Below are 227119 nucleotides of genomic sequence, written 5' to 3'. Positions count from 1 at the left end.
TCGCGGACCACCACGGCGGCGACCACCGACTCGACCCAGCGCGGGTGTGGCAGACCGAACACCGCCACTTCCTCGACGCCGGCGTGCCGGTAGATGGCTTCCTCGACTTCGCGACTGGCGACATTCTCGCCACCGGTCTTGATCATGTCCTTCTTACGGTCCACTACGCGTAGTAGGCGGTGGGTGTCGTAGTAGCCGAGGTCGCCGGAGTGGAACCAGCCGCCACGGAAAGCTTCCGCGGTCTTCACCTCGTCGTCGAGGTAGCCGAGCATCAGGTGTGGGCTTCGATGGACGATCTCACCCACCACGCCGGGGCCAACCGGGGTGCCCTCGTCGTCGAGGATCGCCGTCTCCACGTTGATCACCGGTCGGCCCGCCGCTCCGGCGTGTGCGTCTTGGTCTTCTGGTCCCAGAGCCGATGCCAGCGGCGCCATCTCGGTCTGACCGTAGAAGTTCCACAGGCGAAGTTCGGGCAGTCGCTCACGCATCTCGGCCAGGATCTCGGCCGGCATTGCCGAGGCGCCGTAGTATCCCTTGCGCAGGCTGGAGAGGTCCACGGAATCGAAGAGCGGGGACCGCAGCAGCGATATCCACACCGTCGGTGGAGCAAAATAGCTAGTGGCACCGTACTTTTCGATTGTGTGCAGCACCATTTCGGGTTGCGGGCGGGGGAGAATGACGCTGGTAGCACCGAGGTAGAGGGCCGGGATCAAGAAGTTGTCGAGCTGCGCGCAGTGATACAGCGGCAGCGAGTGGACGGTGACGTCGGTGCCCTCCATCGAGCCGGCGATGATCGAGCTGATGTAGTTGCCCATCAGGCTACGAGTCGAGTGCATCGCGCCCTTGGGATGCGCCTCGGTCCCGCTGGTGTACATCAGCCGGATCATCTGATCGTCGGCGACATACGGCGCCGGAGCCGCTGATGAGGTTGCGAGCCAGTGATCGAAGTCATCCCAACCGGGCGGCAGCGTCTGCCCGGGCGGGGTGATCGCCGCGATGGTACGCACGCGCCCACCGAGCTGCATCGCGGCTCGAGCCGTGGGGACCAGATCGGCTTCGACGATCATGCCGGCGGATTGGCTGTGGTCCAGGATGAACGAGATCTCTTCGGCCGTCAGCATGAAGTTGATCGGCACCAGCACGACGGCGGCACGAGCGGTCGCGAACGCCAGCACCGCGTACTGCCAGCAGTTGTGCGCCAGAACCGCGACACGGTCCCCGGGTCCGAAGCCGTTGTCCTGCAACGCCGCAGCGGCACGATCGACCAAGCGCTCGAATTCGGCAAACGTCAGACGGACATCGCCATCGATCACGGCGATGTTGTCCGGTTGTTTGCGGGCTGAACGTCGCGGGATGTCACCCAGCGCGTGACTGCGCGCCGAAGCGAGGACTGCATCGAGCTCGGTCATGCCCGGACTGTAGGCCCGCTGCGCCGGCTGCGGGCAAGCGGCGTCCCGCTCAGTAGACATGGGCCCGGTGGATCGCCTGAGAGGGCCACATACTCGGGGCACGAGCAAGGAGGTTCGATGACGACCGATGCGACCGTGACGGCCGACCACACGGGCTCGGATCCCGCCGAGTTGCGCAGTTACCTGCTCCAGGCCGACGCCGGAGTCCTGGTTGCGGTGCTGGCCCAACTGACCGGCGATCCTGCCGTCGTCGACCGGTTCGCCGCCAAGATCTCGTTCGAACCCGACCCGCCCGAGCAGATCGGCGTCACCGACGTCGAAACCCGCGAGGTGCTGGTGGATGCGGTGATGGCAGCGCTCGACCAACCGCGTCCGGCTGGTGCGCTGCCCAGCGACGACCCGGCGCTGTTTGCCCGAATCGCGCCACTGGCGCTGGGTACAGCGGTAAGTGGCGAGTATGTCGGCCTGCTGCTGGAGCAGGGCGGCTTCCATCCCTCGCAGCCGGTGCTGCCTCGGACCGCCGCGCTTCCGACGGACTTCAAGGTGGTCATCATCGGTGCCGGGATCGCGGGCATGGCCGCCGCGCTGGAATGCGCTGATGCCGGAATCGATTACGAGATCATCGACCGCAACGACGAGGTCGGTGGCACCTGGTACACCGCCGTCTACCCGGGCATCGGTGTCGATACGCCGTCGGCCTACTACTCGCTGTCGCGCGACATCAACGCTGGATGGTCGAGCTACTACCCGCAAGGCGCTGAGTACCAGGAGTACCTGGAGTCGGTCGCGACCCAGAACAACCTGCGGGACCACACCCGATTCAGCACGGAGGTAGAGGCGCTGTGGTGGGACGAGGAACGCCGGCTGTGGCAGATCCACTCTGTCGGCCCCGAGGGCACCCGTGAGGTCAGCTATGCCAATGCGGTGATTCCGGCCGTCGGCTACCTCAACCGCCCACGGTGGCCCGAACTTGCGGGCAAGGAGTCCTTCGCCGGCGTGAGCATCCACTCCGCCGAGTGGGACCCGGACTTGGACCTGCGCGGCAAGAAGGTGGCGATCATCGGCGCGGGATGCACCGCGGTGCAGATCGTCGACGCCTGCGTCGGCGACGTCGAGCACCTAACGGTGTTCCAACGTCAGCCGCACTGGGTGGCGCCGCGCAAGCGACTCACCGACGACGTGCCCGAGTACCGCCGCTGGCTCAACACCCACATCCCGTTCTACGCCAACTGGAATCGGCTCAAGTCATTCTGGGGTACCGCCGACAACAACTATCCGGTGATCGTGCGGGATCCGGATTGGGCGGCCGACCACTTGTCGATCTCACCGGCCAACGACGTGTTGCTGCGGATGTGCCTGGATTACATCGACCGGGTATTCGGCGCCGGCTCGGAGTTGGCGAAGAAGGTCACCCCCGACTTCGCGCCCTACGGTAAGCGCATCATCCGTGACCCCGGCGGCTACTACGCGGCGTTGGCCAAGCCGCACGTCGACGTGGAGGCCAGCGAGCCCGCGCGGGTCAACGTGCGTGGGATCGTCACGCAGGACGGCCGGCAGATCGATCTGGACGTCATCATCTACGCCACCGGTTATCACCTCGATTTCTTGTCGACGGTCGATATCCGGGGCCGCGACGGTATCAAGCTCAGTGACGTCTGGGGAGACAGTCCGAGTGCCTACCGGGGCGGCATGGTTCCCGGTTTTCCGAACATGTTCGTCTCGTCGGCGCCCAACTACAGCCCGGGTCACGGAGCCGGGCACAACTTCGGCGTGGAGGTGATGGTGCACTATGTGATGGAGTGCCTCCAGCTGATGGCGCAGCGCGGTGTGCGGACCATCGAGGTCACCCCGGAGGCGTTCGAGAGCTATGTCGACGAGATCGACAGGGCGATGGCGGACACCGTGTGGTGCCACACGCCCACTGCACACACCTACTACCGCTCCGGTGGCGGGCGAATTGTCACCGCCTTCCCGTTCCGGCTGATCGACGTCTGGCAGAGTCACCGTGCTCCGATTGAGGGAGATTTCGTCCTCCGATGACCGGATTGCTCAGCGGCAGAACCGCATTGGTGACCGGAAGTAGTCGAGGAATCGGGCGGGCGGTCGCTCAGCGACTGGCTGCGGAAGGGGCGACGGTAGCGGTGACAGCGCGCTCTCACCGGATGTCGCCGTCAACCCGTGCGGGCCACACGGAGGCTCTTCCGGGCACGATCGCCGAGACCGTCGAACTGATCGAGGCAGCGGGCGGCAAGGCATTCGGCGTGACCGCAGACCTGGAGAACAGCCAGCAGCGTGCCGCCTTGATCGACGAGGTGGTCGAGCGGACGGGCCGCATCGACATCTTGGTCAACAACGCCGGATACGCCGACTACTCGGTTATCGAGACCATGCCGATGCAGACCTTCGATCGCACGGTCGAACACTATTTGCGCACGCCGTTTGTGCTGATCCAGCAGTCGATTCCACATATGCGCCGTCAAGGCGCGGGCTGGATCGTCAACATCGGATCCGTCACCGGTCTGGCTCCGGTGCGGCCCTACCGCGACTACAACAAGTCGTCCGGGGATGTGATCTACGCGTCGATGAAAGCGGCGCTGCACCGGTTCACCCAGGGGGTCGCGGCTGAATTGGTGGATTCCAACATCGCCGTCAACGTCGTGGGACCGTCCAGCGCGATCCGGACACCGGGTGCAGCCAGCCTGATACCCGATTCGTTCCCGACCGAGCCGGTGGAGTACCTGGCCGAAACGGTGTTGGCGATGTGCCACCTACCCGCCGCCGAGCGCACCGGCCTCATCGCGTTCAGCCTGCATTACCCCTGGTCCCAGCAGCTCGCCGTGCACAGCCTGGACGGTGCCACGGTGCTCCCGCCGCTGGAACCGCCCACGGCCGCTAATCCCAACATCCTGCCCGCCGGACTGTGATCTCCGGCAGGCCGTCACGGTTGTAGGACGGCGCGGTCGATCCCGCAGAAGCTGTGGCACACCCGATCGCGAACGATCACCTCGGTGGTCTCGGGGTCGAACCACCGGTCCACCACCGCCCAGTGGATCGGGTGCATCAGGTACGGGCCCATCAACCCGGCCACATCGGTGAATTCCTGCTCGAACACATGCGTCCACGCGGTGGAGCCGGTCGGTTCGGTCACCCGGCTCAGCTGCCACGCGCACATGGTGCTGACATAGTCGGGCATCGACTTCAGCTCCGACTCAAACCGCGTCAGAGTCTGCGTCGAGGTATCCGGCTGCACCCGCAGCAGCAGCGTCCGGTACACCGTCGCGGGCTTACCGGTGACGATCGGCGTGCCCTGATACGTCGCGCCGTTGACTCGGGTGATCGCTGGGTCGGTCAGCGCAGCCGCGAGCTGCGGTTCGGCGATCCGCCACGCTGATTCGTCGGGGAAACGCAGGTGCGCCAACACATCCCCGCCGTTGCGTGAGCCGGAATCGGTCGGTTCGACGATCCATCGCAGAGCTCCGCTGCGTTCGGCCACCGCGCGGAGGGCGGTGAGCGCCCGGTCGCGTTCGCCGGATTGGACGTCGAGTAGTCGTGTGACGTTAAACATCGGCCGCCGCATTCATCTCGCAGAGTGCGTCGACGTCACCGGCTGCGGCCGCCACCGAGCGGCTGCGCTCCGCCACCAATTCGCCGATGTCCGACCACCATTGCCCCAACGCGGGATCCGGACGTCCCTTCCAGGTCATCTGCCACCAGGCCAGTGGGCCGGGCAGTGACCAGGTGATCGTGATCGTGTTCGACTCATCGGCGAACCAGATGGGTGGACTGACGAGCACGCTCTGCAGTGTCATTCCGCGGTCCCGGGCGCCGGGCGCGTACTCCGCGAGATAGCGATCGATGAATCGTCGCGCCAGCCCGGGCCTGGTCACGATCCGGTCGATGACGAAGACTTCACCGTCAGCCATGCAGACGAGGCTAGGGGCGGCCCCGCCGTGAGTCCGGCAGCAGTCCCGGACACCGGGAGACAGGCGTTGACGGATCCCACCGGCAGCGAGGACGGTTAGGCGATGAACGATCTCAGCCCGAATCCGTTCGCCCCCGCTCAGCTCGGTCCGGTCCGGCTGCGCAATCGCGTCATCAAGGCCGCGACATCCGAAGGCCGTTCGCCCGACGGGTTGGTCACCGATGATCTGATCGATTTCCACCGCAGCTTTGCCAAGGGCGGGGTCGGCATGACCACGGTCGCGTACTGCTGTGTGTCCAAGCAGGGGGCCAGTGCACCGGGGCAGATCGTGATGGATGCCAAGGCGCTGCCGGGCCTGACGAAGCTCACCGACGCGGTACATGACACTGGCGCCGCCATCTCCGCGCAACTGGGCCACGCCGGCGTGGTGGCACAGAAGAAGTTGACCGGCGTTACCGCGGTGGCGCCCAGCCGCTTCGTCAATCCCACGTCGTTCGCCTACTGCCGCGAGATTCGCCGTGACGAGATCTTCACCGTCATAGATCAATTCGGCGCGGCGGCGCAGGTGGCCGTCGATGCGGGCTTCGATGCGGTAGAGCTGCATTTCGGCCACCTCTATCTGCCGAGTTCCTTCCTGAGCCCGCTGATCAACCGGCGTAAGGACGAATACGGGGGAGACATCGACGGTCGCTCGCGGTTCGTAAGGGAGATCGCGCAGCGAGTCCGCGACGTCGTGGGCAGGCGGATCGCGGTGATCGCGAAGTTGGACATGGACGACGGCTTGCCGGGCAGCATCTGGATCGATGAGGCGTTGCGCACCGCCCAGCTGTTGGATGTCGATGGGACGCTGGATGCCATCGAGTTGACGCAGGGCTCGTCGGTGTTTAAACCGATGTACCTGTTCCGGGGTGATGTGCCGGTACGTGAATTCGCCCGAGTGATGCCTCCGGCGCTGCGTCCCGGGGTACGGGTGATGGGGAAGTGGGCGATGGGCAGCTATCCCTACGAAGATCTCTACATGCTTTCCGCGGCACGCCAGTTCGTGCCGGTCATCGAGAACACCAAGCTGATTCTTCTCGGCGGCATCACCAACCGTGAGCACCTGGAAGTCGGGATGCGCGAGGGATTCGATTTCATGGCGATGGGCAGAGCGCTGCTGCGCGAGCCCGATCTGGTCAACCGGATGATCGAGGATCCCGGGGTACGCAGCCGCTGCGACCACAACAACAAGTGCATGGTTACGGTCTTCACGCGCACGCACTGCGTCCTCGACCCAGAACAGCGCTATGGCCAAGCCGAGGCCCTGATCATGCCGTCTGAAGGCCCGGCCGTTACGTCGTGACGGGCGGGTCCAGGAGCTCAGTCAGTGACGCGCATGCCTGGGCTCGGGCCCTCTTGCAGATGTCGAGCGCAGGCATGGTCATGAAGCCGTGCACGCCGCCTTCGAAGTAGCGCACCACGGTGGGAACACCCGCACCGTATAGCGCCTCGGCGTAGGCGCGGCCCTCATCGCGCAACGGGTCATGGCCCGCTATTACCGCGACCGTCGGCGGCAGACCGGACAGGTCCGGGGCCTGCAGTGGGGACGCATACGGGTTGGACCGATCGGCCACGGTGGGCACGTATTGATCCCAGTACCACTGCAATGCGGGCTTGGGGTTGTAGTAACCGCGGCCGAACTGCTGATAAGACGACGTGTCGAAATCGGCAGCGATGACGGGGTACAGCAGCAGTTGAGCTCCCAAGTACGGCCGGCCGCGGTCGCGTGCCATCAATGCGGTGACCGCGGCAAGATTGCCGCCGGCACTGTCGCCGCCGACGAGGAGCCGGTTCGGGTCGCCGCCGAGTTCGACGATGTGGTCTGCCGCCCAAACGGTGGCCGCGTACATGTCCTCGGCCGCGGCGGGCCACCGTCCTTCTTCCGGCGCCCGCCGGTAGTGCACGGAAACGACTACGGCCGGAAGCTGATTTGCAAAGTCTCGACACAGGTCGTCATGACTGTCCAAGTCGCAGAACACCCACCCGCCACCGTGGGCCCACACCAGGGTCGGAACCGAGTTGGTGTCTGCAGCACGTGGGCGGTAGACCCGGATCTCGAGCGGACCTTCCGGTCCTGCGATAGTTCGGTCACGCACCTGGGCCACGGGTTTGGGCTCGGCCGCAGGAGTGAAGCGCGAGCGAATGGCGGCTCGGGCTTCGGCGCCGGTCATCGTGTGCACCGGCGGAAATCCCGCGTTGAGCGCTTCGATGATCCTCGCGATCTGCGAATCCAGCATCATGCGAGCTGCAGGGCCCCGCCGCGAGCGGTCGGGCCGCCGCGCAGCGGTCGCATCTGCTGCAGGGTTGGGGACACTCGCACTGGCCCGGAGTCGACCGCCTGCCAGATGCCCATCGCGGCGATACGCACCGGAGCGACCAACCGCTGGTCCAGCTTTATCCGGTTCATCGGCCCGCAGATCGAGATCGCGGCGACCGCCTCGCCCGGGTCGCCGATCGGTGCCGCGACGCAGCCGAAGCCGGGCAGCGACTCCTCCCGGTCGAACGCGAAGCCGTGAGAGCGGACTTTGAGTAGTTCGCTACGGAGTTGGGCGTGGGTGGAAATCGAATACTTGGTCCGACGGGGGAGCCGGTCGGAGTTCAAGACGTCGATGTCGCGCTCGTCTGCAAACGCCAACATGGCCTTCCCCACCGCCGTGCAGTGCGCCAGTTGGCGGCCACCGATACGGGTCGGGATTGCCGCGGCCATGCGATCGCCGACCTTGTCCATGTAGACGACGTCGGGACCGTCAAGGACGGCCAGGTGAACCACCAAGCCGGTCGCGGCGTGAAGTTCGTGCAATCTACGCAGCGCGGCCTTGTGCAGGCGATCCTGGTGTACCGCCAGGGAACCCAGCTCGACAAGGCGCATGCCCAGTTCGTAGTCCCGGCCGCTGCGGCGAAGCCACCGGAGCTGGACGAGACGCTCGAGCATGCGGTGCGCTGACGATCGGGGGAGCCCAGTCCGGCGCACGATCTGTGCCAGGGTCAGGCGGCCGGGCCCGTCGAACGCGTCGAGAACCAGGGATACCCGATCAATCACGGCGCTGGGGGTTTCGTTGGGCGCATCCTTGGCGGCGGTCACGGGTAATGCGGCTGTCGCGGGCATTGAGAATCCTCCGGTACATGCCTAATAGGCATATGACTAATGATCATATATCTACCACATGGGTGTCGCTGTTGTCACACTTCCGGCTGAATTTGAGCGCCCGCACATCCGCGGGCCCGACGCCAGGGTTTCGCCGACCTGCGGAATGGCGCGACGGGCTGCGCGTCGGTACCTCAGGGCAACCCCTGTCCGGCGCTGTGCGTCGCAGGTTGCGGGTGTCGTCAGGCCCGGGCCGCGCTGCGTCCGGCCCGTCGGCCGTAGAAGCTGCCGTCGCCCAGTGACACACCGCTGGCATAGCCCCACGCCGCGAGACCGGCGGCCGACCGCCCAGCCGCATACAGGCCCGGGATCGGTTCACCGCTGACGTGGAGCACCTGGGCGTCGAGTGTGGTGGCCAACCCGCCAAGGGTGAATCCGCCGGTGCACTCCCGCAGGTCGATGGCGCCGACGGGTGAGCCGATCGGCTTGAGCCACTGGACTTTCTTGTGCAGCAACGGGTCCACGCCGCGCGCAGCGCCCTCGTTGTACGCCGCCACCGTGGCCTGCAGCGCACCGGGGGGCAACCCCATCTCGGATTCGAGATCGGCGACGGAGTCGGCCACCCAGGTGGGCGGACGCATCATGAGCTTCGGTGAAACCGAGGCCATCGCCGCTTCGTTGGCCGCGTCGTCGAGGATCAGATAGGCGATGTTGTCCTGGTGATACAGCGTCAGCTGTCCGACCCGGCCGGGGTAGGTGTCCTCGGCAACGAACCGCTGAGCGCGACCGTTGACCAGGATCCCGCGCACCAACTGCTGCGGATCGATGAAGATTGCGACTTCGGTGGCGTCCATGTGGGCAAGGTCGGCGCCGAGGGCCTGCGCCATCCGGATCGACTGGCCATCATGTTGCTCCACCGATGCCGCCGGTCGGCCGGCGATCCGCGGTGCGAACTGCGCCACCATGCCCTCGTTGTAGGCGAAGCTTCCGGTGGCCAGCACAACTCCGCGGCGGGCGCGAACGCTGATCTGGGTGCCGTATCGGCGCGCGATCAGGCCGACGACGCGCCCGTCGGATTCGACGATGAGGCGCTGAGCGCGAACGTCGTAGAGCGCCTGGGCCCCGGCTGCGGTTGCGGTGTCCACGAGCGGCTTCATCAACATGTAGCCGGCACTGGCCTCGCCCTGCTTCTTATTGGCCATCTGCGGAACGTGGCCGCGCGGGGCGGGGGTGGCGATCGTGTTGAATGGATGGGAGTTCTCGCCGCCGGAGTACATCAGGCCCTCGTCGCCCAACGGCTCCCAGCCGGGCTCACCGAAGAACTCGGCTTTGAACGGCACTCCGCATTCGACGAGCCAGTCGAAGTGGGCCACGCTGCCCGCGCAATAGTCGGCAATACGCGTCTCGTCAGCCCCCGGACCCATGGCCGCGTTCAGGAATGCGGCCATATTGTCGACCGAATCCTCGAAGCCACAAGCCTTCTGCAGCGCCGTCCCACCGCCGAGATAGATGAATCCACCGGCCATCGCCGCTGCCCCGCCCCACGAGGCGGTGCGTTCGAGCACCAGAACTTCCGCGCCGGTGCGGGCGGCCTCCACCGCGGCAGCGGCACCCGCCACCCCGAACCCGGCGATGACGACATCGGCCTCGTGGTCCCAGCTGCGGATATCTGCGACGGCGACCGGGGCGATGTCGGACGTCACGGACGCATCGCTGCGGGCAGGTCGTCCACCCACTGATGACCCCAGTAGCTGTCGGCCGTGATCTCTTCGGCGGTGTAATAGGTGTCGTCGACTCGCATGCCCTCGGTGCCGAACTCGATGTCCCAGTCCCCGGGCGCGCGGACGTAGAACGACACCATCTTGTCGTTGGTGTGCCGGCCAAGCGTCGACGACAGTTGGAATCCGTCCGCGGCGACCCGGTCAAGCGCCTGTCCGACACTGTCGAGGGTGTCGACCTCGACCATGAGATGGATCAGCCCGGGGTCGCGTAGCGTCGCCGCCGGGCACAGCGCAAGGCTGTGATGACGCTGGTTGATACCCAGGAAGCGCACGCGGACCGGTCCGAACTCCGGCGGAACGGGCACCCGGAAGGCGCCGCGTGACTTGAACCCCAATACCTCGGTGTAGAACTCAAACGAGCCATTGACATCGAGAGCCGGCAGCACCACATGCCCGAGGCCCTGATCGCCGGTGACGAACTTTGCTCCGAACGGCGTGATGACCGGGCTGTGATCTAGAACCGGCCCGTGGAAAACCTCCAGCGAGGTGCCGGCGGGGTCTTCGAAGGCGATGGCCTCTTCAATACGGCGGGTGTCTGCTTCGGCCAGTGACAGCTGCTTGTACGGGATGCCGGCGGCCTCGAGGGAGTCCGCGAGCGTCTGCAGGTCTGCATGGTCGCGCACCTCCCAACCGACGGTGACGATCTTGTCGGTCTCACCCGGCGATACCACGATCCGGGCAGCGCGTTCGTCCATCCGCAGGTAGAGCGAGTCCGGATCTGGTCCGCTGCCTTCGGCGAAACCCAGTACGCCGAAAGCGAAGTGGCGCCATTTCTCGATGTCCGTGGCTTGTACCGTAACGTAGCCGAGGCTCTTGATCAGGCTCACTGGGCGTCCCCTAAATCATTGCCCGCAGCGGGCCCTGTGGGTCCACGCCGAGCGAGCTCAGTGCCGAGGCGTGATAGACCGTTCCCGGGGCGTGGATGGCATGCACCTGTCCGACATGGACATCGCGCCAGTACCGCTGCAGGGGCTTGTCCATCCGCGTCGCGTTTCCGCCGCACCGGGCGAAGAGTTCGTCGACCGCGGAGACCGCGCGCCATACCGCGCGAATCTGTGTGCGGCGCCCAGCCGCTCGATCCTCGAACGAGACCTCCTTGCCGGCGGCAACCATGTCATATATCCGGTCGGCGTTGGCCAGGAGTTCCTGACGAGCTGCGTTGATGTCGGCGGCGGCTTCACCGATCGCGAACATCACATAGGGGTCATCCTTGATTGCAACACCGCTGGAATTCACCCGCGAGCGCTGGTAATCCAGCGCGGCGGCCAAGGCACCCTCGGCGATGCCGATAGTCGCAGAAGAAATGCCCAGCGGGAACATCGTTGACCAGGGCATCAAATAGAGCGCCTCGGTCATTCCGGCCTCGCGTTGGGCGGTGCCGTCCATAACTTCCAGCGCGTCCATCGTGCGGTAGCTCGGCACAAAGGCATTGGAGACGATGACGTCCTTGGAACCGGTGCCGCGCAATCCCACGACGTCCCAGGAATCCTCGACGATCTGGTAGTCCTTGCGCGGCAGGATCATGTGCAACATCTGCGGGGGCATCAACGGCTTTCCCTCGGCGTCGCCGATCATGGCGCCCAGAATGATCCAGTCACAGTGGTCGGTGCCCGAACTGAACTGCCAACGGCCGTTGAAGAGGTAACCACCCTCAACCGGCTTGGCAACGCCTTGTGGTGCGTAGGGCGAAGCCACCCAGGTGTCGACATCGTCTGCCCAGATCTCGTCGCCGACTCGAGGGTCGGCGTAGGCGAGCTGGTAGGGGTGAACGCCGACCACGCCATTGATCCACCCCGCGGACGGATCCAGGGCGGCGGTCGCCATCACTGTTTCGGCGAACTCACGGGGGTGCACCTCCAGCCCGCCGTGCTTCTTCGACTGCAACAGCCGAATACTGCCGATCTCCTTCATCGACTTGACAGTGTTGTCGGTCAGCTTGCCGATCTTCTCGGCTTCTTCGGCTTGCTCGCGCAGCTGGTCGGCTAGCTCCGCGATGCGGTCGATCACCCGTTTAGTCATGCCAACGATGGTGGACGTGGGGAGTGCGTGGTTGCCGGCCTCGTCCCGGTGAGCGGACGACATTCACCCTCGGGATCAAAACTCGACATGCAGCTTGTCGGACAACGGACGTGCCTGGCAGGCCAGGAACAACCCCTCGGCGATGTCTTCGGGTTCGAGGATCGCGGCATTGCCCAAATCGACCTGTCCTTCGACTACCGTTGCCGCACACGAGCCGCAGTTGCCCTCCCGGCAGGAGAACGGAACGTCGAGGCCCGCTGCGAGCATCACGTCAACCAGGTTGCGGGACTTGGGCCAACAGAGGCGATGGGTTTGCCCGTCGAGAGTGACCTCCGCGTCGGCCGCTTCGGCATCGCCGGCGAAATCTTCGATCGCGACTTCAGCAAATGGGTCACCGGTGAGTGACTGGAACACTTCGAGGTGAATGTTCTCGCGTGGCACGCCCGCCTCGCTCAGCGCTTCTTTCACCACCGCCATGAACGGTTCGGGGCCGCATACGAATGACTGGTAGCTGGTGAACATCCGGGCGAAGCCGCCCATCTGAGCGCGGGTAGGCAGGCCCTGGATCGACTCGAGCCAGTGCAGAACTGTGAGCCGACCGGCGTATTGCGCAGCCAGGTCTCGCAACTCGGCCGCGAAGATGACCGAGCTCTCGTCGCGGTTGGCATAGCACAGCACCACCCGTCCGGTGCCGGCAGCCAGCGCCGACTTGAGGATCGACATCACTGGGGTGACGCCGCTTCCTGCCGCCCATAACAGAAAATCCGCGTCCAGATCCGCGGGCGTGAATTGCCCTGACGGCGGAAGGGCCTCGATGGTGTCGCCGACGGAAACGTTGTCGCACAGCCAATTCGATACGTATCCGCCATTCGTACGCTTGACGGTGACTTTGTGCGCGGCATCGGTGTGCGGAGAACTTGCCAGCGAGTAGCAACGGGCGGCCGACCCGGTTAGGGCGCTTGGTACGCGCACCGTCAGGAACTGCCCCGGTCGGTAGTCGAATCGGTCCTGATGCTCTTCGGGAATCGCCAGCACCACCGACTTCGCGTCGCGGCTTTCCTCGATGATGGCTGTGACGGTCAGTGCTGCGGCGCGTGTGCCGTCCCCGGCTCGGCCGGCAGATCCTGCATCGGTCATGGCCGACATTGTGAGCGGGCGAGGGAATTCCCCGGACCGACATCACCGGTGGCCGGGAGAAATTTCCCGATGCCCGTTGACCGGGAAGTGTCGGCGCCGGAATCCTCGGTGACCGCCTACGGTGGCCGCCGTGAGCAGCGCGACCGAAAGCAATGTCGACGTCATCGTGGTGGGTGCGGGGTTCGGTGGCCTGTATGCCCTGCATAGGTTCCGCCAGCAGGGGCTGTCGGTACGCGTCTTCGAAGCGGCACCCGAAGTCGGAGGGACCTGGTACTACAACCGGTACCCGGGAGCGCGCTGCGATGTCGAGAGCCTGGACTACTGCTATTCGTTCTCCGATGAGTTGCAGCAGGAGTGGACCTGGACCGAGAAGTACGCCACCCAGTCCGAGATCCTCGACTACATCAACTGGGTCGCCGACAAGCTGGACCTGCGGGCGGGGATCACGTTCAACACCAGGGTGGTCTCGGCCGTTCTCGACGAGGACTCGATGCGGTGGACGATCGCTACCGACAACGGAGAAACCGTCGTCGCGCGCTTCGTGGTGATGGCCACCGGGCCGCTGTCCTCACCCTTGACTCCGGATATCCCGGGGCTGGAGACCTTTGGCGGCCCGATCTATCACACCGCGCACTGGCCGCACGAAGGAGTGGACTTCACTGGAAAGCGGGTCGGCGTCATCGGGACCGGTTCCTCGGGTGTGCAGTCGATTCCACTCATCGCCGAACAGGCCGCGCAGCTGGTCGTCTTCCAGCGCAGCCCGAACTACAGCGTGCCCGCGGGCAACCGCCCGTTGACCGCCGAGGAGATCGCACACGCCAAGGCCACCTACGGCGAACGGCGCCGGTTGTCCTGGCGCAGTGGCGGAGGGTCGCCGCATGTGGCACACCCGAAGTTGACCATGCAAGCCAGTCCCGAAGAGCGCCGGGCGGCCTTCGAGGAACGCTGGCAGCTGGGCGGGGTGCTGTTCTCCAAGACTTTCGCTGACCAGATGATCGACATCGAGGCTAATGAGGAGGCTCGAAAGTTTTACGAAGGCAAGATTCGGGCGGTGATCGATGACCCCGAAGTCGCCGAACTGCTGATACCCAATGATCATCCGATCGGCACCAAGCGAATCTGCACCGACACCAACTATTTCCAAACGTTCAATCGCTCGAACGTCACATTGGTCAGTGTTCGCAAGACCCCGATCGAGTCGATCGACGAATCGGGCGTCGCGACGTCCGAGGTGCACTACGACCTCGACGCCCTCGTCCTGGCGACCGGTTTCGACGCCATGACCGGCACCCTGGCCAAGATCGATATCGTCGGTCGCGGGGGTCAGAAGCTGGTCGATGATTGGTCGCACGGCCCGCGCACCTACCTCGGTCTCGGTGTCGACGGATTCCCCAATCTGTTCCTGGTGTCCGGGCCGGGAGCGCCGGCGGTCTTGGCCAATATGGTTCTGCATGCTGAGGCACACATCCAGTGGATCTCCGAGGCCATCGTCTATCTGGACAAGCATGGTTACGCGGCCATGGAAGCCACCTCCGCTGCCGTCGATGCCTGGGTTACAGAATGCAATCAGCGAGCCGACGCCACCCTCTTTCCCAAGGCGAACTCATGGTATGTGGGGGCCAACGTGCCGGGAAAGCCCCGCGTATTCATGCTTTTCATCGGCGGCTTCGCAACCTACCTCGATATTTGTGCCGAGGTTGCCGACGCGGGGTACAAGGGATTCGCCCTGCTCAAGGCGCCCTGATGCCGAACCTGGCCGGCAAAGTCGCCGCGGTCACGGGCGCTGCGCGTGGTACGGGCCGTGCCCACTGCGAGCGGCTTGCCGCGGCCGGCGCAGACATTATCGCGATTGACCGATGCAGCGCGGCAGACGATCTGGCAATGATGGCGACAGTACTGGTTGATGAGAAACGGCGATGCTTCACCGGCATCGCCGATGTCCGGGATCTTCCTTCGTTGTCGGCTGCCGTCGATGCCGGCGTGACAGCACTGGGCGGTCTGGACATCGTGATCGCCAATGCCGGAGTCCACGCTCCCGGAGCTCCGGTCTGGGAACTGCCCGACGACGTCTGGCAGGACGCGCTCGATGTCAATCTCACCGGTGTGTGGCATACCGTCAAGGCCGCCGCACCACATCTGAGGCCGGGCGGTTCGATCGTTATCATCAATTCGACCAGCGGAATTCGTGGTCCGGCTGATACCGCGCACTACACCGCCAGCAAGCATGCTGCAGTGGGACTGGCCCGCACACTCGCCAACGAACTGGGCCCATACGGGATCCGGGTGAACACCGTGCACCCCGGCGCGGTGGCCACGCCGCTGGTCCGCAACGAAGCGACCTACCGACGGCTCTGCCCCGACCTCGATAATCCGACCGAAGCCGACGCGGTCAAGATCCTGACGGCGCGCAATCTGCTCAGTGTGCCGTGGGTGGAGCCGCATGACGTTGCCAACGCCGCGGTGTTCCTGGCCTCCGACGACGCCCGGTATATCACCGGAGCTCAGCTGGTGGTCGATGCCGGATTGACCCAGAAGACATGACGATTCCTCGACTTGCCGGAAAGGTCGCGCTGATCAGCGGCGCGGCCCGTGGAATCGGGCGGGCGCAGGCGGTGCGGTTCGCCCAAGAGGGCGCCGACATCATCGGCATTGATTTGTGCGGTCCGATCGATACGGCCCGGGTGCCGCACTCCACCCCCGAGGACCTTGCTGAGACCGTCCGCCAGGTAGGCGCCGTCGGCGGCCGGATGACAGCGGCGGTGGCGGATGTACGCGATAAGGAGGCGCTGCGCGCAGCTGTCGACAACGCAGTCAGCCGGCACAGCGGACTCGATATCGTCTGCGCCACCGCGGGAATCACTTCCCGCGGATCTGCGGTCGACCTGCCGGAAGAAGCCTGGCGGGCAATGCTGGACGTCAATCTCACCGGCGTGTTCCATACCTGTCAGGTGAGCGCACCGCACCTGATCGCGCGCGGAGGTGGTGCAATGGTTCTGGTGAGCTCCATCGCTGGGCTCCGAGGTTTGTCCGGTGTCGCCCACTACACTGCGGCCAAACACGGAATGGTCGGGCTGATGCGCAGTCTTGCCAATGAGTTAGCCCCGCACCGTGTTCGGGTCAACACAGTCCATCCGACGAATGTCGACAGTCCACTCATTCAGAACGATGCTGTGCGGGGCGCCTTTCGTCCGGACCTGCAGCGGCCACCCACACGAGACGAGTTCGCCGACGCAGCCAAGGCGATGAACATGCTCGACATTCCGTGGGTGGAACCAGTGGACGTGGCCAATGCGTGCCTGTTCCTGGTGTCCGACGAGGCCCGCTACGTCACGGCCGTCGCCCTTCCGGTGGACGCCGGCAGCACCCAGCGACAGGGGAGATGAAGCACATCTCAGACGTCCCGAGTGCACCAACGTCTCTGAGTCGAGCCTTGGATTGGATGAGGAGAGCTCTTCTCACCGGCGGCCCGAATCACGGTTAACGATACTGAGAGGTGCTCATTGGGGACGTACGTAGTGACTGGATCGGCATCGGGCATGGGGCATCAGGCCGCCGAAAAGCTTCGAGCTGCCGGGCATACCGTCATCGGCATCGATATCCAAGACGCGGAGATACGGGCTGACCTGTCGACCGCGGAGGGACGCCAGGCGGCCGCCGAAGGCGCGCTGGAGAACTCAGGCGGCATTCTCGACGGCGCCGTACTTGCAGCTGGTTTGGGCCCGATACGCGGACGGCAACGTTTGATCGCCCAGGTCAACTACTTCGGCGTCGTCGACTTGTTGACAGCCTTGCGGCCGGCTCTGGCTCGTACCCAGCGGGCCAAGGTGGTTGTCATCGGAAGCAATTCGACTACGACCACACCGCTGGTACCTCGCCGCGCGATCCGCGCCTTGCTCGCCGGTGACGTGGACAAAGCGCTGCGCGCGGTCCAGCTCTTCGGCAAGAATTCGGCGGCCATCATCTATGCGGCGTCGAAGATCGCGGTGTCGCGCTGGGTGCGCCGCCACGCGGTCACCGGAGACTGGGCCGGCGTGGGCATCCGCCTCAACGTGCTCGCTCCGGGGGCGATCATGACCCCTCTGCTGGCCGAACAGCTAGCCAATCCGAAAGAAGCCAAGTCGGTCAAGGCGTTTCCGGTACCGGTAGGAGGCTACGGCGACGCAGGCCAGCTCGCCGACTGGATGTTGTTCATGCTCTCCGACGCAGCTGACTTTATGTGTGGCAGCGTCGTTTTCGTGGACGGAGGCTCTGATTCCTACTTCCGCGCCGATTCCTGGCCGGTCGCCGTGCCCGTCAACAGTCTGCCTCGCTACCTGGTGCGTTTCCTCGGTTATGGGCGGTCCAAACGCTGAGTTCGATGACCGTTGATCCCCGTCCGAATGATTTTCAAGTAAAGGAGGTTGACATGGCTGCTAAAGCCTCAGTGGCGATTGTCGGGTCGGGCAACATCAGCACCGACCTGCTGTACAAACTGCTGCGTTCGGAGTGGTTGGAGCCACGCTGGATGATCGGTATCGACCCGGAGTCCGAGGGCCTGGCCCGGGCCCGCAAGCTTGGTCTGGAGACTTCGGCTGAGGGGGCGGACTGGCTGCTGGGGTTGGATGAGAAGCCGGACTTCGTCTTCGAGGCCACTAGTGCCTACGTGCACAAGGCGTACGCGCCCAAGTACGAGGCCGCCGGCATCCGGGCCATTGACCTGACTCCGGCCGCGGTGGGCCCGGCGGTGATTCCGCCGGCAAACCTGCACGAACACGTCGACGCACCGAACGTCAACATGATCACCTGCGGTGGCCAGGCCACCATTCCGATCGTGTACGCGGTCACCCGCGCGGTCAAAGCCCAGGGCGGCACCGTGCCGTACGCAGAGATCGTGGCCAGCGTGGCGAGCGTGTCGGCCGGGCCGGGCACTCGCGCCAACATCGACGAGTTCACCAAGACCACCTCGGCGGGTGTGCAGACCATCGGTGGTGCCGAGCGCGGCAAGGCGATCATCATCTTGAACCCCGCCGACCCGCCGATGATCATGCGCGACACCATCTTCTGCCAGATCCCCGAGGACGCCGACCGTGACGCGATCACCGCGTCCATCAAGGACGTCGTCGCCCAGGTGCAGACCTACGTGCCGGGCTACCGGCTGCTCAACGAGCCGCAGTTCGACGAGCCGTCGCTGAACTCCGGCGGGCGCGCCGTGGTCACCACCTTCGTCGAGGTCGAGGGCGCGGGCGATTACCTGCCGCCGTATGCGGGGAACCTGGACATCATGACCGCCGCCGCCACCAAGGTCGGCGAGGAGATCGCCCGCGAGATGGCGGCAGCAAAGGCTGGAGGAGCGAAATGAGCGACCACATCTTCGATGTGCGGATCACCGACACCTCGCTGCGCGACGGCAGCCACCACAAGCGGCACCAGTTCACCCCCGACGAGGTCTCGGCGATCGTCGCCGCGATCGACGCCGCTGGAGTGCCGGTGATCGAGGTGACCCACGGTGACGGGCTGGGCGGGTCCAGCTTCAACTACGGGTTCTCCAAGACTCCCGACCAGGAGTTGATCAAGCTCGCGGCGGCCACGGCCAAGGACGCCAAGATCGCCTTCCTGATGCTGCCCGGCGTGGCGACCAAGGAAGACATGAAGGAGGCGCAGGGCAACGGCGGGGTGATCTGCCGGATCGCGACCCACTGCACCGAGGCTGATGTTTCCATCCAGCACTTCGGGCTTGCCCGCGAGCTGGGCCTGGAGACCGTCGGGTTTTTGATGATGGCCCACACCGTGTCCCCGGAGAAGCTGGCCGCGCAGGCCCGCATCATGGCTGATGCCGGTTGTCAGTGCGTGTACGTGGTCGACTCGGCCGGTGCGCTGGTGCTCGAAGGTGTTCGCGATCGGGTGCAGGCGTTGGTCACCGAGCTCGGTGATGACGCTCAGGTGGGCTTCCACGGTCACGAGAACCTCGGGCTCGGCGTCGCTAACTCTCTGGAGGCGGTGCGCGCCGGTGCCAAGCAGATCGACGGCTCGGTGCGCCGGTTCGGTGCGGGTGCGGGTAACGCGCCGGTCGAAGCGTTGATCGGGGTGTTCGACAAGGTCGGGATCAAGACCGGTATCGACTTCTTCGACATCGCCGATGCCGCCGAGGAAGTGGTTCGCCCGGTGATGCCGGCCGAGTGCGTGCTGGACCGCAACGCGCTGATCATGGGCTATTCCGGGGTGTACTCCAGCTTCCTCAAGCATGCGGTGCGCCAGGGCGAGCGTTACGGTGTGCCCGCTCACGAGCTGCTGCACCGGGCCGGGCAGCGCAAGCTGATCGGCGGCCAGGAGGACCAGCTCATCGACATCGCCCTGGAGATCCAGCGGGAGCGGGCCGCGAAATAATCGCGGCATGACGGCGTTGGTCGGCATTTTCGCTGATAGCGGAGAGAGCGTGCCCGAGGCGCCGAAGCAGGTCCCGCGTGGTGGTCCGACTTTGGGCAACCGCAAGGACATTCGCGATCCACACATCCGTGACCAGTGCCGCCACTTGGTGGTTGTGGTCGGGCCAATCGGGTTCCTCGTGCTGCAGGGCGTCAGTGAAGATCTGAATCAGCCGGTCCCGCACCAGGTCGGCTTTCCTCGAAGCTGCTCCAGTCGCATTCAAGTAGGCGCGGGCCATGGCATCTGCGAGTCGTGGTGCCAATGACAGTTCACCAGTAAGCGATTCGAGAATGCGTAACAGTCGGTGATGCGGCTTGCTCACGCCGATGGTAGCGGGCGCTTCGCCAGGCGTGAACTCGCACAACCAGGCGTATAAGCACTCCAGCAGCAGGCCGTCCTTTGATGGAAAGTAGTGATATACAGAGCTGACAGATACCCCAGCGGCGTCCGCTACAGCCCGTATCTGCACCGCGTCGTAGCCATTGACGGCCTGGCGCGATGCGGCGGCCAGCATGCGTTCGCGCCGGTGATGTTGGTCCAGCTGAGTTAACGGACGGCTTGGCGTACCGCGCCGGATAAACACATCGATCCTCTTCTCTCAAGGCATCCGCCCTGAAACAGCCCCGCTATGGTGGGGCCTCAGAAGAGGCACGATAGGGCGCGCACCGCGCCGTCAGGTGATCATTGCTCGCTCATTGGAACGCTTTCGTCCGGGACCTAAAGGGCCATCATGTGACGCGGTTCAGGCCGTTCGGGTCCGCCTCGACAACGTCGAATCCCTTGTAGCCCGCGGCCGCCACGTCGGAGATGATCGCGCCGTAGGTGCCGAAACCACCGACGAACGGCATGAAAACGCGCGGCCGCCCGGTGATGTTGGCGCCCAGGTACCACGAATTCGCCTGCGTCATCAGGGTGTCTGCCGCGCGTTGGGCGCATTCGGCGCCCCAGTCGGCGGCCGCATCGGGACGGGCCTCCAGGCCGGCGGAGCCATGCGCATCCAAGTATGCGATCGCCTCGGCAACCCAGTCGACATGCAATTCGGAGTGCAGCACCATGTTGGCCAGCACCGACGGACCGCCCGGGCCGGTCATGTTGAACAGGTTCGGGAATCCGGGGACGCTCAACCCCAGGTAGGTGAGGGGCCCGCCGGCCCAGGCGTCGTTGAGTGTCACGCCCTCGCGCCCGACGATGTCGATCTTGGCGACCGACCCGGTCATGGCGTCGAAGCCGGTCGCGAAGACTAGGACGTCCAGATCGTGGTGCGCCTCGGTGGTGCAGATGCCGCGCTCGTCGATCCGCTCGATCGGGGTGGCGCGCAGGTTCACCAGATGCACGTGGTCGCGGTTGAAGGTCGCAAAGTAGTTGTCGTCGGTGCAGATCCGCTTGGCGCCGATCGGATGGTCCTTGGGGATCAGCAGTTCGGCCGTCGCCGGGTCATCGACGATCGCGCGGATCTTGTTCTCCCAGAACAGGCGTGCCGTGTCGTTGGCCGCCAAGGTGACCAGCTGATCGGGGAAGGTCTTGGAGAACAGCACCCCGCCCAGTTGCCAGCGACGCTCGTAGGCGGCGTCGCGCTCCTCAGCGCTCAGTTCCAGCGCCGAGGACGGGTGCGGCTCGTGTGGCGAGCCGCCGCCGCTGGCCCGCGACAGCCGCCGGCGTTCGGGGTAGCCGGCCTTGTGCGCGGCGCGGGTGGCTTCGTCCAGCGGCGCGTTCCCAGCCGGAATGCTGTAGTTGGCGGTGCGCTGAAACACCTCTAACCGGCTGGCCTGCGCGGCGATCGGCGGAATCACTTGAATGCCCGAGGAACCGGTGCCGATAACACCGACCCGCTTGCCGGTGAAGTCCACGCCGCCGTGCGGCCAATGCGCCGTGTGGTAGGTCTCGCCGGCGAACGACTCCAGCCCATCGATCGCCGGGATATTGGCGTTGGACAGCGGCCCGACCGCGAGCACGCAGAACCGGGCGGTCACGACCTCGCCCGCGTCGGTGCGGACCTGCCAGGCCAGGGTGGTCTCGTCGAGCACCATGCTGGTCACCCGCGTCCCGAACGAGATGTCCCGGCGCAGATCGAAACGGTCGGCGACGTGATTGAGGTAGCGCAGGATTTCCGGTTGGGTGGCGTACTTCTCGGACCAGTCCCAGTCCTGCTGCAGCTGGGAGTCGAAGGAATAGGAGTAGTCCACGCTTTCGACGTCGCAGCGGGCACCAGGGTAGCGGTTCCAGTACCAGACCCCGCCCACGCCGTCGGCAGCCTCAAACACCCGCACCTTCAGCCCGTCGCCGCGCAGGCGATGCAGCGCGTAGAGGCCGGCGAACCCTGCCCCGACCACCACCACATCCACGTTCGTCTCCATGACCGGCGACCTTAGGAACCGTTGGCATCGGCTCCCACCGGTTGTCTCGCTGGGTGGGACTGGCTGTGACGTGGGGCGCACGCGCCCCGAAGCTATGGCCATGCTCACCAACACGGCCCGATTGGCCGGCAAAGTCGTCCTGATCACCGGCGGTGCACGCGGCCTGGGTGCCGCGTTCGCCCAGAACGTCGTCACCGGCGGCGGCCGGGTGGTGATCGGTGACGTCCTCGACGATGACGGGACACGGCTGGCCGCCGAACTCGGCGAGGCCGCGCGCTACGTCCACCTCGATGTCACCGACCCGGCCGATTGGGAAGCCGCGGTGCAGTCGGCGGTCACCGAGTTCGGCGGGCTGAGCGGGCTGGTCAACAACGCCGGGGTGGCGACCGGGCAACTCGTCGAGCACGAGCCCGTCGCGCACTTCCGCAGCGTGCTGGAGGTCAACCTGGTGGGCGTGTTCAACGGCATCCAGGCCGTCATCGCGCCGCTGCGAGTCGCCGGAGGCGGGTCCATCGTCAACATCTCGTCGGCCGCCGGGTTGATGGGCCTGGCGCTGACCGCCGGGTACGGCGCCTCCAAGTGGGGTGTGCGCGGCCTGTCGAAGATCGCGGCGGTGGAACTGGCCGGCGACCGCATCCGGGTCAACTCGGTGCATCCCGGCATGACCTACACCCCGATGACCGCGCAGGTCGGCATCCAACCAGGCGAGGGGCACTACCCGAATACTCCGATGGGCCGCGTCGGTCTGCCCGAGGAGATCACCGGGGCTGTCGGCTTCCTGCTGTCCGATGAGGCCGCCTACATCACCGGCGCGGAGATCGCCGTCGACGGTGGCTGGACCGCGGGGCCCACGGTGAAATACGTGATGGGGCAGTGACGTCGCGGGGATAATGCCCGCATATGGATGCCACGTCGATGGTGGCGCGAGTGGCGCTGATCATCAACCTGTTCGACGAGCCCGGCAAACGGCTGCGGCTCGACCAGGTGGCGGCCCGCACCGGGTTGCCGCGTTCGTCGGTGCATCGGATCCTGACCCAGTTGGAATCAGCCGGTCTGGTGCAGCATCGGCCCGACGGCTACGGCATGGCCTCCTCACCGCTGCCGGTGGCGCAGATCGTCGACCATGCCGAACTGCGCGGCGTGGCCTCGCCGACCCTGGCCCGCCTGCACGCTGACACCCGGCTGGTGGTGCACCTCGGGGTGCTGCTCGGTGCCGACGTGGTCTACCTCGACAAGGTCGCCGGCGACGGTGGCGCGCTGGTACCGACTCGGGTGGCCGGCCGTACCCCGGCATACGCGAGCGCGCTGGGCAAAGCGCTGCTGGCGCGACTACCGGCCGAGGATGTCGATGCGCTCGTCGGCGACCGGCTGCCGAAACGGACCCGGGCCACCATCGGCGACCGGGCGACCCTGCACCGCGAACTGGCCCGGATTCGCAGCAGACACGGGCTGGCCTACGACACCGAGGAACTGGCGGTGGGCCTGTCCAGTGTCGCCGCACCGATCCGGGCGGGCGACGGCGTGATCGCCGGGCTGTCGCTGACGGGCGCGGTGCCGATGCACCGACTGCAGCGCACCGCGCCGTTCGTCATGCGCGCCGCCGGCCGGATCTCCCACGAGTTGAGCGGGTCCACACCGGCCGACGGCCAGCAGCGCGAGGCCGAGACCGACAGCATGCTGTCCCGGGTTTTGCGCACCATCTCTGCCGACGCCTGGGTCTGACCGCCTCACAGGATGAGGTCGTCGACGGGCAGCCCAAAGGCGAACTGTCCCACCGCCGTCAACACCCGTTCCACGTCGTTGGCGGCGTGCAAACGCGCGGTCTGCATGTCGCGCCAGACCCGGTCCAGCCGCGCGTCCGCGGCGGCGCCGGCCTGCTCGATACACCGCTTGACCGCCTGCATCGCCCGCTCGAACGTAAGCACCTGATCGCGGCGCGCCCGCAGCATCAGCTCGGCGTCGGGGATCGCGCCCGACCGGGCACATTCGCCGAGATCGGCCAGGTTGCGATGGATCTGCAGGGTGGACACCTCCAGTCCCGCGGCCGCCATGGCCAATACGCCCAACGGGTTCGTCATCTGATCGCGGTGCGTGTCGAGTACCCCCGTGGCGGCGCCGAGCAGCGGTGCGGTGCCGGCGTGGGTGTACAGCGTGGGCTGGGGGAGGCGATACAGCGGTGCGAGCGTGGCTCGCTGCGCGTCACTGACCCAGCCGAAGCAGTGCTGGACCGGTACGGGAGCGCCGGACACCACCACGTCGTGGGCGCCGATCCCGCGCAGCCCCAAGCTGTTCCAGGTCGGCTCGACGGTGTAATGCTCGCGGGGCACCAACGCCACCGTGAAGTCTTGCGCGGCGCCCTCCGCCCCGACCACCAGCGCCCCGGCGATCAGCCAGGAGGCGTGCTCCGCCCCGGCGCAGCGGCTCCACCGCCCCGACAGCCGAAAACCGTCGCCTGCACGCTCTAATCGGCCGGTGGGAGCGTACGCCGAACAGATCAGCGCACCGGGATCGCCGCCCCAGACATCCTGCTGGGCCGCACTGTCGAATAGGGCCAGATGCCAGGAGTTGACCGCCAGCGCCGCGGCCAGCCACCCGGTCGAGGTGCAGGCCGCCGAGATCTCAGTGACCACCGCCAGGTAGTTGTCGGGATCGCTCTGTCGACCGCCGAAGCCAGCGGGCTGCAGCAGCGCGAACACACCCGCGTCGCGCAGGCTCGCGACGGTGTCGGCTGCCACCGCGCCGTCCCGGTCGACCGTTTCGGCGGCCGCGGCTATCGCGGGCAACAACGGTCGAACGGCAGCCAACACGCCCTCAGCCATGCGCACCGCCCTTCGTGTCGTGGATAGCATTCATTGTGGCGCCGGCCGCACGTCCGCGAGGAGAATTCCATGGGAGCCTGGCAGATGTTGCAGCCCAAGCGATTCGGCGGCCAATCCATACCGGTCGAGGAATTCGTCGCCGCGGTGGCTGCCGCTGCCGCACAGGACGGGTCCGCGGGCTGGCGTTGCGCGATGGCCAACGCAGCGGCCTACTGGGCCGGCGCCCTGTCCGACCACGCCGGTACCCACATCTGGGGACGCGACGCCGCAGCCCGGGTCGCGATCGGCCGAGGCCCGGGCGGGCGGTTGGAGTGGGGGCGGCTGACCGGTCAGTGGTGCGATGTCGCCGGCGCCGACGTTGCCGACTGGTTGCTGCTGGCAGTAGATGAAGACCGCCTGGTGCTGGTGCCGCGCGCCGATATCACGGCGGTAGTGCCCACCGAAATTGCCGGACTGCCCGAGGCCGGGCTCGCCGCGCTGACGGTGACGGCCTTGCCGGTCGCCGAAGAGCGGGTCTTTCCGGCGCGCGACGACGGTGCCGCCGTAATCACTGGCGCCGCGGCGGCCGCCGCGGTAGCCGGTGCCGCCGACGGACTGTGGCGGGTGCACGTCGCCCAGGTCCAGGAGAAGCTGGCCGCCTCCTATGGCAGCGCAGAGGCGGCCGATCTGACGGTGTCGACCCGGCAGGCGGCCCGGGCCGCCGCCGACATCGACGCCGCCACGCTGCAGATCATCGCGTCGCTGACGCAGGACCCGCCGACTGCGGCGCGGGCTCAGCGCCAGGCCGCCGTCCGGGCGCGCGAGGCCGCCGACCGCGTTCTGGGCAGCAGCCGCGGCCACGCGCTGGACTCCTCAGACCCGGTCGCCCGTCTGTGGCGTGACGTCCAGACCGGATGCCGGCTGGCACTGCGACTGCTCGATGACCTCGACCGCTGAGACCGCGCTGGCCAGCTCGGCCAGTGCCGCTGGCAAGCCGTCGGCGATCTGCCAGGGGTCGGGCACGTGTGCCCCGCAGCTCAACACTCCGATCGTCAGCTGCCCTTCGTAGCTCCACCCGGTGAAGTTCAAGCCCATCGGGAACACCAGCGGACCCGATGAGATCAGTCGTTCGACCGGCGCGCCGCCAAAGTAAAGCTGTTGCGGCCCTCGCATATTCGATGCGATCAGGCTGAACGTCGGTCGGTGCGTCGTTCGCTCACCGATCAGCGGCAGGGCGCGCGAGTAGAACCAGAACAGCGGCCAGTACTCCATCCAGTCGTGCTGCAGCCACAGGTCGCGTTCGGACTGAACCTCGCGGGCGATTCGAGTCGCCGCGGCGATCGTGGTCAGCCGCTGTAGCGGATCGGGGATATCGGTGGCCAGCGCGACGTTCCACCGGGCCACCTTGTTGCCCCAGGGGTCGCCCTCGGGCGGGCGCATCGACACCGGCACCACCGCGGTGAGCGCTTCCTCGCTCAGTTCGCCGTGCCGGTCGAGGTAAGCGCGCAACGCGCCGCTGCAGACGGCCAGGAACACATCGTTGACCGTCACTCCGCGGGCCCGAGCGATTTCCTTGATGACCGTCATATCGCAGCCGCGGAAGGCGAAGTGGCGCTCCGCGGTCAGTGGCGCGTTGAAGCGGGTGCCGGGTGCGGCGAACGCGGCGGCATAGCCCGGCTTGCCGTCTCGGCGGCGCCGCAGAATGACCCGGCTCACCGCGACGGTGCGGTTCACCACCCGCGGCAGGCCAAGCGCCGCGGCGAGTTGATGGCGCGCCACCATCGGCAGCCACTGCCACGGCGCCGGCCGGCGCTCGTCGCGCGGGGGAGTCGACGGGGCGGTGCCGGTGCCGCACAGCGCCTCCAGGATGCGCAGCGAAGCAGTGCCGTCGGCGACCGCGTGGTGAATCTTCCAGATCAGCGCGATCTTGCCGTCGGCCAGGCCGTCGACATAGAACAGCTGCCAGGCCGGGCGACTGCGGTCGAGGCGATCGTAGAAGATTGCGTCGATCGCCAGCGCCAGTTCGTGATCGCCCCCGGGAGCGGTGAGGGTGACCCGCCGGACGTGGTGCTCGACGTCGATGCGCGGCCGGGCCACCCACCAGGGCCGACCGAACCGCAACCGGGGCATCAGCAACTGCCACTGCAGCGGCTCGACCCGTTCGACCAGGCCCGGGACCATCGCCTTGACCGCCTCGAAGGTGAGTGGCCGCTGTCCGCGGCTCGGGTCGAGCACCATCACCTTGATCGTGTGCTGCGGTTGGGCGGCGTTCTCCCACGCCAAAAAGCTGTTGTCCTCGCCGGTCAGACGCCGCATTGCCGCTCCAGTCGCTCTCGCCCGTGATGTGGTCCGGTTCACTTCTATGCCTGCCGTGTGCCGGGGCCGACACGTTGTCTCGGCCAATGAGACATCGGGATTCGCCGGGGTGCGGCGCCGTTCTACGTTGCGCTGCGTGAGCGATATCGCCTCGATGCAGACCGAGCTGGCCGACCGGATGAGCGCGGCTTTCGCATCCATCGCGGCCGGTGACGGCAACGCGGTCCAGGTGCGGGCGAGCCTGAAAGCGAGCCGGCGACCGGCCAGGCCCGTCCCGGTGGGCTGGGTCGATGAGCGCCACATTCCCGGCCCCGCCGGCCCGATTCAGGTGCGCATCTACTTCCCGCTCGTGCCGGGCACTCCTCGGGAGAGGCTGCCGGTGCTGGTCTATTTCCACGGCGGCGGCTTCGTACTGTGCGACCTCGATTCGCACGACTCCTGCTGCCGCCGGCTGGCCAACGGCGCGGGGGCGATCGTGGTGTCGGTCGATTACCGGCTGGCTCCCGAAGCGCCGTTCCCGGCCGCGATCGATGACGCCTGGGCGGCCACCCAGTGGGTGGCGGCCCACCTCTCCGAGCTCGGTGGCGATCCGGCGCGGTTGGTAGTGGCCGGCGACAGTGCCGGAGGCAACCTCGCTGCGGTGGTGGCCATGCTCGCTCGCGACCGAGGTGGGCCGGCGATCGCGTTCCAGGTGCTCATCTATCCCGTCGTCGACCAGCGGCGCAAGCAGGCGTCGGCGTCCGGTGCCCGGCCGGCCCCCAACGGGACGCTGACGGCGGCGCACATGCAGTGGTTCACCGAGCAGTACCTGGGTCGCGAGGGCGACCGGACCGATGTGCTGGCCTCACCGATCCTCGGCGACTTCACCGGCCTGCCGCCGGCCCACGTCGTCACCGGCGCGTTGGACCCGCTGTGTGCGGAGGGCGAGGAGTACGCCCAGCGGCTTCAGGACGCCGGCGTGGCCGCCAGCGTCACGCGCTACGAACAGGGTTTCCACGGCTTCTTCAATCTGGCGGACCATCTGCCCTTCGCCGCCCAAGCCAGCGACGACGTCTGCGCGGTGCTCCGCGCGGCCTTACCGGAAGGATCACCATGCAACTGAGGAACGCTCGGGTCTTGATCACCGGCGCCAGCCGTGGCCTGGGCAGGAGCATCGCCCAGGTGGTGGCCGAGCGCGGCGCCGATGTCGCGCTGGTGGCGCGCGATGGTGCGGCGCTGGAGATCCTGGCCAAGGAGCTCGACGGCAAGCCCTACCCGACCGACCTTTCTGACCCCGCGGCCGTGGAGACCTTGATCGACCGGGTGGAAGCCGACGGGCCGGTGGATGTGCTGATCAACAATGCCGGTCTGGATCACGTCGGTTTGCTGCCGGACACCTCGGCGCAGTCGGTGCGAGAAGTGCTGCAGGTCAACTTGGCGGCGCCGATGGAGCTGAGCCGCTCGGTCATGCCGCGGTTGGTGTCTCGCGGTCGGGGCCACATCGTCAACGTGTCGTCGATGGGCGCACTGAGCATCACCCCGGGCCTCACCCTCTACGGCACCTCGAAGGCCGGTCTGAGCCAGTTCACCCACGGGCTGCGCCAGGAACTGCGCGGGACGCCGGTCGGCACCACGCTGGTTCAGCTCGGATCGGTCAAGACCGACATGATCGACAACATCCGTGAGTTCGGCCCGACACGTCGGGTGATCGAGCGCTTCGAGCGGTGGCGGATGCAGCCGCGGGAAGCACTCGACCCGGTGTTCGTGGGCAACGCGGTCGCCGATGCCGTCGAGCGGCGCCGCAAGTATGTGAACCTGCCCCGCCAGATCGTGGTGACCGCGGCGCTCACCGAATTGCCCCGCCGGCTCAGCGAAGTGCTGATCACCGGCCTCGATGTGAAGACGGTGTGAGGAGATGGCGGGTGTGGATCTGACCGGCAAGGTCGCCATCATCACCGGAGCGGCACGCGGGCAGGGCGCCGCTGAGGCCCGGTTGTTCACCGAGCTCGGCGCTCACGTGGTGCTCACCGATGTGCTGGCCGACGAAGGGGAGTGCCTCGCTACCGAACTCGGGGCCCGGTTCGTGCGTCACGACGTCGGCGACGAGACCGGGTGGCAGACCGTGGTCGAGACTGCGGTCAGCGAGTTCGGGCGCCTCGACGTGTTGGTCAACAATGCCGCGATCTGCCAGTCGATTCCGCTTGTCGAGCAGTCCGCCGCGGGTTTCAACGCGATGCTACGGGTCAACCTCATTGGGGCGTTTCTGGGCATCAAGGCGGTGGTGGAGCCGATGCAGGCCAGCGGCGGCGGGTCGGTGATCAATGTGTCATCGCAAGCGGGGCTACAGGGTCTCGCCGGATACAGCGCCTACGGGGCGTCGAAGTGGGGGCTGCGCGGCATGACGAAGGTCGCGGCAATCGAATTGGGGCCCTGCGGGATTCGAGTCAACTCGGTACACCCCGGCATGATCGACACCCCGATGGTCGCGCACTTGGGCGTCCGGCCCGGGCCGGGGCGGCACCCGGCAGCGCCGCTGACCCGCATCGGGCTGCCCTCCGAAGTCGCCGATGTGGTCGCCTTCTTGGCTTCGGATGCCTCGGCGTATGTGACCGGAGCCGAACTGGCAGTCGACGGCGGGGCGAGCGCGGGCAAGATCCCGACCCCGACACCGTGACCGGCGGGCCCCGGCGTTAGCGTGTCTAAAGACTTTCGGGACCTTTGAGGAGACACATGCCGGCCGAGTTGAGCCACGACGAGACCCTGCGCGAGGTCACCACTGAGCAAGGGGTGCTGCGCTACCACGAAGCCGGTGACGGGCCGACGCTGCTGCTGCTGCACGGCTCGGGGCCGGGCGTGACCGGATGGCGCAACTACCGCGGGGTGCTGCCGGCATTCGCCGAGCACTTCCGCTGCCTGGTGCTGGAGTTCCCCGGCTTCGGGGTCAGCGACGACTTCGGCGGGCATCCCATGGTGACCGCATTCGGTGCGGTGCCGGCCTTCGTCGAAGCGCTGGGTCTGGACCAGTTCAGCATCGTGGGCAACTCGATGGGCGGCGGCGTCGGCATCGGCTACGCGATCGGCAACCCCGACAAGGTGGGCAAGCTGGTGACCATCGGCGGCATCGGCACCAACCTGCTCAGCCCGGGACCGGCCGAGGGCATCCGGTTGCTGCAGGACTTCGTCGACAACCCCAGCCGCGACGCGCTGGTGCGCTGGCTGCACTCGATGGTCTACGACCCCTCGGTGGTCACCGAAGAGCTGATCGAGGAGCGGTGGGCATTGGCCACCGACCCCGACACCCTGGCCAGCGCCCGACGGATGTACGGCAAGGAAGCCTTCACCAACATGGTGAAGATGATGCAGGCGTCCAAGGGGCCGCTGCCGTGGGCGATGATGCACCGGCTCAAGACGCCGACGCTGGTCACCTGGGGCCGCGACGACCGGGTCAGCCCGCTGGACATGGCGCTGATCCCGATGCGGACCATTCCCGACGCCGAAGTGCACGTGTTCCCCAACTGCGGGCACTGGACCATGATCGAGGCCAAGGACGCCTTCACCCGCGTGGTGCTGGAATACCTGACCCGCGACTGACGCGGTTAACGTGGCCCGCGCAGCTGGCGTTTAGAAGCTGAAGCTGAACAGGGCGTGGTCGTAGAGGCCGAGCCCGGTGAGCAGGTCATCGATGGTGGCATCGTCGACGCCGACGTTGCTGAGCAGGTCGTTCAGGCTGTCGTTGAGCAGGCTCAGTCCTGAGCCGGTGAGCCCGGCGATCAGGGAATCGAGGGTGGTGCTCGACAGGCCCAGCGAATCGACCAGGCCGCCCACCGTGGCAGCCGACGGGATCAGGCCGGAACCGAGCAAGTCGCCGAGGGTGGTGTCGTCCAGGCCTAGTCCGCCCAGCAGGCCGGCGACGGACATGTTCAGCGGGAGCGTGGGCAGCAGCTGGTTCAGGGTGACGCCGTCCAGCCCCAGGACATCGAGTGCGCTGCTGAGGCTGATGCCGCCGACACCGGCGGCGGGGTCGGTCAGCAGATTCACCACGCCGGGGAAGACCGCGGCATTGGTGAGTCCGGCGAGTTCCAGTAGACCGCCCAGGGTGGTGATGTTGTTGAGGCCCGGGATCACCCCGACCCACCCCAGCAAGGTGTTGAGGAAGATGGCGTTTCCGCCGAGGTCGGTGAGGATCGTGCTCAGTTGAACGTTGCTCATGCCCAGCCCGCTCACCACGTCACCGAACGTGACGTGGTTCAGGCCCGGCACGGCGGAGCCCAAGGCGGTGAGGATCGGCGCCAGGTCTTTCAGCTCCATGTCGCCGAAGCCCAGGCCGCTCACCAACTGGTCCAGGGTGACACCGCCCAGACCCAAACCGTCGACCAGGCCGAGGGCCAGGGCGCCGACGTTCTGACCGCCCAGGCCCAGGCCGTCGACCAGACCGCCGAGCGTGACGCTGTCCAAGCCGAGCCCGTCGACCAGTCCGTTGAGCAGACCGGCCAGCCCGACGTCGGACAGTCCGAGACCGGTGACCAGCGTTCCTACCGTGGTGTGGCCCAGTCCGAGGCCGTTGACCAGGCCGGGGAGCAACTCGCTCAGCTGGTCATCGCCCATGCCCAGGAAATTGACGATCTGCGCCAGCGTGACGTTCCCCAGACCGAGCATGTCGGCCATCGGGCCGAGGGGGAACAGCCCGACGGTGCCGTCGTCGATGACGATGAATCCCAAGTTGGTGGCGGCGGCGGACGAGGCGACCGCGGTGAGTTCGACCGGCCGGTTCTGGAGGATCTCCAGTTGTGGCGCTGCGGGTGCGACGGCGACGAGGGCGGCGCTGGTGATCGCGACGGTGCCGGTGATGAACGGGTTGAGCGTCAGCTGCATGGTTCTTCTTCCCCCAAAGTCGAATGAACTGCCTGCAGCCTGAGAGCCTATACGGGGTTTAGTAAGAAAAAGCGCAGGAAACGTCAAATGGAATTTCGGGGACTCAGCGCGTAAAGGGTCCGCGCGTTTGCTGTGCCAGGCGTCCATGTCGGGCGAAACGGACCGGGCAACGACGCCTGATTGCTGCGTCCGGGTGCTTACCGGCGGGGCAAGGTAGACCGGTGGGAGCGGGCGGATCGGGCGGCATCACCCCGTCGTACAATCGCCATGGCTCGTTGAGCCGTCCCCGGCCGCGTTAGCTCAGTTGGTAGAGCGTCGCTCTTGTAAAGCGGATGTCGAGAGTTCGAGTCTCTCACGCGGCTCCATTCGGTGACGCCGTTCTTGTCGGTACTGTTGGATAGCGTCCGTCTCATGACGGTGACCTGTCTTGGGTGCGGCGTCGATTTTGAAGGCCGTCGGCTAAGGGTGTTCTGTAGCAATGCATGTCAACAGTCACACCGCAGACGCCAGCCCTTGGAAGCCTGGCTCGACGCCGGCGACAGCGGTACGCCGATGGCCTGTCGTATCGAGGGCTCCTGCCTCCTAAGTCGGGTCGTAGCGGGCTGTCGCCGGCGGGCTCAATTCTCTGATTCGGTCGGGTCGTGGTCGATCACCCGTTGGGAGCGCACCGTCCGGGTCGACGAACGCCGGCTGGATCGGCGAGGCAGCAGCGGGATCCGTTCGGCGATGTTGCTCAGCGGGTTGACCACCATGGTCAGCGCGATCACCGCCTCCTGCAGGGTCTCGATCGCCGGCTCCAGGGCCTCCATGCCGGGGGCCAGCCGGCTCAAGGTGTCGGCGACACCGGCGAGCTGCTCCAGGGGCCCGTTGCGGGCGGTCAGCTTGTCGATCAGCCCGCCTTCGGCCAGCAGTCGATCGGCCAAGCCGTCTTCGGCCAGTAGTCGTTCGATCAGCCCGTCTTCGTCGGTCAGTTGATCCACCAGACCGCCGGGTTGCAGGGCCCGCTGCAGCCCGCCACCCTCGGCGGTGAGCCGGTCGATCACTCCGCCCGGTCCGGTCAGTTGGTCGACCAGGCCGCCGGGCGCCAGCAGCCGATCGGCCGGCCCGCCCGGCGCCAGCGCACGCCCCAGCGGCGCGTCGTCGTCCATCAACTTGGCCAGCCGGTTGGCCCGGGCGATGGTGTCGTCCAGGCCCAGCATGTGTGCCATCGAGTTGTTGGCGCCCTGCTTTCCGGCATCGCCGAGGGCCTGGCGGGCAAATCCGAGCGCCGTCGTGGCGACGCCGAGACTGGCATCGGCGATCGACAAGCCGATGCGCGCCGGGGCGGTGGACACGGCAATAAGCTGTTTGACCAGGCTCACCAGGCCAGTCTAGGGGGCATTGGGAGCGGGTATCGGCTAGTTTGATTGACAGTAAACATACAGCCGATATCCAGGTGGTTTTCACCGGACCGCGAGGGAATTGACGCTATGGGAGCAACAGCCGCGCACGACGCTGCACCGGAGGCCCGCGTGTTGGTCGTCGATGACGAGACCAACATTGTGGAGCTGCTGTCGGTCAGTCTGAAATTCCAGGGTTTCGAGGTCTACACGGCCTCCAGCGGACCGGCCGCGCTGGACCGCGCACGCGAGATTCGGCCGGACGCGGTGATCCTCGACGTGATGATGCCGGGCATGGATGGATTCGGGGTGCTGCGCCGGCTACGCGCCGACGGCATCGACGCCCCGGCCCTGTTCTTGACCGCGCGGGACTCGCTGCAGGACAAGATCACCGGGTTGACCCTCGGCGGCGACGACTACGTGACAAAGCCGTTCAGCCTGGAGGAGGTGGTGGCGCGGCTGCGGGTCATCCTGCGCCGGGCCGGCAAGGGCGCCCAGGAGCCGCGCAACTCCCGGCTCACGTTCGCCGACATCGAACTCGACGAGGACACCCACGAAGTGTGGAAGGCCGGGCAGCCGGTCTCGTTGTCGCCCACCGAGTTCACGCTGTTGCGCTACTTTGTGATCAATGCCGGCACGGTGTTGAGCAAGCCGAAGATTCTGGACCACGTCTGGCGCTATGACTTCGGCGGTGACGTCAACGTGGTGGAGTCTTACGTCTCCTACCTACGGCGCAAGATCGACACCGGCGAGAAGCGCCTGCTGCACACGCTGCGTGGGGTCGGTTATGTGCTGCGCGAGCCGCGATGAGCGCGAGCCGCGACGAACAACTGTGGCCGGTGAGGGCCGGAAACGGGTTATAGGTCGAAACATATGGGGACGGTCAAACCCCTTCGGGACATCTTGCCGCTGAAAGTCAGCCTGGTCGCTGCCACCCTGGCGATGGTGGCCATCGGGTTGCTGGCGCAGGGGTATGCCGTGACCACGATCTTGCGGCACCGGTTGATCGGCAGGATCGACGCCACGCTCATCGACGCCGCCCACGGCTGGGCGCTGGAACAGCGCGGGCGGCTGCCGTCGAGGGAGGGAGAAGATCCCAATCCCGGCCGGCCGCCGACGAGCTTTTATGTCCGCGACGTCGACCCCGACGGCAGCATCTGGACCGTCGTCAACGACCAGAACGCCGAGCCGTTGCTGCCGCCGGACAACGACGTGGGGTCGGTGCCGATCACGATCGGCTCCGTCGACGGGTCGGGCGTGCAGTGGCGGGCGTTGTCGGTGCACGGCGAGAACGGCAGGCTGATCACCGTGGCCAGGGATCTATCCGATCCCCGGGCCACGCTGCGCTACTTGGCCTGGTGGCGGGTGACGATCGGCGTCGGGGTGTTGTTGGTGCTGGGCGCCGCCGGTTATGTGGTGGTCAACCGCAGCCTACGGCCGCTGGCCGAGGTCGAACGGACCGCGGCCGCGATCGCTGCCGGTCAGTTGGACAGCCGTGTGCCCGAGCGTGATCCGCGTACCGAAGTCGGACGCCTCACGTTGGCACTCAACGGCATGCTGGCGCAGATCCAGGAGGCCGTGGCCTCCTCGGCGAACTCGGCGGAGAGCGCGCGTATCTCCGAGGAACGGATGCGGCGGTTCATCACCGATGCCAGCCACGAACTGCGCACCCCGCTGACCACGATTCGCGGTTTCGCCGAGCTGTACCGGCAGGGCGCGGCCCGCGATGTGGAACTGCTGATGTCGCGCATCGAAAGCGAAGCCCGCCGGATGGGCCTGCTCGTCGAGGACCTGCTGCTGCTGGCCAGAACCGATGCTCAGCGTCCGCTGGAGCGCCATTGGGTCGACCTGTTGGTGTTGGCCACCGACGCGGTCCACGATGCCCGGGCCATCGCACCGAATCGGACCGTCGAACTCGAGGTCTTCGACGGCCCCGGAACCCCGGAGGTGCTCGGTGACGAAGCGCGGCTGCGGCAGGTGTTGAGCAACCTGGTCTCCAATGCCCTGCAGCACACTCCGGACGGGACCGCGATCACCGTGCGGGTCGGTACCGAGGGTGCCGACGCCATCCTCGAGGTCATCGACCAGGGGCCCGGGATGAGCGAGCAGGATGTGGAGCGGGTCTTCGAACGGTTCTTCCGGACCGACTCATCGCGGGCGCGGGCCAGCGGCGGCACCGGGTTGGGGCTGTCGATCGTCGACTCGCTGACCCGGGCGCACCACGGCTCGGTGACGGTCAGCTCTCCGCCGGGCCAGGGCTGCACGTTCCGGGTGTCGCTGCCACGTCTTGCCGACACCTCGGCCCGCGCGGCCGAGTTACCCGCTGAGATCGTCTGAGTCTCAGTCCAGTTCGGCCAGCGCCGCCTTGATCTTGGCCTGCGCCTCGTCGAGCGATTCCGCTGACGGATGGCGATCCACGCCGGCGAAACCGAAATCGGACAGGCTGCGGGTCGGAAAGACATGGACATGCAGGTGAGGAACTTCTAGGCCGGCGATGATCATGCCGGCCCGCTCGGTGTCGAACGCTCGGCACACCGCCTTGCCGATCTTCTGCGCCACCGCCATCACCTTGTTGAGCGCCGCGTTGTCAATGTTCTGCCACCCGTCGATCTCGGCGCGGGGCACCACCAGCGTGTGGCCCTGGGTCATCGGCTCGATGGTCAAGAAGGCGACGACGTCGTCGTCCTCGTAGACGAAGCGGCCCGGTAGCTCCCGGTTGATGATTTTGGTGAACACGGTGGTCATGGGATCAGCATATGCGCCGACTGCCAGATTAAGCGGCCGCTGCTGCGTATTATCGAGGACGAGCTGATACCCCTGAATACCCGTAGTGCGAGCTTGCCACGCCAGAGGTAGAGGAGATGAGATGTCATCTGTCGCAACCTTTCTCAGCAGTCCTAAGGCAGTGGGAGCCTGGATTCTGGATCCCGGGCAATCAAGTGTCCGCTTCCAGAACGGAACCATGTGGGGCGCGCTGAAGGTCCGGGGCGCGTTTACCGAATTCAGCGGCAGCGGCGAGATCAAGGCCGACAAGACGGTGACGGGCAGGGTCGATATCAAGGCCGCCTCGATCAACACCGGACTGGGCACCCGCGATCACGACCTGCGCCGATCGAACTTCTTCAACACTGACCATTACCCCGACATCACCGTCGTGGTCACCGGTGGGGAGCCGGCCGGCGGCGATGTCGCCCGACTGGACGCCGAACTGACCGTCAAGGGCATCACCGGGCCGTTGCCACTGGAAGTCGAGGTGACCCCGCTCGACGACGGTGGGGTCCGGTTGACCACCGAGGCGATCGTCACCCGCAAGCAGTTCGCGGTGGAAGGCAACTTTCTGGGCATGGTCGGCAACCGGACCAGGCTCAAGGCCAGCCTGGTCTTCCGGCCGGCCTAACTCTTCGTTGACTCTGCGCTGAGGGCGGGTGCTTCTCGCACTTCTTCGCCCTCAGCGCAGAGTCAACTGGTGGTTCAGCGATCCGCTCGGGCCCTAACGCCGACCCGCTGCGCCCGGCTCCGCCGCGCTAGCGATCGGCGTCGGTGTAGCGGATGATGCCGCGAATGTTCTTGCCGTCCAGCATGTCCTGGTAGCCCTCGTTGATCTGCTCCAGCTTGTACTGGCGGGTCACCATGTCATCGAGGTTCAGCTTGCCGACCTTATACATGGACAGCAGCTGCGGGATGTCGTACTGCGGGTTTCCGCCGCCAAAGATGGTGCCCTGCAGGTTCTTCTGCAGCAGCGTCAGCATCGCCAGATTGAGCGTGACCTGGTTGTCCATCATGGAACCCATTGCGGTGAGCACGCAGGTACCGCCCTTGGCGGTCAAGACCATGTAGTTGTCGACGTCGGCGCCGTGCACCTCGCCGACGGTGACGATCACCTTGCGGGCCATCACCCCGTAGGTGACCTCCATCATGCCGCCCATCGCGGCGAAGATGTCGGGGTAGACGTGGGTGGCGCCGAACTTCAGCGCCTGGTCACGCTTCCAGTCCACCGGGTCGATGACGAAGATGTTGCGGGCACCGGCGTTGACCGCGCCCTGCAGTGCCGACATGCCGACCCCGCCGACACCGACGATCGCGACATCCTCACCCGGGCGGATGTCGGCGCTGCGTACAGCCGACCCGTAGCCGGTGGTGACGCCGCAGCCGACCAGGCAGGCCACCTCGAACGGAATCGACGGGTCGATCTTGACCACCGAGGATTTGTGCACCACCATCCACGGCGAGAAGGTGCCCAGCAGCGTCATCGGGTAGACGCCCTCGCCGCGCGCGGTGACGCGGAAGGTGCCGTCGCTGACCGCCACGCCGTTGAGCAGTCCGGCGCCCAGGTCGCACAGGTTGCGCAATCCGGACTGACAGGTCGGACAGCTGCCACAGGACGGAATGAAGGACAGCACCACGTGGTCGCCGGGGGCGATGTCTTCCACCCCGGGGCCGACCTCGGTGACGATGCCGGCGCCCTCGTGCCCGCCGAGGACCGGGAAGCCGGCCATGGGGATGCTGCCGGTCATCAGGTGGTGGTCGGAGTGGCACATGCCGGCCGCCTCCATCTGAATCTTGACCTCGTCTTTCTGGGGCTCACCGATCTCGATCTCCTCGACCGACCACGGCTTGTTGAACTCCCAGAGCAACGCACCCTTTGTCTTCACCGCGAACCTGCTTTCCTTTTGAATTTCCGGACGTCCGGCAGTCCCTGCTCGGAGCCTATAACCCACTTGCGGGCGGCGGGAAGGTTCGTTCGAACCCCTTCAAAGCCTTTGTTCTGCACCGTCGAGTCGCGCTGCAGACGGCCTAGCCGTGGTAGGCGACCTGTAGATCTTTGACGCCGTTGATCCAGCCGGAACGCAGTCGGCGGGGCTGCGCCATTCTCGTGATATCCGGGAGCTGGTCGGCGATTTCGTCGAAGATCAGCCGGATCTCCATCCGCGCCAGGTTGGCACCGATGCAGTAGTGGGTGCCCTGCCCGCCGAACGCCAGGTGCGGGTTGGGGTCGCGCAGGATGTCGAAGCTGAACGGCCGGTCGAAGACCTCTTCGTCGTAGTTGGCTGAGCTGTAGAACAACCCGACCCGCTGCCCTTTGCCGATGGCCACCCCGCCCAGTTCGGTGTCGACCTTGGCGGTGCGCTGGAAGCAGTGCACCGGGGTAGCCCAGCGCACGATCTCGTCGACGGCGGTCTCCGGCCGCTGCCGTTTGTAGAGCTCCCACTGATCGGGGTTTTCCGCGAACGCGTTGATGCCGTGCGTCATGGCGTTGCGGGTGGTCTCGTTGCCCGCCACCGCCAGCAGGATGACGAAGAACGCGAACTCGGTCTCGCCGAGCGATTCGCCGTCGATGTCGGCTTGGACCAGCCGGGTGACGATGTCGTCGGCCGGGCAGCGGCGCCGCTCCTCGGCCATGGTGTAGGCGTAGCCCATCAACTCGGCGTTGGCCATCGCCGGATCGGAGTCGAAATCCGGGTCGTCGGTGTTCATGATCGAGTTGGTCCAATGAAACAGCTTTTCCCGATCGGCCTCGGGAACCCCGAGCAGATCGGCGATCGCCAACAGCGGCAGTTGCATCGCGATGTCGTCGACGAAATTGCCGCTGTCCTTCTCGGCCGCCGCAGCGACGATGTCGCGTGCTGATTGCGCCAGCTTCTCCTCCAGCGCACTCACGGCGCGGGGCGTGAACAGTCGTGACACCAGCTTGCGCAGTCGGGTGTGCTCGGGCGGGTCATGGTTGATCAACAACGCCTTGGTCAGATCCAACTGATCGGCGGAGATGCCGTCGGGCAGGCGCATGACGGCGCCCTTGGCGTTGGTCGACCACACGTCGTTGTCGCGTGAGATCTCTTTGATGTGTTGATGTTTGCTGATGACCCAATAGCCGCCGTCATCGAAGATGTTGCTGTGCGACGGCTGTTCGTTCCACCAGATCGGCGCGGTCTTGCGCAGCTCGGCGAACTGGGTGATCGGCATGCCGTTGAGCAGGACGTCCGGGTCGGTGAAATCGAAACCCGAACCGAACGGACAAGCTGATTGTGTTGATGTCAAGACGAACACCTTTGGTTGTCACTGGAGCATGAACCTCGCTCGGGCATACACATGATGGCTAGGTGTATGACCGAGTGTCAACCATTTTTGTGCGGAACATCGGTGACCAGACCGCCGTCCATGACGAACTCCGAACCTGTGGCGTAGGAAGACTCGTCGCTGGCCAAGAACAGCACGAAGGTGGCGACCTCGTCGGAGGTGCCCGGCCGCCCCAGCGGAATGGTCACCATGTCCTCGGGCAGATGCTCGGTCATCGGAGTGCGGATGAAACCGGGGTGCAGCGAGTTGACCCGAATGTTGTGGCGGGCCAGTTCGAGGGCGGCGGACTTGGTCAGTCCACGCACCGCCCATTTCGAGGCCACGTAGGGGTGCACCATCGGTGCCCCGCGCAGACCCTCGATCGAGGACACATTGATGATGGAACCGCCACCGGCGGCGATCATCGAATCGATGGATGCCCGCATCCCCAGGAATGTGCCGTTGAGATTGACGTCAATGACGTTGTGCCACTGTTCCAGATCGAACTTGCGCAGCGGCCCCAGTGCGACGGTCCCGGCGTTGTTGACCAACACGTTCAGCTTCCCGAACGTCTCGACCGCGACGCTCACCGCGGCGGCCCACTGTTCGGGGTCCCGAACGTCGAGATGCACATAGCGGGCGGCGTCACCGATTTCTGCCGCGAGCGCCGCGCCCTCTTCGTCCAGCACATCGCCGATGACCACTTTGGCGCCCTCTTCGACCAACATCCGGGCGTCGGCGGCGCCCATACCGCGCGCACCCCCGCTGATCAGGGCTACCTTGCCGTCTACACGCCCCATGCGCATTCCGCCTTTCAGTCCAGTGCTGGTGGTTGTCTTCGGTGTCTCAGTCGTCGGTTCCCGCGATAACCGCGGGCGCGCCGACCAAGGGCAGGTCGAGGGTGGTCACGATGCCGGCCGGTGCGGCGACGACGGCCGGAATCGCGTTGACCACGCGACCAACGCCGACCGCGATCGCGGCGTAGTTGTGATCGCCGTGCCCGCTGGTGGGGCAGATGTCGACGGTGTAGGACGGTTCGCCGGTGATCTCCACCCGGTAGGAGCCGCCCGGCTGTGCCGGCTGCGCCCAGTCCGGCCGCAGGTCGCTGCGCAGCCGGGTGACGTGCTCGACCACGATCAGCGGCTTGCCGTCGACGATGCCGTTGATCTCGAACTTGAGTGCGGCGACACCGCCTTTGGGGATGTGTCCGGCGGCGATATCGAAGGCCTCGGGCGCCGGCTCGCGCTCCGATGAGTCGGTGATGGCGTCCAGGGTCACGCCCAGCCCGGCAGCCAGCTCGCGGATTGTCGCGCCCCACGCGATGCTCAAGATGCCCGGCTGCAGCAGCATCGGCACGTTGTCGAGCGAATTGCCGAAGCCCATCACGTCGAACATGACCTCGGCGCCGTCGTAGGTCGCGTAATCGGCGATCTCCAGGCAGCGGATCTGCTCAATGCGTTGGCACGTGCTGGCGAAGGCCAGCGGCACCATGTCGGTAACGAAGCCGGGATCGACACCGTTGACATAGACGCTTGAATTGCCCTGTCGAGCCGCGTCTTCGATGGGTGCGATGAACTTGTCCGGGATGACGCCCCAGGGGTATTGCAGCACCCCCGGGGCGGTACCGATGACGTTGATGCCGGCGGCCAACAGCCGGCAGACGTCCTTGAGAGCGTCGGGCAGCCGGGTGTCACCCATCGCGCAGTAGACCGCGGCCTCGGGCTTGGCCCCGATGATCGTCTCGAAGTCGTCGGTAGCGGTGATGCCGGTGCGGACGTCGAGACCGGCGAGCTCGCCGGCATCCTTGCCCGCCTTGGCTGCGGCCGAGACCCACACTCCGGTGAGCTCGTAGGCGGGATTGGTGATCAGCCCGCGCAAAGCGATGCGCCCGGCGTTGCCGGTGCCGATCAGGGCGACGCGTATGGCCACGAGTTTTCCTGGAGTGAGTGGTGTTCTACCAGAGCGGAACCGGAGCTGTTCCCAGCGGGTAGTAGCCGGGCAGCTTCTCGCCGGCAAGGCTGCGCTCGATGCGCTTCTGCATTCCGCTGGAGAGCTTTCCGGCTGTCATCAGGTCCAGGTAGAGCTTCTGGACGTGACCGAAGTCGAAGAAGTCACGCTGCCATTCGATCTTCGCGTCGGCGTTGAGGCGAAACCAGCTGCCGCCGATGCCGTAGATCTCCGACTCGGCACCGTCGGCGTCTGTCGCGACCTGCTTCCAGAAGCCGACGATCTCGCCCTGCTTGTCGTCGATGAGCACCTTTTGGTAGGGGTACTGCCAGTTGTCCAGCCCCTCCATCTCCAGACCCAGGGCGATGTCGCGGATCTCGTCGATCCCGACGCACATGACGTCCTCTTTGGGGCCGATATTCCAGCCGTAGGTGGCGTCATCGGAGTAGAAGTCGGCCAGTGGCCGCCAGTCGCCGGCCGCTTCGGCGTCGCGGTTGGCCTGCAGCCAGCGTTCGACCCAGTCGTCGAGCTGTTCGCGGGAAAAAGAGGGCATAGTTCAATCCTGTTTCTCTTCAATGGACAAAGCTCGGGTGGGACAAGACCGTACGGCTGCCTGGATCTGGCGGCGGTCGGAGTCGGGTGGTTCGGAGTCGAGAATCTCAACCTTGCCGTGTTTGGGCACCTGGAAGTAGTCGGGCGCCTCCAGTTCGCACATCGCGTGGCCCTGGCACAGGTCCAGGTCCACCTTCACTGTGTAGCTACCCATTTCAGCGCTCCCTCGACTTCTACTTGCTGCGCCGGCGGTAGCGCACCTTGGCCGGGCGGGCCAGTTGCACCACCATCTTGGAATGGTCGTTGCGGTAGGTCTCCGGCGGCTGCGACATCTCGAACTCGTACTCGCGCAGAAGAACCGAGAAGATCGCCTTGATCTGCATGGTGGCGAAGGCCGCCCCCACGCAGCGGTGCCGGCCGGCCCCGAACGGGATCCACGTCCAGCGGTGAATGACGTCCTCCTCGCGCGGTTCGTTGTAGCGTTCCGGCACGAAGTCGTTGGGCTCGGGGAAGTTCTCGGGGATCCGGTTGGAGACTGCCGGTGAAGCCGCCACCATGTCGCCTTCGTGGATCGGGTAGCCGCAGACCTCGAACTCACCCTTGGCCACCCGCATCAAGATGATCAGCGGAGGATGCATGCGCAGGGTCTCTTTGAGCACGTTCTCCAGATTCGGGATCTGGCGCAGCGCATGGAAACTCACCTCGCCGCCGTCGGCGTAGAGATCGTCCAGTTCCTTGATCACCGTGGCGTGCGCCTCGGGGTGGCGCAGCATCTCGATCAACGTCCAGGCGCTGGTCCCCGAGCTGGTGTGATGCCCGGCGAACATCATCGAGATGATGATCCCGGTGATCTCGTCGGCGGAGAACCGCGGGTTGCCGTTTTCGTCCGGGATCGACACCATGACGTCGATCATGTCCCGGCGCTTCTTATCCGACTCCGGGTTGGCCAGTCGGCCGTTCATGATGCCCTGCACCAGTTCGACCAGCTTGACGCGGGCCTCGTCACGGCGACGGAAGCTCTCGATCGGCAGGTACGGGTCGACATAGCACAGCGGGTCGGTGCCGTTCTCCAGTTCGTAGTACAGCTGGGCGAACCGGTTGTCGAGTTCTTCGCGGAACTTCCGCCCGATGAGGCACGCGGTCGAGGTGTAGATGGTCAGCTCGGCGAAGAACTCCAGCAGGTCGATTTCACCCTCGTCGCCCCAGTCGGCGATCATCTGGCGTACTTCGTGCTCGATGGTGCTCGCGTGACGCTTCATGTGCTCGCCGCGAAGTGCGGTGTTGTGCAACATCTCCGCGCGTCGCTCCGGCGGAGCGTCGAACACCACGCCGTTGCCGAAGATCGGTGTCATGAACGGGTAGGCCGCGGCCTGGTCGAGTTCGTCGTCGGTGGAGCGGAAGAAGAACTCGTTGGCTTCGGCGCCGGTCAGCAGCACCACCTTGCGGCCGGCCAGGTCGAACCAGCCCACGTCGCCGCATTCGTCCCGCACGCGCTGCATCAACGCGATCGGATCGGTGCGGAACTCTTCGAGGTGGCCGTGTTCGGCTTCGCCCCCGGAGACCCGGGGAACCTCGGTGGTCAGCGTCGATGGCGCCACTCCTCCTCCGCCGGCTCCGCTAGCTCCGCCGGCGGCATCGTCGATGTCGCGGGTCATGACGGCATTCCTTCCTCGCCCAGTTGCAGGTTCTGGCGATCGGAGGCGGTGTCGCGCAGCGGGGCCTCGGGCTGCACCTCCATGTCGACGACGTGTGCACCGCGCGGAGTTTCGGCGACGAACGCGATGGCGCGAGCCAGGTCTTGTGGGCGAAGGAAGTAGCTGTGCCGAGCCTGGCCCCACTTGGCCCAGTCCTCGAGCATCGGCCCCACCTGCTCGGCCGACAGCTTCCAGCCCATCTCGGTCAGGGTCGGACCCGGGTGGACGATGGAAGCGCGTACTCCGGTGCCCTCCAACTCCATCCGCAGGTTCTTCACCATCGCCACCAGTGCGGCCTTGGCCGCGCCGTAGGCGCCCATGTGCGGACGCTGCTGCAATGCCACATCGGAACCGACGAAGATCACGTCGCCGCGCTGGCGGGCGACCATATCCGGCAACACCGCGGTGGCCAGCCGGTTGGCGCCGATCAGATGTACCTGAATCTGATCGTTGAACGCCTCGGTGGGCAGCTCATGAATGCGTCCGGGGAACATGTCGCCGGCGCCGGAGACCAGCAACTCGATCTCACCCAGCGCATCGATGCTCTGCGCCACAAAGGATTTGACGGAGTCTGCGTCGGTGACGTCCAGGTTGAACGCGACCGCCTCACCGCCGTTGTCGCGGATCTTGCTGACCAGGTCGGCCAGTTTGTCGGTCCGTCGGGCGCCGAGGGCGACTGGGAATCCGCGGCGCGCCAACTCTTCTGCGGTGGCGGCGCCGATACCCGAGGATGCGCCCGTGACGATGGCGGGCCGTCGGTCCGGGGATGGGTCGAAACGTGGCATTTATGCCTCCTTGACGGTGATGGGGAGATCGGCGAAGCCGCGCACGTTGGACGAATGCACCCGCACGGCGTTGGCCTCGTCGACCTGGTAGTCGCTGATCCGGCTGAAAAGTTCGTCGAGCGCCACCCGGGCCTCCATTCGGGCCAGGTGTGCGCCGAGGCAGAAGTGGGCGCCGCTGCCGAAACTAAGCAGCTTGGAGCCGATGTCGCGTCCGATCCGGAAGGCGTCGGGGTCGTCGAAGACCCGCTCGTCACGGTTTCCGGAACCGGGCAACAACAACACCACCGAGTCGGCCGGAATGGTGGTGCCGTGCAGCGTGTAGTCCTCCGCGACGGTGCGGGCCAGGATCTGGCTCGGGGTGTCGTAGCGCAGTGTCTCCTCGACCCATAGCGGGATCCGAGACCGGTCGGCGAACACCGACGTCAGCTGGTCGCGGTTGCGGTGGCCCCAATAGACGGAGCTGCCGAGCAGCTTGGTGGTGGTCTCGTTGCCGGCGATCACCATCAAGAACAAGAACGCCAGGATCTCCTGGTCGCCAAGCCGGTCGCCGTCGACCTCGGTCTCCAGCAGGGCTGAGGTCAAGTTGTCGGCCGGATTCTTCTTGAAGTCGGCGATCATCTCGTTGTAGTAGGTCATCAGATCCATCGATGCCTGGATCGCCGACTGCGGGACATCGGTCACCCCGTCCTCGCGGTGCAGCACCCCGTCGGCAAGTTCCCGGATCCGGGCCCGGTCGGCCTCCGGCACACCCATCAGCTCGGAGATGACGTCCATCGGCAGCTTGCCGGCGAAGTCATTGATGAAGTCGAACGAGCAGGTGCCGTCGGAGCCGGGTTGGATCGCGTTGTCCAGATGCTGGCGTGCCAGCCGAACTACCTGGGGTTCGAGCTCGCGGATCCGGCGCGGGGTGAAGCCCTTGGACACCAGGGTGCGAAGCCGCAGGTGCTGAGGATCGTCCATCGCCAAGAACGACATCACCAGCTGCGCGTGGGGGCCGCGGGAGACCGGGTCCAGCGATACCCCGTCCCGGTTGGACAGCGCTTCGCTGTTGCGGAACCCGTGCAGCACGTCCTGGTGACGCGAGATCGCCCAGAAGTCGAGCTCTTCGTTGCGGTACACCGGGGCCTCGTCGCGCAGCCGCCGATAGTAGGGGAACGGGTCCTCGTGGAAGTCGTAGTCGTAGGGGTTGAGGACCGGTGGCTTGGAAGTCTGCGTTTGCAGGCTCATCGTGGTGCTCCTGATTCGAGGATCAGGCTGACGACGTAGGCCAGCCGATCGGTGATCTGGTGGTAGGTGAAGGCGCCGCTGCCGGCGTTGACCAGAGCGCCGAAGAAGGTCATCTCCAGGGCAGAGACCTTCTGGGGGTCCGCGTCCGGGCCGAACGCCGAGATGATGCGGCGGTGGATCTCCGCGCCGATCCGGTCGCGCACCGTGCGGACCGCTGGGTCGCTGTTGCCGCTGAGCAGTGCTGCCGTGCAGGCCGCCGCGACCTCGGGCTCGTCGGCGACCACCAGTGCCAGGTGCCGCAGCGCCTGGTTGACCCGACTTGGCATCGGCTCGTTGACGTCGGTGAAGTACGGCACCTGACGTACCAGGTCCAGGTACACCTCGGCGATCAGATGGTTCTTGGAAGAGAAGTAGGTGTAGGCGGTGGCCGGGGCAACCTTGGCGCGGGCAGCGACGGCGCGCACGGTCAGGTCTGCATACGACTTCTCCCGCAGCATCTCGACGCCCGCGCTCAGTACCTTGCGGAAGGTCTCCTCCTGGCGCCGGTTCCGGGGAGCGGGTGTGGCGCCGGGAGTCGCGGGGTCGGGAAAGGCAGCGTTCGTCGATGTGACTGCCGCCACCGATTCGCTGGACACCTGTCCAACGTAGCTGAAGGTCGATTTGTTAGGCAAGTCCCCTGGGAAATAACGGTTTCAGGCCAAGAGGGTTGCGGGGTTACCAACTCTGGGTCTAGGGTTCGAGCCGGTGATAACGGACATGTGTCCATTTTTCGCGGTGTTTCTTCACGGGGGACTGCGACCAAGCTGCGGGAGTGACTGATGGCGCTACTGGCTGACGGCATGAGCCGGCTGCTTATCGACGGCAAGCTGACCTCGGGCGGAGCCGGCGGCTTCGCCACCGTCAACCCGGCCACCGAAGAGGTGCTTGGTGAGGCGGCCAATGCCGACGCCGCCGACATGGATCGCGCGATCGGCGCGGCCCGGCGGGCATTCGACGAGACCGACTGGTCGACCAACACCGAACTGCGGGTGCGCTGCGTACGTCAGTTGCGTGACGCGATGCTCGACCATGTCGAGGAGCTTCGCGATCTGACGATCGCCGACGTGGGCGCGCCCCGGATGCTGACCGCGGGCGCACAGTTGGAAGGGCCGATCAACGACCTCAGCTTCGCCGCGGACACCGCCGAAAACTACGAGTGGACACAGGATCTCGGCCAGGCTGCGCCGATGGGCATCCCCACGCGACGCTCGGTGGTGCGGGAGGCGGTGGGCGTCGTCGGCGCCATCACCCCGTGGAACTTCCCACATCAGATCAACCTGGCCAAGCTGGGCCCGGCGCTGGCCGCCGGCAACACCGTCGTACTCAAACCCGCACCCGACACTCCCTGGGTCGCCGCGGTGCTCGGAGAGCTGATCGCAGAGAAGACCGACATTCCGCCGGGCGTGGTCAACATCGTCACTTCGACCGACCACGCGCTGGGTGCCACGCTCGCCAAAGACCCACGGGTGGACTTGGTTTCGTTCACCGGATCTACCGCCACCGGCCGCAGCGTGATGGCCGACGCCGCTGCCACCATCAAGAAGGTGTTCCTGGAGCTGGGTGGCAAGTCCGCCTTCCTGGTGCTCGACGATGCCGACCTGGCCGCGGCGTGCTCGGTGGCCGGATTCTCGGTCTGCCTGCACGCCGGGCAGGGCTGCGCGATCACCACGCGTCTGGTGGTGCCCCGGGCTCGCTACGACGAGGCGGTCGCCATCGCGGCCGGCACCATGGGCTCGATCAAGGCCGGTGACCCCTCGAAGCCCGGCACCATCTGCGGCCCGGTGATCTCGGCGCGCCAGCGTGACCGGGTGCAGAGCTACCTGGATCTGGCGATCACCGAGGGCGGCACGTTCGCCTGCGGCGGCGGTCGCCCCGCCGATCAGCCCGCCGGCTTCTTCATCGAACCCACCGTGATCGCTGGGCTGACCAACGAGGCGCGGGTGGCTCGCGAGGAGATCTTCGGCCCCGTGCTCACCGTGATCCCGCATGACGGCGATGACGACGCGGTGCGCATCGCCAACGACTCGCCCTACGGGTTGTCCGCGACCGTCTACGGCGCCGACGCCGAGCGGGCGGCGGGGGTGGCGGCCCGATTGCGCGCCGGCACCGTCAACGTCAACGGCGGGGTCTGGTACTCCGCGGACATGCCGTTCGGTGGCTACAAGCAGTCCGGCATTGGCCGCGAGATGGGCATCGCCGGGTTCGAGGAATACCTGGAAATCAAAGCCATTGCGACAGCAGCGAACTAACGAGAATCACCGGATCAAGGAGAACAAGCAGATGGGTCAATTCGACGACAAGGTGGCTATCGTCACCGGCTCCGGCGGCGGTATCGGGCAGGCCTACGCCCAGGCCCTCGCCGCCGAGGGTGCCGCGGTGGTGGTCGCCGATATCAACATCGACGGCGCGAAGACCGTGGCTGACCAGATTCTCGCCGACGGCGGCAAGGCGATCGCGGTGCGCGTCGACGTCTCCGACCTGGAATCGGCGCAGGCCATGGCGGATGCGGCCGTGGCCGAGTTCGGCGGAATCGACTACCTGGTCAACAACGCCGCGATCTTCGGCGGGATGAAGCTCGATGGCCTGCTGACCGTGCCGTGGGACTACTACGAGAACTTCATGCGGGTGAATCTGGACGGCGCACTGATCTGCACGCGGGCCGTCTACGAGCACATGGCCAAGCGGGGCGGCGGCGCGATCGTCAACCAGTCCTCCACCGCGGCATGGGTGTACTCGAACTTCTACGGTCTGGCCAAGGTCGGGGTCAACGGCCTGACCCAACAGCTCTCCCGTGAACTGGGCTGGCGCAACATCCGGATCAACGCGATCGCACCCGGCCCGATCGACACCGAGGCCAACCGGGTCACCACCCCGCAGGCCATCGTCAAGCAGATGGTGCAGCAGCTGCCGCTGGCCCGGATGGGCACGCCGGAGGACCTCGTCCCGATGTGCCTGTTCCTGCTGTCGGACCAGGCGTCGTGGATCACCGGCCAGATCTTCAACGTCGACGGCGGACAGATCATCCGCTCATGAGCAGCCCCGAAGAACAGCCCCGCCTCGGTTACATCGGCCTCGGCAATATGGGTGCGCCGATGGCCAAGCGTTTGGTCGAGTGGCCCGCTGGGGTAACGATTTTCGACCTGCGGACCGAGGCAATGACGCCACTGGCCGAGGCCGGAGCCAGTGTCGCCGGCAGCGTTGCCGAGGTCGGCGCGAACGCCGACATCATCAGCATCACGGTCCTCGACGACGCCCAGGTCCGCCAGGTGGTCGCCGAACTGGTGCCCGCGGCGAAGCCGGGCACCGTGTTTGCGATCCACTCGACGATCGCCGACACCACGGCCGCCGAACTGGCCGAGGAACTGAAGCCGCACGGCATTCACGCCGTCGACGCACCGGTCAGCGGTGGTGCGGGTGCGGCGGAGAAGGGCCAACTGGCCACCATGGTCGGTGCCGATCGCGCGGTCTACGAGCAGATCAAGCCGGCATTCAAGCAGTGGGCATCGTTGGTGATCCACGCCGGGGAACCCGGCGCCGGTACTCGAATGAAGCTGGCGCGCAACATGTTGACGTTCACCGCCTACGCAGCGGCCGGCGAAGCCATGAAATTGGCCGAGGCGGCCGGACTCGATCTGCAGGCGCTGGGCCGGGTGGTGCGCCACACCGATGCGCTCACCAGCGGCCCTGGCGCGATCATGCTGCTGGATTCGACCGCACCGCTGCCGGCGGACCACTTCCTGTACAACGCCTTCACCCACACCCGGGGACTCGGCGAGAAAGACCTCAGCCTCGCACTGGGATTGGGAGAGGCCACCGGGGTTGACCTTCCGCTCGCCCGGGTGGCGCTCGCCGAACTCGCCGCGGGACTGGGCGTGCCGCACTCCAAAGACTAGGAGAGATCTGATGGACGAACTGCGCCGTACCGGGCTGGCCAAGATGAACGAGGTCTACGCCTGGGAGATGCCCGACATGCCGGGCGAGTACTTCGCGCTCACCGCCGATCACCTGTTCGGCCGGATCTGGAGCCGCCCCGGACTTTCCATGCGCGATAAGCGTCTGATGACGCTGACGGTGGTGACCGCGGTGGGGGAGAAGGACCTGGCCGAGATCCAGGTCAACGCCGCGCTGCACAACGGCGAGCTGACCGAGGACGAGCTGCGCGAGATGGCCATCTTCATCACCCACTACGTCGGCTTCCCCCGCGGATCCGGGCTGAACGCCGTGGTGGAGAAGGTGATTGCCAAGCGCAATAAGGCCGCCGCCGAGGGCAAGGGCGAGGACAAGAAAGCCAACGTCGCAGCCGTGCTGGACAAGCAGAAGGGCAAGTGACCGAAAACCTGCTCGCCGGACGGGCAGCCGTCGTGGTCGGCGGCAGCCGCGGCATCGGGCGAGCGGTGGCGCAGCTACTGGCGGCGTGCGGTGCCGGCGTGGTGGTCAACGGCCGGGACCCGGGAGCGGTGCAGGACACCACCGAGGCGATCGCCGCATCGGGTGGGCGGGCCGTCGGCTTGTCCGGAGCGGCCCATGTCGAGGCGACCGCCGTGGCGCTGACCCAGGCCTGTCGGGAGGAATACGGCAGCGTTGACGTGCTGATCAACTGCGCCGGCGTCGCCGAACCTCCTGGCTCCTCGATCTTGTCGGTGTCCACCGAGCAATTCCAGGACCTGCTCGACGCACATTTGGGCACGGCTTTTCAGACCTGCCGGGCCGCCGCGCCGATCATGGTCGAGCAGCGCCGTGGCTCGATCATCAACAGCGGATCGGTGGCATTCCTAGGCGATTACGGCGGCACCGGATATCCCGCCGGCAAGGGCGCGATCAACGGCCTGACCGTGGCGGTGGCCGCGGAGCTCGCGCCCCACGGGGTGCGGGCGAACGTCGTTTGTCCGGGCGCGAAGACCCGGTTGTCCACCGGGGACGACTATGAGAACCACATCCGCGACCTGAACGCCAGGGGTCTATTGGATGAGATCAGCATGCAGGCTTCGCTGGAGCCGGCCCCGGCCGATTACGTCGCCCCGCTGTACGCCTACCTGGCCAGCGACCTGTCCGCCGAAGTGAGCGGATCGGTTTTCCTGGCTTCGGGAGGCTTCCTGGGCCGCTTCGAGCGGCCGGTTCCCGCGGTGCTCGGATACCGCGATCACCAGCGCTTTTCGCCCTGGACCGTCGACGAACTGCACACCATGGTGGCAAGCCGCTGACACGCCAGGGGCGTCGCTTCTCAACGCTGACGCCACGGATGTTCAGCCGCTTACGTCGGTCGTCACACCGGGGGTGACCGTTCGGTGCTTCTGACGCGTGGTTGTCTGGTCCGCTGCGAAGCGCGACCCGTCGGGATCTGAAAGTCAGGTGTGGCTGGCGCACGGGCGTCTAGTCGGGTGACGTTGGCGGGCCTCATCCTCGCTTCTTGGCCGGAACACCGGACGAATCCCCTGGTGGCGAAGATGGCGCACAAGTGGACGAAAGTCGCCGCCGGGTCACCCGCGGCGCCTCAGGCACGGCCCGAATTTGTCGGACTTCGAAGGATCAGGGCCACTTTCCTTGGGCTAAATTGACGTTTCCGTTAGTAAGCCTATGAGTGATTTCACTTTTTTAGTCCATAGTGATGGACTTCATTTCCGATTTGAACGCGACCAGGTGTTTTAGGGCTGTTTAGGTCGCGAGTTTTCCACGACAAGGCACTTCTCTCCGTTTTCGAGTGGCGGGTCCCGCTACTCGTCGGTAGCTTCCGTCTTCGCGGAATCTGTCCGCTTCCTCAGGTTGAGGACACGCCGTTCCGGGAGCAGGTAAGACGTGACTCGTCAGCACAACAGCAAGGCCCTTGGCCGTTCGATGGGCCAGCAGGTGTGCGGCGACGTTCTTCGTTCGTCCGGTCGGGGTGCGGTGGGTCGGCGTGTGGTGGGTGCGTCGAGTGTTGTGGCGGCGTTTTTGGGGTTTGGGGTGGGGTCGGTGCCGGTGGCGTCGGCTGATGGTTTTGATTTGTTGGATCCGGGGTTTTGGTCGGAGTTGGCGGATCCGGGTTCGGCGTTGTGGGTGGGGTGGGCGGATCCGGGTGCGGCGGATGCGGGCAACTTCTTGTTCGAGGCGTTTGAGCAGTTCGATGTGGCGGTGGCGTCGTTTTATCACGATGACTTGTATCTGCCGCTGTACAACCTGACGCAGGATTTCATTGCTGGTAATCAGCAGTTTTTGGACTTGGTGAACCAGCCGTTCGTGGACTTGTTCGGTCGGGAGTTGATCGGTAACGGTGTCGATGGCTTCTCGGGTGCGAATGTGTCGTTGCTGGGGGCGTCGGGGTGGTTTGGAAACCTTGGTGATGGCGGTTTCTTGTTCGGTGATGGTGGTGCCGGTGCTGCGGGGGTGGCCGGGATCGCTGGGGGTGTCGGTGGTGCCGGTGGTGCTGCGGGCTTGTTCGGCAACGGCGGTGCTGGTGGTGTCGGTGTTGAGGGCGGCGATGGTGGCGCTGGTGGTGCCGGGGGTTGGTTGTTCGGTGACGGCGGCACCGGTGGCGCCGGCGGGGCCTCCATTGACGCGTTGATTGCTGGCGGTAATGGTGGTGCCGGCGGTGATGTGATCAGCCTGTTCGGGTTCGGTGGCAATGGTGGTGCCGGGGGTGCGGGCGCGGCCGGCGGCACCGGTGTGGCCGGTGTCGAGGGCGTACTGGGTGCGCTCAATGGCACCGCCGGAGGCGACGGTCTGACCGGTGGTGTGGGTGGCAATGGTGGTGCCGGGGGTGCGGCCGGCTTCGCGCTCGGTCTGGGCGGCGTGGGTGGGGCCGGCGGCGCCGGGGGCACCGGTGGCACCGGCGGTGCCGGTGGCGCTGGCGCGATCAGCCTCGATGATGTGGGCGGCAATGGTGGCGTCGGCGGCAACGGTGGTGATGGTGGTGTTGGTGGCCGTGGCGGTGTCGGTGGTGTCGGTGGGCATTTCGGTGCCGCCGGTAATGGCGGGGCCGGGGGGAATGCGGGCTTAGCCGGTGATGGTGGCGCCGGTGGTCTCGGTGGTGATGGCCTGCTCGGTGGTGGTGATGGTGGCGATGGCGGCGCCGGTGGTGCGATCGGCACCATCGCCGGTGCTGGTGGGGCCGCCGGTGAGAAGTTCATGGCGTGGATGTGGGGCAACGCGGGCCGTCCGGGCGCTGATGGTCTGGTCCCGTCGGGGGTCAGTGGCAATGGTGGGGTCGGCGGTAACGGCGGTCACGGCACCGGGGTCTTGGCCACTGGTGAGGGCGCTTCGGGTGGCAATGGTGGTGCCGGTGGGGATGGTGGTGCGCACGGCAACGGCGCCACCGGTGGCCTCGGCGGTAACGGCTTCACCGGCCTAACCGGTGCCAATGCCACCACGGCGGGTGGTTCGGGGCTCTCCGGCGGCATTGGCGGTCATGGTGGCAATGGTGGTGCCGGCGGCTCCGGTGGTGCGGTCGCCGGTAACGCCGGCAACGGTGGAGCCGGCGGTAAGGGCGCAGCTGGGGGCGCTGGGGGCTCCGGCGCCGATGGCACGACAGGCAGCTTTGCTGATGGTGGTGATGGCACGGGTGGTGCCGGTGGCGATGCCGGCAGTGGAGGCGCCGGTGGCCAGGGCGGCGTCGGGGGTGCCGCCGGCAGCAGCAGCCATGGCACCGCCGGTGCTGCGGGTGCCGGTGGTGCGGGCGGTGATGGTGGCAACGCCGGGACCGCGGGTGCCGGTGGCCAAGGTGCGGCCGGCACGGCGGAGCATCCCGATGCCGGTGATGGTGGTGCCGGTGGCAAGGGTGGGGACTTCGGTGCCGGCGGCACCGGCGGTGCTAACGGTGATGGCACCGGCCAGGCCAGCAACGGCCTGAACGGGACGGGGAGCACCGGCGGCAATGGTGGCGCCGGCGGTAACGGTTTCCTAGGCACCAACGGCCTCGCCGAGGCTATTAATGGCACCGGTGGTGGCCACGGCGGCAATGGTGGTGATGGTGGCGTCGGTGGTCTGACCGCGGATGGTTCGCAGGCCGCTGCGGGTGTCGGTGGTGCTGGTGGTGATGGTGGTGCCGGCGGGAATGGGTTCAACGGCGACAACGGCGCGGTCCCGGGCGGTGATGGCACCCATGCTGGTGCTGGCGGCGCCGGCGGCAACGGCGGTACCGGCGGCCACGGGTCTGTTGAGGGTGCTCATGGTGTGGGCGGTTTGGGTGGCAACGGCGGCAATGGGGGTAACGGCGCTGATGGTGGGGATGGCGCTGATGGTGATAGCGAGCATGCGGGTGGGTTCGCCGGCCAGGACGGCGGCGCCGGTGGCAACGCCGGTAAGGGTGGTGCCGGCGGCGACAGTGGCGGCGGCACTACCTCGGCCAGCGGTGCTGATGGGGTGGCCGGGATTGGTGGCAATGGTGGCCGCGGCGGCACCGGCCTTGATGGCAGCAACGGCACCGCCGACAACCCCGATGGCACGGCCGGTGCCGCCGGTGGCGCCGGCGGTAACGGCGGCCAGGGTGGTTTGAACACTGATGGCAGCGCGGCTGCGTCGGGTAATGGTGGTGCTGGTGGTTTAGGTGGCCGCGGCGGTAACGGCCTCAACGGGACTAACGGGGATGAGCCTGGCTCGGCGGGCACCCGGGGCGGCAATGGTGGTGCCGGCGGTGCCGGTGGTGTCGGAGGCACCGGCACCGTGGAGGGTGTCCACGGGGCCGGCGGGGTCGGTGGTAACGCCGGCAACGGCGGCAACGGCGCGAACGGCGCCAACGGCGCCAACGGCAACGCCGAGCACACCGCCGGCTATGCCGGTGGTGATGGCGGCGCGGGTGGTAACGCCGGTATCGGTGGCGCTGGTGGTGACAGTGGTGGCGGCACCACCGCCGCCAACGGCAGTGACGGGGTTGCCGGTAAAGGTGGTGCCGGCGGCCTGGGTGGTACTGGCCTCGACGGTGTGAACGGCAACGCGCAAAACCCCGATGGGACCGCTGGTGGGGCTGGCGGTGCCGGTGGTAACGGCGGCGCTGGTGGTATCGAAGCCGACGGGGTCACGCGGGCCGCGCAGGGTGCTGGCGGCGGCGGGGGCGCCGGTGGCCGCGGTGGCAGCGGCTTCAATGGGACTAATGGGGCGACGCCGGGTGCTGATGGCACCCGCGGTGGCAACGGTGGCGCTGGTGGTGCCGGTGGAATCGGCGGCACCGGCTCCAACACTGGTGTCCACGGTGTGGGTGGTGTGGGTGGTAACGCCGGCAACGGTGGTGCTGGTGCAGATGGCGCTAACGGCGCCAACGGCACCACCGAGCACACCGATGGTTATGCCGGTCAAGACGGCGGCAAGGGCGGCAACGCCGGCACCGGCGGCGCCGGCGGCGACAGTGGTGGCGGCACCACCGCCGCCCACGGCAGTGATGGCACGGCCGGCACCGGCGGCAACGGCGGCGTCGGCGGCCGGGGTGCCGACGGCACGAACGGCACCGCTGGCGCGATCGATGGCACTGCTGGGGGCAATGGTGGTGCTGGTGGCAATGGTGGTCAGGGTGGTCTGAGCGCGGACGGTGTTAGCCGCGCCGCTGATGGTGATGGCGGCAATGGTGGTGCGGGTGGTGCTGGCGGTCATGGCGCCAATGGTGGGGTCGGCAGTAGTGGTGGTGCTGGCGCTGATGGTGGTGACGGGACTGCGGGTTCGTTCGATGGTGGTGCTGGTGAGCGTGGTGCCGATGGTTCGGCGGGTACGCGTGGTGGCAATGGTGGTGCCGGCGGTGCTGGTGGTGTTGCCGGTGCTGGTGCCCACGAGGGTGTTGCCGGTGTTGGTGGCGTGGGTGGTAACGCGGGCAGTGGTGGCAACGGTGGTGATGGTGGTGCCGGTGGTCGCGGTGGGGATGGTTTTGAGCAGTCCGGTGCGGGTCTTGCTGGCGGCAATGGTGGTGCCGGTGGTGCTGGTGGAGATGGTGGGGCCGGGGGTGTGGCCGGTACTGCGGGCGCTGGTGGTGTTGGTGGTGATGGCACGCGGGCGGCTGATGGTGCGGTGGGCGCTGATGGTTTGGCGGGTCTTGGTGGTGTTGGTGGCAATGCCGGCAGTGGTGCCGATGGCACCGATGGGGCGGCGGGTCGTGATGGTCTAAGCGAGGGCAATACCTCGATCGATGGTGAGGTCGGGGGCGCTGGTGGCGCTGGTGGTGACGCCGGTGTTGGGGGCGTGGGTGGCTCGGGTCGTGACGGCCAGGCCGCAAATGGCAGTGATGGCACGGCCGGTGTTGGCGGCAACGGCGGCGTCGGCGGCCGGGGTGCCGACGGCACGAACGGCACCGCTGGCGCGATCGATGGCACTGCTGGGGGCAATGGTGGTGCTGGTGGCAATGGTGGTCAGGGTGGTCTGAGCGCGGACGGTGTTAGCCGCGCCGCTGATGGTGATGGCGGCAATGGTGGTGCGGGTGGTGCTGGCGGTCATGGCGCCAATGGTGGGGTCGGCAGTAGTGGTGGTGCTGGCGCTGATGGTGGTGACGGGACTGCGGGTTCGTTCGATGGTGGTGCTGGTGAGCGTGGTGCCGATGGTTCGGCGGGTACGCGTGGTGGCAATGGTGGTGCCGGCGGTGCTGGTGGTGTTGCCGGTGCTGGTGCCCACGAGGGTGTTGCCGGTGTTGGTGGCGTGGGTGGTAACGCGGGCAGTGGTGGCAACGGTGGTGATGGTGGTGCCGGTGGTCGCGGTGGGGATGGTTTTGAGCAGTCCGGTGCGGGTCTTGCTGGCGGCAATGGTGGTGCCGGTGGTGCTGGTGGAGATGGTGGGGCCGGGGGTGTGGCCGGTACTGCGGGCGCTGGTGGTGTTGGTGGTGATGGCACGCGGGCGGCTGATGGTGCGGTGGGCGCTGATGGTTTGGCGGGTCTTGGTGGTGTTGGTGGCAATGCCGGCAGTGGTGCCGATGGCACCGATGGGGCGGCGGGTCGTGATGGTCTAAGCGAGGGCAATACCTCGATCGATGGTGAGGCCGGGGGCGCTGGTGGCGCTGGTGGTGACGCCGGTGTTGGGGGCGTGGGTGGTTCGGGTCGTGACGGCCAGGCCGCAAATGGCAGTGATGGCACGGCCGGTGTTGGCGGCAACGGCGGCGTCGGCGGCCGGGGTGCCGACGGCGTTGATGGCACCCAGGCGACCGCGCCGGGTGGCGATGGCGGGGCCGGGACCAACGGCGGCAACGGCGGCAACGGCGGCGCGGCCGGAGCCGGCGGCCGGAACGCCGATGGCAGTGCCAGCGGGTTCGACGGCACTCAGGGCAACGGCGGCAACGGTGGTGACGGCGGCGATGGCGGCAACGGCTATCAGGGCCTCAACGGAGCCAACCTCGGTGACAACGGTCAAGAAGGCGGCAGGGGCGGCGCCGCAGGGTCCGGTGGCAATGGCGGGACCGGTGCAGTCGGCGGCGGCGGCGGCAACGGCGGCAACGGTGGCCACGGTGGCAACGGTGGCGAAGGCCGCGACGGCTACGACGCAGCCGGCGACGCGAACGCCGAGGCGGGCGCCCACGGTGGCAACGCCGGCAACGGCGGCAACGGCGGTGCCGGCGGCAACGGCGGTACGGGCGGCAACGGTGGAGCTTCCACGGCAGCCGGCGGCGTGGCAGGCGCCAACGGGAGCGGCGGCAATGGTGGTCACGGCGGCGCCGCCGGCACGCCCGGCGATGGCGGCGACGGCAAGACCGGTGACGCCGCTCACCTCGCGGGCGGTAACGGCGGCAATGGCGGCAACGCCGGTGCGGCCGGCGCGGGTGGAGAACGTGGCGCAGCCGGGACCGGCGGCAGCGCCGGTACTGGCAGTGCGGGCCAAGAGGGGCTGGCCGGTAGCGGTGTGACCGGTGTCGTCGGCAACGGAGGCAACGGTGGAAACGGCTACGACGCCGGCAGCGACGACCACGCTGCAGCGAGCACCAACGGCGGTAACGGTGGTGCTGGCGGCAACGGCGGTGACCGCGGCAATGGCGGTAACGGTGGCCACGGTGGCGACGGGACCGTTGGTGCTCAGGGCGCCGACGCCCAGAATCCAGGGGCGTCAGGAAACGCCGGCGGCACCGGCGGCTCCGGCGGTCAGGGTGGCGCCGGCGGAGCGAGCGGCACCCAGGCCGGCAATGCGGGTTCCGGAGGAAACGGCGGTCACGGAGCTAGCGGTGGCGCCGGCGGCAAGGGCAATGACGGAGCTACCGGCAGCTTCGCCAACGGCGGGACCGGCACCGGCGGCAACGGCGGCGACGGCGGCAACGGCGGTCAGGGTGGCAACGGCGGCGACGGTGGTGCGGCCGGCGCACTGAACAACGGCAGCGGCAGCGCCGGAGCGCAGGGCACTGGTGGCAATGCCGGCAGTGGGGGCAATGGCGCCAACCCCGGCGACGGCGGCAACGGTGCATCCGGGATCGCCACCCACACCACCGGCGGCAACGGCGGTAACGGCGGCAACGTCGGGCAGGCTGGCGCCGCAGGCACGGCGGGAGTCGGCTCGAACGGCAGTGGCCAAGCCGGTACCTCCGGCAATGCCCCCGCCGGCGTCATTGTCGGAAACGGCGGCGATGGCGGCGCTGGCTACACCCCGGCTCCTCCCGCCACCCCCGGCCAGACCGCGGCCAACGGGGGCGCCGGCGGCAATGGAGGCAATGGCGGCGACCACGGTAACGGCGGTAACGGCGGCACGGGCGGCAACGGAGCCGACGGCGCGGACGCCACCACCATGCAGTCCGGCGGCGGCCGCGGCGGCAACGGTGGAAACGGTGGCGCCGGCGGGAAGGGCGGCCTAGGCGGTTCGGTCATGGGTTCGGACGGCGAGGTCGGGGATGGCGGCAACGGCGGTGCCGGCGGCGCGGGTGCCACCGGTGAGTTCGGGGTCAACAACGGTTACGGCGGCACTGGTGGCACCGGCGGTAACGGGGGCAACGCTGGAGGAGCCGCCGGTCAGGTCGGCAACGGCGGCACCGGTGGTACCGGTGGCGATGGTGCTGACGGTGTGCGCGGCTACAACGGTGGCACCGGAGCTCAGGGCGGCAACGGCGGAACCGGCGGATTGGCCGGGACTGTCGGCCACGGCGGTGTGGCCGGCAACGGTGGCGCCGGTGGTGCGGGCGGAACCGGCGCGGCCGGCACCGTGACGTACGACAACGGCCAAGGCGGCAGGGGCGGAGCCGGTGGTCTCGGCGGCAACGCCGGCAACGGCACAGGTACGGCCGGTAACGGTGGTGTCGGCGGCGATGGTGGCGCCGGTGCCCACGGCCAAGTCGGCTACAACAACGGCTACGGCGGCAACGGCGGAAGCGGTGGGACCGGGGGGCTGGCCGGCACGGTGGGCTCTGCCGGCCAGGTGGGCAGCGGCGGTACCGGTGGGGCCGGGGGCGACGGTGCGGACGGCCAAGTCGGCTACAACAACGGCTACGGCGGCAACGGCGGTAACGGCGGCGCCGGAGGAAGCGCCGCGAATAGCACTGGCCAGGCCGGCGCCGGCGGTAACGGCGGGAACGGTGGTCATGGCGACGACGGTCAGCTGGGCTACAACAACGGCTACGGCGGTAACGGCGGCAACGGTGGCAACGGCGGGCAGAACGGGTCGGTCGGCACCGCCGGACCGATCGTCAGCAGTGGCGGCAACGCCGGTGACGGAGGCAACGGTGCTGACGGCACCTTGACCGCCAACAACAGCTACGGCGGAAACGGTGGCAGCGGAGGTAACGGTGGCAATGCCGGCGCCGCCACTGGCCAGGCCGGTTCCGGAGGGAACGGCGGTACCGGTGGAAACGGTGGGGCCGGCCGGATCGACGCCAACAACGGCTACGGCGGTAACGGCGGGCGCGGCGGTAACGGCGGAAACGCCGGAAGCATCGGCACCGGTGGAATCGGCGGCGACGGCGCCTACGGCGGCGACGGCGGAGCGGGTGCAAACGGCGACATCTATCGCAACAACGGCACCGGCGGCATCGGCGGCGCCGGTGGGGCCGGTGGTGACGCGGGCACCAGCAGCCCGGACGCTTCAGACGGCCGGAGTGCGCCCACGCAGGGCAGCCAAAACGGCGACGGCGGCAACGGAGGCGTCGGCGGTAACGGTGCCAACGGAGTCTCCGGAGTCAACGGCGGCAGCCCAGGAGTGGGCGGCGCGGGCGGTACGGCCGGCGCCGCTGGGACCGGTGGTTCTGGCGGCCAGGCCGGTTCTGGCGGCCAGGCTGGCGCATCGGGCGCCCCGGCCTGACCCGCTTGCCGGGCCGGGCAGTACGCGGCCAGAGGTATGCAGCGCCATCCGCAGGGATTGACGCTATATATCCTTTGTCTCGCGCCTCGCCGATGACGAAGCGAGGCGAACTCAGAGAGGAGTAGCGCCCATGCGCGTCCTGGTGATCGGTTCCGGCGCCCGGGAACATGCGTTACTCCTAGCCCTTCGCAATGATCCCAAGGTCGAGCACCTGGTGATCGCCCCCGGCAACGCCGGTACTGCGGCGGTAGCCGAGCAACGAGACATCGACATCACCTCGGCGTCGGCGGTCACCGCGTTGGCCCGCGACGTCGAGGCCGACCTTGTGGTGATCGGGCCAGAGGTGCCGCTGGTCTTGGGTGTGGCAGATGCGGTGCGTGCCGCCGGGATCGCCTGCTTCGGACCGTCGCAAGATGCCGCCCGCATCGAAGGCTCCAAGGCGTTCGCCAAGGACGTGATGGCCGCCGCCGGTGTGCGCACCGCCCGCTCGGAGATCGTCGACAGCCCCGCCGACCTGGATGCCGCCCTGACCCGGTTTGGTCCGGATGCCGGAGAGGCGGCCTGGGTGGTCAAGGACGACGGGTTGGCCGCAGGCAAGGGCGTCGTAGTCACTACAGACCGGGCTGCCGCCCGGGCACACGCCGCCGGCCTGCTCGACAGCGGGCATCCGGTGCTGCTGGAATCCTTCCTGGACGGCCCCGAGCTGTCCCTGTTCTGCATCGTCGACGGCGCCACCGTGGTACCGCTGCTGCCGGCGCAGGACTTCAAGCGGGTCGGCGACGGCGACAGCGGGCCCAACACCGGCGGCATGGGTGCCTACGCACCATTGCCGTGGTTGTCCCGCGAGGCTGCGGCCGGCATCGTCGCCGACGTCGTCGAACCCGTCGCGGCCGAACTTCTCCGGCGCGGCAGCCGCTTCACCGGATTGCTGTACGCCGGTCTGGCGATGACGTCGACGGGGCCGGCGGTGGTCGAATTCAATTGCCGCTTCGGCGATCCGGAGACCCAGGCGGTGCTGGCACTGCTGGAGTCGCCGCTCGGGCAGTTGCTGCATGCCGCCGCCACCGGCGGGCTGAGCGAGTTCGGGGTGTTGCGCTGGCGGGATGCGGCCGCGGTGACCGTGGTGCTGGCCGCGGAGAATTATCCCGGCCGCCCGCGCGTCGGCGACGTGATTGTGGGCGCCGAGGCCGACGGGGTGCTGCACGCCGGTACCGCACGCCGTGACGATGGGGCGGTGGTGTCCTCCGGCGGGCGGGTGTTGTCGGTGGTGGGCGTAGGGGACGACCTGAATGCCGCGCGTGCCGACGCCTACCGGATCCTCGACTCAATTCGCTTGCCGGGAAGCCACTTCCGCAGCGACATCGGCGCCGCGGCCGCCGAGGGGAAGATCCAGATCTGACCGCAGGGGCCTACCGCTATCCTTGGTGCCATGGCTGACCACACTGAACCGGAGACCACCGAATCCGAAAAGCAGGATCCGCCGGCGAAAAAGGCCGGCACGGAGAAACGGCGGTCAGCTCCCGCTCCGGCCCCGGCCCCGGCGCAGTCGAGTACCGGCCCCCTGCTGATCGCTGCGGCGGTCGGACTGGTTGCCGGGCTCATCGGCGGTGCCGCCGTGTCCGCTTTGTGGCCGTCCGGTAGCTCGTCCTCCGGGGGTTCTACCAAGTTCAGCAGCGAGCAGGTCAACGACGCCAAGAAGGACGTGTGCGGCGCGGTCGTGCTTGCTCGCCAAGCGGTGGCCAACAACATGCACATGAAGAACCCGGACCCGGAGAACCCCGTCGCCCAGCTCGCGGTGGCCGCCAACGCGCGGTTGTCGCTGACCGCGGGTGCGGCCTATCTGCGTGGCCGGCTTGAGGCGGACCCCGCGACGCCGCAAGACATCGTGGACTCCACCCAGAAGATGGCCGGTGCGCTGGAGCGTCTGAACCTCAGCTACCTTGTCGGGCAACCGAATACGGAGCGCGAGCAGCTGGGGCATGACCTCGATTCGCACATCACCACGCTGGGCAAGCTCTGCCAGTAACCCCGCTGGGGGTTAGCGATCAGAGCCCGAACAGGGCCAGTGGGTCCGTTGCGAACATCGCGCCGACGTCGTCGAGACCGGTGAAGGCGTCGCCCGGGTCGAGTGGGTTGGCGGCGTTGAAGATGCCGAACAGCGAACTCAGATCGATGTTGCCGAACGGCGTTACCAGGGTGTCGGTGATGGTGCCGTCGTCGCCCGGTGTGGCGATGTAGATGTTCTGCCAACCGCCGCCGAAGTTCAGGACGTCGTAGACCGTTCCCGCTGCGGGCAGCAGCGCGGCGTCCACCCCGTCGGCAGCGGCGACGCTGGCCACGGTGAACTCGGTGTTGGCCATCCCCAGCAGGTTTGACACATTCACACCGGTGGTGATGCTCCCGAGGTCGGTGGGGCTCGACCCGGAGTCGTCGTAGACAGTGAAGACCTGCGGGGCGAAGTCGATCGGTGTACCGCCACCAATGCCGACCGAGGCGCCGCCGAGGCTCAACAGCGGCCCGACGCCGAGCAGCGACGGCACGATGTTGAAACCCTCGTCCGAGCCGGTCAAGCCCAGGGTCGGGTCGAAGATGTAGCCGCCGAGGCTGAAGGCGTCGTCGCCGAGGCTGGGGTCGCCGACCTGCAGGCCGGCGAACGCGTCACCGGGGTCGAGCGGGTTGGCGGCATTGATGCCGCCGAACAGCGAGTCCAGGTTCATGTTGCCGAACGGCGTGACCAAGGTGTCGTGGACAGTACCGGGGGTGACGACGCCGTCGACGGTGACGTCCGGCGTCGCGGTGTAGACATTCACCCAGCCGCCGCCGAGGTTGAAGGCGTCGTAGACCGACCCCAGTACCGGTAGCTGCGAGGCGTCCACGCCATCAACCGGGGTGACACCTTGGATTATCAATTGCGTGTTCGTCATGCCCAATAGATTCGCCACGTCCACCGCGGTCTGGACGCTGCCGAGCTCGCTGCCACCGCTCCCGTAGACGTCGAAGTCCTGCGGCGCGAAGGCCTGCGGCTGGGTTTCGGGATACCCCAGGCTGAACACCAGCTGGCCGCCGCCGAGATTCAGCAGCGGCGGCAAGCCGGCGAGGGAATCGACCGGCGTGAAGCCCTCAGTCACCGTGCCGTCCTCCCCGGTGCTGAACGGGTTGAACGTGAAACCGCCGATGGTGAAGGCGTCGGCGCCGATACTGCTGTCGCCGGCCTGCAGCGGGGTGAACGCGTCACCCGGCTGCAGCGGGTTGGCGGCGTTCATGTCGGCGAACAGCGCGCTTAAGTCGGTGTTGCCGAACGGCGTCACCAGGGTGTCGGTCACGGTGCCGTTCGCGCCGGGGGTGGCGACATAGACGTTGTAGAAGCCATTGCCCAGGTTGAGTACGTCGTAGACCGTTCCCTTCTCGGGCAGCGCCGAGGCCTCGACGCCATCGGCTGGGGTGATGTCGAGGACGGTGAACGCGGTGTTGGACATGCCCAGCAGGTTGGCGACGGTCTCATTGGTGCTGATGCTGCCGAGCGATTCGGTGCCGTTGTACAAATCGAAGATCTGGGGGGCGAGGTCCAAACTGGTGGGTCCAATGCTCACCGACCCGCCACCGAGGCCCAGCAGCGGGGGAGCCAGGCTGAGTGGACCGACTGGGTCGAAACCTTTGGTGCCGGATGAGGTGATCGGGTCGAAGACGGTGCCGTCGATGGTGAAGGCGTTGTCGCCCGGGGCGGCGGCGCCCAGGGCGGCTTGCATGAGTGCCGCGGTGATCAGCCCACCGCCGGCGGTGGCAGCAACGGTGGCCGTCTGGATTCGTCGATTTGTCATCACAGGCCTTCCAATTGGTTCGGTTGGACTGGCATTTAATGGCACTCAGAATCAGTTGAGTTACCGGTGAGTACTTTTCGACGCTACCTCGCGTGTTCTTCGTCACACAAGGTTTCGCTGGGCTCAGATACCGGACAAATTCGACGATTTAGGAGACAGTGCGGCCGAATTTCCGGACATCCACCCAGATTCGCGGTAGGCGGAGCGCCGCCGTCGTTGCCCGCTTTTCGTACCAGCGGCGTTCGGAGGCTGAAGGATGCTTAGGCGGTCAGCAGGGGGGCGATCCAGGTCAACTCGGCCGGCAGCTGCGAGCTCCAATACGAGCCGTCGTGCCCGCCCGGGGAGAACCCGCCCGCCGGAGGGGTGGGCAGCTGGGCGATGAACGCCTGGGTCGCCGAATAGAACGGGTCACCGTTTCCGCAGTCCACCCGGATCGGGATCGAAGCCAATGCCGGCATCCCGAACACCGAGTTGGCCGCGAAGTCCGACGCGCCATCGAAAGCTCCCGGCGCTGTCGCTCCGGGCGTCAGCCACAGCGCGGGGCTGACCGCGCAGATCGCCGCGGTTCGGCGCGGGCCGAGCCGGCCCCCCAGCAGCAGGGCGCCGTAGCCGCCCATCGACCAGCCGATGAATCCCACCCGCGAAGTGTCCAGGCCCTGCTCGGCCAGTAGTGGCAACAATTCGTCGGTCACCATGGCCCCCGAGTCCTCCCCAGACGTGCGGCGGTGCCAGTAGCTCCCGCCGCCGTCAACGGCGACCACCGCGAACGGGGGAAGCCCGGCGTCGACAGCTTCGGCCAGGCCCTGCTCGACGCCGCCGGCCATCACCGTCGCGGCGTCACTTCCCTTGCCGTGCAGCGCAATCAGCGGACGCAACGCCCCAGTCTGGCCGGGCGGCCGGGCGATCGCCCAGTTGGTGGTGATTCCTCCGCGCGCCGCCGAGGCGAACGAGCCCGTCGTCATCGTGGGTGCGGCTTGCAGCGGGGCGGCCTGGGTGGGTCGCGCACTCAGTAGTGAACTCGCCCCCAGTGCGCCCGCGGTGCCCAGCATGGCCCCGGCGCGCAGTACCGCTCGTCGGCTCAACTCCGGCATGGCGGCCATCATGCCAGCGGGTTGCTGTTTGTCCGAAAAGGCGGAAACGCATGATGCTGCGCTACCCGGGCTGGCAGCATCTCTAGTCGTGATGACAGCAGTGACGCCCAAGGGCGAACGGCGGCGGTATGCGCTGATCAGCGCCGCCGCCGAGCTGCTGCGTGAGGGTGGATTCGATGCGGTGCGCCACCGCGCCGTGGCGCAGCGGGCCGGCCTGCCGTTGGCGTCGACGACCTATTACTTCTCGTCACTTGAAGACCTCATCGCGCACGCGGTGGAACACATCGGGATGTTGGAGGTCGCGCAACTGCGGGCTCGCATCACCGAGCTGTCCCGGCGCCGGCGCAGTGCCGAGACCACGGCGGACATCCTGGTGGAGCTGTTGGTGGGGTCGCAAGAGAACCCGGAGAGCGGTCCACAAGTAACCGAGCAGCTCATCTCCCGCTATGAGCGCTACATCGTGTGCTCTCGCCACCCGGCGCTGCGTGACATCCAGCGCCGTATCCTGCACCAACGGTCCGAAGCGGTCACCGAGGCCGTCGAACGCTCCGGACGGATCACGCGAGTCGAGATGGCCTATTCCCTGGTCTGCATGGTCGACGGCGCGGTGATGGCGGCGCTCGTCGATGACCTGCAGGGCCCGCGGGCGGCTGCCCGGGCCGCGGTCGTCGACGTCATCGATATGCTCGCTCCACTGGATCAGCGCGCAGTGTCGGCCTGAGAAGCCCACACGGTATGCTGCCTCGATCCCTTTGTCGCTCCTTAGCTACTGGCGGGTAACGAAGGGTTGGAGGCGCTTGGAAAAGCGCCGTAAGCGCCGTAAGCGCCGGAAGACGGCGAAGAGATGCGAATGTGGAGAGCTACGTCATGAATATCGGTGTCCTATCCGAGGCGCAGCCCGGTGAGACGCGTGTGTCGGCGACGCCGACGACGGTTGCTGCACTGACCAAGCTCGGTTACGACGTCGTAGTGGATTCCGGTGCCGGAGAAGCATCGTCCTTCTCCGACGCGGCGTACACCGAGGCCGGCGCCACCATCGGCGACGCCCGCGCCGCCGACATCGTCTTCGGTGTCAACGCCCCCTCGACCGAGCAGCTGGACGGGATGAAGCCGGGCGCGACGCTGGTCAGCCTGTTGGCCCCGGCCCTCAACCCAGATCGGGTGGAGGATCTGGCCCGCCGGCCCATCACGGCGCTGTCGATGGACGCGGTTCCCCGGATCTCGCGTGCGCAGTCGCTGGACGTACTGAGCTCCATGGCCAACATCGCCGGCTACCGCGCCGTGATCGAGGCGGCCCACGTCTTCGGCCGGTTCTTCACCGGCCAGGTGACCGCCGCAGGCAAGGTGCCGCCGGCCAAGGTATTGGTGGTGGGCGCCGGGGTGGCGGGCTTGGCCGCGATCGGCGCCGCCGGCAGCCTTGGAGCCATCGTGCGGGCCACCGACCCGCGTCCCGAGGTGGCCGACCAGGTCCGCTCGCTCGGCGGGGAATACCTGTCGATCGAATCGACCGAGACCGAGGTGTCGGCCACCGGCTACGCCAAGGAGATGAGCGACGACTACAAGGCCCGGGAGGCACAGCTCTACGCCGACCAGTGCGCCGACGTCGACATCATCGTCACCACCGCGCTCATCCCGGGTAAGCCCGCGCCGCGGATCATCACCGCCGACATGGTGGCGTCGATGAAACCCGGCAGCGTGATCGTCGACATGGCCGCGGCCAATGGCGGAAACGTCGAGGGCACCGTCAAGGATCAGGCCGTCGTCACCGACAACGGGGTGACGATCATCGGTTACACCGACCTGGCCGGCCGGCTGCCCGCGCAGGCCTCGCAGCTCTACGGCACCAACCTGGTCAACCTGATGAAGCTGATGACGCCCGGCAAGGACGGCCAGCTGGTGCTGGACTTCGACGACGTGGTGCAGCGGTCGATGACCGTGGTGCGCGACGGCGAGTCGACGTGGCCCCCGCCGCCGGTGCAGGTCTCGGCCGCCCCGGCCAAGGCCGCCGAAGCTCCGGTGGTTGCGCAGGCGAGCAAGGAACCGATGTCGGCCGGGCGTCGGCTGGGCGTGGTGGTCTCGGCCGCGGCCGTGCTGTTCGCGCTGGTCGCGCTCGCGCCGGCGGCCCTGCAGGTGCACCTGACCGTCTTCGCGTTGGCGATCGTGATCGGTTACTACGTGATCGGCCACGTGCACCACGCGCTGCACACCCCGCTGATGTCGGTGACCAATGCGATCTCGGGAATCATCGTGGTGGGTGCGCTGCTGCAGATCGGCCACGGCGACCCGGCCATCACGAGTTTGGCCGCCGCGGCGATCCTGCTGGCCAGCATCAACATCTTCGGTGGTTTTGCGGTGACCCGCCGCATGCTCGCCATGTTCTCTCGCAGCTAGGCGCTGCGCACCCCGACTTGGAGTAGACCCCGCTTATGTTTTCAGTTGAGACTGCCGCCTCGGCGGCATACATCGTCGCGGCGCTGCTGTTCATCCTGGCCCTAGCCGGGCTGAGCAAGCACGAGACGTCCAAGGCCGGCAACAGCTTCGGCATCCTCGGGATGGCGGTAGCGCTGGCCGCGACGATCACCTTGGCGGTGCATCACGACATCAATCCGGTCGGCTTGGCGTTGCTGATCGGGGCCACCGTGGTGGGTGCGGCGATCGGGTTGTGGCGCGCCAAAGTCGTCGAGATGACCGGCATGCCCGAGCTGATCGCGCTGCTGCACTCGTTCGTCGGTCTGGCTGCGGTGCTGGTCGGCTGGAACGGCTACCTGCACGTCGAGAACAGCCCGTGCAGTGCGGACGCCCGCGAACTGGCCGCCTCGGGACTGTTCGGCATCCACTCGGCCGAGGTGTTCATCGGCGTGTTCATCGGCGCGGTCACCTTCACCGGCTCGATCGTGGCCAACCTCAAACTATCGGCGCGGATGAAATCCAACCCGCTGATGCTGCCCGGCAAGAACTTCCTCAACATCGGCGCCCTGGTCGCGTTTGTCGCGCTGACCGTGTGGTTCGTGCACGAGCCGCAGCTGTGGCTGCTGATCGCCGTCACCGTGCTGGCGCTGGCGCTGGGCTGGCACTTGGTGGCCTCGATCGGCGGCGGCGACATGCCGGTGGTCGTCTCGATGCTCAACAGCTACTCCGGCTGGGCGGCGGCCGCCTCGGGCTTCCTGCTCTCCAACGACCTGCTGATCATCACCGGCGCGCTGGTCGGCTCCTCGGGTGCCTACCTGTCCTACATCATGTGCAAGGCGATGAACCGGTCGTTCATCTCGGTGATCGCCGGTGGCTTCGGGATCGAAGCCGGCCCCGCCGAGGACAAGGACTACGGCGAGCACCGTGAGATCACCGCCGAAGGGGTTGCCGAGCTACTGGGCGGCGCCGACTCGGTGATCATCACCCCGGGCTACGGCATGGCCGTCGCGCAGGCCCAGTACGGCGTCGCCGAACTGACCCGCAAGCTGCGCGACCGTGGCGTCAACGTGCGCTTCGGCATCCACCCGGTCGCCGGCCGACTGCCCGGCCACATGAACGTGCTGCTGGCCGAGGCCAAGGTGCCCTACGACATCGTGCTGGAGATGGACGAGATCAACGACGACTTCGGTGACACGTCGGTGGTCCTGGTGATCGGCGCCAACGACACCGTCAACCCGGCCGCCGCCGAAGACCCGTCCAGCCCGATCGCGGGGATGCCGGTGCTAACCGTGTGGGACGCCGACAACGTGATCGTCTTCAAGCGCTCCATGGCTTCTGGCTACGCGGGCGTGCAGAACCCGCTGTTCTTCCGGCAGAACTCCGCCATGTTGTTCGGCGACGCCAAGGACCGGGTCGAAGACATCCTGCACGCGCTGTAAGGGCTCGTCACCGGCGCAGTCGGTGCCGAGGCGCCCCTACTGGGGCGTCTGCGGCCGGGCGAAACCCAAGCGTTTGGCTTCCCCCACCGGCTGCGACGGCTCACGATGCAGGCCGTTCAACAATGCGAACAGCACCGGCTCAATCTCGTTGACCGCCTGCGCGGGATCGTCGGCGGCGGCGATGATGGGCCCGGTCTTGCTGAGCAGGGCGTAGAGCAATTCGGCGGTGATACCGACCGGTACGGCCACGATCTGGCCGGTCTCGATCAGCTCGCCGAGCACGCCGCGCAGCAACGGAAGCGCCAGTTCCTCGTCAACGGTCTGTTTGCGGTCCCAACCCAGTGCGCTGGCCGATTCCCGCAGCAACACCCGTGCGTCGTGATTGTGGACGTAGCAGCGCAGCACCGCGCTGATCGCCAACAGCGCCTGTTCCCACGGGCTGGCGTCGTCGGGCATGGACTCCAGGGCGCCCGGTAGTACGGCCTGCATGACGTCGGCTTGGCTGAGCCTGAACACCTCGGCGAAGATCGCCTGCTTGTCGCGAAAGTGGTGGTAGACGGCACCCTTGCTGGAGTGCGATGCCTGCGCGATCTCATCGACCGAGGTCGCTTCGAAGCCCTTGGCAACGAAAAGGGTCCGGGCGGCGTCGAGCACCGCGGTCCGCGTGAGCTCGGCGTGCATGTCCCGCCGGGTCGGCCTCCCGTTACTCATCGGCCAAAGCGTACTCACCGACCGACAGTCTGTGTCAGACTACGAGCCTGTCCGTTTTTCTCGACATGTGGAGCTGCTATGTTGACCGTTGGCCGCGTCAACGAGGGTAACGCCGCGTCCGCGCATGGTGAGTGGCCGCCGGCGGCTCAGATTGCGGTCGATGTTTTCCTAGAGCTCATGCGCAACAAGCGGGTGCGCCCCTACGACATCGCTACCCGGTGCCGCACGCGATCCCTCACCCGCCACGTCCCCGTCGGGCCGCGGCGCGAGATCGTGCGCTCCTTCGACATCGCGCCGCCCTTCTGGCCGGTCACCATCGACGCCCATGGCGGCCTGCGGGCCGGCTACGGCATCGACCGAAACGGTGCGTGCATTCGCTACACCCAGAATCCCTACCCGCTGACCAGCCGGGCTGACGACGTGACAGTGCAGCGGGTGCAGTTTGCCCAGGGATGTCAGAACGTGATGCGTCGGGCCACCCGAACCAACCCCGCCTTCATCTGCGAACCGGTGCCCCGGTGGCGTGCCGTCCAGGTCGTCGGGGATTACCTCATCGATGCCGCGATATCGCTGTCCGAAGGCCGAGGCCCGGTCATCGTGGAAGCCGTGCCGGCTGCCCAGGCCAGTCAGACTCCACCGGAGCGCACGACCGTAAGCTAGCTGCTCGTGAGCATTCCCAATGTGCTGGCCACCCGTTACGCCAGTACCGCCATGACAGACATCTGGTCGCCGCAGGCCAAGATCGTTGCCGAGCGTCGGCTGTGGCTGGCGGTACTGCGCGCCCAGTCCGAGCTGGGTGTGCCGGTGCCCGCACAGGCGATCGCCGACTACGAGGCCGTCCTCGGTGACGTCGACCTGGCATCGATCGCAGCCCGTGAGCGGGTGACCCGCCACGACGTCAAGGCCCGTATCGAGGAGTTCAACGCCCTCGCCGGTCACGAGCACATCCACAAGGGCATGACCAGCCGGGACCTGACCGAGAACGTCGAGCAGCTGCAGATTCGCCAGTCCCTGCAGCTGGTCCACGATCACGGGGTCGCGGTCGCGGCGCGCCTGGTCGGTCACGCGGCGGCCTACCGCGACCTGGTGATGGCCGGGCGCAGTCACAACGTCGCCGCGCAGGCCACCACGTTGGGTAAGCGGTTCGCCTCGGCTGCCGAGGAGACCCTGGTCGCGCTGCGGCGAGTGCGTGAGTTGATCGACCGCTACCCGCTGCGCGGCATCAAGGGGCCGATGGGCACCGCGCAGGACATGCTGGATCTGTTCGACGGCGACACCGCCAAGCTGGCCGAGTTGGAACGCCGCGTCGCGGGGTTCCTCGGCTTTTCCAAGGTGCTGACCAGCGTCGGGCAGGTCTACCCCCGCTCGCTGGACCACGACGTGGTCTCCGCGTTGGTGCAACTGGGCGCCGGCCCGTCCTCGCTGGCGCAGACGATCCGCCTGATGGCCGGCCACGAACTGGTCACCGAAGGATTCGCGCCCGGCCAGGTGGGCTCATCGGCGATGCCGCACAAGATGAACACCCGCAGCTGCGAGCGGGTCAACGGGCTGCAGGTGGTGTTGCGCGGCTATGCCTCGATGGCTGCTGAACTGGCCGGCGCGCAGTGGAACGAGGGCGATGTCTTCTGCTCGGTGGTGCGTCGCGTCGCACTGCCCGACGCCTTCTTCGCCGTCGACGGGCAGACCGAGACCTTCTTGACCGTGCTCGACGAATTCGGGGCTTACCCGGCGGTGATCACCCGCGAACTGGACCGCTACCTGCCGTTCTTGGCCACCACCAAGGTATTGATCGCCGCGGTGCGTGCCGGGGTGGGACGCGAAGTCGCCCACGAGGTGATCAAGGAGCACGCGGTGGCCGTCGCGCTGGCGATGCGCGAGCGGGGCGCCGAACCCGACCTGCTGGACCGGTTGGCCGCCGACGACCGGTTGCCGCTGGACCGGGCCGCGCTGGATGCGGCGGTCGCCGACCGGCAGGCCTTTACCGGCGCAGCCGCCGACCAAGTTGACCGGGTGGCGGCCGAGGTGGCCGAACTCGTCGAGCGGTATCCGGCCGGGGCTGCCTACAGCCCGGGCGCGATCCTGTAGTCGCCATGGAAGTCCAGGAGCTCGCGAGCATCGACTTCACGGATCTGGACAATTTCGCCGACGGCTTCCCGCACGAGCTGTTCGCGCTGCATCGCCGCGCCGCCCCGGTGTACTGGCACGAGCCCACCGTCCACACTCCCGACGGCGATGGCTTCTGGTCGGTGGCCACGCACGCCGAGACGCTGGAAGTGTTGCGCGACGCGCAGACCTATTCGTCGGTCACCGGCGGCGACCGGCCGTTCGGCGGCACCGTGCTGCAGGACCTGCCGATCGCCGGGCAGCTGCTGAACATGATGGACGACCCACGCCACGCGCAGGTCCGGCGGTTGGTCAGCTCCGGACTGACTCCGCGGATGATCCGCCGTGTTGAGACCGACCTGCGGCACCGGGCGCGGGCCTTGCTCGACGCCGTCGAGCCTGGGGTTCCCTTCGACTTCCTGGTCGACATCGCCGCCGAGGTGCCGATGCAGATGATCTGCATCCTGTTGGGCGTTCCCGAGGCCGACCGGCACTGGCTGTTCGAGGCGATCGAGCCCAGCTTCGACTTTCGCGGCTCACGGAAGGCGGTGGTGTCGCGGCTGTCCATCGAGGACGCCGGAAACCGGGTCTACACCTTCGGACGGGAGTTGATCGCGGCCAAGCGCGCTGAGCCCGCCGACGACATGCTCTCGGTGGTGGCCAACTCGACCGACCCCGAGCTCAGCGATCTCGAGGTGTATCTGTTCTTCCAGTTGCTGTTCAGCGCCGGCGCCGAGACCACCCGCAACGCCATCGCCGGCGGGCTGCTGGCGCTGTCGCAGTACCCCGACCAATATCGCTTACTGCGTGGCGATTTCGATCTGCTGCCGACCGCCATCGAGGAGATCCTGCGCTGGACCTCACCGGCGCCGTCGAAGCGGCGCACCGCCACTCGGCGCACTGGGCTGGGCGGGCAGACCATCGACGCCGGTCAGAAGGTGCTGGTGTGGGAGGGCTCGGCCAACCGCGACCCGGCGGTCTTCGACCGGCCCGATCAGTTCGACATCACCCGTAAACCCAACCCACACATCGGGTTCGGTCACGGCGCCCACTTCTGCTTGGGAGCTCACCTGGCCCGGTTGGAACTGCGGGTGCTCTACGAGGAGCTGCTGAGCCGGTTCGGTGAATTGGCGGTGGTGGCACCGGTGGAATGGACGCGCAGCAACCGGCACACCGGGATGCGACACATGATGGTGGAACTGCGGCCCTGAATCCCTTGCGATTTCGGCGCGGTTTCTCCCGCTCAGCGGGCATTAGCGCGCCGAATCGCCCACTGAATCTCGGCAATGACACGGTGCGGGGCGGTGACTAAGTCCAGCCAGGTAAACCGGAGCACTGTCCAACCGCGCAACACGATCTGGTTCTGCCGCACCCGGTCACCTTCGAATTCATCCGGGCCGCTGTGATAAGCCCAGCCGTCGACCTCGATCGCAACTGCGATATCGGGAAAGGCAACGTCGATCTTGTAGCTGCCCAGGCGATAGTTCGCCACCCATCCAGTGATGCCGGCATCACGCAACAGCTGGACCAGTATTCGCTCGGCCTGTGAACGCGCGCCGCTCTGCGCTGCCTGCAGCATCCGCCGGGCCGCGGGGGATCCCTGCCGGCCGGCGTTTCGAAGCTGGGCCCGCCACAGCTGGGGTAGTTCGGTGTGGCGCTGCAGGGCGGTATCCATCACCTTGGGGCCCCCTCCACGACGGGCAGCGGCTTCGACTGTCGTCAGGTCCAGCCCGGTAACCAACAGCCCCCTGCGCTCGACCACATCCGCGGGAAAGAGGTCCCGGCGCCTGAGCCGGGTGCCTCGATGAGCCCGTCCATGTGAATTACGAGGCACCGTCACCTCGACCAAATTCGGTGTGGCGGTGGTCAGCTGGTGCCACCAGGCCGCGGCCAAACCGCTGGCGACAGCATTGGGCCCATAGCTCCACACCGCTGCTCGGATGCGCGCGGCGGTGGTGAAGGGACGATCGTCGGCGAAGTACACGCCAGGCCCGCAGCGCCGCCAGCGTCCGGATTGGAGTCGGCGGCCGATCGCGGAGCCGGAGAGGCCGCACTCCAAAGCCTGCGAGCGGGTGATCACACCGTCATGACGCCGTAGATAGTTGTCCATACAGGTCGGACGTAGCCTGGCCCGTCCGCGGTTCCCTGCGATTTCGGCGCGATTCCTCCCGGTCAGCGGGCGGGACCGCGCCGAAATCGCCGGGCCAGACCCGCGGAGTGCAGTTCCAGGGCGGCCAGGCCGCCGATCACCGCGGGGTCTGCGTGGCGCCAGGCCCCGACGGGGTCGGGACTGACTGCGGTCAGCTTGCCCAGTGGTCGGTTGGTCAGTGCCCGCAGTGCCAGCAGCTGCTCACCGGCCGGGGTGGCGGCCAGCGTGAGCACCGCCCGCTTGCGCAGGAAGAACCGCAGCCGTAACGCGGCCCAGGGCATCGCCACCGCCAGAATCGGCGGGGCCGCGACCGCGACCGCCAGTAGGTAGGCCAGCCAGCCGGCGGTGGTGTCGAGGTTGTGGCCGGCGCCGGCGATGTCGACCGCGGCGTGCCCGGCCGCGGTGAGTGGCTTGCTCACGGCGTCGCCGACCAGTGGGATACGGTCCGCGCTCTTGCCGGCCGAGGCCAGGCTGTCGGCCACACCGTTGGCGCCGCGCTCGAATTGCCGGCCGACACCGGCGATGGTGGTGACCGCGCCATGGACAGCGAGCGCGACCAGGACCCAGAGCGAGGTCCAGGCCGCGACGACGAGGTCGCTGAACAGTTGGGCCAGTAGGCGGCCGGGGGAGGTGGCGTAGGGCAGCAACCGGGACGTCATCACCCGATCCCAACACACCCGGCGGCGCGCTGCGGGCGGCTTCGCCGGTCTTGCGGTCCCCGCTGTGCCGATGGCGGTGACCTGGGGGCACCTCCCGCTTGCGGGGGACTTCACCCGGCTTCGCCGGTCTTGCGGTCCCCGCTAGGCTGACGCAATGTCGCGACCCGCGCTCTCCGATTACCAGCACCTGGCCAGCGGCAAAGTCCGCGAACTTTACCGGATCGATGAGCAGCATCTGCTGTTCGTCGCTAGTGACCGGATCTCGGCGTTCGACTACATCCTCGACAGCGAGATCCCGGACAAGGGCCGCATCCTGACCGCGATGAGTGTCTTCTTCTTCGACCTCGTCGATGCCCCCAATCACCTGGCCGGGCCGCCCGACGATCCGCGCATCCCCGACGAGGTGCTCGGCCGCGCGCTGGTCGTGCGTCAGCTGAAGATGATGCCGGTGGAGTGTGTGGCCCGCGGCTACCTGACCGGCTCGGGCCTGCTGGACTACCAGCGCAATGGCGCGGTGTGCGGTATCTCCTTGCCGCCCGGATTGGTGGAAGCCAGTAAGTTCCTCAATCCGCTGTTCACCCCGGCGACCAAGGCCGACATCGGTGAGCATGACGAGAACATCTCGTTCGCGCAGGTTATCGACCTGGTGGGACCGGTACGCGCCGGTCAGCTGCGCGATCGCACCCTGGCGACCTATGTGCAGGCGGCCGACCACGCGCTGACCAAGGGAATCATCATCGCCGACACCAAGTTCGAGTTCGGCATCGATGAACACGACAACCTGGTGCTGGCCGACGAAGTCTTCACTCCGGACTCGTCGCGGTACTGGCCGGCCGACCACTACCGCGCCGGGGTCGTGCAGCAGAGCTTCGACAAGCAGTTCGTCCGCAACTGGCTCACCGGCCCGGAATCCGGTTGGGACCGCTCTGGAGATCAGCCGCCCCCGGCACTGCCGGACGACATCATCGCCGCGACTCGTGCCCGTTACGTCGAGGCCTACGAACGTATTTCAGGTCTTTCGTTCGACGACTGGGTCGGCCCCGGAGCATGACCGACGTGTCGCAGACGCTTCCGGGACCTCCCTCGGCAAAGCGAGTAGGCAGCACCCGCACTCACCACGGGGACGTCTTCGTCGACTCCTATGAGTGGCTGCGTGACAAGTCTGATCCCGCTGTCATCGCCCACCTGGAAGCCGAGAACGCCTACACCGACGCCGCCACGGCACACCTGGAACCCTTGCGGCAGGCCATTTTCGACGAGATCAAGGCCCGCACCAAGGAGACCGACCTGTCGGTGCCCGCCCGTCGCGGCGACTGGTGGTACTACGCGCGCACCTTCGAGGGAAAGCAGTACGGCGTCCACTGCCGCTGCCCGATCAGCAGCCCCGATGACTGGGATCCACCGCAGCTCGACGAGGCCACCGAGATCCCCGGCGAACAGGTGCTGCTCGACCAGAACGCCGAGGCCGAAGGGCACGACTTCTTCGCGCTCGGTGCCGCCAGCGTGAGCCCGGACAGCCACATCCTGGCCTACTCCGTCGACGTCGTCGGCGACGAGCGGTACACGCTGCGGTTCAAGGATTTATCCACCGGTGAACTGCTTCCCGACGAGATCGCGGGGATCGGCGCCGGGGTGACCTGGGCGACCGACAACCAGACTGTCTACTACACGACCGTCGACGAAGCCTGGCGCCCGGATACGGTGTGGCGCCACCGAATCGGGGCTTCCGCAGGGTCCGCCGAGCAGGTTTACCACGAGGACGACGAACGGTTCTGGTTGTCGGTGGGACGCACCCGCAGTGACGCGTACGTGTTGATCGCGGCCGGTTCGTCGATCACCAGCGAGGTGCGCTACGCCGACGCGGCCGACTCGCACGCCGAGTTCACCGTGGTACTGCCTCGCCGCGAAGGCGTCGAGTACGCCGTAGAGCACGCGATCATCGGCGGCCAGGACCAATTCCTGATGCTGCACAACGACGGTGCGGTCAACTTCACCTTGGTGCAGGCCCCGGTGAGCGACCCGACCGCGCAGCAGACCCTGATCGCCGGGCGCGACGACGTGCGGCTCGATGCGGTAGACGCCTTCGCTCACCACCTGGTGGTCGGGTACCGCGCCGAGGGCCTGCCTCGAATCCAGCTGTGGCCGATCGGCGCGGACGGTGATCTCCAATCGCCGCAGGAGATCACCTTCGACACCGAGCTGACGTCGTCGGGTCTGGCCGCCAATCCGAACTGGGACGCCCCGAAACTGCGGGTCGGTGCGACGTCGTTCATCACTCCGGTGCGGGTCTACGACATCGATCTTGCGACCGGGGAACGCACCCTGTTGCGCGAACAACCGGTGCTGGGCGAATACCGCAGTACCGACTACGTCGAATACCGCGACTGGGCCTACGCCGAGGACGGCACCCGGATCCCGGTGTCGATCGTGCACCGGGCCGGTATCGAACTCCCCGCTCCCACACTGCTTTACGGCTACGGGGCCTACGAGGCATGCGAGGATCCGCAGTTCTCGATCGCTCGGTTGTCGCTGCTGGACCGGGGGATGGTGTTCGCCGTAGCGCACGTTCGCGGTGGCGGTGAGATGGGCCGGCTGTGGTACGAGCGCGGCAAGCTGCTGGAGAAGAAGAACAGCTTCACCGACTTCGTCGCCGTGGGCCGTCACCTGATCGATGCGGGGGTCTGCCGACCCGGGCATCTGGTGGCGATGGGCGGCAGCGCCGGCGGCCTGCTGATGGGGGCGGTGACCAACCTGGCGCCGGACCTGTTCGCCGGGGTGGTGGCGCAGGTGCCGTTCGTCGACCCGCTGACCACCATCTTGGACCCGTCGCTGCCGCTGACCGTCATCGAATGGGACGAGTGGGGAAACCCATTGGACGACAAGGACGTCTACTTCTACATGAAGTCCTACTCGCCGTACGAGAACATCGCCCGGCGGGAATATCCTCCGATCCTGGCGATGACCTCGCTGAATGACACCCGGGTGTACTACGTCGAGCCGGCGAAGTGGGTCGCGGCACTGCGGCACACCAAGACCGACGCCAACCCGGTGTTGCTGAAAACCGAGATGAACGCCGGCCACGGCGGGATCTCCGGGCGCTACGAACGCTGGAAAGAGATCGCCTTCTCCTACGCCTGGCTGCTGGCGGTTGTCGGCTGCGGGTAACGTCGCGGCCATGAGCCTCGCCGAAATCCCGCTGACCACCCTTGACGGCCGTTCCACCTCGCTGGCCGATTACGCCGACCGCGCGGTGCTCGTGGTCAACGTCGCGTCCAAATGCGGACTCACCCCGCAGTACGGCGCGCTGGAGAAGCTCGCGCAGGACTACGGCGATCGCGGCCTGACCGTGCTGGGCGTGCCCTGCAACCAGTTCATGGGCCAGGAGCCCGGAACGGCCGAGGAGATCCAGACCTTCTGCTCGACCACCTACGGGGTGACCTTTCCGTTGCTGGCCAAGACCGACGTCAACGGTGCGGACCGCCACCCGTTGTATGCCGAGCTGACCAAGGCCGCCGACGCCGAGGGCGCCGCCGGCGACGTGCAGTGGAACTTCGAGAAGTTCCTCCTCGCCCCGGGGGCCACCGTGGTCAACCGCTTCCGGCCCACCACGGTGCCGGACGCGCCTGAGGTGATCGCCGCCATCGAAGCCGTCCTGCCTGGCTGATGCATACCCGGTCGGAACGCTTCCCCAGCGTGCGGGCGGCGGCGCTGGCCTACCGGTTCCGGGAGAGCCTGTTCGCGCTGCCGTTGGTGATCGTGTTCGGCGGGATGGCGCTCGCCGTCATCACCCGGGTGGCGGATCGCAACATCGGCCCGTCGCCGCGCTTCCTGCTGAAGATGGACAGCGGCGTGGCCACCACGCTGCTATCCACCATCGCTGGCGCGACGATCACCACCGCGGGAGTCATCTTCTCGCTGACCATCGTCAGCCTGCAGTTGGCCAGTTCGCAGCTGTCGCCCCGCGTGATGCGGTGGTTCATCCGGGACCGGCTCAGCCAGGTTGTCATCGGCCTGCTGGTCGCGTCATTCGTGTACTGCGTGCTGAGCCTGCCGGATCTCGACGGATCGTCGCCGGTGCCTGCGCCGCCGCTGACGGTGACGGTGGCAATCGTGCTGACGATCGCCACCGTCATCACGATCATCGCGCACGTCGACCACTTGGCTCACCGGTTGGAGGTCGGGCAGGTGGTGCGCGAGATCGCGGCCGAGGGCTCGATGGTGATCGACGCGGTCGCGGCCGCCGCCGCCCACGAGCAACCCGCTCACGAAGCCGACATGGACGTTCCCCCGGACGCATTGCGCTTGACCTCGCCCGGCAACGGCTGGGTCAGTCAGGTCAACCCTCAGCGGCTGCTGGCTGCCATCCCGGCCGGCACCACCATCCGGTTGGATACCCGCGTCGGTGCCTACATCCACCTGGGCCAGCCATTGGTCACCATCTGGCCGGTGCCGGCCAATCCGGATCGGGTGCGGGACAAGCTGTCCCGGGCCGTCGTAGTCAGTGACAGTCGCACCATGCAGGAAGACGTCGACTTCGCCTTCCGTCAGCTGGTCGACATCGGGCTGCGTGCGCTCAGCTCGGCGATCAACGACCCGACCACCGCGGTGGAGGCCACGCTGCGGGTGGGCAGCCTGCTGCGCCGGGTGCTGACGGTGCAGCCGCGACCGCGGGCGGTGGCCGGCCCGGATGGTCGAATACTGTTGCGGCCCTGGGATCTCGACCCCAGGGAATACATCGGGCACGGTTTCGATCAACTTCGCCAGGTTGCGCCCAGTCAGCCCATGGTGGCGGCGGCGATCCTGCGGGTGCTGCGGATGCTGGTCGCCCACGTCAAGGAATACGGCCGGCCCGAGCACCTGCCCGCCCTGCGGGAACAGACCGACCTGCTTCTGGAATCGCTGGAGATGGCGCCGGATCTGCATCCCCGTGATCTGGCCCGGCTCAAGGCGATCGCCGCCGACACCACCGATCCAGCCGACCACAGCCGCCGGCGGGCGACTCCGTAGCGCTATCTGACGTCTTCCTCGACGTCACCGAGTGGACACCTGCGCTGGTCACACTGGTGTTGTGACCGGACAACTGATCGTCTCCGTCTCCGGGATCGGGGCGCACACCCAGGCCGACGCCGAGGCCTTCTGTGCGCAACTGGATGCCCGCGGCGTCGGTGTATCACTGCTGGTGGCGCCGCGACTGGGTGGCGGTTACCGGCTCGACCGCGACCCCGGCACCGTCGAGTGGCTGACACAGCGGCGTGCCGACGGTGCGGCGATCGTGCTGCACGGCTTCGACGAAGCCGCTACCAAGAAGCGCCGCGGTGAGTTCGCCACGCTGGCCGCCCATGAGGCTAATTTGCGACTGCTCGGCGCCGACCGTGTCCTGGAGCACCTGGGCCTGCGCACCCGGCTGTTCGCCGCGCCCGGCTGGACGGTGTCGCCGGGCACCGTCAGGGCATTGCCGCGCAATGGTTTCCGGCTCCTGGCCGGTTTGCACGGCGTCACCGACCTGGTCCTGGACCACACCGTGCGGGCCCGGGTGATCGGCGTCGGGACGGGATTTCTCAGCGCGCCCTGGTGGTGCCGGATGGTGGTGGCCACCAGCGAGCGCATCGCACGCCGCGACGGCGTGGTGCGGCTGTCGGTAAGTGCGCGGCAGCTGGCAAAGCCGGGCGTGTCCGAGGCCATGCTGGAGGCGGTGGACACGGCGTTGGGTCACGGTTGCCGGCCGGAGCGCTACCGCTGGCCGCTGGCGCCGGTCGATGTGACCTCGGAGCTGAGCGCCTGAGTCGTTACCCTGGGACGCCATGAGCGGTAAGGCGGACGCTGACGCGATCGTCGTCGGGGCGGGTCTGGCCGGCCTGGTGGCGGCCTGCGAGCTGGTGGAGCGTGGTCAGCGTGTCCTCATCGTCGACCAGGAGAACAGTGCGAACCTGGGCGGGCAGGCGTTCTGGTCGTTCGGTGGACTGTTCTTCGTCGACAGCCCCGAGCAGCGTCGGCTGGGCGTCCGCGACAGTCAGGAACTGGCGCTACAGGACTGGTTGGGCACCGCCGGCTTCGACCGGGAGTGCGACCACTGGCCGCGGCAATGGGCGCATGCTTATGTGGACTTCGCCTCGGGGGAGAAGCGCAGCTGGCTGCGGGCCCGCGGGCTGAAAGTCTTTCCGCTGGTGGGCTGGGCCGAGCGCGGCGGTTACGGCGCCATCGGGCACGGCAACTCGGTGCCCCGATTCCACATCACCTGGGGAACCGGGCCGGCGTTGGTGGAGATCTTCGCGGGCCGGCTGCGGGGCCGCTCAAAGGTCCGGTTCGCCTTCCGGCACCAGGTCGACGAGCTGATCGTCGAGGGCGGCCGGGTGACCGGGGTGCGGGGCAGCGTGCTGGAACCCTCGGCCGCCGCACGCGGGGTGGCGTCATCGCGGAACACGGTGGGACAGTTCGAGTTCCGTGCTCCGGCGGTGCTGGTCACCAGTGGCGGCATCGGCGGCAACCTCGAGCTGGTGAAACAGAACTGGCCGGAGCGGATGGGCCGGGTGCCCGCGCAACTGTTGGCCGGGGTGCCCGCCCATGTCGACGGCCGGATGATCGGGATCACCGAGGCGGCCGGCGGCCGGGTGATCAATCGGGACCGGATGTGGCACTACACCGAGGGCATCACCAACTACGACCCGATCTGGCCCGGTCACGGGATCCGCATCATCCCCGGCCCGTCACCGCTGTGGCTCGACGCCGCCGGCGTACGACTGCCCGGGCCGCTGTATCCCGGGTTCGACACCCTGGGCACGCTCGAGCACATCACCCGCTCCGGTCAGGACTACACCTGGTTCGTGCTCAACCGGCGGATCATCGAGAAGGAATTCGCGCTGTCGGGTCAAGAGCAGAATCCCGACCTGACCGGCCGTAGCCTGCGTCAGCTGGCCGCGTCACGAGCCCGGTCCGGGCCGCCCCCGCCGGTGCAGGCGTTCATCGACCGCGGGGTGGATGTCGTGCATGCCTCGTCGCTGCGTGACCTGGTCGCCGCGATGAACGACCTGCCCGACGTGCTGCCTTTGGACTACGCGACGGTCGAGGCCGAGGTCACCGCGCGCGACCGCGAAGTAGCGAACCGATTCAGCAAGGACGGGCAGATCACCGCGATCCGCGGCGCCCGGTCCTACCTAGGGGACCGGATCGGCCGGGTGGTGGCCCCGCACCGGCTGACCGATCCGTCCGCCGGCCCGCTGATCGCGGTCAAGCTGCACATCCTGACCCGGAAGACGTTGGGCGGATTGGAGACCGACCTGGACTCCCGGGTGCTGGGCGCGGACGGCAAGCCGATCGACGGGCTGTACGCGGCCGGCGAGGTGGCCGGTTTCGGGGGCGGCGGCGTGCACGGCTATCGGGCGCTGGAGGGCACCTTCCTGGGCGGGTGCATCTTCTCCGGTCGGGCCGCCGGCCGGGGCGCCGCCGGCGATATCGCCTGACGACTTTTCCCCGCGAGCGTGCACAGATGTACGGCGTATGCGGCGTGTCGCGGTACAGACACGCGCGCTCGCGCAAGGGTGCGCCCGGGCGCTAGAAGGTGACGGCGCTCTCCTCGGGCAGCACCTGGAAGTCGGCGCGCCCCATCTCGGCCAGCCGGCCGTGATAGATCCCGCGGGCCTCGGTGGCGATGATGCCCTGGTGGATCGGCACCGCGGCCCGCGGCGCCACCGCGCGCAGGTAGTCGACGGCCTCGGAGATCTTCATCCACGGCGCCGCCGCCGGGGTGGCCAGCACGTCCACCGGTTCACCGGGTACGAACAGGGCGTCGCCGGGATGCATCAACCGGGCCGGATGCGCGTCATCGCCGATCAGGTAGGAGATGTTGTCGATCATCGGCAGCTCCGGATGGATCACCGCGTGCTGCCCGCCCACCCCGCGCACCCGCAGCGGCCCGACGTCGAAGGCATCCCCGACGTGTACCGCCTGCCAGGGCGGCCCCAAGTGAGCGGCGGTCTGCGGGTCGGCGTAGAGCGCGGCACCCGGGTTGGCGTCGATCAGTGCCGGCAGCCGCGCCACGTCGGCGTGATCGGGGTGCTGATGAGTGACCAGGATGGCCGCCAGACCGGTGATGCCCTCGAAGCCGTGCGAGAAGTTGCCGGGGTCGAACAGCACCGTGGTCCCGCCGAAATCGGCGAGCAGGCAGGAATGGCCGAAGTGGGTCAGTTGCATACCTAAAGATTGTGCTCTCCGGCTCCGCCGACGGGCATCGGTATTGTTGACCCGACCGATTCCCCCGTCGACAGTAGGGAGCACCCGTGGCCCGGGTGGTTGTGCACGTGATGCCCAAAGCCGAGATCCTTGACCCGCAGGGACAGGCGATCGTTGGAGCGCTTTCTCGGCTCGGACACTCCGGAGTGTCGGATGTGCGGCAGGGCAAGCGCTTCGAGCTCGAGGTCGACGATTCGATCGACGACGCCGCGCTGGCCGAGATTGCCGAATCGCTGCTGGCCAACACGGTGATCGAGGACTTCACCGTCAGCCGGGAGACCTCGTGAGCGCCCGGATCGGCGTCATCACCTTCCCCGGCACCCTCGACGACGTCGACGCCGCCCGCGCGGTCCGGTTCGTCGGTGCCGAGCCGGTAAGCCTCTGGCACGCCGACGCCGACCTCAAGGGCGTCGACGCCGTGGTGGTGCCCGGCGGCTTCTCCTACGGTGACTACCTGCGCTGCGGGGCCATCGCCCGGTTCGCCCCGGTGATGGGCGAGGTCATCAAGGCCGCCGGCCAGGGCATGCCGGTGCTCGGCATCTGCAACGGCTTCCAGGTGCTGTGCGAGGCCGGCCTGCTGCCCGGAGCGCTGACCCGCAACGCCGGCCTGCACTTCGTCTGCCGCGACGTCTGGCTGCGGGTGACCTCCACCTCGACGGCCTGGACCTCCAGGTTCGACGCCGACGCCGACCTGCTGGTGCCGCTGAAGTCCGGAGAGGGCCGCTACGTGGCCTCCGAAGCGGTGCTCGACGAGCTCGAAGGCGAAGGCCGGGTGGTGTTCCGCTACCTCGACAACATCAACGGCTCGCTGCGCGACATCGCCGGGGTGAGCTCGGCCAACGGCCGGGTGGTCGGGCTGATGCCGCACCCCGAGCACGCGATAGAGGCCCTGACCGGACCCAGCGACGACGGCCTGGGGCTGTTCTACTCCGCGCTGGACGCGGTGCTGTCGGTCTAGCTTCTAGCAGGTCAGCGCCACCGCGGCCTCAGCGGTGTAGCACAGGAACGTACATGTCTCCTGCAGGTAGAGCTGCACGTTCTCGGCATCGTGCGACAGGTAGCCGATCGACACGTCGGTGCCCAACCGCAGGTCGAAATCGCCGCCCCGGGTGGTCAGCACAAACGCACCGTCGATCGCCGGCGCCCAGATGATGTCGCCGGTGACCAGCCGGCGCAGGTGCTCCAGGATCGGATAGCCGTGATCGGAGGTCTCGGCGACCTTGGTGTAGGCGTCCGCGGACAACAGCACCGAGTAGGGGCCGTCCACCCCGGCCAGCCGCAGCGCCGACAACGCCTGGCTGACCACGTCGGGGATGCCGCGCGGGTCCTCCGGCAGCGTCAGCTCCGGGTTCGAGCTCGCACTGCGGATGCCCTCCACCGCGGCGCCCGGGTAGCCACCGAAGATGATCCGGTCCTCGGCGAACGCCAGCTTCTTGGCCGCGGCCTTCACCGGGTCCCAGTCGGGATCCTGCGAGCCCCGCTCGACATCGTCGATCTCGTCCCTCGACAAGGTGAACGGAACCCGCAGGCGCACCAGCGGTTTGCTGTCGCGCAGATGCGCTTCGACGCCGTCGGCCGGGGCGCCGATGCCGGTCAGCCGACCGGTGCCCACCGCGGCCGCCGTCGGGCCGGCCGGCTCGCTGACGTCGACCACCCGGCGCCCGGCGATGTGCCGCTTGAAGGTCCGGGTCGCCTCCTGCTCGATGTCGGCCCAGGCCGCTTCGGTGACCGGGGCCAGATCGCGATACAGGTTGTTCATTGCGAGGTTCCTTTCAGGCTGCCGATGTTCAGTGAGCCGTGAATGCCGGTGGTCTCGACGGGCTCGGAGGGGGTGGCTGTCGCTGCTCCCGGGAGCGGCGGCGGACCGTCGAGGAAGTCGGCGGTGGGGGTGAAGAACATTCCGCCGGTGACCGCGGTGGAGAAGTCCAGGATGCGGTCGGTGTTGCCCGGCGGATCGCCGAGGAACATGTTGCGCAGCATCTGCTCGGTGACTTGGGGCGTCCGCGAGTAGGCGATGTAGTAGGTGCCGGACTCGCCGGAACCCACCGAGCCGAACGGCATGTTGTGCCGCACGATGTCCAGTTCATTGCCGTCTTCGTCGGTGATGACATTGAGCGCGATGTGCGAGTTGGCCGGTTTCACCGCGTCGTCGAACTCGATGTCGTCGGCCTTGGTACGGCCGATCACACGTTCCTGCTCGGTGACCGGCAGCGCCTCCCAGGCGGCCATGTCGTGCAGGTACTTCTGGATGTGCACATAGGAGCCGCCGGCAAAGTCGGGATCGGAGTCACCGACCGCGGTGGCCGCCACCGCTTCATCGTCGACCGGGTTCTCGGTGCCGTCGACGAAACCGAGCAGGTCGCGATTATCGAAGAACCGGAAGCCGTGCACCTCGTCGACCACGGTGATCGCACCGGCCATCGCCTTGACGATCCGCCCCGCCAGCTCGAAGCACACGTCCAGGGTCTCGCCCTTGACGTGAAACAGCAGATCCCCCGGGGTGGCCGGGGCGGTGTGGCGGGGGCCGGTCAGCTCGACGAACGGATGCAGTTCGGCCGGCCGGGGCCCGGCGAACAGCCGGTCCCACGCCTCCGAGCCGATCGAGGTCACCACCGACAGCCGCTTGGTCGGGTCGCGAAAGCCGATCGCCCGGGCGAAACCCGCCAGGTCGGGCAACGCGTCGTGGACGGTCTGCTCGCCGCCGTCGTTGATGGTGGCCACCAGAAAAATGGCCGCACAGGTCAGGGGAGCGGTGACGGGCTGAACGGACGGCACGCTATCGACCCTAACGCCCCCATCGGCGTCCGGATGCGAAAGACTTAACCCCATGGCGGCCACCGCAACCGGATTATGCGAGTTCATCGACGCCTCGCCGTCGCCGTTTCACGCCTGCGCCACGGTGGCTGATCGGCTGCGAGCCGCCGCCTACACCGAGGTCGCCGAAACCGACCGGTGGCCGCAGGCGCCGGGGCGGTATTTCACCGTCCGGGCCGGTTCACTGATCGCGTGGGACTGCAGCGGGGCGAACCCGGCCACCCCGTTCCGGATCATCGGCGCGCACACCGACAGCCCGAACCTGCGGGTCAAGCAGCACCCAGCCCGCGAGGTCGCCGGCTGGCAGATGGTGGCCCTGGCGCCCTACGGCGGCGCTTGGCTGAACTCCTGGCTGGACCGCGACCTGGGGATCAGCGGCCGGCTCTCGGTGCGCAGCGGTGCCGAAAGCTCCGGCATCAGCCACCACCTGGTCCGTATCGACGAGCCGATCCTGCGGGTGCCGCAGCTGGCCATCCACCTGGCCGACGACCGCGCCGCGGTCAAGCTGGATCCGCAGCGCCACGTCAACGCGGTCTGGGGCGACGGCCGGTCCCCGGACTTCCTCGGCTACGTGGCCGACGGTGCCGGCGTGGAACCGCGCGACGTGCTGGGGTTCGACCTGATGACCCACGACCTGGCGCCGTCGGCGGTGACCGGGCTGGGCCAGGAATTCGTCAGCGCGCCGCGGCTGGACAACCAGGCCAGCTGCTACGCCGGCCTGGAAGCCCTGATCGCCGCCAGGCCGGGCCGCTACCTGCCGGTGCTGGTGCTGTTCGACCACGAGGAGGTCGGATCGACGTCGGATCACGGCGCCCAGTCCGATCTGCTGCTAACCGTGCTGGAGCGGATCACCCTGGCCGCCGGCGGCGACCGGGAGGACTTCCTGCGCCGGCTGACCGGCTCCACGCTGGCCTCGGCGGACATGGCGCACGCCACCCACCCGAACTACCCGGACCGTCACGAACCGTGCCATCAGATCGCGGTCAATGCCGGCCCGGTGCTCAAGGTGCAGCCCAACCTGCGCTACGCCACCGACGGCCGCACCGCCGCGACGTTTGCATTGGCCTGCGAGGCGGCCGGGGTGGCGCTGCAGCGCTACGAGCATCGGGCCGACCTGCCCTGCGGCTCGACCATCGGCCCGATGAGCGCCGCACGCACCGGGATCCCCACCGTTGACGTGGGCGCTCCGCAGCTGGCCATGCATTCGGCACGGGAATTGATGGGTGCACGCGACGTGACCTCCTACGCGGCGGCCCTGACGGCATTCCTGGCGCCGGACTGAGCGATTTCGGCGCGATTGCTCCCGCTGAGCGGTCGCAATCGCGCCGAAATCGGTGCCATAGACTGTGCCCGTGACGCCCCCGACCACGCTGGACACCGTCGAACACGCCGCTGCAACGCCCGAGCACCCGCAACCGTTCGCCGAGTTGGGTCTCAAGGACGACGAGTACCAGCGCATCCGCGACATCCTGGGCCGCCGCCCCACCGACGCCGAGCTCGCCATGTACTCGGTGATGTGGAGCGAGCACTGCTCCTACAAGTCCTCCAAGGTGCACCTGCGCTACTTCGGTGAGACCACCACCGACGAGATGCGCAAGGCCATGCTGGCCGGCATCGGCGAGAACGCCGGTGTGGTCGACATCGGCGACGGCTGGGCGGTCACCTTCAAGGTGGAGTCGCACAACCACCCGTCCTATGTCGAGCCGTACCAGGGCGCGGCCACCGGGGTGGGCGGCATCGTGCGCGACATCATGGCGATGGGCGCACGCCCGGTCGCGGTGATGGACCAGCTGCGTTTCGGCGCCGCCGACGCCCCCGACACCCGCCGGGTGCTCGACGGGGTGGTGCGTGGCATCGGCGGCTACGGCAACTCCCTCGGGCTGCCCAACATCGGCGGCGAAACCATCTTCGACCCCTGCTACGCGGGCAACCCGCTGGTCAACGCGCTGTGTGTCGGCGTGCTGAAGAAGGAAGACCTGCACCTGGCGTTCGCCTCCGGTGCCGGCAACAAGATCATCCTGTTCGGGGCGCGTACCGGCCTGGACGGCATCGGTGGGGTGTCGGTGCTGGCGTCGGACACCTTCGGCGGGGATGAGAGCGGCGCAGGCCGCAAGAAGCTTCCGTCGGTTCAGGTCGGCGACCCGTTCACCGAGAAGGTGCTCATCGAGTGCTGCCTGGAGCTGTACGCCGCCAAGCTGGTGGTTGGCATCCAGGATCTCGGTGGTGCTGGATTGTCGTGTGCGACTTCGGAGTTGGCATCGGCCGGCGACGGTGGCATGGCGATTCAGCTGGACAAGGTGCCGCTGCGCGCGGCGAACATGAGTCCGGCCGAGGTGTTGTCCAGCGAGTCACAGGAGCGCATGTGCGCCGTGGTCGCCCCGGAGAACGTGGACGCCTTCATGGCGGTCTGCGCCAAGTGGGACGTGCTCGCCACCGTGATCGGTGAGGTGACCGATGGCGACCGGTTGCAGATCACCTGGCACGGCGAGACCGTCGTCGACGTGCCGCCGCGCACCGTGGCCCACGAAGGCCCGATCTATCAGCGCCCGGTTGCGCGCCCCGAGACACAGGATGCGCTGAACGCCGATCGCTCGGACAAGCTGCCGCGGCCGGCCACCGGGGAGGAGCTGCGCGCGACTCTGCTTGCGCTGCTGGGCAGCCCGCACCTGTGCAGCCGGGCATTCATCACCGAACAGTACGACCGCTACGTGCGCGGCAACACCGTGCTGGCCGAGCACGCCGACGGCGGGATGCTGCGCATCGACGAGGCCTCCGGGCGCGGGATCACCATCTCCACCGACGCCTCCGGTCGTTACACCAAACTCGACCCCTACACCGGGGCGCAGCTGGCGCTGGCGGAGGCCTACCGCAACGTGGCCGTCACCGGCGCCACGCCGATCGCCGTCACCAACTGCCTGAACTTCGGTTCTCCGGAAGACCCCGGGGTGATGTGGCAGTTCGCCGAGGCCGTTCGCGGTCTGGCCGATGGCTGTGCGGCACTGGGGATTCCGGTAACCGGCGGCAATGTGAGCTTCTACAACCAGACCGGCGCCACCCCGATCCACCCCACCCCGGTGGTCGGGGTGCTCGGGGTCATCGATGATGTCGGCCGCCGCATTCCGACGGCATTCGGTGTCGAACCGGGCGAGACGCTGATCCTGCTCGGCGACACCCGCGACGAGTTCGACGGGTCCATCTGGGCGCAGGTGACCGGCGATCACCTGGGCGGACTGCCGCCGAAGGTCGATCTGGAACGCGAGCAGCTGCTCGCCGAGGTGCTGAGCGCGGCATCGCGCGACGGCCTGGTCTCGGCTGCCCACGACTTGAGCGAAGGCGGGCTGATCCAGGCCGTGGTCGAGTCGTCGATCGCCGGGGAAACCGGTTGCCGCATCTTGCTTCCCGAAGACGCCGACCCGTTCGTGTTCCTGTTCTCCGAGTCGGCGGGCAGGGTGCTGGTGGCGGTGCCGCGCACCGAGGAGAGCCGACTGCGGTCGATGTGCGAGGCACGCGGCCTGCCGGCCACCCGTGTCGGCGTGGTGGACCAGGCTTCACAGGAGATCGAGGTCCAGGGCCAGTTCAGCGTGTCGCTGACCGAACTGCGCAGCACCTCCGAAGCGGTGCTGCCGGGGCTGTTCGGATAAAGCCCCAGCGGCATGGAAACGGCCGAGGCAACGGCGAAACACCCGCTGCTGGTGTGGGCGTGGAGTCTGCTGCGGCTGAAGTTCGTCGGGGTGGCGTTCGGTGCGCTGTTCTTCTGCCTGTCGCTGACCCCGTCGCTGTTGCCGCGCGACTGGGTGTTTCAGGGGCTGATCGGCGGGATCAACGCGGCCTTCGGCTACGGGTTGGGCGTGCTGATCGGCGCCACGGTGGAATGGTTCCTTCTGCGCGGCGCCAGCTGGTGGCCGCCCCCGCGCCCGGCGTTGCTCGCCCTCAAGGCAACGGTGGTGGTGGCGGCCCCGGCCGCGTGCGTTCTGATGCTGATCCCGGCCGCCGGCTGGCAGCGCCAGGTCTCTGAGCTGCTGGGCATCGAAGGCCCGGCAACACTGGGCTACCTGCGCACCCTCGGGGTGGCGATCGGGGTCGCGGCCGCGCTGGTTGCCACGGTGCGAGTGCTGATCGACGCCAGTCGGCTGCTGGCGCGGGCCTTGATCCGGCGGTGGCACCTGCACCGCGAGGTCGCCATGTTCATCGGCAGCGCGATCGTCGTCGTACTGCTCACCATGTTGATCAACGGCGTGCTGATCCGCGGTTTCTTCGCCGGCGCCAGCGCGGTGTTCCAGCCCGAGGACAGCGCCACCGTGGCCGGAACGATCCAGCCCCTGCAACCGGAGCGATCCGGCAGCCCTGACTCGTTGGCCCCCTGGGCCAGCCTGGGCAGTCAGGGCCGCAGCTTCGTCGCCGGGGGACTGCACGCCGCCGAGCTCACCCGCATCAACGGACGGCCCGCCCGCGAACCCATCAGGGTGTATGCCGGGCTGCACAGCGCCGGCGACGACCAGGCGCGAATGCAGCTGCTGCTCGACGAACTAGACCGCACCCACGCCTTCGACCGTCAGGTGTTGGTCGTGGTGCCCACCACCGGCACCGGATGGGTCGACCCGGCCGCGGCCGATGCGCTGGAGATGCTCTACAACGGCGACACCGCGATCGTGGGCGTCCAGTACTCCTACCTGCCGAGTTGGATCTCTTTTTTGGCCGACCAGCGCAAGTCGATGGATTCGGGACGGCTGCTGGTGCGCACCATCGCCGAGCGGTGGCGAGGTCTTCCGGTAGGGCAGCGGCCCAAGCTGGTGCTCTACGGCGAGAGCCTGGGATCGATGGCCGGGCAGGCCGCGTTCGACTGGCTGCCAGACATCGCCGACATGGGCTACGAGTCCGTGCTGTGGGTGGGGCCGCCGCAAGCCAGCCCGCTCTGGCACGCATTGCTGGTGCGGCGCGACCCCGGCAGCACCGCCGTGTTGCCCCGCTACGACAACGGTCGCACGGTGCGGTTCTCGCAGGGCACGGTGCCGGCCGAGATCGCCCGGATCGCCGCGCCGCCGTGGGACGGCACCCGGGTGCTGTTCCTGCAGCACGCCTCCGACCCGGTGGTGTGGTGGTCGACCGACCTGCTGTTCGCGCGGCCGGACTGGCTGACCGAACCGCCCGGCCCGGACCGCACCGCATCCATGCGCTGGTACCCGGTGGTGACGTTCTGGCAGGTCACCGCCGACCTGTTCCACGGTGAGCAGATGCCCGCGGGGCACGGCCACAACTACGCCGACACGATCCTGGACGGGTGGGTGGCGGTGGTTCCGCCCGACGGCTGGACGCCGGCTGACACCGAGCGGGTGCGCGCGGCGCTGCGGGGCCAGTAGCTGGGCCCGGGTACCGCCGAACCGTGACATGCGGGATGCTTCAACCCATGCAGCGCTACACCCGTGACGGCCTAGTTTTCGACGTTCGCGACGCTGGGCCGCCCGACGGGCCCGTTGTGGTGCTGCTGCACGGCTTCCCGCAGCGAAACGACAGCTGGAACGCCGTCATCGACCGGCTCACCGCCGCGGGCTACCGATGCCTGGCGCCCAACCAGCGCGGCTATTCACCCGGTGCCCGGCCGCCGCGGCGCCGCGACTATCGCATGTCCGAACTCGTCGCCGACATCGGCGCGCTGATCGACGCCAGTGGCGCGCAGCGCGTGCACCTGGTGGGCCACGACTGGGGTGCCGCGGTGGCGTGGGGAGTGGCGGCCGAACTGCCCGAGCGGCTCGCCACAGTGTCGCCGGTGTCGGTACCGCACCCCGCTGCCTTCCTGAAGTCGTTTGTCACCAGCCGCCAGGGTCTGGCGTCGTGGTACATGGGGTTCTTCCAGCTGCCGTGGCTGCCGGAGTGGTTGCTCACGCGCGGGAATGGCGCCGTCGCCGCCAGGGCTCTGCGGCGAAGCGGGCAGAGTTCGGCCGCGGCCGAACGGGATGCGCAGGGCATGATCGAGCCGGGCGCGCTGACCGGCGGGCTCAATTGGTACCGAGGCCTGCCGCTGTCGAATCTGCGCGACAGCAACCAGCGGATCTCGGTGCCGACGATGTACGTCTGGAGCGACGACGACATCGCGCTCAAGCCCAAGGCGGCGCGCAACACCGCCCGCTATGTCGACGCGGACTACCGCTTCGAGGTCATGGCTGGCGTCTCACACTGGATCCCCGACACCGAGCCGGACCGGCTCGCCGACCTGCTGCTGGACTGGTTCGCCGCGCACCCCATCGACTGAGCCATGGCCGCCGCCCGCTCACATTCACAGCCTGACCCGGCGCAGACTCGCGCAGCCGTGCTGGCGCTCGCGGCGTGGCTGCGCGACGAGACGCTGCCCGCCCCGGATCGGACAGAGTTGGCCGCCGCGGTCCGTCTGACCGCGCGCACCCTGGCCGAGCTGGCCCCCGGTGCCAGCGTCGAGGTGCGAATCCCGCCGTTCGTCGCCGTGCAGTGCATCGCCGGGCCGCGGCACACCCGCGGCACCCCGCCCAACGTGGTCGAGACCGATCCGCGCAGCTGGCTGCTGCTGGCCGCCGGGCTACTGGAGACCGGCGAGGCGACCGCGGCCGGAAAACTGCGATTGTCGGGTTCCCGAGCCGGCGAGATCACCGATTGGTTGCCGTTGGTGAAACTTGACGCATGTTGACCGTAGACTGAACGTCGTCACTGTGGCCCGTCCCCTTGGAGCAGCTGAAACGTGCCGGACCAGCAGGTAGTAGACCTTGAGAATGCACCCCGCGAGGAGTGCGGCGTCTTCGGAGTTTGGGCTCCCGGCGAAGAAGTAGCGAAGCTCACTTATTACGGCCTGTATGCGCTGCAACACCGTGGCCAGGAGGCCGCCGGCATCGCCGTCGGCGACGGGTCGCAGGTGCTGGTCTTCAAAGACCTGGGCTTGGTCAGCCAGGTGTTCGAGGAGCAGACGCTGTTGGCGATGCCCGGGCACGTGGCGGTCGGGCACTGCCGCTACTCCACCACCGGCGACACCACCTGGGAGAACGCCCAGCCGGTGTTCCGCAACACCGCCGCCGGCACCGGCGTGGCGCTGGGCCACAACGGCAACCTGGTCAACACCGCCGAACTGGCCGGCCGGGCCCGTGAATTGGGTCTGATCGACACCCGCCGTCCCGGCGTGGCCACCACCGACTCCGACATCCTGGGCGCGTTGCTGGCGCACGGCGCCGCCGACACCTCCTTGGAGCAGGCGGCACTGGAACTGCTGCCGACGGCGCGTGGTGCGTTCTGCCTGACCTTCATGGACGAGAACACCCTGTACGCGGCCCGCGACCCGTGGGGCGTGCGGCCGCTGTCGCTGGGCCGGCTCGACCGCGGCTGGGTGGTGGCCTCGGAGACCGCGGCGCTGGACATCGTGGGAGCCTCGTTCGTCCGCGACATCGAACCCGGCGAGCTGCTGGCGATCGACGCCGACGGGGTGCGCTCCACCCGGTTCGCCAACCCCACCCCGAAGGGGTGCGTCTTCGAGTACGTCTACCTGGCCCGGCCGGACAGCACCATTGGCGGCCGGTCGGTGCACGCCACCCGGGTGGAGATCGGCCGGCGGCTGGCCCGCGAGCATGCGGTGGAGGCCGACCTGGTCATCGGCGTGCCGGAGTCCGGCATTCCCGCCGCGGTGGGCTACGCCCAGGAGTCCGGGATCGACTACGGACAGGGCCTGACCAAGAACGCCTATGTCGGGCGGACCTTCATCCAGCCGTCGCAGACCATCCGTCAGCTCGGTATCCGGCTGAAGCTCAACCCGCTGCGGGAGATCATCCGCGGCAAGCGGCTGATCGTCGTCGATGATTCGATCGTGCGGGGCAACACCCAGCGCGCCCTGGTGCGGATGCTGCGCGAGGCCGGTGCCGTCGAGGTGCACGTGCGGATCGCCTCCCCGCCGGTGAAGTGGCCGTGCTTCTACGGCATCGACTTCGCCTCGCCGGCCGAGCTGATCGCCAACGCCGTCGAGGACGAGGCCGAGATGGTCGAAGCGGTGCGGCGCGCCATCGGCGCCGACAGTCTCGGCTATGTCAGCCAGGAAGACATGATTGCGGCCACCGAGCAGCCCAAATCGCGGTTGTGCTGCGCCTGTTTCGACGGCAGCTACCCGATCGAGCTGCCCGACGACAGTGCCCTGGGCAAGAACGTCGTCGAACAGATGTTGAGCAACACCGCGCGCAAAGCCGAGAGCGACAACGACGCCGCGCTGAGCCCGTCCTAACCCGAAGTCAGTCCTTCAGGAACTCCTGAGGCTGACTTCAAGCCCAAGTATCAACTACTTGACACTGAACATGCCGCTCGATAGCGTCGGCGCCAACGAGACTCGTGACCCGGCGTGAGGACAGGAGTGGTTGTGGCGCGTTTTCCCAAGCCGCCCGAGGGCAGTTGGACTCAGCACTATCCCGAGCTCGGTACCGAACCGGTGTCGTACCGCGATTCCATCAGTCCCGATGTCTACGAGAAGGAACGCGCGGCGATCTTCCGGCGGGCCTGGCTGAATGTCGGTCGGGTAGAGCAGGTTCCGCGGAAGGGCAGCTATTTCACCCGGGAACTCAAGGTGGTCAACACCTCGATCATCCTGGTGCGAAACGGATCTGGCGAGATCAAGGCGTATCACAACGTTTGTCGGCACCGCGGCAACAAGCTGGTGTGGGACACCATGCCGCTGGAGGAGGCGAGCGGGACCTGCCGCCAGTTCACCTGCAAGTACCACGCCTGGCGCTACGACTTGGATGGCAATCTGGCCTTCGTTCAGCAGGAGGAAGAGTTCTTCGACCTCGACAAGAGTCGCTACGGCTTGGTCGCCGTGCACTGTGACGTCTGGGAAGGATTCATCTTCGTCAACTTCGCCGCCACCCCGGAGCAGTCGCTGCGCGAATTCCTCGGGCCCATGGTTACGGCGTTGGACGGCTACCCCTTCGGGCAGATGACATCGCGATGGCAATACCGCTCGTCGGTCAACTCCAACTGGAAGCTGTTCCTCGACGCGTTCCAGGAGTTCTATCACGCGCCGGTGCTGCACGGGAACCAGACGCCGACGGCCTTTCGGGTGGCGGCCGAACAGGCCGGTTTCGAGGCGCCGCACTATCAGATCGAGGGCCCGCACCGCCTGGTGAGCACCTCAGGTGTTCGGGCCTGGGAGATGTCGTCGGAGATGCGTAAGCCGATCGAGGATATCTGCCGGAGCGGGCTTTTCGGGCCGTGGGATCCGCCGGATATCGGCCCGATGCCCGACGGCCTCAATCCCGCGAAATGCGATCCGTGGGGCTTGGATTCGTTTCAGATCTTCCCTAACTTCACGATCGTGTTCTGGGGTCAGGGCTGGTATCTGACCTACCATTACTGGCCGACGGGGCACGACTCGCACATTTTCGAAGGGACACTGTACTTTCCGCAGCCGCGGACTCCTCGCGAGCGGGTCGCGCAAGAACTCGCGGCGGTGTCGTTCAAGGAGTACGGGCTGCAGGACGCCAGCACCTTGGAGGCCACCCACACGATGATCGGCACCGGGGTGGTGGACCGCTTCCTGCTCAACGACCAGGAGGTGCTGATCCGGCACTTTCACGCCGAGACCGCCGCGTGGATCGCCGAACACGAGCGCGCCACGGCCGAGGTATGAGGGATCGTGACCGCCATGCTGCCAAAGGAATTCGCTGATCTCGAACCGTTCAACCAGTGGTGCCTGTCGTCTGAACCGGAGCGCTACGCCAAACGTCTGAACAGTTCCATGTCAGACATGCAGGCGTTCTATGACGCCATCACGGCACGCGCCGAAGAGGCGCTGGCCTACTGCGACAAGTTCAGCCTCGACGACCTGCCCGAGGATGTGCTGAACCTGATGCACCTGTTGTATTCCATGATCACGGTGGCATTCCCGGCCGAAGCCTGGAAGCAGCCGCGCGTTCCGGACTCGGGCGCGGCCGTCATCGAGTGCGTCGCCGAGCCGTTCCCGTGAGCCGCCCGGTGCGTGAGAAGTGTGTGGTGCGGGCCGATCGGTGGCTCGACGTCGACGCCGGCGTGGTGCACTCACCCGCCGTCGTGGTGGTCGAGGACGGGCGGATCGCCGCCATCAATCCCGAGGCGCCCGTTCCGGTTTCGCCCGACGACATCGACCTCGGCGACGTCACGCTGCTGCCCGGGCTGATGGACATGGAGCTCAACCTGCTCATCGGTGGGCCGGGCAGTCCAGAGGGGCTTCCCACCCCGCTGCACGGCGTGCAGGACGATCCCGCCTACCGCACATTGCGCGCCGCGGTCAACGCACGAACCACACTGGAAGCCGGCTTCACCACCGTCCGCAACCTGGGGTTGATGGTCAAGACCGGTGGTTACCTACTCGACGTCGCGCTGCAGCGCGCGATCGACCAGGGCTGGCACGCGGGTCCGCGGATCTACCCCGCCGGCCATGCGGTCACGCCCTACGGTGGTCACCTGGATCCGACGGTCTTCCAACGGCTCGCGCCCGGCGTGATGCCGCTGTCGGTCGCCGAGGGCATCGCCAACGGCGTGCCGGATGTGATCGCCTGCGTGCGCTACCAGATCCGGCACGGCGCCAAGCTGATCAAGGTGTCGGCCTCCGGCGGGGTGATGTCACACAGCACCGCCCCGGGTGCCCAGCAGTACTCCGACGCCGAATTGGCCGCAATCGCCGACGAGGCGCATCGGGCCGGGGTGCGGGTCGCCGCACATGCCATCGGCGACACCGCGATTCGGGCATGCATCCGGGCCGGCATCGACTGCATCGAACACGGTTTCCTGGCCACTGATGAAACGCTGGCGATGATGGTGGACCACGGCACCTTCCTGGTCTCCACCACCTACTTGACCGATGCCATGGCTGTCGACCGGATCGCTCCAGAGCTGCGCAAGAAGGCGGCCGAGGTGTTTCCGCGGGCCAAAGCCATGTTGCCCCGGGCGATCGAGGCCGGTGTACGCATCGCGTGCGGCACCGATGCGCCGGCAATCCCGCATGGCCAGAACGCCAAAGAGTTGTGCGCCCTGGTGGAGCGCGGTATGACACCGGTGCAGGCGCTGCGGGCGGCCACCGTGGTCAGTGCCGATCTCATCGACGCCGCCCACGAACTGGGCAGGCTGGCCCCGGGCTACTGCGCCGATATCATCGCCGTACCGGGCGACCCGACCCGGGACATCGGCACCACCGGAGACGTGCGATTCGTCATGAAGGACGGCCGAGTCTGCAAGCGCAGTTGATAGGGAAGCAGGACATGGATCTCACCAACAACATCCTGTGGCTGCTCAAGCAGGCCTTCTACTACTCGCTGACGACCGTGAACGAGGCGATCAGCGACCACGGGGTGAGTACCGCCCAGATCGGCCTGTTGCGTCAACTCGCCGGCGAACCGGGGTTGTCCGGCGCCGAACTGGCCCGCCGCCTGCTCATCACTCCACAGGGTGTGCAACTGGCCCTGAGTGCGCTCGAGCGCCGCGGATTGGTGGAGCGCAAGCAGGATCCCCACCACGGCCGAATCCTGCGGGCCTATCTGACCGAGGAGGGGCGCGCGGTGACCTCGGCGGTCGTCACCGACGCGCTCGCCGCGCACGATCAGGTGTTCGGTGTGCTGAGCCCCGACGAGCAGGAGACGTTGCGGGCGCTGCTGGCTCGGGTCGTCGAGCAGGGCACCGGCCACACCCTATTCGCCGACCACGTGGAGCCCTAAGGGCGCCGTCCCGGCAGGTCCGAACATCCAACACTTGAGATCAATAACAAGTACTTGATAACATTGCGGCGAGGACGTCCAGGGTTGCGATTCGCCGATCGACGCCGAAGGGGATGCAATGACCACCGAGGTGCCGCAGCGGGTCGCCGTGGTCACCGGTGGGGGCTCGGGCATGGGCGAGGCCACCTGCCACGAACTGGGCCGGCGCGGCTATCGCGTCGCCGTTCTCGACGTCAATGGCCAAGCCGCGCAGCGGGTTGCCGACGACGTGCGGGGCCAGGGCGCGACCGCGCTGGGCGTCGAGGCCGACGTCACCGATCGGGCTGCCGTCGACGAGGCCTTCACAGGAGTGCGCAGCGAACTCGGCCCGGTCGCGGCGCTGGTCACCAGCGCCGGACTCTTCGGCTACTCGGCCTTCGCCGACATCACGCCCGAGGCCTGGGCCCGGATCATCGACGTCAACCTGACCGGCACCTTTCACTGCTGCCAGGCTGCATTGCCAGACATGGTCGCCGCCGGGTGGGGGCGCATCGTGATGATCTCCTCGTCCAGCGCTCAGCGCGGATCACCGTTCGCGGCGCACTACGCCGCGTCCAAGGGAGCGGTCATCACCCTGACCAAATCGCTGGCTCGCGAATATGCCGCGCAGGGCATCACGGTCAACAACATCCCGCCGTCGGGTATCGAGACGCCCATGCAGCACCAGGGCCAAGTGGCCGGGTACCTGCCGCCGAACGAGCAGATCGCGGCCAACATCCCGATGGGACGGCTGGGCGCGGCCTCGGACATCGCCGCGGCGGTCGGATTCTTGTGTTCGGAGGAAGCCGGTTTCATCACCGGCCAAGTACTCGGCGTCAACGGAGGGGCGGTGTTGTGACAGAACAACGTTCGGTGCGATCCGGCCGCACAGCGCAGGGCTCGTGGACCGAGCACTACCCGGAATTGGGCACCGGCCCTATCTCTTTCGCCGACTCCACATCCCCTGAGTTCTTCGAACTCGAACGCGAAGCGGTGTTCAAACGTGCCTGGCTCAACATCGGGCGCGTCGAGGAACTTCCCGAACACGGCAGTTATGCCACCAAGGAGATCGAAGCCGCCCGGGCGTCGGTGCTTCTCGTCCACACCGACCAGGGAATCCGCGCCTTCGGTAACGTCTGCCCGCGCTGCGGAACCAAGCTCGTCTGGCACGAATTTCCCGACCGCGAGACCGCCGGACAAGTCGAGGCGATCACCTGCAAGCGCTGCCGCCGCACGCACGAATTCGACGGTGCCGACACCGCGGCCCTGATGCCGCTGCACTGCGACATCTGGAACGGCTTCATCTTCGTCAACCTCGACACCGAACCGCGTCAGAATCTGCGGGAATTCCTCGGTCCGATGATCACCGGCCTCGACGGCTACCCGTTTGAGAAGCTGACCGAACGCTATGACTGGGTGGCCCACAACAACAGCAACTGGAAGATCTTCGCCGACGCGTTCCAGGAGTACTACCACGTTCCGGCACTGCATTCCCAGCAAGTGCCGGCCCAAGTCCGGGTGCCCGGCGCCGGATTCACTTGCGGCCATTTCCAACTCGACGGACCGCACCGATTGGTCTCCACAGCCGGGCGGCGGCGATGGCTGCTCCCCCCGGAGTACATGTACCCGATCGAGCGGGCCACCCGCAGCGGGCTGGTCGGTCCCTGGGAGACGCCCGACATCGGCGAGCTGCCGGCCGGGCTGAATCCGGGCGGCATCGAACCGTGGGGGATCAGCAACTTCCAGATCTTCCCCAACACCGAGATCCTCATCTACGGCGGCTGGTACCTGCTCTACCGGTACTGGCCCACCTCGCACAACACCCACCGATTCGAGGCCCACACCTACTTCCACCCGGCCCGCACCGTGCGCGAGCGCATCGAACACGAGGTGGCGTCGGTGGTGCTCAAAGAGTTTGCGCTGCAAGACGCCGGCATGCTCGGCGGCACCCAGGCCGCGCTGGAGTACGGCATCGTCGACGACTTCCCTCTCAACGATCAGGAGATCCTGGTGCGGCACCTGCACAAGGTGGTCGCCGACTGGGTGGACGACTACCGGCGCGCGCACGCCGGTGTAGGGGCGGCGCAATGACGGTCCCACGGCTGCCCAGCGCCTTCGCCGAGCTCGAGCGCTTCGCTGAAACCTGGTGCTTGCCAACCGAAACCGAACGTTTCAAACAGAGGCTGTCCAGCACCATCGGCGAGCTGCGGCAATTCTACGACGCGTTCTTTCCGCGGTTGGAAGAAGCGATCGAATACTGCGACAAATTCGCCCTGGACGAACTTCCCGAGGACGCGCTGCACCTGCTGCACCTGATCTATTCACTGGTGATGGTGGCTATGGCAGTGGAGATCATGGGCCAGCCCGCCCCCGTCGACGCCGCCGACGCCGTCATGACCCGCACCGGCTGGCCCATCCCGTAGCGGTCAACAGCGCGAAAACCCTTGTGAGAAAGGTCAGGCCGATGAGTCTGCTCACCATCAACAAGCTGACGTCCTCAGTCGGCGCCGAGGTCCTCGGCGTCGACCCGCGGCAGCTAGCTGCCGCGGAGGATCACGCGAAGCTGGGAGCCGCGGTGCTCGAAGCGTTGGAAGACAACGGCGTTCTGGTCTTCCGGGGCCTGCGTATCGACCCCCGCGCCCAGGTTGCGTTCTGCGGCCGGCTGGGCAGCGTCGACTACTCCGCCGACGGCCATCACGAAGTCGCGGGCATCTACCCGGTCACGCTGAACCGGTCCAAGAACTCCTCCGCGAGCTACCTGCGCGCCACCTTCGACTGGCACATCGACGGGTGCACGCCGACCGGCGACGAATACCCGCAGAAGGCCACCGTGCTCTCGGCGGTGCAGGTAGCAGAGCGCGGCGGCGAGACCGAATTCGCCAGCTCGTACGCCGCCTACGACCTGCTCACCGACGACGAGAAGCGACGCTATGGCGCACTGCGCGTCGTCCACTCACTGGAGGCTTCCCAGCGGCGGGTCACCCCCGACCCATCCCCGGAAGATCTGGCCCGGTGGCGGGCCCGGCCCACCCATGAACATCCCCTGGTCTGGACGCACCGCAACGGGCGCCGATCACTGGTGCTCGGTGCCTCCGCCGACTACGTCGTCGGCATGGATCTGCAGGAGGGGCGGGCCCTGCTGGACGAACTGCTCACGCGTGCCACCGTGGCCGATCGGGTCTATCGCCACCACTGGTCGGTGGGAGACACCGTCATCTGGGACAACCGTGGCGTCCTGCACCGGGCCGCCCCCTATGACCCGGATTCTCCCCGGGAAATGCTGCGCACCACGGTGCTCGGTGACGAACCCATCCGGTGACCGCAGTTTTCGAAGGAGATGACATGACCGACCCGTCAACGGAGAGCGAGCTTTTCGTCGCCACGGCGCGTGCATTCCTGGACAAGACCGCGGGGCTGCGCGATTACCGCGACCTGCATGCACGGGGCAGCTCCTACGACGCGGCATGGTGGCGGCAGGCCGCCGACCTCGGCTGGGCCGGCCTGCTGGTGCCCGAGGAACTCGGCGGCGGCAGCGTCTCGGGCTGCGGCCTGCACGACCTGGCCGCGATCGCCACCGAGATCGGACGCACCGTGGCGCCCGGGCCGCTGTACCCGGTGAGCGTGGTCCTGGCCGGCCTCGTCGACGCCGACAACCGGGACACCCATGCGCGCGACATAGCGGCGCTGACTGCGGGGGAGACGGTGGCGACCTGGGCTGCCGACGAGCCCGGTCGTGGCTTTCGTCCTCATCAGCCGGGCCTGACCGCAACCAGCATCGCCGGCGGCTACCGGCTCAACGGGGTCAAGGATCGGGTGGAGGCCGGAGACCGCGCGGACCTGGTGCTGATCGGCGCTCGCACCGACGACGGTGCGGTGCGCCAGTTCCTGGTCCGCACCGACAGTGCCGGAGTGCGGGCGACGCCGCAGCCCGGCATCGATCTGGTGAAGCAGTACGCGCGCATCGAATTCAGCGATACCGAAGTCGAGGCATCCGCGGTGGTCGGCACCGCGGCACAGACCGGTGCGCTCATCGACCGCCAGACCCAGGTCGCGATCGCGCTGGTGTGCGCCGAGACGGCCGGGGCCCTCGACGCCGTCATGGCCATGACCGTCGCCTGGGCTCGCGACCGGTACAGCTTCGGCCGGCCGCTGGCGTCCTACCAGGCGATCAAACACCGACTCGCCGACATGACCATGTGGCTGCACGCCTGCCACGCGATCACCGCCGGTGCGGTGGACAAGGTCGCCGCGCGGGATCCCGACGCCGCCATGTGGGCCGGCGCGGCCAAGTCCTATCTCGGTGAACATGCCGGCCGGCTGATTCAGGAGTGCGTGCAACTGCACGGCGGGATCGGCGTCACCTGGGAACACGACCTGCACCTGTATCTGCGCCGGGCCACCCTGTACCGGAATCTGCTCGGCACTCCCGCCGAGCACCACCAGGCCATCTACGCGGCCGCCAGCAGCACGGAGCCCGCCGCATGACCGACATCACCGTGGAGGCCTTCGCCGCCTCGGCGCGCGACTGGCTGGCCGCCAATATGCCGCGCCTGGATCCGCAGCACCCCCCGCGCAACGGGCGCGACGACGACGGCGCCTGGCAGCGCGCACGCGAGCTGCAGCGGCGGCTGTACGCCGGCGGCTTCGCCGGGATCTGCTTCCCCCGTGAATACGGCGGACTCGGCCTGGACCTGCGCTATCAGAAGGCCTTCGACGCGGTGTCCGCCGGCTACGAGATGCCGCTGATCCTCAACGTCCCGACCTTCACCATCTGCTGCGCCACCCTGCTCGACACCGGCAGTGAGGAACAGAAGCGCCGCCACATCAGCGCCGCGCTGCGCGGCGACGAGGTGCTGGTGCAGCTGCTCTCGGAGCCCAGCGGCGGATCCGATCTGGCCGGCCTGATCACCCGCGCCGAGCGCGACGGCGACGAGTGGGTGGTCAGCGGGGCCAAGACGTGGAGCACCAGCGCGTTCGCCGCCGACTTCGGGCTGCTGCTGGCCCGCACCGATTCGACGGTGCCCAAGCACGACGGGCTGACCATGTTCCTGGTGCCGATCGAGGCGCCCGGCGTCACACTGCGCCGCATCGAGCAGGTCGACGGCTCCAACGAGTTCTGCGAAGAGTTCTTCGACGGGTTGCGGCTCGGGCCCGACACGGTGGTCGGCGAGGTCAACAAGGGCTGGGACGTCGCGTCGCGGCTGCTCTACCACGAGCGGCGGGCGGTGGGGCAGGGTTCGGAGTTCGCCAGCGGGCGCGGCCCCGAACGCACCGAGATGGCCGCCGGCGACTTCCTGACCCTGGCGCACGACGCCGGTACCGCGGACGACCCGCTGACCCAGGACCAGATCGGCCGGGTGCTGGCCCGGCGCATGGTGCGCGACAAGCTCATCGACTATGCCGGGCGCGGCATGCGCAGCGGTGCACTTCCGCCCGCTGCGGCATCGATCATCCGGCTGTTCCATTCCGATGTGACCTACCTGGAGGTCGACACCGCCATGGCGGTCGCCGGTCCGTTGGCCGTGGTGGACGACGAGGCGCACCTGCTCAGAGCCGGCCGGCGGTATCTGTCACGGCAGACCGTGGGCCTAGGCGGGGGCAGCGACGAGATGGCGCGCAACGTCATCGCCGAACGCGTTCTGGGCCTGCCTCGCGAGTACGCCGCCGACCGCGGCGTACCGTTCAATCAGGTCCGCCATAACCGGCTCTGAACCCGTAACGTCGAGCGCAATACCGAACGCAGTCGGCGACCGGTAGCCTTTACCGCGATGACCTCAGCAGAATCAAGCTCCCAGGGCGTTACCTACGCATCGGCCGGAGTGGACATCGACGCCGGTGACCGGGCCGTCGAATTGTTCAAACCGTTGGCCGCCAAGGCCACCAGGCCGGAGGTGCGGGGTGGCCTCGGCGGCTTCGCCGGCCTGTTCGCCCTGCGCAACGACTACCGTGAGCCGCTGTTGGCGTCCTCCACCGACGGCGTGGGCACCAAGCTGGCGATCGCCCAGGCACTGGACAAGCACGACACCGTCGGCATCGACCTGGTGGCCATGGTCGTCGACGACCTGGTTGTCTGCGGCGCCGAGCCGCTGTTCCTGCAGGACTACATCGCCGTCGGCCGCACCGTGCCCGAACGCGTCGCCGCGATCGTCTCCGGCATAGCCGAAGGGTGTGTGCAGGCTGGCTGCGCGCTGCTGGGTGGGGAGACCGCCGAGCACCCCGGCCTGATGGAACCCGATCACTACGACATCTCCGCGACCGGTGTCGGCGTGGTGGAGGCCGACGACGTACTGGGCCCCGACCGGGTCCGCCCCGGCGACGTGCTCATCGCGATGGGCTCCTCGGGCCTGCACTCCAACGGCTACTCGTTGGCCCGGGCGGTGCTGCTGGACATCGACCGGATGAACCTGGCCGGCCACGTCGAGGAGTTCGGCCGCACCCTCGGTGAGGAACTGCTGGAACCGACACGCATCTACGCCAAGGACTGCCTGGCGCTGGCCGCCGAGACCCAGGTGCGCACGTTCTGCCACGTCACCGGCGGGGGCTTGGCAGGCAACCTGGCCCGCGTCATCCCCGACGGGCTGATCGCCGAGGTGGACCGTGGCACCTGGACGCCGGCTCCGGTGTTCGCGATGATCGCCCAGCGCGGACGGGTGAGCCGCGCGGAGATGGAGAAGACGTTCAACCTGGGCGTCGGCATGGTTGCCATCGTCGCGCCGGAGGACACCGACCGCGCGCTGGCCATCCTGACTGCCCGCCACGTCGACTGCTGGCCGCTCGGCACAGTCGCCAAGCCGGGGAAGAACGCCGAACCGGGAGACGGGGCCACGCTGGTCGGGGAGCACCCGAGGTTCTAGGCCCTAGCGAGCCTGTCCAGCCCCATCAGGTCCAGCCCTATCAGGGCCGGTCAGGACCGGCGGTACGACTGGCGCTCAGCGGCGCCAGTCGTCGTCGCCATTCCAGGAGTCGTCACCGTCGGAGTCGTTGACCTCAGACCCAGCCAGCTCACGTTGGAGCTGGGAGAAATCGGTCGACGGTGAGCTGTACTTCAGCTCTCGAGCAACCTTGGTCTGCTTCGCCTTAGCCCGGCCGCGGCCCATGGGGGGACCCCCTCGCGCAATAACGGAGCGGCCCAACGAGCAGGCGGCTCCGATCTGAATGTGTTTATTGTCCTGCCGACAGCTTACCGTGCCGATCGCGGAGCTGCCGACCTGCCCTGTGCCGGTGTGACCACTATCAAAGCCGGCCCCGCAGCCGGTCGACGGCGAGCCGCCCCGCCCCGCGCACGTCCGGCGGCGGCATCGATTCCGGGTCGATCACCGCACTGACCTCGGCGTCGGCGCCGGTCAGCAGCGGGGTATCGGCCGGGAGCCCGCGTTTGAGCAGCGCCAGCGCGATCGGACCCAGTTCGAAATGGTCCACCACCGTGCCCAGCCGGCCCACCGAGCGCCCGCCTGAGGTGACCGGATCTCCCGTCGAGGGCCGGTCCACCGATCCATCGAGGTGCAACAGCACCAGCATTCGCGGCGGTTTGCCCAGGTTATGCACCCTGGCTACTGTCTCCTGCCCGCTGTAGCACCCCTTGTCCAGGTGCACCGCGCCGACGCCGGGTCCGCCGATCCAGTTCAGCTCGTGCGGGATGGTGCGCTCGTCGGTGTCCACGCCCAACCGCGGGCGCCCCGCGGCCACGCGGTCGGCTTCGTAGGCCCATATTCCGGCGGGCCGCACCCCGGCCTGGGTCAGCCGCCGCTGCCACTGGCTCTTCTCGGCGCGCGGCACCAGCAGTTCCAGCGCATCGTGGCTCGGCGCCCGCCGAACGAAACCCCCGGAATCACCGACCGGCGCCGCTGTCGCCCCGAGTGGTGCGGCTAGTCCCAACGCCTCGAGGACAGCCGGAGCATCCCGGTCAGGGCCCAACAGCGACAGCACCGCAAGATCCGCGGGCTCGATGGCAACGTCGGCCCAGAACACCATCTTGCGCAGATGTTCGGTCAGCGGCGCGCCCCGCCACGGCTCGGTGTCGAGGTAGGTCCGCTCGCTGCCCTCGGTCTGGACCCAGTGATTCTGGATATGGCCCTTGGCGTCCAAAGTCAGGTTCTCGGTGCTGGCGCCGTCGGGAAGGTCGGCGACGTGCTGGGTGCACAGGCTGTGCAGCCAGGTCTTGCGGTCCGCGCCGCCCAGCGTGAGCACCGCGCGGTGGGACCGATCCACCAACACGGCTGCGGTTTCAGCGCTGCGCTGTTCGCCGAACGGGTCGCCGTAATGCCAGACAGCGCCCGCGTCGGGGCCGGAATCAGGTGCGGGGACGGCGGACACGGCTCAACTCTACGGAGCCGCTACGCTCACGGTCCATGGCAGCGGAGGCCGATGTGGAAGACAGCGTCGTGACGATCGTCACCGTGGGCGGCGGGCTTGCCGCAGCCGGCTCGCCGCTCTTGCACGCCGACGATCTGGCGGCGCTGCGCGGCGATGGGGTCTTCGAGACGCTGCTGGTGCGCGACGGCGCCGCCTGCCTGCTCGATGCTCACCTGCGGCGGCTGGCGCGCTCCGCCGAGCTGATGGACCTGCCGGCCCCCAACCTGGACGACTGGCGCCGTGCCGTCGACGAAGCGGTGCAGCAGTGGGCCGGAACGGGCGAGGGCGCACTGCGAATGATCTACAGCCGGGGCCGAGAAACCGGTTCGGCGCCAACCGCATACGTAATGCTGACCCCGCTGCCGGAACGCATCGCGGCGGCCCGCCGCGAGGGCGTGGCGGCGATCACCTTGGACCGTGGTCTGTCGGCGCAGGGTCTGGAGCTGCCGTGGCTGCTGGCCGGCGCCAAGACGCTGTCTTATGCGGTGAACATGGCGGCGCTGCGGTACGCCGCCAAACAGGGCGCCGACGACGTCATCTTCATCAGCTCCGACGGTTTCGTCTTGGAGGGGCCGCGCTCCACGGTGGTGCTGGTGGAGCCCGGACGGCTCATCACCCCGCCGCTGTCGCACCCGATCCTGCGCGGCACCACCCAGGAGGCACTGTTCGACGTGGCTCGCGCCGCGGGTTACCAATGCGAATACGCACCGTTGCGACCGTCGGATCTCGCTGCGGCGCAAGATCTCTGGCTGGTGTCGAGCATCACCTTGGCCGCACGGGTGCACACCTTGGACGGCCGGGCGCTACAACCGCGGGTGTCCGAGCAGGAATTCGCCGGCCTGGTCGACACCGCAATCGGCCACTGAACGCGTTGACTCTGCGGCTAGGGCGCCAAAGTGCGAGAAGCCTCCGCCCTCAGCGCAGAGTCACCGTGAAGGGTCAGCCGATGAAGCGGGACAGTCGCGCCGACAGGTGCGGCACCAGCTCGCCGTCGGCGTTCACCCGCTCCTCGACATAGGCCAGGTCACCGTCCTCGACGATCCCGTACAGCCGCTTGGCCCCGCCGATCAGCGCACCCGATTTGCTGCGGGCCAGCGCATCGGTGACCAGCTCCCAGGAGGCCGGGCCGTGCGGGCGCCCGTAGAACAGCTCGACATACCCGGTGGAGTGCGCCAGCAATAGTTCGATGGCCTGCGACTCGTCGGGGTCGTCCGGATCGTCCACGAACCGCCAGAAGCCGGTTTCGCGTAGGGCCGGTTGGCTGGACTCGTCGTCGTCGGACAGCCGCCAGGACCGCGCTTCCCAGTTCAGGTAGTCGCCGCCGTCGTGGGACACCACGATCTGCTGACCGAACCGATAGTCGCCCTGCGTGCCGTGGCCCACGCCTTCACCGCGCCACACCCCGACCAACGGCAGCAGCGCCAACAGCGCGTCGTGCAGGTTCGCACCCTCACGCAGGTTGGCGGTATCGGTGAACGGCAGGTCGTCGAAGACCGGAATGTTGCGTGCCGCGGTCTGCTTGGCACGCTCAGCGGCGGCCGCTACCGCACGGTCGCCGGAACCCCGGTCGACCTGGCGCTCGCCGGCATCCGGCGTACCCCCGTCGGAGGCACTCACATCTCGTCGGTAATCAGCCGATACAGCGTGTACAGCGCAAACCAGGTGATCAGGCCAGTAGCCGCCACCAGCATCAACTCGAAGAACAACACCACGGGGGGAAGTCTATCGCGAGTCGTCAGGCGACTTTGATGTCGACCTCGTGGATGCCCGCCCCGGAGGGCGTCACCACGGCGTCACCGTTACCGGCCGAGGACAGGGCACGCACCCTCCAGGCACCTGGAGCGGCGAAGAACCGGAAGTCACCGGTGGCCGAGGCCACGACCTCAGCGGTGAACTCGTCCGAGGAGTCCAGCAGTCGGACAAAGGCGCCGCCGACGGACGCACCGGAGCTGTCCACCACGCGGCCGGTGATCACGGTCTCCTTCTCCAGGTCGACGTTGGCAGGCAGGGCGAGCCCTTGCTTGGGTCCAGAGCACATATCAGCTTCCCAATTCGATCGGGGCGCCCACCAGGGAGCCGTATTCCATCCAACTACCGTCGTAGTTCTTTACGTTGCGATGTCCGAGCAGCTCACGCAGCACGAACCAGGTGTGCGACGAACGCTCACCGATACGGCAATAGGCGATGGTCTCCTTCTGACCATCCAGGCCGGCGTCGGCGTACAGCTTGGCCAGCTCCTCATCGGACTTGAAGGTGCCGTCCTCGTTGGCGGCACGACTCCACGGCACGTTGATCGCGCTCGGGACGTGGCCGCGCTGCTGGCTCTGCTCCTGAGGCAGGTGGGCTGGAGCCAAGATCTTGCCGGAGAACTCCTCGGGGGAGCGCACGTCGACGAGGTTCTTGGTGTTGATCGCCGCGACCACCTCGTCGCGGCGGGCCCGCAGCGATTCGTCCAGCGGCCTGGCGGTGTAGGACGTGGCGGGCCGACTGACGGCTTCGCTCGACAGCGGACGTCCGCCGAGCTCCCACTTCTTGCGGCCGCCGTCGAGCAGCTTGACGGACTCGTGTCCGTAGAGCTTGAAGTACCAGTAGGCGAAGGCGGCGAACCAGTTGTTGTTGCCGCCGTAGAGGATCACGGTGTCGTCGTTGGCGACGCCGCGCTCGGAGAGCAGCTTGGAAAACGCGGCCTCGTCGATGACGTCGCGGCGTACCGGGTCCTGCAGGTCCTTGCGCCAGTCCAGCCGGATGGCGCCCGGGATGTGATTGATGTCGTAGACGCTGGTGTCTTCGTCGACTTCGATGAACACCGTGTTGGGCGCGTCGAGATTGCTCTCAGCCCAGTCGGTGGAGACCAGGACGTCAGAGCGTGCCATGGTGGGAATCCTTTCCGATTACTTCCAGGGAAGATGCTGGGGTCACGCCGTAGTCGGCCGCAGGCGTACGACGAGTGGGTAGAGCTGGCAGCCCAGACAGATGCCGAAGGCGGCGTTGAGGAAGGCCGCCGCCAGTGCGAAGGCCGTCGCGATCAGGCCGACTGCCGGGGCGAACGCGAACCCGGCGACGCCGATCACGGCGAACACCAGGCCGACGAGCTGGGCGAAGCGCAGCGGCGCCACCGGCTCACGTTCGGTGACCGGCCCCAGCCGCGGAGCCACCAGCCGGGCGAACAGCAATCCGTAGGGGTGCCGGCGGGGGCCCGCGGTCGCGCCGATCGCGAAGACGACGGCTTGGGCGGCCAGCAGAACGGCCGCGCCGACTCGGCTGAATCCGGCGATGAGCAGGACGGCCACCAGTACGGCGGTGGTGATCCAGGCGGTGAACCGGGGACCCCGGACGTCTACCTGTTGGACTTGGGCGGTGTCGGTGTCGATATTCCGCATGAAATGCTCCTGGCTGTCGTGGCGAGTGGCTGGTGGAGACATGCCACGGTTTCCCGGGCGCTCCGATAGCGACGCGAAAACGCGCGTCTCAGCGACAACGACAACAACAGCAGCCCGCGGTGCGGCACAGGTCGACTGCGCGGCGCTTGGTGAGCACAAGCTCAAGGCGGGCGAACACGACGTACAGCCTACCCAACCGAGGGGCCGTCAAGCCAACAGAGGTTCCAGCGCAGAACGCAGGTCCGCCGACGTCGGGACACCGGCGGCGCGGTACCGCTGGCGCCCTTCGGCATCGAAGATCACCGTGGTCGGCAGCGACAGCACCGAGAACCTGCGCGCCGCATCGGGGTTGGCGTCGATGTCGATTTCGTGATGGGCGACACCGCCGAGGTCATCGCAGACCTTCTCCACCACCCGGCGCACGCCGGCGCATGGCCCGCACCATGGCGCGGAGAAATGCACCACTGCCGGGCGTCCCGGTTCCAGCCCCAAAAAAGCGGCATCGGAAGCGGCGGCGGTGTCGTCGCCAGTCTCGGAGTCGGGCAGCTGTCGCAACACACCGGCCCGTCGGTTCAGCCACCATCCGATCGCTCCGGCGAATACCAGGGCGGCGAAGATCGCGACGATGCTCATCTTTGACGGAACTCCGGCAGGGTGACCGTCATTCCATCGGCGATGCCCTCGATGATCACATCGGAGCCGCGCGCACCCTGGCTGGTCGGGATCAAGCCGAACGGCAGCCGCTGCTGAGGCAGGCTGCCGCGGAACGCGGTGAGCACCGCGGCGCGCTGCTCCTCGGGCACAGTCTGGTCGGCGGTGTCCGGCCCGGTAAGGATGCCGGTCGGGGTGATCACCAACGTGCTGTGGTCTTCCCCGCCGATGGACAGGTCCACGGCCACGCTCACCCGCTTGCCGAAACCCGCTGGCGTGCCGGTGAATACCAGCCCGTGGCTGCTCGAAATTCCGGACTCGGTGGTGCCGCCGGTGTTGTCGTTGGTCTCGGCCGGCGGCGCCTCCACCATCAGGTCGCGGATGCCCAGGTACCGGCCCAAATGCACCGAGCCGATGATGATCCGGCTCTCCAGCCTCGCCACCGGGATCGGGGCGTCCGGACGGAACCGCCAAGTGGCTTCGGTCAAGTCGACCGAGTGCATGGTGGCCTCCAGCATCGACTTGCCGATCATCGGCTGCTCGACGGCCGGGGCCTTGATCTCCACTTCGGTGTAGTGATCGCGGCGCGCCTGCGGCAGAAACGGGAAGCCCAGGATCGCCACGAACGGGTCCGCGCGCAGGTCCGTGGCCCGCCGTACCGCCCGCGACAACTGGTACTCGGCATAGACGCTTGCTCCGAAATCGACCCCGACGGCCACCAAGACCAGGGCCGCGATCGCGGCCGACATACCGATAAGCACCCTGCGCACTCGGTCATTCTGGCAGGTCGCACGCTATCGTTAGATCACCTGGGACGCTGGAGGGCCTCTATTGGAGCTACTGCTGTTGACCGCTGACCTGCACCCCGACGGGGTGTTGCCGTCGCTGTCCCTGCTTGCGCACACTGTGCGGACAGCGGCGCCCGAGGTTTCTGCGCTGCTTGAGGCCGGTTCGGCCGAGGTGGTTCTGGTCGACGCGCGCACCGATCTGGCCGCGGCACGCGGACTGTGCCGGCTGCTGAGCGCCACCGCAGGATCGGTCCCGGTGGTCGCGATCGTGACCGAGGGCGGACTGGTGGCGGTCAACGCCGAGTGGGGTATCGACGAGATTCTGCTTCCGGGTACCGGGCCCGCCGAGACCGACGCCCGGTTGCGGCTGCTGACCGGACGCCGCGGCGCGCCGGCCGCCGAGCAGGCCTCGGGGCAGACCAAACTTGGTGAGCTGGTGATCGACGAGGGCACTTACACCGCGAGGTTGCGGGGCCGTCCGCTGGATCTGACCTACAAGGAGTTCGAGCTGCTGAAGTACCTCACCCAACACGTCGGCCGGGTCTTCACCCGGGCGCAGTTGTTGCAGGAGGTCTGGGGCTACGACTTCTTCGGCGGTACGCGCACGGTCGACGTGCACGTCCGGCGGTTGCGCGCCAAGCTCGGGCCGGAATACGAGTCGTTGATCGGCACGGTCCGCAACGTCGGCTACAAAGCGGTCCGGCCGGTGCGGGGCCACTCCTCGGCCGCCTCTGACGACGAGGGCGACGACGAGATGGTCGATGACCTCGACGGCGCCGACGGCGGTGCGCCCGAGCCGCTGACCAGTCAGTGAACGCCCCGCAATGGCATGCCGCACTGACCGATGACCAGCAGCGGCAGATCCGCGATCTGATCACCACTGCCGGCCACCGTGACGGCGTCGCCCCGGTGGGGGAGCAGGTCCTGCGGGAACTCGCCGCGTCCCGCACCGAACATCTGGTCGCCAGTGACGGCGCGACGGTACTGGGCTATCTGAACCTGACCGCGGGCTCGGAGGACGCCGCGCCGATGGCGGAGCTGGTGGTGGCGCCCCAGGCCCGGCGGCGCGGTATCGGGGCCGCGATGGCCCGGGCCGCACTGGCCCGAACCGACGGCGGCACCCGGTTCTGGGCGCACGGCACACTGCCCGCCGCCCGAGCCACTGCCGAAGCGTTGGGACTGGCCGCGGTGCGTGAGCTGCTGCAGATGCGCCGATCGTTGCGGGACAGCCGCGTAAGCGCGAAGGTTCCGCCCGGGGTGACGATTCGCACCTACGCCGGCCCAGACGACGACGCCGAACTGCTGCGGGTCAACAACGCCGCGTTCTCCTGGCATCCCGAGCAGGGCGGCTGGACTGCCGAGGATCTGGCGCAGCGCCGCGCCGAGGCGTGGTTCGATCCGGCCGGACTGTTTCTGGCGTTCGAGGGACCCGTGCTGCTGGGGTTTCACTGGACCAAGATCCACTCCGGCAAACCGGGCGCCGAACGCGCCGGGGAAGTCTATGTCGTCGGGGTCGATCCGGCCGCCCAGGGCCGCGGTCTGGGCCGGGTGCTGACCGAGATTGGCCTGGTCTATCTGGCGGACCGGCTTGCCGATGTCGAGGCGCCGATCGTGCTGCTCTACGTCGAGGCGGACAACACCGCGGCGTTGCGCACCTACGAGCAGTTGGGCTTTGCGGTGCACAGTGTCGACACCGCTTACGCCGCAGTGGAGCAGCCTTGATGCGGCACTGGAATCTATTCACCGCCCGTTCATCTGCCATGTGGCTGCCATCCATAAGTGCCGCATACGTTCCCGGAGAGATTTGAACCGGAAGCGAGAAAGCGAGAACTGATGAAACGCACAAAGGCGGGTCTTGCGCTGGTAGCGGCCGCGATGACCGGTCTGGCGCTCAGTGGCTGCGGCAGCGACGACAACACCGCGAGCCCGTCCGGCACCGGCACCACCTCCGGCAAAGCTGACTCCGCCGAGTGTGCAGGCAAGAGCACGTTGACCGCTGAGGGATCGACGGCTCAGCAGAACGCGATCGCGGTGTTCAACCAGGTGTGGGGCAAAGAGTGCTCGGGCAAGAACCTGTCGTACAACCCGACCGGCTCGGGCGCGGGCCGCGAGCAGTTCATCGCCGGGCACGTCGACTTCGCCGGTTCGGACTCGCCGCTGAGCGAGGCGCAGGTCGCCGAGGCGGCCGACCGCTGCGGCCAGAACCCGGCATGGCATCTGCCGCTGGTGTTCGGGCCGGTCAGCATCGCCTACCACCTCGATGGAGTGGAGAACCTGGTCGTCAACGGTGACGTGCTGGCCCGGATCTTCAGCGGAGCCATCACCAGCTGGAACGACCCCGCGTTGGTGGCCCTCAACCCGGGCGAGGAACTGCCCGCGATCGCCATCACGCCGATCTATCGCTCGGACTCGTCGGGCACCACCGACAACTTCCAGAAGTACCTCAGCGCTGCGGCACCGCAGACCTGGACCAAGGGTGAAGGCAGCGAATTCCAGGGCGGCGTCGGCGAGGGCGCGCAGAAGTCGGCCGGGGTCGTGCAGGCGGTGCAGAGCACGCCCGGTGCCGTCGGCTATGTCGAGAAGGGCTTCGCCGACCAGGCCAACCTGCGGTCGGCGATGATCGACTCGGGCTCTGGAGTGGTCGCCGCCACCGACGAATCGGCCGGTATTGCGATTCAGTCGGCCGGATTCGTTTCCGAGGACAGCAACGACATGCGGCTGGACCTGAGGTCGCTTTACGGCACCAAGCAGGCCGCTGCCTACCCGCTAGTCTTGGTGACCTATGAGATCGTCTGCTCCAAGGGCTACGACCCCGACACGTCGGCGGCCGTGAAGTCCTTCCTGAAAACGGCCTCCACCAGCGGCCAGGACGAATTGTCGTCCGCCGGTTACGTCCGGCTGCCGGACCAGTTGAAACGGCGCTTGAGTGCCGCCATCGACGCGATCCAGTAGCCGCCGTGCTGCAAGCGATGAGGGGGTGTCAAGCATCGCCGACTCGTCTGTGTCTGCGTCTGCATCGACGCCGTCGGTGACCCCGACGGCGCTGCGTTCCACTGGCAGCCGCTTGCAAGATCGGCTGTTCCGTCTGGTCGCGGAAGGCTCCGGGGTGCTGATCATCGTCCTGATCAGCGCCGTCGGAGGCTTCCTCCTGCTGCGGGCGATACCGGCGCTGCAGCGTAACCGGGAGAACTTCTTCACCTACGGCGGCAGTTGGGTCACCACCAACACCTCCGCCATGCACTTCGGCATTGCAGAGATGCTGCAGGTGACGGTGTTCGTCTCGCTGTTCGCGCTGTTGCTGGCCATGCCGGTTGCTCTCGGCGTCGCGATCTATCTCGCCGAATACGCGCCCAGGCGGCTCGTCGGGCCCCTGGGTTACATGGTCGAATTGCTGGCCGCCGTGCCGTCGATCATCTACGGAGCGTGGGGCCTGTATGTGCTGGCCCCGCAGTTGCGCGGCACCGCGCTATGGCTCAACGAACACCTCGGTGGATTCTTTCTGTTCGCCGACGGCAACGCGTCGGTGGCGGGTGGCGGCACCATCTTCACCGGCGGAATCGTGCTTGCGGTGATGATCCTGCCGATCATCACCGCGGTCACCCGCGAGGTGCTGGCCCAAACGCCCCGCGGCCAGGTCGAGGCCGCACTGGCGCTGGGCGCGACCCGCTGGGAGGTGGTCAAGATGGTGATGCTGCCGTTCGGCCGCTCCGGCTACATCAGTGCCGCGATGCTGGGCTTGGGCCGGGCGCTCGGTGAGACGGTCGCGCTGCTGATCATCCTGCGCTCCACCCAGAAGGCGTTCAACTGGTCGCTGTTCGACGGCGGTTCCACCTTCGCCACCAAGATCGCCGCCACCGCATCGGAGTTCAACGACCAGTACAAGGCGGGCGCCTACATCGCAGCCGGTCTGGTGCTGTTCGTGCTGACGCTTATCGTCAACGCGCTGGCCCGCGTCGCGATCACCCAGAAGGTGCATTCATGACCGCGTTGCTGGACCGGCCCGTCAAGTTGCGCACGTTTGCGGGGGTAGGTCTGCGCCGCCGGGTGGCCAATTCGATTGCGACGGTGCTGGTCACCGCCGCGATGGCGTTGGCGTTGGTGCCCCTGGTGTGGGTGATGTACTCGGTGTTCGACTTCGGTTTCGGTGCCGTCAGTACCAGTTCCTGGTGGACCCACTCACAGGCCGGCATGACGGCGTTCGTGGCGGGCGGCGGTGCCTACCACGCGATCATCGGGACACTGCTGCAAGGACTGCTGTGCGCGGCCATCTCGATCCCGATCGGGATCTTCGTCGCGATCTATCTCGTCGAGTACGGTGCCGGCACCCGGCTGGGCAAGCTCGCGACGTTCATGGTCGACATCCTGACCGGTGTGCCGTCGATCGTCGCAGCGCTGTTCGTCTACGCGTTGTGGGTGGCCACCTTGGGATTTCACCGCTCCGGATTCGCGGTGTCGCTGTCGTTGGTGCTGCTGATGGTGCCGGTGATTGTGCGAGCGACCGAGGAGATGCTGCGGATCATTCCGATGGATCTGCGTGAAGCCAGCTACGCGTTGGGCGCACCGAAGTGGAAGACCATCACCAGCATCGTGATCCCGACCGCGCTGTCCGGCATCGTCACCGGAATTCTGTTGGCGCTGGCCCGGGTGATGGGTGAGACCGCGCCGCTGCTGATCCTGGTCGGCTACTCGCAGGCGATCAATTTCGACATGTTCCACGGCTTCATGGGGTCGCTCCCGGGAATGATGTATGACCAGACATCGGCCGGGGCGGGCGCCAGCGCGGTGCCCACGGATCGGCTCTGGGGCGCCGCGCTCACCCTCATCCTGCTGATCGCGCTACTGAACGTGGCGGCCAGGTTCGGGGCACGCATCTTCGCTCCCAAGAAGTTCTAGATCGGTCTCGACAACCAGCGCGTAGCGGTGGGCGAACAAGGAGAGCTGCACGGTGGCTAAAAGGTTGGACCTCACCGACCTCAACATCTTTTACGGGTCCTTTCACGCGGTGGCCGACGTGTCACTGTCGGTCGCGCCGCGCAGTGTCACCGCGTTCATCGGTCCCTCCGGCTGCGGCAAGTCGACCGTGCTGCGCACCCTCAACCGGATGCACGAGACCACTCCGGGGGCCCGCATCGAGGGGTCGGTACTGCTCGACGGCGAGAACATCTACCGCCCCGGAATCGACCCGGTGGGGGTTCGCCAAGCCGTTGGAATGGTTTTTCAGCGACCGAATCCCTTCCCCACCATGTCCATTCGCGACAATGTGGTGGCCGGCCTCAAGCTGCAGGGAATCCGCAACCGCCGCACACTCGACGAAACCGCGGAGTTCTCCCTGCGCGGGGCGAATCTGTGGAACGAGGTCAAGGACCGGCTGGACAAGCCCGGTGGCGGGCTTTCGGGTGGTCAGCAGCAGCGGTTGTGTATCGCGCGGGCCATTGCGGTGCAGCCCGACGTGCTGTTGATGGATGAGCCCTGCTCGGCGTTGGATCCGATCTCGACGATGGCCATCGAAGAGCTGATCTCGCAGCTCAAGCAGGATTACACCATCGTCATCGTCACCCACAACATGCAGCAGGCGGCGCGGGTGAGCGATCAGACGGCCTTCTTCAACCTGGCCGATGTCGGCAAGCCCGGCCGGCTGATCGAGATCGACGGGACCGAGAAGATCTTCTCCAACCCGAGTTTCAAAGAGACCGAGGACTACATCTCCGGCCGCTTCGGCTAGGCGATCGCGGGCGCGAGCGCAGGCTTCGCGATCGGTAGATTAATCGTCTGGGGCATAACGTATTTCGGGTAACAGCTCACCCTCCGTCACCATCGGATCGTGGCGCGTCGCGGCGTACCTGGACTGAGTCGACGCTTTTGTCCAGATTGCGGGACTCAAGATCGTGGCTAGGCTGGCGCGCAGATCGTTGCTCCAAGAAGGTCTGGGCCGTCGGACATTCGGGCCGGGACAGGTTGAGTCGAGTGAGGAGATGGCTGCCAGTGGCCAAAAGGTTGGACCTGAGCGACGTCAACATCTTTTACGGGTCGTTTCACGCAGTGGCCGATGTGACGTTGTCGGTGCCGCCACGCAGCGTCACGGCGTTCATCGGGCCATCGGGCTGCGGCAAGTCGACGGTGCTGCGCACCCTCAACCGGATGCATGAGGTCATCCAGGGGGCGCGTGTTGAGGGCTCGGTGTTGCTCGACGGTGAGGACATCTACCAGGCCGGCATCGACCCGGTGGGGGTACGTAAGGCGATCGGGATGGTGTTTCAGCGCCCAAATCCGTTTCCCACCATGTCGATCCGCGACAACGTGGTGGCCGGGCTGACGCTGCAAGGGGTGCGCAATCGCAAGTTGCTGGACGAGACCGTCGAACAGTCGCTGCGCGGGGCGAATCTGTGGAACGAGGTCAAGGACCGGCTGGACAAGCCCGGTGGCGGGCTTTCGGGTGGTCAGCAGCAGCGGTTGTGTATCGCGCGGGCCATTGCGGTGCAGCCCGACGTACTGTTGATGGATGAGCCCTGCTCGGCGTTGGATCCCATCTCGACGATGGCCATCGAAGAGCTGATCTCGCAGCTCAAGCAGGATTACACCATCGTCATCGTCACCCACAACATGCAGCAGGCGGCGCGGGTGAGCGATCAGACGGCGTTCTTCAACCTGGAGGCCGTCGGGAAGCCCGGCCGGTTGGTCGAGATCGACGGGACCGAGAAGATTTTCTCTAATCCGAGACTTAAGGAAACCGAGGACTACATCTCGGGTCGCTTTGGCTGACTTATTACCAGATTCGGCTACCGTGTGGTTTCCGCGCTGACCGCCGAAGGAGTGCCGTTGAGGATCAACCGATTCGGTATCGTCTCGAGCCTGCTGGCGACTGTACTGCTGACGGTCGTGGCCTGCGGTGGTGACGAATCGTCGTCGGCCTCGGGTTCGGGATCCTCGGCAGTGCAGTGCGGCGGCAAGCAGAAGCTGACCGCGAGCGGCTCGACGGCCCAGGCGCACGCGATCGAACAGTTCGTCTACGCCTACATCCGGGCCTGCCCGGACTACACGCTGGACTATCGGGCCAACGGATCTGGCACCGGAATCGCTGAATTTGCCAGTGGGCAAACAGAATTGGCCGGATCTGACTCGCCGCTCGATCCGTCCAACGGTGAGCCGCAGCGGGTGGCGGCGCGGTGCGGGTCGACGCCCTGGCACCTGCCGACCGTCTTCGGTCCGATTGCCGTGACCTACAACATCGGCGGCGTCAACGAACTCGACCTGGACGGGCCCACGATGGCCAAGATCTTCAACGGCACCATCACCAAATGGGATGACCCCGCGCTCAAGGCGCTCAACAAGGACACGGCGTTGCCCGCCGAGCCCATCCATGTGGTGTTCCGCAGCGACGAGTCCGGAACCACCGACAATTTCCAGAAGTACCTCGACATCGCCTCCGACGGCGCCTGGGGCCGCGGGGTGGGCAAGGCATTCAACGGCGGTACCGGTGTCGGCGCGGCCGGCAACGACGGCACCTCGGCGATGTTGCGGAGCACCGAGGGCTCGATCACCTACAACGAGTGGTCCTATGCGGTGGGGCGCGAGCTCAACATGGCCCAGATCGTCACCTCGGCGGGCCCGCAGCCGGTGACCATCTCTGTCGACTCGGTGGACAAGACCATCGCCGGCGCGAAGTTCAGCGGCGCCGGAAACGATCTGGTGGTGGATACCTCGTCGTTCTACAAACCGACGGTGGCCGGTGCCTACCCGATCGTGCTGGTGACCTACGAGATCGTCTGCTCCAAATACCCCGATCCGGCGACGGCGCAAGCGGTCAAGGCGTTTATGCAAGCGGCGATCGGCGACGGGCAGCAGGATCTGGACCAGTACGGCTATATTCCCCTACCTCCGGAATTTACGTCGAAATTGAAGACAGCGGTCGACGCTATTTCCTGATCGTCGACATCTGCGCCGATCCATTTTCGCTGGTAACCTTTGGTTAATCTTCTGTTCACCGCAACAGTTGATTGCTTGGTGCCAATCCTGACCGGGTGAATGGAGCGTCGTGAACGATAACGGACCGGCTTCCCAGGTGGGTTCCCAATTCGGTCCTTACCGGTTGCTTCGGCTGCTGGGGCGAGGTGGCATGGGTGAGGTCTATGAGGCCGAGGACACCCGCAAGCACCGATCGGTCGCACTGAAGCTGATCGCCCCCGTGTTGTCGGGCAATCCGGCATTCCGAACGCGGATGCAGCGCGAGGCCGACGCGGCGGGCCGGCTTACCGAACCGCATGTGGTGCCCATCCACGACTACGGCGAGATCGACGGTCAGATGTTCGTCGAGATGCGGCTGATCGACGGCAATGACCTCGGCATGGAGTTGCAGCGCTCCGGCCCGCTGCCCCCGGCGCGAGCCGTAGCGGTGATCGAACAGGTGGCTGCCGCCCTGGACGCCGCACACGCCGGCGGAATCACCCATCGCGACATCAAGCCGGCGAACATCCTGCTCACTCGGGATGACTTCGCCTACCTGGTCGATTTCGGTATCGCCCGCGCCGCGGCAGATCCCGGCCTGACGCAGACCGGGATGGCGCTGGGCACCTACAACTACATGGCGCCAGAGCGGTTCAGTGGGGCTGAGGTCGACTACCGTGCCGACATCTATTCACTGGCCTGTGTGCTGAGCGAGTGTTTGAGCGGTCAACAGCCGTATCGGACCGAGACCATCGAACGACTGATCGCCTCCCATCTGATGGAGCCCGCCCCGCGGCCCAGTCAGCTGCGGCCCGGCGTGGTGCCGGTCGGACTGGACCAGGTGATCGCCAGGGGGATGGCGAAGAATCCGCGGGATCGATACAGCAGCGCCGGCGACCTGGCACGTGCCGCACACGACGCGCTGACCACCGCAGAGCAGCATCAGGCCGCGATGATCGTCGAGCAGGGCGGGGTGGCCACCCGAATGGCCAGCGCCGTCGGTGCCTCCACCAACGGCGGCGGTAGCTCTCCGGCCAACGGCTACCGCCAACAGCCGGCCAGCTACGAACACCGCGCCTATGACGCGAACTCCTACGACCAGCCGCACCAGCAGACTCAGATTCGGCCCGCCCTCACCGGTTGGCGGGACCGGCCGGCGCAGCAGCCGGCGGCAGCCGCACCGGCTTTTGCCGCCGAGGTCAAGAACCGCGGAGATCGCCGATGGCTGGTGCCGGCCGCGGCTGCCGCGGCGCTGCTGGTAGCAGTGGGTGTGGGGGGTTATGCGGTCACCCACCGTTCGGAGACATCTCCCGGGGCGTCGGCGTCGGCGTCGGCGAACGGGCAGAGTGTGCTGCCCTTGGAGGGCCTGAGCTTCCGGCTCTCCCCGGGCGGGTTGGCGCTGGACAGCAGCGGAAACGTCTACGTCACCAACCAGAGCATGTACGGCCGTGTGGTGAAGCTGGAGCCGGGATCGAAGTCTCCGGTGATGCTGCCGTTCACCGGGCTCTACGAACCGCAGGGCGTCGCCGTCGATCGGGCCGGCGCGGTGTACGTCACCGACTTCAACAATCGGGTGGTGAAACTGGATCCGGATTCCCATGTCCAATCCGAGCTGCCGTTCAGCGGGCTGAACTATCCGGAAGGCCTGGTGGTGGACAAGGACGGCAGCGTCTATGTCGCCGACCGAGGTAACAACCGGGTGGTCAAGCTGCCGGCCGGGGCCGACTCCCAGGTGGTGCTGCCGTTCGCCGGGCTGCACAACCCCGACGACGTGGCTGTCGACTCCTCCGGCAACGTCTACGTCACCGACACCGACAACGATCGGGTGGTGCGGCTCGCCGCGGGATCCAATACCCAGAGCGTGCTCCCGTTCACCGGTCTCGATGCCCCGTGGGGCGTCACCGTTGACGGGGCCGGCAACGTCTTCGTCACCAACCACGACAGCCACACCGTGGTGAAGCTGACCGCGGGGGCCAATACCCAGACGAAGCTGCCGTTCACCGGGCTGAACACTCCGCTGCAGGTCGTCGTCGGTGCGGACGGCGCTCTTTACGTCGCCGACCGGGGCAACAACCGGGTGGTGAAGCTGGTCGGCGGCACGGAACCGCGGGGCTGATGCGGCGGTTCCAGCTTCGGCTCTCCTTCGGCTCTCATCCTTCGCGAAACCGACGTTTTGCAGAGAAGGTGCGAGTAGAGACCTGCAAAACGTCGGTTTCGGGGAATAGTTCGGTCAGCGATCGTGGACCGATGTGAGCCGAGTCGCCACTGCCGCCACGATCGCGCTGACTGCGACCAGGATGATCAGCGTCAGGGCCGCCCCCCAGACTCGAGCGGCCCCAGCCGCCTGCGGGTTCCCCAGCTCGGAGTAGATCAGCAGCGGCAGCGAGGCCATGTTGTCGTGCAGGATGTCGTAGTTGATCGAACGGCTGTAGCCCACCAGCACCAGTACCGGGGCGGTCTCACCCATGATTCGGGCGATCGACAAAAAGATTCCCGACAGGATTCCCGAGAGCGCGGTGGGGATGACGATGCGCAGGATCGTCTTCCATCGCGGCACCCCCAGCGCGTAGCTGGCCTCCCGCAGTTCGTCGGGCACCAGACGCAGCATCTCCTCGGTGGAGCGCACCACGATCGGCAACATCAGCAGCGCCAGCGCCAGCGACACGGCGAAGGCGCTCTGCTCGAACTTGAGGGTGGCGATCCACAGGCTGAACACGAACAGCGACGCCACGATCGAGGGCACCCCGGCCAGCACGTCGACCATGAAGGTGGTCAATCGCGCCCACCGGCCGCCGCCGTACTCGATCAGGTAGATCGCCGTCATCAGACCCAGCGGTACCGCCAGCGCCGCGGCCACCCCGGCCTGTACCAGGGTGCCGTACAACGCGTGATACACCCCGCCGGCGAATTCTTCGGGCAGCACGCCGCGTAGCGAATGCGTCCACCAGCTCAGATTGGTGATCACGTGCCAACCGCGGGCCACCACGACCCAGAGCAGCCAGACCAACGGGATCGCCGCCACGGCGAACGAGGACACGAACGCCGCGGTGGCAAGCTTGTCCGTCAATCGGCGCCGCACGCTGAGGTGATGGCGCTGTGGCACCGACGGCTTGACCGGTGCGTTGAGCAGTTGGGCTGTCATCCGTTGACCTTGCCGCCGGCCACCGCGCGAGCGGCGGCATTGACGATGAACGTGAGTGCGAACAATGCGAACCCCGCGGCGATGTAGGCGCCGGTCGGCAGCGGGGCGCTGAACTCCGCGGCCGCCGAGGCGATCTTGGAGGCGAACGTGTACCCGCCGTCGAACAGCGACCAATTCCCGGGCTTAGCCGCGGCCCGCAGGATGATCAGCATCGCGACCGTCTCGCCCAGCGCGCGACCCAGGCCCAACATCGCCGCGGCGATCACGCCGCTGCGGCCGTAGGGCAGCACGGCCATGCGCACCACCTCCCAGCGAGTGGCTCCCAGGGCCTGGGCGGCTTCGATGTGGGCGAAGGGGGTCTGCCGGAATACCTCCCGCGAGACCGAGGTGATGATCGGCAGGATCATCACCGCGAGCACGATCCCCGCGGTGAAGATCGTGCCGCCGCCGGCCAGCGACACGTTGCCCTTATGGAACAGGAACAGCCAGCCCAAGTGACTTCGCAGGAATCGCATGAACGGCACCAGCATCGGGGCCAGCACAAAGATCCCCCAGAGACCGAAGATGATGGACGGCACCGCTGCCAGCAGATCAATCACCACGGCGAACGGTCGGGCTAACCGCCGGGGTGCGTACTGGGTGAGAAAGACCGCGATACCGACCGAAATCGGCACCGCCAGTGTCAACGCGAATACCGAGCTCAACACCGTGACCATCAGCAGGTCTCGGATACCGAACGACAGGTGGTCGGGATCTCCTGTGCGGAAGTCTGGGCTGGTGAAGAAGTTCGCGTCGTTGGCGAGCAACGACGGGACAGCGCGCACCAGCAAGAAGATCGCGATCAGCACGATCGCCACCACCACTGTCGATCCGGCCGAGACCGCGGCCGCCCGGAACAGCCGCTCACCTCGAGGCGAGCGGCTGTTCGCCAAGGGCGTCGATGGATGCCCGGGGGTCACGAGATGGCGTCGACCGCGGACGCCAGGCGAGCCTTGAAAGCCTCGGGGATCGGCACGTAGCCGTTGTCGGCCAGACCATCCTGGCCTGCGCCGATGGTGGACTTCAGGAACAACCGCACCGCGGTGCCGACGTCAGCGTCCGGGTACTTCGAGCACACCACCTCGTAGGTGGCGAGCACGATCGGGTAGGAGCCCGTCTGAGTCGGCTGATAGAACGACGCCGTGTCGAGCACCAGGTCGTTTCCTTGCCCCTTGATGGTGGCACCGGCGATGGTCTTGCCGACCGACTCGGTGCTGATCGCGACCGGATCGGGGCCGGCGGAGGTGACGATCTGGGCGGTGGCCAGATTCTTGGCCTGGGCGAATGACCACTCGTTGTAGGTGATCGCCCCCTCGGTGGAGGCGATGGCTCCGGCCGTGCCGTCGTTGCCCTTGGCGCCTTCGCCGACACCACCGTTGAACGTCTTTCCGGCACCCTTGCCCCAGGCCCCACCGGAGGCGGCATCCAGGTACTGCTGGAAGTTGTCGGTGGTCCCGGACTCGTCGCTGCGGAACACCACGTGGATCGGCTGGGCGGGCAGCGTGACTGTCGGGTTGAGGGCCTTGATCGCCGCGTCATCCCAGCTGGTGATGGCTCCGTTGAAGATCTTCGCGGCGGTCGGGCCGTCGAGGATCAGCGTGTCGACGCCGGGAATGTTGTAGGTGATCGCGATGGGGCCGAACACCACCGGCAGGTTCCAGGCAGGGGATTCGCAGCGCTGCTGCGCCTCGGCGTAATCGTCGCCGCTCAGCGGAACGTCGGAGCCGGCGAAGTCGGTCTGGCCGCCGACGAACTCCCGGATGCCGGCGCCCGAGCCGTTGGCGGTGTAGTTGACGTTGTGGCCCGAACACTCGTCGATGAACGCTTTGACGAACCGGGCCATCGCGTTCTGCTGGGCGGTCGATCCGCTGGCTTTCAGCGTGTCCGTGCCGCCGCAGTTTCCGCCGGCGGCTGCCGAGCTCGAGGTCGTCTTCTCGCCGGTGTCGGTGTTCTTGTCGCTACCGCACCCGGATAACACCAATGCGCCGGTCGCCATAATTCCCAGCGTCGCGCCAATTCCGTTCAGTTTCACATTGCCCTTTCGCAGAACGAATTAAGGTGATGGCCGCGGTTGCGACATCACCGGATCAACCCGGCAGACAATTCGTAATAACCACGTGCGATCCGGGCCACTTCTCCATTTAATGCGGTACACGAAGGTTACGGTAGGGTGAACAGCCATGATCTAACGGTGGAATTCTGGTGGAATCCAGATGACGCCGATATGGACTGGCTAAATGCCAGATGACAGGCAGGTCGGCCCAGGCCCGTAAGCTTCGCGAAGTGGCCGAACCGTCCGTCGCGCAGTTGCGCACGCTCCTCGATGAGCTGACCCTCCGGGATGCGGTCTACTTCGGACGGCGCCTGAAGGATCTGCGTGGCGCAAAGCCCGAGCAGGTGCGAAAGCTCGCCGAGCGGATGGGCGAGGCGCAAGCACTGGTCGCCGCGCGCCGGACCGCGGTGCCCGATGTCCGCTATCCCGAGCTGCCGGTCAGCGGCCGCCGCGACGAGATCGCCGCGGCGATTCGGGATCACCAGGTCGTCGTGGTGGCCGGCGAGACCGGTTCCGGTAAGACCACGCAGCTGCCCAAGATCTGCCTGGAGCTGGGCCGCGGCATTCGCGGGACCATCGGCCACACCCAGCCGCGGCGGCTGGCCGCCCGCACCGTTGCGCAGCGTATCGCCGACGAATTGGCCAGCCCGCTAGGCGATGTCGTCGGGTACGCGGTCCGGTTCACCGACCGCGTGTCCGATCGGACCCTGATCAAACTGATGACCGACGGCATCCTGCTCGCCGAACTCGAACGGGACCGGCGGCTGCTGCGCTACGACACGCTGATCATCGACGAGGCGCATGAGCGCAGCCTCAACATCGACTTCCTGCTCGGCTACCTGCGCGAGTTGCTGCCGCGCCGCCCCGATCTGAAGGTGATCATCACCTCGGCCACCATCGAACCCCAGCGTTTCGCGGCGCACTTCGATGATGGGCGCAGCGGTGGCCCCGCGCCGATCGTCGAGGTGTCCGGCCGCAGTTACCCGGTGGAAATCCGGTATCGCCCGCTGGAGCTGCCGGTCAGCTCGGAGGCCGCAGAAGATTTCGCGGACCCTAATGACCCGGACCAGGAGATCATCCGGACCGAGACCCGCGACGAGATCGAGGCGATCGTCGACGCGGTGCACGAACTGTCCGCCGAACCGCCCGGCGACATTTTGGTGTTCCTGTCCGGCGAGCGCGAGATCCGGGATACCGCAGAAGCGCTCGGTGGGTTGCCCAACACCGAGATTCTGCCGCTGTACGCGCGGCTGTCCACAGCCGAACAGCAGAAGGTGTTCGCCCCTGCGCGCGCCGGCCGGCGGATTGTGCTGGCCACCAACGTAGCTGAGACATCGCTGACGGTACCGGGCATCCGCTACGTGATCGATCCGGGCAACGCGCGTATCTCTCGCTACAGCCGCCGGCTGAAGGTCCAGCGGCTACCCATCGAACCCATTTCCCAGGCGTCCGCCGCGCAGCGCAGCGGCCGGTGCGGCCGCACCGCTCCCGGGGTGTGCATCCGGCTCTACAGCGAAGCCGATTTCGACGCTCGGCCGCGCTACACCGACCCCGAGGTGCTGCGCACGAATCTGGCCGCAGTGCTGTTGCGGATGGCGTCGTTGCGGCTGGGTGCGGTGGAAGACTTCGGCTTCCTCGACCCGCCCGATTCGCGCAGCATCCGCGACGGGGTCGCGCTGCTGGTCGAGCTCGGCGCGTTTACCGCGCAGGGAGCGATCACCGATATCGGCCGCCGGCTGGCCCGGTTGCCGGTAGACCCGCGGTTGGGCCGGATGATCCTGGCCGCTGAGACCGAGGGCTGTGTCCGCGAGATGCTGGTGCTCGCCGCCGCCCTGACCATTCCCGATCCCAGGGAGCGGCCAGTCGATCGGGAGGAGGCGGCCCGGGCTAAGCATGCCCGGTTCGTCGACGACGATTCCGACTTCACCGCCTACCTCAACCTGTGGTCGTATCTGTCAGAGCAGCGGAAAATGCTGAGCGGCAGTGCGTTTCGGCGGATGTGCCGCAATGAGTTCCTGCACTACCTGCGAATCCGGGAATGGCAGGACCTGGTAGGGCAGCTGCGCAGCATCGCAGCCGATATCGGCATCCGTGAATCCGGCGAGCCGGCCCAGCCGGCAGCTGTCCACGCTGCGTTGCTGGCCGGGTTGCTGTCGCACGTCGGGATGCGCCGTGACGACGGTCGGGAGTTCGCCGGCGCGCGCAACTCAAAGTTCGTGCTGGCGCCCGGTTCGGTCCTGGCCAAACGACCTCCGCGCTGGACGATGGTCGCCGAGCTGGTGGAGACCAGCCGCCTGTTCGGGCGGACCGCCGCGCGCATCCAGCCGGAAACCGTCGAGCGGGTCGCGGCAGATCTGGTGCAGCGCAGCTACAGCGAACCGCATTGGGACGCCAAGCGCGGCGAGGTGATGGCCTTCGAAAAGGTGACGCTGTACGGACTGCCGCTGGTGGCGCGCCGCCGGGTGGGCTATGCCCGGGTGGAGCCGGCGGTGGCTCGCGAGCTGTTCATCCGGCACGCGCTGGTGGAGGGCGACTGGGTGTCCCGGCACCGATTCCTCGCCGACAACGCCGCCCTGCGCATCCAACTGCAGGAGCTGGAAGACAGGCTCCGTCGTCGCGATCTGATCGTCGACGACGACACCGTGTATGACCTCTACGACGCCCGGATCCCCGCCGAGGTGGTGTCGGCGCGGCACTTCGACGGCTGGTGGCGCAAGCAGCACAAGGCCACACCCGAGCTGCTGACCTTTACTCGCGACGAGTTGCTGCGGGCCGATGAGAATCTCGGCGCTGATCGGCCGGACAGCTGGGCGACCGCGGATCTGTCGTTGCCGCTGACGTATCGCTTCGAGCCGGGCGCCGCCGACGACGGGGTCACCGTCCACGTGCCGATCGATGTGCTGGCCCGCCTCGGCGGCGACGAGTTCGCCTGGCAGGTACCTGCGCTGCGCGAAGAGCTGATCACCGCACTGATCCGGTCCCTGCCCAAGGATCTGCGACGCAACTTCGTCCCGGCACCGGACACCGCCCGCGCGGTGCTGTCGGCAATCGGGCCGGGCGAGCCGCTGCTGGAGTCGCTGGTACACGAGCTTCGTCGCCGCACCGGGGTGTTGGTCCCGATCGATGCTTTCGACCTGAGCAAGCTGCCCGCGCACTTGAGGGTTACCTTCGCCGTGGAGGCCGCAGACGGCACCGAGGTGGCTCGCGGCAAAGACCTCGGCGTCTTGCAGGATCGACTGGCGGGGTCGGCCCGCGAGGCGGTCGCCGATGCGGTCGGCGCGGAGCTGGAACGCAGTGGCCTGCGCAGCTGGCCGGACGACTTGGACACGCTGCCTCGGGCCGTGCAGCGGGTGGTGGCTGGGCGCGCCGTTCGTGGCTTCCCGGCTTTTGCCGATGCCGGCGATACCGCGCAGCTACGGGTGTTCTCCACCGAGGCGCAGCAGCGGGCCGCGCTCGGACCTGGTATCCGCCGGTTGCTGCGCTGCGATGTTCCGTCGCCGGTCAAAGCGGTCGAGCGTCAGCTGGATTCGCCGACGCGGCTGATGCTCAAGGCGAACCCGAACGGGACGTTGGCGGCGCTCATCGACGACTGCGCCGACGCTGCGACCGACGCGTTGACGCCGGCACCGGTGTGGACCCGGGACGACTACATCGGGTTGCGCACCCGGGTGGCCGCCGCGCTGGTGCCGACCACCGTTGACGTGGTGACCCGAGTTGCGCAGGTGCTGGCCGCGGCCCGTGACACCGAAGTGGCGCTGCCGGCGCAACCGCCGCCCGGCCAGGCCGAGGCGATCGCCGATATCGTCGGCCAGCTGGATGCGCTGCTGGCGCCCGGTTTTGTCACCGCTACCGGTCGCGCGCATCTGGGGGATCTGGTCCGCTACCTCACGGCGATTCGTCGCCGGGTGGAGCAGTTGCCCCGCGCGTTGCAGGCTGACCGGGAACGGATGGCGCGGGTGCACGCGGTGCAGGACGCCTACCGGGACCTATTGGCGACCCTGCCTACGGCGCGCCATCGTGACAACGACGTGCGCGACATCGCGCGCCAGATCCAAGAGCTTCGGGTGAGTCTGTGGGCTCAGCAGCTCGGTACACCGCGCCCGGTCAGCGAACAGCGCATCCTCAGGGCTTTAAAAGAGCTTTAGCCGCGCTACTCGCTTGACGGCAGGGTGTGCTCGTCGGGGAACTTGCCGGTCGCCTGGAAGATCACCCGACGAGCGACCTCGACGGCGTGGTCGGCGAACCGCTCGTAGAACCGCCCAAGTAGCGTCACATCCACGGCGGCGGCCACTCCGTGCCGCCACTCCTTGTCCATCAGTACCGAGAACAGGTGCCGGTGCAGGTCGTCCATCGCGTCGTCTTCTTCGCGGATCCGGGCGGCCTTCTCCGGGTCGCGAGACAACAGCACCTCTTGCGCACTGTTTCCCAATTCGACTGCAAGCCTGCCCATTTCGGCGAAGTACCCGTTGACCTCTTCGGGCAGTGCATGTTGCGGGTGGCGGCGGCGGGTGATCTTGGCGACGTGCAGGGCCAACGCGCCCATCCGGTCGATGTCGGCCACCATCTGAATGGAGCTGACGATGGCGCGCAGATCCCCGGCGACCGGGGCCTGCAAGGCCAACAGCACGAAAGAGCTTTCCTCGGCGCGGGTACTCATCGCGGCGATCTGTTCGTGATCGGTGATCACCTGTTCGGCCAGCATCAAGTCGGCTTGCAGCAGGGCCTGTGTGGCGCGTTCCATTGCTGCCCCGGCCAAGCCGCACATCGTGCCGAGCTGTTCGGCCAGATCCGAGAGTTGCTCGTGGTACGCGGTTCGCATGCCCTCAAGACTAACCGTGGACCGCGATTCGCGCGGGTTGGGCGGGAGTGGGCGCTACTCGCAGGTGGTGTCGGCGGCGTTGGTGACGGTCAGGTCGTCGGGCAGTTCGGTCGGTTCGACGCTGGCGCCGCGGTTGAGTTGCACGCTGACCTGCGAGCCGGCGGCCACCGGCTTGGTCACGGTACGGAAGTCTGAGCCCAGGACAACGCGGACGATGCTGCCCAGTCCGCTGACCCGCTCGATCGGTGCGCCGGACAGTGCCGAGGACACTGTGGCGGCGGCCTGTTCGTTTCCGGGGGAGTACAGCACCTTGGTGGCCTTGACGGTGCCGGGGTAGTCGTCGGCATTGTCGACGTTGAAGCCCCACTGTTGCAGGCCTTCGGAGGTGGCTCCGGCCAGGCCGGACTGCTCGGTGGCGTTAGACACCCGCACCGTGACATCGGCGGGCGAGGTCGTGACTGCGTGCACCTGCTCGCTGAGCGGCTTGACCACCGGGGTGGCCGGTGCGCCGGGCAGGGAAGTGGATGGGGTCGTGGGGCTGGCCGCCGCCGTAGTCGGGACCGAGGTGGCGTTGTGGTCGTTCTCGCCGGGCAGGGGGTCGTCGTTGATGATGGCGTCGAACAGTGCCCGCACGTCATCCATCCGGGGGACCTCGTCGCCGTTCTCGTCGGTCTCACTGGTCGGCACCGTGACGAAGGTGATATGCCCGGCGGCGACCTTCTGCAACGACTGGCCGAGGTTCACCAGGTCCTTGGTGGTGACGTTGTCTACCGAGCTGTCGCCGATGAACATGTTGACCACGTTGTTGAGCTTGGTCGGCGAGAAGAAGGTGTTGGTGGAGATCAACGAACGCAGCAGCGACGACAAGAACAGCTGTTGGCGTTTGATGCGGCCGTAGTCGCCGTTGTCCTCGGTGGTGACGTGGCGGGCCCGCACGTAGTTCAACGCGGTGCCGCCGTTGACTCGCTGGCGTCCGGTGTCCTCGAGGACGCTGCCCAGCACGAGGTCGTACAGCGGGCTGGGCGTGCACACCTCGACGCCGCCCAGCGCGTCGACCATCTTGCCGAATCCGACGAAGTCGACGGCCATGAACCGGTTGATCGCCAATCCGGACAGTTTCTGGATCTCCTTGACCAGACACTTCGGCCCGCCGAAGGCGTAGGTCGAGTTCAGCTTCGTCTCGGTGTAGACGATGTCGTCGCTGTAGGTTCCGGTTTCCTCGTCGTAGATCGGCCCGTAGGCGCCGGTCACGGAGTTCCAGACCTCGCACTGAATCGGGGTGATCGCCAGGTCACGGGGGAACGACACCACCACCACGCGTTTACGGTTCGCCGGGATGTTGACCAGCATGATCGTGTCGGAGCGAGCTCCCTCGGCGTCCTCGGTGCTGCCGGCGCCGACGTCGCTGTTGGCGCCGGCTCGGGTGTCCGCGCCGACGATCAGGAAGTTCTCGTCGCCGTACTGACCGGCCGCATCGAGAATGTCGTGCGAGTTGGGGTCCAATGCGCTGACGTGGTTGAGGCTGCGGTTTTTCGACGAACTCCACTGCCAGGCCGACCCGGTCAGCACCAGGGCCAGGATCGCCATCATGGCCGCGACCGCCCGGCCCGCGAGTTTGGCCCGGTGGTGGGGCCCGTGCGGGGCCGGTTCGGCATCCGTCGGCGGTGTCTGGCGAGGCGGGTCGATTCGCACCGGCGGTTCAGCGAGGCTCGACGCAGGAGAGGCGAAGCTGGGACCGCCGTACAGACCCGGCGGTTCAGCGAGGCTCGACGCTTCAGCGAGGCTCGACGCAGGAGAGGCGAAGCTGGGACCGCCGAATGAGCCCGGCGCCTCGGGGGCGGGTCCCAACTCGCCCCACTCGGGGGAGTCGGCCGGCTCGAGCGACGTGCCGTGAATACGGTCGAGGTCGGGCACTTCCGACGGGTAGGCCACTTCGGCGATGTCGGGCATCGGGGCCGGTGCGTCGGCGAGTTCGAGCGCCGAGTGCTCGGCTTCGGGCTGCGATACCTCGGATACGACGTCGGGCGCCGCCGGCTCGATGGTCTCGACGAACTCGGCCACTTCACGAGGCTCGGGTGGGGCTGCGGTGGCCCGGCGCTGGCTGCGTCCACCGGAAGGCGGAGGCTCGGCGTTGACCCTGGCGATCAGGTCGGCGACGCTCACCGACCCGTTGCGGCGCCGGGAGGCGTTTCGCCGGTGCGGGGCGGGGGTTTCCTCAGATGAGTTCTGCCAGCGTTCCCAGGGTGCGGGTCCCGGCGGTGTCATCGTCATCAGCTGATGGTCGCCGTCATTGTGGCCCTCCGGCGCCCAGCGGCCAGGAGTGGCGTTATCGCCGTCACTCATGTCCTCAAGGGCCTCCGAGTCCTAGGTACCGCCGCGCGTCGCTCGCACGTCGGTGGGGTACGGATGATCGGCATTGGTCTCCGCACCTGGATATGCCTCCGCAGAGACGATCCCTGCCTGGGGCAATAAGGTACTTATTCTACTGAGAACTTTCCAGACACGCGATGTCGACAAAGTCTCATTTCAGCCACCCGAGTGCATAATGTCCGCTCCGGCCGGCACCGCGCAGTCATCGGGGTCGTCGAGCCACCCTTCGGGCAGGGTGACCTTGGCCGGCGAGCCCTGTCGCCCGCGGGGACCGGTAGCGGCCGCAGGAAAGGGGACCGAGCCGTCGAGCTGCTTGAGCAGTTCGTCGAGCTCGGACAGCGTGGTCACCATCGCCAGCTCGCGCCGCAGCTCGGAACCGGCGGGGAATCCGTGCAGGTACCAGGCGACATGCTTGCGGATCTCGCGCATGCCCTTGTCCTCGCCGAAGTGCTGGGCGAGCAGTTCGCCGTGGCGGCGGATGATGTCGGCGACTTCGCCCAAGGTGGGTGGGGTGGGTGTGGGCCGGCCCGCGAAGGCCGCCGAGAGCTCGCCGAACAACCACGGGCGACCCAGGCAGCCGCGGCCGATCACCACCCCGTCACAACCAGTGGCCGCCATCATGGCCAGGGCATCGCCGGCCTCGAAGATATCGCCGTTGCCCAGAACCGGAATCGAGCGGACCTGCGCTTTGAGCGCCGCGATCTGCTCCCAGTCGGCGGTGCCGGAGTAACGCTGCGACGCGGTCCGGGCGTGCAGGGCTACCGCCGCAGCCCCTTCCGCCTCGGCAATGCGTCCGGCGTCCAGGTGGGTGTGGTGGGCGTCGTCGATGCCGATTCGGAATTTCACGGTCACCGGAATGTCGGTGCCGGCCGTGCCACGTACCGCTGCGGCGACGATGTTGCCGAAGAGCCGGCGCTTGTACGGCAGCGCCGACCCGCCGCCGAGGCGGGTCACCTTGGGCACCGGGCAGCCGAAATTCATGTCGATATGGTCGGCGAGTCCTTCGTCGGCGATCATCTTCGCCGCGGCGTAAGTGGTGTCGGGGTCGACGGTGTAGAGCTGCAGCGAGCGCGGTGATTCCTCCGGCCCGAACGTCGTCATGTGCAGGGTGGCGGGGTGCCGTTCGACGAGCGCACGTGCGGTCACCATCTCGCAGACATACAGCCCGCTGACCGTTCCGGCCCGGGACTGTTCCAGCTCGCGGCAGAGCGTCCGGAATGCGACGTTGGTGACGCCGGCCATCGGGGCCAGCACCACGGGACTGGCAAGCTCAAGCGACCCGATCTTCAGCGGCGACTGCGAGCTCGGCGAAGCCGGGCGCGGCAGGTCGCCGTCATCATCCAGCGTCCGCTGCTCGTCGGCTACGACGCTGATGGCTCCAACACCTTCTTGGCGGCGCGCTTCTCGGCCATCTTGGCCTCCCGCTCGAGCCGGCGTTGCTTGGCCAGTTCGAACTTCTCGCACGTCTCGTCCAGCTCGGCGACGATCTTGGCGATCCCCTCCTGGTAGCGGGCCGCTTCGCCGCTGAAGCTCCGCTCGAGGATGCCCCACTTCTTCAGCACCGGCATCACCACGTCGTCGCGGTGGATCATCGGGTCGTAGACGCCGCCCACCGCGATGATCACGGCCTTGCGGCGGAACTCCGGAACGACGAATCCGGGCATCTGGAAGTTGGCCAGTACCCGGTGCAGCGAGCGCATCGCCTGTTCCGGTGCGATGTCGAAGCCGACGGCGCTGACGTCGCGGTAGAAGATCATGTGCAGGTTCTCGTCGTGCGAGATCCGGGCCAGCAGCTGGTCGGCGATGGGGTCGTTGCAGGCCTGGCCGGTGTTGCGGTGCGAGATGCGGGTGGCCAGTTCCTGGAAGCTCACATAGATGACCGAGTCGAACAGGCTCTCGGCGAACAGGTCGTCTTGGACCTGGTGGTTCTGGCCCGGGCTGAAGCCGCGGTTGACGGTTTCCATCCGCAGCGTTTCCAGTTCGATGGGGTCGCAGTTGCGGGTGACCACCAGGTAGTCGCGCAGCGCGATGCCGTGGCGGTTCTCCTCAGCGGTCCAGCGGTTGACCCAGGTGCCCCAGGGGGCGTCCATGGTGAAGTTCATCGCGATCTCGCGGTGATACGAGGGCAGGTTGTCCTCGGTCAGCAGGTTCTGCACCATTGCCGTCCGGGCGACCTCGGACAGTTTCGACTGCTCGGGATGCCAATCCTGCCCGCCGAGCGCGTAATAGTTCTTGCCCTCTGACCAGGGGATGTAGTCGTGGGGGTTCCAGTCCTTGGCCATGGAGAAGTGTCGGTTGATGAGTTTTTCCACGACGGGCTCGAGCTCGTGCAGCAGCTCCACGTCGGACCATTCCCGCGTCATGCCAGCTCCCCAGATATCTGTGTCGACTAGTTGCAGGCAATATATCTGTGTCTGTCGGTAGCATCAAGTTTTCGCGGTGCGTGTTTGGCTGTGAAATCGTGGCCCCGGGCTAGCGTGCGATCTGCGCAGTGAGCAGCATGTCAACGCAGAAGTCGATGAATTGGCCGCGGCTGGCTTCGAGCTTGCCGTTCAGGTAGGCGGCGAACAAGGTGGTCATCGCGCCGATCAGCCCGGTGGCCACCATCTGCTGGACCGCCGCATCGCCGATCCGAGTCAGGGTGCGCTGCAGCATCACGATGAAGTCCGGCATCCACTTGGCGCCGGCGCTGGCCAGGATTGGCTCCCGCTCGGGGGCTAGCAGCAGCACCCGGCCGCGGGCCGGGTCGTCGACCATCAGGGTGATGAAGCATTCCACGCCTTCGCGGGGATTGCGCGCCGACAGCAGCGCCGCCAACGCCCGCGTACACACGTCGTCATATACCTCGCGCACAAACTCGTCACGATCGGCAAAGCACTCGTAGAAGTAGCGCTCGGTCAGCGCGGCCGCGCGACAGACCGATCGGATGGTCAGTGTGGGTCCACCTGCGTCGCCGAGCAGCTGCACCCCGACGGATAGAAACTCGTCTCGGCGCAAGGCCTGACGCTCTGCCAGTGGGACCCCGGACCAGCGGCCCCGACGTTGACTGGAAGACACTTCGCATCTCCCCTCGGCTCGATCTGGCAACGCGCGTACTCAAATTCGGCGACGCGCGACGTGCGTTCCATCATGACGCAAGGCGTTTCGAGCAAACGTTCGCCCCGCCGGGGCACGTCGACCGGCGCCGCCGAACGGGGACGGCGGCCCGACGTCGAATTAGTCCAGACAATAAGGACGACGGGCCTCCGGGTTCCGCTCTTGACTCCGCCCTTGCCGCTGCGGAATAGTATTCTTCAGAAGGAAGAATGGCATATGTTGTCCGGACAAATTTGCGATCTCGGTGCATGCCGGCATCCGAGTTGCGGTCTGTGTCAGGTGAAAGCGGGTCATGGCGGATCACTGCACTCCTCCCAGCCTGTTGAGTGATTTCAATCCCCTGGACCTTCGCGGCCGGATCGTGGTGGTGTCGGGCGCCGGCGGCGGCGGGATCGGCACGACGATCACCGCGATGGCCGCGCAGGCAGGGGCCACCGTGATCGCGGTGAGCCGCTCGCAGGAAAACCTCCACGAGCACATCGCGCCGCTGGCGGAGCGGGGTCTGTCGGTGATACCCGTGGCCGCCGATGCTTCCACTGACGAGGGTGTCGCCACGGTGCTCGACGCGGCGCAACGTGCCGGCGGGCAGCTCTACGGGCTGGTCAACGTCGCTGGTGGTGCCGAACCGGCGACCTGGATGCCGTCCACCAGGGTGGCGCGCGCCGATTGGCGAAAGATCTTCACGCACAACCTGGAGACCGCCTTTTTCATGAGTCGCGCGGTTGCCGCCGCACTGGTGGCGCAGCAGCGGCCGGGCTCGATCGTGTCGATCTCCTCGATCAGCGGGATGAACACCGCGCCGTTCCATATCGCTTACGGCACAGCAAAGGCCGCGATCGTCGCGATGACCCGCACCATGGCCGTTGAGTTGGCGGCGGCCGGGATTCGGGTCAACGCGGTGGCTCCGGGCGTCACCAACACCGCAGCCTCGGCCACCTACACCGATACGGACCCCGATCGCGACCTGCAGGCGATCGCCATAGGGCGACGCGGACGGCCCGAGGAACAGGCCGGGCCGATCCTGTTTCTGCTCTCCGATCTGGCCAGCTACATCACCGGGCAGACCTTGCTGGTCGACGGCGGGCTGAACCTGAAATGGAGTCACCTCAACGCCGACAACACCTCGCTGTTTCTCAAGGACGACACCTTCCGCGCGGCGATAAGGAGGATGTGATGACCGACCCGGTCGAGGGTTCAGACGAAGAACTGGCCAGCCCGGTCACGATCGGTGTTGAGGCCTACACCTGCCCGAACTACGCCCGCGCCGAGCGAGACAAGTTGTGGCGCAAGGTATGGCAGCAGGTCGGGCGGGTCGAAGATCTGCCGGAGGTGGGCAGCTACCTCACCTACGAGATCCTCGACGACTCGATCATCGTCGTCCGCAGCGGACCAGACTCTTTTCATGCGCACCACAACGTCTGTATGCACCGCGGCCGCCGGCTGATCGACACCCCCGCCGGGGCGAAGAACGCCTGCGCGCGCACCCGCAAATCGTTCGTCTGCGGTTTCCATGGCTGGACTTACGGACTCGACGGAGCCTGCACCCACATTCGCGAACAGGACGACTGGCAAGGCACTCTGACGCCCGCGAACACCCACCTGGGTCCGGTGCGCGTCGATACCTGGGGTGGCTGGCTTTGGATCAACATGGACCCCGACTGTGAATCGCTGGCGGACTACCTGTTCCCGGCCGCGAAGATCCTCGACCCGTTCGGGCTGGAGAACATGCGCTACAAGTGGCGCAAATGGCTGGAGTTCGACTGCAATTGGAAGGTCGCCATGGAGGCCTTCAACGAGACTTACCACGTCTACACAACCCATCCGGAGTTCAACAAGTTCGGTGAGTTCAAGGGCTGGGCGCGGGTGCAGGGCAAGCACAGCAACCTCGGCTACGACGCCCCCGAGGACCTAGAGGCGACCAAGTCGAAGATCCGGCTGGGGACCGGAGCCGATCCGCGGGTGTCGACCGCGGAGATGCAGGTCTACACCATGGAGGAGACCAACGCCACCACCACCGCAACGCTGGTCAACGCCGCCAAGCGACTGGTAGACGAGCTGCCCGAGGGCACTCCGGCCGACAAGGTCCTCGAGCACTGGCTCGCTTCGGCGCGCCGCGACGACGCCGCTCGTGGGGTCATCTGGCCGACGATCCCCACCGATGTGCTCGGGCAGGCCGGCACCGCCTGGCAGATCTTCCCGAACTTCCAGATCGGCCAGGGACTGACCAGTGCGCTGTGCTACAGCGCTCGGCCGCACCCCAGCTACAACCCCGACAAGTGCATCTTCGAAGTTTCGGTGTTCGAACTCTTTCCCAAAAATGGAGAACCGCAGACGGAATGGGAGTACACCCCGGTGGGCGACCCGGGCTGGCGCTCGGTTCTCCCGCAGGACTTCTCCAACATGGCAGCGGTACAGCAGGGCATGAAGTCCCTCGGCTATCCCGGCGCCAAGCCCAACCCTTATCGGGAGCGCGCCATCGTCAACCTGCACCACCAGTTGTCAAAATACATGGGCGCCGGTGCGCCGCAAGAAATTCCGACAGGAAACGATCGATGACGGACTGCTCGCCGACTCAGACCCCGGACGACTTCGACATCGAAACGCTCCGGCGCAAGTACGCCGCCGAGCGTGCCAAACGCGTTCGCTCCGACGGCTCGCAGCAGTACCTCGAACTCAAGGATGACTTCGTGGAGTTCGCCGAGGTCGATCCGCACACCGCGGTCACTCCGCGTGAACCCATCGATGCCGATATCGAGGTCGTAGTCCTCGGCGGTGGCATCGCCGGACTGCTCGCCGGCGCCTACCTGAAGAAAGCCGGCGTGGCCGACGTGCGGGTTGTCGAGATGGGCGGCGACTTCGGCGGTGTCTGGTACTGGAACCGGTTCCCCGGAATCCAATGCGACAACGACGCCTACTGCTATGTACCGCTGCTCGAAGAGCTCGACTTCATCCCGTCCAAGAAGTTCGCCGACGGTGCCGAGATCTTCCAGCACTGCCAGAACATCGGAAAGCACTTCGGCCTCTACGACGGGGCGATCTTCTCGACCCAGGTGCGCACCGCTCGCTGGGACGAGGAGATCAAGCGCTGGCGGCTGACGACCAACCGGGGCGACGCTCTGCGGGCGCGTTTCGTGGTGATGGCGCAGGGCTCCTACAACCGGCCCAAGTTGCCCGGCATTGCGGGCATCAAGGACTTCATGAAGGCGGGCGGTCACGTCTTCCACTCGGCCCGCTGGGATTACGACTACACCGGCGGCGACGCGAACGGTGGCCTGGACAAGCTGGCGGACAAGCGTGTAGCTCTGGTGGGCACCGGCGCGACGGGGGTGCAGCTGGTCCCGCACCTGGGACGGGACGCCAAGCAGCTCTATGTTTTTCAGCGCACGCCATCCTCGGTCGACTTCCGCCGAAATGAGCCCACCGACCCGCAGTGGGCCGCGTCGCTGCAACCGGGTTGGCAGGCCGAACGCAAGCGCAACTTTCACCGCTGGTCGCCGTTCGAAGGCGTGGTATTCGATGCCCCCGATATGGTGTGCGACTTCTGGACCGAGTTGGGCCGTAATCTGACCGCTCGCATCGGCGCCAGCCCCGACCCGACGGCGCTCGGCGTCGAGGAGATCATGGCGATGCGGGAGGAGGAGGACTACAAGATCATGGAGCGGCTGCGCCGCCGCATCGACGGTATCGTCGACGATCCGCAGACCGCTGAGGCGCTCAAGCCGTACTACCGGTTCATGTGCAAGCGCCCGACCTCCAGCGACACCTACCTGCCTGCGTTCAATCGGCCCAATGTCACCCTGGTCGACGTAGCCGAATCCAAGGGTGTCGAAAAGCTCACGGAGAAAGGCATTGTCGCGGCCGGTGTCGAGTATGAGGTCGACTGCGTCATCTTTGCCAGTGGTTTCGAGATATCCACGGAGATCAGCCGTCGGTACGCGATCGACGCCATCGAGGGCCGCGATGGGGTATCGCTGTTCGACCATTGGCGCGACGGGTATCAAACCCTGCACGGGATGACCAGCCGCGGGTTCCCCAATCAGTTCCACACCGGCTTCATCCAGGGCGGCGTGTCGGCCAACACCACCGCGATGTTCGAGCAGCAGGCCGAACATATCGCCTACATCATCGCCGAGGCTCTCAACCGGAAGGCGACGGTCGTCGAGCCCAGTCAGGAAGGTCAGGACGCCTGGGTCAACACCATCCGGGAGTTGGCGTTCGACAACTCGGCATTCGACTTAACCTGCACGCCAGGTTATTACAACAACGAGGGCCGCGGATTCGGCGACGCCAGCCGCTCGTTCCTGGGTGAGGTCTACTCGCCGGGCTTCTACGCCTTCGACGATCTGTTGAGGCAGTGGCGCGACGCCGGCGACCTATACGGATTGGATCTGCGATGACGACGACGCCAACGCTGCATTCGCGCGATCTCACCGGTGAGGAACCGTTCGCTTGAGCGCACCACCTCCGTTGCGCTTCGATGGCCGTGTCGCCGTCGTGACCGGTGCCGGGCGGGGGCTGGGCCGCGCCTACGCACTGCTGTTGGGGCAACGCGGAGCCACCGTCGTCGTCAATGACACCGGAGCCGGCCTGGCCGGCGACGGCCTGCACGGAGATCCGGCCGAGCGGGTCGCCGCCGAGATCCGCGAGGCGGGCGGCGCCGCGGTGGCCTGCACCGCGTCGGTCGCCACACCCGAGGGCGGCGAGGCCATCATCGGTGCCGCGCTGGAGCGCTACGGGCGGGTCGACATCCTGATCCACAATGCCGGAAACGTCCGGCGGGCCCCGCTACGTGAGATGAGGGCGGAAGACTTCGATGCGGTGCTGGACGTGCACCTGCGTGGTGCGTTCCATGTGGTGCGGGCGGCCTTCGGCGCCATGTGTGACGCAGGCTACGGTCGCATAGTGCTGACCTCGTCGATCGGCGGAATCTACGGCAACGCCGATGTGGCCAACTATGCGGCCGCGAAGGCGGGCGTGATCGGGCTGAGCAACGTCGCGGCGCTGGAGGGCGCGGCTCACGGCGTCCGCTGCAACGTGGTGGTCCCGGCGGCGGTGACCCGGATGGCCGAGGGGATCGACACCTCGGCGTACCCGCCGATGGAACCCGACCTGGTCGCTCCGCTGGTGGGCTGGCTGGCACACGAATCCTGTTCGGTCACCGGAGAAGTGCTGATCGCGCTGGCCGGGCGGGTAGCCCGGGCCGCGCTCGTTGAGAGCCCCGGCGTTTACCAACCGTCCTGGACCATCGAGGACATCGACGCGCGGATCGAGGCGATCCGCGACGTCACCGAACCGGTGAGCTTCCCGGTGGTGCCCGAGGGGCACGCCGCGCACATCCGATACAGCTTCGGGATGGCGCAGACAGACGGAACCCAGTAGGCCCCAACAGTCCAAGGAGAGTCCATGATGCGCGAGTACACCCAGTTCTACATCGACGGCCGGTGGGTGGACCCGGCCGAGGCGAAGACGCTCGATGTCGACAACCCGGCCACCGAAAAAGTCTGCGGGAAGATCGCATTGGGGTCGGCGGCAGACGTCGACCTCGCGGTGGCTGCGGCCCGGCGAGCCTTTGACAGCTGGTCGCAGAGCAGCCGCGCGGAGCGCCTGGATCTGCTGCAGGCGATCCTCGCCGAGTACCAACGGCGCAGCGGCGACCTGGCCGACGCGGTGAACGAAGAGATGGGCGCGCCGCCCAGTCTGGCTGCCGGAGTGCAGATCAATCTCGGGGCCGGTCATCTCGTCACGGCGATCGATGCACTGAAGAACTTCTCGTTCAGCGAGCAGCGCGGCGAGACCTTGGTGGAGCGCGAGCCGATCGGGGTGTGCGGTCTCATCACGCCGTGGAACTGGCCGCTGAACCAGATTGCGGTGAAGGTGTACCCGGCGTTGTCCACGGGCTGCACCATGGTGCTGAAGCCGTCTGAGGTCGCGCCGTTCTCGGCCTACATCTTCACCGAGATCATGGACGCCGCGGGCGTCCCGGCCGGCGTGTACAACATGGTCAACGGAGACGGACCCGGAGTCGGCTCGGCGCTGTCGCGGCACCCGGATGTCGACATGGTGTCGTTCACCGGCTCCACCCGCGCCGGTGTCGCGGTGGCCGAGAACGCCGCCCCGACCGTAAAGCGGGTGACCCAGGAGCTGGGCGGCAAGAGCGCCAACATCGTGCTCGACGACGACGCATTCGTCGACAGCGTCACCGCCGGGGTGTCGACCATGATGGTCAACTCGGGGCAGAGCTGTAACGCGCCGTCACGGATGTTGGTGCCGAACTCGCGCATGGACGAGGCCATCGCGATCGCTCATGCGGTCGCCGAAGGGGTCAAGGTCGGCGATCCCGCCGATCCGAAAGCGATCGGTCCGGTGGCGTCAGCGGCGCAGTTCGCCAAGGTGCAGGGCCTGATCGAGCAGGGCATCGCCGAGGGCGCCACGGTCGCCGCCGGCGGCGCCGGCCGGCCCGACGGGATCGACACCGGCTACTTCGTCCGGCCGACGGTCTTCGCGCGGGTGACGAACCAGATGACGATTGCGCGCGAAGAGATCTTCGGTCCGGTGTTGTGCATCCTCGGCTATGACGACCTGGACGAGGCTGTGGAGATCGCCAATGACACCGAGTACGGTTTGGCCGGCTACGTCTCGGGCGCTGACCTCGACGCCGCGCGGGGAATCGCTCGCCGGATCCGGGCCGGCTGGGTTGCGATCAACCACGCCTTCGACCTGAATGCGCCGTTCGGCGGCTACAAGCGCAGCGGCAACGGCCGCGAGTGGAGCGACGCCGGATTCCACGAATACCTGGAGACCAAGAGCACTTTGGGCTACGGGGTCGGTGCCACCGGCTGAGACCCGGTGGCCGGCAGGCACCCCCGACCTATTCGTAGTGCACGGTGATCGAGCCGCCCTCGGGCAGGCCCTGGCAGGTCAGGATGTAACCGTCGGCGACCTCGTCATCGTCGAGCACGGTGTTGTTGATCATGGTCGCGCTGCCCTCGGTGATGTGCGCGATGCAGGTGCCGCAGTTGCCCGCTTCGCAGGAGAACGGGGGAGCCAGTCCGGCCCGCCGGGCGCTTTCCAGCAGGGTCTCGCGGGCAACACGCGGCACCGATTCCTTCTGGCGCCCGAGGTGGATCGTCACCGTCCCGGTCACCTCGGCGTCGGTGCCGGGCGCCGGGGCCGCCTCCGAAGACGCCGAGGGCGCCGGTGCGGTCGTCACATCGAAGTCCTCGATGAACAGCCGGCCCGGACCCGGCCAGGCCGCCCGCACCACATCCATGAATCCGGCCGGTCCGCACACGTAGCAGTCCGCGCCGGTGTCGGCGCCGACGAATGCGGTGACCGCCGCGGCGTCGAGTAGTCCGTCGTCGGCATCGCAATGGCGCTGAACGGACAGTCGGCCGGGGTAGCGGGCGGCAAGTTCGTCCAGTGCGCCCGCGAAGATCGCCGCGGAGGCGTCCCGGTCGGCGCAGAGCAGCCGCACGGCGCGGTCGGTGGTCGCCAGTGCGCTCTTGGCCAGCGACAGGATGGGCGTGATTCCGCTGCCACCGGAGAACGCGAGTAGCGGAGCCGTCGACTCCTGTAGGCAGAAGATCCCCGCCGCGCGGGTCATGACCAGCTCGTCGCCTTCGGCGATGTTGTCCAGCAACCAGTTCGACACCTTGCCGCCGGGAACACGTTTGACCGTGGTCATCAGCTCGGCGTCGGACTCTGGCGCGCTCGACATCGAGTAGGAGCGGTAGAGCTCCTCGCCGTCGACCCGCACCTGGAACGTCGAGTACTGACCGGCCCGGTAGGGAAACGGCGTCTCCTGCGGCGCCAGTACGAAGGTGTAGGCGTCGGCCGTCTCCTTGACGATGCGCGTCACGGTCGCTCGCTGGAAAGCATGAGTGACCGCCATGCCCACCCCCTTCCGGTTTGCGTTCTTCGCTTTAGAGAATACTATTCTCTCAAACCGATAGGATCTTCTCAAATGTCGTCAGGATCGACTACAGCAGTGCTTGCGTTCGAGGATCGGCAGTGGCGGCTGCCCGAGCTCGACGCGCTGGCCGGCGACCTGGCGGCCGTCCTGGCGGCCGACGGTGTGAGCGCCGGGGACCGGGTGGCGCTGATGTCGTCGAATCGGCCGGAGTTCGTCATCGCCGTGCGTGCCATCTGGCGCCTGGGCGCGATCGTCGCGCTGATCAGCCCCGCCTGGAAGCGCGACGAGGTGGCGCACGCCCTCGCGCTGGTGCAACCCCGGTACGCCCTCGGTGACCAGCCGGTGCTCGCCGAGCTGATGCCGATGCGACACCTCGATGAAGTGCTGGCCGAGATTCCGGGCGGCACCTTCGAGGCTGATCCACCGCCCGCCGGTTCCGATGCACTGCTGGTGTTCAGCTCCGGCACCACCGGACTGCCCAAAGCGGTCCGGCACACCCACACCTCGCTGGCCGCGGCGGTACGGCACTGGCGGGATGCGTTGGGGCTGACCGCCGCCGACCGGATTCAAGTGGCAACGCCGCCGTCGCATATCCTCGGGCTGCTCAACATCCTGACCGCGCTGAGCGTCGGGGTCTGGGTGCGGTTGCATCGGCGCTTCGACATCGACACGATGCTGCAATCGATCGGCTCGGACAAGATCACCGTGGAAATGGCGGTGGCACCGATCGCCCTGGCCATCGCGGCGCATCCGGACCTGGAATCGTTCGACCTGTCCTCACTGCGTTTCATCATGTGGGGTGCCACCCCGGTGACCGCGGCCGTCGCCGACACCATCACCCGACGCACCGGCGTGCCCGTTGTGCCGGCCTACGGCACCAGCGAGCTACCGGTGATCGCATGCAACCCCCTGGGTGCGGCGCGGCTCGACGACGCGGTTCCGGACACCGTGGGCCGGCCGGTACCCGGAGTGCAGCTGCAGGTAGTCGATGTCGAAACTGGTGAGCAACTCACGGCCGGTGTCCCCGGCGAGATCCTGGTCCGGTCCGACTCCCTGATGGCCGGTTACCTTCCCGCGTCGGCGACCGCAGAAGTCCTGCGCGACAGCTGGTTTCACACCGGCGACGTGGGATACCTCGACGGCGGCGGCTGGTTGCGGATCACCGATCGCTGCAAGGAGATGATCAAGGTCCGCGGCTTTCAGGTCGCCCCCGCCGAGATCGAGGCGGTGTTGCACGAGCACCCGGCGGTCGCTGACTGCGGCGTGTTCGGGGTACCCGACGAGCGTGACGGTGAGGCCGTCGTCGCCGCGGTCGCACTGCGCGCCCCGGTCAGCGCCGACGAACTGTGCGCGCTGGTCAGCGACCGCCTCGCGTCCTACAAGCGGCTGCGCCGGGTGGTGGTCGTGCCCGAGGTCCCCCGATTGCCTTCCGGAAAGCTGTTGCGCCGACTACTGAAGGAGCGCCTATGGATGTCCGGCTGAATGCCGAGCAGCGCCAACTGCGAGATGCCGCGGCCAAGCTCGCCGATGATCTGGGGCCCGGCTCGGTGGCCGAGCTCGACGACGCGGGTCGGATCACCCGACTGGAACGTGCCGTCGCCCAGACCGGCTGGCGCGCTTTACGTTCCGACGGTGCGTCGGGGGTCGAGGTGGCGATCGTCGCCGAGGAGTTCGGACGCGGTCTTGTCGACGTGCCGTTCCTCGGGCCGGCGCTTGCCGACGACCTGCACCGCCACGTGACCCTGGGTGAGGGTCCGGCCACCGTTGCGGTCGGTGACACCGCCATCGACGCGCGCGGTGCCGCGCAGGCGGTGACGGTGCGCGGGCGCGCGGTGCTCACGGCCCCGGTCGGTGCGCTGCGCACCGGAGCCGACCTCACCCGGCCGGTGGCCGGTCTTACCGGTGCGGCGCAGCGGGTCGGCGAGCTCGGCGCCGAGGACGCGTTGCGTTGGCAGGCGCTGGCGCTGGTGGCCACGTGCGCGGATCTGGTCGGCACCGCACGCGGCGCGCACGGTCTGGCATGCGATTACGCCAAGATCCGTGAGCAGTACGGCAAAGCCATCGGGTCCTATCAGGTCATCGCCCACCTGCTCGCCGAGGGACTGGCGCTGATCGAGGGTTCGGTGAGCGTGCTGCGGCACGCGGCCTGGGCGGTCGACGAGGCGCCCGCGGCAGACGCGGTACGTGCCGCCCGGATCGCCAAGATCTATTCCGCGCGCGCCGCTCGGACGGTCTGCGAGACCGCGATCCAGGTGCACGGCGGAATCGGCAACACCTGGGAGTGCGCCGCGCACGTCTATCTGCGGCGGGCGCTGACTTCGACCGGCCTGTGGCCCGTGACGATAAGGGAGATCGCAGATGGACTTTCGTGATTCGCCCGCCGAAGCCGACTTCCGCAGCAGGCTTCGGGCCTGGCTGACCGAGCGGGCCGGTACCTTCCCCGCCGCCAGCGACGACGAGTACTGGGCGCGCCAGGGTGAGTGGCATCAGGCGCTGTACGCGGGCGGATTCTTCGGGGCATCCTGGCCGCGCGAGTACGGCGGCCAAGAGCTGCCCCCGGTCTATGACGTCATCGTCGATGAGGAGCTGGCTGCTGCGGGCGCCCCGCCGCGGCCGAGTTTGGGGTATCTGGTCGTCGGGTTGGGTCGACACGCCAGTGCAGAACTGCAGCAACGGTTCCTGCCCGGCATGATCGACGGCACCCAGCGCTGGTGCCAGGGCTTCTCCGAACCCGGGGCCGGTTCAGATCTGGCATCGCTGACCACCACGGCGACTCGTGAAGGCGACGACTATGTCATACACGGGCACAAGATCTGGACCAGTTACTCCGACGTCGCCGACTGGTGTCTGCTGCTGGCCCGCACCGATAAGGACGCACCCCGGCATCGGGGTATCTCGGCGTTCATCATCTCGATGCACCAGCCCGGAATCGAGCAGCGACCGCTGCAGATGATCAACGGTGTCACCACGGAATTCGGCCAGGTTCTGTTCGACGGCGCGAGGGTGCCGGCAAGCCAGATGATCGGTGCGCCGGGGGAGGGCTGGGCGCTGGCGATGACGGTGGTCGGTCATGAGCGCGAACCGTCGACGCTGGGGTACTCGGCGCGCTACGGCAAGCTGGTGCGCCAGATGGCGAACCGGGTATCCGGTGACGTGCCGGAGGAATTGGCTTGGGCAGCAGTGGAAACCGAGATGCTGCGGTTGCATGTGCGCCGACGGCTCTCCGAACAGCTCGACGGGCTCTCGCACGGGCCGGAGGGCTCGCTGGACAAGCTGCTGATGACCTGGGTGGAGCAGTCCGTCGGCCACGCCGCGCTGGCGGTCGGCGGGGTCGACGACCCGGACCTGCTCAGCGCCTACCTGTACAGCCGCGCCCAGAGCGTGATGGGCGGGACCTCGCAGATTCAGAAGAACATCATTGCCGGCCGAATCCTGGGATTGAAGTAGAGGAGTCTGACATGTACGACATGCCAGCTGAGATCGACGTGCGCGCCGATGGCCCGCTGCGGATCATCACGCTGAATCGCCCCGACGCGCTCAACGCCGTCAACGACGCGCTGCACACCGGTCTGGCGAAACTGTGGCCGCGGTTGGAGGAAGACGACGAGGCGCGGGCGGCGGTGCTGACCGGCAGCGGGCGGGCGTTCTCCGCCGGGGGCGATTTCGCCTACCTCGACGAACTGCGCCGTGACGAGAAGCTGCGGGCCAAGACGATTGCGCACGGCCGCGATATCGTGCTGGGCATGGCACGCTGCCGTACCCCGGTGATCGCCGCGGTGAACGGGTCCGCCGTCGGGCTGGGCTGCAGTCTGGTGGCGCTGAGCGACATCGTCTACATCTCGGAGTCGGCCTACCTGGCCGACCCGCACGTGCAGGTGGGTCTGGTCGCTGCCGACGGCGGCCCGCTGACCTGGCCGTTGCAGATGAGCCTGCTGCTGGCCAAGGAATACGCCCTGACCGGAGCACGTATTCCGGCGGCCCGGGCAGTAGAGCTGGGATTGGCCAATCACGTGGCGGACGATCCTCTGGCGGAAGCGATTTCGTGTGCCAAGCGAATCGCTGAGTTGCCTCGCCAGGCGGTGGAGAGCACCAAGCGGCTGCTCAACATCCACTTGGAGCGCGCGGTACTGGCCACGTTGGATTTCGCCAACATGGCCGAAGATCAGTCCTTCAAGACCGACGACTTCGCGGCCATCATCGATCGGCTCACCGCGAACAAGAACTGACGGTACCGATGACCATTGCCGAGTTGCTGGCCGCGGCGCGCGAGGGTTCGGTGCGCGCCACCGGCCGGTTGCTCAGCTTGGTCGAAGGCGGCCGGCGGGCCGAAGTCCTGTCCGCCGTGGGGCCTGCCGCCGCGCGAGTCATCGGGGTGACCGGGCCGCCGGGGGCGGGCAAGTCCACCACGATCGCTGCACTGGTGGGGGCGTACCGACAGCGGGGGCTGCGGGTGGCGGTGCTGGCCGTCGACCCGTCCTCGCCGTTCAGCGGCGGCGCACTGCTGGGTGATCGCATCCGGATGGCCGCCCATATCAACGACCCGGACGTGCTCATTCGGTCGGTGGCGGCCCGCGGCCACCTGGGTGGACTGGCCGAGGCGGTGCCCGCAGCCCTCCAGCTGCTCGCCGCGCTCGGATTCGACGTGCTGCTGTTGGAGACGGTCGGGGTGGGCCAATCGGAGATCGAGATCGCCGCGATCGCCGACCCGACAGTCGTGGTGCTCAATCCCGGCGCCGGCGACGCGGTCCAGGCCGCCAAAGCCGGATTGCTGGAAGTGGGCGACATCGTGGTGGTCAACAAGGCCGACCGCGAGGGTGCCGAGCAGACCGTGCGCGATCTTCGGGTCGAGCTGATGCACACCGGCGCACCGATTCTCACCCTGATCGCTGCGCGCGGTGACGGTCTCGACGAGCTGGTGGACACCATCGAAGCCCATCACCGCACCGACAGTCGGGAGCGTCGGCTGGCCCGGGCGCGGGCACAGATCCTGTCCTTGGCTCAGACCCGGCTGCGCACCCATCCCGCACTGGAGCGGCTCACCGAACTGGTTGTCGACGGAACCGAAGATCCGTACTCGGCGGCGGAGCGGCTGTTGTCCGACTAGCCGACTGGCTACTCTCATCGCATGGCTTCCACTACGGCCGCTACCCAGTTCCGCTTCATTCCTCGCAGCGCGGCGCAGACGCGCATTCTCGACGCTGCGCTGCAGTTGATCGGCGAACACGGCGTCGGCGGAACGTCGCTGCAGATGATCGCCGACGTGATCGGGGTGACCAAGGCGGCGGTCTACCACCAGTTCAAGACCAAGGAAGAGATCGTCGTCGCGCTCACCGAGCGGGAGCTGGGGGCGTTGGAGGAAGCGCTGGAGGCTGCCGAAGCCGAGCAGAGTCGGCCGCGGGCTCGAGAAGTGTTGCTCGACGGCGTCATCGACATGGCGGTGCGACGACGGGGCGCGGCCAGCACCCTGCAGTTCGATCCGGTGATTGTCCGGCTGCTGGCCGAGCACCAGCCTTTTCAACAGTTCATCGCGCGGTTGTATGGAGTGCTGGTCGGCGAAGCCGGCGACGACGCCGTGGTGTCGGCGGCAATGCTGTCGGGTGCCATTGCTGTCGGGGTGATGCATCCGCTGGTGGGCCACGTCGACGACGACACGCTACGCGCCCAATTGCTGCGGCTCACCAAACGATTCATCGAGGTGCCCGACGGCCATTGACCGTCGGATAGCCGCTCGGCTATCTTCGGGTAGTCGATCGGCTAGGGGGCTATTCGGTCCCGGCGGCCTCCCGACTGGTGTCGCCGGGCGAGCAGCGAAGGGGTCACGCCATGCAGATGATCGCCGAGGCGGAGGAGACTCCGCAGGCCACCGCGTTCCGGGCGCAGTGGGTGCTGCTGTGGTCGGGCCCCGCGGTGGGTGCGGTGTTGCTCGTGTTGTTCGCGACCTTCCCGGGGTTCTTCCCGCCGATGTCACCGACCATGTCCGCGGCGCAGGTTGCCGAGTTCTACGACCAACACCGATCGTGGATCCGTCTCAGCATGGTCGGATTCAACCTGTGCGGGATCATGATCGTGCCGTTCCTGGTGCTGATCGTGGGCCAGATGAAACGGATGTCCACCCAGAGTCACGTGTTCGCCTACGGATATCTGGCCGCGGTGGTCAGCGGGGCGACGCTTTTCGCGCTGTCCAACATCTTCTTCGGGGTGGCGGCCTTTCGGCCCGATCGCAGCCCCGAAGTGGTCGAGGCGCTCAACGACCTGGCATGGATGTCGTTCATCGCACCTGTCGGGATGATCGTCGGGCAGTTCGCGATGCTGGCATGTGCCGTCTACGCCGATCGCGGTCCCTCCCCGGTCTTCCCGCGCTGGGTGGCCCACCTGTCGGTGATCACCGCGTTGGCGATGCTGCCGTCGGTCGCCGCAACCGTGTTCAAGACCGGGCCGTTGGCCTGGGACGGTCTCATCTCCTTCTGGGTGCGTAACGGGGCGTTCGCGGTGTTCGTGTTCGCGATGTTCTTCGCGCTGCGAGATGCCCTGTATCGGCAGGGCGTTGCCGAGGGTGTGCTGCGGTGAACGTCGCCACCCTGCTCTACGGCGAGGACGTCGACGCCACCCCGCCGCCCGACGCGGGCAAACCCGATGTGCGCGTGGTGTGGTGGATCTTCGTGGTGTTCTACGGCCTGATGGGCCTGGGGGTGTGCCTGCTGGGCCGGGTGACACCGCCGCCCCGGCCCGACGTGGGCCCCGAGGCGATGCAGGCCTGGTTCACCCAGCACGCGACGAGCATGCACTTCGGCTTCGTGTTGCTGCTTGCCATCACCGGCGGGGCCGCGATCTCCAACGGCCTGGTCGGCTACCACATGATGCGGATGACATCGGGGAAAGTGTTGGCCTACGCCTACATCGGTGGGATGGCCGTCGGCGCCGTCCCGGGCTTCCAGATGGTGATTCTGTGCTACTCGCTCGGGGCGTTCCGGCCGGACCGTGACCCGGAGCTGGTGCGGTTCTTCTATGACCTGGGGATGCTGTCCTACAACGGTTCGCTGGGCTGCTTCACTGCCGCCTACTTCAGCCTGGCCCTCGCGATCTTCTATGACAAGAACAACATCTTCCCCAAATGGTTTGCCTACGTGAGTATCTGGCAGATCGTCACGGAGGTGATCGCCAGCCAGATGTGGCTCTTCGACTCCGGTGCGTTCGCCTGGAACGGGGTCATCACGTTCTACATCGCGGTGGTGGTGTTCTGTGTCTGGCTGGGGGCGCTGATCGCATTCCTGCAGGTGACGGGTGCTCGCGAGCCCGCCGACTCACCACCGATCGTCTGACTGTCCGGCTGGGGGCGCATTGATGACTGATCAGAAAGCACCGACCGTGCGTCGGCTGGGAATCGCCGGACGACGCCCAGCGACTCATCTGCCCGGCGATGGGCACATGTGGTTGATGGTGCTGGGTGATCTGTTCATCTTCGGCAGTTACTTCGTGGCGTACATGGTGTTCCGCGCAAAGGCGCCCGCGGAGTTCCTGGCCGATCAGCAACACCTCAACGTCACCCTCGGCGTGGTCAACACCATCGTGCTGATCACCAGCTCGTGGCTGGTCGTCGAGAGTGTGCATGCGACCAGGGCCGGCAATCGGGCCGGCGCCATCGGGCTGGTCCGTGGCGCAATGTTCTGCGGTGTGTTTTTCGCAGTCATCAAGGTCTATGAATGGACCGCGGAAATCCAAGCGGGATACACCAATTCGAGTACATTCTTCAGCTTCTACTACGTCCTGACCGGGGTGCACCTGTTCCATGTGGCCCTGGGCCTGATCATTCTCGGCGTGGTGATCCGCGACCTGCGCAATCCACGCCGGGCCCGGATCGGCATGGTCGAACAGGGCGCGACCTACTGGCACATGGTCGATCTGCTCTGGGTCGTCATATTCGCACTGCTCTACGTGATGAGGTGAATCGGCGTGACCGCACAGCCACAATCGATTCTTGAGCATCGGCCGGAGCGGCTGACTGCCGTCACCTGGCTGGTCCTGGTGGTCATCACCGTGCTGGCCTGGTGGCTGGCTCCGGGGCACAGCGGCGGGCCGGTCGAGCCCAGCATCCCGATCACCGTCACGGTGATCGCACTATCGGCCGTCAAGGCCCGGTTGATCATCCGTAACTTCATGGAGGTGCGCAGCGCACCGATCTGGTTGCGCCGCACCACCGACACCTGGCTGGCCGTGCTGTGCACGGCCGTACTGGTGATCTACCTGTTCTGAGCCGGGAACCGGGGCAGGTTCAGCGGCAGATCGTTGTAGGTGGCGATCCCGGGTTCGGCGGCGACGACGGCCGGGATGGCGTTGATCGGCGGCATCGCGGTCATGATGTGCCCGAGCTCGAAGAAGTCGTCGAGGGACTTGGCCGAGGCAATCAGGTCCGGCGGCGGGGTGAACCCGACCTGCATGTTCACCGTCGGCCGGCCGTCGATGGTGATCTTCCAGCCATCGCCGTCGAGCTGCCAATCCGGCTCGAGTGTTTGGCCTTTACGCCACCGCACGTTGATGTCGATGACGCAGCGGCCGCCTGAGATTCCCTGCCAGCTGGCGAAGACCCCGGCCACATGGCCCGCCGGGATCGTCCACGAAGCCATCGGCAGATCCGCGGTGGTCTGGGCGTATTCGCATGAGCAGGTGATCTCATCGAGTTCGACGCCCATCGCGTCGGCGACCAGACGGACCGCCTCGGCGAAGACCGCGGTGCCGCGGGCGGCCATCGGCTCCAGATCAGGATCGTCGATCGCGGCGCCGAAACCCACCGGCCGTTCGGTGTCGGGAGAGTCGTAGAGGGTGGTGTCGGCCGTCTCGGTGATGGTGATCTTGTCGACCCGGTCGCATGCCGTTGCCGCCACAATCGCCAGCAGTTCGGCAAACCCCGGGCTGACTCCGGATCCGAACAGGGTGGAACCGCCCTTGCGGCACGCCTCGTCGAGCCGGGCCCGGTCGTCGCCGAGATTGTGTCCGGTGATGAAAGATGCTGACGTCACGACGTTTACGCCAGCCGACAGGATCTGCACCAGTTCGTCGACGTTGATCCACATCGGGTTGTAGACCACGCAGTCGGGTTTGAGTGCCAGCAGCGCCGCGGCGTCGTTGGTCGCGGCGACGCCGAGTGGGTCGATGCCGGCCAGCTCGCCGGCGTCGCGGCCGACCTTGTCTTCCGACCATGCGAAGAGGCCGACAAGCTCGTAGTTCGGGTTGCCGGCGATCGCCCGTACCGAGCTCTTGCCGACGTTGCCGGTCGTCCATTGGACGATCCGGTAGGGGGAGGCGGGGGCGTCAACCATGTCGTTGTTCGGAGTCGCCGGCTACATCTGCGCCCAGACGATCTTCGTCTGGAGGTAGGTCTCGATACCCGCCTTGCCGGATTCGTAGCCCCAGCCGGACTGCTTGTATCCGCCGAACGGCATCGAGTGGTCGAACTGCATCTGACAGTTCAGTCCGACCGTTCCGGCCTTGAGCCGCTTGGCCAGTCGATGCGCCCGGCCCAGGTTCGACGTCCACGCGGTCGCGGCCAGTCCGTAAGTGCTGTTGTTGGCCAGGGCGATCGCCTCGTCGTCGTCGTCGAACGGCAGGATCGTGACCACCGGGCCGAAGATCTCCTCCTGGAACAGCCGGCTGGAGTCGGGGTCGACGCCGGTGACCACGGTGGGGTGCACGAAATAGCCCTTTCGGTCTAGCCGGTGGCCACCGGTGACCAGCTCGTTGCCGTCGGCCTTGCCCTGCTCGAGGTAGCCGAGCACCCGGGTCAGCTGCTTCTGGCTGATCAGCGGACCGACCATGACGCCTTCGTCCTTCGGACCGCCGAGCTGCATCATGTTGGCCATGTTGGCGATGCCTTCCACGACCCGCTCGTAGACGCCGCGCTGGGCGAAGATGCGCGAGCCGCACACGCAGGCCTGCCCGGAGTGCACGAAGGTGCCGAACGCCGCCATGGTGATGGCCATGTCGATGTCGGCGTCGTCGTAGATCAATACCGGCGACTTGCCGCCGAGTTCCAGGGTGACCTTGTTGAGATTGCTTGCCGCAGAGGCGCGCACGATCTCACGACCGACCTCGGTGGATCCGGTGAACGCGACCTTGTCCACGTCTGGATGCGCGGTGATCGCCGCACCGGCGGTGTGGCCGTAGCCGAGCACCATGTTGACCACGCCGTCGGGAACGCCGGCCTCGTGCAGGATGCGGTCCAGTACCAGCGCCGACAGCGGGGTCTCCTCGGCCGGTTTGACCACACTGCTGCAGCCCGCGGCCAGCGACGGCGCCAGCTTGGCGCAGAAGTTGAAGACCGGACCGTTCCACGGGAAGATCAGCCCCACCACGTCATAGGGCTCGCGCAGCGTGTAGACGTGCTGATGCGACTCGATGCCGGTCAGGCCACCGGTGTTCACATCGCGGGCGATGCCGTCGATCTTGGTGCACCAGCCGGCGTAGTAACGGAACCACTCCGAGCCCACTTTGGTGATGATCGCGGCCTGCGAGGCCGGAATGCCGGCGTTGATCGACTCCAGTTCGGCGAGGATCTCCGCGTTCTCGTCGATGAGGTCGGCGACTTTCCACAGCACCTTGGCCCGGTCGTAGTCGGCCATCTGCGACCACACCCCGGATTCGGCGGTGGCCTTGGCCCGGGCGACGGCGTCGTTGACCGCTTCGGGTCCGCAGTCGGTGAATTCGGTCAGCTGCTCTTCAGTGGCCGGATCGATGATCGGAATCACGTCTCCGGTGCCGGGGACCTTACGGATGTCGTCCAACACCGTCTGCACCGACATGGATAATCCCCTTCTCGCATTCGGATAATTGCGTTTGCACGAGGGTATGTGGTTCCCCAGCCGATGTCTAGGGTTGGCGGTGGTCTGCGGCTCAGGCGATCGCGAGCGCGGCGGAGCCGGGCGAAGCGGGTCGCCGTGTGGCGGCTTAGGCGATCGCGAGCGCGGCGGAGCCGGGCGAAGCGGGTCGCCGTGTGGCGGCTTAGGCGATCGCGAGCGCGGCGGAGCCGGGCGAAGCGGGTCGCCGTGTGGCGGCTAGTCGGCGTCGGGCCTGTTCGGGTGTAGCCGGCCGGCTCAGTTGCGCCCGAAGCCGTGCGCGCAGAAGTCCCAGACTTCCTCGGCGGTCAGGGGATTGACCGCCGGATCGGCTGAGGCCGGGCTGGATTGGGCGTTGAACATGACCGTCTGCATGACCATGGCCGCCACCCGCCGGGGATTGGCGCCGGTGCGCAGTCGGCCGGCGTCGGCAGCTTGTTCGGTCAGCTCGGCGAGCAACTCCAACAGCGGCGTGTGGGCGACACGGACTTCGACGGGATGGGTGAGCAGCAGGGTCGGGGCGAAATCGGTGAAGAGCGGTCGTTTGGCGGCCGGGTCCGGGCGCGACGACTCGAACAGCAACTCCACGGCGACCTTGAGGCGTTCCAGGGGATCGGAATGATTGGCCGTCGCCGCGCGAATCTGGTCGGCGGCGCGGCTCAGGGCGTCTTCGAAAAGGGCCAGCAACAGCTCGTGCTTGCCGTCGAATTGCAGGTAGAAGCTGCGCAGCGACTGGCGTGAGCGGTCCACGACCTCCTGGACGGTGAAGTCCGTGCTGCCCTTTTCGATGATGATCGACTGTGCGGCATCCAGAAACCGCTGGACGCGTTGCGCCGCGCGGATCTTCGCCGTCTTGATTGAGCGTTCGACCGCGCGCTGCTTCCAGGCGGGTTCTTCGCTCGGATTGGTCACCGGCGTTCCGGACGCTGCGGTGACCGAGACATGGCGCAACTGTACTGGACGCAAACGCACCGGTGGCGCAGCACACCGGCGTGGGGGTGACGATTCAGAGATCGTAACTTCTCCATTCGAGAATGATATTCTCATATCCGCGTCTAGGGAAGCGGACGGGCAAGATCGACGGCCGCTTGCGAATCGGGTAACCCGGGCGCCCGAGTCGAGGAGTTCTCCAGTGCAATTGACCTTTGATCCTGAAGTCGAGAACTTCCGTGCCGAGTTCTCGGCTTTCCTCGACGAGCATCTGCCCTCCGATGCCGACGCTTTGGAACGGTCGCATTCGTGCTCGGACGTGCCGGATTGGGCTCGCCGGTGGCAGCGGCTGTTGTTCGACAATGGCTGGCTGCTGCCGGCGAATCCGCCCGAATTCGGCGGCCGCAACGCCACGATCCTGCAGCAGTACGTGCACTCTGAAGAACTGTCCCGCCGGCGTATCTACCCCAGCTTCAACCCGCAAGGGGTGGGGATCATCGCCGCCTCGCTGCTGTCGTTCGGCACCGAGGAGCAGAAACATCGTTGGGCGGTGCCGATTCTGCGGGCCGAGATCACCGCGTCGCTGGGGATGAGCGAGCCTGGCGCCGGATCGGACTTGGCCGGCCTACAGACCCGGGCGGTGCTCAAGGGTGACCACTTCGTGGTCAACGGACAGAAGGTCTGGACCTCCGGCGCCCACGATGCCGACGTGCTGCTGACCTTCGTCCGCACCGACCCGGATGCACCGAAACACAAGGGCATCAGTGTGCTGCTGATCCCCACCGACACCGAAGGCGTTGTGCGACGGCCCTTTGCATCGGCCTGTGCGCACGACGACATCGACTTCAATGAGGTGTTCTTCACCGACGTCCGGGTTCCTGCCGAGAATTTGGTGGGGCCACTCAACGGCGGCTGGGGAGTGGCCAACGGCTCACTCGGTCACGAACGCACGCTGCTGTGGATGAGCTTCGCCGACCGGCTACGTGATCTGATTCATGACTTCAGCCCGGTGGCTGCGCTGGACCGTGACCGCTTCGCCACGCTGCTGATGGATAACGAGGCGCTGCGGCTGCTGGGCTCGGTGGCCCTGGCGCAGGCCGCGCGCGGTGAGCAGGACGTGCCCGCACTGTCGGTGCTCAAACTGCTGGGTTCAGAAGCCGTGCAGAACGCCGCCGAACACGCGCTCGACAATGCGGGTGCGGCCGGCCTGATCCACCCCGGCAGCTCCGGTACCTACATGCCGCTCAACGAGGATCACGCCTCTGGAAGCTGGTTCGACCGGTACCTGCGCAGTTTCTCCGGAACCATTGCCGGCGGCACCTCGGAGATCCAGCGCAACATCATCGCGCAACGGGTGCTCGGCCTGCCGCGCTAGCCGCGACTGGCTCACCGCCTCGCGAGCGGCAATTCACCGACGCCGTAACGGCGTGTCTCGTCGCGAAATTGCCACTCGGCGACGGTCAAAGCTGCACCATGCGCGGCGCCGAGCCGCGCGCCCGCAGGCCGCCGCCGACCTGGCGGGTCAACTCGCGCGCATTGCCGAGCAAACCGTCGAGCACCAGGACCCGCTGGATGTGGCGGTGCAGATCGTGTTCCGCGGTGAAGCCGACGCCGCCGAGCACCTGCTGGCAGTGCTTGGCCGCGGTCAGTGCGGCCTTTCCCGCGGCGGCCTTGGCCAATATGGACGTCAGGTCCGGGCTGTCGATGACGGGCACGGTGAGAGTGGCCTCGGCGCCCTCGATGGCGACCAGGGTCTCGGCCAGTCGATGCTGAACGGCTTGGAAGGACGCGATCGGTTTGCCGAACTGCACGCGGTCGGTTGCGTGCTGGCGGGCCAGCGTCAACATCGCTCGCGCCGAGCCGACCAGCCACCATCCCAACGCGCGGCGGGCCTCACCCAGGCGCATGAGTTCCCCGCCGGGTATCTGGCGCAACGGAAGCCCACCAAGAACGGGGTTGGGGTCGCGCTCGCTGCGCTCCCAGATCACCCATCGGCCACCGGCGTAGGGCATCGGGGGAGTGCCGCCGGGCAAGCCGCCAATGGTCTCCAGGATCACGTCGTTGAGTACCGAGGCATGCGCCCCGGTCTCGCCGAGCAACCGAAACACCAGCGGGATTGCCAAATCCGGTTCTTCGGACAGCATTTCCGCCCAACCGAGTTCGGCCAGGGCTTGGTCCAGCGCAGCGCCGGACGACGACGCCATGGTCTTACGCAGGGTGTCTTCCAGCAGAACGAGCGAGGCGGTGTCCATTCCGGTGGTCATCGTCACTCCTTGGGAAGATCGAGCAGTCGGCGGGCGATGATGTTGCGCTGAACCTCGGCGGTACCGCCGTAGATGGTGGCCGCCCGGGAGTACAGGTACTCGGCGCGCCACTCGCCCTCGTCCAGCTCGATGACGCCCGGCAGCAGGTCGCGCGCGGTGTCATAGAGCAACTGTTCGGCGCTGGCCAGCAACACCTTGTCCACCGAGGTGTCCGGGCCCAGCCGATGCCCGTCGGCCAGCCGGTGCTGGGTGGCACGGGAACGGCAGCGCAAGGTGTGCAACGCCAGATACACCGCCCCCAAGTCGTTATCGACCGCGGCGCCTTGGCGCTTCACCTCGGCGATCAGCGCATCGAAGCGTGAGTACAGGTAGGCGATGCGTTGCCAGAAGCAGGTGGAGCGCTCGTAGGGGAGCAGGTCCATGGCCAGCTGCCAGCCGTCGCCGGGCTTGCCGAGCATCCGCGAACCGTCGACGACGACATCATCGAAGTAGACCTCGCAGAACTCGTCGACGCCGTGCATGGTGCGCAGCGGGCGCACATCGATACCCGGGGTGTCGGTGTCGACGAAGAAGGCGGTGATCGCCTGGTGATTCGGCGTCTCGGCGTCCCCGGTGCGGGTCAGCAGAATGCAGCGCTGCGCGTACTGGGCGAAGCTGGTCCAGACTTTCTGGCCGTTGATCACCCACTGGTCGCCCCGCGGGACGGCGCGAGTGGTCAGTGATGCCAGGTCGCTGCCGGATCCTGGCTCGGAAAAACCCTGGCACCATTGTTCTTTGCCGCTGAGCAACTTTGGGACCATCTCAGCGGCCAACTCCGGGGTGGCGTAGTCGATCATCGTCGGCGCCAGCACCTCGAGCATGGAGTAGGGGCCCGGTTCCACCAGTCGCTGCCCGACCACCTCCTCACCCACGATGGCGCGCAGCATGGCCGGTCCGCCCAGGCCGCCGGCATGCTCGGGCCAGCCGTAGCGGCTCCACCCGACCTCGTAGAGCGCCCGCTGCACCCGGGCGAACTGATGCAGATGTGCCTTCAGGGAGTGATCGGGAGGCGGTGTCAGATCCGTGGATTCGAGCCAGGCGCGGAGTTGCGTGCGGAACTCCGCGGGATCGTGCAGCGCACTGGTCCCCGGTGCTGATGGCCCGATGTCTCCTCCGGCCGGCGCCGTCATCGTCATCGGGCTTCGGGCCTGCCGACGGCGTGCGGGCGCCCCGCGTCATGCGCGCCGCTGCGCCGGATGAACGTCATCTTGCGGGTCCGCAGTCGCCAGCCGTCGGCGGTTCGCACATAGGTGTCGTTGTAGTAGCCGATCCGCATGTCGTGGCTGGCGTGGTCGATGAAGCACAGCGGCTGAGTGCCGGTCGCGGTGTCGCCGTCCAACTCGATCACCGGGGTGCCGGTCATGAACAGGCCCTTGGGCGCGGCGTCGACCAACACCGGAAACCGGTCCAGCGAATAGGTTTCGCCGAATGCGCTGTAGGTGCCGTCCGGGGTGAACACGGCCACCAGCCCGTCGATGTCGCCCTGGGTGATGGTCACCGCGTAGCGGGCCAGCGTCTGCTGAATCTCGACCAGGTCGTCAGTTCTTGTTGACATATACCTTGCCGCCTTTCATGACGAAGTTCACGTTGCGGGTGACGGTGATGTCGGCCAGCGGATCACCGGGAACTGCGATGACATCGGCGAGTAGCCCCTCGGCCAGGCGGCCGCGGTCGGCTGCGTTGATGAGCTCGGCGGCCGTCACGGTCGCCGCCCGCAGCACCGCGGCCGGCGGCATGCCCCACTCCACCAGGGTGACCAGTTCGTCGGCATTGCGGCCGTGCGGGATCGCGGGCGCGTCGGTGCCGACGGCGATCTTCACCCCGGCTTCGTAGGCCGCCTTGATCGAGGTGCGGGCCTTGGGGAACATCTCGGCGGCCTTGGCCTGTAGTTCGGCCGGCGCTTTGGAGACGTCCATGGCCTCGGCCAGCCGCCGCGTGGTGACCAGGAAGCGGTCGTTCTCGACGAGCATTGCGATGGCTTCGTCGTCCATCAAGAAGCCGTGCTCGATGCAGTCGATGCCGCAGGCCACCGCGTGTTTGACGGCCTCGGCGCCGTGGGTGTGTGCGGCCACGCGCAGTCCTCGCCGGTGCGCCTCGTCGACGATCACACGCAGCTCTTCGTCCGAATAGTGTTGTGCTCCTGCCTCTCCGGTCAGAGACATGACACCGCCGGAGCAGCACACCTTGATCAACTGTGCGCCGTGTTTGATCTGGTAGCGGACCGCCTTGCGGATCTCGTCGACACCGTTGGCGATGCCTTCCTCGACGGTCAGCTCCAGCACGCCCGGCATGAACGCCGCGAACATCGTCGGGTCCAGGTGTCCGCCGGTGGGGGTGATCGCGTGGCCGGCCGGCACCACGCGCGGCCCCTCGATCCATCCGGCGTCGATCGCCTTGGCCAGCGCTACGTCGAGTAGGTATCCGCCGGTTTTGACGAACAGTCCCAGGTTGCGCACCGTGGTGAACCCGGCGCGCAGGGTGCGCCGGGCGTTGCCCACCGCACGCAGCACCCGTGTCGGCGGATCATCCTGCACTTGGGACAGGCCGGGGTTCTCGCCACGGCCGCCCATCAACAGGTTGACTTCCATGTCCATCAACCCGGGCAGCAGGATCGAGTCGCCGAGGTCGATGACCTCGTCGGTCACAGCGGTGCCCTCGCCGACGCCAGCGATCCGGTCACCGTCGATATGCAGCACACCAGGCCGGACGATCTCTCCGGCGTCGACGTCCAGCAGCCCGGCCGCCTTGAGCGTCAGCACCCCTAGATCACCGGCTCGCTGAGCAGTTCCACCCACGCCGCGCCGCTGTCCGGGACGCGCGGTTGTTTCCATGCCTCGATCGGGAACGACACCATGACGAGGGATTGCATGATGTGCATGAGAGTCTTTGCGTCATCTGGCAAGTCGTCCAGCGGAAACTTGTCACAGTACGTAACGACGTCGCCCAGCATCGGGAACGCAGCGTCGTAGAACTCCTGCATCTCGGTCATGGATGACGCCAGCCGCTTGGCGTAGCGGTCGGGCTCATGAGCCAGGTCCCAGTCCAAATAGGGTTCCAGGGCGGCGAACTCAGACGGTAGCGGCATTTTGGTACTCCTTCACGAAGTCGCGGTTCACCTTGTGCAGGTGGCGGATAAGGATCTCTTGGTCGCACAGCAGGAAGTCCTTGACGGCCTTGGTGCCGATCATCGTCTGAGTGGCTTCCAGGGTGTTGGCGTCCTGTAGCGCGTATTCCTTGAACGTGACGGCGGCCAGCTCCTGGGCCAGGCGTTCGCGGGCATTCTTCGGCGGCACGAAGTACAGGTTGGCCTCGAAGGTGTGCTTGTCGACGGCGGTCGGCCAGTACTGGTAGGTCAGGTACCAACCCGGCTCCCAGATCAGCAGCATGAAGTTGGGGTAGAAGAGCCACGAGTCGATGCCCCACTGCGGCACTCGCTTGACGTTCACGCCCGGCGGCAGATCCTTGAGGTTGGCGATGAGATCCGGCTTGTCCCACGGGCCGAACAGTCCGCTGCGCAGCACCTGGTCCAATGGCTTGACCATCGACATGTCGGGGGGCGGCGCCTGGCCACCCCAGGTCGATTGCAGGCTGTGCGGGCCGGCCAGTTCGTAGTGCAGCGCTTCGTAGCCGAACTTCTGGATCTTGGCGGCTTCCTCCTTGGTGTACTGCCCCTGGTGCAGGATCGGCGCGTGGTAGAACTCGATGAACGCGTCGATGAAGAGCTTCCAGTTGCTGCCGACCTCGGCGCGGTAGGAGTAGGTCTCGGTCATCTCGCCGAACGGGTAGCCCTCGATTCCCTTGGCCAGCGGCCCGAGGTAGTCGGCAAGCGGCTGCGCGTTGTCGTCGAAGTTGACGAAGATGAAGCCTTCCCATACTTCGCAGCGCACACCGGCCAGACCGTAGTCGGTCTTGTCGACGTTGAAGAACTCGTCCTCTTGCTGGACAAAGGTCAGGTCGCCGTCCAGGCCGTAGCGCCAGGCGTGATATTTGCAGGTGAACTGTCGGCAGGTACCTGAGGTCTCCTCGTTGGGGAAGTCGTTCCACACCAACTTGTTTCCGCGGTGACGGCAGATGTTGTGGAAGGCACGCACCACGCCGTCTTTGCCTTTGACGACGATGATCGAGGTGCCCTTGCACACAGATGGCAGCTCACGGGTGAAGTAGCTGCCCGTCTTGGGGAGCCGCTCGACGCGTCCCACGTTGATCCACGTGCGCTTGAAGACCGCTTCGCGCTCGGCTTCGAAAAAGGCGGGGTCGATGGAGTCGCTGTAATCGACTGGCTCGGTGCCCAGTTCGGGATAGCTCTGCGTCCAGCTGCCGGCAGCCGGCTTGGGGAAGTGCGCCACGGTACTACCTCTCTGATTCGGGTTCTTCGTCAAGTTCAACGCCAAAGGTGTTGAATGCCATGGCCAACATGCTGTAGCAGCCGACCGTGAAGACGAGTTCCATCAGTTGTTGCTCGTCCAGGTGTTTGGCGAGGATCGCCTCGGTGGCGGGGGAGAGCCGGGAGGCCTCCTCGAGTTCGTCGGCTGCGTTCACCACGGCCTGGTACAGCTCGTCGCGTCCCGCGCCGTGCTGCAGATCCTCGATGTCGGAGTCGGTGAGGCCGGCTTCCTTGCCGATCGTGATGTGGTGCACCCACTCGTATTCGCATCCGCGGCGGTGGGCGGTCCGCAGAATCGCAAGCTCGCGAAGGTTTCCGGGCAGCGATGAGCGGTACAGCAGCTCGACATTGAATTTGAGGAAGGCCCGGGCCAGCTTCGGGTGGTGAACCAGCATGGTCATCGCCGACCCGGCGTCGCGGGAGTTGCGCCGATCGGCGGTCAGCACCTGGGCCAGTGCACGCTGGACCGCCTCCTCGTCCCACTGGGACTCCGACAGCGGAGTCAGGCGCATCGGTTCCTCCTCGTTTACGAGAATCACATTCTCATATTTGACCAACAGATTTCCATGTTTGGCTCGATTGGTCAACACTTCGCCATTTGCGCAGGTGGACGAGTGGGTGCGACGGTGCTCGCCGGGCCCGCTTGCGCCGCGGGCGGCGCAACGCCGTGGGCTTGTGCGAAGGTTGATTCTCCGAAAACGGGAAGATAGTTTTCAGTGGAGACGTCGTTGGAGCGGCCCGCTGTGCCGCGCCCGGAACGGAGGATGGCCGTGAACAAGGACGACATGATTCTGATCAGCGTCGACGACCACACCGTTGAACCACCCGACATGTTCGCCAACCACCTGCCGCGCAAGTACCTCGATGACGCACCGCGTTTGGTGCACAACGCGGATGGTTCCGACTCGTGGCAGTTCCGCGACGTGGTGATCCCCAACGTCGCGCTCAACGCGGTCGCGGGCCGGCCCAAGGAGGAGTATGGGCTGGAGCCGCAGGGCCTCGATGAGATCCGGCCCGGTTGCTACAACGTCGACGAGCGGGTCAAGGACATGAATGCCGGTGGCATTCTGGGCTCGATCTGCTTCCCGTCGTTCCCCGGCTTTGCCGGTCGACTCTTCGCCACCGACGACGCGGACTTCTCGGTGGCGTTGGTGCAGGCCTACAACGACTGGCACATCGACGAATGGTGCGGGGCCTATCCCGGGCGGTTCATTCCGATGGCGATACCGGTGATCTGGGATGCGCAGAAGTGTGCCGACGAGGTGCGGCGGGTGTCCAAGAAGGGCGTGCATGCCCTGACGTTCACCGAGAACCCGGCCGCGATGGGCTACCCGAGTTTCCATGACGCGTATTGGGACCCGCTGTGGCAGGCGCTGTGCGACACCGACATGGTGCTCAACGTGCACATCGGATCGTCCGGCAAGCTGGCCATCACCGCACCCGATGCGCCGATGGATGTGATGATCACCCTGCAGCCGATGAATATCGTCCAAGCCGCCGCGGATCTGTTGTGGTCCCGGCCGATCAAGCAGTATCCGGACCTCAAGATCGCCCTGTCCGAGGGTGGCACCGGGTGGATTCCGTACTTCCTCGAGCGCGTGGATCGCACCTACGAGATGCATTCGACCTGGACCGGTCAGGACTTCGGCGGGAAGGTTCCCTCCGAGGTGTTCCGGGAGCACTTCCTGACCTGTTTCATCTCCGATCCGGTGGGTGTTCAACTGCGCCACCTGATCGGTATCGACAACATCGCCTGGGAGGCCGACTACCCGCACAGCGACTCGATGTGGCCCGGGGCGCCCGAAGAGTTGTGGGATGTACTGACCGCCAACAGCGTGTCCGATGACGACATCAACAAGATGACTCACCAGAACGCCATGCGCTGGTACTCGTTCGATCCGTTCTCGCACATACCCCGTGAGCAGGCAGGAGTCGGCGCGCTGCGGAAGGCTGCCGAGGGCCACGACGTCTCGATCCGTGCGCTCAGCCACCACAAGGATGGCGATCGTCAGGCGAATGCCTTGATGGAAGCCGCCCGGTCGAACAGCTGAGTCGGGCCCGGCCGCGCGGGCAACATTGACGGGCACCGTCGCGATATGAAATTCTATTCACCGGTTACGAGAATGGGATTCTCGGTTGTGAGAGGGAGCGAAACGGCTCGATGGATCCAGACACGATCGACTTCTTCACCGACCAAACGGTGGTCGGCGACCCATACCCCTACCTGCGCGCGCTGCGGGAGCGCTCGCCGGTAACCCGCGAGCCGCACCACGGCGTGACGATGGTGACCGGCTGGGACGAAGCGTGTGCGGTGGCCGGCAACGCCGAGGTGTTCTCCTCGTGTATCGCGGTGACCGGCCCGTTCCCCGGCTTCCCGGTACCGCTCGACGGCGACCTGGGAGGTGAGACCGTCGCGGGCCTGATCGACAAGCATCGCGACCAACTGCCGTTCAGCGACCAGCTGCCGACCCTGGACCCGCCGACGCACACCAACCACCGCGCGCTGCTGATGCGGCTGCTTACCCCCAAGCGCCTCAAGGAGAACGAGGACGCCATGTGGGAACTCGCCGATGCGGTACTCGACGATTTCCTGGCGCCCGGCGCCGGTGAGTTCATCGGCGGCTTCGCGGCCCCGTTCACCCTGCTGGTCATCGCGGACCTGCTGGGCGTCCCGGATGAGGATCGTGACGACTTCGTCAAGAACATGCACCACAACGTCGGTGGTGGGATCGGCAGCACCGACGCCAAGGCGCTGGCGCACAGCCCGTTGGAGTTCCTCTACGCCACGTTCGCCGGCTATGTCGCCGACCGTCGCAGCGCACCGCGCGAGGACGTGCTGACCGGCATGGCGGAGGCGACCTTCCCCGACGGTTCCATTCCGGATCCGATGGACGTGGCCAAGGTTGCCGCCAATGTCTACTCGGCCGGCCAGGAAACCACGGTGCGCCTGCTCGGCTCCGCGCTCAAGATCATCGGGGAGCGGCCCGACATCCAACAGCGACTCCGTGATGACCGCAGTCTGATCCCGAACTTCATCGAGGAGGTGCTGCGCTTCGAAAGCCCGGTCAAGGGCGACTTCCGGCTCTCTCGGGTGGACGCCGAGATCGGCGGGGTGCATGTCCCCGCCGGAACCACGCTGATGGTGCTGGCCGCCGCGGCGAATCGCGATCCGCGCCGTTTCGCCGACCCGGACACCTTCGACCCCGCCCGCTCGAATGCCCGTCAGCACATCACCTTCGGGCGCGGGATCCACAGCTGCCCCGGCTCGCCACTGGCCCGCGCCGAAACCCGCATCGCCCTCGAGCGGCTGCTGGACCGCACCACCGACATCAGGATCTCCGATGAGCTGCACGGCCCCGACGGTGCGCGCCAGTTCCACTACATCCCGACCTACATCCTGCGCGGGCTGATCCAACTGAACCTGGAATTCACCCCGGCCGAGCGGGCTGTGCGATGAAGGCCTGGGTTGACCCGGATCGCTGTGCCGGACACGGCATCTGCACCACGATCTGCCCGCAGGTGTTCGCCATCAACGACGACGGCTACTCCGAGGTCACCGTCGACGAGGTGCCGGCGCAGTTCGAAGACGCGGTCCGCGACGCCATCAAGCAATGCCCAGAACGTGCCATCGACGACGTCACCGACACTCAGGAGAGCTAATGGCGAACGCGCCCAAGGGATATGTCATCTTGACCGAGGCCATTAAGGATCCCGCGGGCATGGTCGCCTACGGCAAGGCGGCGGGGCCGACGATGTCCAACGCCACGATCCTGGCCGTCGAGACCCAGCATGAGGTGCTGGAAGGTGAGTGGCACGGAAACCAAACCGTGGTGCTGGAATTCGAATCCGTGGACGCGGCCCGCGCTTGGTACAACTCCGAGGGTTACCAGGAGGCGGTGAAACTGCGGCAGGCCGCGGCCGAGTGCAACGCGGTGATCCTGTCGGGCTTCCCGGCGCGCCCCTGACGCGGCGAGGACCCCTAGTCGTCGACGTCGACTATCGCCAGGGCCTGGCGGGGGCAACGACGGACCGCCTCGGCGACGTCGCGTTCGGTCTCGGCGGTGATGTCAGGCTTGAGAATGAAGAGGTTGTCGTCGTCATCGACGTGGAACACCTCCGGGTTGATGCCCATGCAGATCGCATTGGATTCGCACAGCCCGTAATCGACCACTACCTGTCGGCGTGACATCGATACCCCTAACGCAACACGCGGACGGGAACGTTCTTCCAGCCGGAGACGTTCTGCATGTGAACTCGTTGCAGGCCAGCCCAATCCACTTCGTAGCGAGGCATGAAGTCCAGCAGCCGCTCCAGGGCGATGACGCTTTCCATCCGGGCCAGCGCCGCCCCCAGGCAGCTGTGAATTCCGTACCCCAGGCCCAGGTGTTGCGCCTGAGTCTGGTCTCGGTCGATGTCGAAGGTATCGGGATCGGTGAACGCTTCGGGATCCCGGTTGGCGGCCGCGGCGATCAAGAACACTGGTTTGCCGGCCGGAATGGTGCCGCCGGCGACGTGCGCTTCCTTGAGGGTGTAGCGGACGTTGTACTGCACCGGGCCCTCGTAACGCAGCAGTTCCTCGACCGCGGCGGGAACCTTGCTGCGATCGTCGAGGAGCTTCTGCCACTGGTCGGGCTGACGGGCGAAGATCACCGCGGCATTGCCGACCAGCTTGGTGACGGTTTCCGCGCCGGCGGCCCCGAGCAGCGAGGCGAATCCGGTGATCTCGATATCGTCGAGGCGTCGCATCTGGCCGTCTTCGCCGGGCATTTCGGCGGCGATCAGCCTGCTGATCATGTCGTCTTGCGGGTCGACGCGCCGTTCCTGGATCAGCCCGTAGTAGTAGGTCGCGGTCTCGATGGTGGCCTGCATGCCGGCCGCGCTGACCTCGATCTGCCCCGGCTCGCGGTGCAGCGAGGTGTCGATCCAGTGCCGCACCTGTTGGCGGTACTCATCGGGTACCCCGGCCATCCGGGTGATGACCTCCACCGGGAACGGCCCGGAGAAGTCCTGCACCACGTCGAAACCGTCGGGGTCGACGGCGCCCAGGAACCGCTCGACCTGTTCGATGACGGTGTCGCGCTGGGCCTGAATCGCACGCGGGGTGAAGGCCTTGTTGAGCAGGCTGCGCATGTGCCGATGATCGGGCGGGTCCATGAAGATGATCATCTTCTGCGGCGCCTCACCCGAGCGCACCATCGCGAGATCGCAGCCGCGGGCCGACGAGTAGGTTTCGAAGTCCTTGAGAGCCGCCGACACGTCTTCGTGTCGCGTCAGCGCGTAGAAATCCTCTTCGGCGTTGTAGTACAGCGGCGCTTCCTCGCGCATGCGCCGATAGATGTCGAACGGGTTCTCGTAATACTCTTCGGAGAACGGGTCGAAGATGAGTTCCGCCTTGGTCATCGAACCTCCTCGGTGCGCCGGACGCTAGGCGAAGACGACGCTGGGACGATGGACTATAACCGCTACTGTAAGACAAACGGCAGCTTGTCGGAAGGGGTCACCGCAGACCGGTGTCACCGGGGGTGATCCATCAGCGCCAGCGCCGCATCGGCGGCATCGAGCACCGCGCCGGGATTCGCCCCGGCCCGCTCCGCCAAGTCGGACACCAATCGGACATCCTTTTGCAGCAGGGCTCCCGCCAGCCCGGCCAACCGGTCCAGGGTGCCGCCGGACCCCCGGATGCTGTTCAGCGCGAAGCTGTTCGCGCTACCACCGGAGACCACCTCGGCGAGCCGATCGGTGGCGACGCCCAACTGCTTGCCCAGAGCCAGCGCGGTGGCGGCAGTACCGAGGTTGGCGGTGAACAACAGATTGTTGAGCAACTTGGTTACTTGGCCGGAGCCAAGATCGCCCAGATGCACCACCGGGTCGGCGTAGGTCTCGAAAACCGGCCGGCAGCGCTCCACGACGTCGGCTTCGCCTCCGGCCATCACCAGTAGCGTGCCGGCCGCTGCGGCCGGGCCGCCCCCGCTCACCGGAGCATCGATCACCGAGACCTGCTGTTCGGCGCAGTGCTGCGCCAACCGGCGACAGGTGTCGGGATGGACCGTGCTGTGAATCGCGATGATCCCGCCGGGTTGCAAACCGGCCAGCACACCGTTGTCACCCCGGACCACTTCCTCGACGTCGGAGTCACCGACCACACACAGGCAGACCAAGTCGCTCTGGCCGGCCAGCTTGGCGGGGGAGTCGGCGATGCGTGCCTCGGTGTCGGAGAAGGGCTCCAGTGTGCCGTCTCTTCGTGCCCATAACGTCGTGGCGTAGCCGCCCTCGACGATGCGTCGCGCCATCGGCGCGCCCTGGCTGCCTAACCCGATGAATCCGACGCGCATCCGCTGACCTCCGAGTCCCGCGCGACGACGGCGGTCGCGCAATCGTTGACGAATGACAGCACCGAGCGGTGGTACTCCGCGGCGCTGAAGCCGAGGCTGAGATTGTGGCCCGCCTCGGGCTGGTGGTTGCTCGTGAAACCGTCTGCGGCGCTGAAGATGTTGTGGATCTCGCGCTGCGCGTCCGGGCAGGATTCCCAGACCTTCTCGTGTTCGGCGAAGGTGAAGCGCACCGGCACCCGAACCTGTGCGGCCAGGGCCGGAAAATCTCGCCGCGGCCAACTGGCCACCATGTCGGCTTCATACGGTGCACCCGAGGACGCGTTGGTGATCCCGCGCAGCACCGCCTCTGGATACAGCGAGGCGGGCTCCCAGAGCAGTTCGCGCAGACCGGCGGGCCGCTGGCCGGGTCCGGCCGAGCTCAATGCGGTGCGTGCGGCGTCCTGATAGCGCAGCCCGGTGCCGGCCAGTTCCAGACCCAGCAGGTCCGCGCCGCGATCGGCCGCGGCCATCCGCACCGCCAGCTCACAGCCGTTGGAATGCCCCAGCACGAACAGCCCCGCGCCACGTGCCCGTTCGCCAAGGATCCGGTCGACCGCCAGGTAGGCCAGCCGGACGCGTTGCTCGGGCTCGGTCATCGCCTCCGGATACAGGGCCGAACTGCCGTAGCCTGGACGATCCAATGCGATCACGGTGTAGCCCTGCGCCGCACCGGTTCTCAGCAGAGATAGCGTGGGCTGTCCGGGGCAGTCGAAATAGATCGATGTGGTGCCGCCGCCGTGCAGCGCGACGATCACCGCATGCGGATCGGGGACCTCGGCGACCAGTGCCGACATCGGCACGCCGTCGGCGCTGACCATCCGCGGGCGCACCGTGGCGCTCACGAGTCGGTCCTCAGCAAGATGACCCCACTCGGTGTCAGTCCGCCGCTGCTCGCCACCGCGACGCGGGCGCCGGGAACCTGGCGTTCACCGGCATCACCGCGCAGCTGGGTGACGGCCTCGTGGATCAGCCCCATGCCGTGCGTGCGGCCGTGCGACAGCTGACCGCCGTGGGTGTTGAGCGGCAGCAGCCCGTCGCGTGCGATGTTGACGCCCCCGTCCAGAAAGCTCTTCGCCTCACCGATGCCGCAGAAGCCCAGTGCCTCAATCCAAGACAGGCAGTTGAAGGTGAACCCGTCGTAGAGCTCGGCGACGTCGACGTCCGCCGGCCGCATCGACGTGCGCGACCACAGGTGCGCGGACTGGCCGAGGACCTGCGGTTCGTGAGTCAGCGTGCTCTGGTCCCAGTCGGTTCGCTCGATGATCTGGGTGCCGACCGCCTCGACTCGGATCGGCGGCTTGGCCAAGTCGCGTGCCACGTCGACGGCCGACACGACCACCGCGACCGCGCCATCGCACGGGACGTCGCAGTCGTAGAGACCGAACGGGGTGGTGATCATCCGCGCGGACAGGTAGTCGTCCATGCTCATCGGATCCCGGTAGATCGCCGTTGGGTTGACTGCGGCATTGGCCCGCTGGTTCAACGCGATCCAGCCGAGGGTCTCGCGGGTGGTGCCGTAGCGATGGAAATGCCGCTGCGCATTGAGTGCCAGTGTGTGTGCCGCCGAGGTGGCGCCGAACGGAACCTGCCAGCTGTTCGTGCGCCGTCCGCCGGGTGGTGAGGCTTTGCCTACTTTCAGCAGCTCGCTGAAGGTCGATTCCCACACGGTTCGGAAACACAACACGTGACGGGCCAGCCCGGTGGCCACGGCCATCATCGCGGCGATGACGGAGCCGCTCGGACCGAAGGTGTCCATGCCGCCGTTGATCCAGGTCGGCCGGAATCCCAACGCGCCCTCCAGCGCCGAGACCCCGCCTTCACCCATGCCCGCGACGTCCAAGCCCGGATACGTGGAGAGTCCGTCGATGTCCTCGAAGGTCAAGCCTGCGTCGGCGACAGCGGCCTGGCACGCCTCCACGGTCAGCGCCAGTGGCGCAGCCATGAGCCGACGGCCCAGCCGTGAAGCCCCGATCCCGGTGAGCGCCACCTTGTCCTCGAACTTCTCGGCGGTCACCATCGGGCGCACATACTGTGCGTAGTCCTCGGGCGCGATCTCGTCGTCGGGAAGCGGTTTGGTCGCTGAGTCTTCCGCACCGGCCGGTGCTAGCCGAAACAGCGGCAGCCAGACGTCTTCGATGTGCTCGAATGCCACCTCCACTTGCTGGCCCAGCTCGAGCTGATCGGGGTCGCAGTCGATGATGTTGGTGGTCAGTCGAACTCGGGGGTCTTCGTTGATCGCTACTTGGGCCACCACATAGGGCGCCGGCAGACCGGGCAGGCTGAAGCGGTGGTTGATGGTGAACCCCGCCAGCGTGGCTCGCCCAGACACGTCGCGCACGCCCATGTTCGTGCTTCGGCAGTACCGGCACACCGGTTGGGGCGGATGGATCAGCGCCGCGCAGTCGAGACATCTCTGCAGCCGGAGCACGCCGTCAGCGCCAGCGGTCCAAAAGAATTCGTTCTCGGGGGTGACCGCGGGCAGGGGGCGCCCAGGTGCGCTCATCGGTCGTCCTCCTCGGTGATCTCGATGATGGCGTGCACCGGGCAATCCAGCAGAGCGCGCATGACGTCGTGCTCGTCGGCCTTCTCCACCGACCCGTCGCCGGTCAGGGAGGCATATCCCCAGTCGTCCAGGGAAAAATGTTTGGGTGCGTGTTTGGCGCAATAGCCGAACCCGTCGCACAGCGTGCGGTCCAGGCGGATCTTCATGCCGTCACCTCCTCGACCTGGTAGGGACGCATCGCGCGGAAAGCACCGCCACGGCAGGCGTCGCAGGCGCCGTCGAGGTGGCGCGCCACCAAGTCTGGAAACCTGGTCAGCAGGCTGGCGGCAACGTTGGTGGCGCCGTCCAGCGTGCCGCAGGCGCCGCGCCCGGGCAGCACACCGGCCCACCGCTGCAGCCGCTGCACGTCTTCGGCGGTCGCGACTCCGTCCCGCAGGGCTTCGGCGACCGCCGCCATAGCCACGGTGCCGTTGAAGCACGACCCACACTGTCCGGCGTTCTCCCTGCCGAAATAGGCCAACACCGCGGCCGCCACCGCGACCGGGCAGTCGTCGGTGAGGACGGAGATCGCACCGCAGCCCAAACCGCTGCCGCTCGCGCGCAGCGACTCGTGGTCTAGGGTGGCGTGCAGCGCTTCACGGTTGAGCAGACCGGCGAAGTAGCCACCCATCAGCACACCACGGACCTGCTCGGCCGCAATCCCGTGCGCGCTCAGCAACTCTGCGATCGTGAGGCCATGCGGTAGCTCGTAGAGCACGGCAGGTCGCCCGCCGCCGCTCACCGTGGCCAGGAAGGTTCCCGGCGACAACGCGGTCCCGTACGTGCGAAAGGCGTCCGCGCCATGTCGTTGCAGATAAGGAAGATTCGCCAGTGTCTCGACATTGGAGACCAGGGTCGGGCGCGCACCGATGCCCTGTTGGTAGGGGCGGGGTGGTTTGTCCGTCGGTTTGGCCGGGCCGCCGTTGATGGCCCGCACCGCCGCGGTCTCCTCGCCGGCCACGTAGCCGGCCTCGACAGTGAAAACACTGATCGACAGCCCGCCAAGGGCTTCCGGGTCGATCTCGGTCAATGCGTTCTCGATGCTACGGGCTGCCGATGCATCAGAGACGTAAACGTAGGCGCGGCATGCCGCCACCGTCGCGGCGGCCAGCCGCAACCCGTCCAGCACCAGATGGGGGCGGTTGCGCAGCAGCCACCGGTCCTTGACCGAAGCTGGTTCGCCCTCTTCACCATTGGCCACCACCACGGTGTCGCGGCCGCGGCGGCCTCGCTCGCGCACCGAACGCAGCTTGACTCCGAGCGGGAATGCCGCGCCGCCGCGGCCGAGCAGGCCGCTGCGCTCCACCTCGGAGAGAAACTCGTCCGGGTTCGGCAGCGGTTGGTAGCCTCCGCCGGACAGGTATTCCGCCCAGTCCTCGACGCCGGACTGCATGCGAAGCAGCCGTGGCGGGCAACTCGGCCAGGCGGCCACGGTGAACGTTGTGGCGTCCGGGGTCACCGTGCTGTCGGTCGTCATTGACACCTCTTTTGGCTAGGCTCGCGGACGTGAGAACAGCGGTGGTGCGACTCGACGTCGACCCGGCCGGGAAACTGATGCCCGAGCATCTGGCGGCGGGGATGGCAACGCTGCGAGAGCTGGCCGGCCAAGCCGGTGTCGACGTGGTCGATGCCGACATTGCGGCTATGCCGGTGGGCCGGCGCCACGTACGGTTGCTCATCACCGGAGCCGAACAGGACGTCATTGATGTCGGTATACAGCTGTGCGCCAAAGCATTCGACACGCTGCCGACACCGGGCGTGGTGACCTATCTGAGCAGAGGCACCGATGACGACGTGCACGGGGTGCTGGCCGGGCTGGGACTGTCCGGTGATATCGCTCGCACATCGGGGCCCGATGGTCTCGACATCGTGCACGTGACCTTGGCAGAGCCGGACCTGCAGCGGGTCGGCGAAAGTCGGATCCACACTGCGCTGGAGGCATCGCTGAACTGTGAGGTTCATATCCACACCCGCTGAGGTCATCAGCGGCCCAGGAATTCCAGGATCGCCGGGGCCGCCTGCACCCAGGTGTCGAACATGTTGAAGTGACTGACTTTTCCTGATGCCCGATCTTCAGCGGCCCGCTCCCAGGCGTCTTCAGGCCACGGTGGATCGATCAGCTCGGATCCCTTGATCAGGCAGTTGACCTCCAGCGACGTGCGCTTGGGATGGTCCCAGTCGTTCTCGCCGCCGCGGATGATCAGCGTGGGAACCGTGATTCGGTCGAACATCTCGTCGTCCACGCCCGGAATCGTCTGGCCCGGCTTGGAGACGAATGCGCCCAGCCAGCGCAGCATCACCTTGAGGAACGCATCGCCGTCCAGGTCGAGCAGTCGTTGCTTGTTATTCGGGTTCTCCTCGATCCGCTCCTGCCACTCGCGGATGCCCAGCAGGGCCGCCGGCCCACCGCCACGCGCGGCCAGGATGCTGGGCACCACGTAGTAGGACCCGAGTACGAAGGTGCCGTAGATGCCGCCCACGATGTTCCACAGCGCCAGCTTGGTGACCAGCTCCGGATAAAACATGGTGGTCAGGATCGAGTCCCGCGCGCCACCCGAGCCGCCGGCCAGGATGACCGGCCCGGTCTCCAGGGCGGTGAGCAGTCCGTGCAGCGTCTCGGCACGCATGTGGGATTCGGACTGGCCGTAGAACTGCACGTCGGACGCGCCGCAGTTGGGGCGGTCCCACAGCAGCACCCGGTAGCCGCCCTCGACCAGAGCTTCGGCGAGTGGGCGTAGTCCCGGGATCTCCTTGGAGAACCGGCCACCGGGCGTCAGCACGATCAGATCACCTGTGGTGCCGAGGATTTCGTAGACAACGTTGCCGCCGTTGACTTCGATAGAGGCCACCGAAAACTCCTGTGTGTTAGGCCTGGACGAGGACGTCGTTGCCGACTACCCGCACCGGGTAGGTGCGGATACTCCACTCCGGTTTGACCGCGGTCGTACCGGTGGCGAGTTCGAAACCCCACTGATGCCACGGGCAGTAGATGTATTCGAGGTCGCGGACCATGGCGGCGTCGCCCGGGCTCTCCTCGTCGACGACGGTGCGCCCGCGCAGCCGGCCAGAGCACAGCGGACCGCCCTGGTGGGGGCAGAAATTCGCAATCGCGTAGAACGTCCCGTTGATGTTGTACACGCCGACTCCGTGATGCCCGATCGGCACGAGCTTGTGGGTGCCGGGCGGGATTTCATCGATCGTGGCAACAATGTGCTCGCGGCCCTGGGCCAGCCGGGGCCGCTGCTCGTCGTGACTCATCTAGAACACCCGCACCTGTCCTTCGAGGGCCGGGACCGTGTCGGGCAGGTGGTAGGTCTGCAATCCGTTCTTGAACATCACCGCTTCCCGGGCCGCCTTGGGCAGGTGTTTGACCAGCCAGCGCGGGTCGTCGAAGGTCCAGTGCGGGTAGTCCGAGGAATAGAGCAGGATCTTCTCGCACTCCATCCATTCGAGGGCCCGTGAGAGTTCGGTCTTGTCCTCGGGGTAGTCCAGCGGCTGGGTGGTGAATTTGATGTGGTCCTTGACGTACTCACTCGGCTTGCGCTTGATGTCCATCCATGACTTGCGGGCCGCATAGATGGCGTCCATCCGCCACATCAGCGGCAGGATCCAGGTGAAGGCGTGTTCGACGAGCACGATGCGCAGGTTCGGGTGCCGGTCGAAGACCCCGTCGAACACCAGGCTCATCACCTGGTTCGCCGCCAGCAGCGAGTAGGTGACCATGAAGTCGTGGTTGTAGCTGGGCATTCCTACCGGCGGCATCGGCAGTTCTTCGTGATGGCTGCGGGATAGGTGGCAGCTCACCGTGATGTCGTGCTTGGTGGCCGCCGCCCAGATCGGGTCGTACTTGGGGTCGCCCCACGCGGGCCGTGGTTCGGCTTTGATCAGGATCTGCGCCATGTAGGGGTGGCCGGCCCACTTCTCGATCTCGGCGACCGCGCCGGCCGGATCTTCGATCGCGGCGCAGATCGAGCCGCGCCAGCGCTCATGCCAGTTGTTCTTGGGGTCGAGCCAGTGGTTGGCCTGCCAGTCGTTGAGTGCGGACGACATCGCCTGCTGTGCTTCGGGAATGCGGGCAGGGTAGGCGGCGGGCTCGAGGATCGCGTAGTCGGCACCGGCTTCCATGATCAGCTGTTTGAACGCCAACTCCGGGTCGCTTCCCGGGAATTCGCCGTCGGCCGGGAACGCGTCGACGCGCATGGCGTAGGCGTGTGCGTAGTCCGGGGCGTCGTAGTAGATCTGTTCGCCGACCCGGCGGGGCAGAAAGTACTTGCTGCGCCAGGGTTCGGGAAGGTACTGCACCAGATCGCCGCGCCGCGGCACGGGGTGAACGTCCGAATCCACGCATCGCACGGCGATTCGTTCGGCGGCCGGCTTACGCTCGGTAGCTGTCACGGTCATCGTGAACTCCCTCGGTCCCTACTGCTCTCTAGTGTGCGCCCGCGACGGCTGGTACGGCAGGGACTTCTATGCCGTAGAGGCCAGCGGCGTTGCGCCAGCACAGCTTGTCGCGTTGTTCGGCGCTGAACGCCTGCGGAACGGCCAGTTCGTTGCGTTGCCAGTGCGGATAGCTGGAGCCGTATATCACCATGTCGTCTTTGCCGGTGAAGCCGAACCATTCCCCGGCGAAATCGGTGTCCCCGGGGCCGTCCATGGCACCCTGCACGAAGTAGACGTGGCCGGGCAGGTAATCACTCGGCATCTTCGGTGCCCACGGCGTCTGCTCCAGGTGTGGCCGGCCGAAGGTGTCCATCCGCCAGATGAGCGGCGTCAGCAGATCCGCGGCGCCGTCGGCCCACACGAACTTCAGCGCTGGCATCCGCTCGAAAACGCCTTCGGCAATCATGTTCATCAGGTGGTACAGGTAATTGCAGGCCATGAAGCTGACGTACTGCTCGTAGGTGCGGGGAACGCCGGACGGTGTTGGCGAGGCGGAGATGCCTGAACCCACCTCGATGTGCGCCACGACCGGTAGGCCGGCGTCGATGGCTGCCTCCCACAGCGGCCAGAACTGCGGTTTGCCGAAGAGCTCCCGGGATTGCAGTGGTACGCCGATCTGCACGACCCGGGGATGGTCCTTCCAGCGCTCGATCTCGCGTAGCGCGCCGGCGATGTCGTCCGGATTGACTCGGATGGTGCCCCGGAAGCGCTCGCCGTACTCGGGGTGGTCCAGCCAGCGGGACACCAGGATCTCGTTGTGCGCCGCGGCGATCGCCGATCCCAGATGCCGGTCCGGCATGACTCCGCGGGTCATCGGATGCAAGACGGCCACGTCGACCCCGCGTTCGGTGAACAGGTGTTGGGCGACCACCTCGGGGTCCGACCCGGGGTATTGGCGCTGCGGGCCGTCGGTGCCGGGCGCGTACTCGCCGCCCGGCGCGCCGTACCAGTCCATCTCGTAGTCGGGGAAGCCCCGGCTCTTGAATGGTTCTCGCAGGAAGCTGCGGAGGTCGGAGTTCGACGCCGCAAAGATGTGCACACTGGCGTCGATGACGGGCGTGCGCGTGCCGTCCGGGTGCTCGATCATCAACGCCGCCCTTCGTCGTACCGCCCGCCGGGCACTGTGGTGCAGCCACCGTGCCGCCCGACCCCCCGGTGGGACCATTGTATAGCTGTATTCTTTGCATGCAAGAACAAGGTTCTCATTCTGGCGTGCGATCGTCGGCTGCGGGTGGCGGGGCATTGGGGCGATCACTGCCGCGTTGCGCGGGGATGACAAGGCATCTCAAGGCGAGATCGTTACATCCGATAGTGAGAATGTTATTCTCAATCGGCGCTTGGGAGAGGTGGCTGCAATGCTCTTGGAGTTCGACGAAGATCAGCGACTGTGGCAGGGCACGGTACGCGATGTGGTGGGTAAACAGTGTTCGCCCTCGTTGGTGCGCAGGGTGGCCGAGGGTGAGGCGGACGGCGCAGTCGACTCCCTGTGGAACGTCTATGTAGACCTGGGCTGGACCGAGTTGCATGAGCCGGAAACCGCGGTAGAGCTGGCGATCGTCCTCGAAGAACTGGGCCGCGCCACGGATCCCACGCCGTTCCTGGCAACCATGACCCAGTTCGCTCCGCTGGTCGGTGAACACCACAACCCGGACGGTTCCACTGGCGCAGCGGTCTTCAGCGGGGTGACCGCGCACCGCAACGCCGGGGGCTGGGTGCTGGCGGGAACCGCCCTGCATGTTCTGGACGGCGATCGCGCCGATCGGCTGGCGGTGGTCACCGCGGCGGGTGTGTTCTTGGTCGACGTCGGTGCGGTGACGACTCGCAAGTCGGCCGTCTTCGACCCGACGCTACATGTGAGTGACGTGTCGTTCGCCGGAGTCGAGGTGCCCGACAGCGCCCGGCTCCGCGTCGATGTCGAGCGGGCCCGCCACGTCGCGCTCAGCGGAATGGCGATGACGACGGTCGGCGCCTGCCAGCGCATTCTCGACCTGGCGCTGGAGCATATCCGCAGCCGGCAACAGTTCGGGGTGCCGATCGGCTCCTTCCAGGCCGTCCAGCATAAGGCCGCCGACATGCACGTGGCGATCGAACGGGCCCGGGCGCTGGCCTATTTCGCCGCGCTGACGATCGCCGTCGATGACCCGCGCCGGCGGATGGCGTCCGCCATGGCCAAGGCTGCCGCCGGGGAATGCCAGTCGGTGGTCTTCCGGCATGGGCTGCAGCTGTTCGGTGCGATGGGATTCACCTGGGAGAACGACCTGCAGTTCGCGCTCAAGCGGGCCAAGGCGGGGGAGCTGATGCTCGGTGGTGCCGCGCAGCACCGGGCCGCGATCACCGAGGACTACCTTGCAGCTCGCATTTGATCCCGAGGTCGAGGAGTTCCGCGCCGAGTTCGCGGCCTTTCTCGACGCCAACCTGCCCCCCGAGTCCGACACCCTGGAGCGGCCACGGTCGGTTTCGCACATGCCGCAGTGGGCGCGCCGCTGGCAGCGACTGCTGTTCGACAACGGCTGGCTGTTGCCCGGCAATCCGCCGGAGTTCGGTGGCCGCAACGCCACCCTGCTGCAACAGTTCGTGCACCTCGAGGAGCTGTGCCGGCGCCGCATTTATCACAGCTTCAATCCACAAGGTGTGAATATCATTGCGGCATCGTTGCTTTCGTTCGGCAGTGATGCGCAGAAGCAACGCTGGGCGGTGCCGATTCTGCGCGCTGAGATCACCGCCTCGCTGGGCATGAGCGAGCCGAGCGCGGGATCGGACCTGGCGTCCTTGCGGACCCGGGCGGATCGTGACGGGGAAGACTTCATTGTCAACGGCCAGAAGGTGTGGACCTCGGGGGCGCATGACGCCGACATGCTGCTGACCTTCGTCCGCACCGATCCCGATGCGCCCAAACACAAGGGCATCAGTGTGCTGGTCATCCCCACCGACACCCCGGGGGTGGTGCGCCGTCCGTTCCCCACCATCTGCGGGATCGACGACCAAGACTTCAACGAGGTCTTCTTCACCGATGTGCGGGTGCCGGCGGAGAACCTGGTCGGTCCGCTGCACGGTGGCTGGCGGGTGGCCAACGGATCCCTGGGCCACGAACGCACCATGATGTGGCTGGGTTTCGCCGACCGGCTGGACAACATCATCGCCGACTTCCATCCCGAGGGAGCACTCGAACGTGACCGGTTTGCCACGGCGGTCATGGACTACCAGGCGCTGCGCCTGTTGGGGTCGGCGGCGCTGGCGCGCGCGGCGCGCGGTGAGGAGGACGTGGCCGCACTGTCGGTGCTCAAGTTGCTCGGCTCCGAGGCCGAGATGTTCGCCTCCGGTCACGCGCTGGATGCGGCCGGGGTGGACGGCCTTGTGCACCCGGCGAATTCGGGACCATATGCGCCGATGAACCTCGACAGCTACTTCGCCAGCTGGTTCGAGCGGCATGCCCGAAGCTTCTCCGGCACCATCGCGGGGGGCACCTCGGAGATTCACCGCAACATCATCGCTCAGCAGGGGCTGGGCCTGCCCCGCGGCTAGCGCGAGATCGGTACCGCGAGCAGACATAAAAGCGCCCTATTTCGGCTTGAAATGGGCGCTTTTATGTCTGCTCGCGCAAGAAGCGTCAGTCGATGACGACCTGTTCTTTGCGCTCGGTGATCGGACGCGCGCACTCCTGTTCGTCGCAGATTCGCTGCAGCTTCTCCAGGGTCTCGTCCAACCCCGGCCCGAGCCGCTTACCCGGGGTGAAGGTCGCCGGCAGGTTCCGCATGCCCTGGATGACGCCGATGGTGTCGTAGTGCACCGCTCCCTCGGAGTCGCACTGATAGTCGGGCATCCGGTCGAGCACCGCGGTCAGCATCGACTTGAAAACCGTGCGCGCCACGTTGGACCCGATGCAGCGGTGTACTCCCAGGCCGAAGCTGAAGTGCCGGTTGCCTTTACGATCCAGGATGACGCGGTTGGGGTCTTCGAAGATCGCCGGGTCGCGGTTGGCCATCGCCCACGACAGCCACAGTCGCTCGAACTGTTTGAACTGCTGGCCCTCTACCTCGACGTCCTCGGCGAACGTTCGGCCGTCGCCGGGTGCGGGGGTGAAGAACCGCAGGAACTCCTCGGTCGCCGGGTCCAGCAGTGTTGCGCGTTCCCGGCTGAGTCGGCTGCGTTCCGACGGGTTCTGGCCGAGCCATTCCAGTGCGTGTGCGGTCAGCGCGGTGGTGGTGTCGAATCCGCCGCCGATGACCAGGCCCAGGTTGCCCAGGATCTCGATGTCGGGTGCGGGCTCGCCGTCTATGCGCAACTGCAGCATGGCATTGACCAGGCCCGGACGCGGGTTCTCCCGGATCTCCATCATGTTGTTGATGATGTCGATGCCCATTTCGCGATGCTGCTCGTTGATCTTTTCGCGATCGGGTGAGTGCTCGGGGGTGTACACCGAGGCGTGCGTGGGCTCGCTGTAGACGTTCCACTTCTTGAGTTCGATGCCCATCATGGCGAGCGTGAACACCGCGGGAACCACATTGGCCAGGTGCTCGACAAAGTCGATGTGTCCCGACTCGATGTGCTCATCGAGTGCGGCGCGGGTGATCTCATCTACGAACGGAACCCACCGCTTGATCGCCGCGGGGGACAGGTACGGGTTCAGCGCGCCACGGTATGCGCTGTGCTCGGGCTCGTCCATCTCCAAGATGCCGCCGCGCACGACGGTCGCGCGGCTGGCCTTGGGGATGGTGATGCCCTGGAACGGAGTTTCCCCACTGATGTCGTGGTGGTTGGAGACGACGGGGCAGCGGGCCAGCTCGAAGACGTGCCTGCTGTCGGCGGCCACCCAGTGGCCGTTGTAGGTGGGACTCCACGCCATCGGGCACTTGGCATGCATCTCGGTGGTGATCTCGTCGAAGCGATCGCGGTACTCCGGGGTGTGCCGATCGAAGTAGAAGGTGTTCTTCTTGCGCTCGTCGGCCGCATCGTCTTGGCCGGTTGCGGCCAGGGAATCGTTGACGCTCAAGGAATCCTCCCTAATTCATTCCTCGATGAGAATGGCTTGTTCGGGGCAGGAGTGTGCGGCCTCGCGCACGGCGTCCTGCTGATCGGCCGGAACCACTTCGGATACCGGTGAAGAGGTGCCGTCAATGTCGTTGAGCACGAAGGAATCGGGCGCGATCATCGCGCACAGCGTGTGGCCCTGGCACCGCTGGCCGTCAACGGAAACCTTCATGTTCTCGCTCCTTTCAACGATTTCGGTGCGCTGCGAAACGACGAGTGTCATCAGACGTGGTAGTCGTACCACTTGAGGTATCCACCGGCGTCCACCCGCAACTGCATGCCGGTGACGTAGCGGGCCTCCTCGGAGGCGAGCCACAGCACCGCGTTGGAGATGTCCTCGGGTTCGATGAACGGCACCTTCATCGCTTGCTGGACATAGAAGACCGGTTCGGCGTCGGCGCGGGTGGGGTGTTCCAGGTCGGGCCGGAACGAGCGGTACATCGGCTCGCTCTGCAACATGTCGGTGTTGCAGTTGGTCGGGTGTATGACGTTGGCGCGGATGCCCCGCACCGCCAACTCCGTTGCGAGATCATGCACGTACTGCGCGATCAATCGCTTGGAGGTCATGTAGGCCATCCCGCCCGGGTCGCCGCCCGGGTTGGCCTTCTGGTGGGCGTCCATCAATGCGGCCGCCGAGGAGGTGGCGATGATCGAGGCGCCTTCGGACAGGTGGGGCAGCGCGACCTGGATGCCATTGATGGTGCCGACCAGGTTGGTGTTGATGACGTCGGTCCAGGCTTGCAGCGGCGGGTTGCCCTTCATGCCGGCCACGCCCGCCTGCGCCACCACGATGTCGAGCTTGCCGAACTCGGCCAAACCGGCGTCGAGCGCGGTCTTGAGCGCCGCCGCGTCGCGCACGTCGGCCTGCGCGGTGACAATGCTGCGCCCGGTCTTCTCGACCAGCTTGGCGGTCTCCTCGAGGTCCTCGGGGCGCGCCATCGGGTAGCCGATCGTCTCGATGTCCTGGCACAGGTCGACGGCGATGATGTCGGCGCCTTCCTCGGCCAGTCGCAGTGCATGGCTGCGGCCCTGTCCGCGGGCTGCCCCCGTGATGAATGCGACCTTTCCGGCAACGCGTCCCACTGCTATTCCTTTCGTTAGTGCCCCTGCACGCCTCGGCGTGGCGAAATGTGGTGAAGGTCAGGTGTTTCGGCCGCCGTTGACGCCGAGGATCTGTCCGGTGATGTAGCCGGCCTCCTCGGACACCAGGAATGCGCAGGCCGCCGCGATGTCTTCAGGCTGTCCCATGCGCCGCACGGGGGTCTTGGCGATGTTGTCCTCGATGTCGCCGAGGAACCCTTGTCGATCGGCGTTGCGCAGCATGGGGGTGTCGATGAATCCCGGCGGTACGGCATTGACCGTGATACCACTCGGCCCGTACTCCAGCGCCAAGGTCTTGGTGAGTCCGTTGACGGCGGACTTGGCCGCAACATAGTGCGCCATATAAGGAGTCCCGGAATGGGTGCTCGACGAGGAGATGTTGACGATGCGGCCCCAGCCGGCTTCGACCATGTCGGGCAGCACCGCCTGAATGGTGTGGAAGACGCCGTTGAGGTTGATGTCGATGATCTGCTGCCAGTCCTCGAAGCTGATGTGGCTGAATTTTTTGAAGCCGTCTTTGCCGGCGGCGTTGACCAGAATGGTGACCGGCCCGAGCTGTTCGCGGATCTGCGTCAGAGCGGCGTCGATCTGCGCGCGATCGGTCACGTCGGCGGCGAAGGCGCCATCTTGCCCGTGTTCATGCGCCGGCCCCAGCTTCGCCTCTCCTCCGTCGAGGCTTGCTGAACCGCCGTCGGGCTTGAGATCGATGATGGCCACCCGGTGGCCGGCGGCGCGTAATCGGTTCACGACTGCCGCACCGATACCCGAGGCGCCCCCGGTCACAACAGCAGTCCTCACGAGGCCCGTCTCGGTCACAAAGAATCTCCTTTCCGAGCATTGAGAATCGTACTCTCGCATATCGGATTCTGGCAAGGTACGCCGGTGTGGCCTCCTAGCAGCGAAAACGCCGTAGCCGCATTAACTCTCGCCGTAGAAGGGCAGGTTGCAACGCTTTTCGGACACCCTTGAGTTCTCACATATGAGATGTATGATTCGCCGCAGATGAGAACCGAGTTACCCATCTGGAGGCTTGATGCGTTCGCAGGACACAGCAGAGACCACCGCCGATAGCTCCCTAGGGCAGGTTGTCGACCGGCGACTGCTGATCAACGGTGAGCTGGTGGAGGCGGACGCCACGTACGCCTCGCTCAACCCGGCCACCGGCGAAGTCCTGGGCCATGCGCCCGAGGCCGGCGTCGAGCACGCGGTCGCCGCCGTCGCGGCGGCGCGCCGGGCCTTCGATACCGGCGAGTGGGCCACCGACACCGAACTGCGGATCCGCTGCCTGGACCAACTGCACCGTGCGCTCGTCGAGCACCGTGACGAATTCGCCGCACTCACCGTCGCCGAGGTCGGTGCCACCCCGGCGCTGACCCAGGGCGCACAACTGGACGGACCGATCGCGATCGTGCGCTACTACGCCGATCTACTGAAGAACTATCCGATGACCGAAGACCTCGGCAACGTCGAGAGTCGCGGAATGCTGCATCACCGTTGGGTGGAGAAGGAAGGCGCGGGCGTCGTCGGCGCGATCATCGCTTACAACTACCCCAACCAGCTGGCCCTGGCGAAGCTGGCGCCGGCGCTGGCCGCCGGCTGCACCGTGGTGCTCAAGGCCGCGCCCGACACCCCGCTCGTCACTCTCGCGCTCGGCGAACTGATCGCCAACCACACCGATATCCCCGCCGGGGTGGTCAATGTGCTCAGCTCGTCGGACCCCGCGGTCGGTGCCGTGTTGACCACCGATCCTGACGTGGACATGGTCACCTTCACCGGGTCCACCCCGACTGGGCGGGCGATCATGGCCGCCGCCAGCGGGACGCTCAAGCGGGTCTTTTTGGAACTGGGCGGCAAGTCCGCGGCCATCATCCTCGATGACGCCGACTTCAGTATGGCCGCGGTGTTCGCCGCGTTCTCGATGGTCACCCACGCCGGCCAGGGCTGCGCACTGACATCGCGGCTGCTGGTGCCCAACAGCCATCACGACGAGATCGTCGAGATGATCAAGACCAACTTCTCCCACGTGCGCTATGGCGACCCGACCGACCCCGCGACCTACATGGGTCCGCTGATCAGCGCCAAGCAGCGCGACAAGGTCGACGCCATGGTGCAGCGCGCGGTGGCCGCCGGTGCCACGCTGGTGACCGGCGGCGAGAAGGTCGGCCCCGGCTTCTTCTACACCCCGACGCTGTTGACCGACGTCGACCCGGACAGCGAGATCGCCCAGGAAGAGGTATTCGGGCCCGTCCTGGCCGTCATCGGCTATGACGACGACGATGATGCGGTCCGGATCGCCAACAACTCGATCTACGGACTGTCCGGTGCCGTTTTCGGCACCCAGGACAGGGCGCTGGCGCTGGCCCGCCGGATCCGGACCGGAACGTTCTCGATCAACGGCGGCAACTACTTCAGCCCAGACGCGCCGTTCGGCGGATACAAACAGTCCGGCATCGGCCGTGAGATGGGCACCGCCGGACTGGAGGAATTCCTGGAAAGCAAGACGTTCGCCGTGCCGGTCGCCGGAGCGACTGGATGAGGCCGCTCGAGGGCGTTCGCGTCCTGGAAGTCGCGATGTACGGGTTCGTCCCCTCGGCCGGTGCGGTGCTGGCGGAGTGGGGCGCCGAGGTCATCAAGGTCGAGCACGCGGTGACGGGTGACCCGCAGCGCGGGCTGCGCCAGACCGGCATGTTGCGGGTCGAAGGCGACCCGAATCCCAACATCGAGCACGCCAACCGCGGTAAGCGCAGCATCGGTCTGGACGTGTCGACGCCCGAGGGGCGCGAGGTGTTGCTCGAACTGGCAAAACGTGCAGACGTCTTTCTGACCAGTTTCCTTCCCGGTCACCGCACGAAGTTCGCCATGGATGTCGAGGACATTCGTGCGGTCAACCCGAAGATCATCTACGCGCGCGGCAGCGCGCTGGGTCCCCGCGGCATCGAATCGGAAAAGGGCGGCTACGACATGACCGCCTTCTGGTGTCGCGCCGGTACCGCCGCCACCATCACCCCGCCCGGTATCGAGGGCATGATCGGCCCGCCCGGTCCCGCCTATGGGGACACCATCTCCGGCACCAACCTGGCCGGCGGTATTGCGGCGGCGCTGTTCAAGCGTGAGCGCACCGGTGAGCCGTCGGTGGTGGACGTATCCCTGTTGGGCAGTGGCCTATGGGCCATGGGCCATACCGTCGCCTTGACCAGTCATCTGGGTGAGCGCCTGATTCAACAGCCGCCCGGTGTGCATGGTTCGCCGATCAACCCGCTGGTGGGGGTTTATGCGACCGCCGACGAGCGCTACATCTCCTTTGTCATGATGCAGCCCACCAAGTTCTGGGCCGACGTGTGCCAACACATGGAACTGCACGACTACATCGACGATCCACGGTTTGCCACCGCGCAGTCCTTCGCCGAGCACACCCCGGCGGCCGTGGAAATCCTGCGCGCGGCGATGGCCAAGCGGACGCTACCCGAGTGGAGTGAGCGCTTCGCCACGCTGGCCGGCCCGTGGGCGCCGGTCCAGGACACGCTGCAGGCCGCTGCGGACGCGCAGATCCGCGCCAACGAATACATCGTGCAGGCAGGTGAACTCGAATTGGTCGCCAACCCGGTGCAGTTCGACGTGACCGCACCGGTGACCGGTGCGGCACCCGGATTCGCCGAGCAGACCGACGAAATCCTGGCCGAACTCGGCCTGGACTGGGACCGCATCATCGAACTCAAGACCGTCGGCGCGGTCACTTAGGCGACCGGGTAGCAGCAAGGAGTTTCTCGATGCCATACATCGCCAAAGGCCACCCGCCGGGTGCCAGTGGTGTGGCACAGTGCGTAGAACTCTTCGAGCCTGCGGTGTCGGCGGTAACCATCGTGGAAGGGGCGGCAGCGATGGTGCTCAGTGGTGGCGGAGTGCTGATCCCGGCTCGCGATGACGTCCGCCTCAACGCCGCGGCGACGGAGCGGTAATGGTTCTGGGAGCGACCGCAGATCCGCCGCTAGGTGGCCACCTCAACGATCCGGACCGAGGCTCGGCCGCCGCGGGCCGGCATCGGCCCGCAGCTGCCAGGCGTCAGCAGCCGACTTACCTGCGTCCGCTCATCGGGCTGGTGACGGTGCTGACGATCGCGGCTGCGATCGGGCTGCCCATCGGCTTGTTCCGGGGCAGCTTCACCCGCACGGTGCCCGTCACGGTGCTGTCGCAGCGCGCCGGCCTGGTGATGTACCCCGACGCCAAGGTAAAGATCCGCGGTGTACAGGTCGGCAAGGTCGGCGACATCGAGGCCAAACCGGATGGCACCGCTGTCCTGCATCTGAAGATGGAACCGGGACAGCTGTCGCTGATCCCGGCGAACGTCAGCGCCCGGATCGCCTCCTCGACGGTGTTCGGGGCCAAGTTCGTCGATCTGGTACCGCCGCCGGACCCGGTCACCGCCCGCATGCACGCCGGCCAGGTCCTGGCGGGCGAACACGTCACCGTCGAGATCAACACGGTGTTCCAACAGCTGGTGCGGGTCTTGGACAAGATCGACCCGAAGAAGCTCAACGAGACCCTAAGTGCGGTCTCGACGGCGTTCAACGGCCGCGGGCAGAAGCTGGGGCAGGCGCTCACCGACTTCGACAAGCTGCTGGCCGAGATCGAGCCCAGCCTGGACACCCTGGAACACGAGACCGCCACCATGGCGCCGGTGTTCCGGTCCTACGCCGATGCGGCCCCGGACCTCACCGCCGCCCTCAACGCCACCAACACCATGAGTGACAGCATCGTGGCCGAGCAGAACAGCCTGGACACCTTCCTGCTCAGCGCGATCGGTCTTGCCGATACCGGCAACGAGGTGCTGGGCGAGAACCGGCAGGCCCTGACCGACTTGACGCACGTGCTGGAGCCAACCGCGCAGCTATTGGACAAGTACCACGAGGAACTCGGCTGCTCGATCGGTGGCTTGGTGCCGTTCGCCAAATCCACACCGTTCGAGGTTCCCGGCATCATCATCACTGCCAGCTTCACCCTGGCCAAGGAACGTTACCGCTACCCCGACCATCTACCGAAGGTGGCGGCTCGCTCCGACCGTTCCTACTGCACCGAACTGGGCCTGCCGGACGTGCCACCCGAGTACCGGGTGCCCGCGTTGATCGCCGACACCGGAGCCAACCCGTACGAATACGGCAACCAGGGCATCCTGCTCAACTCCGATGGCCTCAAGCAGGCGCTGTTCGGGCCGATCGGTGGGCCGCCGCGCAACAGCGCCCAGGTGGGGATGCCGGGATGAGAAGCGGGTCGGCGACTCTGGTCAAGTTCGGCGTCTACGCCGCGGTAATGGTGCTGGCGACGGTGTTTCTGTTCGCGATCTTCGCCGAAGTCCGGACCGGACCCACCGTGGGCTACCAGGCGGTGTTCGCCGATGCCTCGCGGCTCAAGGCCGGCGACAGCGTGCGGGTCGCCGGCGTACGGGTCGGCACGGTCGGTGGCGTGTCGCTGCGTCCGGACGGAACGGTTCTGGTGAAGTTCCAGGCCGACCGCAACATTCCGCTCACCACCGGGACCCAGGCCTCGGTGCGCTACCTGAACCTGGTCGGTGACCGCTACCTGGAACTGGTCGACGGACCGGGTTCGACGCAGCTGTTGGGAAAGGGAGCGCAGATCCCGCTCGAGCGCACCGCGCCGGCGCTGGATCTGGATCTGCTGCTCAACGGGCTCAAGCCGGTGATTCGCGGACTCAATCCCACCGACGTCAATTCGCTTACGGCCTCGTTGATCCAGATCATGCAGGGCCAGGGCGGCACCATCGATTCGCTGATGTCGCGGACATCGTCGTTCTCAAACTCGTTGGCCGACAACAACCAGGTGATCGAGTCCCTGATCGAGCAACTGCGCACCACGCTGGCCACCCTGTCGGGCGGCGACAAACGGTTCTCCGGGGCGATCGACCGGCTGGGCAAGCTGGTCGCCGGGCTGGCAGCCGATCGCGACCCGATCGGAACCGCGGTGACCGCCCTGGACCGCGGCACCGCATCGCTGGCAGATCTGCTCGGAAACGCCCGGGATCCTTTGACCAACACCATCACTCAGGTCGACCGGTTGACCACCGCGATCAACGCCGACCTCGCCGGCCTGGACATGTCGTTGCAGAAGGCGCCGGAGAACTACCGCAAGGCCATCCGACTCGGCGCCTACGGCGGGTTTATCCAGTACTACCTCTGCGCTGTCCAGATCAGGGTCAGCGACACCCAGGGCCGCACCGCGGTGTTCCCCTGGATCAAGGCGGAGGAGGGCCGATGCAGCGACACCGACTGAGCGGCATACCGTCCGGCGTCGCCCCGGCACCATGGGGGACCCGCCGATGCTGAAGTACCACGGCAGCCACCTGACGCGAATGGGCCTGATCGGCATCGTTGTCGTCGCGTTCATCGTGGCGATCGGGCTGCAGCCCGAACAACTGATCCAGTGGGCCACCTGCGTGCGCTACCAGGCCCGATTCGCCGAAGCCGGTGGTTTGAGCACCGGCGCCGACGTCACGCTGTCGGGGATCAAGGTCGGCTCGGTCACCGATGTCGCACTCGACAACGGCGATGCCCTGGTGACTTTCACCTTGGCGGGCAAATACGGGCTGGGAGGGCAGACCACGGCGCACATCCGCACCGGGTCGCTGCTCGGTGAGCGAGTGCTGACGGTGGAGCCGGCCGGCAGCGGCAAGATGCGTCCACTCGAGGTCATTCCGCTCACCCGCACGTCGTCGCCGTACTCGCTGGTCGACGTGGTCGGTGAACTCACCACAAACACCGCCGGCACTGACACCGAGTCACTGAACCGGTCGCTGGACACCCTCTCGGACACCATCGACCAGATCGCCCCACAGTTGGGGCCGACGTTCGACGGCCTGAGCCGGCTGTCCCGGGCGGTGAACAGCCGCAACGAAGGCCTTGCCGACCTGCTGAAGTCGGCCGCTGATCTCACCGGTGTGCTCTCCGAACGCAGCCAGCAGATCAATTCGCTGATCCTGGACGCCGACAGCCTCGTCGACGTGCTCAACACCCGGCGGCAGGCCATCGTCAACCTACTGGCCAGCACGTCGGCGGTATCCCGGCAACTGTCCGAACTCGTCGCCCAGAACAACGAACAGCTGCGACCGACTCTCGACAAAGTCATCGAGCTGAACAAAGTCCTGGAGAAGAACCGGGACAACCTGGCCAAGGCGCTCCCCGGGCTGGCGAAATACGAGCTCACCCAGGGCGAGACGGTGTCCAACGGGGCCTACTACAGCGCCTATGTTCCGAACCTGTTCCTGCCGCAGCTGCTCCAGCCGTTCCTGGATTACATCTTTGGTTTCCGGCGTGGCGTCGACGCGGGGCAGCCGCCGGACAATGCCGGTCCGCGTGCCGAACTTCCGTTCCCGGTCAATGGGATTCCGCAACCAGGAGACCTGCCGCCCCGATGAAGACTCGTACACCCCTGCAGATTGCGGCAGCTGCGCTGGCAGCAGTGCTGCTGCTCGCGGGTGCGGGCCTGCTGGTCCGCCAGACTCTGCTGAAACCGACCAGGATCACCGCCTATTTCTCCACCGCGACCGCGATCTATCCCGGTGACGAGGTCCGGGTCGCCGGGGTGAAGGTCGGCACCATCGACCGCATCGAACCCCAGGGCACCCAGGCCAAGCTCACCTTGCGGGTCGACCGCAAAGTGCCGATCCCGGCCGAGGCCAAAGCCGTCATCGTCGCGCCCAACCTGGTGGCGGCGCGGTTCGTTCAGTTGACGCCGGCCTACCATCGCGGTGACGGACCGAGGATGGCTGACGGCGCGGTGATCCCGCGCGAGCACACCGCGGTCCCGGTCGAGTGGGACGAGGTCAAGACCCAATTGAATCGGCTTGCCGCCGAATTGGGACCGCGCAGCGGAGTTTCGGGAACGTCCGCGTCGCGCTTCATCGACAGCGCTGCCAATGCGATGGACGGTAACGGCGCCAAACTGCGCGAGACGTTGGCGCAACTGTCCGGCGTGGCCCGGATCTTCGCCGAGGGCAGCGGCAATATCGTCGACATCATCTCGGGTCTGCAGACCTTCGTCACCGCGCTGCGCGACAGCGATCAGCAGATCGTGGTGTTCGAGTCGCGGCTTGCCACCTTGACCAGTGTGGTCAACGACAGCCGTTCCAACCTGGATGCGGCTCTGACCGACTTCGCCGGGGCGATCGACACAGTACGCGATTTCGTGGCGGGCAGCCGCGCCGAAACCGCCGAGGCGTTGCGGGGCGTGGCCAATGTCAGTCAGACACTGGCTGATTCGAAGAACGCGATCCGCAATATCCTGCACATCACCCCGAATGCGATCGCCAACACCCTCAACATGTACAACGTGACCAGCGGTACCCCGGTGGGCTCGTTCGCGTTTGCCAACTTCAGCAACCCGGTGCAGGCGATTTGCACGATGACCGGTGCGGTCGGCAACGTGACGTCGACCGAGACGGGCAAGCTGTGCGAGCAGTACCTCGGGCCGGCCATGCGGCTGCTGAATTTCAACGGGATGCCGTTGCCGGTGTCTCCGTATCTGACTAAGTCGGCCAGCCCGGACAAGCTGATCTACACCGACCCGGCGTTGATGCCGCACGCCGAGCACCCGGGGAAGCTGCCGGAACAGGAGCCATCGATCTCGGCCTACACCGGATTGCACGGCGACGTCCCCCCGCCGCCGGGGTGGACGGATCCGTTGCAACCACGCGGTTCCTACGCACCGGACGGACTGCCCGCCGCAGCGACACCGCCGCTGATTCCCGGAGCGCCGCTGCCGAGCCCGACCACGTTCGACGGGATGCTGCTGCCGGGCGGTCCGCCGCCGGGGCCGCCGCCCGGCTTGCCTGGCCCGTTACCAGCGGAAGGGACACCCACGCCATGATCGGTCTGCATTCGCTGCGGCGTGGCGCGGCACTCGCCGTCCTGGTCTGCTGCACCGCGACCGGCTGCGCTTTCGGCGGGCTCAACTCGATGGCACTGCCGGGTGTTCAGGGGCGCGGAGCCGGGGCGCAGCATTTCACGGTCCAGCTGGCCAACGTCGGGACACTGGAATCCAATTCGCCGGTGATGCTCTCCGACGTGGTGATCGGCAGCGTCGGCAAGATGACCGTCAGCAACTGGCACGCCAATGTCGACATCGCTGTCAACCCCGGCGTCGACGTTCCGGCGAATGCGGTCGCGACGGTCGGGCAGACCAGCTTGCTCGGTTCGATGCATCTGGCGCTTAATCCGCCGATCGGACAGGCGCCGACGGGCCGGCTGATATCCGGGGCCACCATTCCGCTGAGCGACTCCTCGACGTATCCGTCTACCGAACAGACCCTGTCGTCGCTGGCGGTACTGGTCAACGGGGGCGGGCTCGGTCAGATCGGTGACATCATCCACAACTTCAGTGCGTCCATGGCGGGGCGGGAAAGCGACATTCGCGATCTGATCGTCCGGCTGGATCACTTCACCGGCGCGCTGGACCGGCAGCGGGACAACATCGTCGACGCCATCGCAGAGATGAACCGGGCGGCCACGACTTTTGCCGGGCAGCGCGACACCATCAATCGTGCGTTGAACAAGATTCCCCCGGCCATCGACGTCTTGATCCGGGAGCGCCCCAAGTTCGTCACCGCGTTGACCAAGCTGGGGCAGTTCGGGGACCTGTCGGCCGGTCTGGTCAACGACTCCGGGCACCAACTGGTCTCCGACCTCATCCACATCGAACCGGCGTTGCGCTCGTTGGCCGACATCGGCCCGGAGCTCAACTCGGCGGTGGCCTACGCCTCGGCTTTCCCGTACGGGCCCAACGCGATCGAGCGCGCCGTGCGGGGTGACTTCTTGAACCTGTTCGCCGTCTTCGACCTCACCAAACCCCGGCTCAAGCGGGCCATGTTCGCCGGCACCCAGTGGGGTGACGAGGATGCGAAACTGGTTCCGGCGCCCGGCGATCCGTGGTATCTGAACTACTCCTACGATCCGCTGCAAGAGCCGATCCTGCAGTCGTCGGGCCAGGCCATGCCGCCGGGGGCGGTTGCCTCGAGAGGCGGCGGCTAGATGTTGACACGGTTTGTCCGGATTCAACTGATCCTGTTCTTGGTGGCGTCGGTGATCGGCGTTTCAGCCATGCTCTTCGGCTACATGCAGGTGCCGACCATGCTCGGGCTCGGCCGGGTGGTGGTCAAGCTGGACCTGCCCGAGACCGGGGGGCTGTACCGGTTCTCCAACGTCACCTACAACGGCGTGCAGATCGGCACGGTCACCAAGGTCGAACTGACGTCCAACGGTGTGCGCGCCACATTGTCGTTGAACCGATCACCTAAGGTGCCGGCCGACTTGGTGGCCGCGGTGCGCAGCGTGTCGGCGATCGGCGAGCAGTACGTCGACCTGCTGCCGCGCAGCGACGGCGGCCCGTACCTGCACAACGGCTCGGTGATCGCGGCCTCCGATACACAAGTCCCCCAACAGGTCGGGCCGATGCTCGATCAGGTCAGTGCGCTGGTCGACTCGATCCCGAAGGATAAGCTCAGCAATCTGCTCGACGAGACGTTTCAGGCTTTCGACGGGGCCGGTTATGACTTCCAGTCACTGCTGGATTCGGCAACCACCATCAGCGGTGACGCCAACCGGGTATCGGACAAGGCGCGCAAGCTGGTCGACGACAGCGCGCCACTGCTGGACTCCCAAGAGCGAAGCACCGAGGCGATCCGCACCTGGGCGCGCAGTGTGGCCGGGATCTCCGAACAGGTCGCCGCCAACGACCCGCAGTTGCGCGCCATTCTGCAACGTGGCCCCGGATTCGCCGACGAAGTATCGGGCCTGATGCAAGATCTCAAGCCCACGCTGCCGATCCTGCTGGCGAACCTGAACACCCTGGGGCAGGTTCTGATGGTCTACAACCCGTCGCTGGAACAGTTGATGGTGCTACTGCCCGGTTACATTGCGGCCCAGCAGTCATTCGGTCTGCCCAAGAACAACCCGACCGGTCTGCCGCAGGGCGACTTCACCCTCACTTTCGGCGACCCCAACCCCTGCACCGTGGGGTTCCTGCCGCCATCGTCGTGGCGTTCCCCGGCCGATACCACCACTATCGACACCCCGGACGGTCTCTACTGCAAACTGCCGCAGGATTCACCGGTCTCGGTGCGTGGCGCCCGCAACTTCCCGTGTATCGAGCATCCGGGCAAGCGTGCGCCGACCGTCGAACTCTGCGACGATCCCAAGGGATTCGTCCCGATCGCGATGCGCCAGCATCTCACCGGCCCCGGCGCGTTCGACCCCAATCTGCTCAAGCAGGGCATCCCGGTCGATGACCGGGTCGACTTCAGTGATCGGCTCTTCGCGCCGGTCGGAGGCACCCCACTGCCGCCGTGGGCCACCCCGTCGGGGACGCCGCCCGATTCCCCCCGGCCGGAGGTCCCAGCGCCGCCGCCGCCGTTCGCCGGGCACGACGGGAGCGCTGACCAGACGCCCTCGGTCGCCGTAGTGCCCTACGACCCGAACACCGGCAAGTACATGACCCCCGATGGACGTTACGAGCAGCAGACGAACTTGGTTCCCGGTTCCGGACCCAAATCGTGGACCGACTTGATGCCATCTTGAGTGCCGAAGGGGGACGAATGCGCGCACGTGAATTGATCATTGCCACAGCGGCTTTCGGACTGGTCATGGGGGCGACGCCGGCGCCGTCGGCGCAGGCGGGCTTGGGCTTCGAGCTCAACGGCCCTTACCGGGTCATCTCGAATGGGGACTGGGCCAAGACCAACGAGGTCTTCATGAACGAGGCCACTGTCTCGTCGGTATGGACATTCAGTTCCAGTTGTGAGAATGCGCACGTCTGCACCGGGCAGGTGAGCAGCGACCAGGGTTGGACGGCGCCGCTGGAATACCGCACCTCGCGCTGGATCGTCGACCGTTTCCACGAGAACTGGCAGACCTGCCCGGACGGCACCACCTCGCCTGGCCGGCAGCGCTACCAGTTCCAGGGCGTCGATTCCAACGGGCAGTACGAGAAACGCAATATCGACCTGCTGGCCGGCTACGACCGGACGATCGGCGTCTCCGGGGCGTGCGGACGCAACCAACCGACGGTGATCCTGATGCCGCTGAGCGTGCAACGGCTTTAGGTGGGAGGGGAGGACCATGCAGACCACACGTGTACGGAAAACGCTTGTCGCGGCGGTGCTTGCCGTCGGGACGGTTGCCGCCGTGACGCCCGCTTCGCGGTCCGTTGCCGACCCGTACGTGCCGATGTGCGACGTCCCGGCGTGCACTCCCGGAATCATGCCGAATGTCGTGCTGGGTGCACCGTGCTCCAACACCACATATTTCGTCTTCGGGTCCGCGGTCGCAGGGCCGTCGACTCTGCCGGGCCGGCTGGTGTTTTGCGCGTCGCCGCGCCGTTACGAACCGCGCTGGTTCCGGTCGCCGGAGATGCACGGCATCAAGGAGGAGGGCAGCAAGTGTGACGATTATTCCGGCGAGGTGGCGCAGGCCCCCGACGGGCTTTTCCTGACCTGTGTCGCCGACGGCGAGACGTTGTGGCGTCGCGGTGATCTATAGCGAAACAACGCTTTTGGCACGTCGAGGGGAGCGAGTTCACCCATGATCCGAATTACTGCCGCAGCAGCGCTGGGCGCATTGACCATCACCTTTGCCGTGGCGCCGACCGCCGCGGCAGACATGCGCTATGGCAATTACGAGGTCCTGAGCAACCGGTGGACCGATGCCACGTGGGTGTGGGCCGCGTACCCGTGCGAGACGATGGGCAAGTTCGACGACCTGCCGGCCGGCTGCGTGACAGTGAGTGCGATCGACCGGCCGCACTTCTTCGGCCGCGGATACTACGGCGGGACCGCCAGGCTGGTGGACGGTCAGTACTCGTTCACCTCGGATTACCCCAACGGCCTGAACTGTCCGTTCGGGCCCTCGATGCCGACGCGCGACACCTACACCTGGGACGCGAACACACTGGCCGGCGTCGTCGAATCACATTTCGACGTGGGCTGTATGAATGGCCCGGGTGGCGTGAACACCTGGACGTTCGCCCTGGTGCGGATGTAGCTCGCGGCTGCCTGCAGAGAATGGTTAGACCGGGTCGAACGAGGAGATCAGCCACCGGCCGTCGTGCTTCTCCAGGCCGACCTTGACGCTGCTCATGGAAAAAGCGCCATCCGGGTTCGTCTTGCTGATCGTGGTCTGGTTGAGATAGATCAGCACCTCTGCGGAACTCGGGTGCAGGGATACCAAGCCCTTGCGAACCACGGCGGCGACCGTCTGTACTTCCTTCTCCTTGACCGCCGGTGTAACGACCTTCTGGGTGAAATCGGTGTAGTGAGCCAGGAAATCGCCGGTGAGGTGGCTTTCGGCGGCGGCGAAATCCTGCTCCATCGTCTTGGGTGCATAGGTCAAAACGGCGACCGCGCCGTCGGCGGCGGCCGCCATCACGGCCTGCTCGGCCGCGGGCCCCAGTTGCTGATCGGCCCGAAGCACTCCGAAGTACAGCCAGGCGGTGAGTCCCGCCGAGGCCAACAGCAGACCAGCCAGGGCTGCTGCGATCCAGCGCACCGTGGAGACGGTCGGGCCGGCCGGCTCCGCTGCTTCCCGGCCTGCGCGGTCGGCATCCGCGGCGTCGTCGGCCGCAGTCGGTTCCTCGGTCACCGACTCCTCGGTCGTTTCGACGGTTACCTCGGTCTCGCCAGATTCACTCATGCCGCGAAGTCCACCTTCGACATCTTGATCCGATCGCCTTCGTGGGCCAGGTGCACGGTGAGGCGCCATGCGCGAGGTTCCTCTTTGGCTCCAGCGACATTGGTGACCTTGGTGTTGGCCGCGACCAGCACCACCGCGTCGTTGTCCGACATCGATTCCACCCCCGCGACCGCCGTGTCGACCGTGGTGACGGTTTTCGACTTGCGGGCCACCTGGGTGAAGTCGCCGACGTGGGCTTCGAAGTCCTTCTTGAACTCGCCGGTCGAGTTGTCGAGGATCGCCTTGACGTTGTCATCGACGGTTTCGTAATTCAGCGACATCAGCGTCACCACGCCCTGACGAGCGGCCGCGGCGTATTCGGCGGATTGGCGCTGGCGCAGTGCCACGCTGTTGTGGTGGGCCAGCATCACCACGTCCGCGGCGATGAGCCCACCGATGGTGAGCACGGCCAGCGTCGCCGCTGCCCAGGGCAGTACTTTGCGGATTCCGGTGATCGTGCGGGGCCGCTTAGCCGGCTGTTCGGCGGCACCCTCGTCGACAGCCTCGCCAACTCCCGGAGCCGGCTCGATCGTTTCGGAAGTCTCGATGACCTGAGCGGTTTCCAGCTCGGCCGCAGCGGTGGATTCCGGCTCGGGCTCCTGCTGCGCCTTGAGTAGTTCCGCTCGGGCGCGGGCCAGCTCCGCCGCCGCCTCGGCGGCCTTCGCCTCGGCCTCCGCCAGCGTCAGGGCATTCTTCGAAGCGCGTGTGGCGGCGTGCTTTCCGACGTGTTTTCTGGGACCCCCCGGCTTCGCCGGATCACGCGACGGCATACGCCTCTCCTGTCCGTTGTCCACCCAGCACCAGGGTCCCTCACCACGTGCGGAGCGAGCAGAGCGCCCCCTTGGTACCGGCGTCGGTGGCGACCACGGCGTCGTCGACGCGCAGCTCGCAGACGAACCCGGGCGAGGGTAGTTCGGGATGCATTGCGGGCAGCGACACCACCACCATGGCCCAGTCTTGCGGATCGGCCAGGGTGGTCTCGAAGATCCAGGGCTGGTTGGGGCCGACCGTGACGTCCGCACGCGGACTGTACTGGTACGGGTTGTGGCTGTACTCGCCGAAATTGGGCGGCTGAACCTCGCGGTAGTAGACGTACGCTTGCGCGGTCTGGGTGGCGCTGACCGAGTAGCGCACCCGGTGCGGTGCCGTGTCATCGGCGCCCGCCGGGGCGGCGGTGGCCAGCGCGCCGGCAAGCGCTATCCCCCCAACCAGCGACGATGCGGCGACCTGCCTGCCTGTCACGGGCTCCTCCACTGCTGCACCCGCCGGAGCGGCCGCGCTGCCAAAGACTCAAATTCTTTGCGGCGAAGAATAGCATTTCCGCTCTGTCGGTGACGGGGGAACGAGCCGCTCATGATGTCCCTGTGCCTGTGGTGGCAGCTGCGCGCCCCGCGCGGAAGCCGAACACCATGGCTGGCCCGATGGTGCCACCCGCGCCACCATAGGCCCGGCCCGTCACGCCCGCCATTGCATTGCCCGCGGCGAACAGCCCGGGGATGGGCCGGCCGGTGACATGCAGGACCCGGCCGTCGGAGTCGGTCCGGGGCCCGCCCTTGGTGCCCATCGCTCCGACGGACAGCGGTACGGCGTAGAAGGGTGCGGTGTCGATAGGTCCCAGGGTGCGCCCGGCGACGGTGCTCGCCTGGTCATCGCCCCAATAGCCGTCGTAGGCGCTGGATCCGCGCCCGAACTCGGGATCCATTCCTGCCGCGACGTCGCGGTTCCAGGCGGCCACCGTGCGCGCCAGGCCCTCGGCGTCGATTCCGGTCTTGGCGGCCAGGGCGGCCAGATCGGGTGATTCGGAGAACCACTCCGGTGCGGTGCCGTCGGGTGCGACGCCGAGAAAGCCGTACCGGCGCAGGTGTCCGGCGTCGAACACGATCCACGCCGGATCGTTGACGTATCCGGCGCGCGGTTCCAGGTAGTGGAACGCGCCGGCCATCGAGTTGTAGTCGCAGGCCTCGTTAACGAACCGCCGCCCGGCCCGGTTGACGATGATGCTGCGCGGGCGGGTCCGCTCGAGCCGTACGCTGCGGCTGCGCTGCTCCCCGTCGATGGTGTCACCGGGGATCCGGACGATCGGGACCCACCACGCCTCGCCCATGTTGGCCAGGTCCGCGCCGTGCGCCATCGCCATGCGCAGCGCGTCACCGGTGTTGTTCGGCGGTGACACCGCACCGCGCATCGGCCCGCGCAGAAACGCCTCCACCAGGGAGACATCCCATTCGAAGCCGCCGTTGGCCAGGATGACGCCGCGCCGGGCGCGCACCCGCCGACGCGAGCCGTCGCCATCGACGCGCACGCCCGCGATGCCTTCGGTGTCGGCGAGGAGCTCCACGCCGCGGTGGCCGGTCTGCGGCGTGATCCCGGCGTCGAGCACGCCGCGCAGCAGTCCGGCGATCAGCGCGGTGCCGGCCACGCAGACATCGCCCGCGTCTGTTGCCTCGATGTCGGCGTGCAGCCGGGCGCGGGTCTCGGCGTCGAATCCGACATTGCTGTAGTCGGCGGGGAACGCCGTGATCCGGTCCTGCCAAGAGCCCACTCGGGAGACGTCATAGGGCAGCGGGCTCAGCGAGCGCCCGCCGGACGGGCGCCCGCCGGGCAGCTCCGGCTTGTAGTCCGGGAAGCCGGTGGCGACCTCGAAGCGGACATCGCTGTGGGCTTCGACGAAGTCGACCATCTCCTGGCCGGTCTGTACGAACGTCGAGACCAGCGTGTCATCCATCGCACCGAAGGACTGGGCGCGCAGGTAGTCCATTGCGGCCTCGACACTGAGCCCGGGCGCCCGACTGTGTGCCGGAATCCAGGCGATGCCACCGGAGACCGCGGTGGTCCCGCCCACCGTGTCCGACTTCTCGTAGAGGGCCACCGATGCGCCATGTACTGCCGCGGTGAGCGCGGCGGTGAGCCCGGCGCCGCCGGTGCCCAGCACCACCACGTCGACGGTCTCGTCCCAATCGTGCTGCGGGCCGGCTGGCATCAAAATGTTCCTCTCGGGCGGATTCAGCTCAAGATCTCGGACAGGCGGCCGGCAGCGGCCAGCACGGCGTCGCGACCTCGCAGCACCACGTCCTCGCGGTGCGAGATCAGGTTGATGCAGGTCGGCGGCGCCGGCGGGCGGCGGCGAACCGGAACGGCCAACCCGAACGTTCCGGGCTCGATCTCGCCGTGGGTGACCACCCAGCCGCGTTCCCGGGTCTGCGGGACGATGTCGCGTTCTCCGGGGCGCGCGGGCATGGCCGCCAGCAGCGCGATCCCGGCGGCGCCCAGGCTGAGCGGATGGCGGCTGCCCTCGTGGAACGCGAGTTGGTAGCCGACTTGGGTGGGGACGATAACCGCGACGGCGACCTGCTGGTCGCCCTCGGCAACTAGCAGCGACACCGTGGTCCCGAGTTCATCGGCGAGCGCGCGCAGTGTCGGCAGGCTCAGCTGTCGCATGTTGTTGTCGAACGAGGCTCCCAGTACGGCCAACGCGGCGGCCGGGCGGTACCGGCCGTCGTCCCCCTTGGCGATCAGTCGAAAGCCGGTCAGCGTGTTCAGTAGTCGATAACTGATGGTCCGGTGCACGCCGACCCGGTCGGCGACCTGTTGCACCGTCAACCCCTCTGGAGCGGCGGCCACCGCCTGTAAGGCGGCCAACCCGCGGGCCAGGGTCTGCGAACCCCGCGCGGTCTCGCCGGCAGCGTCGGGCATCAGCGTGGGCATCGGCAGGGCCTCCTTGACATCCACCCTCGCGAGAGTGATGCTCTTGAATATAACGTACATACATGTGCGATAACAGCACGTTCAATATGTCAGAAACAGAGAATCACATTTCCGTTCGAACTAGGGAAGAGGTGGCCGGTGCCGGAGTTCGAGAGCGTCTGGGGTGACCTCCAGGGCGTCGCGTTCGAGCAGGGTTACCTCGATGCGCGCGGTGTGCGCACCCGGTACTTGCGGGCCGGCGACCCGGCCAAGCCGGTTCTGGTGCTGCTGCACGGCTCCGGCGGGCACGCCGAGGCCTACGTCCGCAATCTCGCCGCGCACGCCGAGCATTTCTGGACCTGGTCGGTGGACATGCTCGGTCATGGCTATACCGACAAGCCCGGTCATCCCCTGGAGGTTGGCCACTACGTGGCGCACCTGATGGATGTGCTGGACGCGATCGGTGCGCAGACGGCCAGCATCAGCGGCGAATCCCTCGGCGGATGGGTGGCGGCGCGCGCCGCCATCGACCACCCGGATCGGGTTCACCGGTTGGTGCTCAACACCGCGGGTGGTTCCCAGGCCGACCCGGAGGTGATGAAGCGAATCATCACGTTGTCGATGGCTGCGGTTGAGAATCCCAGCTGGGAAACGGTCCAGGCGCGGATCAAGTGGTTGATGGCCGACAAGACCAAGGACTACGACGACATCGTGGCCAGCCGTCAGCGGATTTACCGGTTGCCGGGATTCGTCGACGCGATGCGCGACATCATGGCGTTGCAGGACCCGCAGATCCGGGCGCGGAATCTGTTGGGGCCCGCCGAATACGGAAGAATCACCGCGCCCACCCTGGTGGTCTGGACCAGCGACGACCCGACGGCCGACGTCGAAGAGGGCAAGCGGATCGCCTCGATGATCCCGGGCGCCAGGTTTGAACTGATGCCCGGCTGCGGCCACTGGCCACAGTATGAGGACCCCGAGACCTTCAACCGCCTTCACCTGGAATTCCTGCTGGAGCGTTAGCGTGGCTGCGCTCAGTGATGTCGAAGTCGTCGTGGTCGGCGCCGGACCGGTCGGTCTGACCCTGGCCAATATCCTCGGCCTGCAAGGGATTAACACACTGGTCGTCGAGGACCGCGACACCCTCATCGACTATCCCCGCGGGGTCGGCCTCGACGACGAGTCGCTGCGCACCTTCCAGGCGATCGGCCTGGTGGATGCCGTGCTGCCGCATACCGTCCCGAACCAGATCCTGCGGTTCTACGACGGCCGCCGGCGGCTGCTGGCCGAAATGGCGCCCGCCGACGCCTGTTTCGGCTGGCCCAAGCGCAACGGATTCGTGCAGCCGCTGGTCGATGCCGAACTGCTGCGCGGCTTGGACCGCTTCGACCACGTCCAGGTGTTGTGGGGCCGGCCGATGACTGGGTGTGCCGAATCTGGCGAATCGGTCACGGTGAGCATCGGGGGAGAAGGGCTGGAACCGCAGACCGTCTCGGCTCGCTACGTGGTCGGGTGCGACGGCGGGCGCAGCGCCACCCGGCGGCTGATGGGAGTGTCCTTCGACGGCACCACCTCGTCGACGCGCTGGCTGGTGGTCGACATCGCCAACGACCCACTCGGCCGTCCCAACAGTGAAGTCGGCGCCGACCCGGCGCGCCCGTACGCGTCGATCTCGATTGCGCACGGTATTCGTCGGTTCGAGTTCATGATTCACGCCGACGAGACCGACGAGCAGGCCGAAGACCCCGAATTCGTCGCGGCCATGCTGGCCCCGTTCCTGCCGCATCCGCACGACGTCGACGTGATTCGCCACCGGGTGTACACCCACCACTCCCGGATCGCCGGGGCCTTCCGTCGCGGGCGGCTGCTGTTGGCCGGCGACGCCGCGCACCTGATGCCGGTCTGGCAGGGCCAGGGCTACAACAGCGGGATCCGCGACGCGATGAACCTGGGCTGGAAGTTGGCCGCCGTGGTCCGGGGGCACGCGCGGCCAAGCCTGCTGGACAGCTACGACACCGAGCGGCGCAAGCATGCCCGCGCGATGATCGACCTGTCCACGATGGTGGGCAAGGTGATCTCACCGACCAACCGCCGCGTCGCCGGCCTGCGTGACCGGGTGATCCGGGCGGCCTCGGCGGTACCGACCCTCAAACGCTACGTACTGGAGATGCGGTTCAAACCGATGCCCCGCTACGAGCGGGGCGCGGTCGTCCATGACCAGCCTCGGCGTCCCGATTCCCCGGCGGGAACGCTGTTCATTCAGCCCCGCGTCGACACCCGCAGTGGCACCGACCTTCTCCTCGACGAGGTGATCGGCACCGGGTTCGCGGTATTGGCCTGGAACAACAATCCCCGGGTACTGCTCGGCAAGGACGCCTTCGCGCGGTGGACGGCGCTGGGGGCCAGCTTCGTCGCGGTGCGGCCCTCCACCCAGCTGCACTGGACCCCTCCCGGTCAGGTCGATGACCCCGCGATCACCATCGTCGGCGACCGGACCGGGGAGCTGAAAGCGTGGTTCGACCGCCACAGCGAATCGGTGCTGTTCCTGCGCCCGGACCGCTGCATCGCCGCGGCCTGCATCGCCCAGCGCGCCCCCGAGGTGAGCGCACGACTTTTCGACGTTCTGGCCGTGACCGTGCGAGGGGGTGATTGCCCCGATGACACTGGCCCTGTGCTGCATGTCCCACAGTCCACTGCTGAATCTGCCGGGACCGCCCCGTGAGTTGATGGACGACATCGAGGCCGCGATCGCCGACGCCGCGGCTTTCGTCGCCGACTTCGACCCGCAGCTGACGGTGATATTCGCCCCGGACCACTACAACGGGTTCTTCCTACAACTGATGCCGCCGTTCTGCATCGGCACCGCGGCCCAAGGCATCGGTGACTACGGCACGTACCTCGGGGCGCTGAACGTTCCGGTCGACATTGCCCGCGAATGCGCGGAGGCAGTGCTGGAATGCGGTGTGGACCTGGCTGTTTCGGCTTCCATGGACGTCGACCATGCCGTTGCCCAGCCACTTGAGCGGCTGTTTGGGGATGCCGCGGCGTGTCCGGTGATCCCGATCTTCCTCAATGCCGTCGCCGCCCCGCTCGGTCCGATACACCGTGCCCGCGCGCTGGGCGCCGCGGTGGGGGAGTTCTTGGCAGGTCTGGACCTGCGGGTACTGGTGGTGGGATCCGGTGGGCTCTCGCATGATCCGCCCATCCCGACATTGGCGACCGCGCCACCGGTCACCCGGGACCGGATCCTGCACGGCACCGCCATGAGCGTCGAGCAGCGCCAAGCACGTCAGGACGCGGTGATTGCGGCGGCCCGCGACTTCACGGCCGGGACGAACAACCTCGCGCCGCTGAACCCCGACTTCGACGAGCGATTCCTGGCGATCGTGGACAGCGGCCGCCTCGATGACCTCAATGACTGGTCCAACGCGTTCATCACCGAGTCGGGTGGTGGCTCCGCACACGAGATCCGCACCTGGGCAGCCGCTTTCGGGGCGCTCGCGGCGCAGGGCCGCTACCGCATAACTCATCGCTACTACCGGCCGGCCCCCGAACTGATCGCCGGGTTCGCCATCCGCACTGCGCAACCCACGGAGGTGATCCGGTGACCGACCCAGACCACGTCGTCGACGTGCTCGTCATCGGCTCCGGCGGCGGCGGAATGACCGCGGCACTGGCCGCCGACGCCCGCGGCCTGAACACCCTGGTCGTGGAGAAGGCGCGGTACTTCGGTGGCTCCACCGCGCTGTCCGGCGGCGGCATCTGGGTGCCGGGGGCGCCGTCGCAGCGCCGGGAAGGCTATGCGCCCGACCCCGACGACGTCCTTACCTACCTGCGCACCATCACCGACGGGCTGGTCAGTGATGCGCGGCTGCGGCAATACGTCGATTCCGCGCCGCAGATGATGGAATTCTTGGAGGCCACCAGCTCCTGGTTCGAGTTCGTCTGGAAGCCCGGTTACGCCGACTACTACCCGGAGCTGCCGGGCGGCTCCGAGCTGGGCAGCACCATCAACGTGCCCGCCATCGACCTGCGCAAGCTCGGCGACGAGGAACAGAACCTGCTGGCCCCGCTGGCGCTGGCGCCCAAGGGGATCTGGCTGGGCCCCAAGGACCTTCGGCTCTTCTACCAAGTCCGCCAGTCGTGGCGGGGCAAAGCGGTTCTGGTCAAGCTGCTGTGGCGGATGTTTCGCGCCCGGGTGTTCGGCGACCGGATGGCCGCCATCGGCCAATCGTTGGCCGCGCGGCTGCGGCTGGCCATGGTCGAACGTGACATGCCGCTGTGGCTGGACGCACCGATGACCGAGCTGATAACCGACGACTCCGGGGCGGTGATCGGTGCGGTGGTGCAGCGCGACGGCCGGCCGCAGCGCATCGCGGCGCACCGCGGCGTGATCCTGGCCAGCGGCGGGTTCGACCACGACTTGGCGTGGCGCCGACAGTATCAGCCTGTGCTGGAACACGATTGGAGCTTCGGCAACCCACTGGCCACCGGCGACGGCATCCGGGCCGGGGAACGTGTCGGCGCGGCTACCGAACTGCTCGACGAGGCCTGGTGGTTCCCGGCGGTGTGCTGGCCCGACGGACGTCTGCAGTTCATGCTCAACGAACGCATGATGCCGTCCCAGTTCATCGTCAACGGTGACGGCGAGCGGTTCATCAACGAAGCCGCGCCCTACATGGATTTCGCGCACGCCATGATCACGGGCCAGCAGACCGGTGTCACCCACATCCCGTGCTGGCTGGTCACCGACCAGCGATCCTTTCACCGCTACGTCGTCGCCGGACACCTACCGATCCCGAAGATCCCCGGTGCGCCCGTGCCGACCGGGCGCCGGATACCGCAGGCCTGGCTGGACTCCGGTGTGGTGAAGGCGGCTAACTCCTTCGAGGAGCTGGCCCGCGAGATCGGCGTCCCGCCGCAGCGGCTGCGCAGCACGGCACAGCGGTTCAACGAGCTGGCGCGCGCCGGCCACGATGACGACTTCAATCGCGGCGACAGTGTCTATGACAACTACTACGGGGACCCGACGCTGCCCAACCCCAACCTGCACCCACTGGGCAAACCGCCCTACTACGCGTTCCGGATCATCCTCGGCGATCTGGGCACCTCGGGTGGCCTGCGTACCGACGAGCACGCCCGGGTACTGCGCGCCGATGACTCGGTGATCGAGGGCCTCTACGCGGTGGGCAACACCTCGGCCCCGGTCATGGGCCGCAGCTATGCCGGTGCGGGAGCAACCATCGGCCCCGCAATGACGTTCGGTTACGTCGCCGCCCAACATCTTGCCGATATTCCTGACCGCCATCGTTCCGCCGAATCGCAGACTCCCAACCAATCGCCCAGGAGGTAAAACGTGAAGATCTCACTGTTCTACGAGTTCGCGCTGCCGCGTCCATGGTCCGACGACGATGAACGCCTGCTGTTCTCCGACGGTCTGGACGAGGTGGAGCTGGCCGACAAGGCCGGGTTCTCCACGGTCTGGCTCACCGAGCACCACTTCCTGGAGGAGTACTGCCACGCCACCGCGCCCGAGATGTTCTTGGCCGCGGCCAGCCAGCGGACCAAGAACATCCGGCTGGGTTTCGGGATCATGCACCTGCCCCCGGTGGTCAACCACCCCGCCCGGGTGGCCGAGCGGGTCGCCACCTTGGACCTGCTCTCCGGTGGCCGGGTCGAATTCGGTACCGGGGAGGGATCCTCGATCGCCGAGCTCGGCGGATTCGGTATCGATCCGGCCGACAAGCGGACCCAGTGGGAGGAAGCACTCGAGGTCTCGATTCGCTGCATGACCGAGGAGCCGTTTACCGGCTTTGGCGGCCAGCACGTGCAGATGCCGGCCCGCAACGTGGTACCCAAGCCGATGCAGAAGCCGCACCCGCCGGTCTGGGTGGCCTGTACCCGACCGGCTTCGGTGCAGATGGCCGCCCAGAAATGCATCGGTGCACTGAGTTTCGCCTACACCGGTCCCGGCCCGCTGGCCGAGCGGGTCAACGGCTACTACAAGGAACTCGAAGAGAACGGCGTCCCGGTCACCCCGCAGGTGAACCCGAACATCCTGGCCATCGGTGGCGACCTGTCGATGATGGTGGCCCCCACCGACGAGCAGGCCATCGCGCGCCTCGGGGTCGGCGGAGGATTCTTCTCGTTCGGGATCATGCACTACTACATGACCGGCGAGCACACCCCGGGCCGGACCGGGGTGTGGAACCGCTACCTCGAAGAAGTGGAGAAGGACCCGACGCTGGCCTATGGGCCCGGTCGCGGGGCAATCGGAAGTCCCGCGACCGCACGGGAGTTCCTGCGTGGCTACGAGGAGAGCGGCGTCGACGAGCTCATCCTGTTGCTCAACCCGCGCAGCCACGAGGCGACCATGGAAGCCATCGAACTGATGGGCAAGGAGGTGCTGCCGGAGTTCATCGAACGTGACGAAAAGGCAGTCGCCGAGAAGGCCAAGCGGCTCGAACCGGTGCTGGAGAAACTGGAGGCCCGTCGACAAGCGCCCACCGCACCGGCATTCGACGAGTCCTACTCGTTCGGCGGATTGCCGACCGGTCGAGGCGGCACGTTCACCGCCACCGAGATCCCCGAGGCGATGGCCGAGATGAACGAGGGTCGGGTGCAGGCTGCGCAACTTGCTAAGGAAGAACGGGAACGCGGCCCGCAGTGAGCGCGACGTCCGGACTGTGGCGCTACGACGGTCGACGAACCGTGGTCACCGGCTGCGCGTCGGGGATCGGCGCGGCGCTGGTGACGCAGCTCGGTGAACTCGGGGCGCAGGTCGTAGGCCTGGACCGGGTTGATCCTGCGGCAAGCGTCGACGAATTTCACGCGACGGATCTGACCGATCCGGCGTCCATCGATCGCGCCGCCGCGGCGATCCGGGCGGCGGGGCACGTTGATGCGCTGTTCAACGTCGCCGGGGTCTCCTCGGGCATCGGTGACCCCGAGCGGGTGGTCACGATCAACTTCCTGGGCTTGCGCCACCTCACCGAGGCGCTGTGGCCGGCGATGCCGGCCGGATCGGCGATCGCCAATGTGTCCTCGCTGGCTGCGGCGGCCTACCGCGAGAACGCCCAGACCACGGTCGGCCTGTTGAACTCCCACGACATGGCTGCCGGATTACAGTGGTGCCGTGCCAATCCCGCCGCGCTTGCCGACGGCGGCTACCGGCTGTCCAAAGAGGCGATCATCCTTTACGGCATGCTCAACACCGGGCCCCTGGCGAAACGCGGAATCCGGATCAACTGCACCGCGCCCGGCGTCACCGAAACCCCGATCCTCGATCAACTGCGCAGCAGATACGGGCAGGACTTTCTCGACGACATTCCCAAACCGCTGGGGCGGGTCGCCAGCGCCGAAGAACAGGCTGCACCACTGGTGTTTCTGAACAGTCCGGCGGCCGGTTACATCACCGGCCAGGTGCTCTGGGTCGACGGCGGCAATATCAGCGCCCGGGCCGCCGCCGCCCTGACGGACGGATCGGCGCCGTGGCCGGCCTGACCGAGTTCCGGCGGGTGGCCGAGTCGGTCCGCAACTGGGGACGCTGGGGTGACGCGGACGAACTGGGCACGCTTAACCTGATCACCCCAGCGAAGGTCGCCGAGGCTGCCGCCCTGGTCCGGCACGGCAAGATCTTCCCGCTCGGGGTGGATTTCGGGTCGTCGGGACCGCAGGGCGCGCTCCAGTTCCGGCACAACCCGATTCACGTGATGACCGTCGACGGCGGTGACGTGAGCACGCTGGCGCAGTACGGCCCGGAATGGCACCGCAACATCGTGGCGCAGCAGCTGGGCGAGTTCTTCGTCGACAACCCGTTCCGGTTCAACGACGACATGATCGTGATGCCGTTGCAGGCCGCCAGCCAGTGGGATGCGCTCTCACATGTCTACTACGACGACCAGCTCTACAACGGCTTCCCGGCGGCCTCGGTGACGAGCCTGGGCGCCTACCACTGCGGTATCGACAAGGTCGACGGCAAGGGGATCACGTCACGCGGAGTGCTGCTCGACGTGGTCGCGCACCGTGGAGCCGACACCTTCTTGCCGTTGGGCACCCCGATCACCCCGGACGAGCTCGACGAGGTCGCCCGCGCCCAGAAGGTCAGTGTCGAACCCGGTGACATCGTGGTAGTCCGAACCGGTTGGTGGGAAAGGTTTTCGGTGACCGGTAACGGCGCTGAACCGGGCGCGGGGCTCGACTGGCGGTGCGCCTCCTGGCTGCACGCCCATGACGTCGCCGCGGTGGCCGCCGACAACCTGATGGTCGAAGACCCGGTGTCCGGCGTCGAAGGAACGTACCTGCCCCTGCACATGCTGTGCCTGCGCGACATGGGCTTGATGCTCGGGGAGTACTGGGACCTCGGCGCACTCGCGGCGGATTGCGCCGCCGACGGCCGTTACGAGTTCCAGCTGGTGGCACCGCCGTTGCGGGTGACCGGCGGAGTCGGGTCACCGGTGAACCCGATCGCGATCAAGTAGCTCGTCTGAGGAGCCACGTGCTGATTACGCGCAAGACCGTCGTCGTGGACGGCCTGAGCACTTCCTACCTGGAATCGGGTGACCCGTTCGCCCCGGCGGTGGTGCTGCTACACGGCGGCGAGTTCGGTGCCGGCGCTGAGATCGGCTGGGAACACACCATTCCCGCACTGGCTGAGCGCTATCGGGTACTCGCGCCGGACCTGCTCGGGTTCGGGGAGTCGGCCAAGGTCCTCGACTTCAACGACGGGCGCGGAATGCGGATTCGCCACGTCGCGCGGTTCTGCGCGACGCTGGGAGTCGAATCGGCGGATTTCGTGGGCAATTCGATGGGCGCCATCATGCTGCTGGTCGACACCACGTCGGAGGCACCGCTGTTGCCGGTGCGGCGAATGGTGCTCATCTGCGGGGGCGGGGAGATCCAGCAGAACGAACACATGGCCGCGCTCTACGACTACGACGCGACGGTGCCCGCCATGCGCCGGATCGTGGCCGCGCTGTTTCACGACCCGGCCTATCCTGACGACGACGACTACGTACGGCGGCGGTACGTTTCGAGCACCGCACCCGGCGCATGGGAGGCGGTGGCGGCGGCACGCTTCCGCCGGCCCGGCGCCGAGATCTCGCCGCCGGCGTCGAGCGACCGTGCCTACGAACGCATTTCAGTACCGACGTTGGTAATTGAAGGTGCCTGCGACAAGCTGCTCCCGCCGGGGTGGTCGGCGCAGATCGCCGACAAGATCCCCGGCGGGAGCGCCGTCGTAGTGGAGGGCGCCGGCCACTGCCCACAGATCGAGCAGGCCGAACAGGTCAACGGTTTACTGCTGGACTTCTTTGCCGGGTGATCAGCCGCCCGTGACCTAATTGGTTGTCGGTGGTGCTTGCGGTTGGAATGGTGAGTACCACCACCATTGGGCGCGTTCGCCGGTGGGCCCGGAACATGGTGCCACCGTGGGTCGCGGTTGCTTGGGTGGGCGGGCCAGCGATGCGGTGCTCAGTGGTCGGTCGGTGTTGTCGGTGACGGTGAGGTGGGTGGCTGGCCCGGTGATGGTGATGATGCCGCGGTGGTGCAGCTGATGGTGATACGGGCAGACCAGCACCAGGTTGGGCAGTTCGGTTTCGCCGCCGTCTTCCCAGTGCCGGATGTGATGGGCGTGCAGCCCTCGAGTGGCTCCGCAGCCGGGAACCACGCAGCAGCGGTCGCGGTGCTCAAGGGCCCGTCGAAGCCGGCGGCTGATCCCGCGGGTCGTGCGGCCGGCGCCGATGGGTTCGCCATTGCGCTCGAACCACACCTCAAAGCGGGCGTCGCACAGCAGGTATCGGCGTTCTTCGTTCGACAGCAGCGGCCCCACGTGCAGTGCCGCGGCCCGGTCGTTGATGTCGAGGTGCGCCACCACGGTGGTGTGCTGCCCGTGGGGCCGGCGGGCTGCCTCCACATCCCATCCAGCCTCGACCAGACGCAGAAACGCGTCAGCCGTAGTCGGCAACGGAGGCGCCTGATCTATTGCGCCGCCATCGTGGTCGTGTTTCCACTCGGCCATCAGGGCGTCCAGATGAGACCGTAGTGCCGCATCGAACTTCGCCGCGTCGAGGTGATCGAGTTTGATCCGCCAGCAGCTACCCTGCTCGTCGCCGGTCTTGGTGACCGAGCGCGCCGGCTCAGGCCGGTGATCGGGTTCGGGTCGCGGTTCCAGTTTGACCGCGGTGCGCAGCTGGTTGACCGTGGCCACGCCGGCCAGCTGTGCGTAGTGCTCGTCGGAGCCGTCGGCGGCCCGCCCTGCGATCACCCCGACCTGATCGAGTGACACGCGACCTTCCCGCATGCCCTGGACGCAGCGGGGAAACTCGTCGGCTCGATGGGCCACCGTTGCGATGGTGTGGGCGTTGCCCGGTGACACCCCGGTCTTCCAGGCCAGCAGCGCAGCGAAAGACCTCGCTCCGGTACCACCCCACAGCTCATCTCGCTCGATCTCGGCGGCGATGTCCACGATGCGTCCATCGATCGCGTTGCGCTGACCGGTCAGCTCCGCCAACTCCTCGAACAGCACATCAAGGCGCTGGGCAGGAGGCAACTCCGCGGTGGCAGCCAAGGCGGTCGTTGACATGACTTCATCATCGCAGTGGGGTCTGACATTGATGGGCTGCCGAATCGGTACAGGCGCCAGGTGATCAACCGACCTGGTGGCGGACCGGGGGATTGGTGAACCAGACGTTCTCCTCGCGCAGATGCGCGCTGCGCCAGCCGCCGGTGCGAACCAGCTCGTGATGGTAGTAACCGCCGCAGTAACTCAGGCCCGTCATGCCGGGCAGCTGCATGGGGTTGCAGAACATGGCCCGCACAACCGCGGAATCGGCAGTGTGATCCAGGATCTCGATATTGGTGATGTAGTGCATCGACATCGGGATGGTGGCGAAGCCGCTCGCCAGCCAATCGGCGACTTCGTCACGCGTGCCGCAGATCGCGCCCGCTGAGGAGTAGTCGATGACGGCCTCGTCGGTGAACACCGACCGGTACAGCGCCCAGTCCTTGGTGTCGACTGCGCGGGCATAGCGGTAGAGCAGCGCGGCGATCTCCAGCCGATCGTCGGTCGAGACGGGGCCTGTCATCCTGCCGACATTAGGTCGCCCGAGCAATTAAATCAGTCGCTTGACTGAACCCGGGCTAACGGGTTGAGTCGAACCACGGACGCGGTCGCAGCGGAAGGGTGCAGATGGGAAACGAATTGGCCGGCAAGGTGGCAATCGTCACCGGAGGCGCATCGGGTATCGGCCGCGGGATCGCCGAGCGATTCCTCGCCGAGGGGGCACGCGTCGTCATCGCCGACACGGATCGCGAACGCGGCGAAGCGCTCGCGGGACAACTCGGTGCGGAGGCGATCTTCCGGGTCGCCGATGTCTCCGACCCGCCCCAAGTGGGTGCGCTGGTCGAATCGGCCGTCGAGACGTTCGGCGGTCTGGACATCATGGTCAACAACGCCGGGGTCTCGGGCACCATGCACAACAGGTTTCTCGACGACGACCTGGCCGACTTTCACCGCATCATGGCGGTCAACGTGCTCGGTGTGATGGCCGGTACTCGCGACGCCGCCCGGCACATGTCCAAGGCCGGCGGCGGATCGATCCTCAATCTGACCTCGATCGGCGGCATCCAGGCCGGCGGCGGGGTAATGACCTACCGCGCGTCAAAAGCCGCGGTCATCCAGTTCACCAAATCCGCGGCGATTGAGCTGGCCCACTACGACATCCGGGTCAATGCCATTGCCCCCGGCAACGTTCCGACGCCGTTTGTGGCGTCGTCGGCGGCGGCGAACCTGGACCCGGAGGACCTGGAACGCTACGAAGCGGCGATTCGCGAGACGATGCGGGCCGACCGGCCCCTGAAGCGGGAGGGCACCGCGGCCGACGTCGCCGAAGCCGCGCTCTACCTCGCCGGTGAGCGTTCCCGGTACGTGACCGGCGTGGTGCTGCCGGTGGACGGCGGGACCGTCGCAGGCAAGGCGATCCGTCGCCGCAGCAAGCCGGCGGATGCCGCAAAAAATTAAATCAATCGCTTGACTTAAACCGCGAATCACGGTTGACTGACGCCGTGACCACCGCTGATCGGGCCGTGCGGGCCGAACGAGCCAGCAGCACGCGGGAAGCGATCCTGACCGCGGCCGAACGGCTGTTCGCCGAACACGGGGTGTTCGCGGTCTCCAACCGGCAGGTCAGCGAAGCCGCCGGCCAGGGCAACAACGCCGCCGTCGGATACCACTTCGGCACCAAGACCGACCTGGTCCGCGAGATCGAGCGCCGCCACCGAGTGCCGGTCGAGCGGCTGCGCGAGGAGATGGTGTCGGACGCGTCGGATTCCACCGACTTGCGTCACTGGGTAGCCTGCCTGGTCCGCCCGCTCACCGATCACCTTGCCGCATTGGGTAATCCGACCTGGTATGCCCGTTTTGCCGCGCAGGTGATGGCCGACCCGGCCTACCACGACATCGTGGTCAAGGACGCGCTGAGTTCGCCGTCGCTGGTACAGGTCGTCGATGGCATCAACACCTGCCTGCCGGATCTTCCCCTGCGGGTCCACCAGGCCCGCAACGTGATGGCCCGAAACCTGTTGATGCACACCTGCGCCGAGCACGAGCGCACGCTGGCATCCGGAGCGTCGGCCTCGGCCAGCTGGGCCGAATCCGGATCCGACCTGATCGACGCAATCGTGGGTCTGTGGCTCGCTCCGGTCACCGGAGTTCCGGGAGGCCCGCAATGAAAGTGACCGTCGATCAAGACATCTGCGCGTCCTCGGGGCAATGCGTGGGGTTCGCGTCCCGGGTGTTCGACCAGCGAGATGAGGACGGTGTCGTCGTTCTGCTCGATCAGTCCCCGCCTGAGGAGTTGGCCGATGCCGTGCGCCAGGCGGCCCAAGTCTGTCCGTCCGGAGCCATCAAGATCGTCGAGGAGTGAGCGTGACCGAAGCGTCCACCATTGCCAGCACCGCAACGCCGGAGTATCCGATGAGCCGTGACGGCCGGTGCCCGTTCGCGCCGCCGCCGGAGACCATGACACTGGCCGCACAGCGGCCGCTGAGCCGGGTGCGGATCTGGGACGGCAGCACCCCGTGGCTGATCACCGGCTACGAGGCGGTGCGCACCCTGTTCTCCGATCCCCGCGTGAGCGTCGACGACCACCAGCCCGGATTCCCGCACTGGAACGAGATGATGCGCGCCAGCGTCGACCACCGACCCAAGTCGGTGTTCACCACCGACGGCGCCGAACACATCCGGTACCGGCGGATTCTGTCCCCGGGCCTGACCATGAAACGGGTCGACGCCCTGGCCCCGGTCGCGCAACGCATCACCGACGAACACATCGACGCGATCCTGGCCGGACCGCAACCGGCCGACCTGATCGAGGGATTCGCGCTGCCGATTCCCTCCCTGGTCATCAGCGAACTGCTCGGCGTGCCCTATGAGGACCACGAGTTCTTCCAGCAGCACGCCACCATGGGCGTGGACCGCAACGCCACCTCCGACGACCTCGCCGAGGGCGCCACCGGACTCTCCAGGTACCTGGTTCAGCTGCTGGAGACCCGGATGGCCGAACCGGCCGACGACATGGTCTCCGATCTGGGCAAGCGGGTGAAAAACGGTGAGCTGTCGGTGCGCGAGGCCACCCAGCTGGGCACCGGGATGCTCATCGCCGGGCATGAGACCACCGCGAACATGATCGGCCTGGGCATCGTGGCGTTGCTACACGAACCCGACAAGATCGCCGAGAGGACAGCGGTGTTCCGCGGCAACGACGACGCCGCGATCGCCAACGCGATCGAGGAACTGCTGCGCTACCTGTCGATCATCCACACCGGCCAGCGCCGGGTGGCCCTCGAGGACATCGAGATCGGCGGCGAGACCATTCGCGCCGGTGAGGGCATCATCATCGACTTGGCGCCGGCCAACTGGGATGCCTCGGTCTTCCCTGAGCCGGATGCACTCGACCTGGCGCGCCCGGCCCGCCAACACATGGCGTTCGGGTTCGGCCCGCACCAGTGCGTCGGTCAGCAGCTGGCCCGCGCCGAGATGGTGATCGCCTTCCGCACCCTGTTCCAGCGCATCCCCACCCTGAAGCTGGCGGTGGACATCGACGAGATCCCGTTCAAACACGACCGGCTCGCCTACGGCGTCTACGAACTCCCCGTCACCTGGTAACCATCCGATTGGAAGTGGATTGACATGGCCAGCACATCAACTGAAGCCGCCGCGTTTCACGGCACAGCGTTCTATCCCGCCGGCGGCTACGGGGCGCCCAAGGACCGGCACGGGCGCGCCGGTGCGGGCATAGCTGGTGTCGGCCTCCCGGCCGGCACCGAAGTGTTCTCCGCCGACAACCACATCTCGATCGCCGACGACATCTTCTACCAACGGTTCCCCGAGGACCTCAAGGACAAGGCGCCCCGCATCTGGTACGAGGACGGCGCGTACATGGTCGGCCGCAAGGGGCAGTCGTTCCTACCGGGCGACTTCTCGGCGGTGCTCATGCAATACGACGATCTGGCCGGTGCGGCCAGCAGCAACATCGAGGCACGGATCGCCGAGCTGGCCACCGACGGCGTCGACAAGGAACTGGCGTTCCCGAACGCGGTACTCGCATTGTTTCATTTCCCCGACAAAGAGCTGCGGGAGAGGGTTTTTCGCATCTACAACGAGTACATGGCCGAGTTGCAGGAGCGGTCGAACGGCCACTTCTACGGGGTAGGCCTGATCAACTGGTGGGACCCCGCCGGCGCCAGGCGTACCCTGGCCGAACTGAAGTCCTTGGGACTCAAGACGTTCCTGCTGCCGCTGAACCCCGGCAAGGACGACGACGGCAACATCATCGACTTCGGTGCCCGGGTGATGGACCCGGTCTGGGATGAGATCGAACAGGCCGGGCTACCGATCACCCACCACATCGGTGAAACCCCGCCGAAGACGCCGTGCGAGGTCAACAGTGTCGTGGTGGGCATGATGGTCAATGTCGACTCGTTCCGCGAACAGTTCGCCAAATACATCTTCTCCGGCATCCTCGACCGTCACCCGGGACTGCGGATCGGCTGGTTCGAAGGCGGGATCGCCTGGGTTCCCACCGCTCTGCAGGACGCCGAACACCTGCTGGCCTCCTATCAGCACATGTTCACCCACCAACTGCAGCACGACATCCGGCACTACTGGGACACCCACATGAGCGCGTCGTTCATGGTCGACCCACTCGGCCTGCGACTGATCGATCAGATCGGGGTGGACAAGGTGATGTGGTCGTCGGACTACCCGCACAACGAGAGCACCTTTGGCTACTCGGAGAAGTCATTGGCCAACGTTGTCGCGGCCCTGGGACCGCAGGACGCGGCGAAAGTGGTGAGCAGCAACATCAAAGCGTTCCTGGGTGTCTGATGGCGACTGCTGCGGCAACTAGAGGAGTAGACGGCTAATGTCAGACACGCCAGGGCCTTCCGAGCGGCCGTCCGCCGAAGAGATCATCCGCTACCACAAGGACCCGGCCAACAAGATCGCCACCATCACCTTCGACCGGCCCGAGTACCTCAACGCACCGACCTCGTCGGCGCGACTGCGCTACGCGGACCTGCTGCGTGGAGCCAGCGTGGACAACGACGTCAAAGTCGTGGTGATCCGTGGTGTCGGGGACAACCTGGGCAGCGGTGCGGACCTTCCCGAGTTCATGGAGGGCGTCGAAGATCCCGAAAAGCGATTGGCCGAGCTGCGTTTGGACGGCATGGACGTCAATTACCCGCCCCAGGGCACCTTTCGCAACGGCGCCACCATCAGCGCCTGGTACGCCAATGTGCAGGCCGGCAACCGGCCGCTGCAGGAGCTCAAGAAGATCAGCATCGTCGAGGCCAAGGGCTACTGCTACGGCTGGCACTTCTACCAGGCCGCCGACGCCGATCTGGTGATCTCCAGCGACGACGCACTGTTCGGCCACCCGTCCTTCCGCTACTACGGCTGGGGGCCGCGGATGTGGACTTGGGTGCAGATGATGGGGCTTCGCAAATTCTCCGAGATGGTCTTCACCGGACGGCCTTTCACTGCCGCCGACATGGAGAAGTGCAACTTCCTCAACAAGGTTGTCCCACGCGACCAACTCGAAGCCGAGGTCGAAAAGTACGCGCTGGCCTGCGCGCGCAATCGCCCGGTCGACACCGTGTTCATGCAGAAGATGTTCTTCGAGGTCTACAAGCAGCATCAGGGTGAGTACATGGGCAGCCTGCTGTCGGCGTTCTTCGAGTCGATGGGCTCCGGTGTGGCGCCCGACGCCGATGACCTGATGCTCGACGACGCCATCGAGTCCGGTCTGTCCGGAGCGGTCAAGGACAACGACTCGAGGTTCCCGCCCGACTTCCGGCTGAGTAAGTCCAGTCGCAACAAGGAATCCTGACGTCGTGACGCCGCTGCACGGCTATACCGTCGTCGACCTGTCCGACGGTATCGCCGGCGCCTACGCCACCAAGATGCTTGCCGACGGGGGAGCGACGGTGGTAGATGTCGAACCCCCGCACGGGGATTCGCTGCGCCGCTGGTCGGCATCACGGGCTGAGGTCGATCCGGCGTCCGGCGGTGCGCTGTTCAGTTTCCTGGGCTGCTCCAAACACAGTGTGGTCGCCGACCCCGCCAACGCCGACGACATCGAGTTCGTGCATCGGCTGCTGGCCTCCGCCGACGCGGTGGTGTGGTCGCCGGACGGGGCCGTCGGGCGGCACCCGTCGTTGGCGCCGGCCGAGATCCATCGGCGGCACCCGCACCTGGTGGTCACCGCCATTACGCCGTTCGGATTGGAAGGTCCGTGGCGAGACCGCCCGGCCACCGAGTTCACCCTGCAGGCCTGGTCGGGGGGAGCGGTCGGGCTCGGCCGCGGATCGCAGGATCGCGCACCGGTACACGTCGGCGGACAGGTCGGGGACTGGCTCGCCGGGGCGTATGCGGCCGCGATGACGTTGGCGTCGCGGGTCCGCGCGCTGCGCGACGGCCGCGGGGAGTTGATCGACCTGTCCGCGCTGGAAGCCCAGATCCTCGGCCTCACTTACTATCCCGTCACGTACTTCCAGGTCCTCGATCGCCCGTGGCGGTCCGAACGCCGGCCGACGGTGCCCGGCGTGGCCGAGGCCGCCGACGGCCTGGTCGCGCTGGGCTGCGGCACCGCCCAGCAGTGGTTCGACCTGTGTGCGATGTCGGGACACGACGAGTGGATCGACGAGAACTCGCCGCTGTCGATCACCGAGCAGGCGAACCTGCACGCGCCGGAGCTGTACCAGTGGGTGCGCAGTCACAAGGTCGACGATGTCCGCGACCTGGCGTCGGCCTTCCGGATACCCAACTCGCCGGTCGGCAACGGGGAGAACGTGCCGACGTTTGACCACTTCCGGCATCGCGAGGTGTTCACCCGCAACCCACGAGACAGGTTCGTCCAACCGGTACCGCCCTATCGGCTGCGCGGTGTGGCGTTACAGACGCCGACTCCGGCTCCGCGGCTGGGCGAACACACCGACTTCTACCGACAGCTGCCGCCGGTGCGCCCCGACGCCCCGGCTTCGGAACCCGCCGGGGACCGGTTGCCGCTGCGCGGAATACGCGTACTGGACATGACCACTTTCTGGGCCGGGCCGTCGTGCACGCACCTGCTGGCCATGCTCGGCGCCGAGGTGATCCATCTCGAGTCGACCCGCCATCCCGACGGCACCCGGCTGATCGCCGGGATACCGGTCAGCGACGAGTCATGGTGGGAGAAGTCTCCGATCTTCTCGGCGCTCAACACCAACAAGAAGGGCCTGACGCTGGACTTCCAGGCCGAGGCCGGCCGCGACGTGCTGCACCGCCTGATCGCCGGCTGCGATGTCATCGTCGAGAACTTCACCCCCCGCGTCGTCGAGAATCTGGGTCTGGACTTCGACTTCGTGCAGTCGCTGCGCAACGACGTGATCATGCTGCGAATGCCCGGATTCGGATTGGACGGCCCGTGGCGGGATAACCCGGCGTTCGCCTACGTCATCGAGGACGCCTCCGGCCTGAGCTGGCTGACCGGCTACCCCGATCGCAACCCCTACGAGCCGTACTCGATCGGTGACCCGAACGCGGGCGTGCATGCGCTGACGGGTCTGCTGCTGGCCCTGGAGCATCGGCGCCGCACCGGGCAGGGTGTGCTGGTGGAGGCGGCCATGGTCGACGCCGCACTCAACATCGCCGCCGAGCAGGTGATCGAATACTCCGCCAACGGCGCGTTGCTGCAACGTGACGGAAACCGCGGGCCGGCGGCCGCCCCGCAGAACTTCTATCGGACCGCCGGCGTCGACGAATTCGGCAGGCAAGACTGCTGGGTCGCGGTTGCGGTCGCTACCGATGAGCAGTGGGCCAGTCTGCGGGCTGCGCTGGGTGACCCGGCCTGGGCCGCCGATCCGGACTTATCGAAAGCGACCGGACGACGCGCCCGCCACGACCTGATCGACGAACAGCTGTCCGCCTGGTGCGCGAGGCGCAGCGCCGACGACGTCGTCGCAGCACTGTGGGACGCCGGGGTACCGGTCGGCAAGGTCATGCAACCGCATCGCCAGACCGAGTTGGCGCAGCTGGCCGAGCGGAACTTCTTCGAGCGGGTCGATCACCCGGTCAACGGTGCCGCTCCGCACAGCACACTGCCGGCCCGAATGTCGCAGGGCCCGAGCCGTATTCATACCCGACCGGCACCGCTACTGGGCCAGCACAATCATGAGCTGCTCAGCGAGCTGGGGCTTACCGAGGCCGAGATCGCCGCGTTGGCAGCCGATGGGGTTATCGGCAGCGCACCCGGATAGCTGGGCCGCTACCGCCCGGTGCGCGTGATCGAGTGCACCAGCTCGATCGCGGCGCCCAGCGTGGTGATCCGATCTTCGAGGCGCTCGCCGGCCGGGTAGACCCGCACGGTGTCCACCCCGGCGTCGCACCAGACCTGCAGGCGATCGCGGACCATTGCGGGGGTGCCGATCAAGGTGGTGGCCAGCACCATCTCGTCGGTGATCAGCGCGGCGGCGCCTGCCCGGTCGCCGGCCTGCCAGCGTTCCTTCACTGCGGCCGCGACATCCGACCAGCCCTGACGACTGTAGGCCTGGTTGTAGAAATTGGTACTGGCCGAACCCATTCCGCCCAGGCTGAAGGCCAGCTCGGTCTTGCGGCTGTCGATCAGTTCCTTCAAATGCTTCTCGTCGTCGGCGAACGATACTTCGGCGCCCTGACAGACGTCGAGGTCCGCTCGAGTGCGCCCGGAGCGGGCCAGGCCGCTGTCGAGATGGGTGAAGTAGGCCGCGCCGGCGCCCTCGGGCACGAAGCTGGTGCCCAGCCAGCCGTCGGCGACTTCGCCGGTCAGCGTCAGCATCGCCGGGGTCAGGCTGGCCAGATACAGCGGGATCGGGTGTTCGGCGCGCATCGACAACCGCATGGGCTTGGTGGCCGAACCGGGGCGGGGGATCTGGAACTGTTTGCCGCTATAGGCGATGCGCTCTCCGGCGATCGCCTGCCGGATGACCTCGATGGTCTCGCGCATCCGGCCGAGTGGCCGGTCGAAGGACTGACCGTGCAGCCCCTCAATGACCTGCGGGCCCGAGGCACCCAGACCGAGCAGAAACCGACCCCCGGACAGGTTGGACAGCGTGATGGCGGCTTGGGCGATGGCCACCGGGGTCCGGGTGGACAGCTGGATGATCCCCGATCCCAGCAGCATTCGGTCGGTGCACGCGGCGTAGTAGCCCAGCGCCGAGACCGCATCCGCACCCCAGGCCTCGGCGACCCAGCAGATGTCCAGGCCCATCTTCTCGGCCTCGCGGACCAGCAGCTTCTGATGGTCCCAGCTGCCGACGCTGGCCGCTTCCAGCGTGATCGCCGCGCGCATCAGTGCTCGGCGCGCTGTTTGAGGTGATCGAGGGTGGCCGTCATACCCGCCTCGAATTCACGCAGCCGCACGAACACGATCTTCTGTTCCTTGTCCGGCATCGCAGAGATGGCTAGCGAAAGCCCGGACGGCGCGGGCCCCAGCTGCATCCATTCGGTCAGGCGGGTGCCGGTCCCTTCCGGGACCAGGCTCAACCGCCACGACGAAGTGGGGTTGTCGGGATCGCTGACGGCCCAACCGAACACCGTCAGCGGTTCGAACTCGACCACTTCGGAGATCGTGGACCATTCCCCGAGGGCGGGATGCCGGTTATACCCGGTGAACCGAGCGCCCAGCCGGGGCCCATCACCGTCGGCCCATTCGACCCGCTGGAGTTCCTGACTGCTCTCGGCGACCGCGTGGATGTCGCTGGCCAGTTCCCAGACTCGCTCCGGCGGGGCGTCGATCCAGGTGGACACCTCCACCGTCGGTGCGTCGGCGTATACGGCCCCGGTCCATTCCATGGCGGTTCCTCTCAGTTGCTGCCCGGGCGACCGGCCGGGTCGGCTGTGGTGCAGAACAGGGTTCGGGCGGAGACCAGGACCCGCAGCTCGCCGGCGACATCGTCCAGCGGCTGCAGGCTCGCCTCGGTGCGGCACATGATGATCGCGCCCTGCATCGCGGCGATGCACATGGTCGCCAGCCGCCCGGCCGCGTCCGCGTCCAGCCCGTCGGTCACCAAGCAGTCGACCAGCCGGGTCTTCCACGCCGCGAAAATCCGTTCGGCGTGATGGAGCAGCGGCGACTCGGGGCCGGAACTGACCGCGACCGATACCACCGGGCACCCGGCGGCATAGCCGGTCTCGGTCAGCATCTTTCGCCAGAAGGCGGCCAGTCGATCGAGCACCGCGATCGCGCCTCCGGCTGCGGAGCCGGTGATGAGTGCGCCGATCGCGTCGCCGCCGAGTTGAACGGCTTCGTCGAGGATCTGGGCGCGTCCGCCCGGAAAGTGGTGATAGATCGAGCCGCGGGGCGCGCCACTGCGGCTCACCAGGGTGTCCAGGGTGATGCCGTCGGCGCCGCGTTCGCGCAGCAGTTCCACGGCGGTCAGGACCATCGCCTGCCGGGTGTCGCGCGCCATCGGCCGATTATGATGGGTGGCATAATCGCGCGTCAATAGTGCGAGGCGATCGCGCGTAATACGGCACAGGACCCCGCGCACTCACCGATAGATTATGACTTCCTACATATCGGCGGCTCGTTGACTCTGCGCTCAGGGCGGGGGTTTCTCGCACTTTCCCGCCCTGGACGCAGAGTCAACGGACTCAGACAGCTATTTCAGGCAGCTTCCCGCGTCGACCGGCAAGGTGACGCCGGTGATGTAGCGGGCTTCGTCGGAGGCCAGGAACAGCACGGCGTTGCTGATGTCCACCGCGTCCACCCAGGGCACCGGCAGGGTGTGGAACATCTGGCAGATCGGCGCCATGTCATCGGGGCCCGGGTTCTCCAGGTCCGGCCGGAACATCTTCCAGGTGCCCTCGTTCATGATCATGCCGGTGCTGACGTGGGTGGGGTGCACGGTGTTCACCCGAATGTTCTGGTGCCCCAACTCGACGGCGAAGGAGCGCATGATGCCCACCACGCCGTGCTTGGCCGCGACGTAGTTGCCGCAGTGCGGGTAGGCCTTCAGCCCGCCGACGGAGCTGGTCAGGATGATCGACCCGCCCTTGCCGCCGGAAATGAGGTGCGGGACACCCGCTTTGACCGTCTTCCACACGCCCGACAGGTTGATGTCGATCATCTCCTGCCAGTCGTGTTCGCTGCACTGGTCCAGGGTGTCGCCGCCGTTGCCGATGCCGGCGTTGGCAACGATGATGTCCAGGCGACCCAACTCCTCCACACCGGCGTCCACCGCGGCCTTGAGTCCGTCGAAGTCGCGCACATCGACTTCGGCGGTGAAGATCCGGCGGCCGCGGGCCTTGACCAGGTCGACGGTCTCGGCCAGCTCCTCCGGGGTGGCCGGCGGGATGGGCGAGTTCTCGACGATCGGCTTACAGACGTCGATCGCGATGATGTCGGCGCCCTCCTCGGCCAGCCGCACCGCGTGACTGCGACCCTGGCCGTGGGCCGCGCCGGTGATGAACGCGACCTTGCCCTCAACACGTCCAGCCATGGGGAAACCTCAATTCGTAAGTTGTAGAAGTAGATTCATCCGACCGAAGCGGGCATGGACTCCCACCCGCGGACCGTCGAAGTCGGTGACAGTGCCGCGCTGGTGAGGTCGACGTCCCACTCGGGGAAGCGTTTGAGAATCTCCTCCAATGCGATTCGCCCTTCCAGGCGGGCCAGCGCGGCGCCCAGGCAGTAGTGCGCGCCCACACTGAAAGTCAGGTGCTGGCGTGCCTCGCGGTGGATGTCGAAAACGTCCCCGTCGGGGGCGAACCGGCGATGGTCGCGGTTGGCCGCGCCGATCAGCATCATCATCACGCTGCCTTCGGGCACGGTCTGGCCGTAGTACTCCACATCGCGGGTGACGTAGCGCGCCACATGCGGTGCCGGCGGCTCGAAACGCAACAGCTCTTCGATCGCCTGCGGGATCAGCGCCGGGTTCGCCACCAACTCACGACGCTGGTCGGGATGCTCGGCCAGCACCTTGCCGGTCCAGCCGATCAGCCGGGTGGTGGTCTCGTTTCCGGCCCCGGCCACCAGCATCACGTACATCAGCAGCTCGTCGCGGGTCAGCCGCCGGGTGGTGCCGGATTCGTCGGTGAATTCGACGTTGAGCAGCTCGGTCATGATGTCGTCGGACGGGTGCTCGACGCGCCAGTCAAGATAGTCGGCGAAGATCGAACCGTCGTCGAAGCCTTCGGACGCAACCGTCATCGGCTTGCCGGCTTCGGTGCGCATGTTGTCATTCGAGCGGTCCCGAATGATCTCCTGATCGGCTTCGGGAATGCCCACCAGCATGCCGATCACGCGCATCGGCATCTGCGCGCCCAGGTCGGCTACGAAATCGAGGCGGCCGGAACCGATCAGGGGATCGAGGCAACGAGCGCAGTACTCGCGGATCTTGGATTCGAGTTCGGCGATCTTGCGCGGGGTGAACATCCGGGCCAGCAGCTTGCGGTGGATGTCGTGGATCGGCGGATCCTCGAACAGAATCAGCCCCGGCGGGATCGGGGTATTGGCCTTGATCAGCTCCAGAATCGCCCCGCGCGCCGAGCTGAACGTCTGGTGATCGACCAGGGCCTTGTTGACGTCATCGAACCGGCTCAGCGCGTAGAAGTCGTGCTCGGCGTTGTAGTACAGCGGTGCCTCTTCGCGAAGCCGACGAAACATCGGGTACGGATTGCTGTTGAGGTCAACGTCATACGGGTCGTAGCGCGCTTCGTCGGTGGTGGTCACCGTCATGTTCTTGGTCCCTTCGGCAGAGCTGCGGTCTACAGGCCGGCGCTGACCGGAGCCGCCACCGGGGTGAATTCCAGGTGCAGTTCGGTAAGGCCGCGCAGGATGAAGGTCGGTTCGAAGGTGAACCGGCGCTCGCTGGCCGGGCCGTGCTGGGTCTCGTCGAGCCGGATGTCGGTCATACGATCCAGGATTCGTTCCAGCGAGATGCGGCTCTCGGCGCGTGCCAGCGGTGAACCCGGACAGGTGTGGCTGCCGCGGGCGAACGCCAGGTGCTCGCGGACATTGGGCCGGTCGATCCGCAGTTCGTGCGGGCTCTCGAATTTGCGGGGATCACGGTTGACGGCGCCGGGGAACATCACCACGACGGTGCCGGCCTTCAGCTCGACCCCGCCCAGGGTGGTGGTCTTGCGCACCAGCCGAGGATCGGTCTTCACCGGGCTTTCCAGGCGCAGCGTCTCCTCGAGGAAGTTCGGGATCTTGCTGCGGTCGCTGCGCAGCTGCTCCACCAGGGCCGGATCCTCGGCCATGAACCGCAACGCGGCGCTGAGCAGCTTGGTGGTGGTCTCCTGGCCGGCCCCGAACAGGAAGGTGGCGCTCTTGACCACGTCGATGATCTCGGGAATCGACCCGTCCTCGTAGGTGGCGGTGGCCAGGTCGGTCAGCACGTCGGCGCGCGGGTTCTCCCGCCGGTCGGACAGATAGCGGCTGAACTTGTCGTCCAGCCATGCCAGCGGATCGTGGGCCAGCTCTTCGTGATCCAGCGATCCGATGCGGGCGCCGGGTTGCGGCGCGCCCAGCACCTCCTGGAACGCCGGTCGGTCGGCGTCGGGCACACCGAGCAGATCGGCGACCACCAGCAGCGCGAACGGCCTCGCATACTCCGAGAGGAACTCGCAGCTGCCGCGCTCGATGAAGTAGTCGAGCTGGCGGTCGGCCAGCTGCCACATGAAGTCCTGGTTCTCCTTGAGCCGCTTCGGGGTGAGCAGCCGGCTCAGTATCGACCGGGCCTTGGTGTGCATCGGCGGGTCCATGGTGACCATGTGCTCGGTCATCGGCATGAGGTGGCGGTGCGCCTCGATCTGCTCGCTGATGTCGTCGCCCTCGGGGGTGAACGGCAGCGGCGGGAACGGTCCGCCGACCGCGACCAGGTTGGAGTAGGTGTCGGAGTCGCGGTAGATCTCGTTGGCCTCTTCGTGGCCGGTCACCGCGACCACGTCATACACGCCCAGCGGGGTGACCGGGTTCTGCGCCCGCAGGTAGTCGAAGTACGGGTGAGGATCGGGTACCAGGGACTGATCGGTGAAGAAATCGATCGTCGCGAAGTCAGTCAACGTGGACCTCTCTGCAGAACGGGCTGACAGATGCTGTGCACCTGCTTAGCATGGGCGGGGTTGGGGGGTCAAGGGTTGCGGCGCCACTACGATGGCCGCCGAAGGTGTAAAGGTGACGACAACGATGCGGAGCAAACGGTATGCCCGAATCGGCTAAGGGGCAGCGCAGGATTGGGGCCCCGGACGCGAAGAACCGGACCTTGTTGCTCGACGCTGCCGAAGAGCTGCTGCTGACCGCAGGCGCCGGGGCGGTGAGCTCGCGTCGCGTGGCCGAGCGGGCGGGCCTCAAGCATCAGCTCGTGCACTACTACTTCCGCACCATGGACGACCTGTTCCTGGCGATGTTCCGCCGGCGCGGCGACCAGGGCCTGGCCGAACAGGCGGCGGTGTTGGCGTCGCCGCAGCCGCTCTGGGCGCTGTGGCGATTCAACACCGATCCGGCATGGACGGCGTTGACCATGCAGTTCATCACCGTGGCCAACGAGCGCGAGGCCTTGCGGGCCGAGATCGCCACTTACGCCGAGCGGCTGCGCGCCGAACAGATCGCGGCGGTGTCCGGGCTCTTTGCTCGATACGGCGTCGACGACGCGGAGTTCCCGCCGACGGTGCTGATGGTTCTCATGACCAGCGCCTCGCGGATGCTGATCATCGAGCAGGAGGCGCTGGGCATGACTCTCGGCCATCCCGAGACCATCGAGTTCGTCGAGCGCTGGCTGCAACGGCTCGAGGGTGACCCGCCGCCGTGCGCGCCGCTCTCGGGCGTCGCGCTGGCTTCGGGCCCCGCCGAGCATTAGCGCTGTTTCCTGCCTTGTTGGAGGCGATCGGCGGCCTCCCAATGCTCGTCGGCGACCCACAACCGGGCGAACGCCGCCACCGCCTCGTCCGCCGATGCGCCACCGAGCACTCGTTTGATCTCACCGGCCGACGGGTTGGCCAATGACCGGGCCAACGCGCGCCATTCGGCGTCGAAAGACTCCCTGGGGACCACCCGATTGACCAGGCCGATGCGCTCGGCCGCCGAAGCGTCCAGCATGGCCCCGGTACCGGCCAGCAGCAGCGCCTGACTGTGTCCGACCAATTTGCCCAGCCGCTCGGCGCCGCCCCAGGCCGGCATGATCGCCAGGGACACCTGATTGAACGCGATCTTGATATCGGCGGCCGCGATCCGGATGTCGGCGGCCACCGCCACCTCGGCGCCACCGCCCAACGCGTGACCGTTCAGGGCCGCGATCACCGGTGCCGGGAACGCAGCGATCCGATCGCACAGGGTGCGCATCCGCCAGGCCATGGCCGCCGCTTCGGCTTCGGTGCGCAGGGCGGCGAGCTGCTTGAGGTCGCCGCCGGAGACGAAGGCACGGTCGCCGCCGCCGGTGATCACCAGGGCCTGCGCCCCGGCGACCTTGTCCAGCGCGCGGTCGAGTTGCTCCATGGTCTCGGGGGCGATGGCGTTGCGGGCCTGGGGCCGGTCGATGGTGATGATGGCCAGGCCGTCATCGAGTTGTACGTCCAGCTCGTCCGGACAGTCGTGACCCATGGCTCTCCGCTCAAGATATTGGCATTCTCAAAAACGGAGAATAGCATCGCGGGCAAGATGCGAAAGATTCCTGCCGACCTGGTTCGGCGCTACGAAGAGCAGGGATGGTGGACCCGCGAAACACTCGGTGACCTGCTCGCCGCCGGGTTGGCGGCCAGCGCCGAGGCCGGGTTCGAGGTGCACTCCGCGGTTCGGCCGTGGCGGGGGAGTTTTGCCGACGTGGAGCTGGTTGCCCGCCGGCTGGCGGCCGGCCTGCGAGCTCGTGGCGTCGGTCCTGGTGACGTGGTGGCCCTGCAGCTGCCGAATTGGATGGAGGCCGCCGCGGCGTTCTGGGCGGCGGCGTTTCTGGGTGCGGTCGTGGTGCCCGTCGTGCATTTCTACGGTCCACGGGAACTGGGCTTCATCCTGTCCGCCAGCCGGCCGCGGGTGTTCATCACCGCCGAGCGGTTCGGGCGGATGAGTTTCCGTCCCGAGTTGTGCGCCGACATCCCGGTCGTCGGGGTGGTGGGGAGGGATGGCGGAGCCGAAGATTCCGTGGGAGTGCCCTTCGAAGACCTGCTCGCCGACGAACCGATGGCGGGCACCCTGACCACCGACCCCGGGGCGCCCGCGTTGATCGCATTCACCTCCGGGACCACCCGTGAACCCAAGGGTGTGATCCACAGTCACCAGACCCTGTGCTGCGAGACCCGCCAGCTGCTCGCCAACTACCCCAAGGATCGCGGCCGACAGCTCACCGCCACTCCGGTCGGGCATTTCATCGGCATGGTCGGGGCGTTTCTCATCCCGGTGTTGGAGGGGGCGCCGATCGACCTCGCCGACGTCTGGGATCCCGGCAAGGTGCTGGCGCTGATGGCAGAGCAGGGGGTGTCGATCGGTGGCGGGCCGCCGTATTTCGTCACCAGCCTGCTCGACCACCCGGACTTCACCGACGCCCACCTGCAGCACATCCGCCACGTCGGCCTGGGTGGGTCGACGGTGCCGGGTGCAGTCACCCGCCGACTTGCCGACCTGGGCATCTTCGTCTTCCGCTCCTACGGCAGCACCGAGCACCCGTCGATCACCGGGTCGCGCCCGAGTGCTCCCGAGGACAAGCGATTGTTCACCGACGGCGATGCCCGGCCCGGCGTGGAGGTGCGGTTGGCCCCCGACGGCGAAATCCTCAGCCGGGGACCCGACCTGTGCCTGGGCTACACCGACGACGTGCTGACCGCGGCGGCCTTCGACGCCGACGGGTGGTATCACACTGGCGACATCGGGGTGCTCGACGCCGACGGGTATCTGACCATCACCGACCGCAAGGCTGACGTGATCATCCGCGGCGGCGAGAACATCAGCGCGGTAGCGGTCGAGGACGTCCTGCTGGCGATGCCGGCGGTGGCCGAAGCGGTCGTGGTCGCGGCGCCGGATGCCCGGCTGGGGGAGCGGGCGGTCGCGGTGCTGCGACTCAAATCGGGGTGCGAGCTGCCGACCATGTCGCAGGTTCGGGAGCACTTCGAGCGGATGGGCGTCGCGCGACAGAAGTGGCCCGAGGAATTGCGGGAGGTTGAGGACTTCCCCCGCACCGCCAGCGGCAAGGTGCAGAAATACCTGGTCCGCAAGCAGCTCGCCGAGAGTGTTGCAACGACACCTTCGTGAGAATAAGATTCTCATGAACCGAAAAGGAGCATTTCATGGGCCAACTGTCACATCGCGTGGACGTCCCGTTCCCCTTGTTCGATGCGGATAACCACCTCTACGAGCCGCCCGAAGCGCTGACCAAGTACCTGCCCAAGGAGTACAAGGACGTCGTCCAGTACGTCGAGGTCAACGGGCGCACCAAGATCGCCATTCGCGGCCAGATCAGCAACTACATCCCTAACCCCACCTTCTCGGTGGTCGCCAAGCCCGGCGCCTGGGAGGAGTACTTCAAGTACGGCAATCCCGACGGCAAGAGCAAGCGTGAACTGTTCGGCGAGCCGATGAAGTCCATCCCGGCGTTCTTCGAGCCCGCCCCGCGGTTGGAGCTGATGAACGAGCTGGGTATCGACCGCTCGCTGATGTTCCCGACGCTCGCCAGCCTCATCGAGGAGCGGCTGCGCGACGACCCGGTCACCATCCACGTCATCATCCACGCGCTGAACCAGTGGCTGGACGAGGTCTGGGGCTTCAACTACCAGAACCGCATCTTCACCACGCCGGTCATCACGCTTCCGATCGTCGAGAAGGCGATTGAGGAACTGGAGTGGGTGGTCAAGCGCGGCGCTCGGGCGATTCTGATCCGCCCGGCACCGGTGCCCGGCTTCCGCGGTCCGCGTTCGTTCGCGCTGCCGGAATTCGACCCGTTCTGGGAGAAGTGCGTCGAATACGACGTCTTCATCGGGATGCACTCGTCGGACAGCGGCTATTCCCGCTACACCTCCGAGTGGGACGGTGCGGTGGAAGAGATGCTGCCGTTCCAGACCAATGCCATGGGCATCCTCAACGAGTGGCGTCCGATCCAGGATGCGGTGGCCTCGTGGGTGATTCACGGTGCGCTGTTCCGTCATCCGAAGCTGAAGGTCGGCATCGTGGAAGCCGGCTCCAAGTGGATGTTCCCGCTGTTGGACTCCATGGCCGAGGTCTACCGGAAGGCTCCCGAGGCGTTCCTCGGAAACCCGATGGAGGAGATCAAGAACCGGATCTACGTCAGCCCGTTCTACGAGGAGGGCATCGACGACCTGATCAACCTGGTCGGTGTGGACCAGGTGCTCTACGGTTCGGACTGGCCGCACCCAGAGGGCCTGGCCGAGCCGACCCACTACATCACCGCGCTGTCGCATCTGCCCATCGAGGACCAGGCCAAGATCATGGGCGGCAATCTCGGTCGGCTCGTCACCGTCTAGGGGTGTCACGCTGGGAGACCATCCCCGAGATGGTCCTAAGTGTCGGCGATCGCTTCGGGGATGCCGAGGCGATCGCCGACGGCCCGGTACGGTTGAGCTTCGCTGAGCTTGCTGATCGGGTCCGTTGCGCGGCAGGAGCATTCGCAGCGGCGGGTGTCGCCAAGGGCGATCGGGTGGCGATCTGGGCGCCGAATTCGGCGGACTGGATCATCGCCGCATTCGGGCTACTGACCGCCGGCGGTGTCTTGGTTCCGGTCAACACCCGGTTCAAACCGAGCGAGGCCGGGGACATCATCCGCCGCAGTGGCGCCAAGCTCGTCCTGGTGGAGAAGGGCTTTCTGGGCCTGGATTTCAGTGCCCCGCCCGGTGTTCCGGTGATCGACCTGAAATCGGATTTCTTGAGCAACGGTTCGCCACTACAACGCAGCGTGGCGGGCGCTGACATCGCCGACATCATCTTCACTTCGGGTACCACCGGTCGGCCCAAAGGCGTGATGATGACCCATCAGCAGAACCTGCGGCTCTATGCCGAATGGTGCGATCTGGCCGACCTGCGCGAGGGCGACCGGTATCTGATGGTGAACCCCTACTTCCACACCTTCGGCTACAAGGCGGGCTGCATCGCCGCGTGCATCCGGGGCGCCACCATGGTGCCGGTGCGGGTCTTCGACGTCGACACGGTGGCCGAACTCATTGAATCCGAGCGCATCACGATGCTCCCGGGCCCGCCGACGCTGTATCAGTCACTGCTGGACGCGCGGGGGACTCGCGACCTGTCGTCGCTGCGTGCCGCCGTCACCGGGGCCGCGGACATCCCGGTGGACCTGATCCGCCGGATCCGCAATGAACTGCCGTTTCGATCCATCATGACCGGTTACGGGCTCACCGAGGCCGGTACGGTGACGGCCTCCCGGCGCGGCGACTCGTTCGAAGACATCGCGACCACGGCGGGGCAGGCCTGTGAAGACATCGAGGTGAGTATTGCCGCTGACGGAGAGGTCCTGGTGCGCGGCTACAACGTGATGGTCGGCTACCTCGACGATCCGGATGCGACCGCCGAGGCCATCGACGCGCAAGGCTGGTTGCACACCGGGGACGTCGGCACGCTGGACGCCGACGGCCGACTGCGCATCGTCGGTCGCAAGAAGGACATGTTCATCGTCGGAGGCTTCAACGCCTATCCCGCCGAGATCGAGGGCTTCC

213 protein-coding genes, 1 tRNA gene and 1 pseudogene (2 of these 215 only partly in view) are annotated in these 227119 nt (G+C 66.9%); 124 read left to right on the top strand and 91 right to left on the bottom strand.

The window, feature by feature from the left end:
- Positions 1 to 1409, bottom strand: the 5' portion of a protein-coding gene (locus tag ACKY0X_RS19485) for an acyl-CoA synthetase (RefSeq protein ID WP_225405005.1). Its footprint begins 178 nt before the window's first position; the window shows 1409 of its 1587 coding nt (coding positions 1-1409); the start codon lies at positions 1407 to 1409; its stop codon lies off the left edge, out of view.
- A gap of 117 nt (positions 1410 to 1526) precedes the next feature.
- Here ACKY0X_RS19485 and ACKY0X_RS19480 point away from each other — a divergent pair, with 117 nt between their 5' ends.
- Together ACKY0X_RS19480 and ACKY0X_RS19475 are read left to right on the top strand one after the other, a co-directional pair.
- Positions 1527 to 3449 (top strand): flavin-containing monooxygenase, encoded by a 1923-nt coding sequence (locus ACKY0X_RS19480; RefSeq protein WP_225405004.1) that lies wholly within the window; start codon positions 1527 to 1529, stop codon positions 3447 to 3449.
- The gene (locus ACKY0X_RS19475; protein ID WP_225405003.1) at positions 3446 to 4333 is read left to right on the top strand and encodes an SDR family NAD(P)-dependent oxidoreductase; all 888 of its coding nucleotides are present in this window, start codon (positions 3446 to 3448) and stop codon (positions 4331 to 4333) included. The genes ACKY0X_RS19480 and ACKY0X_RS19475 overlap by 4 nt, the downstream gene beginning before the upstream one ends.
- A gap of 14 nt (positions 4334 to 4347) precedes the next feature.
- On the opposite strand, the gene ACKY0X_RS19470 is transcribed toward ACKY0X_RS19475, so the two are convergent.
- Positions 4348 to 4974 carry a Dabb family protein gene (locus ACKY0X_RS19470; protein WP_409427360.1) on the bottom strand — a complete coding sequence of 209 codons (627 nt, stop codon included), beginning with the start codon at positions 4972 to 4974 and terminating at the stop codon, positions 4348 to 4350.
- On the bottom strand, positions 4967 to 5332 hold the full coding sequence (locus ACKY0X_RS19465) for a hypothetical protein (RefSeq protein ID WP_225405001.1): 366 nt from the start codon (positions 5330 to 5332) through the stop codon (positions 4967 to 4969). Before ACKY0X_RS19465 ends, ACKY0X_RS19470 begins: the two co-directional genes overlap by 8 nt.
- A 102-nt stretch (positions 5333 to 5434) precedes the next feature.
- On the opposite strand from ACKY0X_RS19465, the gene ACKY0X_RS19460 reads away from it, so the two are divergent.
- Positions 5435 to 6673 carry an NADH:flavin oxidoreductase gene (locus ACKY0X_RS19460; RefSeq protein ID WP_225405000.1) on the top strand — a complete coding sequence of 413 codons (1239 nt, stop codon included), beginning with the start codon at positions 5435 to 5437 and terminating at the stop codon, positions 6671 to 6673.
- Here the strand turns inward: ACKY0X_RS19460 and ACKY0X_RS19455 are convergent.
- The 6 genes from ACKY0X_RS19455 to ACKY0X_RS19430 form a co-directional block, all read right to left on the bottom strand.
- Entirely contained in the window at positions 6663 to 7610 is a 948-nt protein-coding gene (locus tag ACKY0X_RS19455; protein WP_409427359.1) for an alpha/beta hydrolase, read from the bottom strand. The two genes, ACKY0X_RS19460 and ACKY0X_RS19455, sit on opposite strands and share 11 nt — an antisense overlap.
- A complete protein-coding gene (locus ACKY0X_RS19450; RefSeq protein WP_225404998.1) occupies positions 7607 to 8476 on the bottom strand; it encodes an IclR family transcriptional regulator in 870 nt (289 codons plus the stop codon). The genes ACKY0X_RS19455 and ACKY0X_RS19450 overlap by 4 nt, the downstream gene beginning before the upstream one ends.
- A gap of 221 nt (positions 8477 to 8697) precedes the next feature.
- Complete coding sequence (locus ACKY0X_RS19445; RefSeq protein WP_225404997.1) at positions 8698 to 10158, bottom strand: FAD-dependent oxidoreductase; 1461 nt, start codon at positions 10156 to 10158, stop codon at positions 8698 to 8700.
- Positions 10155 to 11063 (bottom strand): biphenyl-2,3-diol 1,2-dioxygenase, encoded by a 909-nt coding sequence (gene bphC, locus ACKY0X_RS19440; protein ID WP_225404996.1) that lies wholly within the window; start codon positions 11061 to 11063, stop codon positions 10155 to 10157. Before bphC ends, ACKY0X_RS19445 begins: the two co-directional genes overlap by 4 nt.
- 10 nt (positions 11064 to 11073) lie before the next feature.
- Positions 11074 to 12255: an acyl-CoA dehydrogenase family protein gene (locus ACKY0X_RS19435; RefSeq protein ID WP_225404995.1), complete on the bottom strand. Its 1182-nt coding sequence runs from the start codon at positions 12253 to 12255 to the stop codon at positions 11074 to 11076.
- A gap of 75 nt (positions 12256 to 12330) precedes the next feature.
- Positions 12331 to 13392, bottom strand: coding sequence for a ferredoxin--NADP reductase (locus ACKY0X_RS19430; protein WP_225404994.1), 1062 nt, complete (start codon positions 13390 to 13392; stop codon positions 12331 to 12333).
- 121 nt (positions 13393 to 13513) lie between these two features.
- Between ACKY0X_RS19430 and ACKY0X_RS19425 the strand changes: the two genes are divergently transcribed.
- The 6 genes from ACKY0X_RS19425 to dmpG all read left to right on the top strand — a co-directional run bounded on the left by ACKY0X_RS19425 (position 13514) and on the right by dmpG (position 19755).
- Positions 13514 to 15136: an NAD(P)/FAD-dependent oxidoreductase gene (locus ACKY0X_RS19425; RefSeq protein WP_305071018.1), complete on the top strand. Its 1623-nt coding sequence runs from the start codon at positions 13514 to 13516 to the stop codon at positions 15134 to 15136.
- A complete protein-coding gene (locus tag ACKY0X_RS19420) occupies positions 15136 to 15933 on the top strand; it encodes a mycofactocin-coupled SDR family oxidoreductase (protein ID WP_225404992.1) in 798 nt (265 codons plus the stop codon). The genes ACKY0X_RS19425 and ACKY0X_RS19420 overlap by 1 nt, the downstream gene beginning before the upstream one ends.
- Positions 15930 to 16775 (top strand): mycofactocin-coupled SDR family oxidoreductase, encoded by an 846-nt coding sequence (locus ACKY0X_RS19415; RefSeq protein ID WP_409427358.1) that lies wholly within the window; start codon positions 15930 to 15932, stop codon positions 16773 to 16775. The genes ACKY0X_RS19420 and ACKY0X_RS19415 overlap by 4 nt, the downstream gene beginning before the upstream one ends.
- 117 nt (positions 16776 to 16892) lie before the next feature.
- Positions 16893 to 17744 carry an SDR family oxidoreductase gene (locus ACKY0X_RS19410; protein WP_225404990.1) on the top strand — a complete coding sequence of 284 codons (852 nt, stop codon included), beginning with the start codon at positions 16893 to 16895 and terminating at the stop codon, positions 17742 to 17744.
- Positions 17745 to 17797: 53 nt separating this feature from the next.
- Positions 17798 to 18730, top strand: coding sequence for an acetaldehyde dehydrogenase (acetylating) (locus ACKY0X_RS19405; protein WP_409427357.1), 933 nt, complete (start codon positions 17798 to 17800; stop codon positions 18728 to 18730).
- Positions 18727 to 19755 (top strand): 4-hydroxy-2-oxovalerate aldolase, encoded by a 1029-nt coding sequence (gene dmpG / locus ACKY0X_RS19400; protein ID WP_409427356.1) that lies wholly within the window; start codon positions 18727 to 18729, stop codon positions 19753 to 19755. The genes ACKY0X_RS19405 and dmpG overlap by 4 nt, the downstream gene beginning before the upstream one ends.
- Here dmpG and ACKY0X_RS19395 read toward each other — a convergent pair.
- Positions 19709 to 20308 carry a TetR/AcrR family transcriptional regulator gene (locus ACKY0X_RS19395; protein ID WP_225407825.1) on the bottom strand — a complete coding sequence of 200 codons (600 nt, stop codon included), beginning with the start codon at positions 20306 to 20308 and terminating at the stop codon, positions 19709 to 19711. The two genes, dmpG and ACKY0X_RS19395, sit on opposite strands and share 47 nt — an antisense overlap.
- 214 nt (positions 20309 to 20522) lie before the next feature.
- The gene (locus tag ACKY0X_RS19390) at positions 20523 to 22148 is read right to left on the bottom strand and encodes a flavin-containing monooxygenase (protein WP_409427355.1); all 1626 of its coding nucleotides are present in this window, start codon (positions 22146 to 22148) and stop codon (positions 20523 to 20525) included.
- A gap of 100 nt (positions 22149 to 22248) precedes the next feature.
- Here ACKY0X_RS19390 and ACKY0X_RS19385 point away from each other — a divergent pair, with 100 nt between their 5' ends.
- Both ACKY0X_RS19385 and ACKY0X_RS19380 read left to right on the top strand, forming a co-directional pair.
- Positions 22249 to 23025, top strand: a complete 777-nt coding sequence (locus tag ACKY0X_RS19385; protein WP_409427354.1) for an SDR family oxidoreductase — start codon at positions 22249 to 22251, stop codon at positions 23023 to 23025.
- Positions 23026 to 23048: 23 nt separating this feature from the next.
- Positions 23049 to 23870 (top strand): IclR family transcriptional regulator, encoded by an 822-nt coding sequence (locus ACKY0X_RS19380; protein WP_409427353.1) that lies wholly within the window; start codon positions 23049 to 23051, stop codon positions 23868 to 23870.
- 5 nt (positions 23871 to 23875) lie between these two features.
- Here ACKY0X_RS19380 and ACKY0X_RS19375 read toward each other — a convergent pair whose 3' ends face one another.
- A complete protein-coding gene (locus tag ACKY0X_RS19375; protein ID WP_409427352.1) occupies positions 23876 to 24967 on the bottom strand; it encodes an acyl-CoA dehydrogenase family protein in 1092 nt (363 codons plus the stop codon).
- 69 nt (positions 24968 to 25036) lie between these two features.
- Here ACKY0X_RS19375 and ACKY0X_RS19370 point away from each other — a divergent pair, with 69 nt between their 5' ends.
- On the top strand, positions 25037 to 25903 hold the full coding sequence (locus ACKY0X_RS19370) for a hypothetical protein (protein ID WP_409427351.1): 867 nt from the start codon (positions 25037 to 25039) through the stop codon (positions 25901 to 25903).
- Here ACKY0X_RS19370 and ACKY0X_RS19365 read toward each other — a convergent pair.
- Positions 25820 to 27262, bottom strand: coding sequence for a wax ester/triacylglycerol synthase family O-acyltransferase (locus ACKY0X_RS19365; RefSeq protein ID WP_409427350.1), 1443 nt, complete (start codon positions 27260 to 27262; stop codon positions 25820 to 25822). The two genes, ACKY0X_RS19370 and ACKY0X_RS19365, sit on opposite strands and share 84 nt — an antisense overlap.
- Before the next feature lie 136 nt (positions 27263 to 27398).
- Between ACKY0X_RS19365 and ACKY0X_RS19360 the strand changes: the two genes are divergently transcribed.
- The 4 genes from ACKY0X_RS19360 to ACKY0X_RS19345 are packed head-to-tail and all read left to right on the top strand — an operon-like array spanning position 27399 to position 30832.
- A complete protein-coding gene (locus ACKY0X_RS19360) occupies positions 27399 to 28364 on the top strand; it encodes an alpha/beta hydrolase (RefSeq protein WP_409427349.1) in 966 nt (321 codons plus the stop codon).
- Complete coding sequence (locus ACKY0X_RS19355) at positions 28355 to 29152, top strand: SDR family NAD(P)-dependent oxidoreductase (RefSeq protein ID WP_409427348.1); 798 nt, start codon at positions 28355 to 28357, stop codon at positions 29150 to 29152. The genes ACKY0X_RS19360 and ACKY0X_RS19355 overlap by 10 nt, the downstream gene beginning before the upstream one ends.
- A gap of 4 nt (positions 29153 to 29156) precedes the next feature.
- Positions 29157 to 29915: a glucose 1-dehydrogenase gene (locus ACKY0X_RS19350; protein ID WP_409427347.1), complete on the top strand. Its 759-nt coding sequence runs from the start codon at positions 29157 to 29159 to the stop codon at positions 29913 to 29915.
- 56 nt (positions 29916 to 29971) lie between these two features.
- Positions 29972 to 30832 carry an alpha/beta fold hydrolase gene (locus ACKY0X_RS19345; RefSeq protein WP_409427346.1) on the top strand — a complete coding sequence of 287 codons (861 nt, stop codon included), beginning with the start codon at positions 29972 to 29974 and terminating at the stop codon, positions 30830 to 30832.
- Positions 30833 to 30862: 30 nt separating this feature from the next.
- On the opposite strand, the gene ACKY0X_RS19340 is transcribed toward ACKY0X_RS19345, so the two are convergent.
- Positions 30863 to 32113, bottom strand: coding sequence for a hypothetical protein (locus ACKY0X_RS19340; protein ID WP_409427345.1), 1251 nt, complete (start codon positions 32111 to 32113; stop codon positions 30863 to 30865).
- Between the two features lie 289 nt (positions 32114 to 32402).
- Between ACKY0X_RS19340 and ACKY0X_RS19335 the strand changes: the two genes are divergently transcribed.
- A tRNA-Thr gene (locus ACKY0X_RS19335) sits at positions 32403 to 32478 on the top strand.
- Between the two features lie 252 nt (positions 32479 to 32730).
- Here ACKY0X_RS19335 and ACKY0X_RS19330 read toward each other — a convergent pair.
- Positions 32731 to 33474 carry a hypothetical protein gene (locus tag ACKY0X_RS19330; RefSeq protein ID WP_409427344.1) on the bottom strand — a complete coding sequence of 248 codons (744 nt, stop codon included), beginning with the start codon at positions 33472 to 33474 and terminating at the stop codon, positions 32731 to 32733.
- Positions 33475 to 33582: 108 nt separating this feature from the next.
- Between ACKY0X_RS19330 and ACKY0X_RS19325 the strand changes: the two genes are divergently transcribed.
- Positions 33583 to 34302, top strand: coding sequence for a response regulator transcription factor (locus ACKY0X_RS19325; RefSeq protein WP_409427343.1), 720 nt, complete (start codon positions 33583 to 33585; stop codon positions 34300 to 34302).
- Positions 34303 to 34365: 63 nt separating this feature from the next.
- Positions 34366 to 35829 (top strand): sensor histidine kinase, encoded by a 1464-nt coding sequence (locus tag ACKY0X_RS19320; protein WP_409427342.1) that lies wholly within the window; start codon positions 34366 to 34368, stop codon positions 35827 to 35829.
- Positions 35830 to 35832: 3 nt separating this feature from the next.
- Here the strand turns inward: ACKY0X_RS19320 and ACKY0X_RS19315 are convergent, their stop codons facing one another.
- A complete protein-coding gene (locus ACKY0X_RS19315) occupies positions 35833 to 36237 on the bottom strand; it encodes an HIT family protein (protein WP_409427341.1) in 405 nt (134 codons plus the stop codon).
- 121 nt (positions 36238 to 36358) lie between these two features.
- Between ACKY0X_RS19315 and ACKY0X_RS19310 the strand changes: the two genes are divergently transcribed.
- Positions 36359 to 36889: a YceI family protein gene (locus ACKY0X_RS19310; RefSeq protein WP_409427340.1), complete on the top strand. Its 531-nt coding sequence runs from the start codon at positions 36359 to 36361 to the stop codon at positions 36887 to 36889.
- Positions 36890 to 37016: 127 nt separating this feature from the next.
- On the opposite strand, the gene ACKY0X_RS19305 is transcribed toward ACKY0X_RS19310, so the two are convergent.
- The 10 genes from ACKY0X_RS19305 to ACKY0X_RS19260 form a co-directional block, all read right to left on the bottom strand.
- Positions 37017 to 38144: an NDMA-dependent alcohol dehydrogenase gene (locus tag ACKY0X_RS19305; RefSeq protein ID WP_409427339.1), complete on the bottom strand. Its 1128-nt coding sequence runs from the start codon at positions 38142 to 38144 to the stop codon at positions 37017 to 37019.
- Positions 38145 to 38286: 142 nt separating this feature from the next.
- Positions 38287 to 39537 (bottom strand): cytochrome P450, encoded by a 1251-nt coding sequence (locus tag ACKY0X_RS19300; RefSeq protein ID WP_409427338.1) that lies wholly within the window; start codon positions 39535 to 39537, stop codon positions 38287 to 38289.
- 68 nt (positions 39538 to 39605) lie between these two features.
- Positions 39606 to 40346: a glucose 1-dehydrogenase gene (locus ACKY0X_RS19295; protein WP_409427337.1), complete on the bottom strand. Its 741-nt coding sequence runs from the start codon at positions 40344 to 40346 to the stop codon at positions 39606 to 39608.
- A gap of 46 nt (positions 40347 to 40392) precedes the next feature.
- A complete protein-coding gene (locus ACKY0X_RS19290; RefSeq protein WP_409427336.1) occupies positions 40393 to 41475 on the bottom strand; it encodes a diacylglycerol kinase in 1083 nt (360 codons plus the stop codon).
- Between the two features lie 25 nt (positions 41476 to 41500).
- Positions 41501 to 42046 carry a nuclear transport factor 2 family protein gene (locus ACKY0X_RS19285; RefSeq protein WP_409427335.1) on the bottom strand — a complete coding sequence of 182 codons (546 nt, stop codon included), beginning with the start codon at positions 42044 to 42046 and terminating at the stop codon, positions 41501 to 41503.
- A 3-nt stretch (positions 42047 to 42049) separates the two neighbouring features.
- A complete protein-coding gene (locus ACKY0X_RS19280) occupies positions 42050 to 42259 on the bottom strand; it encodes a ferredoxin (RefSeq protein ID WP_046284264.1) in 210 nt (69 codons plus the stop codon).
- 19 nt (positions 42260 to 42278) lie between these two features.
- The gene (locus ACKY0X_RS19275; protein ID WP_409427334.1) at positions 42279 to 43700 is read right to left on the bottom strand and encodes a cytochrome P450; all 1422 of its coding nucleotides are present in this window, start codon (positions 43698 to 43700) and stop codon (positions 42279 to 42281) included.
- Positions 43697 to 44524, bottom strand: a complete 828-nt coding sequence (locus ACKY0X_RS19270) for an SDR family oxidoreductase (protein ID WP_409427333.1) — start codon at positions 44522 to 44524, stop codon at positions 43697 to 43699. The genes ACKY0X_RS19275 and ACKY0X_RS19270 overlap by 4 nt, the downstream gene beginning before the upstream one ends.
- Positions 44525 to 45751, bottom strand: coding sequence for a cytochrome P450 (locus ACKY0X_RS19265; protein ID WP_409427332.1), 1227 nt, complete (start codon positions 45749 to 45751; stop codon positions 44525 to 44527). It lies immediately after the preceding gene.
- Positions 45748 to 46386, bottom strand: coding sequence for a TetR family transcriptional regulator (locus ACKY0X_RS19260; protein ID WP_409427331.1), 639 nt, complete (start codon positions 46384 to 46386; stop codon positions 45748 to 45750). Before ACKY0X_RS19260 ends, ACKY0X_RS19265 begins: the two co-directional genes overlap by 4 nt.
- A gap of 183 nt (positions 46387 to 46569) precedes the next feature.
- Between ACKY0X_RS19260 and ACKY0X_RS19255 the strand changes: the two genes are divergently transcribed.
- The 8 genes from ACKY0X_RS19255 (at position 46570) to ACKY0X_RS19220 (ending at position 61964) form a co-directional block, all read left to right on the top strand.
- Entirely contained in the window at positions 46570 to 48039 is a 1470-nt protein-coding gene (locus ACKY0X_RS19255; protein ID WP_409427330.1) for an aldehyde dehydrogenase, read from the top strand.
- A 31-nt stretch (positions 48040 to 48070) separates the two neighbouring features.
- A complete protein-coding gene (locus ACKY0X_RS19250) occupies positions 48071 to 48823 on the top strand; it encodes an SDR family oxidoreductase (RefSeq protein ID WP_065041098.1) in 753 nt (250 codons plus the stop codon).
- Positions 48820 to 49683 carry an NAD(P)-dependent oxidoreductase gene (locus ACKY0X_RS19245; protein ID WP_409427329.1) on the top strand — a complete coding sequence of 288 codons (864 nt, stop codon included), beginning with the start codon at positions 48820 to 48822 and terminating at the stop codon, positions 49681 to 49683. Before ACKY0X_RS19250 ends, ACKY0X_RS19245 begins: the two co-directional genes overlap by 4 nt.
- 10 nt (positions 49684 to 49693) lie before the next feature.
- Positions 49694 to 50119: a carboxymuconolactone decarboxylase family protein gene (locus ACKY0X_RS19240; protein WP_409427328.1), complete on the top strand. Its 426-nt coding sequence runs from the start codon at positions 49694 to 49696 to the stop codon at positions 50117 to 50119.
- The gene (locus tag ACKY0X_RS19235; RefSeq protein ID WP_409427327.1) at positions 50116 to 50991 is read left to right on the top strand and encodes an SDR family NAD(P)-dependent oxidoreductase; all 876 of its coding nucleotides are present in this window, start codon (positions 50116 to 50118) and stop codon (positions 50989 to 50991) included. The genes ACKY0X_RS19240 and ACKY0X_RS19235 overlap by 4 nt, the downstream gene beginning before the upstream one ends.
- 592 nt (positions 50992 to 51583) lie before the next feature.
- Positions 51584 to 59938: a PE family protein gene (locus ACKY0X_RS19230; protein ID WP_409427326.1), complete on the top strand. Its 8355-nt coding sequence runs from the start codon at positions 51584 to 51586 to the stop codon at positions 59936 to 59938.
- Between the two features lie 130 nt (positions 59939 to 60068).
- A complete protein-coding gene (gene purD / locus ACKY0X_RS19225; RefSeq protein WP_409427325.1) occupies positions 60069 to 61337 on the top strand; it encodes a phosphoribosylamine--glycine ligase in 1269 nt (422 codons plus the stop codon).
- Between the two features lie 30 nt (positions 61338 to 61367).
- On the top strand, positions 61368 to 61964 hold the full coding sequence (locus ACKY0X_RS19220) for a hypothetical protein (protein WP_409427324.1): 597 nt from the start codon (positions 61368 to 61370) through the stop codon (positions 61962 to 61964).
- Positions 61965 to 61983: 19 nt separating this feature from the next.
- Here the strand turns inward: ACKY0X_RS19220 and ACKY0X_RS19215 are convergent, their stop codons facing one another.
- Together ACKY0X_RS19215 and ACKY0X_RS19210 are read right to left on the bottom strand one after the other, a co-directional pair.
- Positions 61984 to 63756 carry a hypothetical protein gene (locus ACKY0X_RS19215; RefSeq protein WP_409427323.1) on the bottom strand — a complete coding sequence of 591 codons (1773 nt, stop codon included), beginning with the start codon at positions 63754 to 63756 and terminating at the stop codon, positions 61984 to 61986.
- Between the two features lie 260 nt (positions 63757 to 64016).
- Positions 64017 to 64859, bottom strand: a complete 843-nt coding sequence (locus ACKY0X_RS19210) for an alpha/beta hydrolase-fold protein (protein WP_409427322.1) — start codon at positions 64857 to 64859, stop codon at positions 64017 to 64019.
- Positions 64860 to 64938: 79 nt separating this feature from the next.
- Between ACKY0X_RS19210 and ACKY0X_RS19205 the strand changes: the two genes are divergently transcribed.
- The 3 genes from ACKY0X_RS19205 (at position 64939) to pntB (ending at position 68695) form a co-directional block, all read left to right on the top strand.
- Positions 64939 to 65568 (top strand): TetR/AcrR family transcriptional regulator, encoded by a 630-nt coding sequence (locus ACKY0X_RS19205; protein ID WP_409429703.1) that lies wholly within the window; start codon positions 64939 to 64941, stop codon positions 65566 to 65568.
- 146 nt (positions 65569 to 65714) lie between these two features.
- On the top strand, positions 65715 to 67238 hold the full coding sequence (locus ACKY0X_RS19200; protein ID WP_409427321.1) for a Re/Si-specific NAD(P)(+) transhydrogenase subunit alpha: 1524 nt from the start codon (positions 65715 to 65717) through the stop codon (positions 67236 to 67238).
- A gap of 35 nt (positions 67239 to 67273) precedes the next feature.
- Entirely contained in the window at positions 67274 to 68695 is a 1422-nt protein-coding gene (gene pntB, locus ACKY0X_RS19195) for a Re/Si-specific NAD(P)(+) transhydrogenase subunit beta (RefSeq protein ID WP_409427320.1), read from the top strand.
- A gap of 36 nt (positions 68696 to 68731) precedes the next feature.
- On the opposite strand, the gene ACKY0X_RS19190 is transcribed toward pntB, so the two are convergent.
- Positions 68732 to 69406, bottom strand: a complete 675-nt coding sequence (locus ACKY0X_RS19190; protein ID WP_409427319.1) for a TetR/AcrR family transcriptional regulator — start codon at positions 69404 to 69406, stop codon at positions 68732 to 68734.
- A gap of 78 nt (positions 69407 to 69484) precedes the next feature.
- Between ACKY0X_RS19190 and ACKY0X_RS19185 the strand changes: the two genes are divergently transcribed.
- From ACKY0X_RS19185 to ACKY0X_RS19175, 3 genes are read left to right on the top strand one after another with little or no spacing between them, the layout of a single operon-like run.
- Positions 69485 to 70066: a hypothetical protein gene (locus ACKY0X_RS19185; RefSeq protein WP_409427318.1), complete on the top strand. Its 582-nt coding sequence runs from the start codon at positions 69485 to 69487 to the stop codon at positions 70064 to 70066.
- Between the two features lie 6 nt (positions 70067 to 70072).
- Positions 70073 to 71491 carry an adenylosuccinate lyase gene (purB, locus tag ACKY0X_RS19180; protein ID WP_409427317.1) on the top strand — a complete coding sequence of 473 codons (1419 nt, stop codon included), beginning with the start codon at positions 70073 to 70075 and terminating at the stop codon, positions 71489 to 71491.
- Positions 71492 to 71496: 5 nt separating this feature from the next.
- Positions 71497 to 72720: a cytochrome P450 gene (locus ACKY0X_RS19175; protein ID WP_409427316.1), complete on the top strand. Its 1224-nt coding sequence runs from the start codon at positions 71497 to 71499 to the stop codon at positions 72718 to 72720.
- A 32-nt stretch (positions 72721 to 72752) separates the two neighbouring features.
- Here the strand turns inward: ACKY0X_RS19175 and ACKY0X_RS19170 are convergent, their stop codons facing one another.
- Positions 72753 to 73619 (bottom strand): type IV toxin-antitoxin system AbiEi family antitoxin domain-containing protein, encoded by an 867-nt coding sequence (locus ACKY0X_RS19170; RefSeq protein WP_409427315.1) that lies wholly within the window; start codon positions 73617 to 73619, stop codon positions 72753 to 72755.
- Positions 73620 to 73681: 62 nt separating this feature from the next.
- Positions 73682 to 74317: a hypothetical protein gene (locus ACKY0X_RS19165; protein ID WP_409427314.1), complete on the bottom strand. Its 636-nt coding sequence runs from the start codon at positions 74315 to 74317 to the stop codon at positions 73682 to 73684.
- A 154-nt stretch (positions 74318 to 74471) separates the two neighbouring features.
- On the opposite strand from ACKY0X_RS19165, the gene ACKY0X_RS19160 reads away from it, so the two are divergent.
- The 6 genes from ACKY0X_RS19160 (at position 74472) to ACKY0X_RS19135 (ending at position 81774) form a co-directional block, all read left to right on the top strand.
- Positions 74472 to 75368, top strand: a complete 897-nt coding sequence (locus tag ACKY0X_RS19160; RefSeq protein WP_409427313.1) for a phosphoribosylaminoimidazolesuccinocarboxamide synthase — start codon at positions 74472 to 74474, stop codon at positions 75366 to 75368.
- Positions 75365 to 77482 carry a S9 family peptidase gene (locus ACKY0X_RS19155; RefSeq protein ID WP_409427312.1) on the top strand — a complete coding sequence of 706 codons (2118 nt, stop codon included), beginning with the start codon at positions 75365 to 75367 and terminating at the stop codon, positions 77480 to 77482. The genes ACKY0X_RS19160 and ACKY0X_RS19155 overlap by 4 nt, the downstream gene beginning before the upstream one ends.
- 10 nt (positions 77483 to 77492) lie before the next feature.
- Positions 77493 to 77981 (top strand): glutathione peroxidase, encoded by a 489-nt coding sequence (locus tag ACKY0X_RS19150; protein WP_409427311.1) that lies wholly within the window; start codon positions 77493 to 77495, stop codon positions 77979 to 77981.
- Positions 77981 to 79324: a DUF2254 domain-containing protein gene (locus tag ACKY0X_RS19145; RefSeq protein ID WP_409427310.1), complete on the top strand. Its 1344-nt coding sequence runs from the start codon at positions 77981 to 77983 to the stop codon at positions 79322 to 79324. Before ACKY0X_RS19150 ends, ACKY0X_RS19145 begins: the two co-directional genes overlap by 1 nt.
- Before the next feature lie 61 nt (positions 79325 to 79385).
- Positions 79386 to 80099 carry a DUF2334 domain-containing protein gene (locus ACKY0X_RS19140; RefSeq protein ID WP_409427309.1) on the top strand — a complete coding sequence of 238 codons (714 nt, stop codon included), beginning with the start codon at positions 79386 to 79388 and terminating at the stop codon, positions 80097 to 80099.
- A gap of 19 nt (positions 80100 to 80118) precedes the next feature.
- Positions 80119 to 81774 carry an FAD-binding dehydrogenase gene (locus ACKY0X_RS19135; RefSeq protein WP_409427308.1) on the top strand — a complete coding sequence of 552 codons (1656 nt, stop codon included), beginning with the start codon at positions 80119 to 80121 and terminating at the stop codon, positions 81772 to 81774.
- 91 nt (positions 81775 to 81865) lie between these two features.
- On the opposite strand, the gene ACKY0X_RS19130 is transcribed toward ACKY0X_RS19135, so the two are convergent.
- Positions 81866 to 82504: an MBL fold metallo-hydrolase gene (locus ACKY0X_RS19130; RefSeq protein WP_409427307.1), complete on the bottom strand. Its 639-nt coding sequence runs from the start codon at positions 82502 to 82504 to the stop codon at positions 81866 to 81868.
- An 86-nt stretch (positions 82505 to 82590) separates the two neighbouring features.
- Between ACKY0X_RS19130 and purS the strand changes: the two genes are divergently transcribed.
- Positions 82591 to 82830 (top strand): phosphoribosylformylglycinamidine synthase subunit PurS, encoded by a 240-nt coding sequence (gene purS, locus ACKY0X_RS19125; protein ID WP_409427306.1) that lies wholly within the window; start codon positions 82591 to 82593, stop codon positions 82828 to 82830.
- Positions 82827 to 83501: a phosphoribosylformylglycinamidine synthase subunit PurQ gene (gene purQ / locus ACKY0X_RS19120; protein ID WP_065040970.1), complete on the top strand. Its 675-nt coding sequence runs from the start codon at positions 82827 to 82829 to the stop codon at positions 83499 to 83501. Before purS ends, purQ begins: the two co-directional genes overlap by 4 nt.
- A 3-nt stretch (positions 83502 to 83504) precedes the next feature.
- On the opposite strand, the gene ACKY0X_RS19115 is transcribed toward purQ, so the two are convergent.
- Both ACKY0X_RS19115 and ACKY0X_RS19110 read right to left on the bottom strand, forming a co-directional pair.
- A complete protein-coding gene (locus ACKY0X_RS19115) occupies positions 83505 to 84302 on the bottom strand; it encodes a family 1 encapsulin nanocompartment shell protein (protein WP_409427305.1) in 798 nt (265 codons plus the stop codon).
- Positions 84299 to 85372 carry a Dyp-type peroxidase gene (locus tag ACKY0X_RS19110; protein ID WP_409427304.1) on the bottom strand — a complete coding sequence of 358 codons (1074 nt, stop codon included), beginning with the start codon at positions 85370 to 85372 and terminating at the stop codon, positions 84299 to 84301. The genes ACKY0X_RS19115 and ACKY0X_RS19110 overlap by 4 nt, the downstream gene beginning before the upstream one ends.
- Here ACKY0X_RS19110 and ACKY0X_RS19105 point away from each other — a divergent pair.
- The 17 genes from ACKY0X_RS19105 to purM all read left to right on the top strand — a co-directional run bounded on the left by ACKY0X_RS19105 (position 85371) and on the right by purM (position 103910).
- Positions 85371 to 86639, top strand: a complete 1269-nt coding sequence (locus ACKY0X_RS19105) for a M18 family aminopeptidase (protein ID WP_409427303.1) — start codon at positions 85371 to 85373, stop codon at positions 86637 to 86639. The genes ACKY0X_RS19110 and ACKY0X_RS19105 overlap by 2 nt on opposite strands.
- 88 nt (positions 86640 to 86727) lie before the next feature.
- Positions 86728 to 88998, top strand: a complete 2271-nt coding sequence (purL, locus tag ACKY0X_RS19100) for a phosphoribosylformylglycinamidine synthase subunit PurL (RefSeq protein WP_409429702.1) — start codon at positions 86728 to 86730, stop codon at positions 88996 to 88998.
- Positions 88999 to 89010: 12 nt separating this feature from the next.
- A complete protein-coding gene (locus ACKY0X_RS19095) occupies positions 89011 to 90714 on the top strand; it encodes an alpha/beta hydrolase (RefSeq protein WP_409427302.1) in 1704 nt (567 codons plus the stop codon).
- A 47-nt stretch (positions 90715 to 90761) separates the two neighbouring features.
- Positions 90762 to 91604 (top strand): alpha/beta fold hydrolase, encoded by an 843-nt coding sequence (locus ACKY0X_RS19090; RefSeq protein WP_409427301.1) that lies wholly within the window; start codon positions 90762 to 90764, stop codon positions 91602 to 91604.
- A gap of 3 nt (positions 91605 to 91607) precedes the next feature.
- Positions 91608 to 92012 carry a sterol carrier family protein gene (locus tag ACKY0X_RS19085; protein ID WP_409427300.1) on the top strand — a complete coding sequence of 135 codons (405 nt, stop codon included), beginning with the start codon at positions 91608 to 91610 and terminating at the stop codon, positions 92010 to 92012.
- Positions 92013 to 92063: 51 nt separating this feature from the next.
- Positions 92064 to 93581: an amidophosphoribosyltransferase gene (gene purF / locus ACKY0X_RS19080; protein ID WP_409427299.1), complete on the top strand. Its 1518-nt coding sequence runs from the start codon at positions 92064 to 92066 to the stop codon at positions 93579 to 93581.
- Positions 93582 to 93713: 132 nt separating this feature from the next.
- Entirely contained in the window at positions 93714 to 94979 is a 1266-nt protein-coding gene (locus tag ACKY0X_RS19075) for an aromatic ring-hydroxylating oxygenase subunit alpha (protein ID WP_409427298.1), read from the top strand.
- Between the two features lie 15 nt (positions 94980 to 94994).
- Positions 94995 to 95315, top strand: coding sequence for a hypothetical protein (locus ACKY0X_RS19070; RefSeq protein ID WP_207543171.1), 321 nt, complete (start codon positions 94995 to 94997; stop codon positions 95313 to 95315).
- Entirely contained in the window at positions 95312 to 96571 is a 1260-nt protein-coding gene (locus tag ACKY0X_RS19065; protein ID WP_409427297.1) for an amidohydrolase family protein, read from the top strand. The genes ACKY0X_RS19070 and ACKY0X_RS19065 overlap by 4 nt, the downstream gene beginning before the upstream one ends.
- Positions 96572 to 96585: 14 nt before the next feature.
- Positions 96586 to 97038 carry a MarR family winged helix-turn-helix transcriptional regulator gene (locus ACKY0X_RS19060; protein WP_065040960.1) on the top strand — a complete coding sequence of 151 codons (453 nt, stop codon included), beginning with the start codon at positions 96586 to 96588 and terminating at the stop codon, positions 97036 to 97038.
- 118 nt (positions 97039 to 97156) lie between these two features.
- The gene (locus ACKY0X_RS19055) at positions 97157 to 97915 is read left to right on the top strand and encodes an SDR family NAD(P)-dependent oxidoreductase (RefSeq protein ID WP_409427296.1); all 759 of its coding nucleotides are present in this window, start codon (positions 97157 to 97159) and stop codon (positions 97913 to 97915) included.
- Complete coding sequence (locus ACKY0X_RS19050; RefSeq protein ID WP_409427295.1) at positions 97912 to 99147, top strand: SRPBCC family protein; 1236 nt, start codon at positions 97912 to 97914, stop codon at positions 99145 to 99147. The genes ACKY0X_RS19055 and ACKY0X_RS19050 overlap by 4 nt, the downstream gene beginning before the upstream one ends.
- A complete protein-coding gene (locus tag ACKY0X_RS19045) occupies positions 99144 to 99479 on the top strand; it encodes a hypothetical protein (RefSeq protein WP_409427294.1) in 336 nt (111 codons plus the stop codon). The genes ACKY0X_RS19050 and ACKY0X_RS19045 overlap by 4 nt, the downstream gene beginning before the upstream one ends.
- 41 nt (positions 99480 to 99520) lie before the next feature.
- Positions 99521 to 100375: a TauD/TfdA dioxygenase family protein gene (locus ACKY0X_RS19040; protein ID WP_409427293.1), complete on the top strand. Its 855-nt coding sequence runs from the start codon at positions 99521 to 99523 to the stop codon at positions 100373 to 100375.
- 23 nt (positions 100376 to 100398) lie between these two features.
- On the top strand, positions 100399 to 101541 hold the full coding sequence (locus ACKY0X_RS19035) for an acyl-CoA dehydrogenase family protein (RefSeq protein ID WP_409427292.1): 1143 nt from the start codon (positions 100399 to 100401) through the stop codon (positions 101539 to 101541).
- Positions 101538 to 102767 carry an acyl-CoA dehydrogenase family protein gene (locus tag ACKY0X_RS19030; RefSeq protein WP_409427291.1) on the top strand — a complete coding sequence of 410 codons (1230 nt, stop codon included), beginning with the start codon at positions 101538 to 101540 and terminating at the stop codon, positions 102765 to 102767. The genes ACKY0X_RS19035 and ACKY0X_RS19030 overlap by 4 nt, the downstream gene beginning before the upstream one ends.
- Positions 102768 to 102824: 57 nt before the next feature.
- The gene (purM, locus tag ACKY0X_RS19025; protein WP_046286889.1) at positions 102825 to 103910 is read left to right on the top strand and encodes a phosphoribosylformylglycinamidine cyclo-ligase; all 1086 of its coding nucleotides are present in this window, start codon (positions 102825 to 102827) and stop codon (positions 103908 to 103910) included.
- Positions 103911 to 103985: 75 nt separating this feature from the next.
- Here purM and ACKY0X_RS19020 read toward each other — a convergent pair whose 3' ends face one another.
- Positions 103986 to 104153 carry a DUF3073 domain-containing protein gene (locus ACKY0X_RS19020; protein ID WP_082108471.1) on the bottom strand — a complete coding sequence of 56 codons (168 nt, stop codon included), beginning with the start codon at positions 104151 to 104153 and terminating at the stop codon, positions 103986 to 103988.
- Between the two features lie 136 nt (positions 104154 to 104289).
- Positions 104290 to 105369, bottom strand: a complete 1080-nt coding sequence (locus tag ACKY0X_RS19015) for a YgfZ/GcvT domain-containing protein (RefSeq protein WP_409427290.1) — start codon at positions 105367 to 105369, stop codon at positions 104290 to 104292.
- 35 nt (positions 105370 to 105404) lie between these two features.
- On the opposite strand from ACKY0X_RS19015, the gene ACKY0X_RS19010 reads away from it, so the two are divergent.
- On the top strand, positions 105405 to 106274 hold the full coding sequence (locus tag ACKY0X_RS19010; protein ID WP_409427289.1) for an aminodeoxychorismate lyase: 870 nt from the start codon (positions 105405 to 105407) through the stop codon (positions 106272 to 106274).
- 73 nt (positions 106275 to 106347) lie between these two features.
- On the opposite strand, the gene ACKY0X_RS19005 is transcribed toward ACKY0X_RS19010, so the two are convergent.
- From ACKY0X_RS19005 to lmeA, 7 genes are all read right to left on the bottom strand, one after another.
- The gene (locus ACKY0X_RS19005; protein WP_065040949.1) at positions 106348 to 107025 is read right to left on the bottom strand and encodes an FABP family protein; all 678 of its coding nucleotides are present in this window, start codon (positions 107023 to 107025) and stop codon (positions 106348 to 106350) included.
- Between the two features lie 118 nt (positions 107026 to 107143).
- Positions 107144 to 107446, bottom strand: coding sequence for a DUF1416 domain-containing protein (locus ACKY0X_RS19000; protein WP_046286426.1), 303 nt, complete (start codon positions 107444 to 107446; stop codon positions 107144 to 107146).
- Position 107447: 1 nt separating this feature from the next.
- Complete coding sequence (locus ACKY0X_RS18995; RefSeq protein ID WP_409427288.1) at positions 107448 to 108281, bottom strand: sulfurtransferase; 834 nt, start codon at positions 108279 to 108281, stop codon at positions 107448 to 107450.
- 42 nt (positions 108282 to 108323) lie between these two features.
- Positions 108324 to 108788 (bottom strand): DUF4395 domain-containing protein, encoded by a 465-nt coding sequence (locus ACKY0X_RS18990; protein WP_409427287.1) that lies wholly within the window; start codon positions 108786 to 108788, stop codon positions 108324 to 108326.
- A gap of 88 nt (positions 108789 to 108876) precedes the next feature.
- On the bottom strand, positions 108877 to 108945 hold the full coding sequence (locus tag ACKY0X_RS18985; protein ID WP_353617130.1) for a putative leader peptide: 69 nt from the start codon (positions 108943 to 108945) through the stop codon (positions 108877 to 108879).
- Positions 108946 to 108995: 50 nt separating this feature from the next.
- On the bottom strand, positions 108996 to 109421 hold the full coding sequence (locus ACKY0X_RS18980; protein ID WP_409427286.1) for a TlpA family protein disulfide reductase: 426 nt from the start codon (positions 109419 to 109421) through the stop codon (positions 108996 to 108998).
- On the bottom strand, positions 109418 to 110188 hold the full coding sequence (gene lmeA / locus ACKY0X_RS18975; RefSeq protein WP_409429701.1) for a mannan chain length control protein LmeA: 771 nt from the start codon (positions 110186 to 110188) through the stop codon (positions 109418 to 109420). The genes ACKY0X_RS18980 and lmeA overlap by 4 nt, the downstream gene beginning before the upstream one ends.
- Positions 110189 to 110270: 82 nt before the next feature.
- Here lmeA and ACKY0X_RS18970 point away from each other — a divergent pair, with 82 nt between their 5' ends.
- The 9 genes from ACKY0X_RS18970 to ACKY0X_RS18930 all read left to right on the top strand — a co-directional run bounded on the left by ACKY0X_RS18970 (position 110271) and on the right by ACKY0X_RS18930 (position 120284).
- Positions 110271 to 111041, top strand: a complete 771-nt coding sequence (locus tag ACKY0X_RS18970) for a winged-helix domain-containing protein (RefSeq protein WP_409427285.1) — start codon at positions 110271 to 110273, stop codon at positions 111039 to 111041.
- Complete coding sequence (gene mshD, locus ACKY0X_RS18965; protein WP_409427284.1) at positions 111038 to 111949, top strand: mycothiol synthase; 912 nt, start codon at positions 111038 to 111040, stop codon at positions 111947 to 111949. The genes ACKY0X_RS18970 and mshD overlap by 4 nt, the downstream gene beginning before the upstream one ends.
- 111 nt (positions 111950 to 112060) lie before the next feature.
- The gene (pstS, locus tag ACKY0X_RS18960; protein ID WP_065040943.1) at positions 112061 to 113179 is read left to right on the top strand and encodes a phosphate ABC transporter substrate-binding protein PstS; all 1119 of its coding nucleotides are present in this window, start codon (positions 112061 to 112063) and stop codon (positions 113177 to 113179) included.
- A 49-nt stretch (positions 113180 to 113228) separates the two neighbouring features.
- Positions 113229 to 114209 carry a phosphate ABC transporter permease subunit PstC gene (gene pstC, locus ACKY0X_RS18955; RefSeq protein ID WP_409427283.1) on the top strand — a complete coding sequence of 327 codons (981 nt, stop codon included), beginning with the start codon at positions 113229 to 113231 and terminating at the stop codon, positions 114207 to 114209.
- Positions 114206 to 115120: a phosphate ABC transporter permease PstA gene (pstA, locus tag ACKY0X_RS18950; RefSeq protein WP_046286419.1), complete on the top strand. Its 915-nt coding sequence runs from the start codon at positions 114206 to 114208 to the stop codon at positions 115118 to 115120. Before pstC (ACKY0X_RS18955) ends, pstA (ACKY0X_RS18950) begins: the two co-directional genes overlap by 4 nt.
- 52 nt (positions 115121 to 115172) lie before the next feature.
- A complete protein-coding gene (gene pstB / locus ACKY0X_RS18945; protein WP_065040942.1) occupies positions 115173 to 115949 on the top strand; it encodes a phosphate ABC transporter ATP-binding protein PstB in 777 nt (258 codons plus the stop codon).
- Positions 115950 to 116209: 260 nt separating this feature from the next.
- A complete protein-coding gene (gene pstB, locus ACKY0X_RS18940; protein WP_409427282.1) occupies positions 116210 to 116986 on the top strand; it encodes a phosphate ABC transporter ATP-binding protein PstB in 777 nt (258 codons plus the stop codon).
- A 57-nt stretch (positions 116987 to 117043) separates the two neighbouring features.
- On the top strand, positions 117044 to 118150 hold the full coding sequence (gene pstS, locus ACKY0X_RS18935; RefSeq protein WP_409427281.1) for a phosphate ABC transporter substrate-binding protein PstS: 1107 nt from the start codon (positions 117044 to 117046) through the stop codon (positions 118148 to 118150).
- 109 nt (positions 118151 to 118259) lie between these two features.
- On the top strand, positions 118260 to 120284 hold the full coding sequence (locus ACKY0X_RS18930) for a serine/threonine-protein kinase PknD (RefSeq protein WP_409427280.1): 2025 nt from the start codon (positions 118260 to 118262) through the stop codon (positions 120282 to 120284).
- A 114-nt stretch (positions 120285 to 120398) separates the two neighbouring features.
- Here ACKY0X_RS18930 and pstA (ACKY0X_RS18925) read toward each other — a convergent pair whose 3' ends face one another.
- Genes pstA (ACKY0X_RS18925) through pstS (ACKY0X_RS18915) form a run of 3 tightly spaced genes read right to left on the bottom strand, consistent with a single transcriptional unit; the run spans position 120399 to position 123381 of the window.
- Entirely contained in the window at positions 120399 to 121310 is a 912-nt protein-coding gene (pstA, locus tag ACKY0X_RS18925; RefSeq protein ID WP_409427279.1) for a phosphate ABC transporter permease PstA, read from the bottom strand.
- Positions 121307 to 122269 (bottom strand): phosphate ABC transporter permease subunit PstC, encoded by a 963-nt coding sequence (pstC, locus tag ACKY0X_RS18920; protein WP_409427278.1) that lies wholly within the window; start codon positions 122267 to 122269, stop codon positions 121307 to 121309. Before pstC (ACKY0X_RS18920) ends, pstA (ACKY0X_RS18925) begins: the two co-directional genes overlap by 4 nt.
- Complete coding sequence (gene pstS, locus ACKY0X_RS18915; protein WP_409427277.1) at positions 122266 to 123381, bottom strand: phosphate ABC transporter substrate-binding protein PstS; 1116 nt, start codon at positions 123379 to 123381, stop codon at positions 122266 to 122268. Before pstS (ACKY0X_RS18915) ends, pstC (ACKY0X_RS18920) begins: the two co-directional genes overlap by 4 nt.
- Before the next feature lie 251 nt (positions 123382 to 123632).
- Here pstS (ACKY0X_RS18915) and hrpA point away from each other — a divergent pair, with 251 nt between their 5' ends.
- The gene (gene hrpA, locus ACKY0X_RS18910; protein WP_409427276.1) at positions 123633 to 127547 is read left to right on the top strand and encodes an ATP-dependent RNA helicase HrpA; all 3915 of its coding nucleotides are present in this window, start codon (positions 123633 to 123635) and stop codon (positions 127545 to 127547) included.
- Positions 127548 to 127552: 5 nt separating this feature from the next.
- Here the strand turns inward: hrpA and phoU are convergent, their stop codons facing one another.
- The 5 genes from phoU to ACKY0X_RS18885 all read right to left on the bottom strand — a co-directional run bounded on the left by phoU (position 127553) and on the right by ACKY0X_RS18885 (position 133648).
- Complete coding sequence (gene phoU, locus ACKY0X_RS18905) at positions 127553 to 128221, bottom strand: phosphate signaling complex protein PhoU (RefSeq protein ID WP_046282758.1); 669 nt, start codon at positions 128219 to 128221, stop codon at positions 127553 to 127555.
- Positions 128222 to 128275: 54 nt separating this feature from the next.
- Positions 128276 to 130564 (bottom strand): LCP family protein, encoded by a 2289-nt coding sequence (locus tag ACKY0X_RS18900; RefSeq protein WP_409427275.1) that lies wholly within the window; start codon positions 130562 to 130564, stop codon positions 128276 to 128278.
- Positions 130565 to 130747: 183 nt separating this feature from the next.
- On the bottom strand, positions 130748 to 131881 hold the full coding sequence (dusB, locus tag ACKY0X_RS18895) for a tRNA dihydrouridine synthase DusB (RefSeq protein ID WP_409429700.1): 1134 nt from the start codon (positions 131879 to 131881) through the stop codon (positions 130748 to 130750).
- A 71-nt stretch (positions 131882 to 131952) separates the two neighbouring features.
- Positions 131953 to 132954, bottom strand: a complete 1002-nt coding sequence (locus tag ACKY0X_RS18890) for an acyl-ACP desaturase (RefSeq protein ID WP_409427274.1) — start codon at positions 132952 to 132954, stop codon at positions 131953 to 131955.
- Between the two features lie 109 nt (positions 132955 to 133063).
- On the bottom strand, positions 133064 to 133648 hold the full coding sequence (locus tag ACKY0X_RS18885; RefSeq protein WP_409427273.1) for a TetR/AcrR family transcriptional regulator: 585 nt from the start codon (positions 133646 to 133648) through the stop codon (positions 133064 to 133066).
- Between the two features lie 331 nt (positions 133649 to 133979).
- On the opposite strand from ACKY0X_RS18885, the gene ACKY0X_RS18880 reads away from it, so the two are divergent.
- From ACKY0X_RS18880 to ACKY0X_RS18860, 5 genes are read left to right on the top strand one after another with little or no spacing between them, the layout of a single operon-like run.
- Positions 133980 to 134861, top strand: a complete 882-nt coding sequence (locus ACKY0X_RS18880; protein WP_409427272.1) for an SDR family NAD(P)-dependent oxidoreductase — start codon at positions 133980 to 133982, stop codon at positions 134859 to 134861.
- A complete protein-coding gene (locus ACKY0X_RS18875; RefSeq protein WP_409427271.1) occupies positions 134861 to 136243 on the top strand; it encodes an aromatic ring-hydroxylating oxygenase subunit alpha in 1383 nt (460 codons plus the stop codon). The genes ACKY0X_RS18880 and ACKY0X_RS18875 overlap by 1 nt, the downstream gene beginning before the upstream one ends.
- Complete coding sequence (locus ACKY0X_RS18870) at positions 136240 to 138084, top strand: flavin-containing monooxygenase (protein ID WP_409427270.1); 1845 nt, start codon at positions 136240 to 136242, stop codon at positions 138082 to 138084. The genes ACKY0X_RS18875 and ACKY0X_RS18870 overlap by 4 nt, the downstream gene beginning before the upstream one ends.
- Before the next feature lie 52 nt (positions 138085 to 138136).
- Complete coding sequence (locus tag ACKY0X_RS18865) at positions 138137 to 139066, top strand: SDR family NAD(P)-dependent oxidoreductase (RefSeq protein WP_409427269.1); 930 nt, start codon at positions 138137 to 138139, stop codon at positions 139064 to 139066.
- Between the two features lie 27 nt (positions 139067 to 139093).
- Positions 139094 to 140527: an aldehyde dehydrogenase family protein gene (locus ACKY0X_RS18860; RefSeq protein WP_409429699.1), complete on the top strand. Its 1434-nt coding sequence runs from the start codon at positions 139094 to 139096 to the stop codon at positions 140525 to 140527.
- A 28-nt stretch (positions 140528 to 140555) separates the two neighbouring features.
- Here the strand turns inward: ACKY0X_RS18860 and ACKY0X_RS18855 are convergent, their stop codons facing one another.
- On the bottom strand, positions 140556 to 141578 hold the full coding sequence (locus tag ACKY0X_RS18855; RefSeq protein WP_409427268.1) for a 2Fe-2S iron-sulfur cluster-binding protein: 1023 nt from the start codon (positions 141576 to 141578) through the stop codon (positions 140556 to 140558).
- Positions 141579 to 141650: 72 nt separating this feature from the next.
- Here ACKY0X_RS18855 and ACKY0X_RS18850 point away from each other — a divergent pair, with 72 nt between their 5' ends.
- From ACKY0X_RS18850 to ACKY0X_RS18805, 10 genes are all read left to right on the top strand, one after another.
- Positions 141651 to 143081, top strand: coding sequence for a class I adenylate-forming enzyme family protein (locus ACKY0X_RS18850; protein WP_409427267.1), 1431 nt, complete (start codon positions 141651 to 141653; stop codon positions 143079 to 143081).
- Positions 143066 to 143971 carry an acyl-CoA dehydrogenase family protein gene (locus ACKY0X_RS18845; protein ID WP_409427266.1) on the top strand — a complete coding sequence of 302 codons (906 nt, stop codon included), beginning with the start codon at positions 143066 to 143068 and terminating at the stop codon, positions 143969 to 143971. Before ACKY0X_RS18850 ends, ACKY0X_RS18845 begins: the two co-directional genes overlap by 16 nt.
- Positions 143958 to 145046 carry an acyl-CoA dehydrogenase family protein gene (locus ACKY0X_RS18840; RefSeq protein ID WP_409427265.1) on the top strand — a complete coding sequence of 363 codons (1089 nt, stop codon included), beginning with the start codon at positions 143958 to 143960 and terminating at the stop codon, positions 145044 to 145046. The genes ACKY0X_RS18845 and ACKY0X_RS18840 overlap by 14 nt, the downstream gene beginning before the upstream one ends.
- Positions 145047 to 145057: 11 nt before the next feature.
- Positions 145058 to 145825: an enoyl-CoA hydratase/isomerase family protein gene (locus ACKY0X_RS18835; RefSeq protein WP_409427264.1), complete on the top strand. Its 768-nt coding sequence runs from the start codon at positions 145058 to 145060 to the stop codon at positions 145823 to 145825.
- A gap of 8 nt (positions 145826 to 145833) precedes the next feature.
- On the top strand, positions 145834 to 146703 hold the full coding sequence (gene meaB, locus ACKY0X_RS18830) for a methylmalonyl Co-A mutase-associated GTPase MeaB (protein WP_409427263.1): 870 nt from the start codon (positions 145834 to 145836) through the stop codon (positions 146701 to 146703).
- A 21-nt stretch (positions 146704 to 146724) separates the two neighbouring features.
- Complete coding sequence (locus ACKY0X_RS18825) at positions 146725 to 147312, top strand: TetR/AcrR family transcriptional regulator (protein ID WP_409427262.1); 588 nt, start codon at positions 146725 to 146727, stop codon at positions 147310 to 147312.
- Between the two features lie 110 nt (positions 147313 to 147422).
- A complete protein-coding gene (locus ACKY0X_RS18820; RefSeq protein ID WP_409427261.1) occupies positions 147423 to 148166 on the top strand; it encodes a hypothetical protein in 744 nt (247 codons plus the stop codon).
- Entirely contained in the window at positions 148163 to 148918 is a 756-nt protein-coding gene (locus ACKY0X_RS18815) for a hypothetical protein (RefSeq protein ID WP_409427260.1), read from the top strand. Before ACKY0X_RS18820 ends, ACKY0X_RS18815 begins: the two co-directional genes overlap by 4 nt.
- Before the next feature lie 22 nt (positions 148919 to 148940).
- A complete protein-coding gene (locus ACKY0X_RS18810; RefSeq protein WP_409427259.1) occupies positions 148941 to 149543 on the top strand; it encodes a cytochrome c oxidase subunit 3 in 603 nt (200 codons plus the stop codon).
- 6 nt (positions 149544 to 149549) lie between these two features.
- Positions 149550 to 149849: a cytochrome C oxidase subunit IV family protein gene (locus tag ACKY0X_RS18805; protein WP_409427258.1), complete on the top strand. Its 300-nt coding sequence runs from the start codon at positions 149550 to 149552 to the stop codon at positions 149847 to 149849.
- Here the strand turns inward: ACKY0X_RS18805 and ACKY0X_RS18800 are convergent.
- The 3 genes from ACKY0X_RS18800 to ACKY0X_RS18790 form a co-directional block, all read right to left on the bottom strand.
- Positions 149837 to 150913, bottom strand: coding sequence for a dihydrodipicolinate reductase (locus tag ACKY0X_RS18800; protein WP_409427257.1), 1077 nt, complete (start codon positions 150911 to 150913; stop codon positions 149837 to 149839). The two genes, ACKY0X_RS18805 and ACKY0X_RS18800, sit on opposite strands and share 13 nt — an antisense overlap.
- A gap of 21 nt (positions 150914 to 150934) precedes the next feature.
- Positions 150935 to 152392 carry an aldehyde dehydrogenase family protein gene (locus ACKY0X_RS18795; protein ID WP_409427256.1) on the bottom strand — a complete coding sequence of 486 codons (1458 nt, stop codon included), beginning with the start codon at positions 152390 to 152392 and terminating at the stop codon, positions 150935 to 150937.
- A gap of 291 nt (positions 152393 to 152683) precedes the next feature.
- A complete protein-coding gene (locus ACKY0X_RS18790) occupies positions 152684 to 153337 on the bottom strand; it encodes a TetR/AcrR family transcriptional regulator (protein ID WP_082981039.1) in 654 nt (217 codons plus the stop codon).
- Positions 153338 to 153557: 220 nt separating this feature from the next.
- On the opposite strand from ACKY0X_RS18790, the gene ACKY0X_RS18785 reads away from it, so the two are divergent.
- A complete protein-coding gene (locus ACKY0X_RS18785; RefSeq protein ID WP_409427255.1) occupies positions 153558 to 154730 on the top strand; it encodes an acyl-CoA dehydrogenase family protein in 1173 nt (390 codons plus the stop codon).
- An 85-nt stretch (positions 154731 to 154815) separates the two neighbouring features.
- Here ACKY0X_RS18785 and ACKY0X_RS18780 read toward each other — a convergent pair whose 3' ends face one another.
- The 7 genes from ACKY0X_RS18780 to ACKY0X_RS18750 are packed head-to-tail and all read right to left on the bottom strand — an operon-like array spanning position 154816 to position 160554.
- Positions 154816 to 155619, bottom strand: coding sequence for an acyl-CoA dehydrogenase family protein (locus ACKY0X_RS18780; protein ID WP_409427254.1), 804 nt, complete (start codon positions 155617 to 155619; stop codon positions 154816 to 154818).
- A gap of 2 nt (positions 155620 to 155621) precedes the next feature.
- Positions 155622 to 156788 (bottom strand): acyl-CoA dehydrogenase family protein, encoded by a 1167-nt coding sequence (locus tag ACKY0X_RS18775; RefSeq protein ID WP_409427253.1) that lies wholly within the window; start codon positions 156786 to 156788, stop codon positions 155622 to 155624.
- A 2-nt stretch (positions 156789 to 156790) separates the two neighbouring features.
- Positions 156791 to 157213 carry a nuclear transport factor 2 family protein gene (locus tag ACKY0X_RS18770; RefSeq protein WP_409427252.1) on the bottom strand — a complete coding sequence of 141 codons (423 nt, stop codon included), beginning with the start codon at positions 157211 to 157213 and terminating at the stop codon, positions 156791 to 156793.
- Positions 157197 to 158417 (bottom strand): amidohydrolase family protein, encoded by a 1221-nt coding sequence (locus ACKY0X_RS18765; protein WP_409429698.1) that lies wholly within the window; start codon positions 158415 to 158417, stop codon positions 157197 to 157199. The genes ACKY0X_RS18770 and ACKY0X_RS18765 overlap by 17 nt, the downstream gene beginning before the upstream one ends.
- A gap of 2 nt (positions 158418 to 158419) precedes the next feature.
- Positions 158420 to 158743 (bottom strand): hypothetical protein, encoded by a 324-nt coding sequence (locus ACKY0X_RS18760; protein ID WP_409427251.1) that lies wholly within the window; start codon positions 158741 to 158743, stop codon positions 158420 to 158422.
- Positions 158727 to 160004 carry an aromatic ring-hydroxylating oxygenase subunit alpha gene (locus ACKY0X_RS18755; protein ID WP_409427250.1) on the bottom strand — a complete coding sequence of 426 codons (1278 nt, stop codon included), beginning with the start codon at positions 160002 to 160004 and terminating at the stop codon, positions 158727 to 158729. The genes ACKY0X_RS18760 and ACKY0X_RS18755 overlap by 17 nt, the downstream gene beginning before the upstream one ends.
- Before the next feature lie 4 nt (positions 160005 to 160008).
- A complete protein-coding gene (locus ACKY0X_RS18750; protein WP_409427249.1) occupies positions 160009 to 160554 on the bottom strand; it encodes a carboxymuconolactone decarboxylase family protein in 546 nt (181 codons plus the stop codon).
- Between the two features lie 258 nt (positions 160555 to 160812).
- On the opposite strand from ACKY0X_RS18750, the gene ACKY0X_RS18745 reads away from it, so the two are divergent.
- From ACKY0X_RS18745 to ACKY0X_RS18730, 4 genes are all read left to right on the top strand, one after another.
- Complete coding sequence (locus ACKY0X_RS18745; RefSeq protein WP_409427248.1) at positions 160813 to 162093, top strand: amidohydrolase family protein; 1281 nt, start codon at positions 160813 to 160815, stop codon at positions 162091 to 162093.
- Between the two features lie 110 nt (positions 162094 to 162203).
- Complete coding sequence (locus ACKY0X_RS18740) at positions 162204 to 163499, top strand: cytochrome P450 (RefSeq protein WP_409427247.1); 1296 nt, start codon at positions 162204 to 162206, stop codon at positions 163497 to 163499.
- Positions 163496 to 163702, top strand: coding sequence for a ferredoxin (locus ACKY0X_RS18735; protein ID WP_065040908.1), 207 nt, complete (start codon positions 163496 to 163498; stop codon positions 163700 to 163702). The genes ACKY0X_RS18740 and ACKY0X_RS18735 overlap by 4 nt, the downstream gene beginning before the upstream one ends.
- Complete coding sequence (locus ACKY0X_RS18730; protein ID WP_409427246.1) at positions 163702 to 164007, top strand: DUF1330 domain-containing protein; 306 nt, start codon at positions 163702 to 163704, stop codon at positions 164005 to 164007. The genes ACKY0X_RS18735 and ACKY0X_RS18730 overlap by 1 nt, the downstream gene beginning before the upstream one ends.
- A 14-nt stretch (positions 164008 to 164021) precedes the next feature.
- On the opposite strand, the gene ACKY0X_RS18725 is transcribed toward ACKY0X_RS18730, so the two are convergent.
- The 7 genes and pseudogenes from ACKY0X_RS18725 to ACKY0X_RS18695 all read right to left on the bottom strand — a co-directional run bounded on the left by ACKY0X_RS18725 (position 164022) and on the right by ACKY0X_RS18695 (position 170432).
- Positions 164022 to 164231: a ferredoxin gene (locus ACKY0X_RS18725; RefSeq protein ID WP_409427245.1), complete on the bottom strand. Its 210-nt coding sequence runs from the start codon at positions 164229 to 164231 to the stop codon at positions 164022 to 164024.
- An 8-nt stretch (positions 164232 to 164239) separates the two neighbouring features.
- Entirely contained in the window at positions 164240 to 165442 is a 1203-nt protein-coding gene (locus ACKY0X_RS18720) for a cytochrome P450 (RefSeq protein ID WP_409427244.1), read from the bottom strand.
- A gap of 113 nt (positions 165443 to 165555) precedes the next feature.
- Entirely contained in the window at positions 165556 to 166374 is an 819-nt protein-coding gene (locus ACKY0X_RS18715; RefSeq protein ID WP_409427243.1) for an NAD(P)-dependent oxidoreductase, read from the bottom strand.
- Positions 166350 to 167231: an alpha/beta hydrolase gene (locus ACKY0X_RS18710; protein WP_409429697.1), complete on the bottom strand. Its 882-nt coding sequence runs from the start codon at positions 167229 to 167231 to the stop codon at positions 166350 to 166352. Before ACKY0X_RS18710 ends, ACKY0X_RS18715 begins: the two co-directional genes overlap by 25 nt.
- A gap of 20 nt (positions 167232 to 167251) precedes the next feature.
- Entirely contained in the window at positions 167252 to 168916 is a 1665-nt protein-coding gene (locus ACKY0X_RS18705) for a thiolase C-terminal domain-containing protein (protein WP_409427242.1), read from the bottom strand.
- 11 nt (positions 168917 to 168927) lie between these two features.
- Positions 168928 to 169122 (bottom strand): annotated as a pseudogene (locus ACKY0X_RS18700) (ferredoxin); the annotation flags it as partial.
- Complete coding sequence (locus ACKY0X_RS18695) at positions 169119 to 170432, bottom strand: NADH-ubiquinone oxidoreductase-F iron-sulfur binding region domain-containing protein (protein ID WP_409427241.1); 1314 nt, start codon at positions 170430 to 170432, stop codon at positions 169119 to 169121. The pseudogene ACKY0X_RS18700 and the gene ACKY0X_RS18695, both read right to left, overlap by 4 nt.
- Before the next feature lie 41 nt (positions 170433 to 170473).
- Here ACKY0X_RS18695 and ACKY0X_RS18690 point away from each other — a divergent pair, with 41 nt between their 5' ends.
- On the top strand, positions 170474 to 170932 hold the full coding sequence (locus ACKY0X_RS18690; protein WP_409429696.1) for a hypothetical protein: 459 nt from the start codon (positions 170474 to 170476) through the stop codon (positions 170930 to 170932).
- 5 nt (positions 170933 to 170937) lie between these two features.
- Here ACKY0X_RS18690 and ACKY0X_RS18685 read toward each other — a convergent pair whose 3' ends face one another.
- Genes ACKY0X_RS18685 through ACKY0X_RS18670 form a run of 4 tightly spaced genes read right to left on the bottom strand, consistent with a single transcriptional unit; the run spans position 170938 to position 174482 of the window.
- Positions 170938 to 171804 carry an alpha/beta fold hydrolase gene (locus ACKY0X_RS18685; protein WP_409427240.1) on the bottom strand — a complete coding sequence of 289 codons (867 nt, stop codon included), beginning with the start codon at positions 171802 to 171804 and terminating at the stop codon, positions 170938 to 170940.
- A 16-nt stretch (positions 171805 to 171820) separates the two neighbouring features.
- The gene (locus ACKY0X_RS18680) at positions 171821 to 172213 is read right to left on the bottom strand and encodes a Rieske (2Fe-2S) protein (protein ID WP_065040898.1); all 393 of its coding nucleotides are present in this window, start codon (positions 172211 to 172213) and stop codon (positions 171821 to 171823) included.
- The gene (locus ACKY0X_RS18675; RefSeq protein WP_065040897.1) at positions 172214 to 173356 is read right to left on the bottom strand and encodes an amidohydrolase family protein; all 1143 of its coding nucleotides are present in this window, start codon (positions 173354 to 173356) and stop codon (positions 172214 to 172216) included.
- A gap of 28 nt (positions 173357 to 173384) precedes the next feature.
- A complete protein-coding gene (locus ACKY0X_RS18670; RefSeq protein WP_409427239.1) occupies positions 173385 to 174482 on the bottom strand; it encodes an amidohydrolase family protein in 1098 nt (365 codons plus the stop codon).
- A gap of 268 nt (positions 174483 to 174750) precedes the next feature.
- On the opposite strand from ACKY0X_RS18670, the gene ACKY0X_RS18665 reads away from it, so the two are divergent.
- Positions 174751 to 175758, top strand: a complete 1008-nt coding sequence (locus ACKY0X_RS18665; protein WP_409427238.1) for an acyl-CoA dehydrogenase family protein — start codon at positions 174751 to 174753, stop codon at positions 175756 to 175758.
- Entirely contained in the window at positions 175742 to 176917 is a 1176-nt protein-coding gene (locus ACKY0X_RS18660) for an acyl-CoA dehydrogenase family protein (RefSeq protein WP_409427237.1), read from the top strand. Before ACKY0X_RS18665 ends, ACKY0X_RS18660 begins: the two co-directional genes overlap by 17 nt.
- An 85-nt stretch (positions 176918 to 177002) precedes the next feature.
- On the opposite strand, the gene ACKY0X_RS18655 is transcribed toward ACKY0X_RS18660, so the two are convergent.
- The 4 genes from ACKY0X_RS18655 to ACKY0X_RS18640 are packed head-to-tail and all read right to left on the bottom strand — an operon-like array spanning position 177003 to position 180322.
- Entirely contained in the window at positions 177003 to 178385 is a 1383-nt protein-coding gene (locus tag ACKY0X_RS18655; RefSeq protein WP_409427236.1) for a cytochrome P450, read from the bottom strand.
- A gap of 15 nt (positions 178386 to 178400) precedes the next feature.
- On the bottom strand, positions 178401 to 178595 hold the full coding sequence (locus ACKY0X_RS18650) for a ferredoxin (protein WP_024440885.1): 195 nt from the start codon (positions 178593 to 178595) through the stop codon (positions 178401 to 178403).
- 50 nt (positions 178596 to 178645) lie between these two features.
- A complete protein-coding gene (locus ACKY0X_RS18645; RefSeq protein ID WP_046282801.1) occupies positions 178646 to 179506 on the bottom strand; it encodes a mycofactocin-coupled SDR family oxidoreductase in 861 nt (286 codons plus the stop codon).
- A gap of 57 nt (positions 179507 to 179563) precedes the next feature.
- Positions 179564 to 180322, bottom strand: a complete 759-nt coding sequence (locus ACKY0X_RS18640) for an SDR family NAD(P)-dependent oxidoreductase (RefSeq protein ID WP_409427235.1) — start codon at positions 180320 to 180322, stop codon at positions 179564 to 179566.
- 235 nt (positions 180323 to 180557) lie between these two features.
- On the opposite strand from ACKY0X_RS18640, the gene ACKY0X_RS18635 reads away from it, so the two are divergent.
- Genes ACKY0X_RS18635 through ACKY0X_RS18580 form a run of 12 tightly spaced genes read left to right on the top strand, consistent with a single transcriptional unit; the run spans position 180558 to position 192564 of the window.
- On the top strand, positions 180558 to 182060 hold the full coding sequence (locus ACKY0X_RS18635; protein ID WP_409427234.1) for an aldehyde dehydrogenase family protein: 1503 nt from the start codon (positions 180558 to 180560) through the stop codon (positions 182058 to 182060).
- Positions 182057 to 183262 carry a CaiB/BaiF CoA transferase family protein gene (locus ACKY0X_RS18630; protein WP_409427233.1) on the top strand — a complete coding sequence of 402 codons (1206 nt, stop codon included), beginning with the start codon at positions 182057 to 182059 and terminating at the stop codon, positions 183260 to 183262. The genes ACKY0X_RS18635 and ACKY0X_RS18630 overlap by 4 nt, the downstream gene beginning before the upstream one ends.
- A gap of 29 nt (positions 183263 to 183291) precedes the next feature.
- On the top strand, positions 183292 to 183480 hold the full coding sequence (locus tag ACKY0X_RS18625; protein WP_409427232.1) for a hypothetical protein: 189 nt from the start codon (positions 183292 to 183294) through the stop codon (positions 183478 to 183480).
- Positions 183480 to 184781, top strand: a complete 1302-nt coding sequence (locus ACKY0X_RS18620) for an MCE family protein (RefSeq protein WP_409427231.1) — start codon at positions 183480 to 183482, stop codon at positions 184779 to 184781. The genes ACKY0X_RS18625 and ACKY0X_RS18620 overlap by 1 nt, the downstream gene beginning before the upstream one ends.
- A complete protein-coding gene (locus ACKY0X_RS18615) occupies positions 184778 to 185806 on the top strand; it encodes an MCE family protein (protein WP_409427230.1) in 1029 nt (342 codons plus the stop codon). Before ACKY0X_RS18620 ends, ACKY0X_RS18615 begins: the two co-directional genes overlap by 4 nt.
- 46 nt (positions 185807 to 185852) lie before the next feature.
- The gene (locus ACKY0X_RS18610) at positions 185853 to 186947 is read left to right on the top strand and encodes an MCE family protein (RefSeq protein ID WP_409427229.1); all 1095 of its coding nucleotides are present in this window, start codon (positions 185853 to 185855) and stop codon (positions 186945 to 186947) included.
- Positions 186944 to 188398: an MCE family protein gene (locus ACKY0X_RS18605; RefSeq protein WP_409427228.1), complete on the top strand. Its 1455-nt coding sequence runs from the start codon at positions 186944 to 186946 to the stop codon at positions 188396 to 188398. Before ACKY0X_RS18610 ends, ACKY0X_RS18605 begins: the two co-directional genes overlap by 4 nt.
- A complete protein-coding gene (locus tag ACKY0X_RS18600) occupies positions 188395 to 189558 on the top strand; it encodes an MCE family protein (RefSeq protein WP_409427227.1) in 1164 nt (387 codons plus the stop codon). The genes ACKY0X_RS18605 and ACKY0X_RS18600 overlap by 4 nt, the downstream gene beginning before the upstream one ends.
- Positions 189559 to 191103 (top strand): MCE family protein, encoded by a 1545-nt coding sequence (locus ACKY0X_RS18595; protein ID WP_409427226.1) that lies wholly within the window; start codon positions 189559 to 189561, stop codon positions 191101 to 191103.
- A gap of 17 nt (positions 191104 to 191120) precedes the next feature.
- The gene (locus ACKY0X_RS18590; protein ID WP_409427225.1) at positions 191121 to 191627 is read left to right on the top strand and encodes a hypothetical protein; all 507 of its coding nucleotides are present in this window, start codon (positions 191121 to 191123) and stop codon (positions 191625 to 191627) included.
- 16 nt (positions 191628 to 191643) lie between these two features.
- Positions 191644 to 192063: a hypothetical protein gene (locus ACKY0X_RS18585; protein ID WP_409427224.1), complete on the top strand. Its 420-nt coding sequence runs from the start codon at positions 191644 to 191646 to the stop codon at positions 192061 to 192063.
- 42 nt (positions 192064 to 192105) lie between these two features.
- Positions 192106 to 192564, top strand: a complete 459-nt coding sequence (locus tag ACKY0X_RS18580; protein WP_409427223.1) for a hypothetical protein — start codon at positions 192106 to 192108, stop codon at positions 192562 to 192564.
- A 24-nt stretch (positions 192565 to 192588) separates the two neighbouring features.
- Here ACKY0X_RS18580 and ACKY0X_RS18575 read toward each other — a convergent pair whose 3' ends face one another.
- The 5 genes from ACKY0X_RS18575 to ACKY0X_RS18555 form a co-directional block, all read right to left on the bottom strand.
- Positions 192589 to 193212 (bottom strand): twin-arginine translocation pathway signal, encoded by a 624-nt coding sequence (locus ACKY0X_RS18575; RefSeq protein ID WP_409427222.1) that lies wholly within the window; start codon positions 193210 to 193212, stop codon positions 192589 to 192591.
- Complete coding sequence (locus ACKY0X_RS18570; RefSeq protein ID WP_409427221.1) at positions 193209 to 194021, bottom strand: hypothetical protein; 813 nt, start codon at positions 194019 to 194021, stop codon at positions 193209 to 193211. Before ACKY0X_RS18570 ends, ACKY0X_RS18575 begins: the two co-directional genes overlap by 4 nt.
- Positions 194022 to 194061: 40 nt before the next feature.
- The gene (locus tag ACKY0X_RS18565) at positions 194062 to 194493 is read right to left on the bottom strand and encodes a hypothetical protein (RefSeq protein ID WP_409427220.1); all 432 of its coding nucleotides are present in this window, start codon (positions 194491 to 194493) and stop codon (positions 194062 to 194064) included.
- Positions 194494 to 194602: 109 nt separating this feature from the next.
- Positions 194603 to 196231 (bottom strand): FAD-dependent oxidoreductase, encoded by a 1629-nt coding sequence (locus ACKY0X_RS18560; protein ID WP_409427219.1) that lies wholly within the window; start codon positions 196229 to 196231, stop codon positions 194603 to 194605.
- Positions 196232 to 196254: 23 nt separating this feature from the next.
- Positions 196255 to 196956: a helix-turn-helix domain-containing protein gene (locus ACKY0X_RS18555; RefSeq protein ID WP_409429695.1), complete on the bottom strand. Its 702-nt coding sequence runs from the start codon at positions 196954 to 196956 to the stop codon at positions 196255 to 196257.
- Positions 196957 to 197094: 138 nt separating this feature from the next.
- On the opposite strand from ACKY0X_RS18555, the gene ACKY0X_RS18550 reads away from it, so the two are divergent.
- The 8 genes from ACKY0X_RS18550 to ACKY0X_RS18515 are packed head-to-tail and all read left to right on the top strand — an operon-like array spanning position 197095 to position 206257.
- Entirely contained in the window at positions 197095 to 197958 is an 864-nt protein-coding gene (locus ACKY0X_RS18550) for an alpha/beta fold hydrolase (RefSeq protein ID WP_409427218.1), read from the top strand.
- A gap of 1 nt (position 197959) precedes the next feature.
- Positions 197960 to 199657, top strand: a complete 1698-nt coding sequence (locus tag ACKY0X_RS18545; RefSeq protein WP_409427217.1) for a bifunctional 3-(3-hydroxy-phenyl)propionate/3-hydroxycinnamic acid hydroxylase — start codon at positions 197960 to 197962, stop codon at positions 199655 to 199657.
- Positions 199614 to 200543, top strand: coding sequence for a 3-carboxyethylcatechol 2,3-dioxygenase (locus ACKY0X_RS18540; RefSeq protein WP_409427216.1), 930 nt, complete (start codon positions 199614 to 199616; stop codon positions 200541 to 200543). Before ACKY0X_RS18545 ends, ACKY0X_RS18540 begins: the two co-directional genes overlap by 44 nt.
- The gene (locus tag ACKY0X_RS18535) at positions 200540 to 202288 is read left to right on the top strand and encodes an FAD-binding protein (protein WP_409427215.1); all 1749 of its coding nucleotides are present in this window, start codon (positions 200540 to 200542) and stop codon (positions 202286 to 202288) included. Before ACKY0X_RS18540 ends, ACKY0X_RS18535 begins: the two co-directional genes overlap by 4 nt.
- 3 nt (positions 202289 to 202291) lie before the next feature.
- Positions 202292 to 203605 carry an LLM class flavin-dependent oxidoreductase gene (locus ACKY0X_RS18530; RefSeq protein WP_409427214.1) on the top strand — a complete coding sequence of 438 codons (1314 nt, stop codon included), beginning with the start codon at positions 202292 to 202294 and terminating at the stop codon, positions 203603 to 203605.
- Complete coding sequence (locus ACKY0X_RS18525) at positions 203602 to 204438, top strand: coniferyl-alcohol dehydrogenase (RefSeq protein WP_409427213.1); 837 nt, start codon at positions 203602 to 203604, stop codon at positions 204436 to 204438. Before ACKY0X_RS18530 ends, ACKY0X_RS18525 begins: the two co-directional genes overlap by 4 nt.
- Entirely contained in the window at positions 204426 to 205415 is a 990-nt protein-coding gene (locus tag ACKY0X_RS18520; RefSeq protein WP_409427212.1) for a cyclase family protein, read from the top strand. Before ACKY0X_RS18525 ends, ACKY0X_RS18520 begins: the two co-directional genes overlap by 13 nt.
- A 17-nt stretch (positions 205416 to 205432) precedes the next feature.
- Entirely contained in the window at positions 205433 to 206257 is an 825-nt protein-coding gene (locus ACKY0X_RS18515) for an alpha/beta fold hydrolase (protein ID WP_409427211.1), read from the top strand.
- 15 nt (positions 206258 to 206272) lie between these two features.
- Here the strand turns inward: ACKY0X_RS18515 and ACKY0X_RS18510 are convergent, their stop codons facing one another.
- Together ACKY0X_RS18510 and ACKY0X_RS18505 are read right to left on the bottom strand one after the other, a co-directional pair.
- Positions 206273 to 207517: an HNH endonuclease signature motif containing protein gene (locus ACKY0X_RS18510; RefSeq protein WP_409427210.1), complete on the bottom strand. Its 1245-nt coding sequence runs from the start codon at positions 207515 to 207517 to the stop codon at positions 206273 to 206275.
- 64 nt (positions 207518 to 207581) lie between these two features.
- Positions 207582 to 208019, bottom strand: coding sequence for a nuclear transport factor 2 family protein (locus ACKY0X_RS18505; protein ID WP_409427209.1), 438 nt, complete (start codon positions 208017 to 208019; stop codon positions 207582 to 207584).
- A 104-nt stretch (positions 208020 to 208123) separates the two neighbouring features.
- Between ACKY0X_RS18505 and ACKY0X_RS18500 the strand changes: the two genes are divergently transcribed.
- Genes ACKY0X_RS18500 through ACKY0X_RS18470 form a run of 7 tightly spaced genes read left to right on the top strand, consistent with a single transcriptional unit; the run spans position 208124 to position 215730 of the window.
- A complete protein-coding gene (locus tag ACKY0X_RS18500; protein WP_409427208.1) occupies positions 208124 to 208954 on the top strand; it encodes an SDR family NAD(P)-dependent oxidoreductase in 831 nt (276 codons plus the stop codon).
- Positions 208955 to 208998: 44 nt separating this feature from the next.
- Positions 208999 to 209664, top strand: a complete 666-nt coding sequence (locus ACKY0X_RS18495; RefSeq protein ID WP_409427207.1) for a TetR/AcrR family transcriptional regulator — start codon at positions 208999 to 209001, stop codon at positions 209662 to 209664.
- Positions 209661 to 209858: a ferredoxin gene (locus tag ACKY0X_RS18490; protein ID WP_409427206.1), complete on the top strand. Its 198-nt coding sequence runs from the start codon at positions 209661 to 209663 to the stop codon at positions 209856 to 209858. The genes ACKY0X_RS18495 and ACKY0X_RS18490 overlap by 4 nt, the downstream gene beginning before the upstream one ends.
- 50 nt (positions 209859 to 209908) lie before the next feature.
- The gene (locus ACKY0X_RS18485) at positions 209909 to 211099 is read left to right on the top strand and encodes a cytochrome P450 (protein ID WP_409429694.1); all 1191 of its coding nucleotides are present in this window, start codon (positions 209909 to 209911) and stop codon (positions 211097 to 211099) included.
- 24 nt (positions 211100 to 211123) lie between these two features.
- On the top strand, positions 211124 to 212320 hold the full coding sequence (locus ACKY0X_RS18480) for an amidohydrolase family protein (protein ID WP_409427205.1): 1197 nt from the start codon (positions 211124 to 211126) through the stop codon (positions 212318 to 212320).
- A 37-nt stretch (positions 212321 to 212357) separates the two neighbouring features.
- Positions 212358 to 213323, top strand: a complete 966-nt coding sequence (locus ACKY0X_RS18475) for an enoyl-CoA hydratase/isomerase family protein (RefSeq protein ID WP_409427204.1) — start codon at positions 212358 to 212360, stop codon at positions 213321 to 213323.
- Positions 213324 to 213327: 4 nt separating this feature from the next.
- Complete coding sequence (locus ACKY0X_RS18470; protein WP_409427203.1) at positions 213328 to 215730, top strand: CaiB/BaiF CoA transferase family protein; 2403 nt, start codon at positions 213328 to 213330, stop codon at positions 215728 to 215730.
- Between the two features lie 8 nt (positions 215731 to 215738).
- On the opposite strand, the gene ACKY0X_RS18465 is transcribed toward ACKY0X_RS18470, so the two are convergent.
- The 6 genes from ACKY0X_RS18465 to ACKY0X_RS18440 form a co-directional block, all read right to left on the bottom strand.
- Positions 215739 to 216800: an LLM class flavin-dependent oxidoreductase gene (locus ACKY0X_RS18465; RefSeq protein ID WP_409427202.1), complete on the bottom strand. Its 1062-nt coding sequence runs from the start codon at positions 216798 to 216800 to the stop codon at positions 215739 to 215741.
- The gene (locus ACKY0X_RS18460; protein ID WP_409427201.1) at positions 216800 to 217303 is read right to left on the bottom strand and encodes an SRPBCC family protein; all 504 of its coding nucleotides are present in this window, start codon (positions 217301 to 217303) and stop codon (positions 216800 to 216802) included. The genes ACKY0X_RS18465 and ACKY0X_RS18460 overlap by 1 nt, the downstream gene beginning before the upstream one ends.
- Positions 217304 to 217314: 11 nt before the next feature.
- The gene (locus tag ACKY0X_RS18455) at positions 217315 to 217920 is read right to left on the bottom strand and encodes a TetR/AcrR family transcriptional regulator (protein WP_409427200.1); all 606 of its coding nucleotides are present in this window, start codon (positions 217918 to 217920) and stop codon (positions 217315 to 217317) included.
- A gap of 192 nt (positions 217921 to 218112) precedes the next feature.
- Positions 218113 to 218952, bottom strand: coding sequence for a mycofactocin-coupled SDR family oxidoreductase (locus tag ACKY0X_RS18450; protein ID WP_240175346.1), 840 nt, complete (start codon positions 218950 to 218952; stop codon positions 218113 to 218115).
- 35 nt (positions 218953 to 218987) lie between these two features.
- Positions 218988 to 220190, bottom strand: a complete 1203-nt coding sequence (locus tag ACKY0X_RS18445; RefSeq protein ID WP_409427199.1) for a cytochrome P450 — start codon at positions 220188 to 220190, stop codon at positions 218988 to 218990.
- A gap of 29 nt (positions 220191 to 220219) precedes the next feature.
- Positions 220220 to 221518 carry a cytochrome P450 gene (locus ACKY0X_RS18440; protein WP_409427198.1) on the bottom strand — a complete coding sequence of 433 codons (1299 nt, stop codon included), beginning with the start codon at positions 221516 to 221518 and terminating at the stop codon, positions 220220 to 220222.
- A 140-nt stretch (positions 221519 to 221658) separates the two neighbouring features.
- Here ACKY0X_RS18440 and ACKY0X_RS18435 point away from each other — a divergent pair, with 140 nt between their 5' ends.
- Positions 221659 to 222312: a TetR family transcriptional regulator gene (locus tag ACKY0X_RS18435; protein ID WP_409427197.1), complete on the top strand. Its 654-nt coding sequence runs from the start codon at positions 221659 to 221661 to the stop codon at positions 222310 to 222312.
- Here ACKY0X_RS18435 and ACKY0X_RS18430 read toward each other — a convergent pair.
- Positions 222309 to 223052, bottom strand: coding sequence for an enoyl-CoA hydratase/isomerase family protein (locus tag ACKY0X_RS18430; RefSeq protein WP_409427196.1), 744 nt, complete (start codon positions 223050 to 223052; stop codon positions 222309 to 222311). The genes ACKY0X_RS18435 and ACKY0X_RS18430 overlap by 4 nt on opposite strands.
- A gap of 57 nt (positions 223053 to 223109) precedes the next feature.
- Here ACKY0X_RS18430 and ACKY0X_RS18425 point away from each other — a divergent pair, with 57 nt between their 5' ends.
- The 3 genes in view from ACKY0X_RS18425 to ACKY0X_RS18415 are tightly spaced (at most 35 nt apart) and all read left to right on the top strand, a layout consistent with a single transcriptional unit that may run on beyond the window.
- A complete protein-coding gene (locus ACKY0X_RS18425) occupies positions 223110 to 224690 on the top strand; it encodes an AMP-binding protein (RefSeq protein WP_409427195.1) in 1581 nt (526 codons plus the stop codon).
- 35 nt (positions 224691 to 224725) lie between these two features.
- Positions 224726 to 225916, top strand: a complete 1191-nt coding sequence (locus tag ACKY0X_RS18420) for an amidohydrolase family protein (protein ID WP_065040853.1) — start codon at positions 224726 to 224728, stop codon at positions 225914 to 225916.
- A 2-nt stretch (positions 225917 to 225918) separates the two neighbouring features.
- Positions 225919 to 227119, top strand: the 5' portion of a protein-coding gene (locus tag ACKY0X_RS18415; RefSeq protein WP_409427194.1) for a FadD3 family acyl-CoA ligase. Its footprint extends 263 nt past the window's final position; only the first 1201 of its 1464 coding nucleotides appear in the window; it begins with the start codon at positions 225919 to 225921; the stop codon falls past the right edge of the window.

This window comes from Mycobacterium sp. SMC-11, from assembly GCF_046250095.1.
In the GTDB taxonomy this organism is placed as follows: Bacteria; Actinomycetota; Actinomycetes; order Mycobacteriales; family Mycobacteriaceae; genus Mycobacterium; species Mycobacterium heraklionense_A.
This window is presented reverse-complemented; position numbering and strand designations above follow the sequence as displayed.

Bases quoted from the DNA above. Each gene is read 5' to 3' on its own strand.
- ACKY0X_RS19475 (WP_225405003.1), top strand. From the start codon at position 3,446: ATGACCGGATTGCTCAGCGGCAGAACCGCATTGGTGACCGGAAGTAGT.
- ACKY0X_RS18455 (WP_409427200.1), bottom strand. From the start codon at position 217,920: ATGGCGCGCGACACCCGGCAGGCGATGGTCCTGACCGCCGTGGAACTG.
- ACKY0X_RS19035 (WP_409427292.1), top strand. From the start codon at position 100,399: ATGACCGACCCGTCAACGGAGAGCGAGCTTTTCGTCGCCACGGCGCGT.
- ACKY0X_RS18665 (WP_409427238.1), top strand. From the start codon at position 174,751: ATGCTCTTGGAGTTCGACGAAGATCAGCGACTGTGGCAGGGCACGGTA.
- ACKY0X_RS18890 (WP_409427274.1), bottom strand. From the start codon at position 132,954: ATGACGCGGGAATGGTCCGACGTGGAGCTGCTGCACGAGCTCGAGCCC.
- ACKY0X_RS18840 (WP_409427265.1), top strand. From the start codon at position 143,958: ATGGACTTTCGTGATTCGCCCGCCGAAGCCGACTTCCGCAGCAGGCTT.
- ACKY0X_RS18720 (WP_409427244.1), bottom strand. From the start codon at position 165,442: ATGACCAAGGCGGAACTCATCTTCGACCCGTTCTCCGAAGAGTATTAC.
- ACKY0X_RS18590 (WP_409427225.1), top strand. From the start codon at position 191,121: ATGCGCGCACGTGAATTGATCATTGCCACAGCGGCTTTCGGACTGGTC.
- ACKY0X_RS19325 (WP_409427343.1), top strand. From the start codon at position 33,583: ATGGGAGCAACAGCCGCGCACGACGCTGCACCGGAGGCCCGCGTGTTG.
- ACKY0X_RS18900 (WP_409427275.1), bottom strand. From the start codon at position 130,564: ATGAGTGACGGCGATAACGCCACTCCTGGCCGCTGGGCGCCGGAGGGC.
- ACKY0X_RS19480 (WP_225405004.1), top strand. From the start codon at position 1,527: ATGACGACCGATGCGACCGTGACGGCCGACCACACGGGCTCGGATCCC.
- ACKY0X_RS18860 (WP_409429699.1), top strand. From the start codon at position 139,094: ATGCGCGAGTACACCCAGTTCTACATCGACGGCCGGTGGGTGGACCCG.
- ACKY0X_RS19110 (WP_409427304.1), bottom strand. From the start codon at position 85,372: ATGGGGTTAAGTCTTTCGCATCCGGACGCCGATGGGGGCGTTAGGGTC.
- ACKY0X_RS18490 (WP_409427206.1), top strand. From the start codon at position 209,661: ATGAAAGTGACCGTCGATCAAGACATCTGCGCGTCCTCGGGGCAATGC.
- ACKY0X_RS19435 (WP_225404995.1), bottom strand. From the start codon at position 12,255: ATGACTAAACGGGTGATCGACCGCATCGCGGAGCTAGCCGACCAGCTG.
- ACKY0X_RS19295 (WP_409427337.1), bottom strand. From the start codon at position 40,346: ATGGGGCGTGTAGACGGCAAGGTAGCCCTGATCAGCGGGGGTGCGCGC.
- ACKY0X_RS18735 (WP_065040908.1), top strand. From the start codon at position 163,496: ATGAAGGCCTGGGTTGACCCGGATCGCTGTGCCGGACACGGCATCTGC.
- ACKY0X_RS19430 (WP_225404994.1), bottom strand. From the start codon at position 13,392: ATGACCGATGCAGGATCTGCCGGCCGAGCCGGGGACGGCACACGCGCC.
- ACKY0X_RS19090 (WP_409427301.1), top strand. From the start codon at position 90,762: ATGCAGCGCTACACCCGTGACGGCCTAGTTTTCGACGTTCGCGACGCT.
- ACKY0X_RS19135 (WP_409427308.1), top strand. From the start codon at position 80,119: ATGAGCGGTAAGGCGGACGCTGACGCGATCGTCGTCGGGGCGGGTCTG.
- ACKY0X_RS19455 (WP_409427359.1), bottom strand. From the start codon at position 7,610: ATGATGCTGGATTCGCAGATCGCGAGGATCATCGAAGCGCTCAACGCG.
- ACKY0X_RS19020 (WP_082108471.1), bottom strand. From the start codon at position 104,153: ATGGGCCGCGGCCGGGCTAAGGCGAAGCAGACCAAGGTTGCTCGAGAG.
- ACKY0X_RS19375 (WP_409427352.1), bottom strand. From the start codon at position 24,967: ATGGCTGAGGGCGTGTTGGCTGCCGTTCGACCGTTGTTGCCCGCGATA.
- ACKY0X_RS18715 (WP_409427243.1), bottom strand. From the start codon at position 166,374: ATGCGCGTCGGATTCATCGGGTTAGGCAGCCAGGGCGCGCCGATGGCG.
- phoU (WP_046282758.1), bottom strand. From the start codon at position 128,221: ATGCGAACCGCGTACCACGAGCAACTCTCGGATCTGGCCGAACAGCTC.
- ACKY0X_RS19040 (WP_409427293.1), top strand. From the start codon at position 99,521: ATGAGTCTGCTCACCATCAACAAGCTGACGTCCTCAGTCGGCGCCGAG.
- ACKY0X_RS19155 (WP_409427312.1), top strand. From the start codon at position 75,365: ATGACCGACGTGTCGCAGACGCTTCCGGGACCTCCCTCGGCAAAGCGA.
- ACKY0X_RS19060 (WP_065040960.1), top strand. From the start codon at position 96,586: ATGGATCTCACCAACAACATCCTGTGGCTGCTCAAGCAGGCCTTCTAC.
- ACKY0X_RS18855 (WP_409427268.1), bottom strand. From the start codon at position 141,578: ATGGCGGTCACTCATGCTTTCCAGCGAGCGACCGTGACGCGCATCGTC.
- ACKY0X_RS19310 (WP_409427340.1), top strand. From the start codon at position 36,359: ATGTCATCTGTCGCAACCTTTCTCAGCAGTCCTAAGGCAGTGGGAGCC.
- ACKY0X_RS18430 (WP_409427196.1), bottom strand. From the start codon at position 223,052: ATGGGTCACGACTGTCCGGACGAGCTGGACGTACAACTCGATGACGGC.
- ACKY0X_RS18460 (WP_409427201.1), bottom strand. From the start codon at position 217,303: ATGGAATGGACCGGGGCCGTATACGCCGACGCACCGACGGTGGAGGTG.
- ACKY0X_RS18875 (WP_409427271.1), top strand. From the start codon at position 134,861: ATGACCGACCCGGTCGAGGGTTCAGACGAAGAACTGGCCAGCCCGGTC.
- ACKY0X_RS19145 (WP_409427310.1), top strand. From the start codon at position 77,981: ATGCATACCCGGTCGGAACGCTTCCCCAGCGTGCGGGCGGCGGCGCTG.
- ACKY0X_RS18425 (WP_409427195.1), top strand. From the start codon at position 223,110: ATGCGAAAGATTCCTGCCGACCTGGTTCGGCGCTACGAAGAGCAGGGA.
- ACKY0X_RS19385 (WP_409427354.1), top strand. From the start codon at position 22,249: ATGCTCACCAACACGGCCCGATTGGCCGGCAAAGTCGTCCTGATCACC.
- ACKY0X_RS18845 (WP_409427266.1), top strand. From the start codon at position 143,066: ATGGATGTCCGGCTGAATGCCGAGCAGCGCCAACTGCGAGATGCCGCG.
- ACKY0X_RS19115 (WP_409427305.1), bottom strand. From the start codon at position 84,302: ATGAACAACCTGTATCGCGATCTGGCCCCGGTCACCGAAGCGGCCTGG.
- ACKY0X_RS18870 (WP_409427270.1), top strand. From the start codon at position 136,240: ATGACGGACTGCTCGCCGACTCAGACCCCGGACGACTTCGACATCGAA.
- ACKY0X_RS19350 (WP_409427347.1), top strand. From the start codon at position 29,157: ATGGCGGGTGTGGATCTGACCGGCAAGGTCGCCATCATCACCGGAGCG.
- ACKY0X_RS18630 (WP_409427233.1), top strand. From the start codon at position 182,057: ATGAGGCCGCTCGAGGGCGTTCGCGTCCTGGAAGTCGCGATGTACGGG.
- ACKY0X_RS19105 (WP_409427303.1), top strand. From the start codon at position 85,371: ATGGCGGCCACCGCAACCGGATTATGCGAGTTCATCGACGCCTCGCCG.
- ACKY0X_RS19315 (WP_409427341.1), bottom strand. From the start codon at position 36,237: ATGACCACCGTGTTCACCAAAATCATCAACCGGGAGCTACCGGGCCGC.
- ACKY0X_RS18810 (WP_409427259.1), top strand. From the start codon at position 148,941: ATGACTGATCAGAAAGCACCGACCGTGCGTCGGCTGGGAATCGCCGGA.
- ACKY0X_RS18575 (WP_409427222.1), bottom strand. From the start codon at position 193,212: ATGAGTGAATCTGGCGAGACCGAGGTAACCGTCGAAACGACCGAGGAG.
- ACKY0X_RS18615 (WP_409427230.1), top strand. From the start codon at position 184,778: ATGAGAAGCGGGTCGGCGACTCTGGTCAAGTTCGGCGTCTACGCCGCG.
- ACKY0X_RS18670 (WP_409427239.1), bottom strand. From the start codon at position 174,482: ATGATCGAGCACCCGGACGGCACGCGCACGCCCGTCATCGACGCCAGT.
- ACKY0X_RS19150 (WP_409427311.1), top strand. From the start codon at position 77,493: ATGAGCCTCGCCGAAATCCCGCTGACCACCCTTGACGGCCGTTCCACC.
- ACKY0X_RS19345 (WP_409427346.1), top strand. From the start codon at position 29,972: ATGCCGGCCGAGTTGAGCCACGACGAGACCCTGCGCGAGGTCACCACT.
- ACKY0X_RS18510 (WP_409427210.1), bottom strand. From the start codon at position 207,517: ATGTCAACGACCGCCTTGGCTGCCACCGCGGAGTTGCCTCCTGCCCAG.
- ACKY0X_RS19255 (WP_409427330.1), top strand. From the start codon at position 46,570: ATGGCGCTACTGGCTGACGGCATGAGCCGGCTGCTTATCGACGGCAAG.
- ACKY0X_RS18770 (WP_409427252.1), bottom strand. From the start codon at position 157,213: ATGTCAACAAGAACTGACGACCTGGTCGAGATTCAGCAGACGCTGGCC.
- ACKY0X_RS18605 (WP_409427228.1), top strand. From the start codon at position 186,944: ATGAAGACTCGTACACCCCTGCAGATTGCGGCAGCTGCGCTGGCAGCA.
- meaB (WP_409427263.1), top strand. From the start codon at position 145,834: ATGACCATTGCCGAGTTGCTGGCCGCGGCGCGCGAGGGTTCGGTGCGC.
- pntB (WP_409427320.1), top strand. From the start codon at position 67,274: ATGTTTTCAGTTGAGACTGCCGCCTCGGCGGCATACATCGTCGCGGCG.
- ACKY0X_RS18485 (WP_409429694.1), top strand. From the start codon at position 209,909: ATGAGCCGTGACGGCCGGTGCCCGTTCGCGCCGCCGCCGGAGACCATG.
- ACKY0X_RS18750 (WP_409427249.1), bottom strand. From the start codon at position 160,554: ATGCGCCTGACTCCGCTGTCGGAGTCCCAGTGGGACGAGGAGGCGGTC.
- ACKY0X_RS18450 (WP_240175346.1), bottom strand. From the start codon at position 218,952: ATGGCTGGACGTGTTGAGGGCAAGGTCGCGTTCATCACCGGCGCGGCC.
- ACKY0X_RS19450 (WP_225404998.1), bottom strand. From the start codon at position 8,476: ATGCCCGCGACAGCCGCATTACCCGTGACCGCCGCCAAGGATGCGCCC.
- purM (WP_046286889.1), top strand. From the start codon at position 102,825: ATGACCTCAGCAGAATCAAGCTCCCAGGGCGTTACCTACGCATCGGCC.
- ACKY0X_RS19250 (WP_065041098.1), top strand. From the start codon at position 48,071: ATGGGTCAATTCGACGACAAGGTGGCTATCGTCACCGGCTCCGGCGGC.
- pstA (WP_409427279.1), bottom strand. From the start codon at position 121,310: ATGACAGCCCAACTGCTCAACGCACCGGTCAAGCCGTCGGTGCCACAG.
- ACKY0X_RS18600 (WP_409427227.1), top strand. From the start codon at position 188,395: ATGATCGGTCTGCATTCGCTGCGGCGTGGCGCGGCACTCGCCGTCCTG.
- ACKY0X_RS18650 (WP_024440885.1), bottom strand. From the start codon at position 178,595: ATGAAGGTTTCCGTTGACGGCCAGCGGTGCCAGGGCCACACGCTGTGC.
- ACKY0X_RS19285 (WP_409427335.1), bottom strand. From the start codon at position 42,046: ATGCCCTCTTTTTCCCGCGAACAGCTCGACGACTGGGTCGAACGCTGG.
- ACKY0X_RS19340 (WP_409427345.1), bottom strand. From the start codon at position 32,113: ATGCAGCTGACGCTCAACCCGTTCATCACCGGCACCGTCGCGATCACC.
- ACKY0X_RS19465 (WP_225405001.1), bottom strand. From the start codon at position 5,332: ATGGCTGACGGTGAAGTCTTCGTCATCGACCGGATCGTGACCAGGCCC.
- ACKY0X_RS18695 (WP_409427241.1), bottom strand. From the start codon at position 170,432: ATGACGACCGACAGCACGGTGACCCCGGACGCCACAACGTTCACCGTG.
- lmeA (WP_409429701.1), bottom strand. From the start codon at position 110,188: ATGTCGGCCGCGATCGCGGCCCTGGTCTTGGTGGCCGTCGGGGTCGAT.
- ACKY0X_RS18760 (WP_409427251.1), bottom strand. From the start codon at position 158,743: ATGCCGCTACCGTCTGAGTTCGCCGCCCTGGAACCCTATTTGGACTGG.
- ACKY0X_RS19470 (WP_409427360.1), bottom strand. From the start codon at position 4,974: ATGTTTAACGTCACACGACTACTCGACGTCCAATCCGGCGAACGCGAC.
- ACKY0X_RS18990 (WP_409427287.1), bottom strand. From the start codon at position 108,788: ATGCGGAATATCGACACCGACACCGCCCAAGTCCAACAGGTAGACGTC.
- ACKY0X_RS18585 (WP_409427224.1), top strand. From the start codon at position 191,644: ATGCAGACCACACGTGTACGGAAAACGCTTGTCGCGGCGGTGCTTGCC.
- ACKY0X_RS19160 (WP_409427313.1), top strand. From the start codon at position 74,472: ATGTCGCGACCCGCGCTCTCCGATTACCAGCACCTGGCCAGCGGCAAA.
- ACKY0X_RS18795 (WP_409427256.1), bottom strand. From the start codon at position 152,392: ATGTCGGTGCAGACGGTGTTGGACGACATCCGTAAGGTCCCCGGCACC.
- ACKY0X_RS18625 (WP_409427232.1), top strand. From the start codon at position 183,292: ATGCCATACATCGCCAAAGGCCACCCGCCGGGTGCCAGTGGTGTGGCA.
- ACKY0X_RS19200 (WP_409427321.1), top strand. From the start codon at position 65,715: ATGAATATCGGTGTCCTATCCGAGGCGCAGCCCGGTGAGACGCGTGTG.
- ACKY0X_RS18505 (WP_409427209.1), bottom strand. From the start codon at position 208,019: ATGACAGGCCCCGTCTCGACCGACGATCGGCTGGAGATCGCCGCGCTG.
- ACKY0X_RS19320 (WP_409427342.1), top strand. From the start codon at position 34,366: ATGGGGACGGTCAAACCCCTTCGGGACATCTTGCCGCTGAAAGTCAGC.
- ACKY0X_RS19380 (WP_409427353.1), top strand. From the start codon at position 23,049: ATGGATGCCACGTCGATGGTGGCGCGAGTGGCGCTGATCATCAACCTG.
- ACKY0X_RS18560 (WP_409427219.1), bottom strand. From the start codon at position 196,231: ATGCCAGCCGGCCCGCAGCACGATTGGGACGAGACCGTCGACGTGGTG.
- ACKY0X_RS19000 (WP_046286426.1), bottom strand. From the start codon at position 107,446: ATGTGCTCTGGACCCAAGCAAGGGCTCGCCCTGCCTGCCAACGTCGAC.
- ACKY0X_RS18880 (WP_409427272.1), top strand. From the start codon at position 133,980: ATGGCGGATCACTGCACTCCTCCCAGCCTGTTGAGTGATTTCAATCCC.
- ACKY0X_RS19030 (WP_409427291.1), top strand. From the start codon at position 101,538: ATGACCGACATCACCGTGGAGGCCTTCGCCGCCTCGGCGCGCGACTGG.
- ACKY0X_RS19390 (WP_409427355.1), bottom strand. From the start codon at position 22,148: ATGGAGACGAACGTGGATGTGGTGGTGGTCGGGGCAGGGTTCGCCGGC.
- ACKY0X_RS18780 (WP_409427254.1), bottom strand. From the start codon at position 155,619: ATGACCACCGGAATGGACACCGCCTCGCTCGTTCTGCTGGAAGACACC.
- ACKY0X_RS18480 (WP_409427205.1), top strand. From the start codon at position 211,124: ATGGCCAGCACATCAACTGAAGCCGCCGCGTTTCACGGCACAGCGTTC.
- ACKY0X_RS18475 (WP_409427204.1), top strand. From the start codon at position 212,358: ATGTCAGACACGCCAGGGCCTTCCGAGCGGCCGTCCGCCGAAGAGATC.
- ACKY0X_RS19275 (WP_409427334.1), bottom strand. From the start codon at position 43,700: ATGACCCGCGACATCGACGATGCCGCCGGCGGAGCTAGCGGAGCCGGC.
- ACKY0X_RS18725 (WP_409427245.1), bottom strand. From the start codon at position 164,231: ATGTCACGCCGACAGGTAGTGGTCGATTACGGGCTGTGCGAATCCAAT.
- ACKY0X_RS19130 (WP_409427307.1), bottom strand. From the start codon at position 82,504: ATGCAACTGACCCACTTCGGCCATTCCTGCCTGCTCGCCGATTTCGGC.
- ACKY0X_RS19185 (WP_409427318.1), top strand. From the start codon at position 69,485: ATGTTGACCGTTGGCCGCGTCAACGAGGGTAACGCCGCGTCCGCGCAT.
- ACKY0X_RS19270 (WP_409427333.1), bottom strand. From the start codon at position 44,524: ATGCCACGTTTCGACCCATCCCCGGACCGACGGCCCGCCATCGTCACG.
- ACKY0X_RS18730 (WP_409427246.1), top strand. From the start codon at position 163,702: ATGGCGAACGCGCCCAAGGGATATGTCATCTTGACCGAGGCCATTAAG.
- dmpG (WP_409427356.1), top strand. From the start codon at position 18,727: ATGAGCGACCACATCTTCGATGTGCGGATCACCGACACCTCGCTGCGC.
- ACKY0X_RS19215 (WP_409427323.1), bottom strand. From the start codon at position 63,756: ATGACAAATCGACGAATCCAGACGGCCACCGTTGCTGCCACCGCCGGC.
- ACKY0X_RS18620 (WP_409427231.1), top strand. From the start codon at position 183,480: ATGGTTCTGGGAGCGACCGCAGATCCGCCGCTAGGTGGCCACCTCAAC.
- pstA (WP_046286419.1), top strand. From the start codon at position 114,206: ATGACCGCGTTGCTGGACCGGCCCGTCAAGTTGCGCACGTTTGCGGGG.
- ACKY0X_RS19045 (WP_409427294.1), top strand. From the start codon at position 99,144: ATGACGGTCCCACGGCTGCCCAGCGCCTTCGCCGAGCTCGAGCGCTTC.
- ACKY0X_RS19420 (WP_225404992.1), top strand. From the start codon at position 15,136: ATGCCGAACCTGGCCGGCAAAGTCGCCGCGGTCACGGGCGCTGCGCGT.
- ACKY0X_RS18980 (WP_409427286.1), bottom strand. From the start codon at position 109,421: ATGAGCATCGTCGCGATCTTCGCCGCCCTGGTATTCGCCGGAGCGATC.
- ACKY0X_RS19190 (WP_409427319.1), bottom strand. From the start codon at position 69,406: ATGAGTAACGGGAGGCCGACCCGGCGGGACATGCACGCCGAGCTCACG.
- ACKY0X_RS19085 (WP_409427300.1), top strand. From the start codon at position 91,608: ATGGCCGCCGCCCGCTCACATTCACAGCCTGACCCGGCGCAGACTCGC.
- ACKY0X_RS19070 (WP_207543171.1), top strand. From the start codon at position 94,995: ATGCTGCCAAAGGAATTCGCTGATCTCGAACCGTTCAACCAGTGGTGC.
- ACKY0X_RS18420 (WP_065040853.1), top strand. From the start codon at position 224,726: ATGGGCCAACTGTCACATCGCGTGGACGTCCCGTTCCCCTTGTTCGAT.
- ACKY0X_RS18540 (WP_409427216.1), top strand. From the start codon at position 199,614: ATGTCCCACAGTCCACTGCTGAATCTGCCGGGACCGCCCCGTGAGTTG.
- ACKY0X_RS18775 (WP_409427253.1), bottom strand. From the start codon at position 156,788: ATGACGGCGCCGGCCGGAGGAGACATCGGGCCATCAGCACCGGGGACC.
- ACKY0X_RS19010 (WP_409427289.1), top strand. From the start codon at position 105,405: ATGGCAGCGGAGGCCGATGTGGAAGACAGCGTCGTGACGATCGTCACC.
- ACKY0X_RS18445 (WP_409427199.1), bottom strand. From the start codon at position 220,190: ATGACGGTGACCACCACCGACGAAGCGCGCTACGACCCGTATGACGTT.
- ACKY0X_RS19205 (WP_409429703.1), top strand. From the start codon at position 64,939: ATGACAGCAGTGACGCCCAAGGGCGAACGGCGGCGGTATGCGCTGATC.
- ACKY0X_RS18595 (WP_409427226.1), top strand. From the start codon at position 189,559: ATGTTGACACGGTTTGTCCGGATTCAACTGATCCTGTTCTTGGTGGCG.
- ACKY0X_RS18820 (WP_409427261.1), top strand. From the start codon at position 147,423: ATGCAGATGATCGCCGAGGCGGAGGAGACTCCGCAGGCCACCGCGTTC.
- ACKY0X_RS18825 (WP_409427262.1), top strand. From the start codon at position 146,725: ATGGCTTCCACTACGGCCGCTACCCAGTTCCGCTTCATTCCTCGCAGC.
- ACKY0X_RS18675 (WP_065040897.1), bottom strand. From the start codon at position 173,356: ATGACCGTGACAGCTACCGAGCGTAAGCCGGCCGCCGAACGAATCGCC.
- ACKY0X_RS19220 (WP_409427324.1), top strand. From the start codon at position 61,368: ATGGCTGACCACACTGAACCGGAGACCACCGAATCCGAAAAGCAGGAT.
- pstS (WP_065040943.1), top strand. From the start codon at position 112,061: ATGAAACGCACAAAGGCGGGTCTTGCGCTGGTAGCGGCCGCGATGACC.
- ACKY0X_RS18635 (WP_409427234.1), top strand. From the start codon at position 180,558: ATGCGTTCGCAGGACACAGCAGAGACCACCGCCGATAGCTCCCTAGGG.
- ACKY0X_RS19365 (WP_409427350.1), bottom strand. From the start codon at position 27,262: ATGCGGCGTCTGACCGGCGAGGACAACAGCTTTTTGGCGTGGGAGAAC.
- ACKY0X_RS18500 (WP_409427208.1), top strand. From the start codon at position 208,124: ATGGGAAACGAATTGGCCGGCAAGGTGGCAATCGTCACCGGAGGCGCA.
- ACKY0X_RS18465 (WP_409427202.1), bottom strand. From the start codon at position 216,800: ATGCGCGCGGCGATCACGCTGGAAGCGGCCAGCGTCGGCAGCTGGGAC.
- ACKY0X_RS19395 (WP_225407825.1), bottom strand. From the start codon at position 20,308: ATGCTGGCCGCCGCATCGCGCCAGGCCGTCAATGGCTACGACGCGGTG.
- ACKY0X_RS18555 (WP_409429695.1), bottom strand. From the start codon at position 196,956: ATGCCCACGCTGATGCCCGACGCTGCCGGCGAGACCGCGCGGGGTTCG.
- ACKY0X_RS18995 (WP_409427288.1), bottom strand. From the start codon at position 108,281: ATGGCACGCTCTGACGTCCTGGTCTCCACCGACTGGGCTGAGAGCAAT.
- ACKY0X_RS19165 (WP_409427314.1), bottom strand. From the start codon at position 74,317: ATGACGTCCCGGTTGCTGCCCTACGCCACCTCCCCCGGCCGCCTACTG.
- ACKY0X_RS18680 (WP_065040898.1), bottom strand. From the start codon at position 172,213: ATGAGTCACGACGAGCAGCGGCCCCGGCTGGCCCAGGGCCGCGAGCAC.
- ACKY0X_RS19280 (WP_046284264.1), bottom strand. From the start codon at position 42,259: ATGGGTAGCTACACAGTGAAGGTGGACCTGGACCTGTGCCAGGGCCAC.
- ACKY0X_RS18835 (WP_409427264.1), top strand. From the start codon at position 145,058: ATGTACGACATGCCAGCTGAGATCGACGTGCGCGCCGATGGCCCGCTG.
- ACKY0X_RS19175 (WP_409427316.1), top strand. From the start codon at position 71,497: ATGGAAGTCCAGGAGCTCGCGAGCATCGACTTCACGGATCTGGACAAT.
- ACKY0X_RS18740 (WP_409427247.1), top strand. From the start codon at position 162,204: ATGGATCCAGACACGATCGACTTCTTCACCGACCAAACGGTGGTCGGC.
- ACKY0X_RS18800 (WP_409427257.1), bottom strand. From the start codon at position 150,913: ATGGTTGACGCCCCCGCCTCCCCCTACCGGATCGTCCAATGGACGACC.
- ACKY0X_RS18850 (WP_409427267.1), top strand. From the start codon at position 141,651: ATGTCGTCAGGATCGACTACAGCAGTGCTTGCGTTCGAGGATCGGCAG.
- ACKY0X_RS19265 (WP_409427332.1), bottom strand. From the start codon at position 45,751: ATGAGCCTGCAAACGCAGACTTCCAAGCCACCGGTCCTCAACCCCTAC.
- ACKY0X_RS18570 (WP_409427221.1), bottom strand. From the start codon at position 194,021: ATGCCGTCGCGTGATCCGGCGAAGCCGGGGGGTCCCAGAAAACACGTC.
- ACKY0X_RS18710 (WP_409429697.1), bottom strand. From the start codon at position 167,231: ATGGTCAGCGCCGACGGCGTGCCGATGTCGGCACTGGTCGCCGAGGTC.
- ACKY0X_RS19460 (WP_225405000.1), top strand. From the start codon at position 5,435: ATGAACGATCTCAGCCCGAATCCGTTCGCCCCCGCTCAGCTCGGTCCG.
- ACKY0X_RS19170 (WP_409427315.1), bottom strand. From the start codon at position 73,619: ATGGACAACTATCTACGGCGTCATGACGGTGTGATCACCCGCTCGCAG.
- ACKY0X_RS19370 (WP_409427351.1), top strand. From the start codon at position 25,037: ATGGGAGCCTGGCAGATGTTGCAGCCCAAGCGATTCGGCGGCCAATCC.
- ACKY0X_RS19055 (WP_409427296.1), top strand. From the start codon at position 97,157: ATGACCACCGAGGTGCCGCAGCGGGTCGCCGTGGTCACCGGTGGGGGC.
- ACKY0X_RS18435 (WP_409427197.1), top strand. From the start codon at position 221,659: ATGCCCGAATCGGCTAAGGGGCAGCGCAGGATTGGGGCCCCGGACGCG.
- ACKY0X_RS19240 (WP_409427328.1), top strand. From the start codon at position 49,694: ATGGACGAACTGCGCCGTACCGGGCTGGCCAAGATGAACGAGGTCTAC.
- ACKY0X_RS19210 (WP_409427322.1), bottom strand. From the start codon at position 64,859: ATGATGGCCGCCATGCCGGAGTTGAGCCGACGAGCGGTACTGCGCGCC.
- ACKY0X_RS19405 (WP_409427357.1), top strand. From the start codon at position 17,798: ATGGCTGCTAAAGCCTCAGTGGCGATTGTCGGGTCGGGCAACATCAGC.
- ACKY0X_RS19245 (WP_409427329.1), top strand. From the start codon at position 48,820: ATGAGCAGCCCCGAAGAACAGCCCCGCCTCGGTTACATCGGCCTCGGC.
- ACKY0X_RS18580 (WP_409427223.1), top strand. From the start codon at position 192,106: ATGATCCGAATTACTGCCGCAGCAGCGCTGGGCGCATTGACCATCACC.
- ACKY0X_RS19095 (WP_409427302.1), top strand. From the start codon at position 89,011: ATGGAAACGGCCGAGGCAACGGCGAAACACCCGCTGCTGGTGTGGGCG.
- purD (WP_409427325.1), top strand. From the start codon at position 60,069: ATGCGCGTCCTGGTGATCGGTTCCGGCGCCCGGGAACATGCGTTACTC.
- ACKY0X_RS19355 (WP_409427348.1), top strand. From the start codon at position 28,355: ATGCAACTGAGGAACGCTCGGGTCTTGATCACCGGCGCCAGCCGTGGC.
- ACKY0X_RS18705 (WP_409427242.1), bottom strand. From the start codon at position 168,916: ATGAGCGCACCTGGGCGCCCCCTGCCCGCGGTCACCCCCGAGAACGAA.
- ACKY0X_RS19415 (WP_409427358.1), top strand. From the start codon at position 15,930: ATGACGATTCCTCGACTTGCCGGAAAGGTCGCGCTGATCAGCGGCGCG.
- ACKY0X_RS18610 (WP_409427229.1), top strand. From the start codon at position 185,853: ATGCTGAAGTACCACGGCAGCCACCTGACGCGAATGGGCCTGATCGGC.